164 protein-coding genes, 3 tRNA genes and 1 other RNA gene (1 of these 168 cut by a window edge) are annotated in these 179,785 nt (G+C 62.0%); 91 read left to right on the forward strand and 77 right to left on the reverse strand.

The genetic code is table 11. The features are described from left to right. The 4 genes in view from DBV08_RS04475 to DBV08_RS04490 are tightly spaced (at most 10 nt apart) and all read right to left on the reverse strand, a layout consistent with a single transcriptional unit that may run on beyond the window. Positions 1-608: the 5' portion of a DUF998 domain-containing protein gene (locus DBV08_RS04475; RefSeq protein ID WP_124566666.1), read on the reverse strand. 82 nt of this gene lie to the left of the window's left edge; 608 of the gene's 690 nt are visible here — the first part of the coding sequence; its start codon is at positions 606-608; its stop codon lies off the left edge, out of view. Positions 609-618: 10 nt separating this feature from the next. Beyond that, positions 619-1,023 (reverse strand): very short patch repair endonuclease, encoded by a 405-nt coding sequence (locus DBV08_RS04480; protein ID WP_019746481.1) that lies wholly within the window; start codon positions 1,021-1,023, stop codon positions 619-621. A gap of 10 nt (positions 1,024-1,033) precedes the next feature. Beyond that, the gene (locus DBV08_RS04485; protein ID WP_095969539.1) at positions 1,034-1,894 is read right to left on the reverse strand and encodes a hypothetical protein; all 861 of its coding nucleotides are present in this window, start codon (positions 1,892-1,894) and stop codon (positions 1,034-1,036) included. Beyond that, a complete protein-coding gene (locus tag DBV08_RS04490) occupies positions 1,891-3,036 on the reverse strand; it encodes a DNA cytosine methyltransferase (RefSeq protein ID WP_153211133.1) in 1,146 nt (381 codons plus the stop codon). The genes DBV08_RS04485 and DBV08_RS04490 overlap by 4 nt, the downstream gene beginning before the upstream one ends. 238 nt (positions 3,037-3,274) lie before the next feature. Between DBV08_RS04490 and DBV08_RS04495 the strand changes: the two genes are divergently transcribed. After that, on the forward strand, positions 3,275-3,862 hold the full coding sequence (locus tag DBV08_RS04495) for a putative glycolipid-binding domain-containing protein (RefSeq protein ID WP_095969540.1): 588 nt from the start codon (positions 3,275-3,277) through the stop codon (positions 3,860-3,862). Here DBV08_RS04495 and DBV08_RS04500 read toward each other — a convergent pair. After that, positions 3,859-4,833, reverse strand: a complete 975-nt coding sequence (locus DBV08_RS04500; protein WP_124566777.1) for a prephenate dehydrogenase — start codon at positions 4,831-4,833, stop codon at positions 3,859-3,861. The genes DBV08_RS04495 and DBV08_RS04500 overlap by 4 nt on opposite strands. Positions 4,834-4,881: 48 nt before the next feature. Between DBV08_RS04500 and DBV08_RS04505 the strand changes: the two genes are divergently transcribed. The 4 genes from DBV08_RS04505 to DBV08_RS04520 all read left to right on the forward strand — a co-directional run bounded on the left by DBV08_RS04505 (position 4,882) and on the right by DBV08_RS04520 (position 6,360). Next, positions 4,882-5,421, forward strand: a complete 540-nt coding sequence (locus DBV08_RS04505) for a tRNA adenosine deaminase-associated protein (RefSeq protein WP_003943823.1) — start codon at positions 4,882-4,884, stop codon at positions 5,419-5,421. Beyond that, positions 5,422-5,883, forward strand: a complete 462-nt coding sequence (locus DBV08_RS04510; protein ID WP_095969542.1) for a nucleoside deaminase — start codon at positions 5,422-5,424, stop codon at positions 5,881-5,883. Between the two features lie 138 nt (positions 5,884-6,021). Next, positions 6,022-6,213 (forward strand): CsbD family protein, encoded by a 192-nt coding sequence (locus DBV08_RS04515; RefSeq protein WP_003943869.1) that lies wholly within the window; start codon positions 6,022-6,024, stop codon positions 6,211-6,213. 56 nt (positions 6,214-6,269) lie between these two features. Beyond that, positions 6,270-6,360, forward strand: a tRNA-Ser gene (locus DBV08_RS04520). 301 nt (positions 6,361-6,661) lie between these two features. Here DBV08_RS04520 and DBV08_RS04525 read toward each other — a convergent pair. The 8 genes from DBV08_RS04525 to DBV08_RS04560 all read right to left on the reverse strand — a co-directional run bounded on the left by DBV08_RS04525 (position 6,662) and on the right by DBV08_RS04560 (position 15,305). Beyond that, positions 6,662-8,227, reverse strand: a complete 1,566-nt coding sequence (locus DBV08_RS04525; protein ID WP_124566667.1) for an AMP-binding protein — start codon at positions 8,225-8,227, stop codon at positions 6,662-6,664. Positions 8,228-8,329: 102 nt separating this feature from the next. Beyond that, the gene (locus DBV08_RS04530; RefSeq protein ID WP_124566668.1) at positions 8,330-9,763 is read right to left on the reverse strand and encodes an aldehyde dehydrogenase family protein; all 1,434 of its coding nucleotides are present in this window, start codon (positions 9,761-9,763) and stop codon (positions 8,330-8,332) included. 19 nt (positions 9,764-9,782) lie between these two features. Further along, entirely contained in the window at positions 9,783-10,886 is a 1,104-nt protein-coding gene (locus DBV08_RS04535) for an NAD(P)-dependent alcohol dehydrogenase (protein WP_095969545.1), read from the reverse strand. Beyond that, complete coding sequence (locus DBV08_RS04540) at positions 10,883-12,121, reverse strand: NAD(P)/FAD-dependent oxidoreductase (protein WP_124566669.1); 1,239 nt, start codon at positions 12,119-12,121, stop codon at positions 10,883-10,885. Before DBV08_RS04540 ends, DBV08_RS04535 begins: the two co-directional genes overlap by 4 nt. Positions 12,122-12,123: 2 nt before the next feature. Then, positions 12,124-12,318 carry a ferredoxin gene (locus DBV08_RS04545; protein ID WP_095969547.1) on the reverse strand — a complete coding sequence of 65 codons (195 nt, stop codon included), beginning with the start codon at positions 12,316-12,318 and terminating at the stop codon, positions 12,124-12,126. 39 nt (positions 12,319-12,357) lie between these two features. After that, positions 12,358-13,641 (reverse strand): cytochrome P450, encoded by a 1,284-nt coding sequence (locus tag DBV08_RS04550; RefSeq protein WP_095969548.1) that lies wholly within the window; start codon positions 13,639-13,641, stop codon positions 12,358-12,360. 96 nt (positions 13,642-13,737) lie between these two features. Beyond that, complete coding sequence (locus DBV08_RS04555) at positions 13,738-14,895, reverse strand: thiolase C-terminal domain-containing protein (protein ID WP_124566670.1); 1,158 nt, start codon at positions 14,893-14,895, stop codon at positions 13,738-13,740. Further along, positions 14,892-15,305, reverse strand: a complete 414-nt coding sequence (locus tag DBV08_RS04560) for a Zn-ribbon domain-containing OB-fold protein (RefSeq protein ID WP_253252813.1) — start codon at positions 15,303-15,305, stop codon at positions 14,892-14,894. The genes DBV08_RS04555 and DBV08_RS04560 overlap by 4 nt, the downstream gene beginning before the upstream one ends. A gap of 387 nt (positions 15,306-15,692) precedes the next feature. Here DBV08_RS04560 and DBV08_RS04565 point away from each other — a divergent pair, with 387 nt between their 5' ends. The 3 genes from DBV08_RS04565 to DBV08_RS04575 all read left to right on the forward strand — a co-directional run bounded on the left by DBV08_RS04565 (position 15,693) and on the right by DBV08_RS04575 (position 18,363). Next, on the forward strand, positions 15,693-16,583 hold the full coding sequence (locus tag DBV08_RS04565) for a MaoC family dehydratase (protein WP_240952884.1): 891 nt from the start codon (positions 15,693-15,695) through the stop codon (positions 16,581-16,583). An 82-nt stretch (positions 16,584-16,665) separates the two neighbouring features. Beyond that, entirely contained in the window at positions 16,666-17,577 is a 912-nt protein-coding gene (locus DBV08_RS04570) for an SDR family NAD(P)-dependent oxidoreductase (protein ID WP_124566671.1), read from the forward strand. Positions 17,578-17,703: 126 nt separating this feature from the next. Next, positions 17,704-18,363: a TetR/AcrR family transcriptional regulator gene (locus DBV08_RS04575; RefSeq protein ID WP_124566672.1), complete on the forward strand. Its 660-nt coding sequence runs from the start codon at positions 17,704-17,706 to the stop codon at positions 18,361-18,363. Between the two features lie 27 nt (positions 18,364-18,390). Here DBV08_RS04575 and DBV08_RS32210 read toward each other — a convergent pair whose 3' ends face one another. Next, positions 18,391-18,567, reverse strand: coding sequence for a hypothetical protein (locus DBV08_RS32210; protein ID WP_185564452.1), 177 nt, complete (start codon positions 18,565-18,567; stop codon positions 18,391-18,393). A 245-nt stretch (positions 18,568-18,812) separates the two neighbouring features. Here DBV08_RS32210 and DBV08_RS04580 point away from each other — a divergent pair, with 245 nt between their 5' ends. From DBV08_RS04580 to DBV08_RS04590, 3 genes are all read left to right on the forward strand, one after another. Continuing rightward, a complete protein-coding gene (locus DBV08_RS04580; RefSeq protein WP_124566673.1) occupies positions 18,813-19,496 on the forward strand; it encodes a YceI family protein in 684 nt (227 codons plus the stop codon). A gap of 120 nt (positions 19,497-19,616) precedes the next feature. Continuing rightward, positions 19,617-19,970, forward strand: a complete 354-nt coding sequence (locus DBV08_RS04585) for a DUF202 domain-containing protein (RefSeq protein ID WP_260395310.1) — start codon at positions 19,617-19,619, stop codon at positions 19,968-19,970. Then, on the forward strand, positions 19,971-20,309 hold the full coding sequence (locus DBV08_RS04590) for a DUF202 domain-containing protein (RefSeq protein ID WP_095969555.1): 339 nt from the start codon (positions 19,971-19,973) through the stop codon (positions 20,307-20,309). It abuts the gene before it with no gap. Here DBV08_RS04590 and DBV08_RS04595 read toward each other — a convergent pair. Continuing rightward, positions 20,275-21,216: a sterol desaturase family protein gene (locus DBV08_RS04595; RefSeq protein ID WP_124566674.1), complete on the reverse strand. Its 942-nt coding sequence runs from the start codon at positions 21,214-21,216 to the stop codon at positions 20,275-20,277. The two genes, DBV08_RS04590 and DBV08_RS04595, sit on opposite strands and share 35 nt — an antisense overlap. Positions 21,217-21,345: 129 nt before the next feature. On the opposite strand from DBV08_RS04595, the gene DBV08_RS04600 reads away from it, so the two are divergent. Beyond that, positions 21,346-21,801, forward strand: coding sequence for an Rrf2 family transcriptional regulator (locus DBV08_RS04600; protein WP_095969557.1), 456 nt, complete (start codon positions 21,346-21,348; stop codon positions 21,799-21,801). Positions 21,802-21,834: 33 nt separating this feature from the next. Here the strand turns inward: DBV08_RS04600 and DBV08_RS04605 are convergent, their stop codons facing one another. Continuing rightward, positions 21,835-22,947, reverse strand: a complete 1,113-nt coding sequence (locus tag DBV08_RS04605) for a GGDEF domain-containing protein (protein WP_124566675.1) — start codon at positions 22,945-22,947, stop codon at positions 21,835-21,837. A 249-nt stretch (positions 22,948-23,196) separates the two neighbouring features. Between DBV08_RS04605 and DBV08_RS04610 the strand changes: the two genes are divergently transcribed. The 4 genes from DBV08_RS04610 to DBV08_RS04625 all read left to right on the forward strand — a co-directional run bounded on the left by DBV08_RS04610 (position 23,197) and on the right by DBV08_RS04625 (position 29,997). Further along, positions 23,197-23,811 carry a TetR/AcrR family transcriptional regulator gene (locus DBV08_RS04610; protein WP_095969559.1) on the forward strand — a complete coding sequence of 205 codons (615 nt, stop codon included), beginning with the start codon at positions 23,197-23,199 and terminating at the stop codon, positions 23,809-23,811. A gap of 55 nt (positions 23,812-23,866) precedes the next feature. Continuing rightward, positions 23,867-26,221: an MMPL family transporter gene (locus DBV08_RS04615; protein WP_124566676.1), complete on the forward strand. Its 2,355-nt coding sequence runs from the start codon at positions 23,867-23,869 to the stop codon at positions 26,219-26,221. 114 nt (positions 26,222-26,335) lie between these two features. Continuing rightward, positions 26,336-28,069 (forward strand): ABC transporter ATP-binding protein, encoded by a 1,734-nt coding sequence (locus DBV08_RS04620; RefSeq protein ID WP_095969561.1) that lies wholly within the window; start codon positions 26,336-26,338, stop codon positions 28,067-28,069. Next, entirely contained in the window at positions 28,066-29,997 is a 1,932-nt protein-coding gene (locus DBV08_RS04625) for an ABC transporter ATP-binding protein (protein WP_095969562.1), read from the forward strand. The genes DBV08_RS04620 and DBV08_RS04625 overlap by 4 nt, the downstream gene beginning before the upstream one ends. Positions 29,998-30,042: 45 nt before the next feature. Here DBV08_RS04625 and DBV08_RS04630 read toward each other — a convergent pair whose 3' ends face one another. The 3 genes from DBV08_RS04630 to DBV08_RS04640 all read right to left on the reverse strand — a co-directional run bounded on the left by DBV08_RS04630 (position 30,043) and on the right by DBV08_RS04640 (position 33,367). Further along, positions 30,043-31,215 carry a DUF1972 domain-containing protein gene (locus DBV08_RS04630; protein ID WP_095969563.1) on the reverse strand — a complete coding sequence of 391 codons (1,173 nt, stop codon included), beginning with the start codon at positions 31,213-31,215 and terminating at the stop codon, positions 30,043-30,045. Positions 31,216-31,445: 230 nt separating this feature from the next. Continuing rightward, positions 31,446-32,204, reverse strand: coding sequence for a CDP-alcohol phosphatidyltransferase family protein (locus DBV08_RS04635; protein ID WP_095969564.1), 759 nt, complete (start codon positions 32,202-32,204; stop codon positions 31,446-31,448). Continuing rightward, positions 32,201-33,367 carry a glycosyltransferase family 4 protein gene (locus tag DBV08_RS04640; protein ID WP_216360482.1) on the reverse strand — a complete coding sequence of 389 codons (1,167 nt, stop codon included), beginning with the start codon at positions 33,365-33,367 and terminating at the stop codon, positions 32,201-32,203. Before DBV08_RS04640 ends, DBV08_RS04635 begins: the two co-directional genes overlap by 4 nt. A gap of 160 nt (positions 33,368-33,527) precedes the next feature. On the opposite strand from DBV08_RS04640, the gene DBV08_RS04645 reads away from it, so the two are divergent. Next, positions 33,528-34,871 (forward strand): hypothetical protein, encoded by a 1,344-nt coding sequence (locus DBV08_RS04645; RefSeq protein ID WP_124566677.1) that lies wholly within the window; start codon positions 33,528-33,530, stop codon positions 34,869-34,871. Here DBV08_RS04645 and DBV08_RS04650 read toward each other — a convergent pair. Next, entirely contained in the window at positions 34,853-35,911 is a 1,059-nt protein-coding gene (locus DBV08_RS04650) for a glycosyltransferase (RefSeq protein WP_124566678.1), read from the reverse strand. The genes DBV08_RS04645 and DBV08_RS04650 overlap by 19 nt on opposite strands. Positions 35,912-35,983: 72 nt before the next feature. Between DBV08_RS04650 and DBV08_RS04655 the strand changes: the two genes are divergently transcribed. After that, positions 35,984-37,243: an O-antigen ligase gene (locus DBV08_RS04655; RefSeq protein WP_124566679.1), complete on the forward strand. Its 1,260-nt coding sequence runs from the start codon at positions 35,984-35,986 to the stop codon at positions 37,241-37,243. On the opposite strand, the gene DBV08_RS04660 is transcribed toward DBV08_RS04655, so the two are convergent. Beyond that, on the reverse strand, positions 37,232-39,412 hold the full coding sequence (locus tag DBV08_RS04660; RefSeq protein WP_124566680.1) for an oligosaccharide flippase family protein: 2,181 nt from the start codon (positions 39,410-39,412) through the stop codon (positions 37,232-37,234). The two genes, DBV08_RS04655 and DBV08_RS04660, sit on opposite strands and share 12 nt — an antisense overlap. 6 nt (positions 39,413-39,418) lie before the next feature. Next, the gene (locus DBV08_RS04665; RefSeq protein WP_206029863.1) at positions 39,419-40,342 is read right to left on the reverse strand and encodes a glycosyltransferase family 2 protein; all 924 of its coding nucleotides are present in this window, start codon (positions 40,340-40,342) and stop codon (positions 39,419-39,421) included. Between the two features lie 21 nt (positions 40,343-40,363). On the opposite strand from DBV08_RS04665, the gene DBV08_RS04670 reads away from it, so the two are divergent. Together DBV08_RS04670 and DBV08_RS04675 are read left to right on the forward strand one after the other, a co-directional pair. Continuing rightward, positions 40,364-41,380, forward strand: a complete 1,017-nt coding sequence (locus tag DBV08_RS04670) for a hypothetical protein (protein ID WP_124566681.1) — start codon at positions 40,364-40,366, stop codon at positions 41,378-41,380. 94 nt (positions 41,381-41,474) lie between these two features. After that, on the forward strand, positions 41,475-44,759 hold the full coding sequence (locus tag DBV08_RS04675) for a LamG-like jellyroll fold domain-containing protein (protein ID WP_124566682.1): 3,285 nt from the start codon (positions 41,475-41,477) through the stop codon (positions 44,757-44,759). Between the two features lie 68 nt (positions 44,760-44,827). Here the strand turns inward: DBV08_RS04675 and DBV08_RS04680 are convergent, their stop codons facing one another. Genes DBV08_RS04680 through DBV08_RS04690 form a run of 3 tightly spaced genes read right to left on the reverse strand, consistent with a single transcriptional unit; the run spans position 44,828 to position 47,387 of the window. Next, the gene (locus DBV08_RS04680) at positions 44,828-46,303 is read right to left on the reverse strand and encodes a glycerophosphodiester phosphodiesterase (RefSeq protein WP_185564454.1); all 1,476 of its coding nucleotides are present in this window, start codon (positions 46,301-46,303) and stop codon (positions 44,828-44,830) included. Positions 46,304-46,314: 11 nt separating this feature from the next. Next, positions 46,315-46,902, reverse strand: coding sequence for a hypothetical protein (locus tag DBV08_RS04685; protein WP_124566684.1), 588 nt, complete (start codon positions 46,900-46,902; stop codon positions 46,315-46,317). 41 nt (positions 46,903-46,943) lie between these two features. Next, positions 46,944-47,387 carry an adenylyltransferase/cytidyltransferase family protein gene (locus DBV08_RS04690; protein WP_024488219.1) on the reverse strand — a complete coding sequence of 148 codons (444 nt, stop codon included), beginning with the start codon at positions 47,385-47,387 and terminating at the stop codon, positions 46,944-46,946. A 239-nt stretch (positions 47,388-47,626) separates the two neighbouring features. On the opposite strand from DBV08_RS04690, the gene DBV08_RS04695 reads away from it, so the two are divergent. Both DBV08_RS04695 and tgt read left to right on the forward strand, forming a co-directional pair. Next, positions 47,627-48,976, forward strand: coding sequence for a UDP-glucose/GDP-mannose dehydrogenase family protein (locus DBV08_RS04695; RefSeq protein WP_124566685.1), 1,350 nt, complete (start codon positions 47,627-47,629; stop codon positions 48,974-48,976). A gap of 68 nt (positions 48,977-49,044) precedes the next feature. Continuing rightward, a complete protein-coding gene (gene tgt / locus DBV08_RS04700) occupies positions 49,045-50,334 on the forward strand; it encodes a tRNA guanosine(34) transglycosylase Tgt (protein WP_260395313.1) in 1,290 nt (429 codons plus the stop codon). On the opposite strand, the gene DBV08_RS04705 is transcribed toward tgt, so the two are convergent. The 3 genes from DBV08_RS04705 to DBV08_RS33225 form a co-directional block, all read right to left on the reverse strand. Further along, positions 50,325-51,059: a queuosine precursor transporter gene (locus DBV08_RS04705; protein WP_030535741.1), complete on the reverse strand. Its 735-nt coding sequence runs from the start codon at positions 51,057-51,059 to the stop codon at positions 50,325-50,327. The two genes, tgt and DBV08_RS04705, sit on opposite strands and share 10 nt — an antisense overlap. Before the next feature lie 118 nt (positions 51,060-51,177). Continuing rightward, a complete protein-coding gene (locus tag DBV08_RS04710) occupies positions 51,178-51,792 on the reverse strand; it encodes a hypothetical protein (RefSeq protein ID WP_095969577.1) in 615 nt (204 codons plus the stop codon). A 341-nt stretch (positions 51,793-52,133) separates the two neighbouring features. Beyond that, positions 52,134-52,853: an RDD family protein gene (locus DBV08_RS33225; protein WP_378377144.1), complete on the reverse strand. Its 720-nt coding sequence runs from the start codon at positions 52,851-52,853 to the stop codon at positions 52,134-52,136. A gap of 130 nt (positions 52,854-52,983) precedes the next feature. Between DBV08_RS33225 and DBV08_RS04720 the strand changes: the two genes are divergently transcribed. Beyond that, entirely contained in the window at positions 52,984-53,622 is a 639-nt protein-coding gene (locus tag DBV08_RS04720) for a DUF4190 domain-containing protein (protein ID WP_124566781.1), read from the forward strand. Between the two features lie 28 nt (positions 53,623-53,650). Here the strand turns inward: DBV08_RS04720 and DBV08_RS04725 are convergent, their stop codons facing one another. The 5 genes from DBV08_RS04725 to DBV08_RS04745 form a co-directional block, all read right to left on the reverse strand. After that, the gene (locus DBV08_RS04725) at positions 53,651-54,391 is read right to left on the reverse strand and encodes an EAL domain-containing protein (RefSeq protein ID WP_124566686.1); all 741 of its coding nucleotides are present in this window, start codon (positions 54,389-54,391) and stop codon (positions 53,651-53,653) included. 255 nt (positions 54,392-54,646) lie between these two features. After that, positions 54,647-55,543: a tRNA glutamyl-Q(34) synthetase GluQRS gene (gene gluQRS, locus DBV08_RS04730; protein WP_124566687.1), complete on the reverse strand. Its 897-nt coding sequence runs from the start codon at positions 55,541-55,543 to the stop codon at positions 54,647-54,649. A gap of 1 nt (position 55,544) precedes the next feature. Then, complete coding sequence (locus tag DBV08_RS04735; protein ID WP_095969581.1) at positions 55,545-56,153, reverse strand: TetR/AcrR family transcriptional regulator; 609 nt, start codon at positions 56,151-56,153, stop codon at positions 55,545-55,547. A 51-nt stretch (positions 56,154-56,204) separates the two neighbouring features. Next, a complete protein-coding gene (locus tag DBV08_RS04740; RefSeq protein ID WP_095969694.1) occupies positions 56,205-56,765 on the reverse strand; it encodes a TIGR03086 family metal-binding protein in 561 nt (186 codons plus the stop codon). 51 nt (positions 56,766-56,816) lie between these two features. After that, positions 56,817-57,884, reverse strand: a complete 1,068-nt coding sequence (locus tag DBV08_RS04745; protein WP_206029666.1) for an Lrp/AsnC family transcriptional regulator — start codon at positions 57,882-57,884, stop codon at positions 56,817-56,819. 109 nt (positions 57,885-57,993) lie between these two features. Here DBV08_RS04745 and argE point away from each other — a divergent pair, with 109 nt between their 5' ends. Both argE and DBV08_RS04755 read left to right on the forward strand, forming a co-directional pair. Further along, positions 57,994-59,181: an acetylornithine deacetylase gene (gene argE / locus DBV08_RS04750; protein ID WP_124566688.1), complete on the forward strand. Its 1,188-nt coding sequence runs from the start codon at positions 57,994-57,996 to the stop codon at positions 59,179-59,181. 25 nt (positions 59,182-59,206) lie between these two features. Continuing rightward, positions 59,207-60,496: an MFS transporter gene (locus DBV08_RS04755; protein ID WP_124566689.1), complete on the forward strand. Its 1,290-nt coding sequence runs from the start codon at positions 59,207-59,209 to the stop codon at positions 60,494-60,496. Positions 60,497-60,518: 22 nt separating this feature from the next. On the opposite strand, the gene DBV08_RS04760 is transcribed toward DBV08_RS04755, so the two are convergent. Beyond that, the gene (locus DBV08_RS04760) at positions 60,519-61,298 is read right to left on the reverse strand and encodes a helix-turn-helix domain-containing protein (protein WP_095969584.1); all 780 of its coding nucleotides are present in this window, start codon (positions 61,296-61,298) and stop codon (positions 60,519-60,521) included. 39 nt (positions 61,299-61,337) lie between these two features. Next, on the reverse strand, positions 61,338-62,009 hold the full coding sequence (locus tag DBV08_RS04765) for a response regulator transcription factor (protein WP_124566690.1): 672 nt from the start codon (positions 62,007-62,009) through the stop codon (positions 61,338-61,340). Between the two features lie 133 nt (positions 62,010-62,142). On the opposite strand from DBV08_RS04765, the gene DBV08_RS04770 reads away from it, so the two are divergent. Then, positions 62,143-62,451 (forward strand): DUF6191 domain-containing protein, encoded by a 309-nt coding sequence (locus tag DBV08_RS04770; RefSeq protein WP_124566691.1) that lies wholly within the window; start codon positions 62,143-62,145, stop codon positions 62,449-62,451. Positions 62,452-62,479: 28 nt separating this feature from the next. Here DBV08_RS04770 and DBV08_RS04775 read toward each other — a convergent pair whose 3' ends face one another. After that, positions 62,480-63,298 (reverse strand): pentapeptide repeat-containing protein, encoded by an 819-nt coding sequence (locus DBV08_RS04775; RefSeq protein WP_124566692.1) that lies wholly within the window; start codon positions 63,296-63,298, stop codon positions 62,480-62,482. 140 nt (positions 63,299-63,438) lie between these two features. Between DBV08_RS04775 and DBV08_RS04780 the strand changes: the two genes are divergently transcribed. The 3 genes from DBV08_RS04780 to DBV08_RS04790 all read left to right on the forward strand — a co-directional run bounded on the left by DBV08_RS04780 (position 63,439) and on the right by DBV08_RS04790 (position 64,889). Continuing rightward, positions 63,439-63,747: a hypothetical protein gene (locus tag DBV08_RS04780; RefSeq protein WP_124566693.1), complete on the forward strand. Its 309-nt coding sequence runs from the start codon at positions 63,439-63,441 to the stop codon at positions 63,745-63,747. A gap of 162 nt (positions 63,748-63,909) precedes the next feature. Next, complete coding sequence (locus tag DBV08_RS04785) at positions 63,910-64,479, forward strand: hypothetical protein (protein WP_124566694.1); 570 nt, start codon at positions 63,910-63,912, stop codon at positions 64,477-64,479. After that, positions 64,476-64,889: a YbaB/EbfC family nucleoid-associated protein gene (locus DBV08_RS04790; RefSeq protein WP_124566695.1), complete on the forward strand. Its 414-nt coding sequence runs from the start codon at positions 64,476-64,478 to the stop codon at positions 64,887-64,889. The genes DBV08_RS04785 and DBV08_RS04790 overlap by 4 nt, the downstream gene beginning before the upstream one ends. Before the next feature lie 57 nt (positions 64,890-64,946). Here DBV08_RS04790 and DBV08_RS04795 read toward each other — a convergent pair. Next, positions 64,947-65,034: transfer RNA gene (locus DBV08_RS04795), tRNA-Ser, on the reverse strand. A gap of 136 nt (positions 65,035-65,170) precedes the next feature. Between DBV08_RS04795 and ffs the strand changes: the two genes are divergently transcribed. From ffs to DBV08_RS04815, 4 genes are all read left to right on the forward strand, one after another. After that, an RNA gene (gene ffs, locus DBV08_RS04800) (signal recognition particle sRNA small type) lies at positions 65,171-65,270 on the forward strand. A 43-nt stretch (positions 65,271-65,313) separates the two neighbouring features. Beyond that, complete coding sequence (locus DBV08_RS04805) at positions 65,314-66,606, forward strand: aminotransferase class I/II-fold pyridoxal phosphate-dependent enzyme (protein ID WP_095969589.1); 1,293 nt, start codon at positions 65,314-65,316, stop codon at positions 66,604-66,606. 98 nt (positions 66,607-66,704) lie between these two features. Further along, on the forward strand, positions 66,705-68,060 hold the full coding sequence (locus tag DBV08_RS04810; protein WP_124566696.1) for a glycosyltransferase 87 family protein: 1,356 nt from the start codon (positions 66,705-66,707) through the stop codon (positions 68,058-68,060). An 18-nt stretch (positions 68,061-68,078) separates the two neighbouring features. Further along, positions 68,079-68,660, forward strand: a complete 582-nt coding sequence (locus DBV08_RS04815; protein ID WP_019746526.1) for an HhH-GPD-type base excision DNA repair protein — start codon at positions 68,079-68,081, stop codon at positions 68,658-68,660. A 7-nt stretch (positions 68,661-68,667) separates the two neighbouring features. Here the strand turns inward: DBV08_RS04815 and DBV08_RS04820 are convergent, their stop codons facing one another. After that, positions 68,668-69,576 (reverse strand): LysR family transcriptional regulator, encoded by a 909-nt coding sequence (locus DBV08_RS04820; RefSeq protein WP_124566697.1) that lies wholly within the window; start codon positions 69,574-69,576, stop codon positions 68,668-68,670. A 101-nt stretch (positions 69,577-69,677) separates the two neighbouring features. On the opposite strand from DBV08_RS04820, the gene DBV08_RS04825 reads away from it, so the two are divergent. Further along, positions 69,678-70,724: a YeiH family protein gene (locus tag DBV08_RS04825; protein WP_124566698.1), complete on the forward strand. Its 1,047-nt coding sequence runs from the start codon at positions 69,678-69,680 to the stop codon at positions 70,722-70,724. Here DBV08_RS04825 and DBV08_RS04830 read toward each other — a convergent pair. Next, positions 70,717-71,721, reverse strand: a complete 1,005-nt coding sequence (locus tag DBV08_RS04830) for an AraC family transcriptional regulator (RefSeq protein ID WP_124566699.1) — start codon at positions 71,719-71,721, stop codon at positions 70,717-70,719. The two genes, DBV08_RS04825 and DBV08_RS04830, sit on opposite strands and share 8 nt — an antisense overlap. Before the next feature lie 200 nt (positions 71,722-71,921). Here DBV08_RS04830 and DBV08_RS04835 point away from each other — a divergent pair, with 200 nt between their 5' ends. The 7 genes from DBV08_RS04835 (at position 71,922) to DBV08_RS04865 (ending at position 78,954) form a co-directional block, all read left to right on the forward strand. Next, positions 71,922-72,896: a quinone oxidoreductase gene (locus tag DBV08_RS04835; RefSeq protein ID WP_124566700.1), complete on the forward strand. Its 975-nt coding sequence runs from the start codon at positions 71,922-71,924 to the stop codon at positions 72,894-72,896. A gap of 30 nt (positions 72,897-72,926) precedes the next feature. Further along, positions 72,927-73,826 (forward strand): TauD/TfdA family dioxygenase, encoded by a 900-nt coding sequence (locus DBV08_RS04840; protein WP_124566701.1) that lies wholly within the window; start codon positions 72,927-72,929, stop codon positions 73,824-73,826. A 51-nt stretch (positions 73,827-73,877) separates the two neighbouring features. After that, complete coding sequence (locus DBV08_RS04845) at positions 73,878-74,930, forward strand: 3-keto-5-aminohexanoate cleavage protein (RefSeq protein ID WP_003943988.1); 1,053 nt, start codon at positions 73,878-73,880, stop codon at positions 74,928-74,930. A gap of 95 nt (positions 74,931-75,025) precedes the next feature. Continuing rightward, positions 75,026-76,387 (forward strand): MFS transporter, encoded by a 1,362-nt coding sequence (locus DBV08_RS04850; protein ID WP_095969598.1) that lies wholly within the window; start codon positions 75,026-75,028, stop codon positions 76,385-76,387. Beyond that, positions 76,387-76,992, forward strand: a complete 606-nt coding sequence (locus tag DBV08_RS04855; protein WP_124566702.1) for an alpha/beta hydrolase — start codon at positions 76,387-76,389, stop codon at positions 76,990-76,992. Before DBV08_RS04850 ends, DBV08_RS04855 begins: the two co-directional genes overlap by 1 nt. Continuing rightward, positions 76,985-78,586: a long-chain fatty acid--CoA ligase gene (locus DBV08_RS04860; protein WP_124566703.1), complete on the forward strand. Its 1,602-nt coding sequence runs from the start codon at positions 76,985-76,987 to the stop codon at positions 78,584-78,586. The genes DBV08_RS04855 and DBV08_RS04860 overlap by 8 nt, the downstream gene beginning before the upstream one ends. Further along, entirely contained in the window at positions 78,583-78,954 is a 372-nt protein-coding gene (locus DBV08_RS04865) for a carboxymuconolactone decarboxylase family protein (protein WP_095969600.1), read from the forward strand. The genes DBV08_RS04860 and DBV08_RS04865 overlap by 4 nt, the downstream gene beginning before the upstream one ends. 6 nt (positions 78,955-78,960) lie before the next feature. On the opposite strand, the gene DBV08_RS04870 is transcribed toward DBV08_RS04865, so the two are convergent. Next, on the reverse strand, positions 78,961-80,274 hold the full coding sequence (locus DBV08_RS04870; protein WP_003943791.1) for an ammonium transporter: 1,314 nt from the start codon (positions 80,272-80,274) through the stop codon (positions 78,961-78,963). A gap of 162 nt (positions 80,275-80,436) precedes the next feature. On the opposite strand from DBV08_RS04870, the gene DBV08_RS04875 reads away from it, so the two are divergent. The 7 genes from DBV08_RS04875 to DBV08_RS04905 all read left to right on the forward strand — a co-directional run bounded on the left by DBV08_RS04875 (position 80,437) and on the right by DBV08_RS04905 (position 97,746). Continuing rightward, positions 80,437-82,665 carry a DNA polymerase III subunit gamma and tau gene (locus DBV08_RS04875; RefSeq protein WP_124566704.1) on the forward strand — a complete coding sequence of 743 codons (2,229 nt, stop codon included), beginning with the start codon at positions 80,437-80,439 and terminating at the stop codon, positions 82,663-82,665. A 675-nt stretch (positions 82,666-83,340) separates the two neighbouring features. Then, positions 83,341-89,442 (forward strand): type I polyketide synthase, encoded by a 6,102-nt coding sequence (locus DBV08_RS04880; RefSeq protein ID WP_124566705.1) that lies wholly within the window; start codon positions 83,341-83,343, stop codon positions 89,440-89,442. Further along, positions 89,439-90,995, forward strand: coding sequence for a hypothetical protein (locus tag DBV08_RS04885; RefSeq protein ID WP_124566706.1), 1,557 nt, complete (start codon positions 89,439-89,441; stop codon positions 90,993-90,995). Before DBV08_RS04880 ends, DBV08_RS04885 begins: the two co-directional genes overlap by 4 nt. An 87-nt stretch (positions 90,996-91,082) precedes the next feature. Further along, positions 91,083-92,960, forward strand: coding sequence for a multicopper oxidase domain-containing protein (locus DBV08_RS04890; RefSeq protein ID WP_124566707.1), 1,878 nt, complete (start codon positions 91,083-91,085; stop codon positions 92,958-92,960). A gap of 222 nt (positions 92,961-93,182) precedes the next feature. Next, positions 93,183-94,397: an acetyl-CoA C-acetyltransferase gene (locus DBV08_RS04895; RefSeq protein WP_007731553.1), complete on the forward strand. Its 1,215-nt coding sequence runs from the start codon at positions 93,183-93,185 to the stop codon at positions 94,395-94,397. A 45-nt stretch (positions 94,398-94,442) separates the two neighbouring features. Then, positions 94,443-96,584 (forward strand): 3-hydroxyacyl-CoA dehydrogenase NAD-binding domain-containing protein, encoded by a 2,142-nt coding sequence (locus DBV08_RS04900; RefSeq protein ID WP_095969605.1) that lies wholly within the window; start codon positions 94,443-94,445, stop codon positions 96,582-96,584. 109 nt (positions 96,585-96,693) lie between these two features. Further along, a complete protein-coding gene (locus DBV08_RS04905; protein ID WP_260395316.1) occupies positions 96,694-97,746 on the forward strand; it encodes a hypothetical protein in 1,053 nt (350 codons plus the stop codon). 23 nt (positions 97,747-97,769) lie between these two features. On the opposite strand, the gene DBV08_RS04910 is transcribed toward DBV08_RS04905, so the two are convergent. After that, positions 97,770-99,071 (reverse strand): class I SAM-dependent methyltransferase, encoded by a 1,302-nt coding sequence (locus DBV08_RS04910; protein WP_095969607.1) that lies wholly within the window; start codon positions 99,069-99,071, stop codon positions 97,770-97,772. Beyond that, positions 99,068-100,471, reverse strand: coding sequence for an FAD-binding oxidoreductase (locus DBV08_RS04915; RefSeq protein WP_124566709.1), 1,404 nt, complete (start codon positions 100,469-100,471; stop codon positions 99,068-99,070). The genes DBV08_RS04910 and DBV08_RS04915 overlap by 4 nt, the downstream gene beginning before the upstream one ends. A 338-nt stretch (positions 100,472-100,809) precedes the next feature. Between DBV08_RS04915 and DBV08_RS04925 the strand changes: the two genes are divergently transcribed. Continuing rightward, a complete protein-coding gene (locus DBV08_RS04925; RefSeq protein ID WP_095969610.1) occupies positions 100,810-101,244 on the forward strand; it encodes an SRPBCC family protein in 435 nt (144 codons plus the stop codon). A gap of 54 nt (positions 101,245-101,298) precedes the next feature. Here DBV08_RS04925 and DBV08_RS04930 read toward each other — a convergent pair whose 3' ends face one another. The 3 genes from DBV08_RS04930 to DBV08_RS04940 form a co-directional block, all read right to left on the reverse strand. After that, positions 101,299-102,810: an alpha/beta hydrolase gene (locus DBV08_RS04930; protein ID WP_124566710.1), complete on the reverse strand. Its 1,512-nt coding sequence runs from the start codon at positions 102,808-102,810 to the stop codon at positions 101,299-101,301. Further along, on the reverse strand, positions 102,810-103,106 hold the full coding sequence (locus DBV08_RS04935) for a hypothetical protein (protein WP_124566711.1): 297 nt from the start codon (positions 103,104-103,106) through the stop codon (positions 102,810-102,812). The genes DBV08_RS04930 and DBV08_RS04935 overlap by 1 nt, the downstream gene beginning before the upstream one ends. 84 nt (positions 103,107-103,190) lie before the next feature. Then, positions 103,191-103,991, reverse strand: coding sequence for an Rv3717 family N-acetylmuramoyl-L-alanine amidase (locus DBV08_RS04940; protein WP_095969613.1), 801 nt, complete (start codon positions 103,989-103,991; stop codon positions 103,191-103,193). 109 nt (positions 103,992-104,100) lie between these two features. On the opposite strand from DBV08_RS04940, the gene DBV08_RS04945 reads away from it, so the two are divergent. The 4 genes from DBV08_RS04945 to DBV08_RS04960 all read left to right on the forward strand — a co-directional run bounded on the left by DBV08_RS04945 (position 104,101) and on the right by DBV08_RS04960 (position 107,200). After that, a complete protein-coding gene (locus tag DBV08_RS04945; protein WP_003943929.1) occupies positions 104,101-104,439 on the forward strand; it encodes a YbaB/EbfC family nucleoid-associated protein in 339 nt (112 codons plus the stop codon). A gap of 12 nt (positions 104,440-104,451) precedes the next feature. Beyond that, complete coding sequence (gene recR, locus DBV08_RS04950) at positions 104,452-105,072, forward strand: recombination mediator RecR (RefSeq protein ID WP_003943917.1); 621 nt, start codon at positions 104,452-104,454, stop codon at positions 105,070-105,072. After that, positions 105,072-105,641 carry a TetR/AcrR family transcriptional regulator gene (locus tag DBV08_RS04955; RefSeq protein ID WP_095969614.1) on the forward strand — a complete coding sequence of 190 codons (570 nt, stop codon included), beginning with the start codon at positions 105,072-105,074 and terminating at the stop codon, positions 105,639-105,641. The genes recR and DBV08_RS04955 overlap by 1 nt, the downstream gene beginning before the upstream one ends. An 86-nt stretch (positions 105,642-105,727) precedes the next feature. Continuing rightward, positions 105,728-107,200 (forward strand): MFS transporter, encoded by a 1,473-nt coding sequence (locus DBV08_RS04960; protein WP_124566712.1) that lies wholly within the window; start codon positions 105,728-105,730, stop codon positions 107,198-107,200. On the opposite strand, the gene DBV08_RS04965 is transcribed toward DBV08_RS04960, so the two are convergent. Further along, the gene (locus DBV08_RS04965; protein WP_172436514.1) at positions 107,187-107,900 is read right to left on the reverse strand and encodes a TetR/AcrR family transcriptional regulator; all 714 of its coding nucleotides are present in this window, start codon (positions 107,898-107,900) and stop codon (positions 107,187-107,189) included. The genes DBV08_RS04960 and DBV08_RS04965 overlap by 14 nt on opposite strands. A 65-nt stretch (positions 107,901-107,965) precedes the next feature. Between DBV08_RS04965 and DBV08_RS04970 the strand changes: the two genes are divergently transcribed. The 11 genes from DBV08_RS04970 (at position 107,966) to DBV08_RS05020 (ending at position 119,583) form a co-directional block, all read left to right on the forward strand. Beyond that, positions 107,966-108,544: a MaoC family dehydratase N-terminal domain-containing protein gene (locus DBV08_RS04970; RefSeq protein WP_124566713.1), complete on the forward strand. Its 579-nt coding sequence runs from the start codon at positions 107,966-107,968 to the stop codon at positions 108,542-108,544. Beyond that, complete coding sequence (locus tag DBV08_RS04975; RefSeq protein ID WP_124566714.1) at positions 108,541-108,969, forward strand: Zn-ribbon domain-containing OB-fold protein; 429 nt, start codon at positions 108,541-108,543, stop codon at positions 108,967-108,969. Before DBV08_RS04970 ends, DBV08_RS04975 begins: the two co-directional genes overlap by 4 nt. Next, positions 108,966-109,379 (forward strand): acyl dehydratase, encoded by a 414-nt coding sequence (locus DBV08_RS04980; RefSeq protein ID WP_124566715.1) that lies wholly within the window; start codon positions 108,966-108,968, stop codon positions 109,377-109,379. The genes DBV08_RS04975 and DBV08_RS04980 overlap by 4 nt, the downstream gene beginning before the upstream one ends. Beyond that, complete coding sequence (locus DBV08_RS04985) at positions 109,376-110,557, forward strand: lipid-transfer protein (protein WP_029254298.1); 1,182 nt, start codon at positions 109,376-109,378, stop codon at positions 110,555-110,557. Before DBV08_RS04980 ends, DBV08_RS04985 begins: the two co-directional genes overlap by 4 nt. A 32-nt stretch (positions 110,558-110,589) precedes the next feature. Further along, positions 110,590-111,798, forward strand: a complete 1,209-nt coding sequence (locus DBV08_RS04990) for a DegT/DnrJ/EryC1/StrS aminotransferase family protein (protein WP_124566716.1) — start codon at positions 110,590-110,592, stop codon at positions 111,796-111,798. A 1-nt stretch (position 111,799) separates the two neighbouring features. Further along, on the forward strand, positions 111,800-112,636 hold the full coding sequence (locus DBV08_RS04995; protein WP_124566717.1) for an SDR family oxidoreductase: 837 nt from the start codon (positions 111,800-111,802) through the stop codon (positions 112,634-112,636). Then, entirely contained in the window at positions 112,633-113,763 is a 1,131-nt protein-coding gene (locus tag DBV08_RS05000; RefSeq protein ID WP_124566718.1) for a steroid 3-ketoacyl-CoA thiolase, read from the forward strand. The genes DBV08_RS04995 and DBV08_RS05000 overlap by 4 nt, the downstream gene beginning before the upstream one ends. A gap of 27 nt (positions 113,764-113,790) precedes the next feature. Next, positions 113,791-116,001: an acyl-CoA dehydrogenase gene (locus DBV08_RS05005; RefSeq protein ID WP_124566719.1), complete on the forward strand. Its 2,211-nt coding sequence runs from the start codon at positions 113,791-113,793 to the stop codon at positions 115,999-116,001. A 17-nt stretch (positions 116,002-116,018) separates the two neighbouring features. Then, entirely contained in the window at positions 116,019-117,224 is a 1,206-nt protein-coding gene (locus DBV08_RS05010; RefSeq protein ID WP_124566720.1) for an acyl-CoA dehydrogenase family protein, read from the forward strand. A gap of 1 nt (position 117,225) precedes the next feature. After that, complete coding sequence (locus DBV08_RS05015) at positions 117,226-118,353, forward strand: acyl-CoA dehydrogenase family protein (protein WP_124566721.1); 1,128 nt, start codon at positions 117,226-117,228, stop codon at positions 118,351-118,353. Between the two features lie 66 nt (positions 118,354-118,419). Beyond that, on the forward strand, positions 118,420-119,583 hold the full coding sequence (locus DBV08_RS05020; protein WP_124566722.1) for a low temperature requirement protein A: 1,164 nt from the start codon (positions 118,420-118,422) through the stop codon (positions 119,581-119,583). Between the two features lie 4 nt (positions 119,584-119,587). Here DBV08_RS05020 and DBV08_RS05025 read toward each other — a convergent pair whose 3' ends face one another. From DBV08_RS05025 to DBV08_RS05040, 4 genes are read right to left on the reverse strand one after another with little or no spacing between them, the layout of a single operon-like run. Next, entirely contained in the window at positions 119,588-121,318 is a 1,731-nt protein-coding gene (locus DBV08_RS05025) for a VWA domain-containing protein (protein WP_124566723.1), read from the reverse strand. Between the two features lie 59 nt (positions 121,319-121,377). Continuing rightward, positions 121,378-122,091: a type 1 glutamine amidotransferase gene (locus tag DBV08_RS05030; protein WP_095969627.1), complete on the reverse strand. Its 714-nt coding sequence runs from the start codon at positions 122,089-122,091 to the stop codon at positions 121,378-121,380. Beyond that, positions 122,084-123,337, reverse strand: coding sequence for a MurT ligase domain-containing protein (locus tag DBV08_RS05035; protein ID WP_003943457.1), 1,254 nt, complete (start codon positions 123,335-123,337; stop codon positions 122,084-122,086). Before DBV08_RS05035 ends, DBV08_RS05030 begins: the two co-directional genes overlap by 8 nt. A gap of 25 nt (positions 123,338-123,362) precedes the next feature. Then, positions 123,363-124,304 (reverse strand): EamA family transporter, encoded by a 942-nt coding sequence (locus DBV08_RS05040; protein ID WP_124566724.1) that lies wholly within the window; start codon positions 124,302-124,304, stop codon positions 123,363-123,365. 108 nt (positions 124,305-124,412) lie between these two features. On the opposite strand from DBV08_RS05040, the gene DBV08_RS05045 reads away from it, so the two are divergent. Beyond that, on the forward strand, positions 124,413-125,306 hold the full coding sequence (locus DBV08_RS05045) for a LysR family transcriptional regulator (protein WP_124566725.1): 894 nt from the start codon (positions 124,413-124,415) through the stop codon (positions 125,304-125,306). 144 nt (positions 125,307-125,450) lie between these two features. Here DBV08_RS05045 and DBV08_RS05050 read toward each other — a convergent pair whose 3' ends face one another. Then, a complete protein-coding gene (locus tag DBV08_RS05050; RefSeq protein WP_003943489.1) occupies positions 125,451-125,828 on the reverse strand; it encodes an SHOCT domain-containing protein in 378 nt (125 codons plus the stop codon). Positions 125,829-126,077: 249 nt separating this feature from the next. Then, a complete protein-coding gene (gene leuA / locus DBV08_RS05055) occupies positions 126,078-127,886 on the reverse strand; it encodes a 2-isopropylmalate synthase (RefSeq protein WP_095969630.1) in 1,809 nt (602 codons plus the stop codon). A gap of 270 nt (positions 127,887-128,156) precedes the next feature. Between leuA and DBV08_RS05060 the strand changes: the two genes are divergently transcribed. Genes DBV08_RS05060 through DBV08_RS05075 form a run of 4 tightly spaced genes read left to right on the forward strand, consistent with a single transcriptional unit; the run spans position 128,157 to position 131,831 of the window. Further along, complete coding sequence (locus DBV08_RS05060) at positions 128,157-128,522, forward strand: hypothetical protein (RefSeq protein ID WP_003943492.1); 366 nt, start codon at positions 128,157-128,159, stop codon at positions 128,520-128,522. Beyond that, complete coding sequence (locus tag DBV08_RS05065) at positions 128,522-129,475, forward strand: hypothetical protein (RefSeq protein WP_124566726.1); 954 nt, start codon at positions 128,522-128,524, stop codon at positions 129,473-129,475. Before DBV08_RS05060 ends, DBV08_RS05065 begins: the two co-directional genes overlap by 1 nt. A 49-nt stretch (positions 129,476-129,524) precedes the next feature. After that, positions 129,525-130,790 (forward strand): aspartate kinase, encoded by a 1,266-nt coding sequence (locus DBV08_RS05070; RefSeq protein ID WP_003943494.1) that lies wholly within the window; start codon positions 129,525-129,527, stop codon positions 130,788-130,790. A 6-nt stretch (positions 130,791-130,796) separates the two neighbouring features. Next, a complete protein-coding gene (locus DBV08_RS05075; protein WP_124566727.1) occupies positions 130,797-131,831 on the forward strand; it encodes an aspartate-semialdehyde dehydrogenase in 1,035 nt (344 codons plus the stop codon). 63 nt (positions 131,832-131,894) lie between these two features. Here the strand turns inward: DBV08_RS05075 and DBV08_RS05080 are convergent, their stop codons facing one another. Both DBV08_RS05080 and DBV08_RS05085 read right to left on the reverse strand, forming a co-directional pair. Beyond that, positions 131,895-132,236, reverse strand: coding sequence for an Imm51 family immunity protein (locus DBV08_RS05080; RefSeq protein WP_124566728.1), 342 nt, complete (start codon positions 132,234-132,236; stop codon positions 131,895-131,897). A gap of 44 nt (positions 132,237-132,280) precedes the next feature. Then, on the reverse strand, positions 132,281-132,922 hold the full coding sequence (locus tag DBV08_RS05085; protein ID WP_020905924.1) for a TetR/AcrR family transcriptional regulator: 642 nt from the start codon (positions 132,920-132,922) through the stop codon (positions 132,281-132,283). Between the two features lie 159 nt (positions 132,923-133,081). On the opposite strand from DBV08_RS05085, the gene DBV08_RS05090 reads away from it, so the two are divergent. Both DBV08_RS05090 and DBV08_RS05095 read left to right on the forward strand, forming a co-directional pair. After that, on the forward strand, positions 133,082-134,881 hold the full coding sequence (locus DBV08_RS05090) for an acyl-CoA dehydrogenase (protein ID WP_185564457.1): 1,800 nt from the start codon (positions 133,082-133,084) through the stop codon (positions 134,879-134,881). Position 134,882: 1 nt separating this feature from the next. After that, on the forward strand, positions 134,883-135,815 hold the full coding sequence (locus DBV08_RS05095; protein ID WP_124566729.1) for an oxygenase MpaB family protein: 933 nt from the start codon (positions 134,883-134,885) through the stop codon (positions 135,813-135,815). Positions 135,816-135,898: 83 nt separating this feature from the next. Here the strand turns inward: DBV08_RS05095 and DBV08_RS05100 are convergent, their stop codons facing one another. Together DBV08_RS05100 and DBV08_RS05105 are read right to left on the reverse strand one after the other, a co-directional pair. Further along, positions 135,899-137,197 (reverse strand): HNH endonuclease signature motif containing protein, encoded by a 1,299-nt coding sequence (locus tag DBV08_RS05100; protein WP_124566730.1) that lies wholly within the window; start codon positions 137,195-137,197, stop codon positions 135,899-135,901. A gap of 48 nt (positions 137,198-137,245) precedes the next feature. Next, a complete protein-coding gene (locus DBV08_RS05105; protein WP_124566731.1) occupies positions 137,246-138,022 on the reverse strand; it encodes a TetR/AcrR family transcriptional regulator in 777 nt (258 codons plus the stop codon). A 65-nt stretch (positions 138,023-138,087) separates the two neighbouring features. Between DBV08_RS05105 and DBV08_RS05110 the strand changes: the two genes are divergently transcribed. From DBV08_RS05110 to DBV08_RS05125, 4 genes are read left to right on the forward strand one after another with little or no spacing between them, the layout of a single operon-like run. Next, positions 138,088-138,927 carry an alpha/beta fold hydrolase gene (locus tag DBV08_RS05110; protein WP_124566732.1) on the forward strand — a complete coding sequence of 280 codons (840 nt, stop codon included), beginning with the start codon at positions 138,088-138,090 and terminating at the stop codon, positions 138,925-138,927. A 56-nt stretch (positions 138,928-138,983) separates the two neighbouring features. Next, positions 138,984-140,750, forward strand: a complete 1,767-nt coding sequence (locus DBV08_RS05115) for a multicopper oxidase family protein (RefSeq protein ID WP_124566733.1) — start codon at positions 138,984-138,986, stop codon at positions 140,748-140,750. Positions 140,751-140,786: 36 nt separating this feature from the next. Beyond that, on the forward strand, positions 140,787-142,001 hold the full coding sequence (locus DBV08_RS05120; RefSeq protein WP_095969638.1) for a CaiB/BaiF CoA-transferase family protein: 1,215 nt from the start codon (positions 140,787-140,789) through the stop codon (positions 141,999-142,001). 1 nt (position 142,002) lies between these two features. Then, positions 142,003-142,914, forward strand: coding sequence for a hydroxymethylglutaryl-CoA lyase (locus DBV08_RS05125; RefSeq protein ID WP_095969639.1), 912 nt, complete (start codon positions 142,003-142,005; stop codon positions 142,912-142,914). Between the two features lie 6 nt (positions 142,915-142,920). On the opposite strand, the gene DBV08_RS05130 is transcribed toward DBV08_RS05125, so the two are convergent. From DBV08_RS05130 to DBV08_RS05150, 5 genes are read right to left on the reverse strand one after another with little or no spacing between them, the layout of a single operon-like run. After that, positions 142,921-143,226 carry a hypothetical protein gene (locus DBV08_RS05130; RefSeq protein WP_124566734.1) on the reverse strand — a complete coding sequence of 102 codons (306 nt, stop codon included), beginning with the start codon at positions 143,224-143,226 and terminating at the stop codon, positions 142,921-142,923. A 47-nt stretch (positions 143,227-143,273) separates the two neighbouring features. Next, positions 143,274-144,371: a hypothetical protein gene (locus DBV08_RS05135; RefSeq protein ID WP_095969640.1), complete on the reverse strand. Its 1,098-nt coding sequence runs from the start codon at positions 144,369-144,371 to the stop codon at positions 143,274-143,276. Next, the gene (locus DBV08_RS05140) at positions 144,368-145,624 is read right to left on the reverse strand and encodes a sensor histidine kinase (RefSeq protein ID WP_253252818.1); all 1,257 of its coding nucleotides are present in this window, start codon (positions 145,622-145,624) and stop codon (positions 144,368-144,370) included. The genes DBV08_RS05135 and DBV08_RS05140 overlap by 4 nt, the downstream gene beginning before the upstream one ends. Next, positions 145,567-145,950 (reverse strand): helix-turn-helix transcriptional regulator, encoded by a 384-nt coding sequence (locus DBV08_RS33230; protein WP_397486801.1) that lies wholly within the window; start codon positions 145,948-145,950, stop codon positions 145,567-145,569. The genes DBV08_RS05140 and DBV08_RS33230 overlap by 58 nt, the downstream gene beginning before the upstream one ends. Positions 145,951-145,998: 48 nt before the next feature. Further along, a complete protein-coding gene (locus DBV08_RS05150; RefSeq protein ID WP_095969641.1) occupies positions 145,999-146,703 on the reverse strand; it encodes a LuxR C-terminal-related transcriptional regulator in 705 nt (234 codons plus the stop codon). Positions 146,704-146,896: 193 nt separating this feature from the next. On the opposite strand from DBV08_RS05150, the gene DBV08_RS05155 reads away from it, so the two are divergent. The 8 genes from DBV08_RS05155 (at position 146,897) to DBV08_RS05190 (ending at position 155,541) form a co-directional block, all read left to right on the forward strand. Then, on the forward strand, positions 146,897-147,421 hold the full coding sequence (locus DBV08_RS05155; protein WP_253252819.1) for a TetR/AcrR family transcriptional regulator: 525 nt from the start codon (positions 146,897-146,899) through the stop codon (positions 147,419-147,421). After that, positions 147,418-148,902: an NAD(P)/FAD-dependent oxidoreductase gene (locus DBV08_RS05160; RefSeq protein ID WP_095969643.1), complete on the forward strand. Its 1,485-nt coding sequence runs from the start codon at positions 147,418-147,420 to the stop codon at positions 148,900-148,902. The genes DBV08_RS05155 and DBV08_RS05160 overlap by 4 nt, the downstream gene beginning before the upstream one ends. Next, on the forward strand, positions 148,899-150,614 hold the full coding sequence (locus DBV08_RS05165; RefSeq protein ID WP_095969644.1) for a GMC oxidoreductase: 1,716 nt from the start codon (positions 148,899-148,901) through the stop codon (positions 150,612-150,614). Before DBV08_RS05160 ends, DBV08_RS05165 begins: the two co-directional genes overlap by 4 nt. Beyond that, a complete protein-coding gene (locus DBV08_RS05170; protein ID WP_095969645.1) occupies positions 150,598-151,245 on the forward strand; it encodes a hypothetical protein in 648 nt (215 codons plus the stop codon). Before DBV08_RS05165 ends, DBV08_RS05170 begins: the two co-directional genes overlap by 17 nt. 306 nt (positions 151,246-151,551) lie before the next feature. Beyond that, positions 151,552-152,106: a Fur family transcriptional regulator gene (locus tag DBV08_RS05175; protein WP_095969646.1), complete on the forward strand. Its 555-nt coding sequence runs from the start codon at positions 151,552-151,554 to the stop codon at positions 152,104-152,106. A gap of 31 nt (positions 152,107-152,137) precedes the next feature. Further along, a complete protein-coding gene (locus tag DBV08_RS05180; RefSeq protein ID WP_003943483.1) occupies positions 152,138-153,589 on the forward strand; it encodes a catalase in 1,452 nt (483 codons plus the stop codon). A gap of 269 nt (positions 153,590-153,858) precedes the next feature. Continuing rightward, positions 153,859-154,545, forward strand: coding sequence for an HAD family hydrolase (locus DBV08_RS05185; RefSeq protein WP_124566735.1), 687 nt, complete (start codon positions 153,859-153,861; stop codon positions 154,543-154,545). Between the two features lie 6 nt (positions 154,546-154,551). Then, complete coding sequence (locus tag DBV08_RS05190; protein ID WP_080961128.1) at positions 154,552-155,541, forward strand: LLM class F420-dependent oxidoreductase; 990 nt, start codon at positions 154,552-154,554, stop codon at positions 155,539-155,541. On the opposite strand, the gene DBV08_RS05195 is transcribed toward DBV08_RS05190, so the two are convergent. Then, positions 155,438-156,817, reverse strand: a complete 1,380-nt coding sequence (locus DBV08_RS05195) for a sensor histidine kinase KdpD (RefSeq protein ID WP_124566736.1) — start codon at positions 156,815-156,817, stop codon at positions 155,438-155,440. The genes DBV08_RS05190 and DBV08_RS05195 overlap by 104 nt on opposite strands. Then, positions 156,814-157,518: a response regulator transcription factor gene (locus DBV08_RS05200; RefSeq protein ID WP_095969650.1), complete on the reverse strand. Its 705-nt coding sequence runs from the start codon at positions 157,516-157,518 to the stop codon at positions 156,814-156,816. The genes DBV08_RS05195 and DBV08_RS05200 overlap by 4 nt, the downstream gene beginning before the upstream one ends. 167 nt (positions 157,519-157,685) lie before the next feature. Between DBV08_RS05200 and DBV08_RS05205 the strand changes: the two genes are divergently transcribed. The 3 genes from DBV08_RS05205 to DBV08_RS05215 all read left to right on the forward strand — a co-directional run bounded on the left by DBV08_RS05205 (position 157,686) and on the right by DBV08_RS05215 (position 161,038). Further along, positions 157,686-158,150, forward strand: coding sequence for a light harvesting protein subunit alpha (locus DBV08_RS05205; protein WP_124566737.1), 465 nt, complete (start codon positions 157,686-157,688; stop codon positions 158,148-158,150). 220 nt (positions 158,151-158,370) lie between these two features. Further along, positions 158,371-159,174, forward strand: coding sequence for a metal-dependent hydrolase (locus tag DBV08_RS05210; protein WP_007732353.1), 804 nt, complete (start codon positions 158,371-158,373; stop codon positions 159,172-159,174). Positions 159,175-159,271: 97 nt separating this feature from the next. Continuing rightward, entirely contained in the window at positions 159,272-161,038 is a 1,767-nt protein-coding gene (locus tag DBV08_RS05215) for a cholesterol oxidase substrate-binding domain-containing protein (RefSeq protein WP_124566738.1), read from the forward strand. 5 nt (positions 161,039-161,043) lie between these two features. Here the strand turns inward: DBV08_RS05215 and DBV08_RS05220 are convergent, their stop codons facing one another. Both DBV08_RS05220 and DBV08_RS05225 read right to left on the reverse strand, forming a co-directional pair. Continuing rightward, the gene (locus tag DBV08_RS05220) at positions 161,044-161,712 is read right to left on the reverse strand and encodes a DUF6891 domain-containing protein (protein WP_124566739.1); all 669 of its coding nucleotides are present in this window, start codon (positions 161,710-161,712) and stop codon (positions 161,044-161,046) included. Positions 161,713-161,831: 119 nt separating this feature from the next. Next, positions 161,832-163,448 carry a DHA2 family efflux MFS transporter permease subunit gene (locus DBV08_RS05225; RefSeq protein WP_095969654.1) on the reverse strand — a complete coding sequence of 539 codons (1,617 nt, stop codon included), beginning with the start codon at positions 163,446-163,448 and terminating at the stop codon, positions 161,832-161,834. A gap of 120 nt (positions 163,449-163,568) precedes the next feature. On the opposite strand from DBV08_RS05225, the gene DBV08_RS05230 reads away from it, so the two are divergent. Next, positions 163,569-164,045: a MarR family winged helix-turn-helix transcriptional regulator gene (locus DBV08_RS05230; RefSeq protein ID WP_124566740.1), complete on the forward strand. Its 477-nt coding sequence runs from the start codon at positions 163,569-163,571 to the stop codon at positions 164,043-164,045. Between the two features lie 57 nt (positions 164,046-164,102). On the opposite strand, the gene DBV08_RS05235 is transcribed toward DBV08_RS05230, so the two are convergent. From DBV08_RS05235 to DBV08_RS05260, 6 genes are all read right to left on the reverse strand, one after another. Next, on the reverse strand, positions 164,103-165,134 hold the full coding sequence (locus DBV08_RS05235) for an ABC transporter substrate-binding protein (protein ID WP_124566741.1): 1,032 nt from the start codon (positions 165,132-165,134) through the stop codon (positions 164,103-164,105). Positions 165,135-165,507: 373 nt separating this feature from the next. Further along, a complete protein-coding gene (locus DBV08_RS05240) occupies positions 165,508-166,656 on the reverse strand; it encodes an acyl-CoA dehydrogenase family protein (protein WP_124566742.1) in 1,149 nt (382 codons plus the stop codon). 74 nt (positions 166,657-166,730) lie between these two features. Beyond that, on the reverse strand, positions 166,731-167,918 hold the full coding sequence (locus DBV08_RS05245) for a CaiB/BaiF CoA-transferase family protein (protein WP_124566743.1): 1,188 nt from the start codon (positions 167,916-167,918) through the stop codon (positions 166,731-166,733). Continuing rightward, positions 167,915-169,354, reverse strand: coding sequence for an MFS transporter (locus DBV08_RS05250; protein WP_260395320.1), 1,440 nt, complete (start codon positions 169,352-169,354; stop codon positions 167,915-167,917). The genes DBV08_RS05245 and DBV08_RS05250 overlap by 4 nt, the downstream gene beginning before the upstream one ends. Beyond that, on the reverse strand, positions 169,299-170,093 hold the full coding sequence (locus tag DBV08_RS05255) for an enoyl-CoA hydratase/isomerase family protein (protein ID WP_124566744.1): 795 nt from the start codon (positions 170,091-170,093) through the stop codon (positions 169,299-169,301). The genes DBV08_RS05250 and DBV08_RS05255 overlap by 56 nt, the downstream gene beginning before the upstream one ends. Before the next feature lie 122 nt (positions 170,094-170,215). Then, the gene (locus DBV08_RS05260; RefSeq protein WP_185564459.1) at positions 170,216-171,250 is read right to left on the reverse strand and encodes a LysR family transcriptional regulator; all 1,035 of its coding nucleotides are present in this window, start codon (positions 171,248-171,250) and stop codon (positions 170,216-170,218) included. Between the two features lie 652 nt (positions 171,251-171,902). Between DBV08_RS05260 and DBV08_RS05265 the strand changes: the two genes are divergently transcribed. Together DBV08_RS05265 and DBV08_RS05270 are read left to right on the forward strand one after the other, a co-directional pair. Continuing rightward, positions 171,903-172,886, forward strand: coding sequence for a nitronate monooxygenase family protein (locus DBV08_RS05265; protein WP_124566745.1), 984 nt, complete (start codon positions 171,903-171,905; stop codon positions 172,884-172,886). Between the two features lie 772 nt (positions 172,887-173,658). After that, positions 173,659-174,096: a hypothetical protein gene (locus DBV08_RS05270; protein ID WP_124566746.1), complete on the forward strand. Its 438-nt coding sequence runs from the start codon at positions 173,659-173,661 to the stop codon at positions 174,094-174,096. A 354-nt stretch (positions 174,097-174,450) separates the two neighbouring features. On the opposite strand, the gene DBV08_RS05275 is transcribed toward DBV08_RS05270, so the two are convergent. Beyond that, positions 174,451-174,843 carry a DUF6461 domain-containing protein gene (locus DBV08_RS05275; RefSeq protein WP_124566747.1) on the reverse strand — a complete coding sequence of 131 codons (393 nt, stop codon included), beginning with the start codon at positions 174,841-174,843 and terminating at the stop codon, positions 174,451-174,453. Continuing rightward, a complete protein-coding gene (locus tag DBV08_RS32215; protein ID WP_185564463.1) occupies positions 174,840-175,016 on the reverse strand; it encodes a hypothetical protein in 177 nt (58 codons plus the stop codon). The genes DBV08_RS05275 and DBV08_RS32215 overlap by 4 nt, the downstream gene beginning before the upstream one ends. Before the next feature lie 638 nt (positions 175,017-175,654). On the opposite strand from DBV08_RS32215, the gene DBV08_RS05285 reads away from it, so the two are divergent. Further along, on the forward strand, positions 175,655-177,211 hold the full coding sequence (locus DBV08_RS05285; protein ID WP_124566748.1) for an acyl-CoA synthetase: 1,557 nt from the start codon (positions 175,655-175,657) through the stop codon (positions 177,209-177,211). 1 nt (position 177,212) lies between these two features. Here DBV08_RS05285 and DBV08_RS05290 read toward each other — a convergent pair whose 3' ends face one another. The 4 genes from DBV08_RS05290 to DBV08_RS05305 all read right to left on the reverse strand — a co-directional run bounded on the left by DBV08_RS05290 (position 177,213) and on the right by DBV08_RS05305 (position 179,137). After that, entirely contained in the window at positions 177,213-177,566 is a 354-nt protein-coding gene (locus tag DBV08_RS05290) for a VOC family protein (RefSeq protein ID WP_124566749.1), read from the reverse strand. Positions 177,567-177,642: 76 nt separating this feature from the next. Then, positions 177,643-177,966: a hypothetical protein gene (locus tag DBV08_RS05295; RefSeq protein ID WP_124566750.1), complete on the reverse strand. Its 324-nt coding sequence runs from the start codon at positions 177,964-177,966 to the stop codon at positions 177,643-177,645. A gap of 74 nt (positions 177,967-178,040) precedes the next feature. Further along, positions 178,041-178,114, reverse strand: a tRNA-Pro gene (locus DBV08_RS05300). Between the two features lie 54 nt (positions 178,115-178,168). After that, the gene (locus tag DBV08_RS05305; protein ID WP_095969663.1) at positions 178,169-179,137 is read right to left on the reverse strand and encodes a metallophosphoesterase; all 969 of its coding nucleotides are present in this window, start codon (positions 179,135-179,137) and stop codon (positions 178,169-178,171) included. A gap of 132 nt (positions 179,138-179,269) precedes the next feature. Here DBV08_RS05305 and DBV08_RS05310 point away from each other — a divergent pair, with 132 nt between their 5' ends. After that, a complete protein-coding gene (locus tag DBV08_RS05310; RefSeq protein ID WP_003943491.1) occupies positions 179,270-179,746 on the forward strand; it encodes a GatB/YqeY domain-containing protein in 477 nt (158 codons plus the stop codon). The last annotated feature ends 39 nt before the right edge of the window (positions 179,747-179,785 follow it).

Here is a 179,785-nt window from a genome sequence, read left to right on the forward strand (position 1 = left end):
AACACCTGCGCACGTTGCGCGATACCCAGTCCGAGGTTACCGCCGCCGGAGACTTCGATGCTGTTGGTCGTCAACATCCACACCGTCGCAAGGGAAGTCAGGATCAAAATGGTCAGGCCGGTCGTCCGCAGCGACCGATGCTCGCGATACCTGAACGCTCCCACGGTGAATGCGATCATCGCGGTGAAGATCGCGAAGACAGCCACGCTGCTCGTCAACGCGTGAACATGGTGGAGTTGCGGAAGCAGACCGTCGGGTGCGCTCGACGGGCAGCCCTCACCCGAGCATTCGAGGGGGAACGAGGCGTCGGCGATGGTCGCGATGCCGAACACCGCCAGCGCAATCCAGCCGGTGACGTAGAGCCTCCGCCGGGGCGTGATCAGCAGGCCCAGCGCTCCGGAGATCAACATCAAGATCGCGGACAGTACGTCGGCATTGCCGAAGACATCGCGGTATTTCTGGTTCTCGGCATCGAGTTCGCTGAGGAACGATGTCACCGGATCGAGGCCGGTGTCCAGGAAGAATTCGAGAATCCACGACGAGTAGACGATTCCGCCCAGAGCCAGCGCAGCCACCAAACCCCACCGCGCAACGTTGCGTTCCTTCACGAAATCGAGCTTACGGACCGAGCAGGGCTTTCTGGACGCGTTCGGCTGCTACCAGCGGATCTTCGTGCTCCCAGATGCGGATGACGGTCCAACCCTGCTCTGCCAGACGTGCATCGGTGTCGCGGTCTCGAACCACGTTGGCGGCCAACTTGTCCGTCCACCACTGCGCGTTGTTCTTGGGAAACGTCGCGTGCTGCGGGCAACTGTGCCAGAAGCATCCGTCCACGAACACCGCGACTTTGCGGCGCGGAAACACCAGATCAGCACGTCGGCGAACACCTTTGACAGGCGCTCGGTCCACGAAGTACCGGAGTCCGCGCCGATGAAGCTCGCGTCGAAGTGCGATCTCGGGTTTGGTGTCGCGCCGACGCTGAGCGCTCATCCGAGCACTGGTGGCAGGATCCGTCGCAGGCACCGTGGTTCCCTCAGCCGTCGGAATCGTCGCTGTCTTCGGGATCGGACCAGGTGGGCGCAAACCTGTTGCGACGCTCTACTTCACCGTGCACGACGGTCACGAAGTCGGTGAACGAGAGCGTCTGACTCTCGGTGGGGCGTCCGTTGCGCGGCGGCGGTTCGTCGACGTCGAAGAACCGGACTGCGCCATCGGGTTCGTAGAGACCGATGTAGACCTTCTCGAAGAGGTCGTAGCGGGTGTCCTCGGCGCCGAGATCCACCCAGGCTTTTCCTGGAACGCCGACCACCGCGCGCTTGCCCCGGCCCGAACGCTTCGAGAGCGTCGTGACGTGGTGTGCAAAAGAGGATTTGCCGGTGTCGCTGGTCTTGGTCGGGTCGCCGTCGTCGCATGTGGCGTACGGCTCGAACATGACGGCGACCAACACGCTGTACGGCTGACGCTGATGCAGAACCATTGCCTCGCCACGCAATTCGTGGTCGTTGCGGACGATGTTCTTGGTCCAGCGTCCCAGCTTGCCGCTGCGGGGACTGTAGTCCTGGAAGTTGTACGTCTTGATGGAGACGCAGAGGATCAGGCCGAGAGTGGGGTCGAGTGCCTTGACGTCCAGGCGCTTTCGGCCCTTGGCGACATCGACGGTCGCCTCCTGGCCTTCGCCGGACGCTGTCGGGGTGATGTTGGGATACAGCGGACGCAGAGCGTCGGCCACCGTCTGTGCCAGTTGATTGGACAGTCGCTGGGCGTAGTTCTTCTTCTCGCCGCGATCGGCGTCGGCCGGGGGCTTGTCCCCCGCGAGTTGCAGTGCGCTCCAAAGTGGTTCGTGTTCCGGCTCGGAAAACAGTGTTTCAGGTTCGGGGAACAGCGATTCCGTCATGCTGCGGCCTCGGGGTAGCCGCCCATCCGCTCGAGGTGGCTTTCGACGTCCTCGATGAAACCGGGAATGAACCGAAGATTGCCCATGCGTGCACGCTTGAGGAAGCCGGCCGTGGCCCGCGCCGACAGCAACCGCGTGTCTTCGAGGAAACCGCTCAGATCCTCGTAGTCGTACTGGACCGGCCAGGTCGAAGTATGGACGCGGAAGGCCTGGCGGTTACGACCCCAAGCCGCGCTCGGCCATGCGTCGCCTGGTTCGAGCGGAGTCTCGCCGGCGGCGTCGTATGCGATGGGATCGTTCAACCGGCCACCGACCCACGACGCCATCCGCACGCTCACGGCATTGCCGACGAGCTTCCACCGGTGGCTGTGGCGAAGGCCGGGAACTTCGACGGACGGCAGCGTCCAGTCCGGATCGAAACCCTGCAGGCGCTCGGCGTCGACGAGACCGGGAGTGACGATCTCACCGGACGGCAACCGGACCGCCGGTTGGCTGGGAATGCCGACGGACGAGCCGCCCTTGAGCGTCGGCACGGCGTTGACGGCCCATCCGAGACCACGAGTGCCTTCGGTCCAGTAGAAGCCGCAGGGGTAGTCAGCGGGATCGCCGCCCAAGCGCTCGCCGGCGTCCTGGCCGAACAGGATTTCGCGAGGATCGTCCGTGCGCGAGGCGAGCATGATGACGCGCTGGCGACGCTGGGGGAGTCCGAAGGCACGGGCGTCGACCACCCGGTATGCCCAGGTGTATCCGAGGTCTTCGAGGGCGTCGGTGATGTGCCGCATGGCAGCGCCCTTGCCGAGTTGCAGCATGAACGGAACGTTCTCGATCAAGAGCCAGCGCGGGCCCTTCTTGCGCTTGACCAGACGGAACACCTCGTCCACCAGGCCTGAGCGCGCGCCGGTGATGCCTGCCGTTTTGCCGGCTTGAGAGAGGTCCTGGCAGGGGAAACCGGCGGCCACCAATTCGATGTCACTGGGCAGCGCGCGCAGTTTGGTGACGTCACCGTGCAGCGGCACGTCGGCGAAACGCGAACGGAGAACTGCCTGGGCGCCCGGATCGATTTCACACAGCAGTTCGGTGTTCCACCCGTGTTCCGATAGCCCCAACTCGAGCCCACCGATACCGGCAAACAAACCCACCATGCTCCGCGACGACGTCACAGCACCCTTCCTCACGAACCGACCTAGAAGCACGGTACTCGAGAACTCCGACACCGTTTGCCAACTATTCGGTCCGCGGCGTGCTCCTTGCGGGAGAACCGTTGTGAAACGGCTTACACCGGACTCCGAGGAAGCCGATCGAGTCCCGAAAAGGTCCCTGATCGGAGCAATAACCCGAACCAGCGGTGCTCCACGCCCGTCCGTCCATTACCGTGGTCGGGTGAGCATCCAACCTTCCGGTGACGCGTCCTGGCCCGCGGTATTGACCTGGCAGGCCCACAACGCTCCTCGAATGGAGTCTGTTCGTGTGCAGCTGAACGGAAATCGCATCAAGGCTTCGGGCCGGATCATCGGTGGAGCCTGCAGCGAGCACCCGGCATTCAGCGCGTCATACGACCTGGTCACCGACGAGGCCGGCATCACCCGCCGGTTGTCCGTGCGGACCGCCCTGGCTGCCGGTGAGCGTCAGATGTCGATCAGCCGGGACGAAGAAGGCACCTGGATGGTCGAGAACGGCGCGAGTCATCAGCGCTCGGCGTTCGATGGCGCACTCGACGTCGACGTGATCCTCAGCCCGTTCTTCAACACGCTGCCCATCCGCCGCGTCGGGTTGCAGAACGACATCGAAGACGTCGAAGTTCCGGTCGTCTACGTCAACCTTCTGGACCTGCGCGTCGAGGGTGCGACCATCACGTACAGCAGCGGTACCGACGGAATCAGTGTGTTGTCCCCGGTCTCCAGTTCGACGCTGTCCGTCGACACCGAGGGCTTCGTCCTCGACTACCCCGGACTGGCCACCCGCATCTAGGTTTCGGATCGGCGGATGACGCCGCCGCGTCGACCGGCGTCCCGCATCCGCTGGGGCCAGTCGGGTTCTCCGACCTGGATGTCTTCGATGTCCCAGCGCTCGTGCGACTCGTACGCGCTACGCGCGGCGAACCCCGCGTCCACCAATCGGGCCGTCGAGCCGTTGTCCAGCAGATCGGTACGTGCACCCTGCAAAAGGTCGAGCGCTTCGTCCAGCGCGATCAGCAGGGCGTCGCGGTTGCCCTCGCACATCGCCCGCACCAGGCCGGGTGCGCTTCCGGCTACGCGAGTGCCGTCGCGAAATGATCCGGCAGCCAGCCCGAGTGCCAGTTCGCCGCCGGCAGCTCCCGTGATCGCGAGTGTTTCCGCCAGCAGGTGAGGCAGGTGCGAGATACGTGCGACTGCTCGATCGTGCTCGAGGGATTCGGCCGGCACGACCACCGAGCCGCAATCGAGCGCGAGGTCGGCGACCTGCGACCACACCTGCGCGTCGACGCCGTCGTCGGTGGCCACTACCCACACCGCGTCGACGAACAGATCGGCATCCCCGACCGCCCAACCCGAAGCAGACGTCCCGGTCATCGGATGACCGCCCACGAACTTGGCGCTCAGACCAGCCCGTTCGACGGCGGCCTTCACCTCACCCTTGACACTGACGACATCGGTGATCGGGTTGTTCGGCGCGTGCGCGGCGATGGCCTCCAACGTGGCGTCGACGGCCGGCATGGGCACGGCGATCACGATGACGGCACCGCTCTCGTTCGCCCTGCGCAGTGTGGCAACCAGGTCGGTGTCGGCGTCGAAACCGTCGGCTCGGGCCGCGTCTGCGGACTCGCTGGAACGGTTGTACCCCCACGCCTGACGGCCGGATCGGACGGCCGCTCGAAGGAGCGAACCGCCGATCAATCCGAGGCCGAGAACGCAGACTGGTGGGGCGGAATCGATCGCAGACACGAGTTCAGGTTGGCACATCGATGCTCGGACTTCACTCACTGGCACCAGGCGGGCTACCGTTGCGCCATGGGTGCACAGCGCGCGGGTAACAAGAGCGCCTCTTCGAACCAGTCGGAGGAGCTTGAAGGCTTCGGTGTCGCGGTGGTCCGTGAAGAGGGGCGTTGGACGGTCAAGGCACTGACGCCCGACGCGTTGACCTCGCTCTCGGCCGCCGAAACGCAGCTGCGTGAGCTGCGAAGTTCGGGTGCCGTGTTCGGCCTTCTCGACGTCGACGACGAGTTCTTCATCGTGCTTCGTCCGGCGCCGTCGGGCACGCAGTTGCTGATTTCCGACGCCACCGCCGCCATCGACTACGACATCGCCGCAGACGTCCTCGACGCCTTGCACATCGAGATCCCCGACATCGACCCGGACGACCTCGACGATGTCGAACCCTGGGAAGAGGGCGATCTGTCCGTGCTGGCCGATCTGGGCCTGCCGGAACCCGTGCTCGCTGTCATCGCGGCCGAGACCGATCTCTATCCCGACGAGCAGTTGGGGATGATCGCGCAGCGACTCGGGTTCGCGTCCGAGTTCGGCGCAGCGCTCGACAAGCTCCCGCGCTAGATGACTCTCGCTGACGATCAGCGCATGATCCGTGCGGCCATCGTGGCCGCACGCTCCGCCTCCGACGCGGACGTTCCGGTCGGTGCCGTGCTGTTCGACGCGGACGGCGTCGAAGTGGCTCGTGCCGCGAACGCCCGGGAAGCGTCGTCCGATCCGACCGCGCACGCCGAAATCCTCGCGTTGCGTGCTGCCGCGAAAATCTACGGCGACGGCTGGCGTCTGGAAGGCGCGACGCTGGCCGTGACCCTCGAGCCATGCACGATGTGTGCGGGCGCTCTGGTCCTCGCCCGGGTTTCGCGGGTCGTTTTCGGGGCGTGGGAGCCGAAAACCGGAGCCGTCGGATCATTATGGGACGTAGTTCGAGATAAAAGATTGACCTATCGGCCGCAGGTGCGCGGCGGGGTCCTGGAGGACGAATGCGCTGGGCTTTTGGAAGATTTCTTCCGCGAGCAGCGAGCCTGAAATCGGTATTCCCCAGCGAGAGTGATCGCACACTCGGGTAGCCGGATCCGGCAATCGAGGGCATGGTGGAGGCAGATGCCGTCAGGGCATCGGCGGATCGTCGGAAGGCGATTCGTTCGCGTTCACAGAGGAGTACTCATGGGAATCGCAGACAAGGCTCAGAACAAGGCCGAAGACCTCGGGGGCAAGGCCAAGGAAGCTGCTGGCAGCGCTACCGGTGACCGGGACCTCGAAAACGAAGGCAAGGGCGACCAGGTGAAATCGGCCGTCAAGGATGCAGGCGAGAAGGTCAAGGACGCCGCCTCCAGCATCAAGGACAAGCTCACGTAATACCGCTCCACCTGGCGATTTCAGCCACGGGCACTCCATCCGGTAAAGTCACCAACGGTGGCGTGTCCGAGCGGCCTAAGGAGCACGCCTCGAAAGCGTGTGACGGGTAACCCCCGTCCGAGGGTTCAAATCCCTCCGCCACCGCCAAAGCTCCCCACCTGTTCACGCAGGTGGGGAGCTTTTTTGTGCCTGGACCTGGACTGGATCAAGAAACAATTGAGCAGAAATCTGCCATTCGGACGAAAGTGGCCCCCGGCCTCGGCGGAGGTCGGGGGCCACAACTGAGTCTTACAGGGGAGTGGTCGCCCCAGTCGCGGTGTAAAACCCGTTCATCGACCAACCCACTCGCTCCACGATTGGATCGTTGTCGTTCTCCTGGGACCTGTTTCTGATGGGCGACCGACTTGTCCCTGCGTGATGTTTGCGATCACCAGTAAGAATTCACGTACTACTGATCGTCAGCGAGTTCTCTCAGGCTCTTGCGAGACACTTTGCCGGCGGCCGATCGCGGAAACTCATCGACGAAGATGTATTCGCGCGGTCGTTTGAACCCGGCGATCTGCTCACGTACGTGCTGGTCCAGCGCAACGCGAAGGCCGTCGTCGTCGCTGAATCCTGGCGCCAACTGGACGACTGCCACCACTTTCTGGCCCCACTCCGGATCGGACACCCCGATGACACCGACATCTGCGACGCCGGGATGTCCGAGCAGTGCACCCTCGACCTCCGCCGGGTAGACGTTCACACCGCCGGTGAGAATAAGATCCGCGCGGCGATCCAGGACGTACAGGTAGCCGTCGTCGTCGATGCGTCCGACGTCTCCCGACGTGGCGAAGTCACCCCAATGCGCGGCAGCGGATTTCTCCGGGTCACCCAAGTACTCGAACGGGCCGGACTTGAAATAGATGGTGCCCTCTTCGCCTGGAGCCGCCTGTTCTCCGTCCAGCGCTCGAAGCACGACTGCGTCGGGATTCGGCCGTCCGACAGTTCCAGGATGTTCGAGCCACTCTGCCGAGGAGCACGTGCACACTTGCCCCTCCGTGGAGCCGAGATATTCCCACAGAATCGGTCCGACCCAATCGATCATGGCGTACTTGGTCGCTGGGGGACACGGAGCACCGGCATGGAGGATGGCCTGCAAACTCGAGACGTCGGCGCTGTCCCGAAGGTCGGCCGGCAGATCGAGAAGCCGTTGGAAATGGGTTGGAACCATGTGCGAGGACGTGATGGCGCTTTCGCCGATTGTTCGAAGCACAGCCTCGGCATTGAAACCCGGCAAGATGTACAGCGTATGCCCGGCATGCAACAGGAAAAGTGAATTACCGCCTGGCGCAGCGTGATACACGGGAGAGCACACCAGATGACGCCCAGGCTTTCCCGGCGGGATTCCCACCTTCGACAGATGCTGAACGCCCGATTCGAGCGAACTTTCGGGCGTTGCATCCGACAGCGGGCGACGTACACCCTTCGGTCGTCCCGTAGTGCCGGACGTGTACATCATGAGCGAACCGAGCGACCGTGCGGCAGGAGTGTCGTCCGAGACGTCGGTGAAGGACTCGTAACTGGACCAGTTGGCCGGGGCGCTGCCGATAACCGCGCGGTGCTGCACGGCGTCCTCCACGCGGCCGACGACCTTGTCTGCGAGTTCTGCGTGCACGACGAGAACGGCCGCCTGGGAATCGCGAACGATGTACTCGACTTCAGGCCCGGCCAGATGCGTGTTGATCGGAACGAAATACAGACCACTCTGCGTGCAGGCCAGGGCAATTTCGTAGTACTCCGCGCCGTTCAACAGCAAGCCCGCGACAACGTCGCCCTTGCGTAAACCCAGACTGGCGAACTTGTTGCTGAGCTGGTTGACCTTGCTGATGAGCTCGCCGAAAGTTTTTGTCTTGCCGTCTATTACGATCGCGGGCCGGGTCGGATCGTGCTGGCCCAGAAGCCAGGCACCGAGCGTCGAGGGATTAGGTGGTTGTTGGTGATCCCCGCGTTCGCTGTTGACCACGGTAGACATGAGTGTCCTCTTTCTGAAGAGATTTCGGGGACTGGGTCGGCTGGCCGCCTCGCTGTATCCCGCTGTCGAGGGATCGTCGCTGACGATCGGAAGGGGAGACCGCTACTGACGCGAAGGTCCGGCGATCACCTGTAGCTCGGTGAAACCGTGTAGGCCCCACGGGCCGTTTTCCACTCCGATACCGCTGTGCTTGTGTCCGCCGAACGGGAGGTGGGGCAGGACACCTCCGCCGTGCATGTTGATCGAGACCTGTCCGGCTTCGAATTGTGGTGCGAGCTGCGCGGCGTGGTCGGCATCCCCCGACCACACCGATGCGGTGAGGCCGTACTCACTTCGGTTGGCGCGGACGATGGCGTCAGCTTCGTCTCGGAACGAGATGATGGGAAGCACGGGGCCGAATTGCTCTTCGTCGACGATCCGCATTCCGTCGTTGACCTGGTCGAGAATGGTCGGCTGATGAAAGTAACCGTCCCTGTCGATGGGTTTACCGCCGGCGGTCGCTCGCGCCCCGTTGCCCACGGCGTCCGCAATCAATTCCTTGACTCGATCGAACTGTGGCTTGTTGTTGATGGGCCCGAGATCTGTTCCTTCGACGGTGCCCTCGTCGACCTTGACGGATCTGGCGATTTCACTGAGAGCCTCGACCAGTTGGGGCTGGATACTTTCGTGTGCGTACACGCGCTTGACGGCGAGGCAGATCTGTCCGTTGTTGGTGAACGCGCTTCGGAAGAGGCTGGGTGCGATCTTCTCCACGTCCACGTCGCCGAGAATGACGGCGGGATCGTTTCCGCCGAGTTCCAGAGTGACGCGCTTGAGGTCGTCGGCAGCCCCGAGCGCGACCTTTCGCCCGACCGCGGTTGACCCGGTAAAGCTGACTTTCCGCGGAATGGGGTGTGAAACCATTGTTGCGCCAAGAGGATCAGGCCCGGTAACCACGTTCAGTACACCGTCGGGGAAGGTGCCACGGAGAATTCGGGCGAGCGCAAGTGTTGCCAGCGGTGTGTACGGCGAGGGTTTGACGACGATCGTGTTGCCCGCCCGCAGTGCCGGCGCAATCTTCCACATAGCGAGCGTGATCGGGAAATTCCACGGGGTGATGGCACTGACAACGCCCAACGGTCGACGGGTGACTTCCTCGAAGGCCTCGGCGTCGTTTCGGATGATTTCCCTCGGGATCTCCAGATCGGCGTAGTAGCGCAGCCACGTCGCCGCAATATGGAATTCCAGCGTAGAGTCGGCGAGCGACTTGCCCTGCTCGAAGGTCAGGATCGGGGCGAGCTCGCTGATCCGACTTTCGATGACGTCTGCTGCCAGGCGCAATGCGTCACGACGGAACTGCTCGTCGATCCGCCATGACAGGTATGCATTCTGAGCCGCGGCGAACACCCCGTCGAGTTGATCCGGTGTGACGGACGGAGCCTGTGCGAATACCTCGCCTGTTGCGGGGTTGATCACGCCGAAGGTGCCGGCGGTGAGAAGATCGCGTCCATTCGACGTTGCTGCCGTCGATAAAGTTAGCGAATCCGTTGAGGTCATTCTCGATCCCATTTCGTGGTCAGTGTTGTGCCGGCGTCAGCACCGGCTTGATGGTCTTGCCCGAGAGCGAATCCTCCACGGCCTGGTTGATCTGTTCGAGCGGGTAGGTCTGGACGAGCTTGTCGAAGGGGAACCAACCGCGCTGCCACAGATCCAGGAGCTGGGGAAGGAAAATCTGTGGGGTCGAACTTCCTTCCAGTGCGAACGTCACGGTCCGGCCCGTCAGCAACGTCGGGTCTATTTCGAATTTCGCCTGGCTTCCGCCCACCAACACGGCTTTGCCCGGGATGTCGAGGATGCTGACGGCCGTCGTGATGACCGAGGCCACAGCGGTTGTCTCGAAGGAGAAGTCGAAACCGCGTCCGCCGTTCTTGATCGCTTCGACGAGGTCAGGTGTGTCGCCGCGAACGGTACGAGTGGCGCCGACTTCCAACGCTGTTTCGAGCCTGGCATCGACCAGGTCGACGACGACGATGTCGCGGGCACCTGCAGCCTTGGCAGCCATTACGGCCGCGAGGCCGACACCCCCCGCCCCGAACACCGCAATGCTTTGTCCAGCAGCCAGTTTCATCTCGTTCATAACCGAACCGGCGCCGGTCTGCAGGCCGCAGCCGAGTGGGCCGAGAAGCTCGAGTGGGAGCGATTTGTCCACCACGACCAGATTGCGCTCGGTTGCGATGGCGTGCGTGGCGAAGGAGGACTGCCCGAACCATCGGTTCGCCAGCGGGAGGCCGTTCCGATCGATCGCGCTCGTGCTGAGGTCCGCGCGGCGGCCTGTCGTATTGCGAGCAAAGAACTCGTCGCAGTAGGACGGTATTCCGGCTCGGCAGTTACGGCAGCGGCCACAGGAATCGAAGCTGATCAGTACATGGTCGCCAACCTCGATACCTCTGACCGAGCTACCGACTTCCTCGACGATGCCAGAACCTTCGTGGCCGAGAATCAGCGGCCCCATCTGCGCAATGTATTCGGGATTGCGCATCAGAAGGTCGGTGTGGCACATCCCCGCACCGATTACCTTCACGAGAAGTTCGTCCGATGCCAGCGGTCCGAGCGTCACCTCCTCGAGTTCGAACTTGCCGTCGCCGTCGCGCAGAACGGCGGCAATTGCGTTGGTGGTCATGATTTCTTCTCCGTGGGGTCGAGGAGCTCGAGCGCATCTGCATACGTGCCCTTGTTGGCGATGATGCGGCGCAGCTTCATGATCTTGCGTTGTTCATTCAAGGTGGCGGCGCCGACCAGACGGTCACCCGAGCGGTACAGTGCCACGAATTTGTCAGCCTCTGGATCGCCAGAGGCGAAGACAACTTCGTCGGCGACTGCGGTGCCTACGAACTGGATACGGCTCTCGTACCAGTCGCTCCAGAAGTAGGGGACGGTCTCGTAAGGCTTGGCGTCCTCTGGCGCGACAGCATTGACAGCTGCCTGGTTCGCTTGATCAGCAGCATTCGTCCAGTTCTCCAGACGGACCGAGAGTCCACCGAATGCGGGGTTGGGCCAGTGGACCACATCGCCTGCTGCATAGACGTCTTCGAGCGAGGTTCGAAGAAACTCGTTTGCTATCACCCCGCCGTCTACTGGATGGAGCTCGATGCCGGAATTCGCCAGCCACCCGGTTGCGGGTGTCGCTCCCACACCGACGACGACCAGTTCAGCGGGCAGTGAAGTGCCGGTACTGAGCCGGACGGACTCGACGTGTGTGGTGCCGATCAGCTCTTCGACCTGGACGTCACACAAGAGCGGAATTCCGTTGCGTTCGTGCAGCTTTGCGAGTGCCTGACCGACGGTCGCACCGACTGCGCGGACGAGTGGAATTGGAGCAGCTTCGACGATCGTCACGTCTGCGCCTCGGTCTCGGGCGGACGACGCGAGCTCGGACCCGATGAATCCAGCGCCAACTATCACGAGCTTCGTTCCAGGGCGAAGTCTTTCGCGGAGCGCGAGCGCATCATCGATCGTGCGAAGCGCGATAACGCCGTCCAAATCCGGAGTGTTGGGCAACGAGCGTGGTGACGCGCCTGTCGCAATGATCAGCTTCTCGTAGGGAATCCAATCGCTGTCTCCGACTCGCACACGGTGTGATGTCGGATCGAGTTGTGTCGCCGGCGCCCCGAGTAGAAGTTTCACATCGAGGGCGGCGAGTTCCTCGGTGGTCGTGTGAAAGTCGACCTCAGCGCCGTCCTTCAGGAATTGCTTGCTCAGGGGCGGTCGGTCGTAGGGAAGATGGAATTCGTCGCCGACCAGAGTGATCGGTCCTTCGTACCCCGCCTGCCGGGCAGACTCCGCGGCCCGCAGACCGGCCAGAGACGCTCCGACGACAACGAGTCCCGCACCGTGATCGATATCTGTTGCGCTCACGATCAGGTCTCGTCGAGGGTGAGCGCTTTGGCGGGGCACGATCGAACAGCCTCCCGGACAAGGTTTTTGTCGTCGTCATCGACCAACTCCTTGTGCAGAATCAGCGATCCGTCGTCGGCTACCTCGAAATAGTCCTCGGATACGGATTCGCAGATTCCGATTCCTGTGCACCGACCGCGATCGACAATGATCTTCATAGCGTCGTTCCTGTTCTCTACTGTCTTTACTGGGGTTTGTTACACGCGGACCGGGAGGCGCTTGATCCCGTTGATGAACTCGCTGTAGAGGTACACCGGCTCCCCGACCTCCATGCGCGGTAGTTTGGTCAGAATCTGTGAGTACAGCGCTCGCAGTTGAGCTTTGGCGACCATATGGCCGAGGCAGTAGTGGATTCCGCCACCGCCGAAGGCAACATGGTTGTTGTTGGGGCTGCGCTGTAGGTCGAACCGGTGCGGATCGTCGAAGGTGTCCTCGTCACGGTTTCCCGAGCAGTAGAACAAGACGACCTTGTCGCCTCTGTTGACCAGGGTTCCGCTCAACTCGATGTCCGAGGTGGCCGTGCGTGCAAATTCCTGGACGGGAGAGGTGTGGCGAATGAACTCCTCGATCGACTGGGCGATACGTCCGTCGAAGTCCTCCGTCAGCCATCGCTTCTGGTCCGGATTCCGATCCAGTGACATGGCAGTGTGGCTGGTGGTCTGTTTCGTTGTGTCGTTACCGGCAACACTGAGTAGGAGCATCATCGAACCGATTTCGAGCTCGGAGAGCGGTTTGCCGTCGAATTCAGTGTTGGCCAGTGCAGTGGCGATGTCGTCGGCCGGATTTTTGCGACGGAAATTGACCAGATCGTTGCCGATCTCCGACAACGCCGCGACCTGTTGCATCGTGAACTCGATCGGGGTCAACCCCTCGGGGAGCATATCGGGGTCGGCGGCACCGACCAGGTTGTCGCCGGCCGTTGCGAAGTCCTGAACCAGGCTCTCCGGGACGCCGACAAGATCGGCGATCGTGAGCATCGGCAACTTCGAGGCGACTTCGGAGACGAAGTCGAATTCGCCTGCGCCGACTACCCGGCCGACGATTTGCTCGGCGCGTTCTTCGATCTTGTCACGCAGACGCTTGACGGCCTTGGGTGTGAAACCAGAGCTGATGATTTGGCGATACCTGGTGTGATCGGGCGGATCCATCATCACGAAGTTCGGGGCGCCGGAGAGTTCCGGATCGTTCGGCGCGAACCCCACTCCCCGCCACTTGAGCTGATCCGAGCTGAATAGTTCGTGGTTCTGGCTGACGAACGCGATGTCCGCGCTTTTCACGATGGCCCAGAATCCGGTCTCACCGTGGTCGGGTTTGAAATGGGGGCGGTCCATCGGCTTGTGCCAACTCACCGTCGCATTCTCGCGCAGCCACGCGAATGTCTTGTCCCGCTCGACAAATGGTTTGCTCCAGAACTCGACGCTGGTGAGGTCGATGTGCGGTGCTGTCAGTGGGTGCTCGGTGGATGGAAGTGAGGTGGTCATGCAGGTACCTTTCTGTCGCTCCCCCCTGGGATGGGCTGTTCGGTCGAGGATCTACTCCTCGTTGGGTGTTGCGTTCGGCGAGAAGAAGATTCCCGCTCACGGACGCCGGTTCGAGAGCACCAAACTGCCTGCGGCACCGAAGTAGAACCCGACTCCCTGGACAAAACTGATTTCGACTCCGGGAACTTGCTCGCACGCCTCACCGCGTAGTTGGCGCACCGCCTCCTGTATGGCGAACATCCCGTACATGCCGGTATGGGTGTACGACATGCCGCCGCCGTTGGTGTTCATCGGAAGCCGGCCGCCTTTGGATGTATTTCCCTCGGCGACAAAGTCTCCCGATTCGCCGCGGCCGACAAAACCGAGATCCTCGAGCATGAAGAGCGGGACGTGCGCGAAGGCGTCGTATGCCATCAGATGGTCGACGTCGTCGTGGGTGATCCCAGCGGTGGCGAACGCTTCGGCGCCGGCGAGTCGGAATGCTTTGAAGGATGCAGGATCCTGCATCTGAGAAACCATCGGGGCTTCTGCGGATTCACCGGACCCGAGTAGGTACACGTGTCGGTCGGATCCCGGCATGTCTGCTGCTCGTTCGGCACTGGTCAGGATCACGGCGCCACCGCCGTCGGTCAGGACACAACACATGTCCCGGGTAAACGGGTACGCCACGCGAGGACCGGCCAGCACTTCGTCTACTGTCGTGGGTTTGCGACGGAAAGCTCGCGGATTGTCCAGAGCCCAGTTGCGCTGAGCAACCACGAGTCCAGCCATGTGTTCGATGGTCATTCCGCGCTCGTGCAGAAAGCGCAGTGCCGGAACAGTGAAGGTCGAGTACGGCATGTTCGCGCCGTACACGGTCTCGAATTGACCGCTCATGGAATTCAAGGTCAGCGGGTACGGCGGGGCGCCGATTCTCGACCGGCCGGATTCTCCGTGGGTCACGAGAACAACGTCGGCGGCACCCGAAGCAATGGCGGCCGCGGCGTGACGCACGTGCAGCATGAAACTGCATCCGCCGACGCCGGTTCCGTCCAGCCAGCGTGGGGTTATACCCAGGTGGTGAGAGACCTCGAGGGAAAGCAGTCCGGTGGTGGCGACGCCATCGATGTCCGCGGGTGTGAGGCCGGCGTCGGCCATTGCATTGCGGGCAGCGTTGGCATGTAGATCCAGGACGGACGTGTCGGGCAGTACGCCGATTTCCGTGGTCTCTGCCGCGCCGACGATCGCGATGTCTCCGTTGTGCATCGATGTCATCGAGCAGACTCCTGTACCGGCGTGAACACGGGGAGCTTCATGTCCCCTCGTGCGATGAACGTGACTTCGAGTTGTTGGTCGAGCTCGAGGTACTCGGGGTCGGCCTCCACTCCGACCACATTGCTCATCAGGTGCGGGCCCTCCTCGAGTTCGACCAGTGCGACGACGATGGGTGTCGCGGGGTCGAAGGGTGGAGTCGGTCGATAGTTGATCACGTAGGACAACAGTCGGCCTCGGCCACTGACGGGTGTCCACTCCACGTTGTCGGAGTTGCAGTTCGGGCAGAAAGGTCGCGGATAAAAGTAGTGCTGTGTGCACTCCAGGCAATGTTGAATGGTGAGTTCCTCCCGCTGCGCGCCCTCCCAATAGGGGGCGGTGGCAGGGGTCGGCACCGGTACAGGCCCTGTCAAGGGACAGTCCTCTCGTCGTGTGAATCTGTGATGGATCATCAAGTCTCTCAACGGAATACGCCCGTCAAGTCGGGTGAATGAAACACGTTCCGCGAGTGCGCTTCTGCGGAATACCATCCGTTCCGCTTCTTCGAAGCGGATTCAGTTCAGGACCCTTTGCTTAAACGGAACGCGTTTCGTAACGATCAGAGTGATCCAGTTCATCGTGTATGTCAAGGTCTGTCGAGAAATTTCGTTAGTTCGGCTGACTGCTTCGAATCGAAGGGCTTGCCAATCACATACGTAACGTGTTCTCTTTAGGTGGAGTGGGTTGTCGGACAACGTTTTCGGATACCGTTTCGCGATACGCGACACTTACCGTCCGGTAACCCCGCTCCACTCCTGTACATGCCTATTCGGATGAAATCGAGGTTCTACATGCCGATCGACAGCTCACTCGTCGGACTCACCGGCAAGCCTGTCTGGAAGAGTTGGACGTCGAAAGACGCGTTGCTGTACGCCCTGGGTGTCGGCGCGGGTCAGCCTGACCCGCTCGACGAGCTGGAGTTCACCACCGAGAACAGTGAGGACATCCAGCAGAAGGTTCTTCCGACGTTTGCGAACGTGGCGTTCTACGGCGACGGCGACGGCGAAGACGACGGCTTCGCGCTGCCCGACGATGTGGACTACAGCAAGCTGCTGCATGCATATCAAGCGTTCAGTTTGTCCGGCCCGCTCCCGACAGACGGCCGCGTTGAAACCACCCGCAGAATCACCGGCGTGTACGACAAGGGTTCAGGGGCCTTGCTCACGACGGAAACCGTCGCCCGCGACGCTGTCGGTCAGATCGTGGGAACCATCGAGTCCGGGTCGTTCTTCCGCGGTTATGGAGGTTTCGGCGGCGAGCGCGGGCCTTCAACTTCATGGGAACTGCCGGCCTACAAGCCGGATCACGTTGTCACGTACACAACTCGAGCGGACCAGGCGCTGCTGTACCGACTGAGCGGTGACCGGAATCCCCTCCACTCGGACCCGACATTCAGCGCACGCGGCGGGTTTTCCACTCCCATCCTGCACGGTATGTGCACCTACGGTTACGTCGGTCGGGCTCTCCTGCACGCTGTGGCCGATTCGGATCCGACGCGCTTCACCGGGATGTCGGGACGGTTCACCAAGCCACTGTTGCCCGGACAGACAATCACTACCTCGATCTGGGTTGCCGGTGGAGCTGTTCGATTCCGCACGGTCGACGACATCGGCGACGTGGTCATCGACCACGGCACCGCCGAAATTCACTGACGGCACCGCCGAAATCCACTGACATTCAACCCGTTACATACTCGCCACGATGGTGTTCGTGGCATGAACAAAGGAAAGATTCATGGGTTCACTCGAAGGTCGCGTAGCGATCGTGACCGGAGGCGGCCGAGGCATCGGTGCGTCGATCAGCAGAATGTTCGCTGCCGAAGGTGCAAAGCTGGTCATCAACGATCTCGGTTCGTCGCCGGACGGTCAGGGCGGGGATCAGGGCCCGGCGCGTGACGTCGCGGCCGAGATCGTGGCCAATGGCGGTCAGGCCGTTGCCGACGGCGGCGACATCGCAGACGTCGCGACCGGTCAACGCCTTGTCGATCTTGCGCTGGAGCACTACGGCAAGCTGGATGTTCTCGTCAACGTGGCAGGCATTCTCCGAGACAAGATGATTTTCAATCTTCCGGAAGAAGACTGGGACGCAGTCATTCGAGTGCATCTGCGTGGCCACTTCAGCACCATCAAGCCGGCCGCGGCGTACTGGCGTGCGCAGAAAAATCCCGAAGGCCACTACCGCATCATCAACTTCACCTCCGATTCCGCGTTGCAGGGTTCGCCCGGGCAGCCGAACTACGCCGCTGCCAAGATGGGAATCGTCGGCTTGACTGCATCCACGGCCAATGCGCTCGGGCGATACGGCGTGACGGCAAATGCGATCGCTCCGGGTGCCGTCACCCGTCTGACTCAAACTGTGCCTGACGAGAAGCGGATGGGAGACGGCATCGACGAATCCGTCTCGCCGGACAACATCGCGCCCATCGTCACCTACCTTGCCGGTACGAGTTCCGATTGGTTGTCGGGCCGCACAATCGGCGCGATGGGCTACGAGGTGAAACTGTGGAATAACCCGGAAGTAGTTTCCACGGTCGCCTCGGATGGACCGTGGAATCTCGACGACCTGACCGCCAAGGTCGAGAAGGAATTCCGTCCGTTGGCTGACGGTCTTCACCCGTCCATCTTCATGGCTCAGCTTCCGTCCTGATTCGTAAATACCTGATGAAGGGTGGGACTGATCCGAGTGCCTGAGTTGGTGCTGGTGCAGGGGCGTTATCGTGGAGGCAGATGACGCGTCGGCGTCAGTCTCGGAACATGATGGGGGACAGACTGGATGTCCGCAGTGAAGGTGAACGGCCGCACCGCTGAGGCAAAGGCGTTCCGTGTCGAGCGAGTCGTGAAAGCCACCCGCGAGTTGGCGTCCGCGGGCGGTTACGAAGCTGTGCAGATGCGGGAGGTCGCTCGAGTTGCCCAGACTGCCCTGTCGACCCTTTACAAGTACTACGCGTCCAAGGACGATCTCATCACGGTAGCCGTTCGGTCGGAACTGGACTCCCTGGCTGAGGACTTTCTCCGCCGTCCGTCGAGACAGCGGACGGCGGAGGGGCGCGCAGGAGAAGTCTTCGTCCGGGCGTTCCAGGGGATGGTCCGAGATCCTGGGTTCGCACACGCTGCGATGTGCGCGCACCAAACGCTACGCGAGTACACCCCCGACCGGGATGAGCTCGATGTAAGGAACAACGAGATGACGCGTTGGGCCACCCCCTTCGGCTATATTGCCGTCACTCAAGCGTGGGGGGCGGATCACCGATGCACTCCGATGCAGTCCCGCACACTCGGCATGTTGGAGACCTTGTGGAGTGCCAGCGTTGTCGGGTGGCTGAACGGGGACACGTCGGTCGACGAGGTGAAACGGCGCCTTCGACTGGCGGCGAAGCTCTTGCTCGGCGCGAATTCTGTCGGCTCGAAAGTCAATGCGGAAGAAGAAGACTGAGGCGATCGTGCTCGAACCCGACGGTCTTCACGAGCGTCGCCGCGTTATCCACTCCGCAGCCGCAGCGTCGATGTCCTGCTGCAACTTCTCGAAGAAGGACGGCGTCGGGGTAGGTACCAAGTCTGCGGCCGTTGTCAGTGATCGGCCGAGGGCGATTCGCCGCTCGAGCAATTCCTCGTCCGTCAGGAGCGTCAGATCCGGCATCGCGGTCCCCCTTGTCCGGTGCGATTTCTGTCGGGGCAGACCGTGCGCATCGGGATCGATGCATGATTCGATGCGCACGGCCGAGGCATTCCAGGCTGGGGGCCGGAATGCAAAATCTACTTTACCAAATGATTACCAATTGCTATGGATAGCATGTCGCGCTCGGTTACCGCGGAGTGCTTTCACAGCGTTCTCCCAGGTGTTAAGTCCTGACAATCGTTGAAGCTGCAACTATCGTCGAAAGCATGAAAAAGATCTGGTGGATAGGCGGAGCAGTAGTTGTGGTCGTACTAGCCCTGCTTGTGGGGCCGTGGGCGTACGGGAAATTCATCGCCGAAGACGATGCGCCGGCGGCCGTGGTGTCCACACAGGGGGCCGAGGCGGCGTCCGGATCGATCGACGGGCAGTGGACCGTCGTCCCCGGGCAAGGGGACAACCAGACCGCAGCCGGGTACACCGTCCACGAGATTCTCAACGGATCGAGTGTGACCGTCGTCGGAACCACCGGCGAGGTGAGCGGAAGCGCGGTCGTCGAGGGTGAGAAGCTCACGGCCGGTGAAGTGACTGTGCAGGTGGCGAGTATCAAGACCGACTCGGACCGGCGCGACGGCCAGTTCACGGGCAACGTGATGGACACCAGTACCTACCCGACGGCGACGTTCACGATCGACTCCCCGGTGGATCTGTCGGCCGTGCCGACCGATGGAACAACGGCAACGGTCACGGTGTCAGGAACCTTGACTCTCAAAGGGCAGTCCAAGCCGGTATCGGTCGACATGACCGTGCTGCATTCGGGCGATTCGTTGATCGCCTCGGGCTCGATCCCGGTCACCTGGACCGATTTCGGCGTCGAACCCCCGTCTCTCGGCTTTGTCACCGTCGACGGCAGCGGGTCGGTGGACTTCCTGGTCTCGCTCGCCTCGAGCTGAATTACGTCCACCCGATTCGCACGGCTTCGGGACGGGCAGGGAAGATTAAGGACATGACCTTCCCTTCTTGTTGTCCGTCCCGAAGGCAGCGCGCGAATCGTGCCCGGACGGAATGAACGAGTGATCCCCAGGTGGAGGCCCTTCCGGGCTGGTGAAGACCCCGACCCACGTTTCACTCTCGCCAACGAACGGACATATCTGGCCTGGATTCGCACCGCGACGGCCTTTGTCGCGTCAGGCGTCGGACTCGAGGCCTTCGGCGGCGACATCCTCAACCCGACGGTTCGCGCCGGCCTGGCCGCATTGCTGCTCGTCGGCGGCGCTCTGATCGCCATCACTTCTTTCATCCACTGGATCAGTGCCGAGCGCGCGCTGCGTGCCGAGCGCTCGTTGCCGGTGCCGCTGATGGCGCCGGTGGTCGGCATCGTGCTGGTGATCTGCGCGACCGTCCTGGTGGTCGAGGTCGTGAACTGATTGACCGCGCTGGAACCTTCGGAAGGACTGACGCCGCCGGACCGGGGCCTGCAGTCCGAGCGCACATCCCTCTCGTGGGTGCGGACGAGTCTGTCGATACTCGGCTTGTCGGCGGCCTGCTTGAGATGGCTGCCGCCGTTCGGGTCGGTGGCCTTGATCGGTCCGTCCGTCGCGGCGGTGCTCGTTGTTGTAGTGACGGTCTACGAACGTCGGGCGCGACCCAGGCGGTTGGCCCAGTTTTCAGTCGAAAAGGCAACGCCTGCTCTGGGTATGGGCGCAGCTCTCGCGCTGGGCCTTCTGCTGCTCAGTGCGACGGGGCTGTGGATTCTGTTGAAGTGACGTCGGCTTTCGGTGCCCAGCCGGGCGGGCCGAACACGTAGCCGGCTCGCTGCCGCCACGAGGTCGACGCCTTCCAGTCGCGAGCGATGGCAGCGTACTCCCGCGTTTGGAGCTTCCAGATGTTGTACGTTCCGACCGGCGTCGTGAGTCCGTAGGTGGGCCTGTGGGTTTCGGCCGCGAACGTGCCGAACATCCGGTCCCAGACGATGAGGATCCCGGCGTAGTTGCGGTCGAGGTACTCGGCGTCGGAACCGTGATGGACTCGGTGATGCGAAGGCGTGTTGAAGACGAATTCGACAGGACGCCAGAGTTTTCCGACTCGTTCGGTATGGACGAAGAATTGGTAGACGAGGCTGACGGAGAAGCCGACGAACACCATCCACGGCGGGATGCCGAGGAACGGCAGCGGCAGCCACATGATGATCTCGCCGCTGTTGTTCCACTTCTGTCGCAGCGCGGTACTGAAATTGAAGTACTCACTCGAATGATGAGCTTGATGTGTCGCCCAGATGACTCGAACCCGGTGTGCGATGCGGTGATACGCGTAGTAGAGGACGTCGATTCCGAGAAGCAGGATCACCCAGGTGTACCAGGCTGTCGGCGACAGATGCCACGGTGCGAGATACACCCAGATTGCCGAATAGCCGATCAGCGCCAGTACTTTCCAAAATGTGCTCGTGGCGATGGACACCAAGCCGAGGAGGACGCTGGTCCGGGCGTCGGCGCTACGGTATCCGCCCTGCGCCGGCCGCGCACGTCCGTCGGCGTCGTTCGGATGATCTTCGAGTGCTCGGGCGGCGAACCACTCGATGCCGAGGAAGATGACAAACGCAGGGATTGCGAGAGTGACCGGGTCATGGAGTGGTTCGAGAAGTGACCGCCATGACTCGAGAAGCGTTTCCCACATGCGATTTGTCCTGTTCTTTTGCTTCGTTCGTTACATCATGCACCAATATGTAACGTCAAGGAACCCTTTTGGGACAAGAATCTGGCGGGTTTGTTGCGACTTTTCATAGAACAATGGTAGGAATTGCCGGTGCATATCACCGCGAAGGTGGACTACGCCGTGCGGACTCTGGTCGAGCTTGCGGCAGTCGGTCCAGACCCGGCCAAAGCCGAGTTTCTCGCCAAATCCCAGGTCATACCTCACAAGTTCTTGGAAGCGGTGCTCTCGGACTTACGGCGCGGCGGCCTGGTCAACAGTCGTCGAGGCCCGGACGGTGGATACTGGCTCGCCCGATCCGCAGACGAGATCACGATTGCTGACGTCATCCGCGCCGTCGAAGGACCGCTTGCGTCGATACGGGGTCAGCGCCCCGAGGACGTCGACTACGGGGGGCCGGCAACGCCACTCAAAGAGGTGTGGATCGCAGTGCGCGTCAACCTTCGCGCCGTGCTCGAAAACGTCACGCTCACCGACGTCGCGGGTGGCGAGTTACCCGAGTTCGTTCACGAACTGACTGCAGACCCCGGGGCGTGGAATCGTCGCTGAAACGGCGCGGTTTCACGCTGTTCGTCGTGGCGTTCACACTGTCCGTCGGGGGCGTGAAACAGTTGTCGGCGCAGTGTTCGCGGCGTTGCCGCCCGCAGATTTCGCGTCGTACATCAGATGATCGGCCGCGATTATTGCCCGGGAGAACTCGTTGTAGTCGAACTCCTCTTGATGTGGGACGAACGGTAGCGTCGCTGCTCCGACGCTGACCGTGGCCAGTGGGCGGTCGGAGGCGTTCACCACTGCTTTGGGCAGTGTTGCGATTCGCTTGCGCAATCCGTACGGGGTGCCGATCATCACGACGGTGAATTCCTCGCCGCCTGTGCGTGCGGCGTAACCGAAACCGTTCACATGCTCCTGCAGGCGCGTTCCGGTCCGGCTGATGACGGCGTCTCCGACTTCGTGGCCGAACGTGTCGTTCACCGCCTTGAACTTGTCGATGTCCACGACGGCAACAGCGATGTCGGCACGATTTGCCGACGCGACCGACCAGATGTGTTCCGACATGTCCCACAGACCCCGTCGGTTCAGCAGGCCGGTGAGCGCGTCCACTTTGGATCCCGTTGCACGCGAGAGTAACTGGCGCCAGGTGAACTGAATCGTCGCCGGAATGAAGATCACGGCGCACAGTACGACGTCGGTACGCGCAAGCACGCTGGTCACCGAGTACTCGCCGTTCGTCAGGCCGAGCACGGTCAGGGCGATGACAAACGTCGTGGCAAAGGCGAGGTGGAAGGCCAGCCAGCGATAGTCGAGGAAATAGGTGAAGTAGGCGCCGGTGGCGACGAAGAGCACCGCGCCGAACAGTGCGGCGTTATGGCTGGTGAACGTGATGAGTATCGAGGCGGTTCCGAGATCTGCCCACAGTCCGTAGAACTCGAGTGTGCGTGCCCCTCTGATTCGGCCCACGAACCAGAGAAAGGTGGGAATCAAGTTGATCGTCGCGATGCCGATGACCCACGCTCGTGCAAACGGTCCGTCGGGGCCCTCGGTGCTGAAGAGAAACAGGTAGGCCACGAGCGAGAAATTGAGTGAGCAGAATCCGATGGTGAGATGAACGAGACGTAGGACCGTGCCTCTTCCGGTCTTCGATCCCCACAGCATGACCGAGGACGAAACCGGCCAGGTGTGCAGGAGCGGATCCATCAGATTCCTTCGCCGAACTCGTTTGGTTAATGAAGAGCAAAGTATGTCAGCCTCTGTTGCTTTACGCGTCAACTCGGGTTGGAGTTTCATGCGGGGCGTCACCGGCAACAACTACTGACGTGTTCGTTGGGTCGTAGGGCGAGCAAAGGTGTGAGCCAGGCCTCGAGAATTCGAGCGGTGTGTTCGAACGCACAATTTTGCAGACCTCTGCAAAGTTGCAGAGGTCTGCAAGTTCGGTACGGTGGTGGAGTGATAACCGAGCCAAGCCTTCGCGACCGCAAGAAGGCAGCAACCCGTACCGCACTCAGTGACGCGGCGGCACGACTGGCTCGCGCTCTCGGGATCGAATGCGTCACCGCTGATGCGATCGCCTCCGAAGCGGGGGTGTCGACGAGGACATTCCACAACTACTTCTCCAGCAAGGAGGAGGCGGTTCTGGCGAGTTTCGAGGAAACAGTGGCTCTGTGGATCGAGGCGCTTGCAGCCCGGCCCGCGGATGAGCCCATCCTCGACGTGCTCGAGGATCTCGTGGTCGAAATCGTGAGCGATTCCGGCTCGAGCGTGAAGGAAAAAGTAAACATCTGGATGTTGTCGGATTCGAGTCCTGCTCTCTATCGGGATGCGGCCGACATGCATCAGCGGATCAACCGTGCAGTCACTCGGGCATTGGCCGAACGCACCGGCACGGACGCCGAACGGGACCTGTATCCGACCCTCCTCCTAGGGGTGGTGGCCGGGGCTTGTAAGTCGGTGATCGACATCTGGTCTGGTGGAAAGTCGGAGGCTTCCAGTCCGGAAGAGTTGGTCCACGACGCTTTTCGGCAAATTCGTGCGGGATTGCCTGCGCCGCCACCTCGCCCCTGAGACCCACTCGTAATACCTGTCCACGTACACGCACCGAAACAGCAAGGAGCCCGTCGTGGCCACCTATCTCTATCGGATCGGCAAGTTCGCCTATCGGCGAAAAGGCGCGGTCCTCAGCGTTTGGCTGATAATCCTGGTCCTGATGGGCGTCGGGGCAGCCACCCTGTCCGGCCCCACCAAGGATTCGTTCTCCATTCCGGGTACGCCGGCGCAGCAGGCGCAGGACCTGATGGCTGAGCGTTTTCCCGATGCTCCCAATCCGATGGATTCGCTGAGCGCCCGATACGTCGTACAGGCACCGGCAGGCACGACACTGGCGGACCCGGCGAACGTCAAGGCCATGGACGACATGCTCGCGAGTATTCGCGGCATCGACAAGGTCGCCGACTCCGCCAAGGTGGACCCGGCAACTGCCACTCCGGAGCAGGCCGCGAAGGCGTTGGTCAATCCGGTTGCCGGCAACGACTCCATGGTTGCGATGTTCAAGGAGAAGGCCGCTGCAGCGGGAACTTCCGAGGCGCAGGCTGTTGACGACGCGCGGGCGTTGTCGCCGCTCAGTGCCGACGGCACAGTCGGGTATGTCGAGGTTCCGTTCAGCGGTGACTTCGCCGATCTCGATCAGGCGTTGCGTGATTCGATCAACTCCGCAGCCGATGTCGGACGGTCCGAAGGGCTCAACGTCCAGGTCAGTGGTTCGGCCGCCCAGGAAGCAGAAATGCCCGGTGGTGTCACCGAGCTGATCGGTATCGCCGTCGCCGCTGTCGTTCTGGCCATCACGTTCGGTTCGCTTGTGGCCGCAGGGCTTCCGCTTCTCACGGCGATCATCGGTATCGCGATCGGCAGCCTCGGAATCACAGTCGCCACCGGATTCATGGATCTGAGTTCCATGACTCCGACGCTGGCGATCATGATCGGTCTGGCAGTGGCGATCGACTACTCGCTGTTCATCATGTCCAGATTCAGGCATGAGCTCACGCTCACCGACAATCGTGCCGAAGCGGCGGGCCGCGCTGTCGGAACTGCCGGTTCCGCAGTGGTATTCGCTGGATTGACGGTCATCATCGCGCTGGTCGCGTTGCGCGTCGTCGGCATCCCGTTCCTTTCGGATATGGGTGCGGCCGCAGCCTTCACGGTTCTGATCGCGGTTCTGATCGCCTTGACCTTGCTGCCCGCGATTCTGGGTATGTTCGGGCGCAAGGCTTTTGCCGGCAAGATTCCCTTCCTCAGCAAGCGTGCAGAGGAGTCCGAGGACGAGGATTCGGGCAAGCCGAAGTTGGCCCTGCGCTTCATCAGCGCCGTCGTGCGTCGTCCGCTCGTACCGCTCATCGGTGGTGTAGTCCTTCTGGGCGCATTGGCCCTGCCCGCAACGGGATTGAGCCTGGCATTGCCGTCGGAGGCCACCGGTGACCCGGCGACGAGTGCGCGTCAGGCATACGACCTGATCGACGAGGGCTTCGGTGACGGTCGAAACGGGCCGCTCATTGCGGTCGTCGACGCCAAGGGTGCCAGCGTCCCGGCAGGGGAGGCCTTCGCGGAGGTCGTCTCGACCATCTCGAGCTTCAGCGACGTCCAGAACGCACAGGTCGTCGGGGTCAACACGGCCGGCGACACCGCGCAGGTGCTGATCACTCCGAAGAGTGGTCCGACCGATCCGGCGACCATGGATCTGGTGTCCAGCCTTCGTGGAGCCGAAGGTGGACTCAACGATTCGATCGGCGTCAGCTACGGCATCACCGGCCAGACCGCACTCGAAGGTGACGTCTCGGACACGCTGAAGGATGCATTGGTGCCCTACCTCGCGGTAGTGGTGGGCCTCGCATTCATCTTGTTGCTCTTGGTGTTCCGCTCGATCCTGGTCCCGCTGACGGCGACGCTCGGCTTCCTGCTCAGCGTGCTCGCGACATTCGGTGCCACGGTGGCGATCTTCCAGCACGGTTGGCTGGGCATCATCTCGAACCCGCAACCGCTCGTGAGTTTCATGCCGATCTTCCTTATCGGTGTGGTGTTCGGACTGGCGATGGACTACCAGGTGTTCCTCGTGACGCGTATGCGTGAGGAGTACGTCCACGGCGCGACGGCGAAGGAGGCCGTGACCATCGGCTTCAACCACGGTGCCCGGGTGGTCAGTGCGGCCGCGGTCATCATGATCTCCGTGTTCGGTGCCTTCATCGCAGAACCGAACTCGTTCATCAAGTCGATCGGATTCGCGCTCGCGGCGGCGGTGTTCTTCGACGCCTTCATCGTGCGCATGGTCATCATCCCGTCCGTCATGGCGCTGCTCGGCGACAAGGCGTGGTGGCTGCCGAAGTGGCTGGACAAGATCCTGCCGAACGTCGACATCGAGGGTGAGAAGCTCAGCAAGGCCCTCCGTGACGAGAAGGAAGCGGAACTGCAGTCCGCATCTGCTTGATCTCTGCTGTGCGCCTTTATTAACCCCCCGCGGTTAATAAAGGCGCACAGCTGTTTTTGCGTATCGAAATATCCAGCGGCACATGTCGGCCAGGATTGGTAACCTTCGCTCACTATGCTGATCAGGCTGCTGCGCACTTATCTGACGCCGTACCGGGGTGAACTCACGGGCGTTGTCGTCCTGCAGTTTATTTCGACTATGGCGGCCCTTTACCTTCCGAGTCTCAATGCCGACATCATCGACAATGGTGTGACCAAAGGCGACACCGGCTACATCCTCTCCACCGGCGGGATGATGCTCATGGTCACGCTGACGCAGATCCTCTGCTCGGTGGGTGCCGTCTTCTTCGGTGCGCGAGTAGCCATGGGCGTCGGACGCGACCTGCGAGCGTCGGTGCTGCATCAGGTCGGGACGTTCTCGGCCAGGGAAGTCGGCCACTTCGGTGCGCCTTCGCTGATCACCCGAAACACCAACGACGTCCAGCAAGTTCAGATGATGGTCGTGATGAGTTGCACCATCCTCGTCATGGCGCCGATCATGTGCGTCGGCGGCATCATCATGGCTCTGCGCCAGGACCTGAATCTGTCCTGGATCCTCGGCGTCAGCGTCCCTCTCCTCGTGATCTCGATGGGTTTCCTGATCGCCCGGATGGTGCCCGGTTTCCGGGTCATGCAAGGCCGTCTCGACGCCGTCAACCGTGTTCTTCGCGAACAGATCACGGGCATCCGGGTTGTCCGAGCATTCGTGCGGGAACCGTACGAGGTCGAGCGTTTCGGCGACGCCAATCGCGAACTGACGGAGACGGCACTCGGCGTCGGCCGCCTCATGGCACTGATGTTCCCGCTCGTGATGCTGATCAGCAACGTCACCAGCGTCGCGGTCATCTGGTTCGGTGGCCATCAGATCAACGAGGGCTCGATGCAGATCGGCTCGCTCACCGCCATGCTCAGCTACATCATGCAGATCCTGATGGCCGTCATGATGGCCACCTTCATGGCGGTGATGCTGCCGCGTGCGTCGGTGTGCGCCGAACGTATCTCCGAGGTGCTCGACACGGATTCGTCGGTGATCCCGCCCGAGAATCCGATCCGGGAGCTGAAGGACCCGGGCGTCGTCGAACTTCGTGGCGCTCAGTTCCAGTTCCCCGGAGCCGAGGAACCCGTGTTGCGCGACATCACCTTTCGTGCCGAGCCCGGAAAGACGACCGCGATCATCGGCGGCACCGGATCGGGAAAGACCACTCTGCTCAACCTGATTCCACGATTGATCGATTCCACCTCCGGATCGGTATCGGTGGGAGGAGTCGACGTCCGCGACATCGACACGGAGTTGCTCTGCTCGGTGATCGGTCTGGTTCCGCAGAAGCCCTATCTGTTCTCCGGCACCGTCGCCACCAATCTTCGCTACGGAAACCCCGAAGCTACCGACGAATGGCTGTGGGAGTGCCTCGAAATCGCCCAAGCTGCCGACTTCGTCCGTGCCATGCCCGAAGGCCTGGACACACCGGTGGCACAAGGCGGTACGACGGTATCGGGTGGTCAGCGTCAGAGACTCGCCATCGCCCGAGCGTTGGTACGTAAGCCGCAGATCTATCTGTTCGACGATTCCTTCTCGGCACTCGACCTCACTACTGATGCGAGGCTGCGTGCGGCGCTGCGGCCGGTCACGCAAGACGCCTGCATCGTCGTTGTCGCGCAGCGTATCTCCACCATCGTCGAGGCCGATCAGATCATCGTGCTCGACGACGGCGCCATCGTGGGGATCGGCACGCACGACGAACTCGTGGTCAGTTGTCCCACTTACGGCGAAATCGTCGCCTCTCAGCTAGCCGTACAGGACGCATCATGAGCAATCGACCGACTTCCTCGCCTCCCATCGGCCCGCCCGGCGGCGGCGATCCCACCAAGAAGGCCATGAACTTCGGCCCTTCGCTCAAGCGTCTCCTCGGTCGCTTGAGTCCGGACAAGCCGATCGTCGTCCTGATCTTCGCTTTGGTGACGGCAAGCGTCGTACTTTCCTCGATCGCTCCGAAGATCTTGGGAAACGCCACCAACCTGATCTTCGACGGCATCGTCAGCAAACAACTCCAGCCGGGGACGACCAAGGAACAGGCTGTCGAAGGATTGCGCGCTTCGGGGCAGGGTCAGCTCGCCGACATGGTGTCCGGCATGGCCGTTGTGCCCGGAACCGGAATCGATTTCGACGCCGTCGGCAAGGTCTTGATGATCGTGCTGCTGTTGTTCGTCTGTGCGTCGCTGTTCAGTTGGCTGCAGGCGTATCTGCTCAACATCGTGGTGCAACGTACCGTTCGCCGTCTGCGCGAGGACGTCGAGCAGAAGATTCATCGACTTCCTTTGCGGTACTTCGATACCCACGCCCGCGGCGACGTTCTCTCGCGCGTGACCAATGACATCGACAACGTCGCGCAGAGCCTGCAGCAGACGCTCAGCCAGCTGGTCATGTCGGTGATGACCGTCCTCGGCATTCTGGTGATGATGCTGTGGATCTCGCCGTTGCTCGCCCTGATCGCGGTGGCAACCGTTCCGCTGTCGATCATGGTCACGGCGTTCATCGCGAAGCGTTCACAGAAGCACTTCGTGGCGCAGTGGAAGAGCACTGGCGGCATTAACGCACAGGTCGAAGAAGCGTTCAGCGGCCACGAGTTGGTCAAGGTGTTCGGCCGCCAGCAGGAGGTCGAGGAGCGCTTCCGCAAGCAGAACGAGGATCTGTACGAGTCGAGCTTCAAGGCACAGTTCATCTCCGGTCTGGTCATGCCGGCCGTGATGTTCCTCGGCAACCTCAACTACGTTGCCATCGCGGTGGTGGGCGGCATGCGCGTCGCATCCGGAACGATGACGCTCGGCGACGTGCAGGCGTTCATTCAGTACTCGCGGCAGTTCACCCAGCCGCTCACGCAGATCGCGTCGATGACCAACCTGCTGCAGTCCGGCGTCGCTTCGGCCGAGCGGGTCTTTGCGCTGCTCGATCAAGACGAGCAGTCGGAGGATCCGAGGGGCGCGAAGTCGCCCACGGTCGACAAGGGCCGCGTCAAGTTCGAGAACGTCACCTTCAGTTACAAACCGGAACAGCCGCTGATCGAGGACCTGTCCCTGACCGCCGAGCCGGGTCAGATGGTTGCGATCGTCGGACCCACCGGAGCAGGCAAGACCACCCTCGTCAATCTCATCCTGCGGTTCTACGAACTCAATTCCGGCCGAATCACTTTGGACGGCATCGATATAGCCGACATGACGCGAGACGATCTGCGCTCACGCATCGGCATGGTTCTGCAGGACGCGTGGCTGTTCGGTGGAACCATCCGTGAGAACATCGCGTACGGCAAGCCCGGTGCCACCGACGAGGAGATTCGTCGCGCGGCAGAGATGAGCTACGTCGACAAGTTCGTGCACTCCTTGCCCGAGGGCTACGACACGGTCATCGACGAGGAAGGCAGCAACGTCAGTGCCGGTGAGAAGCAGCTCATCACCATCGCCCGTGCCTTCATCTCGCAGCCGTCCATCCTGATCCTCGACGAGGCGACCAGTTCGGTGGACACCCGCACCGAACTGTTGGTCCAGAGCGCCACCGCGGTTCTGCGCAGTGACCGCACCAGTTTTGTCATCGCGCACCGTCTTTCGACAATTCGTGATGCGAACCTGATCGTGGTGATGGAGGAAGGCCGGATCGTGGAGCAGGGGAGTCATGAGGCGCTGCTCGAATCCCGCGGCGCGTACTTCCGTCTGTACAACAGTCAATTCGTGGGCGCGGAGATCTAGTTTCCTCGTTGCAGTCCCTGGATTGACCTTCAGGTGGAGAGAGACTTACCGAGTTTGTGGCACTCGGGCGGCGGAGCGAGGGAACTGTTGGGATCCGTGGGCCTGTTTGCGTAGCTTGCGGCTTCGGGTTCCGGCGCGCATCTCTTCGCAGAGCTGTTCGTAACCCTTGGTTACTTCGTCCCACCTGTAGGTGGCAGCCGCATGCGTCCGTGCCCGGAGACCGCGTTCTGCGGCGGCAGTTGGATCGGATTCAGTTTCCTCGAGTGCTGCGCTGAGTTGGGTCAGTCCGTTGAAGAAGACTCCGTTGTCTCCCAGCACCTCACGGTTGAAGTTGACGTCCCAGGCGATGACATTTGCACCGGCCCCCATCGCACGCAGTAATGACGGATTGGTACCGCCGACCGTGTGCCCGTGCAGGTAACTTGCCCCTCCCGCGTACAGCGTGTCGAGGAGGTCCTGATCCCAGACGCCGCCCAGTTGGCGTATGCGGGAATCCGACGCGGCGAGCTCGTTGACTCGTTTCTCGTGTTCACTTTCGTACGGAACGGAGCCGACAACGATCAAGGGCAACTGTGCGTCGCTTTGTAGATAACCCTCGATGATCCTGTCCACTTGATTCTCGGGCTCGAGGCGGGCAACGACCAGATGGTAGCCGTGCTCGGTCAGATCGAGCTCCGACAGACGACTCAGATCGGTGGCGTCACGGATTGGTGCTCCGTAAGGCAGGAACATGCTCGAGGTGTTGTATCGCTCGCGATAATAGTCCGCAATTCCCTCGGCGTCGGAGATCAATTCGTCTGCAAGCCAGACGGATACGCGCTCATTTACCAGGTAGTACCGGCGGCCGACAGGGCCCCACTTTCCGCGCTTCCATTCCAACCCGTCGACGTGCACGGCTACCGGGATGCGAGCTGCGCGGATTGCGGGCAGCAGTGGTGCATTAGCAGCGTTGAAAACGATCGCCGCATCGCACCGGTGACGAAGGAGATGCCCGACTGATAGTGCTGTGTGGCTCAAGGTCTCCAGGATGGGGTGTTTCAAAGCGGGTAGCGGTACCCTTTCCATCCCGCGGTAGCTCGGTGATCTGTTTTTGCCGCGGCAGTAGACCACTACTTCGTGGCCACCTTCGACCAGTCGTGAGCCGATCTCCTCGACAGCCGTTTCGAATCCGCCGTAGCGTGCGGGCACTCCCCGTGTCCCGATCATTGCGATTCGCATGAGCGAACCCCCCCTTGTTGTTTTGTGCTCGGGAATTGTCGGATGCGGCGTCCGATGCACGTGTCATGTCGTGCGCTGAATAGTCCGAGGATCCCGAGATTTGGAAAAGGCTATCAAAAATCGAAACCTTATCCAAGTAATAGACAACCTTCAGCAAATAATTTAGTGCAGTTAAAACGTACTATTCATAAGAATTGAGACAAATGGTTATTCATAGGCGAATCGTCTGATTAATCTTGAAAATGCTGAATCTCCCGGTACCACTTGGGCAACGCGGCGCACAGAAACAGGGCCGTGCCGATCAGGAGTAAGGCGTACGAAATGGCGAAGATCGACTGCCAGGCGAAGAGAACGAAGATCCCGCACAGGACGCCGTAGTCGGTGGGGATGACGAGAATTGATCGGAGGGTGGCACTGGCGCTGGTATCTGCCGGTGCAGGTGCGCGATCCGGGTGTGCGCGTCGCAACTGGTCGGTCAGGATCTGGACAAAGAAAAAGACGGATGCCACCAGTGTGAAACCGATGGGAATCAACAACAATCTGACATCTGTGACGTCGTAGTGGCGATACCAACCGATCAACACCGCGAGATGCAGTGCGGTGGTCTTGATGCTGTCGACCACATGATCGAGCCACTCACCAGCAGGCGTGCCACCCCCGCGCAGGCGTGCGAGTTGACCGTCTGCCGAATCGAATGCGTAACCGGCCAGCAGTCCAATGGCGATGAGGATGCCGACCCACCAATGTGGCTGTGCCAGTGCGATAGCCGCGATAGCGGCGGCACTGAAACCGGCGCTGATGAATGTTACTTTGTTAGGTGTCAGGCCGACTTGGTACGCGGCTGCTGCGATGACGCGTCCGATCTTTCTGTTGACGAACCGGGAATATGCGGGCGACCCCTTGGCTGGTGGCTTCTGCGCTCCTGCCAGTCGTCGCACGGTATCGGTGAACGACTCCTCCGGTAGTGAACTATTTTGGTGGACGGTCATTTTCGAATGCTCCTGATTGTCGCTGTAAAGGCCTCGGCGATGTCGGCGCGGTACCGTTCCGGCGAGAATCTGGTCAAGGCCTCGGTGCGCGCACCGATTGCCTGTTCGCGCGTGGTGCCCCAACTCTCGATCGTCGATTGGATTGCGTCCGCCAACGCAACAGCGTTTCCTGGCTCGACAAGGCGACCATTTCTGCCGTCTTCGATGATCTCGGTGAGGCCCTGAACTGCAGAGGCCACTACAGGTCTGGCAAAGAGCTGAGCTTCGACCGCAACATTGCCGAACGGTTCGGCTCTCGACGGCACCAGGGCAATATCTGCGGAATCCATTGTTTCCCATACCTGTTCGACCACGCCGAGGTGTCGGATGCGGTCGCTGACATCCGAGGCAGCAGCGATACGACTGAGATCGTCTTCGAACCACTCGTAGCCGGCAAAGACGCCGCCGACCAGATCGAGTGTCACATCCACCCCGCGTCGAACGAGGATTGCGAGTGCTTCGACCGCAACATCTGTGCCCTTGCGTGGGGCGATGCGCCCGACCAAAACGAGTCGAGTCTGCCCGGTCAGGCTCAGCCTGGGGGCAGTCGGCTCGGTACTCGGGCCGGCGACGCCGTTGTAGATCACGCGAATCCGGCGCCCCAGTGTCGGGATGTCACGCAGGATCAGTTCACGGCACGCATTGCTGTTCGCGATGACCCGCTGCGACAACAACAGTTGGGCGCTCAGACCCATCCGGATCGGCTTGGATGCAGTGCCTTCAGCTTCGTGCACATGGAAGATCACTGCGTAGCCGAGGAGCTTCGCGACCACGGCCAGCCAGGGGATGGTCACAGTGCTGACGTACACGACGTCGGGCGAGAAGCGTCGCAGCGTCCGCACGATGGACGGCGTCGAGCGGGCTGCCTCCACAGCAAGCGAGAGCAGGCCGGTCGGCGACATCTTCGACTTGCGCAGAACCGGTATCGGCATGATCACGGCGTCGGCGCCGGCTTCTTCCACAAGTGCTGCCAACGGTCCATGGGACCCCAGCATCACGGTCACGTCCCAGCCCGTAGTTGTCAGGGCAGTTACCGATTCCAGCACTATTCGGTCCGAGCCGTACAGCTCGGCACCCGGATGAGCTACGAGCGCGCGGTGGGCTGGCGCCCCGATGTAAGCCAAGTATTCCCCCCGGAATGTCCAACTCAGAGTCAACCGTCGGTGCCGTCTGCCGCGAAAGCGGGGCGCAGGCGGATGTAACCATATAGTTGCGGAAAGGCTAGTCTTCATCGTGGGGCAATGTCCACTTGGTCTCCGAAACTCGGAAGAAAGAGAAGAATGAGTGGAAAGTGTATGGAATCTCGCTCGTGCGAGATGGCTGCTGCTGATTGCGGGTGTATTGCTCGGGGCGATCGGTGGTGCGGTCTACTCGGGAACAATCACGGTTGATCACCGCTCGACTGCGGTCGTCTATTTCGCTGTCGACCGTGCCAAGACGGCGAGCGACTACACGGCGGGAAGCTCGTTCGCGCAGAGCGTCATGCCTTCGTTTGCTCAGATCGTGAAGTCACCGATCGTTCTCGATCCGGTGATCGAGGAACTTGACCTCCAGACAACGGCCCGGAATCTCGCCGGTCGGATCCAGGTAGACGTGCCGTCGAATACCACGGTGATGAACGTGACAGTCACAGACACGTCCAGTCTGCGCGCGGCGATGACGGCCAATGCGGTGATCCGACGCCTTGACGAAGCGGTCCGCACACTCTCGCCCCGCGGTGAAGAGGACAACCCCGCAATGAGAATGTCGTCGGTATCCCCCGCGGTTGCCTCAGAGAAGCAGTCGACCGTAAATCGGGCGACATTCGAATTGCTCGGCGCGCTGGGCGGTTTGCTTGTGGCAGTGGCGATCGTGGGAATCTGGGAATCGGTGACCAGACCTGTTCGGTCGGTGTCCGACGTCGAAAACGCGTCGTCGACTCCGGTACTTGCAGCCATCACATTCGACGGTAAACGGTCGGTGGCACCCGTCGAACCTCGTGGATCGGAGAGTGCTGCCGGGACCTTGGTGCTGCACACCAACATCGCAGCGGCGTGTGGGAAACGAGGGGGCGTGAAGTCAGTCGCCGTAGTTCCGGTGACTGCGAGCGACGACGCGCGGGCAGTCGCCGTCGACCTCGCGTTGGTCATGGCTCGGGCACGGGATCGAATTCTGTTGGTCGACGGTGATTTACGATCGGCCTCCGTAGCGGGCATGCTCGGCGCCGAATCGGCTCCTGGCCTCGCGGAGATCCTGGTGGGGTCAGCAGACTTCGGTCAGACGCTCCAGGTGAGGTCCGGGTTGGATTTTGTCGCCGCAGGCAGAGCTGAGGGAAATGCCGCGGAGTTGTTGGTGAGTACGCGACTGAAACCCTTTCTCAAGGTCGAGTCGACGCGCTACAAGATGCTCCTTGCGGTTGGTGGTGCAGCAACACCCGTAGCGGACGGTGCGACATTGGCCGCCGCTGCCGAGGTCACGGTTTTGGTGGCGCGGCGTGGGCAGACCACGCGTCGTGACCTCGCTGCGGCGGTCGACAGGCTGTCATCGGCGGGAGGAATTCTCGCCGGTGTTGTTCTTGTACAACGACGCTCGGGACTCGCACGAGTTCTGATGCGCAGTAGGAAACGACTTCAGGACGGTAGACGTTGATCGCCGTACGGCGGAGGAGTTCTTCGGCCGGCGTCTCGGTAGGCGCGGATATGCGCGCGGCCGAGTTGCGGCCATTTCCTGGCGGACAGGTCAGGGGATTCGGCAGGCGACGGGGCGGCGAGCGCGGTATCAAGTGTCGCCGTGGTGAGGGGGCCCTGATAGAGGTGGATCCAGCCGGGCCCGACCTCGTCGGCCAGTGCCCGGGTTATTTCGGTATCCGGAACGAGCACGGGGCGTTCGAGTGAAAGCGCGAGCAGCAATGCGCCCGAGTTGTGCATGTTTTGATACGGGAGGACAACCAATTGCGCTGCTGTGATTTCCAGCGACAAGGTGCTTTCCTCTACATAGTCGAGGGCAGCAGTGATTCGGCTGCTTTTGTGCGCTGCAGATTCTACGACGGCGCGGAGTTCGTCGGTGCTCGGCTTGCCGACGATACGCAGGCTTGCGCCGGTAGTGGTGACGTGGGCGAAGGACTCGAGCAGCGCCTCGGTTCCTTTGTACGGTCGGATCAATCCGAACGAAATGACCCGGCCGGCAATGGGTTCAGATTTCGGGTATCCCGCAAACCAGTCGGCGTAGTCGCCGTGAGGAATGAGTACCCGTTCGGTTCCTGTTGGTACAGGGGACAATTCGTTGAGCACGATCCAAGTTCGGGTCTGTCGATCGCACCACCGCAAGAGTGCGGTCTCCGTGCGGCTACCGGTTTCGTGTGCTCGAACATTGTGTGCCGTACGGACGATAGGTGTACCGGTGAGCCGCAGGCGCAGCATCAACAGGATGAATCGGACTTGGGCGGCCGCCCGCGCGAGGGCGCCGTCACGGCGGATCATTACTTCGGGCCAATGGATGTGCAAGATGTCGTAACTGCCGAAAAGAGCTGTTTGCCAACTGAAGTACCGGACACTTGCGCCGCAGGTTCGAATCGAGTCGGCCAGTTGTACGACGTAGGGGTTGGTCGTCTTGAATGGCCCGCGAGTGGACAGCAAGACTCTCAACGCGTCTTCGCCGGACTGGCCGTCGTTGCCGATTCGAGGTGTCATGCGACCGTATCCTAAACCTAGTGAATCCCTGGGCGCACTGGTGGCTCGCTGCGAACAAATCCGGGAGTGCTCGTGACCTCCAGGCATTTTCGGCCGGACGTCACGGTCACGCTGATCGTTCTCGTGTGGGCGATGTACACGACGCCACGGCTGGTGCAGTCGCTGACAGGAGTGAAACGGCGGGCGACGGTGGGTGACGCGTTGCCGATGAACCCGTTGGCAGTCAAGTTGGAAGTGCTGCTACTGCTGCTCGTATTTGCCCTGTGTGCGTTCGTCATTCTCCGTGGCACAGCGGCGTTGCCTACCGATCGGCGCATGCCGTTGGTTCTCATGCTTGCCCCATGGGTGTACGTGGTGGTCAGAGATCTGTACATCGATCATGTCCCGACGCGCGGAGGAATGCTCTATCCGGTACTGGTGGTCGCGATCTGGATCCTGCGGCCACAATTGAGGAAGCTCGCCGTGCTCGGGTACCTCGTAGTCCTGACGGCAGTGATGTGCATTGCGTTGGGGGTCTTCCTGCCGGAAAGTGGAATTTTCATTTCGAGTGCAGGTACCGCAGTGGCACCAACGAAAGAGATTTTGCCGCTCGGTATTTTGATCGGAATTTTCACCGACGGTAACAATCTCGGGCAGTACCTGGTTCTCGGTCTGCCGTCAGTGATGCTGATTCCACGTCGCGTGGTGCGTGCGGCGGGCATCGCCGTCGTCCTGTTTGCGATCGTGTGGACGTCCTCGCGATCGTCGTTGGCCGCGGCTGCCCTCGCATGCGGCATGTGGGTGCTGATGACGGTCACACCGTCTGTGCTGCGCAGACCAATGTCCTGGGGGCTGGTGGGGGCGACCGGGGCGGTGATGATTTGGTGGCCGCTGTCCACTCCGGCAGACGATGCGTTGACCAACCGCGGTGCAATCTGGCGTCACAGTCTCGATGCCTGGGGGAACACGCCCTGGTTCGGTTCCGGATCGAATTGGTATTCAGTTCTGCCGCAACACGTCGGGAGCCTCGGCGGCTTTGCGTTCCACGGGCACAACCAGTTCGTACACACACTCGCAACGGGCGGATTGATCTTCCTGTTCCTCGTGGCGGCGATGTTCGTGACGATCGCATGGGCGGCATCGCAATGGAGTGCGCGTGGCATTTTCCAACCGGCATCGCTGTTGGTGGCTCTATTCGCTTCATCCACATTGGAAGTTTCGTTCGGGTTCGTCGACCGAGCATTTCTTCTTGCTGTGACCGTACTTCCGTTGATGTTCGCCGTGTTTGCCACTCTCCCCGAGCATGGTTCGCGGCGTGGGCACACGAAGCCGCGGGTGGAGTCAACCGCCTAGTTGTGCACGCCACTGGTCAGAGCCGGTGCGTCGGCGACTCAATTGCCAATCCCACGAAACGGCGGCGATCACCGCGAGCATCAGCCCGGTCGCGGCGCCGGTCAGCAGGATCAAGCCGCGGCGCGGCGTAGACGCGAATTCAGGTACGGGTGCCCGCGTGACGGTGAGCCCCAGCATGTCTGGCTGTTCTATTTGAATCATCCGACCGGTGAGATCGGCCAGCTGCTCGGCGACGGCGTCGGCGATCTGTGCCGAGCCGTCGGCCGTGTTTGCCCGGACTGTGAATTGCATGGTGACGGTATCGGTCGGGATGGTGACTTCGATGTCGCGGGCCAGGGATTCGGCGGAGGTGTCGAGCCCTAGGCGCCCGATCACCGGTTCGAGGACGGCGGTGGACGTGGCGAGTGCGGCAAAGGAACGGGTGAGCGACAGCGCTTGGGGATAGCGATCACTTATCTGGCGCGGAGTGCCGACGACGCCGAGTTGCAGGGCTGCCTCAGATCTGGCGATGTAGGTGTGTGGCGTCAAGGCTATCGTGGAGAAGGCGACAGCCAGTGTCATCACCAATACCGTCATGAAAATGCGCCATCGGTTCTTGACGATAGTCAGGTAGTTCCACAGCGTCACAGTGCTCGCCGAATCTGTGGACGCGAGCCTGCGGTCGTCTCGTCCGCCAGAGCCGAGCGGTGAATTTCGGTCGACAGGTTCCTTCGGAGGACGAGGAGGACGGCCAACGGCTCTTCTCGCGAAGTCGAGCATAGTGGTCAAATCGCTTCGGACAGTGGGAAAGAGCGTTGCGGAGAGGGTAGCTCCGACCAGGGCGGAGAATATGCCGGCTGCCAAGGACGCGGATGGTGCGACAAACAGGTGAGATCCGACAAATGCGAGCAGTCCGGCCGGTGCGCCGAACAGGAGGATCGCGCGCAAGGAGTTTCGCAGCAACATCATGCTGTCGACACCGGCCACACGGTGCACGTGCCACAGAGTGACCAGCCAGTCCACGAGAAAGCCGATCGACGATGCTGCCGCGACTCCGACGGCGCCCCACGGGAGACCGGCAAGCGTGATCACGATGACCGCAGGTCGGAGAAACAGATACAGGCGCAACTGCGCGCCGGTCAGTCCATAAGACAGATAGACCCAGTAACAGATTTGGGCGACCGAGCGGAATACGCCACCGATTGCAAGGAGCGCGAAAATCGGGGCAACGGCAGGCCACTGTTCACCGAAGGCGACGGTGATCAGCGGCTCTGCGACGCCGGCGCTGACCGCGAGAACCGAAGCGGTGAAGTACCCGCCGATCAATTGTGCTCTGGCCAGGTACCGCCCGTAGATCACCGGGTTGTCCTGAACTTTGGACAGGATGGGGAGTGCGACGTTGGTGAGTGGGGCGTTGATCTGGTTGAGCGGAGTCATCAGCAGTTGGTATGCGCGGTTGTACAACCCGAGCGTGGTTGGCCCGTACATCGCGCCGATAGCAATGCTGTCGATGTTCTTGGTGGCATACCCGAGCAGTTGGGTTCCGAGTAGCCCGCCACCGAAACGGAAGAACCGTTTGATCGATACGCCTCGGCGTGGAAGCCCCGGGCGCCACCGACAGATCACGGCACTGAGAAACAGCGTGGCAACAGCAACCATGATCAACTGCGCGACAATCGCCCAGTATCCGGCGCCCGAAAGCGCAAGCACCACTGCTGTGCCGACTCCGATGGCATTTGCCAGAACATCGGTGGTGGACAGTGCTGTGAAGCGCAGACTGCGCATGAGATCAGCGCGGAACTGGGTGGCCGCACCGGTGACGATGAATACGCCGGCGACGGCAAAGACGATAGGTAGGAGTTCGGGCTTGTCGTAGATCCATACGATTAGTGGCGCCGCGGTCGAGACGACCACGCAACAGACGAAACCGATGCCGGTGTTAGCCCAGAACAGGTTTGTCCGTTCAGCGTCGCTCAACTGCTTGGCCTGCACGGCGGCGAGTGAGAGTCCGAAGTCGCGGATCAGATCTGCAGCGCCCGTAATGGCGACGACCATCGCGACAATGCCGAAGTCTTCCGGCCTCAGCAGTCGGGCCAACAGGATCAACGACGCGGTCTGAACGATGAATTTCACCGCTTGGAACGCAAGCGTGACGCCGCCGCCCCTTGCGGCCTTGTCCGCGAGGTTCATTGGTACTCAGGCGCCGATCGGACGGCGGTACTCGAGGTAGGTCCGGCCGAAGGCGCCCGCGACGATTCCCGCGCCCCGAGCGGCGATTCGGATACCGTGTGCGCGATTACGCGGGCTGCGACCCAACACGCCGAGCGTCGCGCGAGCTGTTCCGCCCGCCACTCGGGTCACCCCGGCCAGTAGCAGGCCTCCGCGTAACCGAACGGTCTGCACATTGCCCGAAATGAGTGCCAATTCCGTACGAGCCCATGAGTTTCCGATTCGATAGCGTCGACGTATTACCCAGTCGCGAGTGGCCCGTTCTGCTGGAACGACATCGGTCACCACTGCCTCGTCACACCACACCAGCGTGAAACCGGCTCCGGTGTACCGGCGCGTGAACAAGCTGTCGGATCCGCCGCTTGCGCTGAAACTTTCGTCGAACTGCAACGAAATCGAGCGGACCAGACGCAGATCGAGGAGCAGGTTGTTGGTTGCGGCCACACGCACTTCGGTGCCTGTGGGTAGGCGTCGGCGATCGAAGAAACCACCGTCGGCGATCCAGGGGTCGAGTGGTGCCGCAAATGCCGACACGACCGGGCCGACAACTCCGCCGGCACCGGTGCGTATGCGGGTTTCGAGCAGTGCTGTCAGCCAGTCGGATGTGGGACGTTCGTCGTCGTCGATGAACACGAGGAGATCGACGTCGACTGATTCGGCGAGAGCGCGGTTGCGGGCGGCAGCGATACCGGGAGTCGGTTCGTGTACGTAGGTGACGCCTGTGCCGAACCGGTTTGCGGTCTCACACGCACCACCAGCAGGATCGTTGTCGACGACAAGCACGGTTGGTGGTCGAATACCGTACCCGACGGATGCCTGACGGCAATGGTGCAGCAATTCGGGAAGCAACTCCATCAGGTCATCGGGGCGTCGGTATGTCAAAACGGCCACAACAGCCGATAGGTTGGACGCGTGATTTCCGGAAACAGAATCAATGGTCGAATTGTTACGTTCACTGCTGATCACCAGGAATATGATAGCGCTACATGTTTGCTGAAACGCGTCAATGGCGCAATGCTGGGGGAGAATGGAAGTTCTTCAATGTTGTGGAGTACTCGCCCTAAACGGTCCCTTCGTGCAATCGGTCTTGCTTTTGCCGCGCTGCTTGCGGCCGGTGGTTTGAACGTAGGTATGCCGGCGGAAGTCGAGGCTGCGGTGCCGACGACATTCGGATTACCTGCAGGAACACCGCTACGAGTGCACAACGGGGACCTGACGATTCGGACGCCGGGCACGGTGATCGAAAATCTGGATATCCGTGGTTTTGTCCGGATCGAGGCCAGTAACGTGACGATCCGCCGGTCCATCATTCGCGGACGTAATCCGGGGCAAATCAATGAATCACTGGTCGCGGCTTACGGAGACCATCGAAATTTCAGGATCGAGGACACGACACTGCGGCCGTCGACGCTGTCACCGTACGTCGACGGAATCAAGGGTCGAAACTTTTACGCCAGGCGGCTAGACATTTCGGGCGTCGTCGACTCGGTGGTGATTTTCGGGGACAACGTCGATTTCGGTTACAGCTGGTTACACGACAATTTGCACTATTCGCCATGGCCTAAGCAGTGGGACAACCAAACCCACGATGACAATGTGCAAATCGAGGGTGGCAGCAATATCTCCGTGCACAACAGTCGTTTGGAGGGTGCGTACAACGCCGCGGCGATGATCACGCAAAACTATGCGCGGGGTGTGAACATCCAGATCAACGACAACATTCTGTCCGGTGGTCAATGCACGATCAATGTCGATGAAAAGGGGAAGGGCGCGATCGGTCTGACGATCAAGAACAATAGGTTCGGCACGTCGGGAATCCGAGATTGTGCGATCCTCGCGCCCAAAACGTCCGTTGGTGACTGGCCGCGGAATGTGTGGCTTTCTACCGGCGCTCTCGTACGGGTTCGCAATCCCCGAAAAACGAAGTAGCCTAGGGGTTGCTGACGGCGGGTTCGTCGGTGAATTCAGCGCATAACGGGGGGGAAGATTCCGGGTGCGTTCCTTATTGCAACCAGGAGTACGAATGGTCGACATCGCCGGTATGCGCGCCGACGGATATCAGGATCACCGGAAGAAGTGGCGCGGTTTGGTCAACGCGTTCGTTTCGGTGGGGACAGTTCTAGCGGTGGTGGGATCGCTGGGCATCGGTACAGCAACTGCCGATACCGCGCCGACTGTCCCCACAATTCCGCGGACGGTGTCCGCGGATGCATTACCCACCGTTCAGGTGGACGGCGTGGTCTGGGCGCAGATCGTGGTAGGCAATACGGTGTACGTGACGGGCAAATTCGCCAACGCCAGGCCGGCTGGTGCCCCGCCGGGCACCGATCTCGTTCCGAGGTCGAACGCGCTGGCATACGACCTCGATACCGGCGAACTCAAGCCATGGGCTCCCGCACTCAACGGGCAGGGGCGCGCCCTCGAAGCGTCCGAAGACGGCAAAACCGTCTTCATCGGCGGTGATTTCACCAACGTCAGTGCTGTCAACCGGTACCGGTTGACAGCCGTCGACGCGGAAAGTGGCACGGTACTCAATACTTTCAAGGCGCCGCTCGACGCCGGTGTGCGCGCTCTCGAAGTTCGGGGCGAGACGCTGTACGTCGGCGGGATATTCAACAGTGTCGGCGGACAGGCGCGTCAGCGATTGGCGGCATTCAACGTCGTGACCGGTGAAGCTCTGCCGTGGGCGCCGAAGGCCAATGCCGAGGTGATGGCCATCACGGCGCCACCTGGTAGCAGCAAGGTCGTGGTCGGCGGTCGCTTCACGACGCTCAACGGTGTGAACAACGTCGGCGTCGGCTCTCTAGACGGCACAACTGCTGCGACTATCTCGTTTCCCACCAACACAATTGTGCGCAACTCTGGTGTCGACTCCGCGATCTACAGTCTGAGCAGCGACGCCGGCACCGTATACGGCACCGGTTACTCGTACGGGTCGGGAAACCTGGAGAGCGTTTTCGCCTCCGACGTTGCGACCGGAAATCTGCGGTGGGTCAGCGGCTGCCGAGGTGACACGTACTCCAACGTCACGATCGGCGACGTGATGTACGTAGCCGGACATCCGCACGACTGCAGTCAAATCGGAGGCCTTCCACAAACGGAACCGTGGAGTTATCAGTGGTCGTTGGCATTTCGTACGAATGCGTCCGGCCCGATCAACTCGAGTGGCAACTTCCTCGGCAAACCTGCGCCAGAGTTGTTGCACTGGTTGCCGACATTGGCTCCCGGAACGTTCACGGGCCAGAAGCAGGCGGGTTGGTCGATCGCCGGAAATGATCGCTACATCGTCCTCGGTGGCGAGTTTCCGAAGGTCAACGGTGTGCCGCAGGAGGGACTTGTTCGGTTCGCGATCACGGATCAGGCGCCGAACAAGGAGTCTCCGAACGGTTACAACGAGTTGTTGCCTGCGATGACCGGAGTCGGCCCTGGTGCGGTCCGCGCGACGTGGACGGCGGCTTGGGACCGCGACAACAGTCACTTGACCTACGAATTGCTTCGAGGTGCCCAACTTTCGACTGCGACGGTGGCGGCTACGACCGCCAACGATGCACAGTGGTGGAACCGGGGCCGGATGGGTGCCACGGATACCTCGGCGCCGCCGGGATCGACCCAGACGTACCGGGTTCGGGTCACGGATGCATTCGGCAACACCATGGTCGGGCCAACGGCGACAGCCACAGTGCCGGCCGGAATCGCGTCGCCGCCAAGTGCGTACCAGGAGTTGGTTGCCCGCGACGGCGCCGTCCATTACTGGCGACTGGGGGAGTCATCGGGGACGCTTGCATCCGATTGGGCCGGCGATTCGGATCTGACTCTCAAATCAGCCCAGCGAAATGTCGGTGGTGCGATAGTCGGTGACCAGAACACCTCGACGACATTCTCGGCCGGATCGAAGACCGGTGGGGCGACTCAGTTCGGGCCGCAGTCGTTCAGCGCCGAGGCATGGTTCAAGACGACCACCCGTTGGGGAGGGAAGATCGTCGGTTTCGGCAGCGTGAATACCAACAACAGCGCCTCCAGCGATCGTCATGTGTACATGAGCAATTCGGGTCAGCTGTTACTTGGTGCGAACGCGAACGGATTCCGGACGGTGGCTAGTCCACGGTCGTACAACGACGGCAAGTGGCATCACGTCGTCGGTGTACTGGGATCGACCGGGATGCGCCTGTATGTCGACGGTGAGCAGGTGGCAGAACGTGCCGACACCGTTCAAGCCGAGTACCGCACCGCGGGATATTGGCGGGTCGGCGGCGACAGTCTGGGAGGTTGGCCCTCGGCACCTCTCAGTTCCAACTTTTCAGGCGCGCTCGACGAGGTCGCGGTCTACAACTCGGCATTGAGTTCGGATGCGGTGCAGGCGCATTGGCAACGTGGCCAGGGCGTGGTAGCGAATCAGCCGCCGGTGGCGGCGTTCACGGAAACCGTGACGGATCTGGCAGTCGCTTTCGACGGCGGCACTTCGGCAGATCCGGACGGGACAATCGTTTCGTACGAGTGGAACTTCGGTGACGACGCGACAGGTGCCACTATTACAGGTGCCGACGCGAAGATCGACCATAGTTATGCTGTCGCCGGTACATACGGCGTGACCTTGACAGTCGTGGACAATGCCGGTGCGAAAAGCACTGCAACACATCCGGTTACCGTCAAGGACGCGGTTGTTCCGGCTGACGGCGAGGTAGCCAAAGACGATTTCGACAGGGAAACGGTCTCGGGTCTCGGCGAAGCAGAGGTCGGTGGCGTCTGGTCGGTGACCGGTGGTGGAGCCAAAGCTTCAGTCGAGTCGGGTTCGGCCAAAGTGACAGTACCCGCTGGCCGTTCGGCGACGATGTTGTTGCCCGCGGTAGCGTCCGGTGATGTAGACGTGTCGCATTCAATGTGGCTCGAAGCGATGCCGACCGGTGGCGGCGCGTATCTGTCGACCGTGCTGCGAGGTGGGGCTTCCGGCGATTACCGTTCGCGGGTAAGGATTCTCGCTGACGGTTCGGTACAGGTGTCGTTGACCAAAGTGGTGGCGGGTACCGAAACGGTACTCGGTTCGGTCGTGCCATTGCCTGGCCTGACGTACACGGCAGGTAAGCATCTGCGGGTCCGTGCCCAGGCGCTCGGTGCGTCACCGTCTACCCTGCAGGTAAAGGTGTGGGACGAGGAAATGCCCGAGCCGGTGCAGTGGACCAGATCCGTCACCGATTCCACTCCGGAACTGCAAGCTCTGGGTTCGACGGGGTTGGCGGTGTACATTTCGGGATCGTCCACCGAGTCGGTAGTGGCCCGGTTCGACAACTTCGAGGTCGCTCGACCGGAGTAGACGTGCATACAACACCGCGCGCCCCTGTACAGCCAGGAGGCGCGCGGTGTTGTACTTCGGGGAGTTTGTCAGCGATATGCGACGCTGATGTTGCGAAATGACGCCTGGGCGTTGTCACCGGAATAGTTGCGCGCCAATGTGAAGTAACCCCCGAACGCTGTGCGAGGCGCGCTGACCGTTGTCGGCTCCGGCTCCTGTCCTGAATCACACTCTGCAGTAACGGAATCTGGTTCCACGATGATCCGTAGCGTCAGCCATTGACCGACGACTGGTTTGTTCCCGGCCACGGACGACTGCAAAATGGAGAGTGCGTTGCCCTCCGGAATGCTGCGCAATTCCAGGTCACCGGTGGACCGCAGGACGACGAGCTGACCTTGGGTGGTTCCGGGCGAGACCGCGCCGAGTCGATAGGCGGAATCGTCGTCGCGTCCGATGACGACTGCCAGATGATCGGAGGCGAGCGGAGGCGCCGCGCCGAACTGCGCTTCGACGTTGATGACGTACGGGGCAGCGCGCACCGGGCACATCGATCCCATGGATATGGATTGGGGTGATGCGCCGCTTGCCAACAGAATCGAACCGTTCGGTCCCCATTCAGGTGCCGCAGGCGATGAATTGTTACCCGCCAGGTCGCCTGGTGCGATCCGCCCGGTGGAAAAGGTGTCGTGCGGACTAGGTTCGGAGGGCCTGGCCACATAACTCCACGAAGAGGACATGAACCCTCGGACCCCAGCCTCAGCAAGGTAGGGGAGTTGGGAGCGGCGGTTTACCGACCATGCGATTACCGGTTTGCCTGTCGCCACGGCGCCCTGGATCGAAGTTTGTTGCCGCGCGTTCTCCCTGCGGACGCCTGCGAAGATTCCGATTGCGTCTGATCCGTCTGCGGCCTCGTCGATTTCGGCACCGGTTGCATGTGAGCTGAAATAGGTGCATATGGTCAGCCCTGCTTTGCGCGAAGCGGACTCGCCTTCTCTGGCAGTGAACGGTTGTGTGAAGACGGTGGTGCCGCCCAGCTGTTTCGCGGTGACAGCGCCGATCACGTCGATGGTGGCTTCCGGGTCCTTGGATTCGACAAACAGAACAGCCCGCTTGCCGAGTCTTTCGAGCACCTCTGAGAATGTGGGAATCGGGTGCATCCCCCAGTCCGGACCTACCCAGCGGGTGAGATCGACGGGATGATTGCTCAGTTCGTCGTGAGTGACGTCCGCAATTGCGATGTTCTGACCGCTTGTTCTGCTCAACGTCGGGTCCTCATGGCAGACGAGGATTCCGTCTCTGGTGCGGTGGACGGCGACGCTGATTGCCTCGGCGCCGCGGTCGGCGATTCGCGAATATGCGGCCAGCGTGTGCTCTGGTGCCTCGTCGCTTGCCCCCCGTTGAGCGATGAAATACTTTCCGCGGGACAGGAATTGGTGGGCCGGCGATTGGGCCGAGATGCTGGAAATACTGCAGGCACTCATCGCCGATCCGCCCGCAAGGCCCAATCCGAGAAGTGTCGCAGCGCGGAACACGCTGCGCCTGGACAGCTCGGTATGCGCGACCACCTCGGCCGCCATCAGCGAGCGACGGCGATGACGTTCTGGGAATCGCTGTGGCCCACTTCGAATACGGCGGTGTCGATCCCGTCCTCCGGTATCTGGAACACGTAGACACCCTGTTGGTGGTCGCCAGGAGGAAGCAGTCCGCTGACCAGCGTAGCTGTGGCGTTCGCGCCGGGTGCCGCCGGCAGTCGGTCGCCGTAGTAGGCGTTGACGGTCAGACTGTCCAGCGAAATGTCCGTGGTGGACTTGTTCACGAAGTCGAGCGTCACGCTCAAGCCGCTGCCCGCGATCTCACCTGGACCGTTGGCAGTGAGTTCGAGCGGTTCGGTAGTCACCGCGGTGACCTCGAGACCGTTGGCCAGTGGGCTCGGGTGGTCGACCGGCACTGGTGGCAGCGTGGAGATGTCCTCGGCGCGGTCGTCGGTGATACCCGGCGGCGGTGGCGTGCCCACGGTGACGCCTGGCGGCGTGACGCTGTCACCGTTCGACGTATCGGAAGCTGGGCTGGAACACCCCGTCAGCGCAGCTATCACCAGCAGTGCTGACACTCCGACCATTCGAGGCGCCGAGGCGGACTTGTGAATCACATGTGCTGTTCTCATCGATTGCTGCCCGCTTCGTGCTGTTTTCTGTGATTCATGCGCTACCGAGTCCCGGTTTGTCGCGATTTGACGGACTTTTCCAGAGCTGCGCGCAGCAGGGTGCTGGAGGTGTCGAGCGTGTAGGGAAAATAGACCACCTCGACGCCGACTGCGGCAAATTCCTGCTCCAGCGCAAGGCCTTTCGGTGTTCCGCGCCAGTCGTCCCCCTTGAAGATCGCATCGAATCCCACGTCGCGCCAGGTGTCGATCTTGTGTGGCTTGGTTTCGGCGACAGCCTCGTCGACGCAGTTGATGCTCGCGACGATCGCGATCCGCTCGGCTAGCGGAATCACCGGGTCACGACCTTTGGCCAGGCGTGCCATCTCATCGGATACAACTCCTGCAATCAGGTAGTCGCATTGGCTCGCTGCGTGGCTGAGGATGTTGAGGTGCCCGATATGGAACATGTCGTAGACGCCGGGTGCATAACCGATTCGACGTGTCATGGCTGCCTTCTTGCGTGAAGTTTGCTGTGGGTGCCAGCTAGCCGCTTTTTCATGTATGTCCGGTTTCGGTGGTTGTGATCACTGGTTGATTGCTGAATTGAGTATGCTTGGTCTGTCTAACAGGTTGGACGTCAAGATTCTCGATGTATGCTAGAGAATAGCGTCAGTGCAGCCCGTGCGGGCAATTTGACCGCAACATTATTGCGGTCCGGGGGATGGCCGATTCCAGTGGAGGCTGAGTGTTTGCGCGACGGATAGCTGTCGTCGGTACGGGGTATGTGGGGCTGACGACGGGTGCGTGCTTGGCGTCACTCGGACATCATGTGATCTGCGCCGATGTCGACGAGGAGAAGATTCGGCGGTTGCAGGATGGGAGGGTGGACATCCTCGAGCCCGGCCTGTCGGAGCTGGTGGCGGAAGGCCTTGCTGCCGGGCGTCTGGCATTCACCGTCGGCGCAGCAGTCGCAGTCGAACAGCATGCGGAAGGCGTCGAGGTTGTATTCCTCTGTGTGCCAACGCCGATGGGCGTCGGCGGCGTTGCGGATCTGCGAGCTGTGGAGGCGGTACTGGACGAAATCCGCGATACGCTTCCGGCCGGTTGTGTGATCGTGAACAAATCCACCGTCCCAGTCGGCACTGCCGCGCGAACTGCGGAGCTGCTGGGTCGATCCGATGTCGCGGTCACCAGTAATCCAGAGTTCCTGCGAGAAGGCACCGCGGTTCGCGACTTTCTCAACCCTGATCGAATCGTTGTGGGTGGGGAGGCACAGGACGCGGCAGAACGCGTCGCGGCGCTTTACTCCAGGCTCGGCGCGCCGACTGTGCTCACCGATTCTGCCAGTGCCGAACTGGTGAAGTACGCGGCCAACGGATTTCTGGCGATGAAGTTGTCGTACGTCAACGCGGTGGCTGAACTGTGCGAGCGACTCGGTGCAGACATTCTGGATGTGACCGAAGGTATGAGCTACGACCGTAGGATCGGTCGTGAGTTTCTCAATCCTGGCCCAGGGTGGGGTGGATCGTGTCTGCCGAAGGACACCCAAGCGTTGCTCCAGGTGGCAGATGCTGCTGATTTCGAGTTCCGTCTCATGCGGGCGTCGATCGATACCAATACCCGTCAACGTCAGCGGATGGTGGACAAGATTCGTTTGGCTGTGACGGGCAATCGAAACGGCTCACTCACTCGCGCGCGCGTGGCACTGCTCGGTTTGACCTTCAAAGCCGGCACGAATGATATTCGTGATTCTCCAGCCTTGATGATCGCGGCTCTATTGCGGCAGGCGGGCGCAGAGTTGGTCGGGTTCGATCCCGCCCTCCCCACAGCGAAATCGTATCCGGAATTGGAGGGTATCGAACTGGTCGCCGACGCGTATGCCGCAGTCGCACAAGCCGACGCCGCCGTGGTGCTGACCGAGTGGCCGGAGTTCCGCACGCTCGATTGGCCGCGGATCGCCGCAGCGATGGGCACTCCTCGAGTGATCGACACCCGAAATCTGCTCGACCGAGACGTCCTGTCACGAGCGGGCCTTACATGGACCGGAGTGGGCCGACGCCAACCTTCGGACGTCACTGCTCTGGCGGCGCAGTAGAACTGTCGAAGGTGCTCGTCGCGAGCATGCCGCCGCGGCAGTATTCGCAGTTATGACAGGATTGGCACGTGAATTCTGCAGTACAGCCTCAGTCTGATACGTATCCTTCGAAGCGTCCCGAGTCGATCTTCACGATAGGGACCAGGCTCGAGGACCGACTCGGACGAACCGGCACCATCCACACACCGCACGGCGATATCGCGACGCCGTCGTTCGTGGCCGTCGGAACCAAGGCCACGGTCAAGGCTGTGCTGCCCGAGTCCATGAAGGAACTCGGTGCGCAATCGTTGCTCGCCAACGCGTACCACCTGTACCTGCAGCCGGGACCCGACATCGTCGACGAGGCCGGCGGGCTGGGCAAGTTCATGAACTGGGACGGGCCCACCTTCACCGACAGTGGCGGCTTCCAGGTCATGTCGCTGGGCGTCGGGTTCAAGAAGGTGCTCGCGATGGAGGCCGTCGGCGTGCAGTCCGACGACGTCATCGCGAAGGGCAAAGAGCGCCTCGCGACGGTCGACGACGAGGGTGTGACGTTCAAATCGCACCTCGACGGCAGCAAGCATCGCTTCACCCCCGAGGTGTCGATGCAGATTCAGCATCAGCTCGGCGCCGACATCATGTTCGCGTTCGACGAGCTCACCACGTTGCTCAACACCCGCGGCTATCAGGAGCGATCGGTCGAGCGCACGCAGGCGTGGGCGATTCGCTGCATCAACGAGCACGAGAAGCTCACCGCTGAACGCGCCGACAAGCCCTACCAGGCGCTTTTCGGTGTCATCCAAGGTGCGCAGTACGAGGATCTGCGTCGTCAGGCCTGCCGTGGCCTCGAATCGATCGAAGGCGAGAACGGATACGGCTTCGACGGTTACGGCATCGGCGGTGCCTTGGAGAAGCAGAACCTCGGAACGATCGTGCGCTGGTGCAACGAGGAACTACCCGAGAACAAGCCACGTCACATGCTCGGTATCAGTGAACCGGACGACTTCTTCGTCGCAATCGAGAACGGTGCGGACACTTTCGACTGCGTCAATCCGTCCCGTGTTGCTCGCAATGCAGCGATCTACGTCCGCTCCGGCCGGTTCAACATCAACACCAGCCGTTTCCGTCGTGACTTCACACCTATCGACGACGAGTGCGACTGCTACACCTGCGCCAACTACACCCGCGCGTACATCCACCATCTGTTCAAGGCGAAAGAGATGCTCGCGTCGACACTCTGCACCATCCACAACGAGCGATTCACCGTGAAGCTGGTCGACGACATCCGAGCCAGCATCGAAGGCGGCTACTTCCACGACTTCAAGGCGGACATGCTCGGAAAGTTCTACGCGGCGAAGACGCCTGCACCTCAGGCGTAGGTCGGTTCGCGCTTCTTCACGTAAGCGATGACGCGGTAGGTGATCGGCATGACCAGCACCTCGACAAGCGTCTTCCACAGGAAGCCGACCAGCACGTAGTTGATGAAGTCTTCCCAGGTGCTGATGCCGATGACACCGGCCGCGATGGAACAGAAGATGAGGGTGTCGGCGAATTCGCCGACGACGGTCGAGCCGATCAGGCGCGCCCACAGGTGCTTCTCCTGCATACGCTTCTTCATCATCACCAGGACCAGTGAGTTCAACAGCTGGCCGACGAGGTAGGCGGCCAAGCCTGCGACCAGTAGCCGAGGAATGACGCCGACCACGGTCTCGAGGGCAGCCTGGTTCTCGTAGAACTCCGCTGACGGGAGTTGCACTGCAATCCAGAAGCACGCAGCGGCGAGAATCAGTGCGCCGAAGCCCAGGTAGATCGCGCGTCGGGTCGCCTTGAAGCCGTAGACCTCGCTGAGCACGTCACCGAGGACGTAGGCGAGCGGGAACAAGAAGAATCCACCATCGGTAATGATGGGCAGAATCTGTAAGGGACCGAGCGAGAAGTCGGAATCCGCAAAGAAGGCGACCCCCTTGGTCGCCGCCACATTCGAGATCAGCAGCGTTGCGGTGAAGAGCGCGACGATTGTCGGGTAATAACCCCGGCTGACGTGCGCAAATTTGGTTTCGTGGGTCGATTCGTCTTGCTGATCCTGAGCTGTCACGTCCGTCATCCAAGCACCACAAGGCGCTCGGATGCGAGTTGGCGACCGTCCAGTTGCGCAGAACACACCGAAGGCCCTGCGGTTTCACGTGGAACCGCAGGGCCTTCGAAGTATGTAGACGAACTGATCAGGCAGCTACCGGACCGCCGGTCAGTACGCGATATGCGTAGGTACTGGCGATCAGCGCGACGGGCGCCGTCACCAGTAGTCCGATTCCACACAGCAGTGCACCGACGATGTTGATACCGATCAGAGCGAGCGCCAGCAGGATCAAGGTTCCGACGTTCGACGAGGTCAACGCATAGCTCGACTTGATGCCGGAAATCGCATCCTGGTTCTTGTCCACGATGAAGGTCAGCGTGTAGTAGAGCAGGAACGCCGCGATGATGCCGGGAATTATGCAGAGAGCCAAACCGACGTAGGTAGCTACGGCTACAAGGAAACCGCCGAGGACAACCGCACCGATGTTGGTGAATTGGAAAAAGGTGCCGAAGGCCGGCTTGATTCCGTCCAATTCGCTCAATGCTCCACGAAGGAATGCGGCTTGGATGATGTAGCCGACGACTGCAGTGACCAATCCGCCAACGATCGACAGCGCGTTGAACTCGGTGTTGGTGTAGTCGAAGCCGTTGAACGCGCCCTGGATCAGTCCGGCGATCACAAACGCGATGAGCGAGATCCCGATCCAGACGAGCGCATTGTCTTTGAATTTGTTCCAGCCGTACGTAATTGCTGCACCCACGGAAAGCTGGGGGCCGCCAAAACCTGCGCCGTAGTCATTCGGAGGCGGAGGCGGGAAGTTGCCACCACCGGGAGGAGGCGGGTACCCGCCGGGCGGCGGATAGTTTCCGCCGGGAGGGGGATAGTTTCCGCCCTGGGGTGGCGGTGGGTATCCACCGGGAGGCGGGTAATTGCCACCTTGAGGAGGAGACGGGTAGCTACCGCCCTGTGGAGGCCCGGCCGGAGGGGGATAGCTCCCTGGAGGGGGTGCTCCCTGCTGGCCGTACGGATCCTGGGGTGGGAATTGCTTCCCATCCTCTGGGTTCTGGTTGGGGTCGTGCCCACCGGTTGTCATATTCCTACCTAGCCCTTGACTACCTGAGTTCCACCAGCGAGCTCGTCATGCTTGCCCTGCTTGGTGGGGCTGTTGTTGATGGTGACTGCGATGACGATGTACGCAACCAGCGCGAGGATTCCGCCGATGATCGGAATGATCGAGAGCAAAGTGAAAGCGTTGCGAATCGCAGACTGCTGGACTGAGGGGCGAGGTGCGCCGCCCGGACCGTGTACTGAAAGGCCCAGAATCATCTTTCCCAAAGTCCGACCCTGCGTCACTTCCATTGCAATGAAGTACGCGAAGGTCAGAATTCCCGAGAACAGCCCCGAGACCAGAATCAAGCTGTCGGAGTCACTGACCAACAGAGCCAGAATCGCGGCGATGATGCCGACGATGATGCCGTCGATGATGCGGGCACCGAGTCGAATCCACAGATCGCCCGGCTGAGCGCCCGAAGGCAGCCGGTTTCCTCCGCCGTACGCACCTTGGTCGTTGAACTGCGGAGGAGGCGGGAAGTTTCCGCCCTGGGGCGGCGGCGGGTATCCACCGGGCGGCGGGTAGTTGCCACCCTGCGGAGGCGGGAAGTTTCCGCCCTGCGGGGGCGGGTAGCTTCCGCCCTGCGGGGGGCCGGCGGGAGGTGGGTAACTTCCGGGAGGAGGTGTTCCCTGCTGGCCATATGGATCCTGGGGTGGGAATTGCTTCCCGCCTTCTGGATTCTGGTTGGGGTCGTACCCGCCGGTTGTCATGTGTTCCCCTCAGTCGTAAATATCGCGCTCGAGTGTGACAGTGGATATGACCCTACTGGGATCAAAGAGCGATGTGGATGACATCTGCTCACTTGGATTCGGAGGTCACCTGTGGTTTAGGCTGCGTTGTATGACGAGTTCCGGGGGCAACAACGACGATTCTTCGAGCGATTACCAGGCAAAACCTGGATACGGAGAATTTCCGAGCCTGCCTTCTGAGGGGTACGGCGTGTCCCCGTCCGAAACGCAGTCTTCACCTGAAATTCCCGGATATACCACTCCCAACGAGCAGTACCCGGGTTACCCACCGCCGTCGTACAACCCCACCGGCAATACGCCTGAGCCGGGTGGAATTGGTGAACCAAACCCATATCTGCCACCACAGACCTTCAGTCCACCTAATCAATACCCGGCCAATCAATATCAGCAACCCGGACAATATGGACAGGCTCAGTACGGTCAGCCGCCGAACCCGTACGGTCAACCGAATCAATTCGCGGGAGGGTACGCACCGCCGATGCGGCCGGTCGGTACCAATGGTCTGGCAATTGCATCGCTGGTTGTATCGCTTGCAGGCGGTTGCTTTTACAGTCTCGGCGGAATCGTCGGGATCATTCTGGGAATTGTCGCGCTCAACCAGATCAAGCAGACAGGTCAAGAGGGACGCGGTCTCGCGATTGCCGGAATTGCGGTCGGAGCGACTTTCTTGGCGATCTTTGCCGTGATTCTTGTGGTCGCACTCATAGCGAGTGCATCGTCGCCGTACTGAAGTGGCGCCGTACTGAAGTGTGCAGCGCTCACACGGGCGTGACGATGGATGACGCGGGGAGCGGCTTCCCGAAGTAATAGCCCTGGCCCATATCGCAGCCGGCTCTCGAGACGTTGGCTGCGTGTTCGGCGGTTTCGACGCCCTCGGCTATCGAATCAAGCCCGAGCCTGCTGGCGATGTCGGCGATGGACTCCATGACCATGAAGGCGCGATCTCCAGCACGACCCGCTGCGCTGACGGCCCACGTCAACGATTGGTCGATCTTGAGAATGTCGAGCGGCAATTCCGACAACGCGGAGAACGACGCGAAGCCCGCCCCGAAATCATCGAGGGCAATTCGAATTCCTTCGTTGTGCAGGATGTGAAGAGTGTCCGCGGCATGCCTACCTACGACGCCGAGTTCGGTGACTTCGACGATGATTCTGCTCAGTGGCGTTTCTGAACTGTCGAGTGCTCCGAGGATCTCGTGAGCGGCGTGCGGCGTCGCGAGTTGGCGAGGCGAAAAGTTGACCGCAACCATCATGTGCTCAGGCCACGACGCTGTTTGGGCGCAAATCATATCCAGAGCTTGTAATCCGATGGGAATGATGAGTCCGGAAGATTCGGCGGAGCGCATGAAATCTTGAGGCTCGATCAACCCTCGGAGTGGATGGCGCCACCGCAGAAGTGCTTCGTAGCTGATAATTGCTGACGAGTTCAGATTGACCTGGGGTTGATACAACACCTCGAATTGATGGTCGTCGAGTGCCTCGCGAAGCTCGCGGACCATGCGTATTCCTTTTCGTCCTGAGTCGCCCGTGCCGCACGTGCGTGTCAGCGTGGATGCTGCAAGTGGGTACTGCGGTCGGATTCCAGGTTCAGATCCGGGGCGTGGTTTTGCAGGGACCACTCGCCCTCAATTGCCTTCGCCAGTCTCGACCGTACTTCACTATTTGGAAATTGCCAACGAATAGCTATTGCGGACCGCTTTGTCATATCGGACAATCGAGCTTTTGTCCCGACAAGGCGCTGATTGATACTTCACTTACTTTGCCGGGAAAATCCACGGGGTCCGGGGGATCTTGCGAGAGTCGAATCGATCCGCCAATAGCGGAGGCGTGACAACTTCGTCGGGTTCGGCGAGACCGATGCTCGACGCGATCATCGTCAGAACCTGTTCGGCACTGCGTCCGGCTTCGAGTTGATCTGCCAGGGTCACTGCGCCGTCGCGCTTCGCGAGTCGTTTGCCTTCACTGTTCAACGCGAGAGGAACGTGAGCGTACGACGGTGGTTCGATGTCGAGCAGTTGGGCAAGGTACGCCTGACGCGGCGCCGAGGTCAGGAGGTCGTCGCCGCGGACCACTTGATCGATGTTCTGGGCGCCGTCGTCGACGACTACCGCGAGGTTGTAGGCGGGTACTCCGTCTCCGCGGAGCAGGACGACGTCGTCGACTTGCCTCGTCACCTCGCCGAACAGTTCGTCGTGCACGGTAAATGAATCGATATCTGCCCGAAGTCTCAGAGCCGGGGATCGGCCGCTTGCCGACCTGTCGGTGCGTTCGGCCTCCGACAGGTTTCGGCACGTGCCAGGGTAGGCGCCATCGGGAACATGGGGAGCGGACGGCGCCTGCAGGATCTCTTTGCGTGTGCAGAAGCAAGGGTAGGTCAGGTCGCGCTCGCGCAACCGGTCGATAGCCTTGTGGTACAAGGGAAGACGGTGTGACTGTAGGACGACCGGGCCGTCCCACGTAAGGCCGAGCCTGCGCAGATCGTCGAGTTGTCGTTCCATCGCGCCGGGGCGGACACGGTCGAGATCCTCTACGCGAATGAGGAAATCGCGCCCGCTGGTGCGGGCGAACAGCCAGGCCAAAAGGGCGGTACGGAGGTTTCCCAGATGGAGATCGCCGGACGGACTCGGCGCGAAGCGCCCTGCTCCTGCCACGTCAGCTGGCGAGAACGACGGAGGTGGGCAGATTCTCGGCGTCGTGCAGGGTGAGGCGGATCTGGGTTTCCAAAGCGTGATCGAGGTACTGCGGTGGATACATGGCGGGGCTTCCGAGTGCGTCGAGTGCCAAACCGTTGACGGTTGAAAGTAGAAGTGCCGCTCTGGTTTCCGCTTCCGGAGTGCCGATTCCGATCAAGACGGTGGAGATGCCGGTGCGGATCGTGAACAGAGTTGTCCGGCGGATCTCGGAGAGTGACTCACTGGTTGCGGCGCGCACGGCAAAGGCGGCGAGCACATGTGCCTCGCGCGTACGTTGCTCGTCGAGGGGCAGCAGTTGCGAGAGCGCTTGGAACAGGGAGGCATGTGGGTCCGCGTCGGCGGACGACTCGGCCAGTCTCGTCAACAATCGATCGACGAGGGTTCGCAGTGCGAACGCGAACATCTCGTCCTTGGTCGAGAAGTGATGTTGCACTGCGCCGATCGAGACGCCCGCCCGTTTTGCGACCTCGCGAACGCTGGCATTTTCCAGTCCGGATTCCGCGGCGACGTCGAACAATGCCGCCGCAAGCAGGTCTGGACTCGTGGAGGATTTTCGGCGTTCCGGCATACCGCGACATTACCTGTGTATGGAAGTAATGCCCACGTCAGGGGTGCTTTTTCAGGCCTTCCGGCCCAGGAAGGCAAGGAGTTTCGTTGCTTTGTCAGCGTTGTCCGGAACCGGAATTTCGGGGCCACACACACCGCTCATGCGGATCGACTCGCCGAGGCCCGCTGCGATCTCCGAGACCCACTCCACGTCCGTGTCGCGCATCGTCGTATCGGTGCCCGTTGCGGCTGCGAGGTCCCAACCGTGGATGACCAGATCGAAGCACAGGAAGCCCTCGACCGTGGCCCCGAGGTTGGTCCGGCCGAAGTGCCCGTCGTACTCGAGGGTGGACTTCGACGGATCGTCGAGAATGGCCTGCATCGAATCGCGGACGGCCGCCCAGGCTGCTGACGGGTCGTCGTCGACCGACGGACCGGGTGCCAGTTCCAGGCCGACTACCTTGACCATGTCTCGTTCGCTGTCGAGTACGTGTCTCACGACGTCGCGAGCGGTCCAGCCTTCGCAGGGGGAATTGTCGTCCCATCGATCGGCGGGTACGGCGTCGATCCGCGCCGTGAATCCGGCGGCAAGATCCCGATAACGCTGGGCGGGGGAGATCTCTGTTGAAGTCATGACGTCAATCCTTCTCCACAGCGGCGCGTCGTGATTGATTATTTCGGACATTCACTCGATCTCCGGGGCCTCCGCCCAGATGTCCATCGGTACGACACCGGCGCTCTTACCTTCGTCATCGAGAAGGCGGCCCACTCTTTTCATCGATCGCAGCACCACCGATCTGTTCAGCACCACCAGACCCGGCGCCTCTTGGGCAAGTTGTACCTCGGTAATGGGGGTTTCACGCAGGGAATGAGCGGCGATCGCGAGCAGTGTGTTGGCGCGGCCGCCGGATATACGCATACACACCCGTGTCCCCGGCACTCGTTCCACCAGCGCACGAATCGTCGACCGGTCCGTGGGATCGACATATCCCCACACCCAGGTGACGAGGGGCCAACCGGACAGCGGTAGCGAGACGTCGCAGCGGAACACGATTTGGTTGCGTGAGGTGAGTTCGGCAAGTCGCCGCCTGACCGTACTTTCGCTGAGTCCGGTGCCGACGGTGAGCTCGGCAATCGAGGATCGACCGTCCTCGCCCAGTTTCAATATCAATTGGCGATCGACGGCGTCGAACGTCTTCCCGTGATGGCGCTGATCCGTCGGCGCATATTTGTAACGCACAGGCCGGTCTGTCATGACCGTTCGCTGAGTGGCATCGAGTACCTGCAATTTCCAGTCGTCTCCGATCGCGAAGACCTCGGTGACGAGGTGTGCACGCGAACTGACGATTCCGGGTACCGACGCGAGCGACCGAAGCAGGAAGCGCGACAGGAAGGCCATGTCTCTGACCTCGACGAGAAGAGTCAAGTCGCCTGGGCCGCTTGTGTGTTCGACGCTCAGAACGTGCGGCCAGCGGGCAAGTCGTTCCGCGATCGTCAAGGCGTACGAAGTCGTGCAGTCGACTTCGACGAAAGCCAGACACGATTCCGGACGGCCGTGGCCGGTTGCCCGCGCGGAGACCCAGGCGGTGCCGGAGTCCTGTAGCCGCTGCCAGCGGCGTGCGACGGTGACCGGGTCGACTTTGAGTGCGTCACCTACCGTGCGCCACGACGCTCGCGGGTCGAGCTGCAGGCAATTGATCAGGGCCAGGTCTATGTCGTCGAGTACGGCGGAATCCTGCGTTTCTTCGATCATCGTGCAAGTATCGTGCATCTTCACTGTGTCTGGGATCACTTCATTCATGCTCGAAGGCAGAACGCGGTGGCGAGAGTCACCGCGTTCCTGCTGGGAGAGGAGAACCCTGATGCCGTCCACCACGTTGTCCACCGTTCCGACCGAGAGAACCCTCGATTGGGTGCAGCGCCTCATCGAGATAGATACGACAAGTTCCGCGAGCAATCGACCGTTGATCGATCTTCTCGCTGCAGAACTGCGTCGCCACGGGGTCGAGCCGATACTTGTTCCCGACGACGAGGGGACGAAGCTCAATCTGTTGGCCACGTTCACCCCTCCTGACGGAAGTACTGCCGGTGGTGTGATGTTTTCCGGCCACACAGACGTTGTGCCGGTCGACGATCAGGATTGGAGTAGCGACCCTTTCACTCCTGACATTCGCGACGGAAGTCTGTACGGGCGCGGCACGTGCGACATGAAGTCGTTCATCGGGATCGTCGTCGCGGCGATCCCCGACATCGTTGCTCGGCCGCTGGCTAAGCCGATTCACTTTGCCTTCTCCTACGACGAAGAAGTCGGCTGCATCGGTGCAGCCGGGTTGGTCGAAGAGGTTGTTGCCCGGAACCTGCGCCCCGACGTGTGCGTCGTCGGAGAGCCGTCGGAGATGCGCGTCATTCGCGCACACAAGTCGATGAATGTCATACGTGTTGATCTGCATGGTGTTTCGGCGCACTCGTCGCTCACTCCGCAAGGAGTCAATGCAATCGAATACGGTGCCGAGTTGATTCGATTCGTCAGAAACAGTGCCGACGAACTCCGGGCGTCCGGCCCGTACGACGACGCATTCGACGTGGCCTGGACGACGTGTTCGGTCAATCTCGTGTCCGGCGGAATAGCAGTGAACACAGTGCCCGAGGATTGCTCCATCACTTTCGAGTTCAGGAGCATCAGCACAGCCGGCGCCGCAGATCTGCTCGAACGCTTTGCCGCCGAGACGAATCGGATCGAGAACCTGATGCAGGAAGAAAACCCGTCGGCCTCCGTGACGATGCACGTCTCGGCCTCGGTTCCTCCTTTGGAGACGGATGCGAATGCTTCGGCGGCCGCACTGGTCGAACAATGGGGTGGCCTGCCCTCGGACGAAAAGGTCGCGTACGCCACCGAGGCCGGGATGTTCGCGAGCATCGATATCCCCACTGTCGTGTGCGGGCCGGGAAGTATCGCCCAAGCGCATGCACCCGACGAGTACGTGACACTTGACCAGTTGGCACAGTGCGAGCAGTTCGTTCGGAGCGTCATCGCTCACGCCCGCGCCTGATCCACCCTCACCCCTAAGGAAAACCATGTCCACGGCAACTACGCCAACCTCCGGAACTGTCACCCCGGAACGCCTGGCCGCTGCTCGCAAGGCGGTGATCAGCAGCTCACTCGGCGCTGCGCTCGAATGGTTCGACGTCATCGTCTACGCGTCATTCGCAGTGGTCATCGCCCATAACTTCTTTCCCGGCGGCGACAACACACTCGGCCTGATACTGACGTTCGCGACGTTCGCGATCTCGTACGTCATCCGCCCGCTCGGCGGGATGGTTCTCGGCAGCTACGCAGATCGTCGCGGGCGCAAGAATGCCCTGACGTTGACGATGATGCTCATGATGATCGGCACCCTCATCATGGCTGTGGCGCCGACGACCTCGATGATCGGGCCGTGGGCCGGCGTCGTCATCCTGGTTTCGCGACTCATTCAAGGGTTCTCTGCCGGCGGCGAATTCGGCACTGCCACAACCTTCCTCGTGGAAACAGCGCCCCACAAGAAGGCGTTCTATTCTTCCTGGCAGGTCGCCAGTCAGGGCGCCTCGGTTTTCCTGGCATCGTTGTTCGGATACATGCTCAACACCCATCTTTCGCATGAAGCGCTCTACTCGTGGGGCTGGCGCGTTCCGTTCTTCTTCGGCATCATCGTCGGGCCGGTCGGCCTCTACATCCGTGCCAAGCTCGATGAAACGGACGATTTCAAGACGAGCGTTCCGGAGAAGGCTCCGCTGAAGACGACGCTGACCAGGCATCTCGGCCGGGTGCTGACCGGTGCCGCAGTAGTGGGCGTCGCGACTATCTCGATCTACCTCATCTTGTACATGCCGACGTTTGCCGTGAAGAACCTCGGAGTTTCCGCCTCTGCCGGCTATCTCGGCGGCATCGTCGCCGGACTGGTCACCTTGATCACCGTGCCGCTGATCGGGCATCTTGCAGACCGGGTCGGACCTGCGAGAGTTATGACCTGGGCCTCCGTTGCGGCAATCGTCTTGGCCTGGCCGCTCTTCAAATTGATGGTCGATCACCCGTCGACTCTGACGCTCGTCCTGGTTGTTTCGGTCCTGGGTGTCATCATGGCGTTTGCCTTCGGTCCCTTGCCCGCCCTGATGAGTTCGCTGTTCCCGGCGGAGATCCGGGCTACCGGAATGTCTTTGTCGTACAACCTCGGCGTGACCTTGCTCGGCGGAATCGCGCCGTTGGTCTTGACCTGGTTGATCAGTACAACAGGCTCGCTCGACGCTCCGAGCTACTACTACATGACCGTCGCAGTGCTCTCCCTCGGCGGGCTGTGGTCTGCCAGGACGCTTTTCAGTCAGAAGTGACGGCGGGGGAGCGCGGAAGCGATTACGCGACGGCGTCTCCCTCTGCCAGCGCGACGACGGTATCCGACCCGTGCCAGTCGGGGGCTTGAGTTCGGAGTAGAGCTGCCGGGGTCAGTGAAGAGATTCGGCGGCATTCACGAGTCAAGTGGGCCTGATCGCTGAATCCGCAGTGTGCTGCGGATTCAGCGAGTCCCAGCGCGGGTCGACTGCGAGCGAGCGCCATGAAGCGCTGGAGGCGCAGGATCGAGCGCAGCGTTGCCGGGCCGTATCCGAAGGCGTCGTTGCATCGACGTTGGAGTTGGCGCGAAGTCAGTGCCGCCGCGTCGGCGAGAGAGCTGACATTCCACGAATGTTCGGACAGTGCGGTGCGAACGTGGTTGATCACCGGATCGTGCCGGAAACTCGAACTTGCCCAACTCCGGACAGCGCTCTCGAGAATGGCGACCTGTTCGTGGTCTTCGGAATTCTCCAAGCGGTTCAACAGTATTCGTTCGGTGCGTGCGTCGGTTACATCGCTGAGATCGGCGCGAGAATCCCGAAGCTCGGACGCCGAGGTTCGCAACATGGGCGATGCCGATCCCGGGCGGAATCGAACACCCACGGAGCGTGTTCCGGGCGGAAGAGTAAATGACCACGCAGCGGTTTCGGGGCCACAGACGCGTATGCCGACGCCACGTATCCACAGCACGTCCATGCAGGCATCGGGCACGAGGAGGTGTTCACCTTCTGCACACGCCGTCCAGCCGCACACCAAAATGTCGGAGAGATCCGAAGCGACCGATTGTGGTGTGTACCAACCCATGAGAACAGCCTATCGAGGGGCTCCGACACGAAGGCGATTTCAGTCGACCGGGCCGAAGCGGTATCCGAACCCCCGGATGGTTTTGATGTATTTCGGTTTCGCGGGATTGGATTCGAGTTTGGATCGCAGGCTGAGAATGGTCGCGTCGACCACACGCGTCTTTTCGTGGTCGGAACCCCAGACGTTTCGGATCAGGTGATCACGCGAGTACACGCGCCCAGGCTCGGTCGACAGTTCCAGGAGTACCCGCCATTCGGTCCGGCTGAGAACCAGCAGCTTTCCACCCATCGTCGCCGTCATCGCACGTCGATCGAGGAGCAGGTCACCGTGACGTTGGTGCTTGCCGGGGGCGGGATGTGCGGTTTCACGAAGGATCGCGGTGACCCGAAGATCGAGCGCGTGAGAATCGATCGGGTTCAGTACAAAGTCCGAAACAGCGCCATGTGGTGCTTCGTCGATGTCCTCGTGGGTGTCCACCAACATCATGATCGGCATCGAACTGCGCAAGCGGATCTGTCGTGCAATCTCGTAGCCGTCGATGTCCGGCAACAAGAGATCGATCACGGCGATATCGAAACTGTCGGTGTCGAGGTCGTCCAGTAGGCGGCGCCCGGTGCGGACGAGCAGTGTTTGATGACCGAAATGTACTAATTCGGTCCCGAGTGTCCGGGCAAGCTCCGAACGGTCGGTAGCTGCAAGTATCAAGCTCACGTGAAATCCTCCCCCCGAAGGTGTTACTAGTCGTAACAGCGTGCATTGTGGCAGATCATCTATCGCATGGCCACAAGAAGGTGGGTGATCGAAAGTTACGGGAATCGGGGGCGTTCGTCGCTAGACTTCTTTCATGGGCACTCTGTTCGCGTTGACGCTGCCAGGCTTGCTCGTGCTGCTGGTCCTGTTTGCATTCGCGGAGACTCTCTGGAACCGGCTCACCGGTGGTCGGGCACTGCCGTGGACTCGGGGACGCACGACTCGTCCTGTCTCGGCAGCAGGCTTCGAGGAGGTTGCTGCCCTGTTTCAGGGCTCCAAGCATCATGAATTCGAGCAACGGCAGAGTGCATTGATGCATCGTGAGGACGGAACCGACGGTGATCCGCCGTGGGTGTCGATCGATCCGGAAGCCAACAAGGTCGTTCTTCGTCGACGGAGTTGACAGTCGGCGGAGTTGACCGTCGCCAGGCTCAGGCCCAGTGGCCGGGGCGGGTAAGCGAATCGGGAAGCGTGGTAGCCGAATCGCCGATCGCCGCGTTGATCTGGAATTGAGTGAGAAAGATACTGCCGCGGAGTTTTGCGCCGCGAATGTCGGTGCCGCGTAAGTCTGCACCGATCAGATCGGCCCGATCGAGATCGCAGCCGCGCAGGTCTGCCCCGATCAGATAACTGCCGCGAAAGTTGGCCCCACGCAGGTCGGAACCACGGAATCTGGCGCCGATGAGGTCTGCGCCTCGGTGGTCGAGTTTGCGCCCCTTCTTGCCCGAGACCTGTGAGCGCACAAGGTCACTCGTCTGCAAGAGCAGTGTGTTCACTGCCGCCCGGTGTGCCGAGACGTCGACGGCTCGAATTTGCGAAGGCGTGCCGTTGGTCAGGCTTTCCGTCTCTGCCAGTGCCGCGTCGAGTTCCTTCCGAATCGAGTGGGTCTGCTTCAGGGAGCGGGCTTCGGTGAGATACCAGAGCAGTTCGTGCAACTGGCGTACGACAGGGAAGGTTTCGAACATGTCTGACGCGGTCTCCGGGGCATCTCGCCAACTGATGCCGTCGTAGGTATGCTGTGAAACCTTCTGTCCCGCACCGAAACATTCGTACACTGTGCAACCGGTGAAGCCCTTCTTTCGCAATCCGGTGTGAATGCCGCAACGGAAATCCTGCTGCAGGTTCTTGCAGGGGTCACCTGTATTCTTGTTGGTCGCGAAGTCGGAGGACTTGGAAAAGGGGAGTGCGACACAGCACAGGCCGAAGCAATTGCTGCAATCCGCGAGCAGATTGGTCTGGCCGGCAATCACGCGCACTCCTGATTGTTGGGGTGGACGGAAAGTGTGTCTTCGGGTTCGTGAGTCTGTCAAACGAAATTGCGTGGTTCTGAAGCAGTCGATGCGCTGCTAGGCTGCTTTTTCGCATGTCGATTCGAAGCCGGGGGGCTTGGGTGGGGAACGAAATACTGCAAGCAGATGCCGAGTTGTTACGGGCCTTGTCCGAGGCCGTGCGAGACCAAAGCGCCGTGATTGCCGGCATCGAGATGTCCGGAATCCTTGCTGACGCGGCAGCTGCGAGGCCCGGTTCGGCTAGCGGCTCGGCCGCCGTGCGGGCCGGTGACCCGATTACCGCCAGATACCGCGCTACCTCGGCGATGCTGACGTCGATGGCTGACGCCGCGCAATCCAGCGCAGACAGCTATGACGCTGTCGAAGTCGCTTTCCGGAACCGACTGGTGACCTACCAGGCGCCTGTGTAGATGGCGACAATCTCTCAGGTCCGCGCGTGGAATCCAACTGCTTTCGCTACCGCCGCTACGGCTTTGGAGCGGAGGAACCGCGACTTCTCTTACGCGGTGGAAGCGGCACACCGCTCCGGCTCTTGCCGGGATGGGCCACGTGATCGCCGGACTAGGAGCGCCATGACCAACGCAACTCGACGCGGTAGAGCACTCGGCTCGGGCAGTATCGCGGTGGCAGTGCTGCTGTCGGCGTGTGCGACGACGGAGAACGGAAAAGTGATGGAAGCCGACATCAATCTGACCCGCTCACAGGCACAGGCCAAGGTGATCGAGTATCTGACCGAGACGATCGCGGTACTGCCGCCGGGTGCCTACCTGACGCGGTATTCCGAGCTGAGCAAGAAAGTCACACTCAGCCCGGGTGGCATCGTCCCGTGCAACGACAGCAATCTGTCGAAGGACACATCCGTGGACTACGGCGTGATGTATTTCCTCGAGTCTTCTGACGCTGCGAGCATTCCAAGTTTCGGCGACACGATCCGCAACCTGTGGACTGAGCGCGGCTGGAAGTTTCGAACGTACGACTCCGCTGGGGACACGACGAGCACCGAAACCATTTTGCCGGATGGATATCGGATGGTCTTCGACGAGCATCCACGCGGGGCGGGCCTGAGCGGATCGTCGCCGTGTTTCCCCCGAACTGAAGCGTCGGATCATCCGAATGCGCCCGTGCAGATCGATCAGCCATGACCGGACCCGCGTCCTCGCTTCCGGAGTTGACTGTCCTTGCCCGCCAAGTCGACATCGAGGTCGGGAAAGTTCGCGCCCGCGCAGATGCTGGAGGTGGGGCCGTCAGCGTCGAAGTCGACGCGTACGGTGCGATCACCGACCTGCAATTGACCGAGAGTTGCCTTCGGGCCGGCGCCGCTGCACTCTCCGACGCGATCACACAGTCCCACCGAACCGCTTGCGCGGCAGCAGCGGCGGCCGCGCAGGAACTTCGCGCACCTCTCCTCCGCGACTCTCGTGTCGTCAGGGCTATGGAGGCGTTCAATCAGGTGCCGGCCGCACCCGAGATCTATCTGCAGCGACGAGCTAGCCGTGCACCGGTCGACGACGACCCACCTTTCGGTGGCGGTTCGTTCATGGGGCGTGCCTGAACCCTGGCAAAAAAGAACCCCTGTGAACCGCTTCTCGGCAGTCCACAGGGGTTCTTTTGGCGGAGGATAGGGGATTTGAACCCCTGAGGGCGTTAACCCAACCCGCGTTCCAGGCGAGCGCCATAGGCCACTAGGCGAATCCTCCGTGGAGCAGCATACCCAATTGCGGGCGCGAAGCGTTAAACGGGTGCCTGAGCTGCGAAGAACCAGTGGATCGCGGGGTTCGCATCTCCACCCCGGTAGGTGGTGTGCAGCGGCCGACGAAAGCCGTCTACACTGTTCATTGGATCCCGCGCGGCGCGCATCCTGTGAACTCCCCCAGGGCCGGAAGGCAGCAAGGGTCAACGGGCTCTGCCGGGTGCGCGGGGTCCTCTATTTTTTTTCACATACCCGACCCCGCCTCGTCGGTGAAAGGCCGCTCCGGATGCCTATCCAAACCCAGATCGGGTTGATGAGCCATGAAGAACTCACCTCCGAGCATGAGAGCCAGAGCGCGAAGTACACGCAGCTCCAGGCGCAGAAGCTCGCACTCGATCTGACTCGCGGTAAGCCTTCCCCGGAACAACTCGACCTTTCCGCAGAGCTGCTGACGCTGCCCGGCGACGGTGATTTCCGTGACGGAAGCGGCACCGACTGCCGCAACTACGGCGGACTCACCGGTCTGCCGGAACTGCGCGCCATCTTCGGTGAGCTGCTGGGTATCCCCGTTGCGAACCTTCTCGCCGGGAACAACGCGAGCCTCGAGATCATGCACGACAACGTCGTGTTCTCACTGCTTCACGGCACGCCTGATTCGGCGCGGCCGTGGGCACAGGAAGAGAAGATCAAGTTCCTCTGCCCCGCACCGGGCTACGACCGCCACTTCGCGATCACCGAGTCCCTCGGTATCGAGATGATCGCGGTGCCGATGAATCACGACGGCCCCGACGTCGTGAAGATCGCTGAACTCGTCGCGTCAGATCCGCAGATCAAGGGCATGTGGGCGGTTCCGGTCTACGCGAACCCCACCGGTGCCGTGTACTCCGAAGAAATTGTCCGGACGCTCGCGTCGATGCCCACGGCTGCGCCCGATTTCCGCCTGTACTGGGACAACGCCTACGCCGTGCATCCGCTTGTCGGCGAGACTGCGCCGTCCTACGACATTCTCTCGATGGCTGCCGAGGCCGGACACCCCAACCGTCCGCTCGTGTTCGCGTCGACGTCCAAGATCACTTTTGCCGGCGCGGGTGTGAGCTTCTTCGGTGGCTCGGCGGAGAACCTTGCCTGGTACCAGAAGTTCCTGGGTAAGAAGAGCATCGGACCGGACAAGGTCAATCAGCTTCGCCACCTGCGTTTCTTCGGCAATGCCGACGGCGTTCGTGCGCACATGGAGAAGCATCGCGCGTTCCTGGCGCCCAAGTTCGAGCTCGTACTGCGAATCCTCGAGGATCGTCTCGGTGCGTCGAAGGTCGCGTCCTGGACCGAGCCGAAGGGCGGATACTTCATCAGCCTCGACGTGGTCGACGGCACGGCCAAGCGGGTCATCGAACTGGCGAAGAATGCGGGTATCGCGCTCACTGCGGCCGGTTCTGCTTTCCCGTACAGCACGGATCCGGACGACCGGAACATTCGGTTGGCCCCGAGTTTCCCGTCCACGGCTGAACTCGAAGTTGCCATGGACGGCGTGGCTACGTGTGTCCTGCTGGCTGCCACCGAATCGCGTCTCTCCGAGATCTGAGTTCTCGAAGCGGCGTGCCCGGTCGGTACTTTTCGGTCTTGTCTTGTACCGTTCGGAGCATCAATTCCCGACATAGGGTGTAAATCCCGGAGGTTGTAGTGACGGGCGCGATCAACGCTTCGGATGGGCCTTCTTTCGAGGCACACACCGCGAATTCAGAGTCGGTCATCGAAGCTGACATTCCGCGTCGCAGTTTTCGTGTCGGTGTTCTCGGATTCTCTGTGCTCGGTGTTCTGGCAGTCGCGTCCGTGCTGATGGTTCTGTTCGCCGTGCCGATGAATACGCGGTACTGGGGGATCTTCGAAAACTTCCTCGATCTCGACGTCTACCGCCACGGCGGCAGTGTCGTGGTTCAGGGCCTTCCGCTGTACGACGGTCCGGTTCTGCAGGGAATGATGTTCACGTACACGCCGTTTGCGGCTTTGCTGTTCACGGTGTGGGCGGTGCTCTCGTTCAAACAGGCGATTGTCGTGTGGACAGGTTTGAACATCGCGGCGTTGTTCGCGGTGATCGTGTTGTGCTGGAAGTACCTCGGCTACCGGCTCGACGTGAAGGCCTACGCCGTCAGTGCGTTGGCCACCACGATCTTCCTGTTCATGGAACCGATACGTACGACGCTCTGGCTCGGGCAGATCAACATCTTCCTGCTGCTCCTGATCGTGTGGGACCTCGGTCGGGACGAGAAGAGTCGGCTCCGAGGAATCGGGGCAGGCATCGCCGCCGGCGTGAAGCTCACTCCGGCCTTCTTCTGGGCGTACCTCTTCATCACTCGTCAATGGCGTGCGTTGGTGACGGCCGTCGTGACGTTCGCGGCGACCGTCGCGATCGGCTTCGTCGTGATCTACAACGATGCGTACAAGTACTGGACCGGCACCCTCGTCGACAGCGAACGCGTCGGACCGACGGATGCTCCGAGCAACCAGTCCGTGTCCGGACTGATCGCCCAACTCACTCACACTCCGGAGCCGTCGAAGGCCCTGGTTCTCGTCTTCAGTGCGCTGGCGGTGTGCCTCGGACTCGGAGCGGCGTGGGTTGCGCATCGGCACGGTCAGAAATTGCTCGGCCTCACCATGACTGGGTTGACTGCGACCACCGTCTCGCCGTTCTCATGGGGTCATCACTGGGTATGGTTCGTCCCGCTGGTCGTCCTCACCGCGCACTACGCGATGGTGTCGAAGAAGCGTTTGGCGTGGGTAGCGCCGTTCGTGTTCCTGCTCCCGGTCTTGAACTGGTCTCACACCTGGTGGGACCCGTCGGTCATTCCCGGTACGGATCGCTTTGTCGGCATGGGCTTGTTCATGTTCGTGCCGCCCGAGTATCTGCGGATTCCGACCGTCGGCGTCTACCTGTGGGTCTTCACGCTTGCCGCGGTTTCGACCTTGGTTCTGTTCGGCTGGAAGAAGTGGAAGATTCCGGCGCCGGATGGGTCGGCGCCGGTCACAACTGCCCCTTGACGTGGCAGTATCGGACTCATGGCACTTCAACTGAACCTTGTCGGTGACCCCGAAGCCGATGCTCTCCTGGCCGAAGACCCGTTGGCGTTGTTGATCGGAATGCTTCTCGATCAACAGGTTCCGATGGAAACGGCCTTCCTCGGTCCGAAGAAGCTGGCGGATCGGCTCAGCGGCATCGACGTCAGGCGTATCGCCGACATGGACACCGACGAGTTCATCGCTATCTGTGCCGAGCCTCCGGCTGTGCACCGATTCCCCAAGTCGATGGGCGAGCGTATCCAGCTCATGTGCCAGTTCATCGTCGAGAACTACGACGGCGACACCGCCGCGATCTGGACTTCGGGAAATCCCGACGGCAAGGAAGTGCTGAAGCGGCTCAAGGCACTGCCCGGCTACGGCGACCAGAAAGCCCGGATCTTCTTGGCGTTGCTCGGCAAACAGATCGGCGTCGAGCCGAAAGGTTGGCGTCAAGCGGCCGGCGACTACGGGCTCGAAGGTTCGAGGCGCTCGATTGCAGACGTGGTCGACGAGCAGTCCTTGCTCGAGGTCCGTGAGTTCAAGAAGGCCGCAAAGGCAGCAGCGAAGGCCGACAAGAAGTAGGCCGCTTTCAGGATTTCCGGGGCCCGCTCGCACGCACTACTTTCATCAGGTCGCCTGCGGGGCCCTCGAGCTGACGCGGCGGACGCCACACCGCACGCAGGGATCGGTCGAGCTCCAAGCCTTCGACGGCTACGGCCCGGAGCTCTCCCTTCTTCACCTGATCCTCGACGGCCAGTGTGCTCAGTACCGCCGGACCGACGCCACCGAGCACGCTGGTTCGAATCGCGGCCGAACTACCCAGTTCCAACAACGGTGCACCGCGCTCGTATTCGTGTAACGCCAGGTCGAGAGTTGTTCTCGTTCCCGATCCGGGCTCACGCACCAGCAGCGGTGTCGCTGCCAGTTCGGCGACGGTCAGGGGCTTTCGTCGACGTGCCCATGGATGGTCCGGATGAACGACCACGACCAGCGAGTCACGCGCGACGGTGACGCTGGACAGGGTCTTCGGAGCGGTCGGGGACTCGACGAATCCGAGGTCACACATTCCTACTTCGACGGCTTCGAGTACGCGTGTCGAGTTGTAGACCTGGAGGTGGACGGTGACACCGGGATGCAGCGATCGAAAGACGCCGAGCCAGGCCGGGATCAGATGTTCGGCGACGGTCATGCTGGCGCAGACGGTCAATTCCGCCGATCGTTCGGTCCGCATCCCTTCGGCGACGTCGAGAAGCTGCCTCGAGTTGGCGAGGACGCGGCGCGCCCAGTGGACGATGACGGTCCCCTGCGGAGTCAAGGTTGCCCCCGTCGACTTTCGGTGTATGAGTGGCATCCCGAGCTGCCGCTCGAGGGCTTTGACGGCGCGGCTGGCATTCGGCTGTGCGATGTGAGCCAGACGGCTTGCAGCACTGAGACTTCCATGATCGTCGATACCGACAAGTAGCTCGAGAGTGGTGAGGTCGGGCCACCTTCTGGTCATGCAGACAGGCTATACCCAGCACCTTTTCCATATCGATCTGATATGCCGTGATGGTAGAAATCGCCCTACCGGGACGATGATGGCTGAAGGACTCTGGATGGGTGAACCGTGATGTGAAGTCCGTGGCCGAGAAACCCGCAGTCGCCCCTTCGTCAGAAGTGCGACGGTGGTCGAACCTCGCCGCATTGACGCCCGGAGTTGCGTTGTGCGCCTTGGGGGCTGCGGTCGCACTGGTAGCCGGTCGGTTCACCTCCGCCGTGAGTCCGCTGCTGATTGCGATTGTCGCGGGTGCGGTGTTGGCGAATACCGTTGCCTTGCCGGCAAAACTCCAACCTGGGCTGGCATTCTCGGCGACACGACTACTTCGGGTGGGGATCGCTCTGCTCGGGCTGCAATTGATGTTCTCCGACATCGTCGGTTTGGGTTGGGGAGTGATCGCCGTTGTGGTGGCGATAGTGTTCCTCGGTATCGCCGGGACCATGTATGCCGGAAAGCTTCTGGGATTGAGTTGGTCGCAGAGGATTCTGATTGCCTGCGGCTTCTCGATCTGTGGCGCTGCCGCTGTGGCTGCTGCAGACGGTGTTGTGAATGCGCGGGAGGAAGAGTTGCTGACCGCCGTAGCGTTGGTGGTGATCTTCGGAACTCTGATGATTCCGACAATCCCATTGTTGGCCAATGCTTTCGGTATGAGCGAGATTGGCGCAGGCATGTGGGCCGGTGGGTCGATCCACGAAGTCGCGCAAGTAGTGGCTTCAGGCAGCGCTCTCGGCGCCACCGCGTTGGGTGTCGCGACCGTCGTGAAACTTGCGCGCGTGTTGATGCTGGCGCCGGTCATGGCGTTTCTGAGTATCCGGCAACGCACGATGGTCGACAACACTGCCACCAAGCGTCCCCCGCTGATTCCGTTGTTCGTTGTGGCATTCATCGGATGCATGGGTTTGCGCTCCACCGGAATATTGCCGAATGAGTTTCTCGGATTGGCGAAGACTGTGCAGACGGCGCTGTTGGCTGCTGCGATGTTCGCTCTCGGGTTGGGAGTGCGGTTGAGCGTCATTCGTGGCGTGGGTGCCCGACCATTCGTGCTGGCCGCGATTTCCACCGTGTGGGTGGCGACGATCGCCTACGTCGGAGTCGTGCTGGTCAGCTGATCGAGCGGTGAGCCCGCCACGCGCTCGGGCTCATCGAGAACTGAGTGCGAAACCAGCGCGAGAAGCTACCCTGCGTCGAAAACCCCAGGTGTACCGCCACTTCGGTCAACGAATAGCGAGGATTGGCGACAAATCGTTCCGCGAGGGTGCTTCGGACCGAATTGAGAACGGCAGTGAACGTATCTCCGGATTCGGCGAGATGGCGGTGCAGTGTCCGCCGGTCGAATCCGAGGCTTCGTGCTACCTGCTCGACCGAGCAGCGGCCGGTCGGAAGCAGAACTTCGATCAATTCCTTGGTGCGGCTGAGTGTGTCGGAGGTTTCCGATGCGGGAAGTGAGTCGAGGAACTGGCGAGCGTACGGCCGGAGCAACTCGTCGGACAGTTGGTTTGCCGCATCCAGGTCGGCGGCGAAGAAAACGATTCCGGTGAATTCGTGATCGAATTCCACGGTGTCGCCGAGGATTCGTCGATGCGTGCTCGTATCTTTCGGGGCATTGTGCGTGAATCCCACGCTGACCGGATGCCATCGAGAACCCAGAAAACTTCGCAGGATCTGCAGCGTCGCGCCGACTGCGAGTTCGACGCTCTGTCTGGTGTCGACCGGCTCGCCGACCTCGAGCGAGATTCGCAGGGTGGCGAGTCCGTTGACCTCGTTCAATCGGATGCGCAATGACTCGTTGTACGTGTGCTCGTATCGCATCAACACGTCGAGTGCGCTCCTGACGTCTGGTTCTTCCCTGATGACCAAGCTGAGGGGACCGAGATTGGACAGTCGACGCAGGCCGGCGAGTAGAAGCCCGAAGTCTTCGTGTCCGGACTCCGCTGCCGATCGCTCCAGGAGCGATGCGATGGAGGCGGCCGGTACCCATTGGTCCGGGTTCGCCAGACTTGCCGGGCTCAGGCCGACACTTCTCATCAGGGCCACAGCGTCGACGTCCACTGTTCGGCACAGGTCGACGTAGCGGTTCAGTGATGCGTAACGGGCGAGTGGCTTCAAGGGGCCTCCTTTACTCGATGTCCCGAAATGTTGTGTTGCGTGTCTCGTCAAGTTAAGCATGTGAGCCGGATCTCACATAGTTTTGTTCACATCAGTTCGGCACGACCGCGAAGTCGAGCACCGACTTCTGGAAGTTGTTGCGTACGAATGCAGCTCGACCGCAATCGAGTCGAGTCCGCCCACAGAATTGGAGAGCATCGATGGCAAACGCCATTCGGTTCCACGAGATCGGCACACCGTCCGTCATGCGTTGGGAAGAGATCGAGGTAGGACGACCGGGCGTCGGAGAGGTTCGAGTTCGCCATGAAGCGGTGGGGTTGAACTTCGCCGACACCTACTTTCGAAGCGGCCTCTACCCTGCGCAATTGCCTGCCGGGATGGGCGTTGAGGGTGCCGGCGTGGTCGAAGAGATCGGCGAGGGAGTCGTCGATTTTGCAGTGGGGGACCGCGTGACCTACACCGGCAGTCCGCTGGGTGCGTACGCCACCGAGCGGATCATGGCGTCGTCCGACCTGATCGCGCTTCCCGACGGCATTGCCTTCGACACCGCGGCCGCCATGACCATGCGAGGGTTGACTGCCGCATACCTTCTGCGTCGCATCTACCCGTTGAAAGCGGGGGACACCGTGTTGCTGCATGCTGCGGCCGGTGGTGTCGGACTGATCTTCACCCAGTGGGCAAAACTGTTGGGAATCAAAGTGATCGGCACGGTTTCGAGCGACGAGAAGGCGAGCGTCGCCCGAGCGCACGGGTGCGATGAAGTCATCATCTACACCCGCGAGGACGTCGTCGCACGTGTCAAGGAGATCACCGGGGGCGTCGGCGTGCCGGTTGTCTACGACAGTATCGGGCAATCCACCTTCGACATCTCACTCGATTGCCTTGCCAGGCGCGGGCTGCTGGTGTGCTTCGGAACGGCCTCCGGACCGACTCCGCCGATTCAGGCAATGCAGTTGGCAGTCAAGGGATCTCTTTTCCTCACACGTCCGGCTCTTGCCGATTACATCGCGGATCCCGAAGAACGTGCCGAACTGGCGGGAGAACTGTTCTCCCACGTCGAGTCCGGGCGAATCAAGATCGAGATCAACCAGCGATACCCCCTCGAAGATGCGGTGCGTGCGCACCACGACATGGAGTCCGGTCGCAGTATCGGTTCCTCCGTCTTCTCCGTCTGAACCGAAACAGCACTTCCCAGAGGAATTGTCATGACCAACACCGCAACGCTGACAGAAAACCTTCCCTCGCCGACGAGTACGATCTGCGTCGAGAAATTGACCTGTTCGATCGGGGCAGAGTTGTCCGGGGTGGATCTCGGCGAGGTCGCGCGAGATGATGCACTCTTTGCCCAAATCAAGGGATTGTTGCTCGAACACAAGGTTCTGTTCTTTCGTGACCAGAACTTCTCCAGAGCCGAGCACGTCGAACTTGCCCAGCGATTCGGTGAACTCGAGGATCATCCGGCCCTGGGCAGCGACCCCGACCACCCAGGTCTGGTCCGCATCTACAAAGACCTGGACAGCCCGCCGGAGCACTTCGAGAATGCGTATCACTGCGACGCCACCTGGCGCGTCAACCCGCCCATGGGATGTGTATTGCGTTGTGTGGAAACACCTCCTGTCGGCGGCGACACGATTTGGGTGAACATGGCACTCGCCTACGAGAATCTGCCGCCCCGGGTCAAGGACCAGATCAAGGATCTGCGTGCCAGGCACAGTATCGAGTCGACCTTCGGCGCTCGGATGCCGATCGACCAGCGACACCAGCTGAAGGAACGCTTTCCCGACGCCGAACACCCCGTGGTACGAACACATCCGGAGACCGGCGAGAAGATTCTCTTCGTCAATTCCTTCGCCACACACCTCGTGAACTATCACACGCCCGAGAACGTCCGCTACGGAATCGATTACGCCCCCGGCGCCGGGAATCTGCTCACCTACCTGGCGAGCCAGGCTCAGATTCCCGAGTACCAGGTTCGGTGGCGCTGGACCGAGAACAGCGTCGCGATCTGGGACAACCGTTCGACACAGCACTACGCGGTGCAGGACTACTGGCCTGCTGTTCGAAAGATGGAGCGCGCCGGAATCATCGGCGACGCACCGTTCTGATCTCTCTTTTCAGCCCCGAAGAAAATTCATTCACTCGATCGGAGTCACGCTATGCATTTCCACGACGATTCACTGTTCCCCGAAACCCAGGACAAGCTTGTCATCACCGTTGCTCCCTACGGACCGGAATGGGAGCCGGACGATTTTGCGGAAGACCTACCGCTGTCGATGGACGAGCATGTCCAGCAAGCCGTCGACTGCTTCAACGCCGGTGCCACCGTTCTCCACATCCACGTGCGTGAACTCGACGGCAAGGGCTCGAAGCGTCTGTCGAAGTTCAACGAGCTTCTCGGCCGCCTGCGTGAGGCCGTTCCCGAGATGATTCTGCAGGTCGGCGGCTCGATTTCGTTTGCTCCGGAGGGGGAAGGCGCCGATGCGAAGTGGTTGTCCGACGACGTGCGCCACATGCTTGCGGAATTGGAGCCGGCTCCCGATCAGGTGACGATCGCGATCAACACCAGCCAGATGAACATCATGGAACTGATGACCGACGACGACATCGCAGGTACGTCGATGCAACGTCCGGAATTGGCGGACACGTATCGGGAAATGACCGTGCCCGCCGGTCCGGAGTGGGTGGCAGAGCACCTGCGACGGCTGCAGGCCGCCGGAATCCAGCCGCACTTCCAGTTGTCGAGCATTCCGCAGCTCGAAACGGTGGAGCGGTTGATCCGACGCGGCATCTACACCGGCCCGGTCAACCTCACGTGGGTGGCAATCGGCGGCGGCTTCGACGGCCCCAACCCGTACAACATGATGAACTTCGTCCAGCGGGTTCCCGACGGTGCCTGCCTGACGCTGGAAACGCTGATGCGTAGCGTCCTGCCGGTGAACACGATGGCGATCGCGATGGGCCTGCACGCTCGTTGTGGCAACGAGGACACCATCTGGGGCCGCAAGGGCGAGAAGATGACATCGGTGCAGCAGATCGAGCAGTTGGTGCGCATTGCAGGCGAATTGGGCCGTGAGGTGGCGACCGCGAAGGAAGCTCGGGACATCTACCGGATCGGTGAGACGTATGCCGACACCGACGAGACGTTGGCGAAGCTGGGTTATGCACCCAACCGCCGTATCGGCCAGCTGGGATTCACGCAGCACGCCTGAGTTCGCCCCCTCGCGTACAACAGTTCCGGGGGTACGAACCGCATCGGTTTCGTACCCCCGGAGCCCCGTCTACCTCGAGTACTCCTAGGAGAGTCATGGGATTGCAAGCTCCCGCCACGTCACGTGTGGACACCGCGCTCGGAATCGGTGGACGACGAAAGTTCTACCCGTGGATCGTTTTCGCCCTGGCCTTCGGTCTTCTGCTCTCGGACTACATGTCGCGGCAGGTGCTCAGTGCGGTCTTCCCGATACTGAAAGCGGACTGGGATCTTTCCGACTCGCACCTTGCCTCCCTGAGCAGCGTGGTGGCATTGATGGTCGGGCTGTTGACGTTCCCGTTGTCGCTGCTCGCGGACCGCTGGGGCCGCGTCAAGAGCTTGATCTTGATGGCGGTGTTGTGGAGTGTCGCGACGTTGCTGTGCGCAATTGCTCAGACCTACGAGCAGATGTTGGGCGCCCGGTTCCTGGTCGGTGTCGGTGAAGCGGCGTACGGCAGTGTGGGTATCGCCGTGGTGCTCAGCGTATTTGCGCCCCGCGTGCACGCAGCTCTTGCCGGTGCCTTCATGGCGGGTGGATCGTTCGGTTCGGTCATCGGTGTGGCAATCGGCGGGTTCATCGCAGTTCAGTTCAGTTGGCGGTGGTCTTTTGCTGCCATGGCGATCTTCGGACTGATCCTGGTTGCACTCTTCCGTGCACTCGTCACCGAGAAGAAACTCACTGCCTATGCCGTCGAGGCCGCTCCGGATGCTGCCGGGGAAGTGGCGAGACACGACGGTTTCCGGGCGCCGGTGTCATCGCTGTTCACCAATCCGGCCGTGTTGTTCGCCTACATCGGTGGCGGTCTCCAGATGTTCACCGCCGCTGTACTTCTGGCGTGGTTGCCGAGCTTCTTCAATCGCTACTACGATTTGGCCCCGGACAAGGCCGGCGTCACGGCTTCCGTGTTCGTCCTCCTGGTCGGGAGCGGGATGGTGGTCTGCGGTTTCATCACAGACAGATTCAGCCGCGACGATTCGGCGCGGAAATGGACCACCGCCATCGTCTATTGCGCCATCTCATTGGTTACGCTGAGTATCGGGCTCCGGTTAGGCACGGGGACAGCGCAACTCGTGTTGCTCGGTATCGGTGCGTTCTTCTCCGCCGGTTCGTCGGGGCCGACAGCGGCGATGGTCGCGAACCTCACCCATCATTCGATTCGAGCGTCGGCTATGGGCACGCTCACCGTTGCCAACAACCTTCTGGGACTGGCTCTCGGTCCCTTCGTGGTCGGCATTCTCGCCGACCACCTGGGCCTCCTCGGCGCGCTCCAGCTTTCACCCTTCGTCTATGTCGTCGCGGCCCTCGCACTGATTGCGGGCAAGCGAGCCTACCCGGCGGGAATGAGGCGGCTGGCGACATTGCAGAAGGGGCCCGAAAGCCTCGGCGCCACTGAAGTAACAGACGTTCGGAGTTCATGATGAATGAATCAACCACGGTAGTAATGGTTCCCGGTCTGCGGGATCATGTCGAGGATCATTGGCAGACTCACCTCGCGCGCAGGCTCGACAATGTTCTGACGGTTCCTCCCCTCGAGACCGACAAGCTCAGCCGCGATGCAAGGGTTGCGGCGTTGGACGAGGTGCTGACAAGTGTTGGCGGGCCGGTGGTCCTTATCGCGCACAGCGCCGGAGTCATGACCGTTGCTCACTGGGCGAGGGCGCATTATCGAGAGATTGCCGGCGCACTTCTGGTCACGCCGGCGGATCTCGAACTTCCGCTGCCCGAGTCCTATCCGTCGCTCGAGGAGTTCGACCGGAACGGGTGGCTACCGATACCGCGTCAGCGTCTGCCTTTTCCGAGCACGGTCGCGGCGAGCCGGAACGATCCGCTCGCCGGGTATCGCCGAGTTGTGGGTTTGGCTGAAGGATGGGGGAGTCGGTTGCTGGATCTGGGTGAGGTCGGACATCTCAATCCGGCATCCGGATACGGGTATTGGCCGCGGGCGGAATCGTTGGTGTGGGAACTGCTCGAGTCGACGTCGCTAGTGGATCCCGTGGAGCAGGAGGACCACAGTCATGCTTGACCTTGCGACTCTGCTGGAAGACTCGGCCCGGCGATACCCGGAACGGGATGCGCTGGTACTCGGGAAAGCGAGGCTGACGTATGCGCAGTTCGACGCCTACTCGAATCGCATTGCCCATCTGCTCGTCTCGCGGGGTGTCGAGCCAGGTGACAAGGTGGCGTTGTCCTGCCCGAACATTCTCGAGTTCCCAATCGTCTACTACGGCATTCTCAAGGCCGGCGGCGTCGTCGTTCCTCTGAACATTCTGCTCAAGGGACGCGAAATCGCCTATCACCTGGCTGATTCGGAAGCGAAGCTGTACTTCTGTTTCGAGGGAAGTCCCGAATTGCCGATCGCCGAGTACGCCATCGCCGGGTTCGAGCAGAGCGAGAGATGTTCGTCCTTGATCGTGATCAGTGCCGAGTCGGGTGCACCGTCGTCGATCCTCGGAGTCGAGACTCTAAGCGAAGCACTGGCATCCGTGTCCGGCACGGAAACGCCTGCAGCCGCGGTTGTTCGTGAACCGACGGATACCGCGGTCATTCTCTACACCAGCGGCACGACCGGAAAGCCCAAGGGCGCCGAACTCACTCACTCCAACATGGTCTTGAACGCACTGTCGACCAACCGGTTGTTCGAGAGCGTTCCGTCCAGGCATGAGCGATATCTCCTGACTTTGCCGTTGTTCCACTCGTTCGGCCAGACAGTGACCATGAATGCGGGAATCTGCGTCGGTGCCACCTTGGTGTTGATGCCGCGCTTCGATGCGACCGCGGCACTCGAGATCATGGAACGCGAAAAGATCTCGGTCTTCGCGGGCGTCCCGACCATGTACTGGGGACTGCTCGGCGTGCTGGACGAGGTAGTGGAATTCGGGGTGGATGTCGAGACCGTTGCACAGAACATGCGGTGCGCGATCTCCGGTGGCGCAGCGCTTCCCGTCGAAATCTTGACACAGTTCAAGGAACGCTTCGGTGTTCAGATTCTCGAAGGATACGGCTTGTCCGAGACCTCTCCGCTGGCCTTGTTCAGTGACCCCGAGAGTGACCCCCGGCCCGGTTCGATCGGCGTGCCGATCTGGGGTGTCGAAGCGAGGCTTGTCGATGACTTTTGGCACACGATCACCGGCCCCGATGAAGTGGGCGAGTTGGCCATTCGCGGGCACAACGTCATGAAGGGCTATTTCAACCGACCCGAGGCGACGGCGGAAGTCATGTGCGACGGATGGTTTCGCACCGGGGATTTGGCACGGGTCGATACCGACGGAAATTACTACATCGTCGATCGCGCGAAGGACATGATCGTGCGGGGCGGATTCAACGTCTACCCACGCGAAATCGAAGAGGTTCTGCTCACCCACCCAGCCGTCTCACTCGTCGCTGTCGTCGGGGTGCCGGACACGAGCCTCGGCGAAGAAGTTGTCGCGTTCGTGATCCGAGAGCCGAGTGAAGAGATCTCCGAATCGGATCTCGTGGAATGGTCGCGGGAACAGATGGCCGCCTACAAATATCCGCGCCGCATCGAGTTCGTGCCGTCGCTGCCGATGACGGCAACCGGAAAGATTCTCAAACGTGAACTGAATCAAGAATTTTCGATGGCCGGAGGAGATCGATGACTGACGTTCGAGCAAGTGAAGCATTTCCCGTCACCCAGGCCATGAAGGATTCAGGTGGCTGGAATCCGTTGTGGGACGGCCTTTCGGAGCTGGATCCCGAGTGGACCGAGCTGTACATGACGACAGCGATGCAGCCCTGGAACAGTGGGGTGCTGTCACCTCAGGTGATCCAGTTGCTGTGCATAGCCGTCGATGCGGCGAGCACACACATGTACGCGCCCGGCGTACGACGCCATATTCGCGCCGCGCTCGACATGGGAGTGACCCCGAAGGAGATTCTCGAGGTGCTGAAACTGACCACCGTCGTCGGGATTCATTCCTGCAATGTCGGCGTTCCGATCCTGATGGAGGAAATCGCGAACCGGTGAGGGCGGTCAGTCCCGCTCGCGGTTCTCCCGTTCCTCACGCTGACGCTGGAGGAACGGGCTGGGGTTCTGTCCACCGATCGGACCGTGGCCGAGGACTCCGTGCTCGTAGGCCGACTCCGCGTGCAGTGCAACGTCGATTCCGCGGGCCTCGTCTTCACGCGAAATACGGAAGCCGAAGGTCTTGTCGATGAGCTTTCCGAGACCGTAGGTCACACCGAAGGCATAGAGCGCGACCACGACGACACCGACGAACTGCTTGCCCAACTGCGCGAATCCACCGCCGAAGAACAAACCTTCCGGACCGCCCGTCATCACGGCCGTCGCGAGGAGTCCGATCAGCAACGAGCCGACGATTCCACCGACGAGGTGCACGCCGACGACGTCGAGGGAGTCGTCGTAGCCGAGCTTGTGCTTCCATCCCACGGCGTACGAGCAGACGATGCCGGCGATCAGACCGATGACGAGCGCACCGAACATGTTCACCGTTCCGCACGACGGGGTGATCGCGACCAGACCGGCGACGACGCCCGAAGCTGCGCCGAATGTGGTGGGGTGTCCGTCACGGTTCTGCTCGACGAACAGCCAGCCGAGTAGTCCGGTGCAGCCGGCGACGAGGGTGTTGAGGAAGATCTGCGAGGCCATACCGTCGGCCGCAAGGGCCGACCCGGCGTTGAAGCCGAACCAACCGAACCACAGCAGGCCGACACCGAGCAGGACGAACGGCAGATTGTGCGGACGCATCGACTCGGCCTTGAAACCCATTCGCTGGCCGAGGACCAGTGCCAATGCCAGGCCTGACGCTCCGGACACGATTTCGACCACGAGGCCACCGGCGTAGTCGAGTGCGCCCATCTGGGCGAGCCATCCCTGCGGATTCCACACCCAGTGAGCGACGGGGACATAGACGAGCAAGGACCAGATGGGGACGAAGATCATCCAAGCGGAGAACTTCGCGCGGTCGGCGATCGCACCACTGATGAGTGCTGCAGTAAGGATTGCGAACGTCAATTGGAAGGTTGCGAACAACACTTCCGGAACGTTCCCGTGCACGGTCGACGGGTCGATGCCCGCCATGCCGATGTGCTCGAGTCCGCCGATGATGCCACCGTGATCGTCGCCGAACACGAGGCTGTAGCCCACGAACAACCACGCAACCGTGACGAGTGCGATGGAGACGAAGCTCATCATGATCATGTTGAGTACGCCCGTCGAGCGGACCATGCCGCCGTAGAACAGCGCGAGTCCTGGCGTCATCAGAAGTACCAGTGCAGTACTGACGAGCAACCAGGCAGTTGCTCCGGCATCGATGGTGGCGGGCACAGTCTTCTCCTCACGCACGCGGACCAGCCCGCGTGCACGGAACCCACGATGAGTGCGCGCGGTTTCCTCCGCACTGCGATTGTGTTGCGAACATGTTTCGGGAGAAGTCGACGGTGCACCCGCACCGGACCACCTGTCGTGGGTCGCCGGTAGTCTTTGCGCGTGGCCCTGTACCGGAAGTATCGACCCGCGTCCTTCGCCGAGGTGGTGGGGCAGGAGCATGTCACCGCACCGCTCAGCACGGCCCTCGACACCGGACGCATCAACCATGCCTACCTGTTTTCCGGCCCGCGCGGCTGTGGAAAGACGTCGTCGGCGCGAATCCTGGCGCGTTCGCTGAACTGTGAGCAGGGACCGACGTCGACGCCGTGCGACGTGTGCGACTCGTGCGTTTCGCTGGGCCCGGGCGGCACAGGCAACCTGGACGTGACGGAACTCGACGCCGCAAGTCACGGTGGCGTCGACGACACCCGAGAACTCCGAGACAAGGCGTTCCACGCACCCGCCGCTTCTCGCTACCGCGTCTTCATCATCGACGAGGCACACATGGTGACGGCGGCGGGCTTCAACGCGCTGCTCAAGATCGTCGAAGAGCCGCCGGAGCACCTCATCTTCATCTTTGCGACGACGGAACCGGAGAAGGTTCTCCCGACCATTCGTTCGCGTACACACCACTATCCGTTCCGCCTGTTGGCGCCGTCGACCATGCGCGGACTCCTGGAAAAGATATGCGCCCAGGAAGGGGTACCGGTCGAGCCCGCTGTGTACCCGCTGGTCATCAAGGCTGGCGGCGGTTCGCCTCGTGACTCGTTGAGTGTCCTCGATCAGCTGCTCGCGGGAGCCGGCGAAGAAGGCGTCACGTATCCGCGAGCGCTCTCTCTTCTCGGGGTCACCGACGTCGCGCTCATCGACGAAGCAGTCGACGCTCTCTCCGCCAGTGACGGTGCCGCCTTGTTCGGCACTGTCGATCGCGTGATGGACGCCGGTCACGACCCACGCAGATTCGCGCTCGATCTCCTCGAACGTCTGCGTGATCTGATCTTGATGCAGGCCGTCACCGACGCCAGCGAACGCGGGTTGGTCGACGCGCCAGAGGCCGAGCTGGTCACGATGCGTGAGCAGATTCAGCGGGTTGGTCCCGCCACGCTCACGCGCTTCGCCGAAACCGTCCACGCTGGTCTCAGCGAAATGCGAGGGGCAACGGCGCCGCGGCTGCTGCTCGAAGTGATGTGCGCGAGAATGCTGCTCCCTTCGGCCTCCGACGCCGAGTCGGCCGTGTTGCAGCGGCTCGAGCGCCTGGAACAAGGTATTCCGGCTGCTGGAGTCGCGGCTGCCGCCGCCCCTCGCGCGGCAGCAGCGCCGGCACCGACCGTGCCGCCGCTCGAACCGGAGATTGCTTCCAAGTTCCAACGGCCCTCGCAACGCAAGGCCGAGCCTGAGGCACGGCCGGAACCAGCGGCACCTGCGCCAGCGGCGACGCCGCCGGTTGTGGAGGCTCCTGTCGTCGAACCGCCGGTAGCGGCAGTTCCCGTCGTCGAGCCTCCCACGGTCGAGATCGTCGATCCGCCAGTTGCCGAAGCTCCAATAGTTGAAGCTCCGGCTGCCGAGGCTCCAATAGTTGAAGCTCCAGTCGTTGAAGTTCCAGTAGTTGAACCACCGGTTCCTGCTCCAGCCGAAGCGGAAGAGCCCATCGGACTCTCGGAGCCGGAACCGGACTACGAGCCCGAGTACGAGGAGCCGGCGGCTGCAGAAGCTGCGCCGGTCTCGGCAGGCCCCACAGTCGAGACTCTCCGTGAATCGTGGAACACCTTGCGCAACAAGGTCGGTGAACGAAACAAGGTTCTTCCGGCCATGCTGTCCGCGGCGACGGTTCACGATGTGCGTGGACATGTCGTGGTCATCGCTCACGGCTCGCCGGTCCTGGGTGCTCGTGTGACACAGCCGCACAACGCGGCGGTCATCTGCGAGGTCCTTGCCGAGATGTTCGGTGGCACTTGGCAAGTCGAGTATCAAGAAGGTGCACCTACGGCGCCGGCAGCGTCGAGTGCTCCCAAGTCGTCCGAAGCTCCGAGCCGCCCTGCCGCTGCGCCGCGATTCTCTCGCCCCAGCCAGGAGCGCGCAGCGCAGCAGCCCAAGGCTCCGCAGCCCCAGCGCGGGGATTCGGACGACATTCCGCCGCCTGAGGCTCCTGACTATCCGGAAGACCCTGGACCGGCCCCTGCTCCGGAGGTCGACTACGAGGCAACTCCTCCGCCTGCAACGCCGGAGGACGAGGACGAGATGTTCGCGGAAGCTGCTGAGCCCGCTGATCCGACTGCCAGACGTGATCCCGAGGATGTTGCAAAGGAACTCCTCAAGGACGTCCTCGGAGCTCGCCGCCTCGAAAGCTGAGTTGCCCCCTTGGCCTGTGTGCGTGAAACAGCTGTCGGAATGTCGCAGCATCACTGTGTGATCGTATTGTTATAAGTGCCGTTCCCTTGTGCGCGCACGTGCCGAAAGCGCACCTGCTCGGCCCGGCAAAGCTGAATTGTGTGTGGCCGGTTTGCTGGCACATTCGTTCGCTCAGTTCCGGTGTAACGAAATGCCGATCCGGACGATGGTCGCCGAAGAATATCTGGAATTTCTCGTAGTCTGATCGACATTCGAGTGCCGTTGTTAATTCTCTGCGTGTCACGAATGCCAGATTGAAAGTTGCCGGATGTTTGTTTTGCGGTGATCGACCAATTTGGGACATTCGGCGAATTGGCCACATATTCGGCATTGTGCCATTTCAGAGAGTACTCAACTAACTATTTGCCGATCTCGAGTAGATGATCGCCGTGACGCCGGGTTCCGGTACGTATGTTCAAACCCGCCGTTGACCGGCCATGAAGCAAACAAGTAACTTCAAGTTACAGCTAACTATGGATTGCTGAAAAATTGCCGTGGTTCGTTCACGGTACTGAGCGACCTTTGTTATTTGTTTATGCCTTGAGGTGAATCTGCGTTTTACACACCGATGAATGCGTGGTTAGTCTTCGGTCGATTGAGTCTCCCGTGGATGCGCGTGAAAATAGGAAGTGTAAGATGACTGAAGATTCAACTAATCCCGCGATCGCGATAGTCGGGATGAGCATGTGGTCTCCCGGAGCCCATGATCTGCAAGGATTTTGGGAGAACGTCCTCGCGCGTCGGATGCAATTCCGAAAGTTTCCCGAGTCACGGATGTCCCTCGACGACTACTGGAGCGCTAGCCCTGACGACGTCGACAAGACATACGCCGACCGCGGCGCGTTCATGGATGGTTTCGAATTCGACTGGGTCGGTCGCCGGATACCGGAGCGGACCTTCAAGTCGACAGATCTCACACACTGGTTGGCCCTGGAAACAGCACTCGGGGCTTTGACGGACGCGGGGTACAGCCGAGGATCGATGCCCACCGGACGCAGCGCCGCAATCGTCGGCAACTCCCTCACCGGTGAAGAATCCCGGATGTGGTCGATGCGTTTGCGTTGGCCTTACGTCAAGCGCGCACTCGCTGTGGCAGCCGAAGCGCGCCAGTTGGACAGTTCCGTCGCCGATGCTCTCGCCGAGACGATGGAAGAGGTCTACAAAGGCCCGTTGGTGGAGCCGAGTGAAGACACTCTGGCCGGCATGTTGTCGAATACGATCGCCGGCCGGATCTGCAATTACCTCGACTTCAACGGCGGCGGATACGTCGTGGACGGTGCGTGCGCGTCCGGAATGCTCGCGGTGGCGACTGCAGCCGAAAAGCTGGCGTCCGGCGCGGCCGACTTCGTCTTGGCCGGTGGAGTCGACGTCAGCCTGGATCCTTTGGAACTGGTGGGATTCGCCCGTTTGGGTGCACTGACACGCGGCGACATGAACGTGTACGACGCAAGCCGAAGCGGATTCATCCCGGGTGAAGGTTGCGGATTCGTGGCCTTGAAACGACTCGAGGACGCCAGGGCGGACGGCGACTACGTGTACGCGACGATTCGCGGCTGGGGCATCTCCACCGATGGCAAGGGCGGAATTACCAAGCCCCGCGCCGAAACTCAGGCTGAAATGATCCGTCGCGCATATTCGGGAGCGGGATTCGCGGCCGGCGAGGTGGCCTTTGTCGAAGGACACGGAACTGGTACTCCCGTCGGAGACCCTGTCGAATTGGCCGGCGTCCAGCAGGCCGCGCAGACGGACGGGCCCGTCGAGGCTCGCAGCATCGGCATGACGTCGCTGAAGTCGCTGATCGGGCACACGAAGGCGGCGTCGGGCATCCTTGCGCTGATCAAGGCGACAATGGCCGTCAATCAACGAATCCTTCCGCCGCTCGCCGGTTGCACCGACCCGAACCCGGCGTTCCTGACGGAAGCGCCGGCACTCTTTCCGCTCGTCAACGGCGAGGTCAGAGATCCCGCCGAGAAGATGCGTGCCGGTGCCCAGGCCATGGGCTTCGGCGGTATCAACTGCCATGTCGCCATCGAATCGGCTGATGCACCGTCCAGCGAGCTGACACCCTCGCGGGACGTCCGCACGATGATGGCGTCGTACCAGGACACCGAGGTATTCGTACTCTCCGCGGATTCGGCCGTGGACTTGGCGACGCGAGCGCGCGATGTCGCAGATCTGGCAGTTCCTTTGAGTGTTGCCGAACTGCTGGACTTTTCGGCGAAGCTCTCGCGAGTGATCTCGCCGACGGCACCCTTCCGCGCTGCAGTGGTGGCTGGTCGTCCCGCGCAGTTGGCCGAACGCATGCGTCAGCTAGCCGTGATCTGCGAGAACTCCGCTCCCGCTTCCGGCCAGGTGAAGGTCGTGAGCAACGAGATCTCGATCTCGAACAACGTTCGCCACGACATCGGATTCCTGTTCCCTGGACAGGGATCCCAACAACTCGAGATGGCTCGTGTGCTGATCGAGCGCTTCGAGTGGGCACGCGAACTGGCGGCCAAGGCGGACGGCTGGTTGGAGGGAGTCGGAGCGGAGGCGATCACGCCGCGGATTCTGCGGAACCCGGTCAAGAGCGCTGACGCTGCGGAATTGGCGAAGTGGAAGCTGGACCTCGCCCAGACGCAGTTCACCCAGCCCGCCGTCGCCTTGGCTTCGCTGCTCTGGTTCGAGTACCTCCGACGATTGGGTGTCACACCCAGTGCCGTCGCCGGCCACAGTCTCGGGGAGTTGACCGCACTCTACGCGGCAGGAGCTTACGACCAGAAGACGCTGATCACCTTGGCTGCGGCGAAGGGCGCGGCCATGTCGGTCAGTGGTGGTGGAAACGGCGCAATGGCGAGCCTGACCTGTGACCGATCGACGGCCGAGGCGATCATCGCGGAAGCAAAGGGTTACGCGACCGTCGCGAATCTGAATACGCCTACGCAGACTGTGGTTTCGGGAACCAAGGATGCAGTCGACGCTGTGGTTGCCATCGCGAAGGCGCGCGGAGTGTCGGCTCAGGCGCTTGCCGTGTCGAATGCTTTCCACTCCGAGATGATGAACGAGGCCGAACGGGAGCTGAAGTCCACTGCGCCCGTTGACGAGCAAGTCGATTCGTTGACTTGCACCGTGTATTCCTGCGTCGAAGGGGAACGCGTGCAGACGCCACTGGCGCTTCGCGAATTGGTCACCAAACAGGTTGTCTCACCGGTTGACTGGGTCAAGACGGTAAGTGGGATCTCGCAGGAGGTGGACCTGCTCGTCGAGGTCGGACCCGGCCGTGTGCTGACCGGGCTCACCAAGGCGATCAATGGGACTGACGGCGTGCGCTGCTTCCCCGTTGCGTCCAAGTCCGGACGTGACGAGGACTTCAACGTCGCGCTGGCAGCGATGTACGTACACGGCGCTCAGGTTCGTTGGAACGAACTTTTCGACGGCCGGTTCGTGCGTGAATTCGTTCCTGCCGATCAGAAGGTGTTCATCGAGAACCTGGCCGAGGCGAAGCTGTCGGTTACATCTGCTCCCGAACCGCTCGAACTGGGTACGTCCGGCGGGGATCCGGCTGCGGCGCTGGCCGATTACCTGAGCCGGCGCGGGACCTTCCTCGTCGACGTGATTCGTGCCGACGTGGGCAGTGGGGTGAGTGCTCCTTCATCTCCGATCCCGCAGGCCGTCACCAACGGGCACGAATCTGCAGCAGTGAAAGCTACTACGCCCGCGCCGGTTCCGGTCGTGGAAGTGCCGGCTGTCGTGGGTGCGACGTCCGTGGAAGGTGAGTTGATCAGGATCCTCGCCGACACCACGGGGTTCCCTGCCGAGTCGATCACGACGGATCTGCGTCTGCTCGATGATCTCAATCTCGACTCGATCAGTGCGGCAGAGGCCATTTCGAAGGTTGCGCACCAGTTCGAGGTTGTCGACCTCGACCCTGCCGAGTTGGCCAATGCCACCATCGGAGAAGCAGCATCGCTGATTCTTGCGGCATCACCGAACCCCGGCTCTGCCGTTCCGGCAACGCGTTCGGTGCAGTCGGACGTATCGCGAATACTGCTCGAGGTAATCGCGGAGGACACCGGATTTCCGGTGGAGTCTCTCGACGTCGATCTCCACCTTCTGGACGACCTGAACATGGACTCGATCAAGGCCGCCGATGCAATCGCGACGGCGGCAACACGATTGGGTGTTCAGGGCGACCTGGATCCGGCCGAACTCGTGAACGTCAGCCTGGGTGAACTGATCGAAGTGCTCGATCGGTCCGCGAAGGAGAAGTCGGGGCAGCAGCAGCCGGCTGCGCGAGCGCTGCCGGCGAAGGCGAAGGGTATGTCAGCCGACAGCTTCACCTGGGTTCGCGATTACACCCTGGAAAAGGTTCGGAGCGAGACAGCGTTGCACGGAGTCCGAGACCTCACGGACACGACGTTTGTCGTCATCGGCGACGACGCCGGTTTGGTCGGAAAGTTGGAATCCGAACTTCGAGGTCGTGGTGCTCGGGTCGACATTCGCACATTCTCCGACAGCGCTCCTGCGCATGCGCACCACGTGGTTGCCGTAATGCCGCGCGTGACAGATGATTCCGTCACCGAACTCGGTTTGCTCCGTGGGATCGAACACATGTACAAGATAGTTCCGGCGCAGCAAAGGGAAGGCGCGCGAACCACATTGGCAGTGGTCCAGTTCATCGATGTCGAGTTGGGCAATCCAGCGCCCGTGCCGAGTGCGGCGGCTTTTGCCGCTTCGGTGCATCACGAGCGCCCCGAGTTGGATGTACGCGTCATAGGATTCGACGGCTCGACTGCGGACGCGGAGGTGGCAGCCACCGTCGTCTCCGAGTTGGATTCGGTTGCACCCTATGTGTTTGCGACCTACGACGCCGAGATGGGACGCACGGCACTGCAACCGAAGGTTCTCACCTCGAGCGACTACACCGTCCGCGAGAGCGGGTTGGGAAGTTCGGATGTCGTGGTCGTGACCGGTGGCGCGAAAGGCATCATGGCCCAATGTGCTCTGGCCCTCGGTCGAAAGACCGGCGCCGAACTGGTGCTGATCGGAAGCTCTCAGCGACAAGCGGGTGACGAAATCGCCTCCACTCTTGCGGACTTCACGTCTGCCGGTTTGAGCGCTCACTACTATCGCTGCAACGTCACGGATGCCGCGGCGGTGGCCGGCATCGTCGCCCAGATCGAGGTCGAGGTGGGGCCGATAACCGGGTTCGTCCACGGTGCGGGAGCGAATGTTCCGCGGCGGTTCGAGAGAGTCGACAGCGCTGCGGCTTTCACGGAGGTTGCACCTAAGGTCCTGGGCACAGCCAACTTCGTCGAAGCGCTCGCTGATCGTGACTTGAAGCTGTTCGTGGGCTTCTCCTCCATCATCGGATTCACAGGTATGCCCGGAAACAGTTGGTATGCATACGGAAACGAGCTTCTCGACGACATGGTCGCGCGGTATGCCGCCGGTCACCCGAGGACTCGGACGTTCTCGCTCGCGTACAGCGTGTGGGGAGAGACCGGAATGGGCGCCCGCATGGGCAGTGTCAACCACCTCGCGAAGATGGGGGTCATGCCGATTTCGACGGCTGCGGGAGTGGATCATTTCCTTCGCCTGGTCGACAGCGGACCCGAGGCGAGTCGTATCGTCGTGACGAGTCGACTCGGCGGTCTCGACACCTGGGCGCCGGCAGCACCGGCTCTGCCGGCGGTGTCGCGATACATCGACCAAGTCGTGACGTTCGAGCCGCAGGTAGAACTGGTGACCCGGACGACGTTGTCCACCTCGGCGGATCCCTTTGTCCTCGACCATGTCTGGAAGGGATCGGCGCTGCTTCCGACGGTGTTCGGTCTCGAGGCGATGTCGCAGGCAGCGGCCTATGTCACCGGACGCGTGACCCTGGGCCGCGTCCGCATCGACGACATCAAACTGGATCGACCGATCGTCGTCGACACGGTCGAGGGCACCGGAGTCGAGATCAAGGCAAGCGTCGTGGAGCAGGATCGTGATGCCTCAGGAACGCGGGTGCATGTCACGATCGGCACCGAACGGACCGGATACGGGCGGCCCCATTTCTCGGCCGACTTCATCTTCGGGCTGGACGAAACACTGCCGGAGTTCGAGAAGGAGTTGCCGCGACCGGTGCTCGACATCGATCCGTTGGACGACCTCTACTCGTGGTTGCTGTTCCAGGAGGGCGATTTCCGCCGACTCGAAGAGATCTCGAGCCTCGATTCCGAGCACATCCTCTTCAGCGCCATTTCGCGGGCCGACCGTAAGCAGCACCTCCTCGGTGATCCTTACTTCCTCGATTCTCTGCTCCAATCGGGCCAGATCATGGTTCCGCGGGAGATCTGCCTTCCGGTCAACATTGCGCGAATCGACATGTACGACGGACGGTTCGAGGCTCGTTCGTTCACTGCGTACGCCTACGACAAGGTGCAGACAGAGACCCACATGCAAGCCGACGTGGCGGTGGTGAAGGACGGACGAGTGGTGATGCAGCTCGAGGGATATCGCTCCCAGATTCTCTCCCACGACGAAAGCCGTCCTACGGCTGAGGAAATCGCGGACCCGACTGCGCGCGACGCACAGATCATTCTCGACAAGCTCGCGCAGCACAGCCGGGCGTTGGGCGTGAAGAGCCCGCGGGTTGTGGTCGCGCATACCCCGGGGATTCACGAGTTGACCAAGTCGGAACGCCACGAGCAGGAGAAACCGATCGCCGAGGCGGCCGTGAACATTCATCTCGATGAGGATGCGGTGATCAAATGAGCAATGCCTTTGCCATCGAATGGCAGGAAACCGGAAAGCCCGTCGTTGTCGGTGACGTTCCACCCTCTGTGGATGTCTCGCTCTCGCACGACGGCAGTAAGTCACTCAGTTCGGCCGGCGACTGGCCTCAGGGGTGCGACATCGAACCGATTCGTTCCCGGACCGTCGTGCAGTGGAAGGCGCTTCTGGGGTCGGCACGGATTCCGCTGCTCGACGAGTTGATCGCAGGCGGCGAATCACTCGATCGTGCGGGAACCAGGTTGTGGGCGGCGGCCGAGGCGATCCGAAAGGCCACGGGGCAGATGTCGGTTTCTCTGGCGATGGGCGCCAGAGAGGACGACGCAGTGACCTTCCGCGGCGGCGCAGAGGCAAGCGTGGTGGTTCTGACCTTTCCAGCTCTGTTGACGGACAACGAGGAGCGGATTCTCGCGTTCGTGACTCATGAGGAGGATGCGGAAGAACCGGCGCAGGACTCGGCACCGCAGTTCGACTCCGGCCCGTTGTCGGCGAATTCTCTCGCGCAGTTCGATCCGATGGCGTACGGCTCCGACGTGCATGTGGTGGCCCGAAGCGGCTATCCGGCGGTGTCGATCCGATTCCCCGTCGGGTTCCGGGACGCGTGCAACGTCGGTGGATCAGTGGGGTTCGCGAGCTTCGCGCTGTGGTTGGGCGCTTTGCGAGAGAGGGGAACCGGACCGATCTCGAAGCAGATCGTGGAGGACATGGCGACGGGTCGTTGGGGGATGGTGACCAACAACTCCGAGGTGTTCATCGATGCGAACCTGTACACCGACGACATCGTCGAGGGGACGATCTGGATCACCGAGCTCACCGGTCCGGACCGGGCAACGACCAATCTGCATGTGGAATGGTGCCGGGTCGACGGTGAGACGCGCACTCATATCGGGTGGAGTGCGATGCAGACGACGTGGGTGGAAATCCTTTCCCACGGTGTGGTGGCGGCACGGCCGATGCCGCAGTATTTCCACGATTTCATCGAGCCGATGACGATTCCGACGGGGGCGAAGAACATCGCTGTCCCCACAGAACCGACGGACGTCGATCGTGGTTCCTTGATCCGCTCGGCTCCGATGGTGCCGCGCAATCCGTACCTGCTCGAATCCGAGGTGTTCTCGACGACGTTGCAGGACGGAAATGTCGTGGGCAACATCTACTTCGGCAACTATTACATCTGGCAGTCGAGGGTTCGGGACAAATTCCTCGTCCGTTCTCAGCGTGAAGCCATGGCGGCAAGAGGTGCTCTCGGGGAACTGCGTTGTGTGCACACAAGGGTGGAGCATCTGCGCGAGGTCATGCCGTTCGACGACGTCCTGGTCACGATGTCCTTGGCTGCCCTCTACGAGCGGGGGATCGACCTCGAGTTCGAGTACTTCAAGGTCAATCCGGACGGATCACGGGAGAAGCTCGCGATCGCTCGGCACAGAACTGTCTGGACGGTGCCGGGCGCTCCGGGAGAACTGGAAATCTCTCCGCCGTCGAAACTTCCGCAGTCACTGATCGATTCGGTGCTGGAGGCGATCGACGGAAAGTAGACGGGGGTTTTCCGAGATCGAAGTGGAGAGACGGGTTGCGTTTTCCTTGCCGGAGAACACAACCCGTTTCGATGGGGAGGGGTATGTATGGGTATCGGGGTTTCGAGAAGGTCGGTTCTGAAGGGGTCGGTAGTCGGCACGGCGGCGATTGCATTGGGTGCAAAGGCAAGTGCTGTTCCGTCCGGGAGTGCGGACGTCGAGTCACCGTTGATTTTTCATTCGCCGGAGTTCGAGCCGTTCTGTGACGAACTGCCCTCGTTGTCGACGCTTTCCGGAAACGAGATCACGCTGACAGCGCAAGTCGGGCAACATGCTTTTCATCGGGATTTTCCATCGTCCCCAGCACTGTCGTACCGCAGCGGAGAGATCGGTGGCGGTTTTCTGGGCCCGACCGTCGAGGCGTATTCCGGCGAGCCGATCATGGTGACGTTCGAGAACGATCTGACCGGATATCCGTTGGCCGCGGACATGGATATGACGCTGCACGGAATGCAGGCCGACTTCCGCGCGAACCCGCCGACGTCGTTGCACTTGCACGGAGGAGTCACTTCACCCGAGAGCGACGGCCACCCGGAGCTGCTCGTGATGCCGGGACAGGCTGCGATGCATCACTTTTCGCACGGTCAGGAAGCCGCGCACCTCTGGTATCACGATCATGCGATGGGCATCACCCGGCTCAACGTCTACGCCGGTCTGATCGGCAACTATTTGATCAGGGATGAATTCGACACCGGCAAGCTGGGAAACCCGTTGGGGTTGCCGGCCGAGGAATTCGAGATCCCATTGATCCTGCAGGAGAAGATCTTCACACCGACCGGCGCCCTGAACGGCCGATCCACCATCTTGATCCCGGAAGGATCGTGGGAAGGCGGAGCCGTGGGCGACGTCGGCTTGGTCAACGGCAAGGTGTGGCCGGAACTGGCTGTGGCTCGGGGCCTTTACCGTTTCCGGATCGTCAATGCGTCGTCGGCAAGTGTGTGGAATCTTCACTTCTCGAACATGATGACGTTCTGGGTCATCGGTAACGACGCCGGAATGCTCGACGCGCCCGTCGCGGTCAATGCCTTCCGCTGCGCACCGGGGGAGCGGTACGACCTCCTCGTCGATTTCACCGGACTGTCGGAGGGATCGACGGTGGAGCTTCGCAACGACGAGGCGCCCCCGCTACCCGCTGCTGTCATCGGTGAAGTGACGATGCCGCTGTTCTGCCGGTTTCGCGGCGACCCCAGGCGCGGATTCACCGGTGGTGTTCCGTCGCAGCTGCGCGGTGGACGCCGGCAACGTGACGTTCTCGCCCCGTTGGAGCAGCCGACGGTAATTCGCACGGTGACGGTCAGCCAGCAACTGGAACTGCGGAATCCACCGGCTCAGATGACTCTGAACAACCTGACGTTCAGCACCACCGACGTCGAGAGGCCGCGGCAAGGCACCGTCGAGCAGTGGAACATCGTCAACACCACGCCTGACCCGCATCCGATACACCTGCACCTGGTGAATTTCCGGATTCTCGGCAGAACGCCGATGCGGACGTTGGAGTACCTGATCCGTCATCCCCAGCCGACGATCGGCAACAAGTGGACTCCGTCTCCCGACGGGTTCGAGGCGGGGCCGATGATCTCGCCGGCGCCGTGGGAAGCAGGGATGAAGGACACCGTCAGGGTGGACGGTGGCACGGTCACGCGGATCATCGTGCGATTCCCCACCGCAGACGAGTTGGGTTTCGATCCCGACGCGATGTTCGATCGACTACCGAAGGCTGTCATGACGGGCGGTGCGATGACGGGCGGTGCGATGACGGGCGGTGCGATGACGGGCGGTGCGATGACGGGCGGCGATCAGGCGCATCAGGGAAACGGGCACCACGGTATGAGTGACCCTGGTCGACTCCAGGGGTACGTGTGGCACTGCCACCTGCTCGATCACGAAGATCACGACATGATGTTGCCCTATCGCATCGTGCCGTGAGCCCTTCCGAAGACGCTCGTGAAATGAACAGGAGCGGGCAGGCGCACGCACGTCGGATCACCTCGGTCACCTAGCAGGATCGCTTCGGTCCTTCCCATGAATTTGGAACACGTTCTACAGTGAAAGGGCTGAGGTCTGTACCTCGGCCATGCGCCACCACCGAAGGCGGCGCGGACGATCTGCAGACCGGTTCGACGAATTACACGGAAGGAACACCTCACAGTGACCACAGAGGCATTCATTTATGAAGCCATCCGTACCCCGCGAGGCCGCGGCAAGAAGACCGGGTCGTTGCACTCGGTCAAGCCGATCTCGCTGGTCACGGGTCTGATCCAGGAACTGCGCGTGCGCTTTCCCGACCTCGACGAGGATCGGATCTCCGACCTCATCCTGGGCGTCGTCACCCCCGTTGGCGATCAGGGAATGGACATCGCCCGCGTTGCAGTCAACGATGCAGGACTGCCCGACACCGTCGGTGGCGTTCAGCTCAACCGTTTCTGCGCTTCCGGCCTCGAAGCCGTGAACATGGCTGCTCAGAAGGTTCGGTCCGGCTGGGACGAACTGGTGATCGCCGGCGGCGTCGAGTCGATGTCCCGCGTCCCGATGGGATCCGACGGTGGACCGTGGGCGCTCGACCCCGCCACCAACTACGACAACTACTTCGTGCCGCAGGGCGTCGGCGCAGACCTCATCGCCACCATCGAGGGCTTCTCGCGTGACGACGTCGACGCATACGCCGTGCGCTCGCAGGACCTCGCCGCCAAGGCGTGGACCGGCGGATACTTCGCCAAGTCGGTAGTGCCGGTCAAGGACATCAACGGCATCACCATCCTCGACAACGACGAGCACATGCGTCCGGGCACCACGGCAGAGAACCTCGCCGGCTTGGCTCCCGCGTTCGGTGTGATCGGTGAAATCGGCGGATTCGACGCCGTATCGCTGCAGAAGTACCACTGGGTCGAGAAGATCAACCACGTTCACCACGGTGGCAACAGCTCGGGAATCGTCGACGGCGCTGCCCTCGTGCTCGTCGGTAGCGAGCAGGCCGGCAAGGACATGGGTCTGACGCCGCGCGCTCGCGTCGTCGCCACCGCCACCAGCGGCGCCGACTCCACCATCATGCTCACCGGCCCGACGCCGGCGTCGAAGAAGGTTCTGGCAGCTGCCGGCCTGACGGTCGACGACATCGACCTCTTCGAGATCAACGAGGCATTCGCTTCCGTCGTCCTGAAGTTCCAGAAGGACCTGAACATTCCGGACGAGAAGCTCAACGTCAACGGTGGCGCGATCGCCATGGGTCACCCGCTCGGTGCCACCGGCGCGATGATCACCGGAACGATGGTCGACGAGCTCGAGCGTCGTGGCGGCAAGCGCGCCCTCATCACCCTGTGCATCGGCGGCGGTATGGGCGTTGCCACCATCATCGAGCGCGTCTGACGCGGCGTCCGTCCTTCCAACGAGGCTTACCAGGAGTCAAGCAAAGTGACTGATCAGAACATCATCAACTGGGACCAGGACGCCGACGGCATCGTCGTGCTCACCATCAACGATCCCAACCAGGGCGCAAACACCATGAACGACGCGTACATCGCGTCGATGAAGGCCACCGTCGACCGTCTGGTCGCCGAGAAGGACTCCATCACCGGTGCCGTCATCACCTCCGGCAAGAAGACCTTCTTTGCCGGTGGCGACCTCAAGAACATGATCAAGGTCGGACCCGAGCAGGCCGAGGAGATCTACAACCACAGCGTCGAGATCAAGGCTGACCTGCGTCGCCTCGAAACTCTCGGCAAGCCGGTAGTCGCCGCGATCAACGGCGCGGCACTCGGTGGCGGCCTCGAGATCGCTCTCGCGACCCACCATCGCATCGCGGCAGACGTCAAGGGCGTCAAGATCGGCCTGCCCGAGGTCACTCTCGGCCTGCTGCCGGGTGGCGGTGGCGTCGTGCGCACCGTGCGGATGCTCGGTCTGCAGAACGCGCTCATGGGCGTCCTGCTCCAGGGACAGCAGCGCGGACCCGTTCAGGCCAAGGAAGTCGGCCTCATCGACGAGGTCGTCGGCTCGGTGGAGGAACTGGTTCCGGCTGCGAAGGCATGGATCAAGGCCAACCCCGAAGGCGGCGTTCAGCCGTGGGATGTCAAGGGCTACAAGATCCCTGGCGGAACCCCGTCCACCCCGGCATTCGCTGCCAACCTTCCGGCGTTCCCCGCGAACCTGCGCAAGCAGCTCAAGGGTGCTCCGATGCCGGCTCCGCGCGCCATCATGGCCGCAGCCGTCGAAGGCTCGCAGGTCGACATCGACAACGCGCTGCTCATCGAGGCTCGCTACTTCACCTCGCTGGTGACCGGCCGCGTCGCGAAGAACATGATTCAGGCGTTCTTCTTCGACCTGCAGTCGATCAACGGCGGCGGTTCACGTCCGGCAGGCATCGAGAAGTCCACCATCAAGAAGGTCGGCGTCCTCGGCGCAGGCATGATGGGCGCGGGCATCGCGTACGTCTCCGCGAAGGCCGGCTTCGACGTCGTCCTCAAGGACGTCACCATCGAGGCTGCCAACAAGGGTAAGGCGTACTCCGAAGGCATTGAGGCCAAGGCACTCTCGCGCGGCAAGACCACGCAGGAGAAGTCCGACGCACTCCTCGCAAAGATCACCCCGACGGCTGACCCGGCCGATTTCGCCGGCGTCGACTTCGTCATCGAAGCCGTCTTCGAGAGCCAGGAACTCAAGCACAAGGTGTTCCAGGAGATCGAGGACATCGTCGATCCCAAGGCGCTGCTGGGCTCGAACACCTCGACGCTGCCCATCACGGGTCTCGCCACCGGCGTGAAGCGTCAGGAAGACTTCATCGGCATCCACTTCTTCTCGCCCGTCGACAAGATGCCGCTGGTGGAGATCATCCGCGGTGAGAAGACCTCCGACGAGACTCTGGCTCGCGTGTTCGACTACGTCCAGGCGATCCGCAAGACGCCGATCGTGGTCAACGACTCGCGTGGCTTCTTCACCTCGCGTGTCATCGGAACCTTCATCAACGAGGCCATCGGCATGCTCGCCGAGGGCGTCGAGCCTGCCACCATCGAGCAGGCCGGTATGCAGGCCGGTTACCCCGCTGCGCCGCTTCAGCTTTCGGATGAGCTCAATCTCACCCTCATGCAGAAGATCCGCAAGGAATCTGCCGACGCCGCCAAGGCCGAAGGCAAGGAACTGCCGGCAGATCCGGCCGGCGAGGTCATCAACACCCTCGTCGAGAAGTTCGATCGTAAGGGCAAGCTCGGTGGAGCGGGCTTCTACGATTACGCAGAGGGCAAGCGCACCGGCCTGTGGTCCGGACTCCGCGAGAACTTCAACTCCGGAACCTCCGACGCACCGATCCAGGACCTCATCGACCGCATGCTGTTCATCGAGGCGATCGAGACGCAGAAGTGCTTCGACGAGAACGTCCTGATCACCACGGCGGACGCCAACATCGGCTCCATCATGGGCATCGGATTCCCGGCCTGGACCGGTGGCGTTCACCAGTTCATCGTCGGTTACGAGGGCGGCACAGCCGGCTTCGTCGCTCGCGCAAAGGAACTCGCTGCGCAGTACGGCCCGCGGTTCACCCCGCCGGCGTCGCTGGAGGCATAACCCCCCGTGCGCGGTTAGGGAGTCTCAGCACTTCCTAACCGCGCACAGCTTTATCCACAGGTTGGTTTTTTCGGCGAAATCCGTCTGTATGTTTTTGCAGGCTCGGCGTATGCCTTCACATACAGAAATAGATGAACTGCAGACAGTCGTCGATGCTCAGCACGGACTGGTCAGTCACACCCAACTTCACGCCATCGGATTTCCTCGCTCCCGCGTGAAACAACGAGTCGAGGTCGGGCGCTGGCAAACTGTTCTTCACGGCGTCTACTCCGTCACCACGGGCCCATTGACCAGGCATGCAGTACTCGAGGCCGCGCTCCTGTACGGCGGCGGTTCGTCGATGCTCAGCCATCACACTGCCGCTGAGGAATGGTCGATGCGTCGGCCGGACAGCACTGCGCCAGTACATATCACCGTTCCGTACGGGAAGTCTGCGATCTCTCAGGCTGCCACTTTCGTTCGTGGCCTCGGCGCCGAACGGCATCCGTCACCCCTGATCGGCACCGTCCTCCATCCTGGCGTCGTGGTCCACCGTTCGAGGGCTCATCGTCACATCGGTGTCGACGCGCAGATGCCGCGAACCAGCAAGGCTGATACGGCTCTCGATCTGGCCGTCGCAGAACCGACTCCGCGCGAGGCCTATGTCTGCCTCATCACCACAGTCACCAACGGCCGCATCCGTTTGACGGACATCCGTCGACGCATGGAGGAGCGCTCACCGCGTAGATACCGGAAGGCCCTCGACAGTGCGGTGAAGCTTTTGGCAGACGGGGTGCAATCGACTCTCGAATATCACTATGCGGTGGATGTGGAGCAGGCGCACGGGTTGCCGTCGGCCAGACGCCAATTACCGGTTCGCGTCGACGGTCGCACGCTGTACGAGGATTGCGATTACAGCGAAGTGGGTGTGTCGTTGACAGTTCGTCTCGACGGTCGGTGGGCGCATTCCATGGCCGAGGTGGCATTCCGTGATCGCCGCCGTGACAATGCGGCAGAGCTGGCAGGTCGTCCGCGGTTGGTCTACGGATTCGACGAGGTGGTGAAGACCCCGTGCGAGGTTGCGCGCGAGGTGGAGACGGTCTTGCGACGTGGAGGTTGGGAGAGAACGGGGGAGAACCCCTGCAGGGCCTGTGAGTGGTTAAGGAGTGCAGAGACTCCTTAACCACTCACAGGGAGCGGAGCTCCCTAGGCCTTCCACCACGGACGAAGCGGCACATGCGCCTCACCCTTGGGGCCGAGCTTGACGGCCAGAACCTGGTGCAGCTGAACGACATTGCGCTCGAACCCGAGGCGAGAGCCGGCCATGTACAGGCCCCAGACGCGGGCGGTTCCCTCACCGACCTCGGCGACGCAGGCGTCCCAGTTGTCGACGAGGTTCTGGCACCATCCGGCGAGTGTCAGTGCGTAGTGCTCGCGCAGGTTCTCCTCGTGCCGCACCTCGAGACCGACGTTCTGGATCTCGGAGATGATGCGTCCCGATCCGGTGAGCTCCCCGTCGGGGAAGACGTACCGGTCGATGAATCCGCCTGCCTTGGCGCTGCTTCGGTTGTCCGGACGGGTGATGCAGTGGTTGAGCAGACGCCCACCCTCACGCAGCTTGCCCTTGAGGAACTCGAAGTACGCCGGGTAGTTTCCGACGCCGATGTGTTCGGTCAGGCCGATGGACGATACTGCGTCGAAGCCGGTCTCGGCTACGTCGCGGTAGTCGGAGAAACGCACCTGGGCGAGATCGGCGAGGCCCTCGTCCTCGATGGCCTTCTGTGCCCAATCTGCTTGCTCGCGTGAGAGGGTCACACCGATCACCTTGACGCCGCGCCGGGCGGCGTAGCGGACCATCGAGCCCCAGCCGCAACCGATGTCGAGAAGTCGGTCACCCTTCTGGAGTCCGAGCTTCTCGAACACCAGCCGGTACTTGTTCTCCTGGGCTTCTTCGAGGGTCTGCTCCGCATTGTCGTAGGCGGCGCAGGTGTACGTCATGGACGAGCCGAGTACGTACTCGTAGAAGGTGTTGGAGACGTCGTAGTGGTGGTGAATGACTTCGGCGTCACGAGTCTTGGAGTGACGCAGGCCTTCTGCGACGCGACGCCAGCGAGGAAGGTGTTCCTGGGGCGGCGGAGCGATGGGCCGCAACAGATCCCAGCCCAGTGAGCGGGTGATGCTGGCGAGCGTCAGTGCCGACGGGCGCTTGAGGTGGAGTTCGTCACCCATGATGCGCAGAATCTCGTACGGATCACCGGGGTGAACACCCTCGGCTTCGAGATCGCCGGAGACGTACGCGCGGGCCATGCCGAGATCGCCGGGTGCCGTTGCGAGATAAGTGGTTCCGCGAGTCGACTTGAGATGCAGTCCGTAGTCGGCATCTTCGGGGCCGGCGGTGCTGCCGTCGTACGCGGTGAATCGAAGCGGCAGCATGCCGTCGGAAAGCGTCTCGAGAATCTCTGCGATAGAGAGCTTGTCCTGGCTTTTGGAGTCTTTGAACGTGGTCATTTACGTTGCACCGCCTTAGAGAATAGATCCAATAAACGGGATTTCGGGTCGTAGCGTTCCTTGAGTCCGATGTACCGGTCGCCGCCGTAGTACAGCTCCTCGAAGTCTTCCCTCGAGTAGTAGGAGTCGGAGTAGAGCGATTTGTGTCCGTCGAAATCGCTGACCTTTTCTTCGATCAGTCGATTTGCTGCCCCCTCGCGCTCACCGGGAACGATCGGCACCGAAGACCAGAAGCCGATGTTGACGTAGGTGCGCTTGGGTTCGAGGGGGTAGAGGGGCCACGGCCGCGATGCGGAGGCAGCGGCCGGGCTGGGCCCACGTAGGCGCAACGGGCACAACCACAGTGGTTCGATCGGGATTTCCTCGAGGAACCACGAGACGAAGTCCGCGGTTCGTTCGATGGGTACCTCGACGTCCTGGACGACGCGTTCGCGCGGGGGCTTGCCCTTGCGCTTTTCGAGGCGATCTCCGATGTCGTACTTGTGGTCGAGGGCGATCAGCTTCCAGTAGAAGCTGCTGCGCAGGTACTGCTTGGGCCAGAAGCGTCGAATCTTCGGGTTCTGTGCACCGAAAGCCCGTGAGCACCAGAACCAGTCGGTGTCCCAGCGCCACAGGTAGTCCCGAATGGTCAAGCGATCCGTCTTGGGCTGGGTGAGCGACGAGTGCTGGATCGACCGGTAGAAGATGTCCTGATCGGTGTAGTCGCTGACCGGGCCTTCCTCGTCGGTCTGCACGCCGAGGGTGAGGTAGCTCTCGGAATCGGTGAAGACCACCCCGTCGAGATAGTCGACGGCAATTCCGTTGTACTCACGCTCGGTGACGATGCGGTCCATCGTTTCTTCGAGCTTCTTCAGCGAATCGAAGCGCACGTGACGCAAGGCGACGTACTTCTTCACAGGCTCGAGTGCGATCTTCAATCGCGTCGAATAGCCAAGGGTGCCGTAGGAATTGGGGAAACCGAAGAACAACTCGGCGTGTTCACCGTCCGGTGTTGCGGTGATGATCTCGCCGCTCCCGGTCAGCACGTCGATCTCGAGTACCGACTCGTGCGGTAAGCCGTTGCGGAAGGAGGTGGACTCGATGCCCAGGCCTGTCACCGCACCGCCCAGGGTGATGGTCTTGAGCTGAGGCACGACCAACGGCGCCAGCCCGTAGGGCAGCGTCGCGTCGACGAGGTCCTCGTAGGTGCACATGCCGGCGACGTCGGCTGTGCGCGCCTGCGCATCGACGGCGATGACACCGGCCAGACCGCTGACGTCGAGGCCGGGGGCCGACGTCTTGGCGCGAGCGCGGAACAAATTGGATGTCTTCTTTGCCAGGCGTACAGAAGCATCGGCGGGAATGGCGCGGTATGACGCGAGTAGGCGTTCGACGCCTTCTCTGTGCTGCTCGAACCCCATTTCACGCGCAGCATCGGAACCCGGGCCTTGCTTTGTCCGGATTCGATCTAACTTCTGAACTACCCCATTGAACGAGAGAGTCACACCCTGACGCTATCGGTAGTTGCGTGTGCAAGCTATCTGGAGGGGTCTTAATGCCCGAATTTGATCGAGTTGTTGCAAACGAACTCGGTAAATGCGCCGAGTGGTGAACCAGCTCACACGGAATGGGTAGATGGTCGAGATACCCGGGCGCAGCAGGCAGTATGGAAAGGAATATCTGCGCAGTTCGAGGTGCGGATTCGGGTAGTCAATCGCGGTATCGAGCCGCGTTGGTCGAGCAAGGAGACGTAGGGCATATGGGTCAGGTCAATGCAATGAGTTCGATAGTCGTCACAGCAGCACCCGACAAGGTGCTCGCGGCGCTCTCGGACTACGAGACGGTTCGCCCGCGAATCCTGTCCGAGCAGTACCTCGACTACAAGGTCGTCGAAGGCGGCCAGGGTGACGGCACCGTCGCGCAGTGGACGCTGAAGGCGACGGAAAAGCGCTCGCGCAACGTCAAGGCCACCGTGACGGTCGACGGCAACGTCATCACCGAGAAGGACGCGAACTCCAGTCTCGTCACCACCTGGACCGTTGCCCCCAACGGCACCGGAACGACGGTGACGACGCTCACCCAGTGGCAGGGTGCCACCGGTATCGGTGGTTTCTTCGAGCGCACGTTCGCTCCGAAGGGTCTGCAGCGTATCCAGGCCCAGGTCCTCGAGAACCTCAAGCGCGAACTCGTCTGACTGATCCTGCATCACCGAGATGGCGTCGTACCTTCACCGGTACGGCGCCTTCTTTCATGGGCCGGTAATGATCCGCCCCAATTCGGTGAGTGCGGGGTTTCCGCTTTCCCAGTAATCGCTGTGAACTCCGAACCCAGGCTCTCCGGGTGATCCGGTGAATACCTGCGCGCCGAATTCCGGGTCCGAGGGGTCGAACCCGTGGATTCCGAGGATCTTGGGGATCAATTGGACCGGATCCCAGAAGGCCGTCGTCGAATGAACATGGCGCGCCACCTCGGCCGCGTCGACGCGGTCCAGGCTCAGTTCGTTCACGCGCTCGGCATCGACGCCCGGGCTGGCGACGAAAACCAGTTCGTCGACGTCGAGGGAAGCGCCACGGGTAGTCGCAGCACCGACGACGGTGCTGCCGTAGGAATGACCGATCACCACGTTGTGCGACGGCGGACCGTCGTGTGAGGCGCGTAGCCCGTTTTGAAAACTGTCCAGCCTCGGCGCCGCGGAGTTGGCGTAGAGATCCGATGCTGCGTCGGGAATGCCTGGGGGAGAGTCGTATCCGGACCACAGGATCACTGATGTGGCTTCCGTTGGTACCGTCCCGACGGCCGCGTCGTACATGGCCTTGGTTCGTTGCAGATCGCCGCCGACGCCGGATAGCCCGGAGCCGGTTCCGGGAACCAGTGTTGCGACGTTGTCGGCGGCATCGGGATTACCGACTGCCACGACGGCGTGCCCATCCGTGACCGAGAGAAGGAACATGTCCGGTCGAAGTTCGCCGTGCACGGCCGCATATCCCGCGGCTACCGTTCGATCCGGCAACCGCTCGAGCACAGTGAGGTACCGCCGGTTGTAGTAGTCCCGGTCGAGAGCGGGAAGGCCGTCGAGGCTACCGATGGACGGATCCCACCTCGCCAACGCGTCTTTCTCGCCGGGGCTCAGTGTTTCCCACAGTCGGTGTAGTTCTGCGGGTGTCCCGGGGAGTGTCGACCTCCCGTCGAGAATGTCGACGACTGTGCGGCCCAGAGAATCAGGCTGACTACCCAAAAGTGATCCGATCTCCCGGAATGCCTCACCCAGAGCAGTCGCGGCCCGGTTGTCTTGGTCGTCGAGCAACGTCAACGCAGTGGAGATCTTCTGCTGAAAAATCTGTGCAGCCGTGGCGTTTTCGGAATCCTGCATGACGTCGGCCACATTCCACGGCTGCTTCGGCGCGGGTGCCGATACAGCCCCACTGTCTGACACCGTCAAGCCGTGTTCGAGCGTCGCCTCCTCGACCAGATTCAGAACTGATTTTCGCGCCACACCAATCGTATTGGCCGCTCCGCCATACAGATCCGCAACTACGCGAACCGCGATCGACAGCCGAGACGAGGAAAGCGAGATGCCAGACCACAGCACTGCCGCCGCGCTCGACGCTTGTCCCTGCCAGAATTCACGGACGGCGTCGACGCTGCGTCCGGAGTCATCGCCGAGAACTTCGATCTGCCGGTCGATTTCGATCAGTTCCGAAGCGCTTGTGCGCAATTTCTCCGGTGACCACTCGCGAAGCTGAGAAACGGTGGGCCGCATCAGTAGGCTCCGCGCAGTTCGGACACCACTTCTGCCTCGGCAGCGTCGTACAGACCTGCTGCGGCAGCGGTTCCCGACGCCATCAGTCCCAACTGCGTAGCCAGGTGCCGGTACGCGTCCGCGATGACGTCTGCATTCCCGATCGACACAGCCGTGACGGCGGACGAGTTCAGGGCCGCCGAGGCTTCGAAGATCGGGCCGGCAGAATCGATCCCCGAGATCTGATCCGCAATTCGAGACAGATCAGCCGAAAGTTGCTGCAACGCAGCAATGTCTACCTGAAGTATCGGCCCCATGGCAGAACCGTATCCAGGTGAGCGGGCTACCGGGGCTGTGACGACTTTCCTGTGGACAAGCGGGATTTCTCCACAGAAGCGAGGTCAGGGGGTTGTCAGGAAGGCGGTGACTCCGCTGGTGACGGCGGCTGCGTACTCCTGCTGACCGTCCGGGCTCGTCATGCGCGCTGCCTCGTCGGCATTTCGCATGTTGCCGAGTTCGACCAGAATCGACGGCCGCTGCGACAGGTTGAGGCCAGTGAGGTCGGCGCGTGGTGCCAGCCCGTCGTCACCGATGTAGGTCGACGGGGTGAGTCCGGCCGTGACGAGTGAGTCGCGCATGGTTTCGGCGAAAGCCACGGACGGGCCGGCCTGAACCGTGTTCAGCGGGGGAGCGGAGTAGCAGACGTGGAAGCCCTCGGCGCCAGCTGCTGCGCCATCCGCGTGAATGCTCACCACGACGTCGGCGCCGGAGGAATTGGCCGCTTCGGCGCGTGCGTCGACGCATGATCCGACGCTGACGTCATCGGGTCGACTCAGGACGACTGTGGCGCCTCGGCCTTCGAGCTCGCTCTTGACCAGGCTCGCGACTTCCCAGTTGAAGGTGTGCTCGGGGAACCCGGCATCGGTGTTGGTGCCGGTGGTCTGGCAGTTCTTGGTGCCGCCGCGGCCCGTGGGGACCTGGGTATTGATGCTGTCGTCGTTCGCCCCGCTGTGTCCGGGATCGAGGAACACGACCTTGCCGGTGAGCGCAGCGGGGACGTCAGCGGCGACAGTGCTGAGCGGAGACACCTCGACCGAAGTCGTGGCCTCGGCAGTCTCAGTCGGAATCGTGCACGCAGCGCTCAGAAGCCCGGCCCCGACCACGGCGATCAGGGCAGTGGAGCGGAACACACGTGATGCCATGTTTGACCTACCTGACGGTTTTACGGTGTCTGACTGGTTCCGGCGCACCCGCTCACGGTAGCGCGCACCGACTACGCTGGTGGGGATAACTCTGTAGAAAGGACCGCTCGTGCAACCAGGTGGAGCACCCGACATGTCTGCTCTGTTGGCTCAGGCTCAGCAGATGCAGCAGCAATTGATGGCGGCGCAGCAGGAAATGGCTCAGGCCGAAGTGACCGGTCAGGCCGGTGGCGGACTGGTTGTCGCCACGGTCAAGGGCACCGGCGAGGTTGTCGGTCTGCAGATCGACCCCAAGGTCGTCGACCCCGAAGACGTCGAGACGCTGCAGGATCTGGTGATCGGCGCGATCGAGGACGCTTCGCGCAAGGCACAGGAAGTCGCTGCTGAGAAGCTCGGCCCGTTGGCCGGCGGACTCGGCGGAGGCCTTCCCGGTCTTCCCGGCTTCTAGAAACGAGAACGCGTGTACGAAGGTCCGGTTCAGGATCTGATCGACGAACTCGGGAAGCTTCCCGGAGTCGGGCCGAAGAGCGCTCAACGCATCGCTTTTCACCTGCTTTCGGTGGAGCCTCCCGAGATCGACCGTTTGAAGAATGCATTGCAGCGCATCCGTGACGGCGTTCAGTTCTGCACGGTGTGCGGAACTGTGTCCGATCAGGAGAAGTGCCGCATCTGCGCCGACGCACGTCGCGACCGCACGGTGATCTGCGTCGTAGAGGAGCCGAAGGACGTCCAGGCTGTCGAGCGCACCCGGGAGTTCAAGGGTCGCTATCACGTGCTCGGTGGTGCGCTCAATCCGCTCTCGGGGATCGGGCCGGACCAGTTGCGCATCCGGGAGTTGTTGGCTCGCATCGCAAATCAGGAGGACGGTGTCGACGTGTCCGAGGTCATCATCGCCACCGACCCCAATACCGAGGGCGAGGCGACAGCTACGTATCTCGTTCGCATGATGCGAGACATCCCGGGGCTGACGGTGTCTCGGTTGGCTTCGGGCCTTCCGATGGGTGGCGATCTCGAATTTGCCGACGAGTTGACGTTGGGTCGGGCATTGTCCGGCCGTCGTGAATTGTCGCGGAACGCTTGATGAGCGGTACGGGGCAAGGTCAGCAAGTGCGTCGTACGTCCGAGCAGACCCGTGCGGAGATCATCGCGTCGGCTGGGAAAGCGTTTGCGACTCGGCCGTACCGCGAGATCACGCTCAAGGACATTGCCGAAGACGCGGGAGTCAGCGCTCCGCTGATCATCAAGTACTTCGGATCCAAAGAGCAGTTGTACGACGAGTTGGTCGACTTCCGCGCGGCGGCGATAACGGTATTCGACGCACCGAACGACTCGCTGGGCGAACGCATGGTCTCTTTGTTCACCAAGCCGCTGGAGTCGTACAAGCCGCTGTCCATGAGCTTGTTGTTCATGAGCGGTGTCAGTGAAGAGAGCAACCGCAAGCTGCGCGAGAACTATTCGACGCAGATGATCGACACTCTCGCCGCTCGCCTGTCCGGCCCCGACGCCAGATTGCGCGCGGAACTGGCGATGTCGATGGTGGTCGGAGTGGCGATCATGCGCCGACGGATGATGGCCGGCCATGCCACCGGCACCCAGGACGAGGTGGTTGCCCTGTACGCACCACTTGTCCAAAAGCTCCTCGACGGGTGAGCGGCGTCACAATTCTTGCTTGGTAAATATCCGTTCACCTAATGTAGGTGAACGGATATTTACCTAGTGGGAACAGGCGGTGTGGGGTGACGACGCTCGACCGTCCACCGGGCACATCAGCAGTCCCCACCCTCGATACGAGTCCGGCGCTGCCGCGCTCCCGCTTCCTGTTTCCCATCGTTGTCGCCGCCGCCGTGTTCCAGGCAGTTCTGCAGACCGTCATCGTTCCGTTGCTGCCGGAGTTGCCTCACTTCACGGGTGCCGGGCGCACGGCCGTGTCGTGGTTGGTGACCGTCACGCTGCTGGTCGGCGCCGTGGTCACTCCCATCTTCGGCCGGCTCGCAGACATGTTCGGCAAGAAGAAGATGCTTCTCGTCGCTTTCTCGATGATGACTCTCGGCTCGATGTTGTGTGCACTGTCCTCGGACATCGCGGTCCTCATCTTCGCGAGAGCGTTGCAAGGGGCCGGGTCGGCAGTCATCCCCATCGGAATCTCCATGCTGCGCGACGAGTTGCCACGCAACAAGGTCAACGGCGCGGTGGCCATGATGAGTTCGACGCTCGGCGTCGGAACAGCTTTGGGTATACCGTTCTCCGCGATGATCGCGCAGTACTCGAACTGGCACGTCCTGTTCTGGGTAACCACCGCCATCGGGCTGTCCGTGACTCTTGCTGCGGTGCTGTTCATTCGAGAGTCCGAGCCGAATCCGTCGGGAAGATTCGACGGCGTCGGGGCTGCAGGTTTGAGTGCCGCGATGATCGCGCTACTGGTGCCGATCACCCAGGGGTCGAGTTGGGGATGGACCAGCGGAGCGGTGATCTCCATGCTGGCCGCGTCGGCGGTGCTGTTCACGCTCTGGGTAATTCAACAGCGGCGCAACGTCAATCCGTTGGTCGACGTCCGTGCTCTCGTCAAGCGTGCGGTGTTGATCCCGCATCTGGCGGCTCTGCTGGTCGGGTTCGCCTTCTTCGGGAACACGCTGATCACCACGCAGCTGCTGCAAGGGATGAAGGGGCCGGGTGCCGGGTACGGCCTGTCGATCATCGCGGCGGCGCTGTGTCAGATTCCGGCCAGTATCGCGATGGTGCTGTTTTCGCCGGTCGCGGTGCGAATCACCGACCGCTTCGGTTCACGAACTGCGATGTTGACCGGTGCCGTGTTCCTCGCCGGAGGGTACGGGATTCACGCAGTTGCAGGTAAGCCGCTGTGGGGAGTGGTTGCGGCGCTGGGTATCACGGCAGTCGGGACTGCAATCGTGTACAGCACGCTCTCGCTGCTGATTCTGGTTGCCGTGCCGCGTCAGCGACTGGCGGCAGCCAACGGGGTGAACTCACTTCTGCGGACGTCCGGAAGCACGATCTGCAGCGCGACGGTGGCAACCATCCTCGCGGCATTCGTGATCAGCGGTTCGGAACATTCCACGTCGTGGACCGGATTCTCCGTCGCCTACCTGGTGTGCGCGGGTTGCGCGGTGGTCGTATTCGCAGTGTCGATCCTGTTGCCGCAGGGGCGAACCCCGAAACACATTGATCTGCCGGATCTCGTCAGGCGACCCTGAATCCCGAGAGGAAGAGCGTGATCATCAGATCCGCGAACTCTTCGGTGGTGTACTTCTGGCGGTCCGGCCAATGCGTTGTCGACCACAGGGTGTCGCGTACCGATCGATAGAAAATCTCCGGGGCCACGTCTTTGCGGAAGATTCCCTGATCGACACCTTCGGCAATCGCTTTCATCCAATGCTCGCGAACCTGGCGGGAAGGCCCGTCGACGGATTGCAGGAGATCGTTGTCGCGTAGGTAGGCCCGATCGTTCTGGTAGATCGCCGTCGGGTGGGGGTGCAGTTCGATGACGATCAGCGTCTCGCGGATCAGGCCGCGTAGGACGTCCTCGGGGCCGTTCGCCGTCTGCTCCACCTGATCGAAGCGGAGCTGAATGTCGGTGATGAAGCCGCGCATGAGCTCGGCAACTATCGCATTCTTCGACTTGAAGTAGTGGTAAAGGCTGCCCGAGAACACTCCGGCGGCGTCGCCGATCTCGCGAACGGTCGTGGTGGCGACACCCTTCCTGGCGAACAACTCGGCTGAGCTCTCCAGGATCTTCTCCCGACGATCTGGTGATGCCACTGAAATCTCCACTGGTTGTCGGTCCTGCTCAGGGCAGGGTTTCGCGGGTGCCGGGCTGCCGGCGTCGAACGTAGCGCAATCCTGCCTGATAGCTCCGGCTCGAACCAATTCGTCGGTGAGATCGCGTGTTTCCACTTCCGGATTCCTATGCTAGCTTCAGAATCAAGCGCTTGCTCAACTTTCGTTCACGGAGGATTTCAGTGCAGAGCCTGCAGACGCAATTTCCGAATTTCATCGGCGCAGAGGCCGAACCTGCCCGGGTCGCCCGCTACGCGGTCAACGAGGCGATGATCCGCAACTGGGTCGAGGCGCACGACGACCGCAACCCGATCTACGTCGACGCCGAGGCCGCCCGCAGTACCGGCCGTCGAGACGTCGTCTGTCCGCCCGCCATGATTTCGACCTGGGTGATGGCGGGTTACCGACGTTATCGGCAGGTCCAGCAACTTCGCGCCGACGGAGCCTCCGAGGACTTCGCGTATTCACGACTGCTGGCGTTGTTGGACGAGGCCGGATACACGTCCGTTGTCGCGACCAACGTCGAGCAGGAGTATTTCGCGGAGCTGAGCCCCGGAGACCACGTCACCGCGCATTTCACCATCGAAGCGATCTCGCCGTTCAAACAGACTGCCCTCGGTCACGGGTGCTTCATCACTCTGTTCAAGAAGTACGTCGACCAGGACGGAAAGGCGTTGGTCGAAGAGCGCTTTCGATTGCTCAGGTTCAAACCAGATGCCCAGCCCGATACCCGGCTCGATGCCCAGGAGGTAATCGCATGAGCGAGAACGGCTCCCGCAATACTGCTGTACCGAGACTTACCGTCACCGACGACAACGATTTCTTCTTCTCCGCCGCACAAGAGGGTCGCCTCGAGATCCAACGGTGCGCGGATTGCAAGACGCTGCGCCACCCACCCGCGCCCGCCTGCCCGGAATGCCGCTCGTTCAGTTGGGACACAGTCGAATCCACGCGTCGATGCACGTTGCACAGCTTCACAGTCATCCATCACCCGAAGGATCCTGCCTTCGAGTACCCGCTCGCCGTCGGGCTCGTCGACCTCGAAGAAGGCACGCGACTGGTTGCCGACATCGCGGGGATCGATCACGAGGAACTCGAATTCGGCATGGAACTCGAAGTGGCGTTCTCCGAGCACGCTCACGGCGAGATGCTGCCGCAACTGAGGCGACGGGGATCGGTGCAATGACGAATCTTTTTGATTACGAAGTGGGTTCGGCCCTCCCCAGCCTCGAACTGCCGTTGGACCGAACGCTCATCGTCGCCACCGCGATCTCTTCGCAGGATTTCGAGGACGTGCATCACGATCCGGGTAAGGCACAGGGTCGCGGAACTCCCGACATCTTCATGAGCATCAACACCACCAACGGGCTCGTCGACCGCTATATCACCGACTGGTCCGGCCCGGGATCGCGAATCGTCAAAACATCACTACGGCTTGGTGTTCCGAACTTCCCCGGAGACACAATGACATTCACCGGCAAGGTCACCGCCGCAGACGGCCGGGCGCTCACCGTGACAGTTCTCGGGCAGAACGCGCGCGGAACACACGTGACGGCCGACGTGACTCTCGAACCGGTGGAAAGGGTAATCGCATGACACGAGGATTTTCGAGACAAGCAGCCATCGCCGGGATCGGCGCCACCGAGTTCTCCAAGAACTCCGGCCGCAGTGAATGGCAGTTGGCGTGCGAATCCGTGATCGCCGCGCTCGACGACGCTCACATCGAGGCAGAAGAGGTGAACGGATTTGCGCTGTTCACCATGGAGAACAACCCCGAGATTGCGGTCGCACGCGCCCTCGGGATCCCGGAACTGACGTTCTTCAGTCGTATTCCACACGGAGGCGGCGGTGCCTGCGCACCGGTTCAGCAAGCAGCGCTTGCCGTCGCCAGTGGTGTCGCCGACGTCGTGGTCGTCTACCGTGCCTTCAACGAAAGATCAGGTCACCGATTCGGCGCCGGGCCACCGCCCTTTGCGTACAACGCGTCGACGGACCAGGAGTATCGGAACTGGATCAACCCGTACGGGCTTCTGACCCCGGCGCAGCAGGAAGCCTTCCTGGCCAAGCTGTACATGCACAAGTACGGGGCAACCAGCGCCGACTTCGGTCAGATCTCGGTTCTCTCACGCAAGCACGCCGCGAACAACCCCAAGGCCTGGTTCTACGAACGCCCGATCACTATCGAGGACCATCAGAACTCACGCATGATCGCCGACCCCATCCGCCTGCTCGACTGCTGCCAGGAAAGTGACGGCGGACAGGCGCTGGTCATCGTCAGTGCGGAGCGCGCCCGCGACCTGCCGCACAAACCGGCGATCATCAGCGGTGCTGCGCAAGGCGTAGGTCCGCAACAGATCTCGATGAGCAGCTACTACCGCGACGACATCGACAGCATGCCGGAAGTCGAACTCGTGGCGCGCCAACTGTGGGACCAGGCCGGTATCGGTCCGGACGACATCGATGCCGCAATTCTCTACGACGCTTTCACCCCGATGGTCCTGCTTCAACTCGAGGAGTACGGATTCTGCGGTCGGGGCGAGGCCAAAGACTTCATCGCCGACGGCAATCTCGAGTTGGACGGTCGCCTGCCGATCAACACCCACGGCGGTCAACTCGGTGAGGGATACATCCACGGCGTCAACGGTATTGCCGAAGGTGTTCGCCTGATCCGCGGCACCTCCACCAACCAACCCACCAAAACTCTGGACAACGTGCTCGTGACCGGCGGCTCTCCCGTCCCGCACAGTGCGCTCGTCCTCTCGGCAGATCGCTGAATCTGCCGCCTATTCGAGAAAGCAGGAACAAGATGAGCGAGCGGATCACCTACGCCAGGGCCACCCACGGCGAGGAAGAAATACAGGCGGTTGTCGACGTCTTGCGCAGCGGGCATCAAGGATTGCGCATCGGCAAGAACGTCTTCGAGATGGAAGAACGCATCGCGGCCTTGGCCGGCAAGAAGTTCGGCGTCATGTGCAACTCGGGATCCTCGGGTTTGTACTTGGCAGTCGAGCTGCTCGGGCTGCCTGCCGGAAGCGAGATCATCACGTCGCCGCTGACGTTCTCCACCGACATCGCACCGATCGTTCGTGCCGGTCTGGTGCCGGTGTTCGTGGACGTGGAACCGAACACGTTCAACGTCGACGTCACCAAGATCGAGGCCATGGTCACCGAGAAGACCGGTGCCATACTGATGCCGAACCTGGCCGGCAACTGCCCGGACTGGGACGTCATCCGCAACATCGCAGATCGACACGGACTCAAGGTGATCGAGGATTCGTGTGATGCGATCGGCGCCACGCTCCGCGGCACTCCTACCGGCTCTCGGGCCGACATCGTCGTCACCAGTTTCTCGATGGCACACATCATCACGTGCGCGGGAACCGGCGGAATGGTGTGCGTCGACGACGAAGCCAGCCGAGACAAGGCTCTTCTGCTTCGCCGTTGGGGCCGTCGTAGCGAGCCGAACCTGTTCGGCAGCACCAAGTCCGGTCGAGTGTTCCGTGAAGAACTCGACGGCGTCGACTACGACAACGATTTCATCTTCGAGCTCATGTCGTGGAACTTCGAGCCCTCCGAACTCGGCGCAGCCTACGGCGTGGTGCAGCTCGACAAGCTGGAAGAGAACTACAAGACGCGCAAGGCCACCTTTGCGGCCTTCACAGCGGCATATGGTGCTCACCCCGAATTCTTCACGACGCCGGTAGAACTCGACGGTCTCGATACCGCGTGGCTGTGCTACCCGGTGATGATCAACGAGAACGCACCCTTCACGCGTAGTGACCTGCAGGAGGCCATCGAGGCGGACGGTATCGACACACGAACTGTGTGGAGCGGCAATGTCACTCGTCACCCGATGATGAACAACATCGAGTTCCGTCAGCCTGCCGAGGGTCTGCCGGAAGCCGACGCGGTCTTTGCCCGCGGCATGACACTCGGTATGAGCCACGGCCTGCGTGACGACGAAGTTGCGCGGATTGCGGAGAGCATCAATCGCTTCGCTTCGAAGTTCAAATAGCATGACGAGGCGCTTTGACGGCCGCCGAGCGCTTGTCACCGGTTCCAGCCGCGGAATCGGTGCGGGCGTAGCAGAGCGACTGGCAGCTGAGGGTGCCGACGTCGCCCTTGTGGCTCGGACACTCGACACGCATGCAACCCTGCCGGGCAGTCTCGAAGAGACTGCGGCTCGAATTGCCAAGTACGGAACCAGAGTCGAGATAGTTGTCGCAGATCTGACGGACGAGCAGCAGCGCGACACCGTTGTGCCGCTGGCGATCGAGAAGCTTGGCGGGACGATCGACATCCTGGTGAACAACGCGGCAGCGGCGATCTATCAGCCGCTGTCGGATTACCCACTGCGGCGACGACGTTTGATGTTCGAGGCAAATGTCCATGCACCGCTCGATCTGATGCAAGCCGTGGTGCCGGGGATGGTGGCAAACGGATACGGCTGGATCGTGAACGTGTCCAGCGGCACCGTCAAACCGTGGCAGGGTCCGCCGTTCACGTGGGTCGAACCGGGAACTGCCATGACAGTGTACGGCGCGTCCAAGGCGGCGCTCAACAGGATGAGCAACGGCATGGGCGTGGAACTCTACGGCCAGGGGGTTCGCGTCAACACGGTTCAACCGCGGGCAGCGGTGCTCAGTGAGGGCGCAAGAGTCCTGGTCGGTGAGACTATCCGGCCGGATCAGGTCGAATCTATGGAACAAATGGTGGAGGCGGTCACAGCGTTGTGCGATTGCGACACCGAGTTCACCGCTCGATCGTGCGTCAGCTTGGACCTGATCGACGAGTGGTCCCTGACCGTGCGTGGTCTGGACGGAACGGCACTACGAACCGAGGAGTTGGCATGAAGCCCGTCATCGTGGACGCAGCACGAACGCCGTTCGGCAAGCGTGAGGGTTGGCTGTCCGGAGTCCACGCGGCGGAACTGTTGGGTTATGCGCAGAAGGGCGTGCTGGATCGGGTCGGCGTGGATCCTGACGCGGTCGACCAGGTCATCGGTGGCTGTGTGACGCCTCTCGGTGAGCAGTTCGGCAACGTCGTGCGTACGTCCTGGATGCATGCGGGCCTTCCGTTGAAAGCCGGCTGCACCACGATCGACGCGCAGTGCGGCACAGCGCAGCAGTCTGTGCAGTTGATCGCCGGGCAAATTGCCATCGGTGCAGTCGAGGTGGGGGTGGCGTGCGGAGTCGAGCTGATGTCCCGCGCGCCGTTGACGTACAAGGTGGGTACGGGCCTGGGGACACCCCGGCCCGAGTCGTGGTCACTCGATACCGTCGACCAGTACACCGCTGCCGATCGGATTGCGGTCAAGCGCGGTTTCAGCCGCGAGGATCTCGACGCCTTCGGGTTGCGCTCGCAGCAGCGAGCCGCAGCAGCCTGGGAGGCAGGACGCTTCGACTCGCACATCATCGACGTGGTCGCTCCGGGCTCCGACGTTCCGGTTCACCGGGATCAGGGACTGCGCGAATCGAGCCTCGAAGGACTCGCGAAACTGCGCACCGTCCAAGAGGGCGGATTGCACACCGCTGGAACGTCTTCGCAGGTCTCGGACGGTGCGAGTGCGGCTCTGCTGATGTCCGAGGATCGAGCCAAGGCCCTCGGCGTGCGGCCGCGGGCAAAGATACTGGCGCAGTGCGTCATCGGCGGGGACACCGAGTTCATGCTCGACGGCCCCGTCGACGCGGCGAATATCGTGCTCGGACGCACCGGTCTGACGATCGACGACATCGATCTGTTCGAGGTCAACGAGGCATTTGCTTCGGTACCGATGTCTTTCGCAAAGGTTCACGGCGTCGATCCCGAATTGCTGAACGTCAACGGTGGCGCAATTGCACTGGGCCATCCAGCCGGTGCAACAGGAATCAGGCTGTTGGCCAATGTCATCGACGAATTGGAGCGCCGGGACAAGTCCATCGCCCTGATCGCGATCTGCGCGTCCGCCGCTACCACCTGCCTGATTCTCGAACGCATCTGACCAGAACCGAAGATTGAGGAACCTGCCATGGCACTACCCCTGCTCGAAGATCACCGTGACCTGGCGGAAGCGGTAGCCGCATTCACGAACCGCTTCGGCGGAATCGCCGATACGCGGAGCAACGTCAAGCGGTACGCCGCCGGTGATCGGCCGGACTCGTGGGATGGGTTGGTCCGTCAGGGCCTGCACGCAGTGCACCTGCCGGAGCAGTACGGCGGTGACGGGGCGGGTCTTGCCGAACTTGCAGTGGTAGTCGAGCAATTGGGTGATGCGCTCTATCCGGGACCGTACGTTCCGACGGTCATCGCGAGTGGGATTCTCGCGACAGCCGCCGGATCTGCTGCGGAAACAATGCTGACCGAATTGGCTACCGGTGCAACCGGAGCAGTCTGTACCGGCGCGGGGTTGCGTGCCGCTCGCGGCGATGCGGGGTGGACAGTGAGCGGTTCTGGCGACCCAGCTCTTGGTCTGCCCGGAGCCGATGTTGTTCTCGTACGGGCGAACAGCGAAGACGGCGATTTGTGGTTCCGGCTCGGACCGTCGACTTCCGCTGCGGTGGCGATCGAGGACGGGGTGGATCTGACACGGTCGATCGGGACCCTGACGTTGACCGAATACCAGGTCGACGACGGGCTGATCGTCGACGGCCTCCAGGCGCACCGAGTCGAACTGATCGCCAACACGGTGTTGGCTGCGGAGGCGAGCGGTATCGCCGGTTGGGCGCTACGCACCGCGGTCGACTATGTGAAGTCCCGGCAGCAGTTCGGCCGTCCGGTCGGAAGCTTCCAGGCAGTTCAGCACAAGGCGGCCATGATGCTGGTCCGCTCCGAGATTGCCTGTGCCGCAGCGTGGGATGCGGCTCGGTCCGAGGATCACGACGAGGATCAGCAGAAACTCGTCTCTGCTCAAGCTGCGTTGGCGGCTTTGCCCGTCGGCATCGAGAACGCCCTCGAATGTGTGACTTTGCTCGGCGGAATCGGATTCACCTGGGAGCACGACGCGCATCTGTACTGGCGACGGGCGATCAGTATTGCCGCGGTAGCAGGATCCGAGGTCAAGTGGGCACACACCTTGGGGGACCGGTCTGCTGATTCGGCCCGCGACTTCTCCTTTGTCGACCCGGAGATGCTGCCGGAACTGCGGGAGCAGGTTCGCCGGGTTCTGGACGAGGTCGCGCTGCTGCCTGACGACGGAACCACCAGCGCGAGTTGGGCCCCGGCCAAAGGTAGTCCTCGACGGGCGCGATTTGCCGAAGCCAAACTGGTTGCCCCGCACTATCGGGCGCCGTACGGCCTGGGAGCGGGACCGAGGGAACAGGCTGTCATCGCACATGAATTCGCGATGCGAGGTTGGGCTCAGCCGTCCACGGTGATCGGGGAATGGGTGCTGCCCACGATCCTCGAACACGGTAACGCCGAACAGCAGGACAGGTTCGTCGAGCCCTCTCTGCGAGCCGACATCATCTGGTGCCAGCTCTTCAGCGAGCCGGGCGCGGGATCAGACCTTGCCGGTCTGAGTACGAAAGCGCGCAAGGTCGACGGTGGCTGGGTCCTGTCGGGGCAGAAAGTGTGGAACTCGGGTGCGCACGAGGCAGATTGGGGAGTATGCCTGGCACGCTCCGACGCCGACGCTCCGAAACACCGTGGGCTGTCGTACTTCCTGGTCGACATGACCTCGAAGGGCATCGACGTACGTCCGCTCAAACAATCCACCGGAAAGTCGGAGTTCAACGAGGTATTCCTCGACGACGTGTTCGTGCCGGACGACTGCCTGGTCGCGGAACCGGGGCAGGGTTGGAAGTTGGCTGCGACCACACTGTCCAACGAGCGCCTGAGTATGGGCAGCACACTGCACCACGGTTCGAGCGATCAATTCCGCCAGGTGATAGCCGAGGCGAGCCACGACTGCCCCCGCGAGGAGGCGGTGGAAGGCCTCGGCCGCAGTATCTCTCGCGAACTGGCGCTGTCCGCGATGAATCTGCGCGGGGTGTCGGCGCGACTGGCGGGTCAGGAACCGGGTGCCGAGATCAGTGTCTCGAAGGTGTACAACGCCCTGGCGCAACGTGAGGGCTCGCGGGATCTGTTGCGACTGCTCGGACCGCGCGCTGCCGTTGTCGATCCGGCAGCGAATTACGCGATAGACCACATCGGACTGCCCTCGATTCTGTTCGGCGGCGGAACCGTCGAAATTCAACTCAACGTCATCGCGCAGCGCGTACTCGGCCTGCCGCGTTCGTAGATCTTAGGAGCTTCACCATGTATCTGGATTTGTCGGAGGAGTCGAAGACTCTGCGCAAGGAATTGCGGGCTTACTTCGCGGAGATCATCAACGAGGAAGATCGCCGCGCTCTGGTCGATCAGACCGAAGGGGGCCCCGTCTTCGATCGCATCCTGCGCCGGATGGGCAAGGACGGCTGGTTGGGCTTGGGGTGGCCGGAAGAATTCGGCGGACGGGGTGAGGACCCCGAGGCTCTGTACGTGTTCTACGACGAGGTGATTCGCGCCAACGCACCGCTGTCGCTGGTCACGCTGAACACCGTTGGTCCAGCCTTGATCAAGCATGGAACGCAGGCGCAGAAGGACTTCTTCCTCCGCCCGATCCTCGCCGGCGAGTTGATCTTTGCCATCGGCTACACCGAACCGAATGCGGGCACCGATCTCGCGGCACTGGAAACTCGCGCCCGCATCGAGGGTGACGAACTGGTCATCAATGGCAACAAGATCTTCACCAGTGCCGGTGTGTTTGCCGACTGGGTCTGGCTGGCCGTTCGTACCGATCCGGATGCGCCGACGCATCAGGGTATTTCCGTGGTCCTGGTGCCGACGAACTCCCCGGGGTTCTCGGTCACCGAAATTCACACCGTGGGCGGAATCAGTACTTCGGCAACCTATTACGAAGATGTTCGGGTCCCGATCGCCAATGTCGTCGGTGAGCTCAATCAGGGGTGGAAGCTCATCACCAACCAGCTCAACCACGAACGTGTCGCCCTGGCAGCACGCGGAGGCATCGCCAACGAGCTCTTCGCCGAGGTGGTCGAGTGGGCGAAGACAGAACCCGCGGGTGACGGCCACGTCTACGACATCGGCTGGGTACGTGAGAAATTGGCGGAGGTCTACGCGCTGCTCAGTGCTGCTGATCTGATGAACCTGCGGCTGGTGGCGGACGTCGCCGCCAACACCTTGGGCGGTGGGGATTCGGCCGCGGCCAAGATCTTCGGTACAGAAGCCGTCGTCAGTGCGTACGGCATGCTGCAGGAAGTGCTGGGCGCCAAGGGCTTGCTGCGCCCCGGCGCACCCGGAGCTGTACTCGAAGGGCGAGTCGAGAACCTGGGTCGCCGTGCCCAGAACAACACCTTCGGCGGCGGTACCAACGAAGTGATGCGTGAAATTGTCGCAGCCAAGTGCCTGGGTATGACGCTCGCTGCGCGTCGCCGGCCCGCTGCACAGAACGAAAAGAGCTGACATGGAATTCGAATTCGACGACAATCTGTCCGCTGTGCGGGATCTGAGTGAATCGATCTTCTCGGCGAAGTCCGGAGTGGACCGACTGCGGGAAGTGGAGGGCGCCGGCGGTTTCGACGCCGAACTGTGGAAGCTCCTCGCCGACTCCGACGTCCTGGGGATTGCTCTGCCAGAGAAGGTCGGGGGAGCGGGACTCGGAATGCTCGGGCTCGCCGCCGTTCTCGAACAACAGGGCCGACGCGTTGCTCAGGTTCCGTTGTGGTCGGTAGTTGCAACGGCGGCGCTACCGATTGCCGAGTTCGGCAGCACGGAGCAGAAAGCGTCGTGGCTTCCGGGACTGCTCGACGGCTCGGTGATCGTCACCGGTGCCTTCGATACCGGCTACAACGCCGAGACGGCGGTTCGCGCCGAGCCCGCCGCGGACGGCTGGGTACTGTCCGGACGTGTCGACTCCGTCCCGGCGGCCGAGTTCGCTGCCGCACTGGTGCTTCCGGTGACGATGCCGGACGGCAGTGTCACCGTCATGATCGTGCCGACGGACCGGGACGCGCTGGTGCGTACACCGCTACAGGTGACGAACCGCGAGAACAACAGCGCTGTGCAGTTCGACGGGGTTGCGGTTACTACAGCTGACGCACTTCCCGCCGACGGCGCGGTGGTTCGAGACTGGACGTTGCGGCGAGCACGGGTGGCGCTGGCGGCCCTGGCCACCGGCGTTTGCGAGGAAGCGCTGGCGATGACGGCGAAATACACCTCCGAGCGAGTGCAATTCGGTCGTCCCCTCTCGACCAACCAGGCAGTTGCCGTCCGGGCCGCCGACGCGTACCTCGACACCGAGAGCACAAGGTTGACCACGCACCGTGCTGCCTGGCTGATGGACAGCGGAGTCGAGAGTGAAGCGGAAGCAGCTGCGCTGGTCGCCAAATGGTGGGCGTCGCGCGGTGGCCTGCGCGTGGTCCACGCGACCCAGCACATGCACGGCGGAATCGGCGCGGATGTCGACTACCCGATTCACCGCTATTTCCTGTGGGGACGGCAGATCGCCTTCACCTTGGGGAGCGCGGGGGCGATAGGCGCCGAACTCGCCGATCAGTTGGAGATCCGAGCCCAGATCGGCGCGTCGGCGTGAATATCTGAGACGACAGGTTCCAGAGACGGGCAGCGCGTCGGCAATCGTCGCGCTACTCTGCCCTTCGTGAATCGCACCAGTTCGTTTATCAGGCCGTTGGTTCCGCGGGATCCGCACGAGCCGCATCGGGTGGCGACGCCGCTCGAGCTGCTCACCGACCTCTGCTTCGTCGTGGCGGTCGCTCAAGCGGCGACCGGTCTGCACCACGCGATCAGCGAAGGGCACGCAGCTTCGGGCGTCGGACACTTCGCGATGGCGTTCTTCGCGATCTGGTGGACGTGGCTGAACTTCACGTGGTTCACCTCGGCGTACGACAACGACGACGGAATCGCCCGGCTGCTGACCATCTTCCAGATCCTCGGATCGCTGGTCCTTGCAGCCGGCATCGTCCGCTTCTTCAACGACGACGCCCTGCTCATCATCGTCGGCTACGTCATCATGCGAATAGCCCTGGTCATCCAATGGCTCAGGGTGTCGCGGAACGACCCCGAACATGCGCTCACGGCTCGTCGATACGCTCTCGGAATCGTATTGGTCCAGATCGGTTGGATCGGTTTCTACTTCGTGCCGTCCGCCATTTACGTCCCGACGTTCCTGGTGTTGGTTCTGTGCGAATTCGCGGTACCGATCTGGTCGGAGAAGCCGGGCATGACACCGTGGCACCCGCATCACATCGCAGAGCGGTACTCGTTGTTCTTCATCATCGTTCTGGGCGAGACGATCCTCTCGACCACCATTGCGATTCAGGACGCCGTGGACGGTGAGCATCCGGCAGCGCAGGTCACCTACGTCGTGATCGGCGGCATTCTGATTGTCTTCAGCCTGTGGTGGCTCTACTTCCAACGCAATGCAGGCGAAGTGATCGGCGGTGACAACGTCTCACCCTTCGTCTGGGGCTTCGGCCACTACTTCATCTTCGCCGCCGCTGCCGCCATCGGTGCGGGGTTGGCCTCGCGTGTCGACTTCTGGACTCACCACGGTGACGGCAGCGCGCTGGTGACGGGTGCTGCAGTCACCATTCCGGTCGCGGTCATTCTTGCAGCGTTGTGGTTCATCCACATTCGACTGCACGACTCCTCGGTGCGCACCCTCGCACCGTTCTCGGTAGCGATAGTCGTCGTGCTCGGCGGCACCTACACCGCGGTGCCCGAACTTGTCGCGGGACTGGCTTGCGCCGCGCTGTTGGCCGTGGAACTGATTCTGACCGAGGGTAAATCGGAAACCGTCTGAGCGCTCATTCGGCGGCAAGGAATATCGCCTTGGTGACGGCGACGGTTTCCAGCGGTCCCTTCGACGGTCCGACCAGCACGGTCCACCGATCTTCGGAACGATCGATCGGATAGGTGCTTTCGGCCCATACGATGGGTGTATCCGTCCCCTGCCCTCGGCAGGAGTAGGCGCCCGCCAGACGGGGGTCGGATTCGGGAGAAGGCCACGAACCGCCGTACCGGACGCGGCAGAGAAGGCCGTTCTCGAGTTCGAGCCCGAAGGGACTCGGGTCGGCGGGCCGCGGATATGCCTCGACGCCGTCCACACCCCGAGCGGTGATCAGTTCTGTTCCCCAGGGAAATTGCAGGCAGAGAATCGAATCGGGCTCCGGGCCGACCCAACACGCGTCCGCCCCGTCTGCGGTGCTTCCGTAGGTGATGACTCCCGGCGTGACTGCCGATTGCGATGCTGCGTAGCACTCGCTGATCTTCATGACCGGTGTCTTGACACTCCAACCGGGTTTGGGTTCGCCTGAACTGTCGACGGCAACAAGATTCACGATCTCGGTGGGTGTACCGCCCGCCGATGACCCCGCAGTTGCGGGCAAACACCGGCAGAGGACTATGCGGGTGATAGTTCCCTCATCCGCTTTCTTGCCTTCGGGTGTGAAGGTGATGCGATACCCGATACCTGCTTCGGAGTCGGCCGGAAAGACCGCAACCGATTCGCCGTCGGAATTGGTTGTGGCAGTAAAGGGACCGTACAGTTCGGCGGCACGCTGCATCTTCTGGCCGACGGTCAGTCCGTCCAGTGTGGCAGCGCCGGTCCGGGGCGCAATTTCGACGAGAACGCCGTCGGTGAAGGTCAATTCGCAGTCCTGCCATTCGAGGACTACCGTTCCGGTCTTCGACACCGGTGCCAGGTCGCCGGCAACCTCTCGCGCCTCGCTCTCAGTCATCCCGATACGAAGGTTGCGGAAGCCGCTGGTGGAGAGTCGCTCCCGCGCGGACTCGGGGTTCGAGGCGACCGCAAGGCGTGCGGTGAGTTGGGCCGCGTTGGCGGCGTCGATCGCCATGCCCCCGGTGGCGTCGGCGATGCACTTCAGCTGGCCGGACGCAGCGGCGTCGAGCTTGAATCCGATGGTGTGGATGGTCAGGTCAGGATCGTGAGGTATCGCTTCGGTGGACTCGCACGGAGGCTCGGTTGAGCAGGTGTCCTCCCCGTCGGAGACGAGGATGATCGTGCGCTCACCCTCGGCGGGGAGCGCGGCGGCCGCTTGCTGAAGTGCAGACATGATCGGCGTGTACCCCGACGCGGACAGCCCGTCGATTCCCGCTGCGAATGCGTGTCGATCCAGTGGACCGAGTGGCACGACGGTCTTGATGTCGCGGCAACCCGCGTCCTTCTCGGCGTCGCTGCTACCTGTGGCGGTGCCGTACGCGATCAGACCGAGCGCAGCATCGTCTGGAAGACCACTGACAAGAGTGTGAATCGCGTTCTTGGCGGCATCGATTCGAGGACCGGGAGCGTCGTCCTGCTTCATCGACCCCGAGGCGTCCAGCACGATGACGGTAGGCGCCGTTGCTTCTGCAGCCGGATCAGCAGCGACAGTTGCCTGCTGGGTCCCGCCTTCTTCCTGGGTCCCGCCTACTTCCTGGGTCCCACCCACTTCCTGGGTTCCACCGCCGCCCTGCGTCGAACACCCGACGGCAATGATCGCAGTCGCCGCAATACAGATCGCCACCCGAAGACGCATGGAACGAGGCTACGAGGTGCCGCGGCCCACCAACAGTCGTCCGAACGGACGACATGGGCTCAGCGAATCGCGAGTCGCTCCTTGCGGAGCTTGTCGACCTCGGGCAGGTGCAGGGGTTCGAGCTCGTCGACGCCCAAGGCCCGCATGAGCAGGAGGTCCGCGAGTTCCGGGTTACGCGCCAAAGCGGGTCCGTGCATGTACGTCCCGATCACCGAACCCTGCACGACGCCTTCGAATCCGTCACCGACGCCGTTTCCGACGCCGTGGGTGACTCGCGCGAACCCAGAGGCTGAGCTGCCCAGAGTTGTTCCGCCGCGGTGATTCTCGAAACCCGAGAGAGGAGCGGTGAGCCCGTCGATCAACGGTTTCGTGATGACCTCGCCGATGGAACGCTTCTCCTGCGGAGAGGTCGTGACGTCGAGCATCGAGACACCTTCGACGCGTTCGCCACTGGAGGTTTCGTACCAGTTGCCGAGCACTTGAATGGCAGCGCAGATCGCCAGAACCGGTGCACCACGCTCGGCGGCGCGTTGCAGGCCAGGGTATTTCGCGAGGTGACGTGTCGCGAGTCGCTGAGCGGAATCCTCGGCGCCACCCAACGTGTACACGTCGAGTGAATCGGGGACCGGATCGCTCAAGGTGATGTCCACGATCTCGGCGTCGTAGCCGCGCATCCGCAGACGCTGACGCAGGATCAGGGCATTGCCGCCGTCGCCGTAGGTGCCCATGACGTCGGGGAGTACCAATCCGATGCGAATTGTCGAGTCAGACATTGCGAGACTCCTTCGCGATGGCGGTGTTGAGATCACGGAAGGCCGTGTAGTTCGCCAGTACCTCCACACGTCCGGGAGGGCAGGAAGCGATGGCGCGCAACGGATCCGGATCGAGGGTGTGCTCGACGCCTGCGTACGTGAGGCGAACGGCGAGATCGGTTCCGCGTTCGCCGGCGGCCACTACCTTGACGCCTTCGAAGTGTTCGAACTTCACGTCCCACAGCCAGGAGAGGTCCTCGCCGTCCGGCACCTGACCGTTCACCGCGATGACCAGGCCGTCCACCGTGGGATCGATCATCGACAGTGCTTCCTGCCAACCGGCCGGATTCTTCGCGAGCAGCATGTGAACGGAGTGCGGTCCGACCTCGACGGTGCTGTACCGGCCGGCGACTTCCTGGACCGTCGACGCGGCGGCAACTGCCCCGACCGGATCTGCGCCCAAAGCCGCCGCTGCCGCTACGGCCTGAGCGGCGTTACCGCGGTTGGCTTTTCCGGGGAGAGTCAACGTCATCGGAATCTTCAGGCCGTCGGGGCCGTAAAGATTGTCGTCGTCGAGCCACCAGGTCGGCTCGGGCCGTGCGAAGTCGGAACCGGTACTGCGCCAGTGCTTTCCCTCCCACACGATGGGTTCGCCGGTCCGCGGGCAGCTGACGGAATCGCCGGCCCAGCCGCCGCCGGCAGCAACCCACACGACGTTGGTGGCGTCGTATGCCACGGAGGTGACCAGTACGTCGTCGCAGTTGGCGACGATCACCGCGTTCGGATGAGCATTGACGCACGCGCGGAGCTTCCGCTCGATCATGTTGATCTCGCCGACCCGGTCGAGCTGATCGCGGCTGAGATTCAGCAGCACGATCACTTCCGGGTTCACGGCGTCGGCTACGTGGGGGACGTGCAGCTCGTCGACCTCGAGTGCTGCCAGCGTCGCGTCCGTACGCGCGGCCAGAGCGGCCACGATCCCGGCATCCATGTTGGCGCCGTCGGCCTGCGTGGCGACGTCACCGAGCGTCGCGAGCGCTGCGGCGGTCATACGCGTGGTCGTCGACTTGCCGTTGGTGCCTGTGACCACGACGGTGCGCTTGCCGCGTCCGAGTTGAGTCATGAGCGTCGGGTCGATCTTGAGGGCGATCAACCCGCCGATCATCGAACCCTTGCCGCGCCCGGCCTTCTGCGATGCCCAAGATGCTGCTGCGGCAGCTCGCATGGCGAGCTTTCCGCGCGCTGTGATCGATAGTCCAGTTCCCACGGCCCGAGTTTGGCACAGGGCGTCGTCAGACGCCGAGTCGCGCCGGTGGTGAGGCTGCAGGTGTGTCCGAGAAAACAGTGCCGGCGGGTTTGCGCCTCATCTGCGCGGCACTCGCTCCGGCAATCACGATGACTGCCCCGACCAGTGACAACGGGCTCGGATCCTCGTGCAGGAACAACCAGGACGCGCCGATACCCACAACCGGCACCAGCAAGGAGAGCGGAGCCACCATGCCGGCGGGATAGCGTCCCATGAGCATCGTCCAGAGCCCGGATCCGGCGATGGTGCCGAGCAGAATGATGTAGGCCAACCCGACCAGTGACGGCCAGGCGTCGGCGCTGAACGCGGTGCCGAGTGCGTGCCAGCCGACAGTGGGGCCTTCGACCACCGCGGACAGGGCGAGCATCGGCAACGGCGGGATGACGCACATCCACAACATCAAGCGCATCGGTGCGGGCTCGCCGACGGTGTTCGCCGCGGCCAAACGGCTGCCGAGATTACCGAACGCCCAGGACAGACCGCCGAGGAGCGTCAGGATGACGGGCAGCAGTGCCGCGTGGTGTGAACGGTCCCAGCCGATCAAGGACATCCCGGCAACGGCAACGGCGATCCCGGAGACCTGCCAGACGCTGAGCTTCTCGCGGAGCAGAAACGCGCCGAGTACGACGGTGAACGGCGCTGACGACTGCAGAACCAGTGATGCAAGACCCGTCGGCATCCCCGAGTGCATCGCCCAGAAGAGGAAGACGAACTGGCCGAATCCGAAACCGAATCCGTAGAGCAGCAGCCAACGGAGCGGTACCTGCGGACGCGGCACGAAGACGACCACCGGAATTGCGATGATCAGAAACCGGAGCGCAGCGAAGAAGAACGGTGGGAAATGATCCAGGCCGACACGAATGGCCAGGAAGTTCAGACCCCACAAGACGATCACGGTCAGGCCGAGGAGACGGTCGCGGGGAGTCATGACGTTAATCGTGAGCCGTACAAAGCATCAGAACAAGCGAATATAGATGCACTATCCATGTAGTTTTGCTACATGGATGCAGGGCGCTACAAAGAAGCTGGTCACTAGATGGACGCCACACGTTTGCGAATCCTCCGCGAGCTCGCCGATCGAGGAACTGTCGGTGCCACTGCTCTCGCTCTGTCGATGACGCCGTCAGCGGTCTCGCAACAACTCAAGATCCTCGGACGAGAAGCGGGGGTCTCGCTCCTCGAACCGGACGGGCGCACGCTGCGCCTCACCGACGCGGGCCGAGCGCTGGTACTTCGCGCCGACGACGTGGTGGCGGCTCTCGACCGGGCAGCGGACGAGATGGCGTCGTACCGAGGCTCACCGCGCGGCAAGGTGCGAGTCGCGTTCTTTCCTTCCGGTGCGGCACTCCTGCTGCCCGGTGTTCTGACAGCGCTGAAGAACTCGGACGTGGACCTCGACGCCTACGACGTCGACAAACCGGCGTCGGCCGTCCCTGGGCTGTTGGCCGATCACGACGTGATCCTCACTCACCGTGACGAACGCGGAGCCGAGACGTCGTTTCCCCGGGTCAGCGTTCAACCGCTGATGCGTGAACCGATCGATCTGGTGCTGCGGCCTGATCATCCACTCGCCGAGCAGGATTCGGTTCGGTTGGAGCAATTGGCCGACGAGAACTGGATCAGCGTGCGCGGCGGGTTTCCGGTCGACGACGTTCTGTTGTCGGTTGCGTCCGTGACCGGCGTCCAGCCTCGCGTCGCTCATCGGATAAACGATTTCCGCGTCATCGAAGAACTGGTGGCGGCCGGTCACGGCGTGGCTTTGATGCCGCGTTACGCCATCACGCATCCCGGAGTGTCGAGGAAACCGGTGGCGGGAGTGCGCGCTGCCCGCGTTTATGAATTGGCAACTCGGTTACATGCCAACCGCAGTCCGGCTGTCGGAGTGGTTCTCGACGCTTTTCGCGACGTCGCGCGTGCTGTTGGTGAATGAAGGGCTGTTGGTGATGGAGGGCTGTTGGTGAATGAACGGCTGTTGGTGAATGAACACAAAACGGGAGCGACACGATTAGTGTCGCTCCCGCTTCGGTAGTGCAATCCTCACGGATTAGTGAGGGCCGCTTAGTGAGGGCCGGTATCAGGCGAGAGCCTTGGCCTTCAGTGCTGCGAATTCTTCTTCGCTGATGGTTCCGGCGTCGAGAAGGGCCTTTGCATCTGCGATGGATTCGGCCGGGGACTTTCCGGCAACCTCACGGATGTAGCTGTCCTGTGCGTTCTTGACCTGCTGCGCAGCCTCGAGGGACCGCTGTGCCATTCCGTCGCTGCGAACGATCAGGTAGACGAGCGAGGTGAGCAGCGGAATGAAGAACAGGAAGACGATCCAGATTGCCTTCACCCATCCGGAGGTCTTGTGATCGCGGAACAGGTCGGTGATGATCGAGAAGAGCAGGATCAGGTACGCGATGAACGCGAAGCTGATGATGATCAGCCAGAGGAAGTCCCAAAAGGAATCCATTGTCGAGCTCCATTTCACAAGTCGGATTTGTCTGAGCTGACTATCTCACGCGCACGTGGCGTCTGCATCATCCTCGATGGGTGAATTCTTTTTGTTAACTTCGCTAACCGACTCTTTCGGGACCAATGTCATGTGGAATCGAAATCATGAAGCGATAGTCTTCAGCGCCCTGAAAACGACCCTGGTCTCACCCGAAAATCGGGTGAGACCAGGGTTTGTTCAGAAGCAGGGTTTATCAGGCGTTGAGTGTCAGCTGGCGCGGTTCACTGCCGAGACCACGGCACGCAGCGACGCTGTCGTGATCGACGTGGCGATACCCACACCCCAGACGACGGTGCTCTGACCGTCCGGGCCGGTCACGGCGCACTCGACGTAGGCCGCGGCCTGGGCGTCGTCACCGGCGGACATCGCGTGCTCGGAGTAGTCGAGGACACGGACGTCGAAGTTGATGCTTCCCAGCGCGTCGACGAAGGCAGCGAGCGGGCCGTTACCGGTACCCGAGATCTCCTGCTCCTTGCCGTTCACCTTGACGATCGCGGTGATCGCGTCGGTGCCGCCGTCTTCCTCGGACGCGGTGACCTTCTGCTTCATGCGCTCGAGCGGGGTGATGGGAGCGAGGTACTCCTCGTGGAATACGTCCCACATTTCCTTCGGCGAGACCTCGCCGCCCTCGCCGTCGGTGATCTTCTGGACCGACTGCGAGAACTCGACCTGCAGACGACGCGGCAGCACCAGACCGTGATCGGCCTTCATGATGTACGCGACGCCGCCCTTGCCGGACTGCGAGTTCACGCGGATGACTGCCTCGTAGCTGCGGCCGACGTCCTTCGGGTCGATCGGCAGGTAGGGGACCTGCCAGAGAATGTCGTCGACGTCGGAGTCCTGGCTGTCGGCGTCGACCTTCATGGCGTCGAGGCCCTTGTTGATCGCGTCCTGGTGGCTGCCGGAGAACGCGGTGTAGACCAGGTCGCCGCCGTACGGATGACGCTCGTGGACGGGCAGCTGGTTGCAGTACTCGACCGTGCGACGGATCTCGTCGATGTTCGAGAAATCGATCTGCGGGTCGACGCCGCGCGTGAACATGTTCAGAGCGAGGGTCACCAGGCAGACGTTGCCGGTGCGCTCGCCGTTGCCGAACAGGCAGCCTTCGATGCGGTCTGCGCCGGCCTGGTAGCCCAGTTCGGCTGCAGCGACGCCGGTGCCGCGGTCGTTGTGGGGGTGCAGCGACAGGATGACCGAATCGCGGCGAGCCAGGTTGCGGTGCATCCACTCGATGGAGTCGGCGTACACGTTGGGCGTAGCCATCTCGACGGTGGCGGGCAGGTTCAGAATGACCGGGTTGGCAGGCGTCGCACCCAGGGTTTCGGTGACGGCGTCACATACTTCCTTGGCGTACTCGAGCTCGGTACCGGTGTAGGACTCGGGCGAGTACTCCCAGCGCCAGTTGGTGTCCGGGTACTTCTTCGACTCGGCCAGGACCAGTTCGGCGGCGTCGGTGGCGATCTTCTTGATCGTGTCCTTGTCGGCGCGGAACACGACGCGGCGCTGCAGGATCGAGGTGGAGTTGTAGAAGTGCACGATCGCGTTCTCGGCACCTTCACACGCCTCGAAGGTTCGCTTGATCAGTTCGGGACGCGACTGCGTCAGCACCTGGATGGTGACGTCGGACGGGATCGCGCCGTCTTCGATGATCTCGCGAACGAAATCGAAGTCCGTCTGGCTCGCGGACGGGAAGCCGACCTCGATCTCCTTGTAGCCCATACGAACCAGGAGATCGAACATACGACGCTTGCGTGCCGGGCTCATCGGATCGATCAGTGCCTGGTTGCCGTCGCGCAGATCAACGGCACACCATTGCGGTGCTCGGTCGATGATCTTGTCCGGCCAGGTGCGGTCGGGCAGCGTGACCGTCTCGACCTCTTCGGCGAACGGGCGGTAGCGGAACGTCGGCATCGACGAGTTCTTCTGCGTGTTCCACGCAGGCTGGTCGGAAGGTGCCGGCTTCGTGGGCGGGGTGATGGTGCGAGTGCCGGTGGTGAATGCGTCAGCGGGGGACATGGGTGTGATCTCCAGGATTGTGGACCCGGCCTGTTGACCTGTTGGTCAAGACCATGAGTCCGGAAGGCTTGGTCGACCGGCGCACAAAAACCCCGCGGCGGGAGGCCAGTCTGGATCAGACCCCGTCGCGGCAACCAAGAAGGAGTGCGCGCTGCATGCACAGCACTCTACTCCTGGATTTCGGGAGAAATCGGTGGGGTTCGCCCTCATGTCCAATTTGTCGCCGAATTGTGCTGCCGTTTCGGCCCCGAAAATGGTGGACTGTCGTCCATGGATCCCCGAATCGCCGTGGCGAGCACGTACCTCGACGCGCTCCGCAGCCACGATGGCAGTTCCGTACCGCTGGCTCCGGACGCGGTACGTCACGAGGTCGGGTTGAAGACCGGGTTTTCGGGGAATCATTTGCGGCGCAGCCTTTCCGGAGGTCCTCAGTATCGCGTGATCCGCGACATTCGTGAGGTGGAGTGGACGGTCGACGGGGACGACCTGACGGCTGACTACCTCCTTGACGCCGGGTTGTTCGGGCGGAACCTGATGACCGTTCGGGTTACCGAGACCTTCCGGATACCCGCTGACGATCACCGCATTCACCACATCACCGCGAAGATTCGACCGGCGCGCGCCAAGCACACGTGATGCGCTCGATCCGCTGGATCGTCTGTTCACTGCTGATCGTTCTCGCTGGTCTCGGTTCTGCCGGCTCGGTGCTCGCGCTGTTCGTCCACACCCAGGTGAACGACACCGACAGCTACGTCGAGACGGTTGCCCCGTTGGCTGCCGACCCCGCTGTCCAATCGGCGGTCGTCGACCGGCTGACCGAGGAATTGACGCAGCGGTTGGACAGATTTCCGCAGGTGGTGACGAGACAAGCCGAGAGACTCGTTCGCGAGGCCGCTCAGGCGTTGGTCTCGAGCGATCAGTTCGCGACGCTCTGGACCGCAGCCAACCGACAGGCTCACGCGCAACTTGCCGCGATGGTGACCGGCCGAGCCACCGACGGCATCGTTCGCGCCGACGACAGCGGAACGGTCACCCTCTCCCTCGAACCGATCATGACGGAACTGCGGACGAACCTCCGCGATCGCGGATTCACCGTGGTCGATCGCCTCCCGACCTTCGATCCTCAGTTCGAGATCGTGCAATCCGACGAGTTGGTGCGGGCTCAGGACTTCTCGGACACTCTCGACCGAGCAGCGGCCTGGCTGCCGTGGGCTTCGGTGGCCTGCGCGATTGCGGCCGTCGCGGTTGCGCCGGGGCGAAGGCGCGCGCTGTCCCTGGTCGGGCTGGCGACGGCGGTGGCGATGATCGCCCTGTTGGTGGCGCTGGCCGTCGTGCGCCGGGTCTATTTACAGAATTCAGACATACCGTCGTCCGAGGCGGCAGTCGCGGTGTACGACGCGCTGGCAGTTTCCCTGATCAGCAGTATCCGCATGCTTCTCGCCTGCGGAGTTGCCGTCGCGGTGGTCGGTTACGTTGCCGGTGGTTCGCGTTCTGCGACATTGATGCGAGCGCGGATCTCGCAACTGATCCCGCGCGGATCTGAGGCGAACAGCAGTACGCATCGGGAAGTCCCAGGACCACCTCGGTAAGCTCGACCTCTGGTATCTGTAAACAATTTCGACCTGGAGGTAGAAACGCGTGGCTCTCGTCGTCCAGAAGTACGGCGGATCCTCGGTGGCAACCGCCGAGCGCATCCGACGAGTCGCTGAACGGATCGTCGAGACCAAGAAGGCCGGCAATGATGTCGTCGTCGTGGTGTCAGCGATGGGCGATACCACCGATGAGCTGCTCGACCTGGCTCAGCAGGTGTGCCCTTCCCCGCCGGCCCGTGAAATGGACATGTTGCTGACCTCGGGTGAGCGCATCTCCAACTCCTTGGTAGCGATGGCAATTCACTCCCTCGGCGCCGAAGCTCGTTCGTTCTCGGGCTCACAAGCCGGAGTCATCACGACCGGCAGCCACGGAAACGCCAAGATCATCGACGTCACGCCCGGCCGTGTTCGCACGGCGCTCGACGAAGGCTCGATCGTTCTGGTCGCCGGATTCCAAGGCGTCAGCCAGGACAGCAAGGACATCACGACGCTCGGACGCGGTGGCTCCGACACCACTGCCGTGGCGTTGGCAGCTGCACTCAACGCTGACGTCTGCGAGATCTACACCGACGTCGACGGCGTTTTCTCCGCCGATCCGCGCATCGTCCCCGACGCTCACCGCCTCGAGACGGTTTCCTTCGAGGAAATGCTCGAACTCGCAGCGTGTGGCGCCAAGGTGCTCATGCTCCGGTGCGTCGAGTACGCCCGTCGTTACAACGTGCCTGTGCACGTCCGTTCGTCATACACCACCAAGCCCGGAACAATCGTGTCCGGATCGATGGAGGACATTCCTGTGGAAGAGGCCCTGATCACCGGAGTCGCGCACGATCGCGGCGAAGCCAAGATCACCGTTGTCGGATTGCCGGACACACCGGGACACGCTGCCAAGGTGTTCCGCGCCGTTTCCGATGCCGAGATCAACATCGACATGGTGCTGCAGAACATCTCCAAGGTGGAGACCAACAAGACGGACATCACCTTCACGCTTCCGACGGCCGACGGCCCCCGCGCCGTCGAGATCCTGACCAAGCGCCAGGAAGACATCGGCTTCACGCAGATCTTGTTCGACGACCACATCGGCAAGGTTTCCCTGGTCGGCGCCGGAATGCGGAGCCACCCGGGCGTCACCGCCACGTTCTGCGAGGCGCTGGCCAAGGCAGACATCAACATCGACCTCATCTCGACCTCTGAGATTCGCATCTCAGTGCTGGTCAAGGACACCGAATTGGACGACGCTGTACGTGTCATCCACGACGCTTTCGGGCTCGGTGGCGAAGAAGAAGCAGTAGTACACGCTGGAACGGGACGGTAATTTCTCATGACGACTATCGCTGTTGTCGGTGCGACCGGTCAGGTCGGCATCGTCATGCGCACTTTGCTCGAAGAGCGGAACTTCCCCGCGGACAAGGTGCGGTTCTTCGCATCTTCACGCTCCGCCGGTAAGAAGCTGCCCTTCCGCGGCGAAGAGATCATCGTCGAGGATGCGGCCGCCACATCGGATGAGGACCTGAAGGGCATCGACATCGCCCTCTTCTCCGCTGGTGCGACGCTCTCGCGCGCCCAGGCTCCGCGCTTCGCTGCTGCCGGAGCAACGGTTGTCGACAACTCTTCGGCATGGCGTAAGGATCCCGAGGTTCCCCTCGTGGTCAGCGAGGTCAACCCGCAGGACACGAAGAACCTGGTCAAGGGCATCATCGCGAACCCCAACTGCACCACCATGGCAGCGATGCCGGTGCTCAAGGTTCTGCACGACGAAGCCGGTCTGCAGCGTCTGATCGTCTCCAGCTACCAGGCTGTGTCCGGTAGCGGCATCGCCGGCGTCGAAGAACTCCTCGGCCAGGTGCGCGCCGTCGTCGGTGACGCCGAGAAGCTGGTTCACGACGGCAGTGCCGTCGACTTCCCGGCCCCGAACAACTACGTCGCCCCCATCGCGTTCAACGTTCTGCCGTTGGCCGGTTCGCTGGTCGACGACGGAAGCGGCGAGACCGACGAGGATCAGAAGCTCCGCAACGAGAGCCGCAAGATCCTCGGACTTCCTGATCTGCTGGTTTCGGGCACATGCGTGCGCGTTCCCGTCGTGACCGGGCACTCGCTCGCGATCAACGCAGAGTTCGCTAACCCGCTCTCTGTTGCTCGCGCCAAGGAAATCCTCGCCGACGCTCCGGGCGTCGAGCTGGTCGAGGTTCCGACGCCGCTGGCCGCTGCCGGTGGCAACGCGTCGCTGGTCGGTCGTATCCGTCAGGATCCGGGTGTCCCGGAGGGCCGCGGACTCGCGCTCTTCGTTTCGGGTGACAACCTGCGTAAGGGTGCCGCGCTCAACACCATTCAGATTGCCGAGCTGTTGGTCGGCTAGATCTTTCGTTCGGTACCGGCCCCGCACCTAGGTGCGGGGCCGGTGTCGTTTTGCTGGTGGGTATCAGTCGAGTTCGGAGATCGCGACCAGGCCGCCGAGGTAGTCTGCATCCGAATACGCTTTGGCGAGAAGCGCTCCGAGTTCACCGAGAGCTTCGTTGTCGCCGCCGTACGCAACGAACATGCCGGCTTCGGGATCGGTGCCGAATCGACCTTCCAGATGCGGTGCATCCCGACCCACCACTGCATGGGCCACCGAAGCCCAGTCGTAGCCGGAACCTTCGAAGCCTTCTACCTGCTCGAATACCGCTGCAACCTTGCCGAAGTGCTGGTCGGTGAGCATCAGCGACCAGTTTCCGGGAGACGTTTCGAAAAGCTGCAGCGGTTCGATCGATGGTGATGTCATGCGTGTATTGAAGCAGATCCGACCGACAGGTTTCGGGTCTCTGTCTAACGGCCTACCGACTGTGCGAGAGCCACGGCGAAGCTGGAAAGCCGTTCTCGGGTATAGGTTTCGGGGTCGCTGACCGCCAACCGTCCAAGCATTTCGGCAAACGACATCATGGTGTGTGCGAGGAGAACCGGATCAAGGCCTTCGAGCTTCGGTTCGAGTGCAATCCCTGCACGGGCCAGTTCTTCGGCGCGGGCGAAAACAGCTCCGCGAGAGAGTTTCAACAAGCCGTGATACTCGCTGGGGGCGTTCTCGACAGACGTCAGAATCAGGCGCCAGCGCGTCGGGTTCTCGAGTACGGCGTCGACGAAGGCGCCAACGGTCCCGGTGTACGACGCCGCTGGGCCGAGCTCGCTCAGATCAGTCGGCATGGTTTCGAGCACTTGAGCGATGGCTCGCTCGTGCTCGCGGCGCAGGAGTGCGGCGACGAGATCGGTCCTGGTATCGAAAATCGTGTAGAGGACGGGCTTGCCGACGCCGGCTTCGGCAGCAACTGATTCCATGCTGAGGTTGTGCAGGCCAACACGGCCGGTGACCTCGAATGCTGCGTCGAGGAGCTGTTCACGTCGTTGCTCGGGCGCCATACGAGGGGCGTATTTGCGTCGCGGTGTATCCGTTGCGTCAGCTTGTGACCTGGTCATCGTGTGCCTCACCTCCGCTCCCACCCTAATCTGCCTGCCACTTCCTCGTGAATCATACGCAACCGTTGTATTCGAGGTCTGCAATTGTTACGGTGGCGTTGTATTCGAAGAGGCGGTCAGTGAGGCGCCTCTGCCGAGATCTCTAGGAGAACAACCGCGATGACAGCGCCGACCTCTTCAGTGCCGAATGATCTGTTGCTCCATCCCTCTACATACGATCGGCCGGAATTCGACGCGACCACGCGGAGACTGCTGGGTGCGACGGTCGACTGGTTCGAGGCGCGTGGAAAGAATCGACTTCTGGCCGACTATCACGACAAGACCTTCTACTCCGACTTCCTCGACTTCGCGGCAAAGGAAGGCCTGTTCGCGACTTTCCTGACGCCCGCCCGCGACAGTAGCGGTGACTCCGACAAGCGCTGGGATACCAGCCGTATCGCCGCGTTGTCCGAGATCCTCGGTTTCTACGGACTCAACTACTGGTACCCGTGGCAGGTGACCATACTCGGGCTCGGGCCGGTGTGGCAGAGCGACAACGAGACTGCAAGGGCGCGAGCAGCTTCCGCTTTGACTTCCGGAGGCGTTGCAGCATTCGGATTGTCCGAGAAAGCGCATGGCGCCGACGTCTACTCCACCGACATGGTGTTGACGCCCAACGGCAGCGGCGGGTACCTGGCCAGCGGTTCGAAGTACTACATCGGAAATGGCAACTGCGCCAACACGGTCTCCGTCTTCGGTCGTGTCGACGGAGTGGAGGGTGCCGATCAGTACGTCTTCTTCTACGCCGACTCGGAGCATCCGGCATTCACCGTGGTGAAGAACATCGTTCCGGCGCAGATGTACGTAGCCGAGTTCTCACTCACCGACTATCCCGTTGCAGCAGAAGATATTCTGCATACCGGTGAGGCAGCATTCAGTGCCGCACTCAACACCGTGAACATCGGAAAATTCAATCTCTGCTTCGGCGGAATCGGTATGTCGACGCATGCCTTGTACGAGACGATCACCCACGCGCACAATCGAATCTTGTTCGGCAATCCCGTCACGGCTTTCCCACACGTACGACGTGAATTCGTCGACGCGTACGCGCGCCTGCTGGCGATGAGGCTCTTCTCGGATCGCGCGGTGGACTACTTCCGCACCGCATCGCCCGAGGACCGCCGCTACCTCTTGTTCAACCCCGTCACCAAGATGAAGGTGACAACCGAAGCACAGAAGGTGATCGGACTGCTTTCCGACATCGCTGCGGCAAAGGGCTTCGAGAAGGACAGCTACCTCGCGGTGGCCAAGATGGATGTCGACGGGTTGCCCAAGCTGGAAGGAACCGTCGCAGTCAACCTCGCGCTCATTGCAAAGTTCATGCCGGCGTATCTCTTTGCTCCTGAGTCATTTCCGGCGGTTCCGACGCGCAATGACGCCGCCGACGACGAATTCCTGTTCCGCCAGGGCCCGGCACGGGGGTTGTCGAAGGTTCGATTCGACGACTGGCGAGCGGTGTACGCGAAGTTCGTGGATGTTCCCAACGTCGCGTTGTTCGTCGAGCAGGCAGAAGCGCTCGTGACCCTACTTGCCGAAGCAGCCCCGGATGCGGCGCAGCAGGTCGACTTGGACTTCGGCCTGGCGATCACCGAACTCTTCACCCTCGTCGTCTACGGCCAGTTGATCCTCGAACAAGCTGAGATCTTGGGATTGGACGAGGGGCAGCGGAACGGTGGAGTGGTGGATCAGATCTTCGATGTCCTGGTCCGCGACTTCAGTGCTGCAGCGGTGGAGTTGTACGGAAAACCCAGCGCCAGTGACGATCAGCAACGGTTGGCTCTCGCATCTATTCGCCGCCCAGCGTTTGCGGCCGAGCGATTCGAGTACGTCTGGCAGCAGGTAGTCGCTTTGTCTGGTGCCTACGAAATGAACGGTGCCGGCGAATTGAACGGTGCCGGCGAAACGAACGGGGAGGAATGAAATGTCTGAACTGGCGATGAATCGACCGCGTGAGGATTACGGTTTCTTCGGCCCAGGATCACCTAGTTGGAAGATATGGGCGGCTCCGACAGCACTGATCGGTTTCCAGCGATCAGTGGTGCTCGAGCACTTCGACCCCTTCCTTGCTGCCGCAGTGGCAGATATGAGCGGGATCTACAGCGATCCGGCCGGGCGACTCGACCGAACCTTGGCGTACTTCCTGACCGTCGCCACTGCCGACGGGCGGACGGCACTGGCGTTGTCCGACCATCTCATGAGGATTCATGCTCAGGCCACGGGCATCGAACCGATCACCGGAAATCGTTACAGTGCAAACAATCCGGCGTCACAACTGTGGATCCACGTGACCGGTTGGCATTCGGTGCTCAAGTGCTACGAGATGTACGGGCCGGGCCCTCTCTCCACCGTCGAAGAGCAGCGGTACTGGGAAGAATGCGTGATTGCTGCCGAACTGCAGACATGCAAAGCGTCCGACGTTCCGCGCTCGCGAGATGAGGTACGGGAGTACTTCGCTGAAGTCAGGCCCAGATTGTGTACCTCCGAGCGTGCCAACCGCGCGATGCACTACTTGCTGAGAACACCAAGAGCGCAGGGGAAGACGAAGTTCGCGACATTCAGCCGACTCGTCGCGCCGGCAACTATCGCGACATTGCCCGGCTGGATGCGAACGATGGGTGGGTTCGATCAACCCGCGTTGTTGGACAAGGCGATTGCGCCCGCGGTGCGAGCTGCGGTACGAGTGGGTAGTTCGCCGAAAAATATGACCACAGCTCTGAAAGTCATTGCGCCGATGACCGGCAAGGTGTTGGAGCGCCACCTGCGCGACGAGCAACCCCTCGACCCGAGGGTTGTCACCCCGGCCGAGATTCGGGAGCGATTCCCGCGAGGAACCATGGTTCCGCAGGCGGTCTGACGGAATCCACGGCTTTAGGCACCGCATCGAGGGCTTCTTTGATGCGGTGCTCGGCCGTGTTCTGTTGTGCCTGAGGTTCGTCCTCAGGTTTTGAAGGTGGTGTTCGCCGGCCGCGGGTGTCGCTGCGGGTCGATCGAGGGTGGTGGGATGAACCAGGGTTTGTTGTCGATGCCGATCCGGATTTCCCATTTTCCGACGAACCCGGATTTGCGGTGCATCAACCGATGATGCGAACGGCACAGCAGGACCAGGTTGTTCATCACCGTCGGGCCGCCATTGGCCCAGTGCCGAATATGGTGCGCATCCGTCCATGCCGGCACACACGTACAGCCGGGGAACGCGCAGCCTTTATCTCTCGCGATCAGCGCGACGCGTTGTTCGGCGGTGACCAACCGTTTCCCTGGTTTCGCATCGAGCGGTGCGCCGTGATCATCGAGCAGAACGGTCGACAGGAAACAATCACACCCGAGAAGCCTGGTCTGCGACACGGATAGCGGTCCGAGCCAGGGCATGTGCCCGACATCGAGATCCGACACAGACCCACCATCATCAGTGGGTGTTGCGGCGCAATCCCGGTGCTCAGCCAAATCACGGGCATTGACGTGTACGTTCACGTGCGGGCGCTGACCACCATCCATGCCGGTCTTGGCGCAGTCCAGATAGCGGCGGATCAGTTCGGTGAACCCGTCCGCGGTCCGCTTCGCCGCCGACCGAGCATCCGGGGTCCCGTCCGGTGCCGGGGTGGGCATCGTCAGATTCGACAACGCCGACAGCAGCATTTCGCCGGTGAGGGCATCGAAATCCCCACGCACCACCACCCGACCATTCAACGTCGACGCGATGCGGAGTTCGTTGCGGTCGACGTCTTCGGCTGGCGGAATCTCATCGGATTCGAAAACGCGCTCCAAAGTCGCGATCACATATCGGACCTTCGTCGTCGTTGCTTCCACTCCCGAGGCGGCAGCCAACAACAAATCGATGCAGCGTGGCATCGCCTCGTCCGGCATTCCCTTCGGTGGTGACTCGCAGAACGCCACGATCAACGCGGCGTGCTCGAACGAGCAGTCCCCGCAATCGAACCGGGCTGCCACTGCTGGAAACGGCCGCAGCGCTGCACCGAGGGCGGCGATCTTCTTCCCGTCCCGGACCTGGAGCATTGTGTTCGCTGCCAACCAGGAACCCGCGCCGCGGCTGGCGATCACCTGATCATCGGGACGCAACGAGAGCTCGTCGACCACTGCCACCCGAATGGCCTCGAGGCGGAGAATCTCCGCGCTCGCCGACACCGCAGCAGCACGTAACTCAGCAGCCGTCAACTGCCACAGACGTCCGCGTAACCCCACCGCAGAACCCGACACCACGTCTGACAGATAGACACTCATTGAATCCCCCGATCCCCACCCTAGACAATACTCGAACGCCAGTTCGAGTCAAGAGTGTTTTCGAATCTGCGATTCGATCCCGTCGAGGAGGATTTGGAGGCCCTGAGTAAACGACTCCTCGGCTTCTCGTTCGAGATAGAAGTCGCCGCCGAGTGTTGGCGGGGTCTCCCGACCCAACTGCATCGTGTGGGGGAAGCGGTCTGCGAAGTCTGGTGCAGCAGCGGTCAGTGCAGCAGAAGACTGTGCCCACCAATGTGACTCGGATTCTCCAATCGTCGATGCGCTCCGGATCTCGGCCAGGGTCCGCGCGGATCCTCGGATGAAATGGAAAAGCATGCTCACCGATCTGCGAATGGTCGGAGAATCGAGACCTGTGGAGTAGAGGATGGACAGGAGTGATTCGAGTCCGGCTTGCTCGCGCGGACCCAGGACGGGGCGCGCCAACGAGACGTCCAATGTCCACGGATGGCGTGTGTGTAGGGCGAAAAGTCTTGCAGCCCAGTCGGACAGCGAAATGCGCCAGTTGCCGGTGCCTTTGATCGTAGGTAGTTCGGCATGAACCCTGTCGTACATCAGGTCGAGCAACTCGTCCTTTCCTGGGACATACGTGTACAGCGACATTGCGGTGCGTCCGAGATGCTCGCCGAGCATGCGCATCGACAACGGTGTCGTGGGGTTGGCGTCGGCGACTTCGATTGCGGCGTCGACGACCGTGTCCGTTGACAGGGCGGGTTTCGGTCCTCGCCGTCCGGAAGGCGCCTCGGTACGGCGCCACAGAAGTGAAATCGTGCGTGCGATATCGCGTCGGCCTGCCTGTTTGTTCATCTTGTCGCTTTCGTGGAGTCGCGCTACTCTTAATTACTTTACAGTGTAAAGATTTGGGAGTGGGCATGGTTGAGGCAAGACTTCACGACGGGACAACTATCGAGGTGGAGGTTCTCGGACATGGCCCAGCCGTGCTCATGCCCGTGAACCCGATCCCGGCTACCGGCGACAAGGCGGAAGAACTGAGTGCCTGGGGCGTCGACCCGGCGCTCGGTCGAACATTCGTGGAAGCATTGGCGTCGAATTTCACCGTGGTTGCCTTCGATTACGAAGGGCACCGGATGGCGTCGCCTGCTCCGGACACGCTCACTCCCGACAAGATCGCGTCAGATCTTCTGGCCGTGGCGAATGCTGCTGGCATCGATCACTTCGCCTACTACGGATACTCCTGGCTGGCTGTGTGTGGGTTGCAGTTGGCGCTGCGCACCCATCGTCTGACCGCACTGGTCATGGGCGGTTTCCCGCCGGTGGATGGGCCGTACAAGGCAATGCTCCAGGTCACCGAAGCGACACATCGCATGGCGAGCGAACCGCCCCAGTCCTCATTGCAGTCCACGGCATCGCCGGACGAGTTCGATTGGAACTCCATCGACATTGCATTGACCGAAGCGCAGACCCGGCAGTTCGTGACGCTGTACCGCGCACTTGGTGAATTCGACGATCGAACGATTCAAGAGCGCATCCTATGTCCGCGAATGTGTTTCGTCGGTTCGCAAGACGTCGTCGAGTACGGTGACCGATGGGGTGGGGTACGGGTCGCGCCGGCCGATCTCGACCTCGACGCCGCTCGGTCGGCAGGGTGGGATATCGAGGTACTCGACGGTCTGGATCACACGCAGGCAATGCAACCGGCTCATGTTCTACCCATCCTCAAACCTTGGTTGGAGAAGGTGGTCGGTGTTTGACCGTGCGAGCACGCGGGTAACCCGCTCCGGATGCCGTCAGCGTGAGGGGGCCGTGAGTGGACGAGTCGCACAAGATCCGTCGCCGATCGTTTGTTCAAGGGCTGGGCCTGCTGGCTGGACTGAGCGCATTGTCCGCTGGATCTGCGACGGCTCGACCTCCTGATGTCGATCCGCTGCGCCCGTTCCAACTTCCATCTCCCCGGCTGGAACCGTTCCGGGAGTCCCTTCCTGTCCTGCCGAGCATTTCGGGTGGCAATCTGGAAATTCGTGCGGCCTCGTCGATGCACCGTTTCCATCCGGACCTACCGCCGTCGCCGTCGCTGGGCTACGGCGGAATGGATTATCTGGGCCCCACCATCGAGGCGCACGTCGATCAGCTCGTGACAGTCCGATATGCCAACGACATTGCTGCGTATCCGCTTGCCGCGGATGTGGATCCGGGTTTACACGGCGTCAGCGACCTCGACCGTACACAGGTCCCCACTTCGCTTCACCTGCACGGAGGTGTAACCGCACCGCAGTTCGACGGGCATCCGGAGCTGATCCAGCGTCCGGGCGAAGGCTTGGTCCACGAATACACGAATGGTCGTGCCGCCGGCAATCTCTGGTACCACGATCATGCCATGGGGATGACGCGCCTCAACGTCTACGCCGGGTTGGTCGGGATGTATTTTCTCCGCGACGATGCTGACACAGGCACCGCCGGGAACTCGCTCGGCCTGCCGTCCGGTGAGTTCGAACTCCCGATGATTCTGCAGGACAAGGTATTCACCTCCGACGGCCAACAGAGTGTCCGTTCCACGTGGCTCACTCCGCAGGGGTCCTGGGACCCGGCGACTCCCGGTGACGTGGGTGTGGTGAACGGCGTCGTATGGCCGAAGTTGGAAGTCGCTCGCGGACTGTACCGCCTGCGCCTGCTCAATGCAGCAACCTATTCGGTGTGGAATCTGCACTTCGCAAATCGCATGCGGTTCTGGGTGATCGGGTCCGAAGGCGGGTTGCTGGCCGCTCCTGCGCCGACGGATCACGTTCGGTTAAGTCCGGGTGAGCGCGCTGATTTGCTTGTCGACTTCAGTATGCTCGAGCCGGGCACGACGGTGGAATTGCGCAACGACGAACCGGTACCCCTTGCGGTGGCTCAACGCGGCACCCAGGTGATGCCGGTGTTCTGTCGGTTCGACGTTGGCAGCGCAGCGGGGTTCACCGGATCGATCCCACAGCGGCTGAATTCCGTTGCTGCCGAACCAGCGTCCCCGGATGTGGTGCGAAATCTCACGATCATGCAGCTGTCGCGTCCCTCGGATTACCCGTCGATCACTATGTCGCTCAACAATTTGAGGTTCACCGATTCGGATATCGAACTGCCGCGTCAGGGAACCGTCGAGCAATGGAACCTGATCAACATCACCACGGAACCGCATCCGATTCATCTGCATCTGGTGGCGTTCCGCGTTGTGGGACGCCAGAGCATCGACACGGCAGCGCTGATGCAGCGGTATCCGGTGCCCGACTTGGGGGTCCGGTGGACGCCGTCGGCAGAGGAATTCGTGACTTCGTCGCTGCGGCCTCCCGAAGTGTGGGAAACGGGGGAGAAGGACACGGTCATCGTGGATGCCAACTCGATCACCCGCGTGATCGTGCGCTTTCCGACCGCCGATGAGTTGGGCTTCGATCCGGATGCAACTTTCGCGAGAGGATCCATGGCGGATCACTCGGCCCATGGAGAAGCCGGCATGGGAGACCTGCAGGGGTACGTCTGGCACTGCCACATGCTCGATCACGAAGACCACGACATGATGTTGCGATACCGGGTGGTGACGTAGCCTTCAAAGGGAGAAAAGTTCCCAGAGGAGGCAGCTGTGTCGGAAGGTGCGCCCACCGGGCCCCTGGACGGATATCGGGTGATTGAACTCGGAACCTTGATCGCCGGGCCCTTCGCCGGGAAACTGCTCGGCGACATGGGTGCCGACGTGATCAAGATCGAATCACCGGACCGCCCCGATCCGCTTCGTACCTGGGGTCAGGCAGAGCAGGACGGTCATCGATTCTTCTGGACGGTTCACGCCCGCAACAAGCGCTGTGTGACGTTGGACCTTCGGGTCGACGCGGGCCGCGACCTGTTTCTGAATCTGATCGAACATGCCGACGTGGTGGTCGAGAACTTCCGGCCGGGCACCCTCGAGAAGTGGGGTCTGGGATTCGACGTTCTCAGCGCGCACAACCCGAAGTTGGTGTTGGCCAGGGTATCCGGCTACGGACAGAGTGGTCCGCAGGCGAAGAGCGCCGGATACGCCTCGGTTGCCGAAGCGGTCAGCGGATTTCGGCATCTGAACGGTTATCCAGGGCAGGCACCTCCGCGTATTGCCCTTTCACTCGGAGATTCTCTCGGCGGGATGTTCGCCGTTCAGGGAGTGCTGGCGGCGTTGCTCTCGCGAGAGCGGACCGGCCGTGGTCAGGTGGTGGACGTTGCCCTCACGGAATCCTGTCTGGCAGTGCAGGAATCCACGATCCCGGATTACGATCGGGGCGGGATCATCCGGCAGCCCTCGGGAACGAGGTTGGAGGGTATCGCGCCGTCCAACATCTACCAGACCTCGGAAGGAAACTGGGTGGTGATCGCGGCCAATCAGGACACGCTCTTCGTGCGTCTGTGCACCATCATGGGTCGACCGGAACTAGCGCATGACGACCGATTCTCCAATCATGTTGCGCGTGGCAAGCATCAGGACGAGCTCGACGAATTGATCAGCGCCTGGGTCGCGCTCCAAGATCCCACCAGCCTGGTGGAACGCCTCACCGAAGTGGGAGTTGTTGCCGGGCCGATCAATACGGTTGAAGATGTGGTCAAGGATCCGCAGCTGATCGAACGGGGAATGCTCGTCGACCATTACGACGAACGGATCGGCGAAAACGTCCTCGGCCTGGGCGTCGTGCCTACCTTCAGTGAGACACCCGGGTCCGTGCGCAACGCGGGAGCATCGTCGCCGGGGCACGACAACGCTTCCGTCTGGGGCGGGATCCTCGGACTCTCGGACGACGAGCAGGCAGAATTGAAGAAGAAGGGCGTGATCTGACGTGTCGGTACCTGAAGCAGGTGTTCCCGCGGTCAGCATTCGCGAGGTCGGGCCTCGGGACGGGTTACAGATCGAAAAGCCAGTATCGCTGGCGGACAAACTTCGACTCGTAGAAGCTCTGGCTGCGACGGGTGTTTCGCGCATCGAGGCGACGTCATTCGTGTCGCCGCGAGCTGTGCCGGCATTAGCCGACGCGGAGTCGTTGGCCGCAGAGCTGCACCGGTGGCCGGGTATCGAGTTCTCGGCATTGGTCGCCGGAATCGGCGGAGCAAAGCGGGCCGTCGCCGCAGGAATGAAAACCGTCGAATATGTTGTGTCAGCGTCGAACGGCCACAGCGAGGCCAACACTCGGTCGACGACGGAGCAAGCGACCGAACGTATCGGAGAGGTCGTCCGGATCGTTCACGACGCCGGCGGGCGGGTAGAGGTCATCGTCGCTACAGCCTGGGACTGTCCGTTCGACGGTCCAACCGATCCGGATCGCGTTCTACGGATTGCGGAGCAGGCCAAAGAGTTCGGCGCTGATCAGTTCTCGATCGCAGATACCATCGGTACTGCAACGCCCGGACGTGTCGGACGATTGATCGACGCTGTCGGCGAACGAGTGGGTGACTTCGGCTTGGGTGTGCACTTCCACAACACGCGTGGCGCTGGCATTGCCTGCGCGTTGGCGGCTGTGCAGCACGGTGTTCGAAATCTGGACGCATCCACCGGTGGTCTCGGCGGCTGCCCGTTCGCTCCCGGTGCGAGCGGTAACATCGCGACCGAGGAGTTGGTCTACATGCTCGAAGACATGGGCATCACGACGGGCATCGACCTGGATGCGAGCATTCAGGCCGCCGCTGTCGCGGAAGAGATTGTGGGCCATGCTGTTCCCAGTAATCTTCTCCGCGCGGGCGATCGGAAGCGATAGGGAGCTTCACTCGTTTCGGTTGGGTGATGCGAGTTGAAGTTTGACCAGCTGTTCGTGTGCTGCCGGGGGCCAACCGGTGCGCTGCTTCTCCAGATACCAGGCGCCGGCGGCGAATACGATGGCGAGGACGATCCAGATCGCGACGCTTCCGATCTGCGAGCCCAGGTCGCTCGATGAGGACACTTCGCCCGTGCTGTAGTCGTATTCCGTTGTCGTGGTGATTCCCTCGACTGCGAAGGTCCACAGAATCGGAACGGCGCACAGTGCGGCGAGAGCGCGAGCGACATGCGCTGGACGCAGTTCGAAGATCATTCTTTTCTCCTGGTGATCGACCCGGTGAATCTCACTCGCCTCGAAAACTATTCGGGATCGACGGCGCTGTCTGTAGTCGGATCGACGGACATGGACGAGGTGCCGAGTTCCCCCCGATCTCCCTGCCGTACCAGCTGCATTCCGTTGTGATCGAACTCGATTCGTCGAACGTCTTCAGCGTCGACCAGCATCGTGGCCATAGCGGTACGCCGTGGTGGAAGGATCCGAATGGTCACTTTCCCTCGCGTGATCGCGGTGAGTTCCCGGACGATGCTCGAGTGGATCCTGTCGCGAACGGCGGGGTTCGTGTCGTCCATTCCGTGGTCGTCGAGCAGGACCACCTCGACGCCACGGTTTCGAGCGGCATGCACAGCATCGATGACATCTGTCTGTTGTAAGACAGGCGCTCTCAGCGAATCTCGGAGTTGCGCCTCGAGGAGTTCGCATTCTTGCCGTTCCGCCGTTGTCAGCGGAATCCCGGAAGCAACCCGTTCGAGAAGCGGGCGTGCAAGGAGATCGAGCCTGTCGAGTTGCGCGTCGCGTTCCTCGAGAACCGCAGCGCTAGCGGACGCGGAGGCAATTCGTTGGGTGGACTGCTCCCGAAGTTCGTAGATAACCCTGGCTTGAGGACGGATGGTGTACGCGAAGAAGGTCGACATCAGAACGGGGCCCGCGTTGATGACCGTCAATGACACTCCGTACATGGCCCCCTGGCCGGTAGTGGACGACCAGATGGCGGTCACCAACACCATGAGCCCAAGCCCGAGCCACGCGAGTGCCGTACGCCCACGAACGCACATGAAGGTGAAAACGGCCGTCGACATCCCGAACATCCACAATTGAGTCATGTCGTTGACGGGCACTGGAACCACTGACAACACCAGGCCACTCGTGACGGCGCCGGTCAGGGACACCAGAAGGCTCTGGCCCAGCGGCATCGGGTCGCCTCTGCTCAGAACGAGTGTGAATGCCGCAGTTGAGCACACGACAATTGCCAAAACCATCGGCCAGACTGCGCGGACGTCGGAGGAGGTGTACGCGACCGAGATCACGCAGGTGAGAGCGAAGCATGCAGCCATGAATCGAGCAGCACGGCTGTGCATGCCGAGAAGATCGCGGACATCTCGTCCGTCCGGTCTGGTCACGCCATCACCGCTGCGGGCAAGCTCAACGTCAGAGTCACCGAAGTACCGCGACCGGGTGACGATCGAATGGTTGCCGATCCGCCGTCGAGTTGACGCATTCTGCCGCGGATACTGACAGTGATTCCGAGGCGATGCGTTTCGACGGAGCTCGGATCGAAGCCGACGCCGTCGTCCTCGACGACTACCTCGAGGCGGGTTGTGGTTGCCGTGACCGTGACCGAACGCCGTGCACTGCTTCCGGCGTGCTTGACGCTGTTGCGCAGCGCCTCGGCCATCGCACCGGCTATCGCACGAATCGAGTCGGGTGCGTATCCGCTCGGATCGGACCCGCTCGAGATGGCGGTCTCGAACGCGACGCTTTCATCTACTTCCGAAGCAGCTGAACGCAACTGAGCGAGGATTCCGTCGAAGTCGAGAATCGTCTCGTGATCGGTTCCGGAGCGGAGTTCGTCAAGCCTTTCGACAGTCCGTCGCGCCTGAGCGATGACCGAGGGATCGGCATCGTTTCTCGAAGCAGCGAGCAGAGTGGACATCACGGTGTCATGGATCAGTGCGTCGAATCTCTCGCGTTCGACGGACTTGGCCTCGGCCGCGGCGGCACCGGCGGCAGCGGCATGAGTGGTGGCGATGGTCGCGTCCAGTACTCGGCCGGTGCGCAAGGCCATGACGGCTGCTGCGACGAAAACCGCGCAAAATGTCCAGGCGAAGGCGAGGTCGGGAACAAGCAGGTGCGTCGTAGGACTCGTCCGGATTATGTGATTGGTCAACTGTGCGAGCGTTGCCGCCAGGAAAAGGTGCACGACGGCAGCGGCCGGTCGCCAAGCCGCAGCTGCCGCAAGGCTGGCGACACCGGGGAAATTGGAAATCCACAACGTGAAATCCGTGACGTGCTCACCATTCCAGGCCGGCCACCACAGGAGGATGACCACGACGTAGAGAATCGCGTTTGCACTCGCGGCTCGTTTCACCCACCGGGTGTCTGCGTGAAACGTCGAAGCTCCCAATAGCAGTCCACTACCGAAAGTTGCGACCGCTGCCAGCGGGGTCCACCATGACGCGGACATCGCGGTGGCTTCGGCAATGGCAGGGGCAAGCAATAGCAGATAGCAGATATAGCCTGCACCGATGAAGCGGCCGAAGAGCCTCAGAATTTCGTCAGAAGCTGTGGCTGTTTTGTCGAAGGCAACTCTGTCGATCAGAGTTCGTCGATCGTCACTATCCGATCTTGTATCGCTCGCACGAGTAGTTCGCATTTCGTCGGTGCTTTCCTTCCAACGTCGGCATACTTCTCGCGAATCCGAGACAGGTGAGTCCCCACCGTTCCCACGCTTATGTAGAGGTTTTGAGCGACGCGTGACTTCGAATCACTCAGTAGCCATTCCCTGAGGACCTCGACTTCGCGATCCGACAAACTTGGTCCGACGGGATCCGGTGCCATGCAGTTTTCCACAGTGACGGTCATGAGTTTCGTCCTTCTTTCGTCCAGCGGAATGACAGACTCCCCGACAGTGCCGTCTTCGTACCAGGTGAATGTAAGTCGAAGTTGGCCATTTCCCCAGACATCAATTCCTCTGCCCATATTTCCAGGGGCAGCCTGAGCAAAACCATTCGTTACCGAACTTTTTCTTTACTGAAGGTCATTATTAGTCAGGGTCAGATTTCTGCCGAAATCCCTCCGTTCCGGAATCGGTAACACCCCGTCCTCGACTGCTCGCTTGTACAATTCGGTTTTGGTTGGCGCCGGCCGTCCGGCGGCCGCATATTTTTGCCTGATGCGCTGTAGGTAGTCGTTGACCGTTTGCGGTGCCAAACCGGTGAGCCGTGCAACGCGATCCGCTTTCTCGCCGGATGCGTAGAGTTCGAGGACCTCTAGCTGTCGAGGGCTCAGACCTACTTCATCTAGACCTGGATCACCGTCGATGGCGGCGGCCCACTCCGTCGTCACCACTTGCCCTCCCGAAGCGGCGGCACGTATCGCATCAACCACGACGGCCGTCGGTTCGGACTTGCGCACAACTCCGAGTACACCGGCACGCGCGGCGGAGCGAACGAGAAACGGGTTTTCTGCCCCGGTGAAGATCAGAGTCTCGAGGCCGGCGGTCCGAAGTTGCTCGACGTTGCTCTTGGGTGATGACCCGTCAGCTAATCGGAGGTCGAGAATTGCCAGATCCAGGGTGACGTTCTGCGCCAGAAGTTCGGACACGGTGGTCCCGATGCACACCAACTCGAGATCTGGCTCGTCCTTCAGCATCACAGACAGGCCGATAGCCACCGACTCGTGGTCCTCCACCAGCCCTATGCGGCGATGCTGAGATGCAGTTTGCTCTGACATAACGACCGATCCCCTCCTCTCGATGCGAAGACGCTATCAGGGAAGCTGACTGGTTGGTCCGGATAGTGTTATCGGCTGGCTAAGTTTTGAAGTCAGCCTGGACTGTTTTACGTTTCGGCTCTACAGTGTTCTTGTGACCGAGACCACTTCTGATGCGAAAGTGAGCCGTACGCAGGCCGAACGAACTGCCGCGATGCGTGGGCGTCTGCTCGACGCCGCCGTCGAATCGTTGGTCGAGCTTGGCTACGCACGGACCAGTACGCAAGAGATCGCCCGCCGCGCAGGCGTCTCGCGGGGTACGCAACTGCATCATTTTCCGACCAAGGAATCGCTGGTCGTCGCGGCCGTCGAGTATCTGGTCGACAAGCGACTTGAAGAAATCCTCACCGCTGAAGTGGATAGCGGCCGAGGTCTCGAGGTCCTGGCGGACGCGTTCTCCGGGCCGCTGTTCTACGCTGCGCTCGAATTGTGGGTCGCGGCGCGAACCGATCCTGTTCTGCACGCGGCGACGGTGCCCCTCGAACGCAAGGTCAGTGAGGCACTCGAGTTCGGTAGCGCCGAGTTGTTCGGCGATCGATTCGATTCCGAGTCGGTCGAACTCACCATCGAACTCGTCCGCGGTCTTGCAGTCTCAGCCCTTTTCCGTACACCCGAAGCCGACGACGCGCTCAGAGCGCGACTGTTGCCGGCCTGGCAATCCCGAGTGGAGAAGAAGTGAAGCTTCCCGAACATGTCGAAACGCTGATCGTCGGTGCCGGATTCGCTGGTATGGGCTTGGCAGCCAGAATGCTTCGCGACAATCGCGCGGCGGACGTCGTGTTGATCGAGCGCGGAGCTGACATCGGCGGCACTTGGCGCGACAACACCTACCCAGGGTGCGCCTGTGACGTGCCGACGGCGCTGTACTCGTATTCTTTTGCGCCGAGCGCCGATTGGAGTCACACCTTTGCTCGTCAACCCGAGATCTACGACTATCTGAAGAAGGTGGCGGCAGACACCGGCATCGTGGATCGCGTAGTCCTGAACTGCGAACTCGAAGCTGCTGTGTGGGACGAGGATGCGGCGCTGTGGCGTGTTCGGACATCCCGAGGGGCATTGACAGCCAAGACGCTGGTCGCTGCGACCGGGGCGTTGTCGACTCCAAAGATTCCCGACTTTCCCGGTCTCGACCAGTTCTCCGGTACCACTTTCCATTCGGCGACGTGGAATCACGAACACGACCTGCGCGGTGAGCGCGTAGCAGTGATCGGAACGGGAGCGTCGGCGGTTCAGTTCGTTCCCGAAATTGCCGACCCTGCGGACCATGTCACCGTGTTCCAGAGAACTCCGGCCTGGGTGATTCCGCGAATGGATCGCACCCTGCCTGCTGCGCAGAAAGCCGTGTACTCGCGGATTCCCTTTACTCAGAAGGTTGTTCGCGGAGCGGTTTACGGCTTCCGTGAGCTACTCGGTGCCGCGATGTCGCATGCGACGTGGGTGCTGCCTGCCTTCGAGGCGGCCGCGCGCCTCCATCTGCGAAGGCAGGTGAAAGATCCGGAACTGCGCCGGAAACTGACCCCCGATTTCACGATCGGTTGCAAGCGCATGCTTCTGTCCAACGACTGGTTGCGCACCATTGACCGCACGGACGTGAGTCTGGAAGACAGCGGGCTCGTCTCGGTCACAGAAAACGGAGTGGTCGACGGTCGCGGAGTCGAGCACAAGGTCGACACCATCATCTTCGCCACGGGATTCACTCCCACGGAACCGCCTGTCGCGCATCTGATCACCGGAAAACATGGCGAGACGCTGGCTGCGCATTGGAACGGGAGTCCCAATGCGTACAAGGGCACCGCGGTCAGCGGGTTTCCGAATCTGTTCCTCATGTACGGTCCGAACACCAACCTCGGACACAGTTCGATCGTGTACATGCTCGAGTCCCAGGCCGAGTACGTCAACGACGCCTTGAACACCATGAAGCGAGAGCGGATCGATGCACTCGACGTGAACGAGACGGTACAGGTGCACTACAACAAGGGAATTCAGCACGAGTTGCAGCACACGGTGTGGAACAAGGGCGGATGCTCGAGTTGGTACATCGATCCGGAGGGGCGCAACTCGGTGCAGTGGCCGACGTTCACGTTCAAATTCCGTTCGCTGCTGGAGCATTTCGATCGCGAGAACTACTCCGCTCGCAAGATCGAAAGCGTCGAGGCATGACCACGACGCACTACGACGTGGTGGTGATCGGATCGGGATTCGGTGGCAGTGTCGCAGCTCTTCGCCTGACGGAGAAGGGTTACCGTGTCGGGGTGCTCGAAGCCGGCCGCCGGTTTGCCGACGACGAGTTGCCTGAAACCAGTTGGCGACTGCGAAAGTACCTGTGGGCGCCGTGGATTGGGTGCTACGGCGTGCAGCGCATCCATCTGCTTCCGGATGTACTGGTGATGGCGGGATCCGGAGTTGGCGGAGGATCGTTGAACTACGCCAACACGTTGTATCAGCCACCCAAGCGGTTCTTCGAAGACCGTCAATGGGCGCACATCACCGACTGGCACGATGAACTGGCGCCGTACTACGACCAGGCCAAGCGGATGTTGGGTGTTCGTACCAATCCGTCCTTCACTCCCGCCGACGCGGTGATGAAGGACGTCGCCGAAGAGATGGGCGTGGGGGAGACCTTCACGTCTACCCCCGTCGGTGTTTTCTTCGGGGAGGCAGGAGTTTCCGTGCCGGATCCGTTCTTCGGTGGAAAAGGGCCCGAACGCACCGGCTGCACCGAATGTGGGGGATGCATGACCGGGTGCCGAGTCGGGGCGAAGAACACGCTGGTCAAGAACTACCTCCATCTCGCCGAGCAAGCGGGCGCCAGGGTTCATCCGCTCACGACCGTCACCGACCTTCGGCCGAGCGCAGATGGTGGTTACCACCTGCTCGCCCGAAGAACGGACGGCGTCCGCCGGCGAGAAATCAGGTTCACCGCAGATCAGGTGGTGGTTGCCGCCGGAACGTACGGAACGGCGAGACTGCTGCTCGGTATGAAGGAATCCGGCGCCCTGCCGGGCCTGTCGGACACGCTGGGCACCGTCGTACGTACCAATTCCGAAGCCGTGCTGGCCGCAACGTCGAAGTCGCGTGGACGGGATTTCACGCAGGGCGTTGCGATCACCTCCTCCTTTCACCCGGACGATCACACGCATATCGAACCGGTGCGATACGGCAAGGGCAGCAATGCGATAGGTCTTCTGCAGACTGTCCTGAGTGACGGGGGTGGGCGAACTCCCCGGGTGCTGAAGACTCTGGCAGTCGCGGCCCGGCACCCGGGTGCGTTCTTCCGATCCTTGTCGGTGCGGAACTGGTCCGAGCGAACCGTCATCGCGCTGGTGATGCAGACCGACGACAACTCCCTCGAACTTTCCAAGAACACCAAACGATTCGGACGTTCCCTCACCAGTAGGCCGGGGCCGGGTGATCCACCTCCGCCGTGGATTCCGCAGGGGCATACAGCTATTCGCAAGGTCGCCGAGAAGATCGACGGCGATCCGGGTGGTTCCATCGCCGAGATCGTGAACATCCCGATGACGGCGCACTTTCTCGGTGGCTGCGCGATCGGGGACAGTGCGTCGAGTGGTGTCGTCGATCCGTATCTCCGTGCCTACGGACATGCGGGCCTGCACGTCATGGACGGTTCGGTGGTGAGCGCGAACCTCGGAGTGAATCCTTCCCTGACCATCACCGCGCAAGCGGAACGAGCGTGCGCGATGTGGCCGAACAAAGGTGGCGCAGACGCCCGCCCGAGGACTGGCGAGCCATACGTACGTATCGACCCGACGTTGCCGTCCGATCCGGTGGTGCCGACGCATGCACCAGGCGCTTTGCGGCTTCCCCTGACCATTCGAGCTGAGAAGGTGTCCGATGTGGAGCGTGCCTGAATCGACAAGTGACCGCGTCGACTGGCCGGTGAGTGATCCGCCACCGTGGCCTGCTCGCGTTCGCGCGACACTGTGGTGGCACCGCAGTACATCGGCGGCGCGCGAACTCGGCCCGGACGGTCGAACGATTCCGGTGACGGTAGCCATGATGGTGGACTACCTCGATTCTCCGGTCGGCCCGTATCGCGAGATCCTCGCCAGTCCGGTCTTGCATGCGCCAGGGAAACGGATCGGGCTTGTGCCGCGAATGGCGGTCCCTTTCATCGCGGTGGATTCGGAACCTTCGGTGCACGGCGGACGGTTCCACTGGCAACTACCCAAGGTTCTGGCCGAGTTCGACGGAGACGTGCAGCAGAAATTCACGGCAACCGGCGAAGGATGGCGGGTGCGTTCCGACACGCGGATGCTCGGGCCGCGTCTTCCGATTGCCGGGGCGTTGGGATTTGCGCAGCCGGAATCCGGTGGTGGTGTGGCGATCGCGTCGGCCAGGCTGACGGGGTCGTTCCGATACGCGCGCGTGAGCGTCGAGGCAGAGGGACCGACACTGCCGAACTGGTTGGCCGCGGGCACCCATCACGGCGTCGTGATTCTGGGCGGAAAAATGACTACGGGAGCAGCCAAGCACCGATAGCAGGGGGCTGACCTGCGAAAGAACGACCGAGGCCGCCCATCAGTGATTGGGCGGCCTCGGTCGTGTTGTGTTGAAAGTGTCGTGTTGTGTTGAAAGTTAGGTGTCGACGTCCCACAGGCGCCTCTCGGCGGGTGGTCGCTCGCAGCGACAAAAGGGGTGGGGCCCGGGGCTTGTTCGGACGCCGACAGGGTGTTCAACGGTGGTCTTCACGGATTTGTTCCCGCTCCGCCTATGTGACGCCGGTCTCGATTCAACTTAGGCAATCCTTTTCTTGACTAATTCCAGAAAAGCGGCATACTGGGAAACATGCGAGACGGAGAGCATGACTTCGACCCCCGAGCGCAACTGCGCGCCGTCGGGTTGAGGGTCACTGCTCCGCGCCTCGCCGTGCTGGATGCGGTTACAGCCCAACCGCATTCAGACGCCGATTCTGTTGCAGCACTCGTGCGGCAGCAGCTCGGATCGGTATCCACACAGGCCGTTTACGACGTGCTGAAGGCATGCGTGAACGCAGGATTGCTGCGACGCATCGAGCCGGCGGGTTCACCCGCCCGGTTCGAGACGAGAACTGGTGACAACCACCATCACCTCGTCTGTCGCGGCTGCGGCAAGGTCGTCGACGTCGATTGTGTTGTCGGCCAAGCTCCCTGCCTCGAACCTTCCGATAATCACGGCTTCGAAATCGACGAAGCCGAGGTCGTGTTCTGGGGCCGTTGCGAAGATTGCCTGAAGAAGTCTGCCGAATCCGACACCGCGTCGGACACGGTCTCGCAGAATCGAATTGATGCGTCCAGAACCTCCGAGCCAGCCCCTTCGCATGCAGCCCATGCGTTCGGCTCGGATGCAGCCCCGCTCCTCTGACGCCCAGCCCACAACGCTAGGAGGCTTCGCCATGACCAAGCCCACCACCAACAATTTCGGTATCGCGGTCGCAAGTGATGACGAATCGCTGACCGCGGGTATTCAGGGGCCGGTGCTCCTTCATGACCACTACCTGATCGAGAAGCTCGCGCAGTTCAACCGCGAGCGTGTCCCGGAGCGCATCGTCCACGCCAAGGGCGGCGGTGCTTTCGGTGAACTCGTCATCACACACGACGTCAGCAAGTACACGAAGGCCGCGTTCCTGCAGCCGGGTAAGAAGACCGAGTCGCTCGTCCGCTTCTCGACCGTCGCCGGTGAGCAGGGCAGCCCGGACACCTGGCGCGATCCGCGCGGTTTTGCGATGAAGTTCTACACCGAAGAGGGAAACTACGACCTCGTCGGCAACAACACCCCGGTGTTCTTCATCAAGGACGCGATCAAGTTCCCCGACTTCATTCGTTCCCAGAAGCGACTGCCGGGTTCCGGCCTTCGTGACCACGACATGCAGTGGGACTTCTGGACGCTGCGTCCCGAGACTGCTCACCAGGTGACCTGGCTGATGGGTGACCGCGGTATCCCGAAGACCTGGCGCAACATGGACGGTTTCGGATCGCACACCTACCAGTGGGTCAACGCTGCGGGTGAACGCTTCTGGGTGAAGTACCACTTCAAGACCGATCAGGGCATCGAATTCCTGACGCAGGCCGAGGCAGACAGCCTCGCCGGTAGCGATCCCGACTACCACCGTGCGGATCTGTACAACGCCATCGAGGCCGGCAATTTCCCGAGTTGGACCCTCAAGGTCCAGATCATGCCCGTCGACGAAGCCGAAGGCTACCGCTTCAACCCGTTCGACCTCACCAAGGTTTGGTCTCAGAAGGACTACCCACTGATCGAGGTCGGCAAGTGGACGCTCAACCGCAACCCGGAGAACTTCTTCGCGCAGATCGAGCAGGCGTCGTTCGAGCCGTCGAACGTGGTGCCCGGCATCGGATTCAGCCCGGACAAGATGCTTCTCGGCCGCGTCTTCTCCTACGCCGACGCACATCGTTACCGTATCGGCACCAACTACGCCGACCTGCCGGTCAACGCCCCGAAGAACGAGGTGAACTCCTACTCAAAGGAGGGCGCCATGCGGTACAGCTTCAATTCCCCGTCGACGCCGGTGTACGCACCGAACTCGTACGGCGGACCGCATGCCGATCCGTCGGTTGCCGGTGACGAAGGACTGTGGGCGTTCGACGGCAAGGCAGTGCGCGCCGGATACATCGAGCACGCCGAAGACGGCGACTTCACGCAAGCCGGAACGCTGGTTCGTGAGGTTCTCGACGACGCTGCTCGTGAGCGCCTGGTGAGCAACATCGTCGGCCACGCTCTTGCGGGCGTCAGTGAAGAAGTTCTGCTGCGTGTCTTCGAATACTGGAAGAACGTCGACGCTGATTTGGGTAAACGCGTCGAAGAGGGTGTACGCGCAGGTCAGTGACCCGCTGACATGAGCATCGCCTAGGTGTACCGAATGCGGACCGCTGCAAGGGAAATCACTTCCCCGCGGCGGTCCGTTTTCGTCTGCCCGACTACAGCAGTGCGAACCAGTAGACGAAGCATGCGAGAAGAAACACAACTACTGACTCCATGACGACACCCCTGTTCGACGTGCACTTCTGCTGTTCGCACTCTCCATGATCCGCTTCTCGAGCGGAGAATGCTCGGGGCACAAGTTTCGCGAACGGAAGTGTTGGGCAGTCAATTCCCATGGCAATAGGTGCAGTTCTCTTCGACATCGACGGAACGCTCGTCGATTCCAACTATCTGCATGTAGAAGCGTGGTCACGAGCCTTCTTCGAGGTAGGTCGCCCGGTTGACGCGTGGCGGGTGCACCGCAGCATCGGGATGGACGGCGACCAACTGTTGGAGACGCTGCTCGGGGAAGACATCGACGGGTGCGGGCCGCGGGCCAAAGAACTTCACACCACGTACTACCGGCAGTCGGCCGACCGTCTCCGAGTGCTGCCGGGAGCGCGCGAGTTGATCCGCCGAGTTCACTCGCTCGGACTGCACGTGGTGCTCGCTACCTCGGCGCCTGACGACGAACTGAAGTTGCTGCGCCAGACGCTCGACATCGACGAAATGATCTACGCCGCCACCTCTTCGGAATCCGTCGAGGAGGCCAAACCTGATCCGGACCTGATCGAGGTCGCGCTCGCGAAGGCAGGTGTCGACGCGGGCGAGGCAGTCATGGTCGGGGATGCCGTCTGGGACATGAAGGCGGCGACATGGGCGGGCGTTGTGGCTGTGGGAGTGCGCAGCGGCGGCATGTCGACCGACGAACTCGAAGGCGCGGGTGCGGCGGCCGTGTACGACGACGCCCGCGACCTTCTCGACCACCTCGACGGCAGTGTGATCTCCGAACTCGTTTCAGGCCAAGATACCGGGAGTTGATCAATGATGGCACGATTCGGCTACACCTTGATGACGGAACAGGCAGGCCCGAAAGAACTGGTTCGCCATGCAGTTCGGGCCGAGGAAGTCGGCTTCGACTTCGAAGTGATGAGTGATCACTACTCGCCGTGGCTGACCGAGCAGGGGCATGCGCCCTATGCCTGGTCGGTGCTGGGGGCAGTCGCCCACGCCACCGAGCGAGTCGGATTGATGACGTATGTGACGTGTCCGACCGTGAGGTACCACCCCGCCGTCGTCGCTCAGAAAGCTGCGACGATCCAGATCCTCGCGGACGGTCGCTTCACCCTGGGGTTGGGAAGTGGCGAGAGCCTGAACGAGCATGTGGTTGGCGAGGGTTGGCCGTCCATCGACACCCGCCAGGACATGCTGCAAGAGGCGGTGAGCATCATTCGCGCACTGCTCGCCGGAGATCTGGTGAGCTGGAAGGGGGAGTACTTCGACGTCCAGTCCGCCAGGATCTGGGATCTCCCGGAGAACCCGGTTCCTCTGGCGCTGGCGATGTCCGGAGACAAGTCCGTCGAGCGTTTCGGTCCGATGGCTGACGATCTGATTGCCGTGCAACCTGATTCGGATCTGGTGCACCAGTGGAAGCACGTGCACGGCCGGGCATACGGATTGGCTCCCGCAGGACGGACCATCGGTCAGATTCCGATCTCGTGGGACCCTGATCGCGACACGGCAATTGCCCGAGCTCATCAGCAGTTCCGCTGGTTCGGCGGCGGGTGGTCCGTGAACTCCGAACTACCGACGCCGGCGAGCTTCTCGGGCGCGACTCAGTTCGTGCGCAAAGAGGATGTAGCTGAAAGCATTCCGTGTGGTCCCGATCTGGATGTGATCGTCGAGGCGGTCAAGGCATACACGGACGCCGGATTCACCGATGTGGCACTGGTACAGATCGGTGGAGATACCCAAGACCGATTCTTCGACGAGGCGGCCAAGCCGCTGCTCGAGGCTCTGCACGTCGAATTGGGTTGATCGAAAAGATCAATCGAGTTCCGCCTAGTGGGCTCTTGTCGAGTCGCGCGCTACCGCCGTGCAGTCGCGCCTGCTGCGCCACGAGGGCCAACCCCAAACCGCTTCCGGCGTCGCCCGCACCGGTACCACGAACAAATCGTTCGAACATCGCTTCGCGTTCCGAAGGCGCGATCACGGTGCCGTTGTCGTCGACGAATACCGTCGCCGAACCGGTGGCAGCACCTGATCGGACGGTGATCTCGACTTCGTCGGCATTGCCGTGCCGAACGGAGTTGGTGACGGCGTTGGTCAACACCAGACGGATGCCCGCGGGGAAGGCCTGAACCGAAAGTTCTTCCGGTGCTTTCAAGCGAACGTCGACCTTTGGGTGCAGACGGCCGGCATCCGCGACGGCGCGATCGGCAACTTCCACGAGATCGACGTCGGCACAATCCTCGGGATCGGCCACTTCACCCAGGGCGAGTGTCTCCAGATCGGTCAAGGTGCGCTCGATCTGGCGCTGCGCTTCCAATAATTCGCTGGACAGTTCGCGCCGTTGGCTTTCCGTGAGATCCAGCGTCGCGAGAACTTCCAGATCGGTGCGCATCGACGTGAGAGGTGTGCGCAGTTCGTGGGCGGAGACGCGAGCGAAATCGCGTGCCGACTCCAACGCCTCCTCGGTGCGACTTCGATCGCTTTCGATGCGACTGAGCATGCTGTGGATTGCCTCCGACAGTTCTTCGGCTTCGCGCGTTCCACGTACCGACGGTGCCCGGCGCGAGAGTCCTTCGACATCGAGGTTGTTGCCTATGGAACTGGTGGTCTCGGTCAATTGCTGGAGAGGGCGGACGGCACGGCCCGTGAGGAACCAGCCGAGCCCGGCCGCGGCAAGGATGGCGACCACTGCCGCAGCGGCCACTTGGAACTGCTGCTCACGGATTGCCTGGGTCAGTGGGTCTTCGGGGATACTGACAGCCAGTGCGGCGCCGCTGTCGCCGGGTACGAGAACATCACGACTGCGAACATCGGTGGTAGCCAAGGCGCTGACGGTCGTGGCATTGAACCCAGGGCTGACGACCAATGGTTCTGTTGTTGCAGTTGGTGTTTCGATGAACAGCGGGCTCGGCGCACTCGCTGCGACACCCAGGGTGACGGAATCGAGAGTGCGTTCCAGTTGTTCGGATCCGTTGACGCGCAGGAAGACCGCGAATGCAATTCCGATCGCGGCAATCACGATTCCGGCGGCCAGGCCCGAGGCGATGGCTACCCGGGTCTGAAGTGACAGCGGCCGCTTCATCGTTCGGCCCTCAGGACGAAGCCCACTCCGCGCACCGTGTGGATCACGCGGGGCGCCCCGTCGACTTCGAGTTTCTTGCGTAGATAGGTGACGAAGACGTCGACGACATTGGTGTCGGCCGCGAAGTCGTAACCCCAGACGAGTCGCAGGAGTTGTGCGCGACTGAGTACGACACCGGCATGCTCGGCGAGTACCGACAGCAGGTCGAACTCTCTTTTGGTGAGTTCGATTCGCCTACCGTCGATGTGCGCTCGATGGCCACGGAGATCGACCGTCAGCGGCCCCACCGTGATCGGATGGTCGACCGACGGAGTGGCTCGCGTCGTGCGTCGAAGCAAGGCATTGAGTCTGGCGACAAGCTCCGCCAACTCGAAAGGTTTGGTGAGGTAGTCGTCGGCGCCCGCCTCCAGCCCCGCGATGCGGTCACCCACGGAACTTCGGGCACTGAGTACGCAGATCGGAACCTCGTTGCCGATTGCGCGCAGGGCCGTCACGACTCCGACGCCGTCGAGGCCGGGCATGTTGACGTCGAGAACAAGTGCGGCCGGGCATTGCTTGTTCACCGAGGACAAGGCGGATCGTCCGTCGACGGCAGTTGCCGTGTCGAAACCCGACAATCGAAGTCCACGTTCGAGCGAATTCAGAACCTTCGTGTCGTCGTCAACGATCAGGATGCGCTCGCGTGTACTCACCCCAGCCATGGTGCCATCGGATTACGGCCCGGGGCCTCGCTCGGAGCCAGGGCCGCCGCATTCTCATCAACTCCTAAGAAACCGACAACAGATCTGCAGTGTCGGCTTCATAACCTCGGGTTTCTCGGATGCGACCGCGCCGAGAATTCGAGAACGTTCGATCAAGGAGAACAACGATGACGCGATTGACAGTGAACGGCAAGCGGGCCCGCCGCACCGGTGTGGTGGTGGCATCCGTGGCGGTCCTCGGTATGGCCGTGGCACCGGGAATCGCCTGGGCTTCCAATCCGATTTCCGACGGGTCGCCGGTAGCGGTGCGATCGATCGCGACCGCTCCGTCCGATGCTGGTGTGGCACCCGAAGTGGCGTGTGGTGCGACGACGCCGATATCCGACGAGGAGCTGCAGAAGCTCATCGACGAGGGCAAGGTTGTGCGCGCGGAGGAGGCCGGTACAGCCGCAATCACGATTGAAGTGCCGAGCGACGCCGCGACATTCATTGCGCGTGAAGGGGTGCCGGCGTTGCCGACCGTCGAGTGGGCTCCGACCACCGAGGGGGTTCCGGCAGAGGTGCTCGACTTGGCAGGCGTCGCTCCGCTGGAGGAAGGCGTTGCCCTGTCATGCACCGTTGCTGCGGGCTGACGAGCGAAAAAAGCTCCGCATGAACCGCTTTGACCTGGAACGGTACGGCCGTACTCAACTGGGGCGAGAGGGCGGTCAACCCTGTCGGTAGCACTTGCTACGTTCGGGGCGGTCTCGGCGAGCATGCCGGGACCGTCGCCGATGGCGTCATGTGTGTGGTGTCTCGCAGAGGGTGCGGTGCGGCCTGATGCGGGGCGCGTTTCGAAAGGTGTTGTGTTTCATGGTCATGGGCCCCACCCACGCGATGTCCGGTGCTGCTGTGGGGTTGGTGGTTGCAGAGTTGTTGCCTCTCGATTGGGGAGGGCCCACATCCACCGCTGAAACCTTGACCTTTGCCGGTGTGTGCGCCGGCGCCGCCTTGCTTCCCGACCTCGATACCGGTCAGTCGACGGTTTCCCGATCATTCGGTCCGCTCAGCAAAGCGTTGGCCAAAGGTATCGACGCAATTTCGGTGACCTTCTATCGCATCACCAAAGGCAAGAAGGACGGCAAGCGTCGTGGTGGGCATCGGACGCTCACGCACACCGCACTGTTTGCCGCCGGTCTGGGGGCCGGGGTCTCTGCGTTGGTTGTTCAATTCGGGAAGCCCGCCATCATCATCACGCTGTTCTTCTGCCTCGGGCTGGCCATCCGAGGGTTGGCGGGTGAATTGGCCAAGGAGAAGGGGTGGCTCGCGGTTTCCGCCGTTGCGTTGGTGCTCTCTGCCCTCACTTGGCAGTGGTATCCGAGTGAGGCCGGATCCACCGGGCTAGGTGTTGCGGTGGCACTGGGCTGCGCCACGCACTGTCTCGGCGATGCGATCACCAAGGAAGGGGTGCCGTTTCTCGCGCCCCTGATTCCGCTCGGCGGCAAGCGATGGTGGGAACAACGGCTGCCGTCATTCCTGTCCATCCGTGCAGGTGGGAACCTCGAGAAGATCCTGATCGGGCCGGCGCTGACTGTTCTGACTGCCTGGTTGATCATCAGTGCGTTCGACGGCGCCCCGGAAGCGATCTATGCCGTTTTCGCTCCGATGGTGCAGTGAGCTTCGGAAAACTTTTATTACGGAACCACTGGCATCGTAATCATATTTGTTCTACGTTCGTCCCTGACATGAACCGAGTCGGCTGATGGAGTGAGCAGTGGTGCATCGAGCAGAACCCAAGGCAGAGCACAGCTCAGGAGTAGACGGTGTGAGCCGGCGCGGATTTCTCGCAGCGAGTGCCGGTGCTGCCGCGCTCGCGGGCATTTCCTGGGCACCGGCGGGAGCAGTGCCCTGGGGTTCGGCATCGACCATCGCGCCACCGCCCGGATTTCCGTCGGACATTCCGCTGTCACAGCAGGCATACGCCAACTGGTCGCGAGAAATCATGCTCGACAGCGTGTGGACTGCAACGGCGCGTCACAGCGGCGACGTCGTCACCCTCGCCAACTGGGCGTTCGACAACGGGTACACAGTGCGTGCGAAGGGAACGATGCACGGGTGGAGTCCGTTGACCGTGGTGCCCGGCGCGCCTTCGGATCGAGTTCTGCTGGTCGATACGATGGCGAACTTGAATTCGGTTGTGGTGCAGCACGGCACGCCCGCAACAGTCACGGCGGGCGCCGGTGCCAGTATCGAAGCCATTCTGACAGCGCTCGAGCGAGAAGGGCTCGGCTGGGCGAACTCTCCGGCGATCGGTGAGCTGTCCATCGCCGGGGCACTGGCGATCGGCGCTCACGGGGCAACGTATCCGGCGGTAGGGGAGACGATCACCCCTGGTCAATCGTATGGTTCGCTGAGCAATCTGATCACCGAGATCACGGTGGTGGCGTGGGACGAAGGCAGCAATCGATACGGGCTGAAGACTTTTCGCCGATCAGATGACGAGATCACGGCTTTCCTGACTCACCTGGGCCGAACCTTCGTCACCTCCGTGACGCTGCAAGCCGGGGAGAATTACCGGCTGCGGTGCCAGAGTTTCACCGACATTCCGTGGCAAGAACTCTTTGCTGCTCCCGGTTCGCCAGGGCGTACCTACGAGAGTTTTGTCGAGAAATCCGGACGGGTAGAAGCCATCTGGTTCCCGTTCACGCAAACACCGTGGCTCAAGGTCTGGACGCCGACCCCGGTCAAACCAACGGAGTCCCGAGAGGTGAGCGGGCCGTACAACTACTTCTTCTCCGACGCGATTCCCGAAGAAGTCACCACACCGTTGGGGATGGTGGCGCAGGGTCTTCAAGCTGCGACACCACTGTTCGGTGCCTCTCAGTTCGGAGCGGTAGCAGCAGGGTTGGTGCTGACCGACACCGACGATCTGTGGGGCTGGTCGAAAGACGTCTTGTTCTATCTGCGGCACACGACGTTGCGCGTCGTAGCGGGCGGCGGGGCGGTGATCACCAAGCGCTCCAACATCGGCCGCGTCGTCCACGAGATGACGAGTTGGCTGAACGAGCGAATGACGCACTACGCGTCATTGGGGCAGTATCCCGTCAACATGCCGTTCGAAGTACGTCTCTGCGGTGTCGACGATAACGGCGAGGTGTTGGTCGACAGCGCCGGTGTGCCGGATCTGTCAGCGGTGCGGCCCCGCGCGGATCGTCAGGACTGGGACACGGCGATCTGGATGAACGTGGTCTCGATTCCCGGCACCGCGGGATTGCCCGTGTTCCTTCGTGAGATGGAACGGTGGATGGTCGCGAACTACTCCGGCGACTACGCGACTTTCCGTCCGGAGTGGTCGAAGGGATGGGCATTCACCGATCAGGCGGCGTATCAGGACGACGAATTCCTCATCAGCACAGTGCCTGCCACCTTCCGGGCCGGTGGAGACGGGAACTGGGACTTCGCTATCGCCACGCTCGACGAACACGACCCACACCGCGTATTCAGCAATATGTTCCTCGACCGCGTATTGCCGCCCAGCTGAATCTCCTACTGCGGGAGCGGTTTGCGCCAACGCACGTCGGTGACACGGATACGCTGATTGTTGTCACCGTTCCAGTCGACGCTCAGTCCCTGGGTTCGGAGTGCGTCGGCCACCCGGCGCCCGACGGTCTGATCGGTGTGCGCGATCATGTGTGCCTTGGCGGTTTCGTCGCCGCCGAAAGCAGCGGCGATCAGTGCGGGATCGAGATCGTGGGCAGGGCGAAACGCACTGTAGGACAAGTAGAGATCGGACGGCTCGTCGCCGAGACGCTCCGCATCCTGCATGTGGAAGAACGTGTACGCCCACTGAGCAAAGGGATACCCGTTCTCGTCCGGTTCGGCCGGCGTGCGCTCGTCGTCGATTTCGGTAGTGCCACACTGCATGCAGCAGGTGAAGTTCATTCGGGCCACGATGCCGTTGTGCTCGAGTTCTGCGAAGGCGGCGGATAGGCGCTCGAAGTCGCCAGGAGCCGTCCACTGGGTCTGCTCCTCGAGTCTTCGGTCCCAGACCTCACGCACTACTGCGTCGATCCGTCTGCCGAGTTCATCGTTCTCGAAACCGCCCTCGACGCTGTCTCGGGCGGCTTCGCAGATTTCGTCGAACGTCGCGAAACCACGGACTACCAGCTCGCGCGCTTGCTCACGGACAGCGACGATGTCAGCCCCACTGAGCACCGATGCTGACCGTGACTGTGCTGACCGTGACTGTGTTGACCGTGACTGTGTTGACCGTGACTGTGCGGACCGTGACCAGGGCAATCGCATACCGGCACCGTACTGCACCTATCCGGCCGTCAGGCGACGTCGGCTGGTGCTTTCGTTTCCTCCTCGCTTGACGGGGCAGGCTTGTTCGGGATGAGCGCGGTGGCGATCAGGCCGACCACGACGAATCCGGCCGCAAGGTATCCGCCGAGTGTGATGCCGTGAGTCATTGCAGACTGTGCGGCGTCGGCGACGAAAGCGGTGCTCGGTGACCCGGCCAGCGAGTCTATGGCGGCGCCCGCGCTGTCGGTGACAGCACGCGTCAACTGATCAGCCTGAGCTTGGTCGACACCGGATTCGGTGAGGTCGTTGTTCAGCGTGGAGTTGAGAGTGCTGAAGAAGACCGTGGTCAGGACAGCGATGCCCAGTGCGGATCCGAGTTGGCGGAACGCACTCTGAATTCCGGAGCCTTGACCGGCGCTCTGCTCGGGAATCTCCTCGAGCACGACGTTGGTCACCTGCGCAGTCGCAAAACCGACGCCGATTCCGTAGAAGAACAGCACTGCGGCGATAGTCCACCAGGGGCTGTCTGTCGCAGCGATGAATCCGAGACCGGCGAGACCGAGCGCCTCGAGGGCCAAACCGATACGGACCAAACCCAACGGCGAGACCTTCGATGCCATTCCGAAGCTCGCACCACTGGCGACGAAGCTGCCGATGGCGATGGGAACCAGTGCAAGTCCGGCCTGGAGTGCGCTGTATCCGAGCGTGAACTGAAGCCAGAGAGGAAGCACCGCAACGATTCCGAACTCGCCGAGCCCGATGATCAGCGTCGCGATGTTGCCGTTGCGGAACGACGAGATGGAGAAGAGTCGCACGTCCATCAGCGCCCGCGACGGATCGTCGCTGCGGGTGAGCATGGTTTGACGGTAGGCGAACGCACCGAGCGACAGAACGGCGAGTACGAGTGCGACCAGAACCGGTGACGGTCCGCTGGACCATGACAGACCGAACAGATCGAAGGGTTCCTTCGTGGTCAGCCACCCGTACGTACGTCCCTCGACGAGGCCGAAGGCGAGCAAGCCAAGGCCGGCGATGGACAGTGCCGCTCCCGTGGCGTCGATGCGCCCAGCGGTGCGGGGTGAGGGCGCGATGAACAGCACTGCGCCGATGAGAATGAGCGCAGCCAGCGGAATGTTGATCCCGAATGCCCAACGCCATGAGGCATGTTCGGCAAGCCAGCCGCCGAGTAATGGGCCGAGGGCGGAGGCTGCACCGATGGTGGAGCCCCAGACTGCGAAGGCCTGGCCGCGGGCTTTGCCGGTGAACATCGCGTTCAGCAGCGACAGTGAGGTCGGCAGGATCATGGCCGCGCCGGCGCCCTGCAGGAATCGCGCCAGGATCAATAGACCGCCGTTCGGTGCCAGTCCGGCCAGCAGGCTCGTCGCGCCGAACACGATGACACCGGCGATGAAGATGCGACGAGCGCCGACCAGATCGGCAACTCTGCCGACCAATAGCAGAAGTGCCGCGAACACGATTGCGTAGGACTCTTGGATCCATTGAGCCTGAACGGAATTGATTCCGAGATCTTCGATGATCGAGGGAACTATGACGTTGACGATGGTGGTGTCGACGACGATCAGCGCCACGCCGAGTGCAATGGCGATCAGGCCCAACCACTTGCGGGTGGTGGGTGAGATGTTCACGAATAAACCTCCATGGTGAAGTAACTTTACAATAAAGGTATATTTGAGGCGGTAAGTTGTCAACGTGCGCGCTGGGCTCTGCTGGCCGCCGTCTGGCACAGGAAAGGTGGGATCACCGAGGTGGAGGCACCGCGCGACATCTCCGTGGAGCGGGAGCGGCTGATGGACGAATTCCGCGCGTACGGTGGGACGTTCACCGAATTCAGCCATCGATTCGCGTCGTGGCTGGGTCTTCATTCCACCGATGCAACTGCCCTGATGGAAATCACCGCAGCCGAGGAGAAAGGTGCGCCGCTCTCACCCGCGCGCCTCGCGGAGCGGATCTCCTTGACGTCGGGCGCAACCACCGCGCTGCTCAATCGTTTGGAGAAGGCGGGACACATCGTCAGGACCCGAGAGAATGCAGACCGTCGCGTGGTCACGCTGCACAGCAGTGCGCATGTGCAGGATCTGGCGGACGAGTTCTTCGGGCCCCTTGCCGTGCGACTCGACGCCATGATGGAGAAATACCCGCCCGAACTGCTCAGTCGATTCGAGGAATTTCTCGTCGACCTGCACTCGACGATGAACGAACACCTCGAGCAGGACAACCGCTGAACAAAAAACGCCGCTCGACTCCGGAGAGTCGAGCGGCGGTCTTGGCTTCGGTGACGGCTACTTGCCGAGCTTGGCCTGCAGGTCGTCGAGAACCAGGCCGGCACCTGTCGGGCCGAGACCCAGGAACCAGGTCTCGTCGCTGACCTCGGTGGCGCGACCTTCCTTGACTGCGTCCATGCTGGCCCACAGCGGGCCGGCAACGACGGTGGTCTGGCCGGTGTCGGCGGGATTTCCGTAGCTGGAGTAGAAGATTCGGTCTCCCTCTGCTTCGGTGATCGTCTCCGGGCTGACCTCGACGGCCAGTTCGTCGATGTCCTGGATCGCCGGGCGGGGCAGGCCGACGTCCTTCAAGATGACGCCGATGAACGACAGGTTGCCGTACAGGCGCAGCTTGCCGGACATGAAGCGAACCAGTGAGATGGTGGGGGAGCCGTCGATCGACTCACGGACCTGATCCGCGTGCGTCTGGTAGTCGTTGAGAACCTGCTCGGCCTTGGTCTCCTCGCCGAGTGCGTCACCGGCAAGGAGGAAGTTCTCCTTCCACGGGAAGCCGGGGCGGATACTGAAGACTGTCGGAGCGATTGCCGCGAGCTGCGGGTACAGCTTGTCCTGGCGCAACTTGCTACCGAGGATCAGATCGGGCTGCAGTGCGGTGATCGCCTCGAGGTTGAGGTTGTTGGTCGTGCCCACGTCGGGGACTCCGACCAACTTGTCGGCCAGGTACGACGGCTGACCGGCGGCACTTTCCGGGCTGGCGATGCCTACCGGCGTGATCCCGAGCGAGAGGACCTCGTCGAGTTCGCCACTGTCGAGGACCACGACGCGGGTCGGCTTGGCCTCGAGGGTGGTCTCGCCCAGAGCATGGGTGATGGTGCGCGGGAACTCGCCGGGCGCGGCATCGCTGCCGAGCTTCGCGGTTTCCGTGTCGGCGGTGCTGAACAGCTTGCCGCCGGTCGCGACATCGGTGTTGCCGTTTGCGTTGCCGCCGGCGTCGGAAGAACCGCAGGCCGTAGCGGCAAAAACGGTCGCCAAGGCAACCATGGCGACCCGGACCGACGTGCGGCTCCGGAGAGTGGTGCGTGAATGCATTAGGCTACCCTACCTTTATTGTTCGATTGCCTGATCCGCCGGTTCTCGCCCAGCGGCTTTGCGAACGCGGCAGATCGTTTCTGCCGTCAGGCGTCGGTCGGTGGTACTCGGTACAGGGATTGTGTGGGAAGGGCTTGACGAAGGCGGTCGATCTCGTTGCTCGAATCCATCACCTCGGAACAAGTGCTTCACTCACTACGTCCAAGGCAACGGCGACCGCTACTGCCTTGCAAGGGCCGATGGTCCAGTCGGGCGCGGGATGGCTTGCGAACAAGATGAATACACAGCTGAGCTGACCAATCGCTAAGGCCCGCAACGGATTCGTTGCGGGCCCTGCTGCCGTTCCTGCCCCGGGGTAGGGCGCTCCGCATCGTCAGAGGTTCAGCGACTTGGAGATGACGCTCTTCATGACCTCGCTTGTGCCGCCGAAGATGCGCGAGACGCGGGCGTCCGCGAACAGTCGCGCGATCGGGTACTCGCGCATGTAGCCGTAACCGCCATGCAGCTGCAGGCACTTGTCTATGACCCGCGACTGCATCTCCGTGCAGAACAGCTTCGCCTTCGCGGCGTCGGCAGGGGTGAGCGTTCCGGCGTCGAGGGCGGCTATAGCGCGGTCTACCAACGCCTGACCCGCTTCGAGATCCGTCGCGCATTCGGCGAGGACGAACTTCGTGTTCTGGAAGTCGGCGACCCGCTGACCGAACACCTTGCGCTCCTTGACGTACTCGACGGCCAGGTTCAGCGCCGCGACCGCGGTGGCCTGCGCCGTCACCGCGATCGTCAAACGTTCCTGCGGCAGGTTGGCGCTGAGCATGGAGAAGGCCTCGCCCTCCATCCCCAGCAGGTTCGAAGCCGGCACCCGGACGTTGTCGAACAGCAGTTCCGCAGTGTCCTGCGCCTTCAGCCCGAGCTTGTCGAGGTTGCGCCCGCGGCTGAAGCCGGGCATCCCGGACTCGACGACGAGCAGCGAGAGCCCCCTCCGTCGATTGCTGTCGCCGCGTGACGTACGCGCGACGACGACGACGAGATCGGCATTGATACCGCCGGTGATGAAGGTCTTGGCGCCGTTAAGGGTGTAATCGTCGCCGTCGCGCACCGCGGTGGTGGCCACGCCGGCCAGGTCCGAACCCGTCCCGGGTTCGGTCATCGCGATTGAGCTGACCAGTGATCCGTCGGCGAACCCCGGGAACCAGCGTGCCTTCTGCTCCTCGTTGGCAAACTCGAGGAAGTACGGCAACACGGTGTTCAGGTGCACCTGCAACCCACCCAATGTCGCGGCGGCGTAACCGTTCTCCTCGAGAACGACGGTGTTGAAGCGGAATGTGTCCATCCCGCCGCCACCGAACTCCTCGGGGATCTGCAGGCCGTTGATGCCAATTTCTGCGGCCTTCGTGTACAGCTCGCGGGGGACAATCCCAGCGGCTTCCCATTCGGGGATGTACGGCACGATCTCCTTGCCGACAAACTGCCGAACGGTGTCGCGGAACGCCTCGTGATCCTCGGTGTAGATGTCCCTGAGCATGATTCTCTCCTAGCAAGGTATGCGGAATGGGGATTCGGCGGGTGTGCCGAATCCTGAATCTTCGAGATGGGGTGTTACTGAGGCAGGCCGATCACCGATCGTGCCGCCAACGTGGAGATGTCCTGACCGGTGTAGCCGAGCTCGCTGAGCAGTTCTGCGGTGTGCTGGCCGATTCCCGGCGCACCCCTGCCGTCACCGCCGATCACGCTGGCCAAGTGCCACGGTGACCCAAGTGTGGTGTGCTGCGTCCCGTCGGGGCCCTCGACGTCGATGAAGAGTCCGGTCGCCTCCACGTCGGGGTTCTTGCGCACCTCGTCGTAGCTGCTGATCCGGCCGGCCACCACACCGTTAGGCGTGAGCAGGTCCATCGCCTGCTCGGTCGACATATGAGCGAAGGCCGCGCGCAGTTCGACCAGCAACTCCGCGCGGTTCGCGACCCGCACCGCATTCGATTCAAATCTTGCGTCCAGGACCAGGTCGGGTCGCTGGATCAGCCTGCACAGCTTCTCGAAATGCGGTACCGAGTAGGCGGACACCACGATCGCGCCGTCTCGCGTGGGCATGATGTCGGCGGCCGGGGCGACCGTCGGCTGCCCGTTTCCGCTGCGCACTGGAGGGTTCCCGGTCAGCAGGTATTCGCCCCAGTTTGGTCCTTGTAGATGGATGGCCACCTCGAGGAGCGAGACCTCGACCTCGTCGCCTGCCCCGAAGCGCAGCCTGCGGACGTAGGCGCCGAGGATGGCCTGCGCTAAGACGTGCGCAGCGGCGGCGTCGACCATCGGGAACCCGACCCGTTGCGGCTCACTGTCGGCCTCGCCGGTGACCCACATGATCCCGCTCTCGGCCTGCGCGGCGATGTCGAGGCCGGGCCTGCCCTTCGACGGGCCGTGCAAACCGAAGCCACTGACGGTCGCGTAGACGAGCCGCGGGTGCGCGGCTCGCACCGCGGCGGCTCCGAGTCCGAAGCTCTCCATGACGCCGGGGCGCAGGTTCTGGACGACGATGTCGGCGCTGTCGATCAGCTGGTGCGCAATCTTCTGTCCGTGCGGATTCTTGAGATCAAGCGCGATGCAGCGCTTGTCACGGTTATACGTGCGGAGGATCGCCTCGCCGTACAGTCCGATCAGTCGGGCGGACTCGCCGTGTACAGGCTCGACCTTGATGACATCGGCACCGAGATCGACCAGGATCTGCGTTGCTGCCGGGGCCGCGATGAACTGTCCGAAGTCGACGACCCGGACTCCTTCCAGCGGTGGATTCACAGCGAAACCTCCACTCGTTCACGGATCTTGGCCAGATCTCGTTCGGGGCGGACCAGGAACAGAGCGAGCACGCCACCCACAGCCATGATGATGCCGGTCAGCGAGAAGCCCTGCCCGTATCCGGTGGCCTTGTCGGCCGCTCCGCCAATGAAGTGTCCGAGCAGCAAGGGGGCTATGACGCCTGCAAGGCTGTAGAACGCGACCAGGCACCCGAGGACCATGCCCCGCTGCTTTGGATGCACGACGTCGCCGATCGCGGTGAAGGCGATCGCGTAGGCGGCCGTGTTCATCGAGAAAGCAAGGGTGATGAAGGCCATCTGCATGGGCCCCCTGTCGATCGTCGTGAACAGGTACATCGACAGCCCGGCGAGGACCACCAGGCCGCCAGCGAGATAGCCGCGGGCGATGCGCCTCGACACACCGCGTGCGGTGAGCCGGTTCGAGAGCAGTCCGGCGCCGATCGCCGCCGCTGCGGCGACAGCATAGGGCAGCATGATGAGCCAACCGGCGGTGATCGTGTCGTAGCCGAGTCCTTGGTTGAGGTACAGCGGCAGCCAGGAGACCTTGAGCGTGGTCGACCAGTAGGCGAAGAACGTGAGGAATCCGATGCCGATCACGCTCCCCGTGGTGAGCAGCACGCGCAGCGACGCTTGCACCGGCAGCGCTGCCGCCGCTTTCGGGTCGTCGGCGACTGACTCGGCCGTCTGCTGTTCGGGCGCGTCCCTGCTGAGTATCAGCCACGCAACCAGCCAGAGCGCCCCGACGACGATGAGCACACCGAAAGCAGCGTGCCAGGACCACGTGGCGATCACCCAGGTGAGGACGGGTGCCGCGATCAATGGGCCGATGGACGCTCCGGCGCTGACGACGCCCGCCGGTAGGCTACGTTTTTCGGGTGGGAACCACGAGTGCACGATGTGGGTCGCCAACGCGTAAGCGGGACCCTCCGCGAAGCCCAACGCGATCCGACACGCCAGGAGCACCGTGAAGTTGACCGGCCCGAGCATCGGGAGCATGGTCAGGATCCAGATCAGCATCAACACCGAGACAAGCCACCGGACATTGATCTTCGAGGTCAGCGCGCTGACCAGGATCGCGCCCGCCGCGAACAGCCAGAAGAAGGCGCTCTGCAGCAGGCCGAACTGTTGGGCCGAGATGCCCAGATCGTTCATTATTTGCACACCGCCGAAGGCGAGGACGGCCTTGTCGGCGAAGTTGAGCAGCATAAAAGCGAGCAGGAGCAGCGTAACGATCCAGGCCCGCCGTTTCACGGAGGGGCGTGACATCAATGTCTGCGGGGGCGATGTTGGAACCTTGATGGTCATGAGGGTCTCCAAAGGAAGAAGAGAACGCAATGTCTGCCGCGCGAAGGTGGAATATTCAGCGACCGGCGAAAACAGGCTCGCGACGTTGCAGGAAGGCCGACGCAGCCTCACGTGCGTCGTCGGTGTGGAAGCAATGGACCATGCGGTCGACCTCCACGCCGAGGTATTCCGCGAGCGGAAGTGCCTGCGCGCCGAGTAGGTTCTGCTTCATCGCCCTGACAGCGACCGGGGCGGCTGACGCCAACCGCGCGGTGATCCGGTCGGTGAGTTCGCCGAGCCCGTCGGCGGGAGCGACCGCCGTGACCAGCCCGATCTCTGCCGCCCGGCGCACGTCGAACTTCCCGGGCATCAGGAACAGTTCTCGGGCCCTTGCGCTACCGAGCAGGTGTGTGAGGAACCAGATCCCGCCTAGGTCGCCGGAGAGGCCGGCACCGAGGAAGGCCGTATTGAAGACTGCGGTGTCGGCGGCGACCCTGAAATCGGTCGCCAACGCCAGCGACAACCCTGCCCCAGCGCAGGCGCCGTTGATCGCGGCCACCGTGGGCTGGGGCATCAGGTGCAGGTGCTGTGCCACGTTGCTCGCGGCGCGCAACCGCGCCGTGTCACCCTCGACCGAATCACCGCGCAGCGACCGGAGTTCCGGCGGTGCGGCGAGATCAGCGCCGACGCAGAAGGCCGAGCCGGAGCCGGTGAGCACAATGACTCGGACCTCGCGATCGGCCTCGAGCCGGGTCAGAATGGCTTCGAGGTCGCCGAGGAGCCGGATGGACAGTGCGTTTCGACGCTCGGTGTTGCGGAGGGTCACCGTCGCGATTTCGCGAGCGATCGAGCACGTGACCTGAGATGGCATCTGGGTGCCTCCTGTGAGTATGTGGTCACTCACGAACCAGCTTCGCGATGACATGCATCACATTCAATGTCTGCTTATCGACAGGGTCAAAGACCTGTTTCGGTTCACTTGACTGCAATTGCCTATCTATCGATGTCGTTGCCCTCTACGAGCCGGGAAATCGGCGACTGGATGCGAAACTCCTCGAGTTGCCGCTTCTCGACCGCCGACACCGTCAACGCTGCGGCTTCGATCCTGCTCAGACCCGATGCCATGCGACGTTCGACGGCCCGATCCCAGGACGCGAGACTTGCCTTGGTCTGGTCGAGGAAGGCCGAAGCGGCGCCGGTAAGTCGCCCGGGTCGATGCACGACACCCATCTGTCGCCGAAGCTCCGGAGCCAGTTCCCGCACGACCGCGCCACGCTGCGCTGCGTCCAACGCGATCCGCATCGGCAGGATTGCCGCGCCTGCGCCCGATAACACCATTGGTACAACGGCACCGCGCTGTGGCACTTCGACGGCAATCCTCGGCTCGACCCCGCTGGCTCGCAGCATGGACTCCACGTAGTCGCGACTACCGGTATTGCGCTCCCCCATCACCAGCGGTATGCCTGTCAGCGACTCGAGGGGGACGGGATCCGGAAATTCGGATTCGGTTCCGGGTGGGAGCACCAGCACGAAGGTCTGCCAGCCCAGGGGCTGGTCGACAACCCCCTCTCGCGGTAGTGGGAGGACCGTGATTCCAAGTTCACAGGCACCCGACTTGACCATCTCGATAACCTCCGAGAGGTGGTCGCGCTCCTCGATTCGGAGGTGAATGTTCGGATTCTTGACCCGGAACTGAGCTACCCACACGGATAGCGGATCCGTCGACATGTCCGACAGGCCCGCGATGTCTATTCGGCCCCGTTCGACATCTCGAACCTCGCGCACTGCCTCGCGCGCGGAATCCATGTCCCGCAGGATCTGCCGGGCTGGGCCGACGAGCGCCTCGCCGGCCGGGGCCAAGACGATGCCCCTGCCGACCCGATGGAACAACTCGGTCCGAAGGTCCTTCTCCAGCTTTCTGATGGACTGAGACAGGGAGGGCTGCGCGACGTGCAAAGCGGCGGCGGCCCGATTCACGCCGCCGTTGTCGACCACTGCGAGGAAATACTCCAACTGCCGAACGTCCATCCCCAAAACCTACGGGTCGGCGACAGTCTCGGCCGAGGGAGACGTCCATCTCCAGGTCCTCGGGGCCTCGTCCACCGGAGATCGTGGATTTACGTCTAGAAGAGGACGTCCACGTAGACAAGGGCCTGTCCGGTTCGTTTCCTTACCGCACGGCTGATGGTCAGGTACGGAGCGTCCGTCACGATCTCGGCAGTGCGGCCGTGGGCTAGGCGTCCGCGATCAATAGATTGCGCCTATCGACGGGACTGCAAATTGGTCATGGACTGCGCCGCCGGTGCCCACCACGCTTATCGGAGAATCCGATCCGAGGTGAGGACATCCGTGGACACACTGCAACCAACATGGCAACGCGAGGGTGAGGAACCCCATGCTCAACGGCGAGACCATCCGACTCGACGACGCCATCAGCACAGCCTCGCGCTGATCGAGGAGGGACGATAACCGGAGAGCACGAAACCACCGCCGGCATGACTGGAATTCCAGCGCTGCAGCGCGGCCTCATCTGTTAGATCACGCCACCTCCTAAGACCACGAGAACAAGAAGCCGTCCTCGTGGTCTCCCGACCAGTTCGCCGTCGGGTACACAACCATCGTGCTGCGCGTCGTCGGCCACCGACCCAATGACTGAAACATCAACTGCGAGGAGATTTTCGTGCTGTCCACCGCCTTCACCGAGACCTTTGGCGTCCGCCACCCCATCGCGCAGGGCGGCATGCAGTGGGTCGGTCGCGCCGAACTCGTTGCCGCTGTTGCCAACGCTGGGGCCCTCGGCATGATCACCGCATTGACCCAGCCCACCCCCGAGGATCTGGCCAAGGAGATCGCCCGCACCCGCGAGCTGACCGACCAGCCGTTCGGGGTGAACCTGACCATCCTGCCCGCGATCACTCCTCCGCCGTACGAGGAGTACCGGCAGGTCATAATCGACTCGGGTGTCAAGATCGTGGAGACCGCCGGATCCAACCCTGCCCCGCACTTGCCAGACTTCCACGCTGCCGGCGTCAAGGTGCTACACAAGTGCACCAGCGTCAGGCACGCGATCAAGGCACAGGACGCGGGTGTCGATGGCATCAGCATCGACGGCTTCGAATGCGCCGGCCACCCCGGTGAGGACGACATCCCGGGTCTGGTGTTGATCGCCGCCGCGGCCGAGCAGATCACCATCCCGATGCTCGCATCCGGCGGCTTCGCCGACGGACGCGGTCTCGTAGCGGCGCTCGCACTCGGCGCCGACGGCATCAATATGGGCACCCGCTTCATGTGCACTGCCGAATCGCCTATCCATCAGAACATCAAGGAGGCGATCGTAGCGGCCACGGAGACCGACACCGAGCTGATCTTTCGGCCGCTGCGCAACACCGCGCGCGTCGCCAGTAACTCGGTCAGCCGCGAGGTTGTCGAGATCTTGAACGCCGGCGGTCAATTCCTGGACGTTCAAGAACTCGTCGCTGGCGCCCGCGGTCGCCGCGTCTACGAGAACGGCGATCCCGAGGCCGGCATCTGGTCCGTCGGCACCGTCCAGGGCATCATTCACGACATCCCCACCGCCGGTGCGCTCGTCGAGCGCATCGTCCTCGAGGCTGAGGCACTCATCTCCGAACGGCTCACGGATATGATGTCGCGTGTAAACGCCTGATAGACATTGTCTTTCAGAAGAAGTTATGAATCGCAACTATTTCGAGAGTGGTCGTGAGGCGTGCCGGAGCCGGAGGGGAGCGACACGGCAACGATTCTCGACGTCGATGTGGTGCATCGGTGACTTCATTCGAGGGCCGATCGGAGCCGACATCCGCAGCCCTGTGAACAGGATCGTTGCCCCCTGTCCTGGGAGCACATGTTGCACGTCGTTATCAAGGAAGGCGGCCGCATCCTCCACGGCGGAGGGGCGCACCCATGGCAAGGGCTTCGACGACGCCCGCGTAGTCGAACGCTGCAAAGCCAAGGGTGCTCGTGCTGGAGTCGTATACCTGCGCTCGATCATCGCCAGCTTCTCCTGGCTCGCCTCCAACGAGACACTCGTCGATGAAAAAGGTTTCACAGCAGCATGTTCCATCAATCGGGCCGGGTGTTCTTGGCCCCGCGCGGCATCGTCAGGTTACGTGGGCTGTCGCGGACAACGGCGCCTGCTACCGCTCGACTTATGTTCGCCCGCACCTTGGCCGGGATGCGGCACCGGAACATTCACTGCAACTACCGTCACCCCCTCCTGTCGCGATGAAACCGCCTCCAGTGACACGACTCCACGCCGGGATCATCAATGTCATGGTCTTGAGCTTTGCGTAGCGAGGCCATGTCCGTGAATGTCTAATTGACCCTTAAGGTTTCGCTAATGAGTGCCGAGTTTTTCGCCCATACCTTGGGTGATGTCGGAGCCACAAGGGCCACGACATCGAGCGAGGAGTCCGATAATGAACAAGTCCTTAACCACCCACACCACCCGTCGGCGGTTGGTCATCGCCGCCGCGGGAATCGCCGCTGCGGGCGCGCTGGCCGTACCGGGCATCGCTTGGGCTCAGGACGGGATTCCGGCGAGCGAGCCGACTGCCGTCGACGCCTCCGTCGAGGTCGCCCCTGCTGGCGGGATCGCGTTCGACACAGTGGAGGGTGTGACCTCGCCGAGTGATACGCCGGAAAGCACGGTGATTACTCCGGGTGACGGCGCGACCCAGGGCGGACTCGGGCTCGAAACAGTCGAGGGTGTGACCTCGCCGAGCGATATGCCGGAAGCCACGGTGATTACTCCGGGTGACGGCGCGACCCAGGGCGGACTCGGGCTCGAAACAGTCGAGGGTGTGACCTCGCCGAGCGATACGCCGAACGTCACAGTCATGGTACCCAACCCCTGAGTTCACGGGTGCGGGCACCGCGTTTGCCCGCACCCTGGCCGGGTGTAGGACCCGTTCTCCGGTCCTACACCCGGCCACACCGGCAAGTCGATGGCCGCCCACCGGATCCTGACCGAGGAGTTCCTTACGCGCGTCCGTCGACGCTGTCACGTTGTTGAACGTGCATCAATGTTGCATCTGATGCAACCTTCAGCTCGCTTAGCGGCCCGTCGCCTCCGCGCGCTCTCGAATCCTGGGCTTCCGATAGTCGACGGTCCTCCACCGTCCGGGTCGAGCCCGACCTCTTTCATCCGCGACTGCCACGCCTCCGACATCGGGTTCAGCCCTGCCTCGGAACTGAAGAGGGGGGTCGACCTACGCGGTATGAATTCCGTTCTGCCACAGGTCGAACGAGGATGCGGCTTCGACGTCGCGCGAGTGTGTGAGTACTTCACGCCCCACCGACAGAGGCATCATCAGGTCGTCGTCCGAGCCGGTCCACGCCATCGGAGCGATCGTGATCGTCCCGTTCCCCAAGGCCGCGGCGCCGACGATCGAAAACTCTTCCCACTCTATGTCGTTGATACCGTGCAACCCGCGGAATTCCCCCAGGTAGCGCACGGTCATCGACTCGATCACGGCAGTCGGCGTCGCGTCGCGCACGTAAGTCACGTGCAGCCCGTTCTCGGTCCACGGATAGTCGCGGAGGAGGCACTCGAAGTCGCGATAAGTTTTGATGCGTAGGCCCTCCCGAAACGATTCCGTCATTTCCTGGTGATGATCGTCCGCAGCACGAAGCGGAACACCACCGCGGTACAGGCCCCGACCGCGATTCCGGCCATCCTGTCGTCCAGGAGAACCCCGACCGTGACGTCGGGAACTGTGGCAGCGACGATCGCCAACGCGACATCGGCGGGCACCGGCCGAGGACTGATCGCCATTCCCCTGTCGCGACAGTCGACGACGTACTCGCAGAGATCATCACACTCCGTTTGACGCGGACAACGCTGTTCAAGATGGGTGGGAACCGGTGACGAGGAGGTCAGGCCATGTGTGGGCGCTACGCAAAAAGCGCAGACATGGAATTGCAGTCGTCCTCGACACTATGCAGACCGCCGGGGATGAACTCCCACCGTCCTGCAACGTCGCACCCACCCAACCCGTCCGCGTCATCCTCAACAAACCCCACGCGAGGAACCCGACTCCGAGCCCCAGTGGCAGCTCCGGACCGTCAACAGCTTGCTCCCTGCCTGGGCCAAGGATCGGAAGATGGCATGCCTACTTTTCCAGATTCGGGCGTAGGGCGTACGGTGACCGTGGTGTGCCCTCCGCCTCGAATGGGACGGCGCATGGTTCAATGCAACCGATCTGCCAGCAGCACTAGCGGTTTCAACGGTGGAGTCGACGGGTGGGCGAGCTTGGCCAGCGTGTTGTCCGCCGCCGTCGATACCAGGTGAACGGCGCGTCAGGTCTCGCTCAGCGGGACCTCTACGCAATTCGGACTACAGGGCTCGAGCAACGTGTTAGCTTCGCGAAAGACCTGTGCTGGTAAGTGAAGACGCGTGTAGTGAGGAATTCGATGACCCTGAACATTGCCGATCTGTTCGAGGCCGTTACCGATGCGATCCCCGATCGAGTTCCCTTGATTCTGGAAGATTCGCGGTTGAGCTACGCCGAACTCGAACTGCGATCGAACCGCCTCGCTCATCATCTGCAGTCCGTCGGCGTCGAACCGGGCCAGCATGTCGGTATTCACATGCGTAACTGCGTCGAGTACGTCGAAGCGCTCCTGGCGTGCTTGAAGATCAGAGCGGTGCCGATCAACGTCAACTTCCGTTATACCGATGCAGAACTGCTGTACATCTACACCAACTCTCAAATGGTGGCACTGCTGGTCGAAGCAGAATTCGTGCCGACCGCTTTGGCTGTGGTTCCGCAGTGTCCGGAGATCACCCACGTGCTGATCGTCGGCGACGACTACGAGAACGCGCTTGCGGCGCAATCCGATACCCGCGACTTCGGCCCTCGCAGCAACGACGACCATTTCATCATCTACACCGGCGGTACAACCGGAATGCCCAAGGGCGTGGTGTGGCGGCACGAGGACTTCTTCTTCGCTGCGCTGTCCGGAGCAAACCTCAGCGGGCCACCGCGTCGGAGCCTCGAAGAGGTTGTGGAGGGGGCCGTGGCGAACACCAACCCGACTGTGCTGCTACTCATTCCGCCGCTCATGCATGGAGCCGCGATCTATTCACTGCTCACGGCATTTCTCATGGGAGCGCCCCGAGTGTTGACCCGCAGCTTCGATCCGATGGAGGTGCTGCGACTGGTCGAGGCCGAGAAGATCACCGGAATCACCGTCGTCGGCGATGCAATTGCTCGGCCGATCGCCGACGCCATCACCGCAAGCGAAGGGCGCTACGACCTTTCGACTCTCAAACTTATCGGGTCGGGTGGCGCATTGTTCTCCCCGAACTTGAAGGCAGAACTGACAACCCGATTGCCAGGGCTGGTGATCAAGGATGCGTTCGGTGCTTCGGAATCCGGCAACGACGGCGTCGTCGAATTCGGGGAGGACGGTTCCAAGCGAATTCGATCCAACCCCAACATGATTCTTGTCGACGACGAGTTTCGTCGTATCGAACCAGGCTTGGACACAGTCGGGTTCATCGCCAGGGCCGGCCATGTTCCCGTGGCCTACTTCGACGACCCCGTCAAGACTGCGGCAACTTTCCCCGTCGTCGACGGGGTGCGTCTGGCGGTGCTCGGGGACATGGGCACGATGGAAGCCGACGGAACCATCGTGCTGCTCGGGCGCGGTTCGATGTGCATCAACTCCGGTGGTGAGAAGGTCTACCCCGAGGAAGTGGAGCAGGCACTCAAAACTCACCCGGCAGTTTTCGACGCGTTGGTCGCGGGCGCGCCCGACGTACGATTCGGTGAGAAGGTCGCCGCTGTCGTGCAGGTTCGACCGGGGTTCGAAGATGTTGCGACGGAATCATTGTCGGAGCACTGCCGCACCCACGTCGCCGGGTACAAGATCCCCCGCTCGATCGTGCTCGTACCAAGTATCCTCCGCTCACCCAGCGGTAAGGCGGACTACCGTTGGGCTCGCGAAACCGTAGCGGGAGTGTGAATCAACTTTCGACTCCTTTGACGACGCACCACTCGTTTCCCTCGGGATCCAGCAACACCTGAAACGTGCCTGCCGGGTCCTCCTGAACAGTGCCGACCCGAGTTGCGCCGAGGCGCTCGGCGGCCTCGGTTGCAGCGACGACGTCATCCACGCTGACGTCGATGTGTAGACGATTCTTCGTCAGCTTGGATTCCGGTACGCGCTGGAACGCGAGGCGGGTCCATCCTGGTGGGTCGACAAACGCCCACTCCTCGCTCCGCTTCACCGGCTGCCCACCGAGGATTCCGGCCCAGAAGGTCGCCAACTGAACTGGCGCGGAGCAATCCACAACTACTTCGTCGACCTGCCCGATCACCTGTTCACAGCTCCGCTGAATGCGGCTGTCACATCTGCGCCCAATTCGGCTGTCACAGCTGCGCTGAATTCGGCTGTCACAGCCAGGGCTCGATCGGTTTCTTCACCCACATGATCTTCTCGTCCGGATGCTCACGCCGAGCTTCGGGTCGGTCTGGATGAGCGGCTGCCCACACGGCTTTCTCGTCGAGCAGTCCGGCCGCGATCGTCCAGGTCTCCCGCGTGCTCGGCGGATTGGCGCCCGCCGCCCGCGCGAGTTTGCGCAGCCGATCGTCGGGCATCTCGAGCAACTCTGCACTGCTGATATCGCGATCCCAGGCGAACTTGGCAAGGCCGACAGCTTTCTCACGTCGGCTACGGCTCGCCATGTCGTTGTGCGCGAAGTCTGGTTCGGATGCCACGGCTTCACCTTATCGTCAACGCAATCGAGGCCCTCCCGCGTAAGCGGAAGGGCCTCGATTGCTGTTCTTCACTGTCGGGGTGGCGGGATTTGAACCCACGACCTCTTCGTCCCGAACGAAGCGCGCTACCAAGCTGCGCCACACCCCGTGTCGAACCTCGGTTAGCTTACATTACCGAGTCGACTGACATTAAATCCGCAGGTCAGTTGCGTAGAACCGACGCTGGAGACTCTGTGGAACTGTGTGCGGAGACGTGCTCCGGTTCGCGCTTGGTGGCCGGAACCAGAGTCAGCAGAGTTGCCTCGGGGCGGCAGCAGAAGCGCGCCGGCGCCCACGGCGAAGTGCCGATGCCCGCGGAGACGTGCAGCTGAGTGTGTGCGCCCCACTTGGACGGCCCCTTGACCCGCGACCGGTCGATCTGGCAGTTGGTGACCAGCGCGCCGTAGAACGGAAGGCACAGCTGACCACCGTGCGTGTGGCCGGCGAGCACGAGGTCGTAGCCGTCGTCGGCGAACCGGTCGAGAACTCGAGGTTCGGGCGAGTGTGTCAGGCCGAGCTTGAGCTGGGCGACGGGATTGGGTGTTCCGGCGACGGTGTCGTAGCGATCACGCTTCAGGTGCGGATCGTCGACGCCGGCGGCCGCAATGCGAATACCGGCCACTTCGAGTTCGCGGCGCACGTGGGTCATGTCCAGCCACCCACGTTCGGTGAACGCGGCCCGCAGATCGCCCCAGGGGAGGGGATCCCCGGTGATGCGCTTGTCCTTGTTGAAGATGTAGCTCAGTGGGTTCTTCGGTTTCGGAGCGAAGTAGTCGTTGCTGCCGAAGACGAACAGACCCGGCCGAGCCAACAGATCGCCGAGTGCCTGGACCACTGCCGGGACGCTGCGCTGGTGCGACAGGTTGTCGCCGGTGTTGACCACGAGATCGGGATCGAGGCCTTCGAGCTCACGCAACCAATTCTGTTTCAACCGTTGGTTCGGCATCATGTGCAGGTCGCTGAGATGGAGGACCCGCAGCGACGACGAACCGGGCGCCAGGACTGGCATCGTCACCTCACGCAGTGCAAATGCATTGCGTTCGATGCCGGATGCGTACCCGATCCCTAGTGCAGCGGCGCCCGCGGCACCAAGTGCGGTGCGGGTCAGATTGGTGCGGAACTGGGAAGACACCTCTCAAGGATACGGGTGTGGCGTTCTTCTGCGTCGCTCTCGCCGCCTTTTACAGCTATTCCACAGAGAATTGTGTCCGGGCGGAGGTAACTATCGGCACGCTCGAAACGCCGAGCGCGTAATGTTTCCACCATGTCCGACACGACACCATCGCTCAAAGCCACTCTCCGAACCGACATGGTTGCATCCATGAAGGCGAAGGATCCGCTACGTACAGCCACCCTTCGGATGCTCATGGCAGCCATCCAGACCGAAGAGGTGGCCGGTAAGGAAGCACGAGTCCTCACCGACGAAGAAATCATCAAAGTCCTTGCAAAGGAATCGAAGAAGCGCGGCGAATCGGCCGAGATCTACACCGAGAACGGCCGCGGAGAGCTTGCCGCGAAAGAGCGCGCCGAAGCTCAGATCATCGACGAGTACCTGCCGACGCCGTTGACCGACGCCGAACTCGTCGACGTCGTCGACACCGCCCTCGCTCAGGTTTCCGAGGAGCTCGGCGAGCGTCCGGGGATGCGTCAGATGGGCCAGGTCATCAAGGCCGCCAGCGCGCTGGCCAAGGGCAAGGCCGATGGCGCTCGTATCTCTGCAGCAGTGAAGTCCCGCCTGTAGTAGCGCGCCACCAGCCCGAAAACGGCCGCGATCTCCGAG

Source organism: Rhodococcus sp. KBW08 (genome assembly GCF_003852455.1).
GTDB lineage: Bacteria > Actinomycetota > Actinomycetes > Mycobacteriales > Mycobacteriaceae > Rhodococcus_F > Rhodococcus_F baikonurensis.

Coding starts and splice junctions, on each gene's coding strand:
- DBV08_RS04940 (WP_095969613.1), bottom strand. CDS start 103,991: ATGGCATCACGTGTGTTCCGCTCCACTGCCCTGATCGCCGTGGTCGGG.
- DBV08_RS05080 (WP_124566728.1), bottom strand. CDS start 132,236: ATGACATCACCATCGATCGAACCGCTGCAGCTTTTCGAAACGTCTCCC.
- DBV08_RS04530 (WP_124566668.1), bottom strand. CDS start 9,763: ATGACCTCAACGGATTCGCTAACTTTATCGACGGCAGCAACGTCGAAT.
- DBV08_RS04545 (WP_095969547.1), bottom strand. CDS start 12,318: ATGAAGATCATTGTCGATCGCGGTCGGTGCACAGGAATCGGAATCTGC.
- leuA (WP_095969630.1), bottom strand. CDS start 127,886: ATGTCCCCCGCTGACGCATTCACCACCGGCACTCGCACCATCACCCCG.
- DBV08_RS32215 (WP_185564463.1), bottom strand. CDS start 175,016: ATGGCGATCAGTCCTCGGCCGGTGCCCGCCGATGTCGCGTTGGCGATC.
- DBV08_RS04565 (WP_240952884.1), top strand. CDS start 15,693: ATGCCTATTCGGATGAAATCGAGGTTCTACATGCCGATCGACAGCTCA.
- DBV08_RS04660 (WP_124566680.1), bottom strand. CDS start 39,412: ATGAACCTCGCGGACAAGGCCGCAAGGGGCGGCGGCGTCACGCTTGCG.
- DBV08_RS05255 (WP_124566744.1), bottom strand. CDS start 170,093: ATGCCATCTCAGGTCACGTGCTCGATCGCTCGCGAAATCGCGACGGTG.
- DBV08_RS04595 (WP_124566674.1), bottom strand. CDS start 21,216: ATGTGGGAAACGCTTCTCGAGTCATGGCGGTCACTTCTCGAACCACTC.
- DBV08_RS05015 (WP_124566721.1), top strand. CDS start 117,226: ATGGAATTCGAATTCGACGACAATCTGTCCGCTGTGCGGGATCTGAGT.
- DBV08_RS05235 (WP_124566741.1), bottom strand. CDS start 165,134: ATGCATTCACGCACCACTCTCCGGAGCCGCACGTCGGTCCGGGTCGCC.
- DBV08_RS04500 (WP_124566777.1), bottom strand. CDS start 4,833: ATGTGCCAACCTGAACTCGTGTCTGCGATCGATTCCGCCCCACCAGTC.
- DBV08_RS04760 (WP_095969584.1), bottom strand. CDS start 61,298: ATGGGTTGGTACACACCACAATCGGTCGCTTCGGATCTCTCCGACATT.
- DBV08_RS04935 (WP_124566711.1), bottom strand. CDS start 103,106: ATGGGGCCGATACTTCAGGTAGACATTGCTGCGTTGCAGCAACTTTCG.
- DBV08_RS33230 (WP_397486801.1), bottom strand. CDS start 145,950: ATGGGCAGAGGAATTGATGTCTGGGGAAATGGCCAACTTCGACTTACA.
- DBV08_RS05150 (WP_095969641.1), bottom strand. CDS start 146,703: ATGTCAGAGCAAACTGCATCTCAGCATCGCCGCATAGGGCTGGTGGAG.
- DBV08_RS05095 (WP_124566729.1), top strand. CDS start 134,883: ATGTCTGAACTGGCGATGAATCGACCGCGTGAGGATTACGGTTTCTTC.
- DBV08_RS04605 (WP_124566675.1), bottom strand. CDS start 22,947: ATGGATCCGCTCCTGCACACCTGGCCGGTTTCGTCCTCGGTCATGCTG.
- DBV08_RS04575 (WP_124566672.1), top strand. CDS start 17,704: ATGTCCGCAGTGAAGGTGAACGGCCGCACCGCTGAGGCAAAGGCGTTC.
- DBV08_RS04745 (WP_206029666.1), bottom strand. CDS start 57,884: ATGATCGAAGAAACGCAGGATTCCGCCGTACTCGACGACATAGACCTG.
- DBV08_RS05140 (WP_253252818.1), bottom strand. CDS start 145,624: ATGCGAACTACTCGTGCGAGCGATACAAGATCGGATAGTGACGATCGA.
- DBV08_RS05060 (WP_003943492.1), top strand. CDS start 128,157: ATGGATCCCCGAATCGCCGTGGCGAGCACGTACCTCGACGCGCTCCGC.
- DBV08_RS04490 (WP_153211133.1), bottom strand. CDS start 3,036: ATGGTGGGTTTGTTTGCCGGTATCGGTGGGCTCGAGTTGGGGCTATCG.
- DBV08_RS04890 (WP_124566707.1), top strand. CDS start 91,083: ATGGGTATCGGGGTTTCGAGAAGGTCGGTTCTGAAGGGGTCGGTAGTC.
- DBV08_RS04535 (WP_095969545.1), bottom strand. CDS start 10,886: ATGACCACCAACGCAATTGCCGCCGTTCTGCGCGACGGCGACGGCAAG.
- DBV08_RS04855 (WP_124566702.1), top strand. CDS start 76,387: ATGAATGAATCAACCACGGTAGTAATGGTTCCCGGTCTGCGGGATCAT.
- DBV08_RS04485 (WP_095969539.1), bottom strand. CDS start 1,894: ATGACGGAATCGCTGTTCCCCGAACCTGAAACACTGTTTTCCGAGCCG.
- DBV08_RS05075 (WP_124566727.1), top strand. CDS start 130,797: ATGACGACTATCGCTGTTGTCGGTGCGACCGGTCAGGTCGGCATCGTC.
- DBV08_RS04725 (WP_124566686.1), bottom strand. CDS start 54,391: ATGGTCCGCGAGCTTCGCGAGGCACTCGACGACCATCAATTCGAGGTG.
- argE (WP_124566688.1), top strand. CDS start 57,994: ATGCCGTCCACCACGTTGTCCACCGTTCCGACCGAGAGAACCCTCGAT.
- DBV08_RS04985 (WP_029254298.1), top strand. CDS start 109,376: ATGACACGAGGATTTTCGAGACAAGCAGCCATCGCCGGGATCGGCGCC.
- DBV08_RS04755 (WP_124566689.1), top strand. CDS start 59,207: ATGTCCACGGCAACTACGCCAACCTCCGGAACTGTCACCCCGGAACGC.
- DBV08_RS04815 (WP_019746526.1), top strand. CDS start 68,079: ATGGCACTTCAACTGAACCTTGTCGGTGACCCCGAAGCCGATGCTCTC.
- DBV08_RS05010 (WP_124566720.1), top strand. CDS start 116,019: ATGTATCTGGATTTGTCGGAGGAGTCGAAGACTCTGCGCAAGGAATTG.
- DBV08_RS05050 (WP_003943489.1), bottom strand. CDS start 125,828: ATGGATTCCTTTTGGGACTTCCTCTGGCTGATCATCATCAGCTTCGCG.
- DBV08_RS05085 (WP_020905924.1), bottom strand. CDS start 132,922: ATGACCAGGTCACAAGCTGACGCAACGGATACACCGCGACGCAAATAC.
- DBV08_RS04550 (WP_095969548.1), bottom strand. CDS start 13,641: ATGACCACCTCACTTCCATCCACCGAGCACCCACTGACAGCACCGCAC.
- DBV08_RS04525 (WP_124566667.1), bottom strand. CDS start 8,227: ATGTCTACCGTGGTCAACAGCGAACGCGGGGATCACCAACAACCACCT.
- DBV08_RS04915 (WP_124566709.1), bottom strand. CDS start 100,471: ATGGGGTTCGAGCAGCACAGAGAAGGCGTCGAACGCCTACTCGCGTCA.
- DBV08_RS04510 (WP_095969542.1), top strand. CDS start 5,422: ATGACTCTCGCTGACGATCAGCGCATGATCCGTGCGGCCATCGTGGCC.
- DBV08_RS05170 (WP_095969645.1), top strand. CDS start 150,598: ATGTGGAGCGTGCCTGAATCGACAAGTGACCGCGTCGACTGGCCGGTG.
- DBV08_RS05045 (WP_124566725.1), top strand. CDS start 124,413: ATGGACGCCACACGTTTGCGAATCCTCCGCGAGCTCGCCGATCGAGGA.
- DBV08_RS04720 (WP_124566781.1), top strand. CDS start 52,984: ATGACGAGTTCCGGGGGCAACAACGACGATTCTTCGAGCGATTACCAG.
- DBV08_RS04905 (WP_260395316.1), top strand. CDS start 96,694: ATGCCTTCACATACAGAAATAGATGAACTGCAGACAGTCGTCGATGCT.
- DBV08_RS04990 (WP_124566716.1), top strand. CDS start 110,590: ATGAGCGAGCGGATCACCTACGCCAGGGCCACCCACGGCGAGGAAGAA.
- DBV08_RS04690 (WP_024488219.1), bottom strand. CDS start 47,387: ATGACACGTCGAATCGGTTATGCACCCGGCGTCTACGACATGTTCCAT.
- DBV08_RS04570 (WP_124566671.1), top strand. CDS start 16,666: ATGGGTTCACTCGAAGGTCGCGTAGCGATCGTGACCGGAGGCGGCCGA.
- DBV08_RS04705 (WP_030535741.1), bottom strand. CDS start 51,059: ATGACGGACGTGACAGCTCAGGATCAGCAAGACGAATCGACCCACGAA.
- DBV08_RS05205 (WP_124566737.1), top strand. CDS start 157,686: ATGACGCGATTGACAGTGAACGGCAAGCGGGCCCGCCGCACCGGTGTG.
- DBV08_RS04805 (WP_095969589.1), top strand. CDS start 65,314: ATGCCTATCCAAACCCAGATCGGGTTGATGAGCCATGAAGAACTCACC.
- DBV08_RS05285 (WP_124566748.1), top strand. CDS start 175,655: ATGACCCTGAACATTGCCGATCTGTTCGAGGCCGTTACCGATGCGATC.
- DBV08_RS05210 (WP_007732353.1), top strand. CDS start 158,371: ATGGTCATGGGCCCCACCCACGCGATGTCCGGTGCTGCTGTGGGGTTG.
- DBV08_RS04675 (WP_124566682.1), top strand. CDS start 41,475: ATGGTCGACATCGCCGGTATGCGCGCCGACGGATATCAGGATCACCGG.
- DBV08_RS05130 (WP_124566734.1), bottom strand. CDS start 143,226: ATGATCTTCGAACTGCGTCCAGCGCATGTCGCTCGCGCTCTCGCCGCA.
- DBV08_RS04685 (WP_124566684.1), bottom strand. CDS start 46,902: ATGAGAACAGCACATGTGATTCACAAGTCCGCCTCGGCGCCTCGAATG.
- DBV08_RS04735 (WP_095969581.1), bottom strand. CDS start 56,153: ATGCCGGAACGCCGAAAATCCTCCACGAGTCCAGACCTGCTTGCGGCG.
- DBV08_RS04740 (WP_095969694.1), bottom strand. CDS start 56,765: ATGACTTCAACAGAGATCTCCCCCGCCCAGCGTTATCGGGATCTTGCC.
- DBV08_RS04880 (WP_124566705.1), top strand. CDS start 83,341: ATGACTGAAGATTCAACTAATCCCGCGATCGCGATAGTCGGGATGAGC.
- DBV08_RS05175 (WP_095969646.1), top strand. CDS start 151,552: ATGCGAGACGGAGAGCATGACTTCGACCCCCGAGCGCAACTGCGCGCC.
- DBV08_RS04925 (WP_095969610.1), top strand. CDS start 100,810: ATGGGTCAGGTCAATGCAATGAGTTCGATAGTCGTCACAGCAGCACCC.
- DBV08_RS04865 (WP_095969600.1), top strand. CDS start 78,583: ATGACTGACGTTCGAGCAAGTGAAGCATTTCCCGTCACCCAGGCCATG.
- DBV08_RS04910 (WP_095969607.1), bottom strand. CDS start 99,071: ATGACCACGTTCAAAGACTCCAAAAGCCAGGACAAGCTCTCTATCGCA.
- DBV08_RS05270 (WP_124566746.1), top strand. CDS start 173,659: ATGAACAAGTCCTTAACCACCCACACCACCCGTCGGCGGTTGGTCATC.
- DBV08_RS04620 (WP_095969561.1), top strand. CDS start 26,336: ATGCTGATCAGGCTGCTGCGCACTTATCTGACGCCGTACCGGGGTGAA.
- DBV08_RS05200 (WP_095969650.1), bottom strand. CDS start 157,518: ATGGCTGGGGTGAGTACACGCGAGCGCATCCTGATCGTTGACGACGAC.
- DBV08_RS05025 (WP_124566723.1), bottom strand. CDS start 121,318: ATGCGTCTTCGGGTGGCGATCTGTATTGCGGCGACTGCGATCATTGCC.
- DBV08_RS05185 (WP_124566735.1), top strand. CDS start 153,859: ATGGCAATAGGTGCAGTTCTCTTCGACATCGACGGAACGCTCGTCGAT.
- DBV08_RS05180 (WP_003943483.1), top strand. CDS start 152,138: ATGACCAAGCCCACCACCAACAATTTCGGTATCGCGGTCGCAAGTGAT.
- DBV08_RS04995 (WP_124566717.1), top strand. CDS start 111,800: ATGACGAGGCGCTTTGACGGCCGCCGAGCGCTTGTCACCGGTTCCAGC.
- DBV08_RS04630 (WP_095969563.1), bottom strand. CDS start 31,215: ATGCGAATCGCAATGATCGGGACACGGGGAGTGCCCGCACGCTACGGC.
- DBV08_RS05100 (WP_124566730.1), bottom strand. CDS start 137,197: ATGAGTGTCTATCTGTCAGACGTGGTGTCGGGTTCTGCGGTGGGGTTA.
- DBV08_RS04840 (WP_124566701.1), top strand. CDS start 72,927: ATGACCAACACCGCAACGCTGACAGAAAACCTTCCCTCGCCGACGAGT.
- DBV08_RS05005 (WP_124566719.1), top strand. CDS start 113,791: ATGGCACTACCCCTGCTCGAAGATCACCGTGACCTGGCGGAAGCGGTA.
- DBV08_RS04820 (WP_124566697.1), bottom strand. CDS start 69,576: ATGACCAGAAGGTGGCCCGACCTCACCACTCTCGAGCTACTTGTCGGT.
- DBV08_RS05040 (WP_124566724.1), bottom strand. CDS start 124,304: ATGACTCCCCGCGACCGTCTCCTCGGCCTGACCGTGATCGTCTTGTGG.
- DBV08_RS04515 (WP_003943869.1), top strand. CDS start 6,022: ATGGGAATCGCAGACAAGGCTCAGAACAAGGCCGAAGACCTCGGGGGC.
- DBV08_RS05110 (WP_124566732.1), top strand. CDS start 138,088: ATGGTTGAGGCAAGACTTCACGACGGGACAACTATCGAGGTGGAGGTT.
- DBV08_RS04975 (WP_124566714.1), top strand. CDS start 108,541: ATGAGCGAGAACGGCTCCCGCAATACTGCTGTACCGAGACTTACCGTC.
- DBV08_RS04885 (WP_124566706.1), top strand. CDS start 89,439: ATGAGCAATGCCTTTGCCATCGAATGGCAGGAAACCGGAAAGCCCGTC.
- DBV08_RS04635 (WP_095969564.1), bottom strand. CDS start 32,204: ATGACCGTCCACCAAAATAGTTCACTACCGGAGGAGTCGTTCACCGAT.
- DBV08_RS04835 (WP_124566700.1), top strand. CDS start 71,922: ATGGCAAACGCCATTCGGTTCCACGAGATCGGCACACCGTCCGTCATG.
- DBV08_RS05090 (WP_185564457.1), top strand. CDS start 133,082: ATGACAGCGCCGACCTCTTCAGTGCCGAATGATCTGTTGCTCCATCCC.
- DBV08_RS05165 (WP_095969644.1), top strand. CDS start 148,899: ATGACCACGACGCACTACGACGTGGTGGTGATCGGATCGGGATTCGGT.
- DBV08_RS05275 (WP_124566747.1), bottom strand. CDS start 174,843: ATGACGGAATCGTTTCGGGAGGGCCTACGCATCAAAACTTATCGCGAC.
- DBV08_RS33225 (WP_378377144.1), bottom strand. CDS start 52,853: ATGACAACCGGCGGGTACGACCCCAACCAGAATCCAGAAGGCGGGAAG.
- DBV08_RS05065 (WP_124566726.1), top strand. CDS start 128,522: ATGCGCTCGATCCGCTGGATCGTCTGTTCACTGCTGATCGTTCTCGCT.
- DBV08_RS04505 (WP_003943823.1), top strand. CDS start 4,882: ATGGGTGCACAGCGCGCGGGTAACAAGAGCGCCTCTTCGAACCAGTCG.
- DBV08_RS05030 (WP_095969627.1), bottom strand. CDS start 122,091: ATGTCTGACTCGACAATTCGCATCGGATTGGTACTCCCCGACGTCATG.
- DBV08_RS05155 (WP_253252819.1), top strand. CDS start 146,897: ATGCGTGGGCGTCTGCTCGACGCCGCCGTCGAATCGTTGGTCGAGCTT.
- DBV08_RS05240 (WP_124566742.1), bottom strand. CDS start 166,656: ATGCTCAGGGACATCTACACCGAGGATCACGAGGCGTTCCGCGACACC.
- DBV08_RS04955 (WP_095969614.1), top strand. CDS start 105,072: ATGAGCGGTACGGGGCAAGGTCAGCAAGTGCGTCGTACGTCCGAGCAG.
- DBV08_RS04555 (WP_124566670.1), bottom strand. CDS start 14,895: ATGACATCGATGCACAACGGAGACATCGCGATCGTCGGCGCGGCAGAG.
- DBV08_RS04580 (WP_124566673.1), top strand. CDS start 18,813: ATGAAAAAGATCTGGTGGATAGGCGGAGCAGTAGTTGTGGTCGTACTA.
- DBV08_RS04850 (WP_095969598.1), top strand. CDS start 75,026: ATGGGATTGCAAGCTCCCGCCACGTCACGTGTGGACACCGCGCTCGGA.
- DBV08_RS04625 (WP_095969562.1), top strand. CDS start 28,066: ATGAGCAATCGACCGACTTCCTCGCCTCCCATCGGCCCGCCCGGCGGC.
- DBV08_RS05000 (WP_124566718.1), top strand. CDS start 112,633: ATGAAGCCCGTCATCGTGGACGCAGCACGAACGCCGTTCGGCAAGCGT.
- DBV08_RS05105 (WP_124566731.1), bottom strand. CDS start 138,022: ATGAACAAACAGGCAGGCCGACGCGATATCGCACGCACGATTTCACTT.
- DBV08_RS32210 (WP_185564452.1), bottom strand. CDS start 18,567: ATGCCGGATCTGACGCTCCTGACGGACGAGGAATTGCTCGAGCGGCGA.
- DBV08_RS04785 (WP_124566694.1), top strand. CDS start 63,910: ATGACCAACGCAACTCGACGCGGTAGAGCACTCGGCTCGGGCAGTATC.
- DBV08_RS04980 (WP_124566715.1), top strand. CDS start 108,966: ATGACGAATCTTTTTGATTACGAAGTGGGTTCGGCCCTCCCCAGCCTC.
- DBV08_RS05260 (WP_185564459.1), bottom strand. CDS start 171,250: ATGGACGTTCGGCAGTTGGAGTATTTCCTCGCAGTGGTCGACAACGGC.
- DBV08_RS04845 (WP_003943988.1), top strand. CDS start 73,878: ATGCATTTCCACGACGATTCACTGTTCCCCGAAACCCAGGACAAGCTT.
- DBV08_RS04790 (WP_124566695.1), top strand. CDS start 64,476: ATGACCGGACCCGCGTCCTCGCTTCCGGAGTTGACTGTCCTTGCCCGC.
- DBV08_RS05310 (WP_003943491.1), top strand. CDS start 179,270: ATGTCCGACACGACACCATCGCTCAAAGCCACTCTCCGAACCGACATG.
- DBV08_RS05190 (WP_080961128.1), top strand. CDS start 154,552: ATGGCACGATTCGGCTACACCTTGATGACGGAACAGGCAGGCCCGAAA.
- DBV08_RS04930 (WP_124566710.1), bottom strand. CDS start 102,810: ATGCGGCCCACCGTTTCTCAGCTTCGCGAGTGGTCACCGGAGAAATTG.
- DBV08_RS04860 (WP_124566703.1), top strand. CDS start 76,985: ATGCTTGACCTTGCGACTCTGCTGGAAGACTCGGCCCGGCGATACCCG.
- DBV08_RS04650 (WP_124566678.1), bottom strand. CDS start 35,911: ATGACACCTCGAATCGGCAACGACGGCCAGTCCGGCGAAGACGCGTTG.
- DBV08_RS04770 (WP_124566691.1), top strand. CDS start 62,143: ATGGGCACTCTGTTCGCGTTGACGCTGCCAGGCTTGCTCGTGCTGCTG.
- DBV08_RS05195 (WP_124566736.1), bottom strand. CDS start 156,817: ATGAAGCGGCCGCTGTCACTTCAGACCCGGGTAGCCATCGCCTCGGGC.